Source organism: Paracoccus sp. 228, from assembly GCF_000967825.1.
Lineage (GTDB): Bacteria > Pseudomonadota > Alphaproteobacteria > Rhodobacterales > Rhodobacteraceae > Paracoccus > Paracoccus marcusii.
This window is the reverse complement of the sequence record NZ_JYGY01000003.1, coordinates 57684-281763: the sequence shown is the minus strand read 5'-3', so window position 1 is coordinate 281763 and position 224080 is coordinate 57684. Positions and strand designations below refer to the sequence as shown.

Genomic DNA, 224080 nt, shown 5'->3' with positions numbered 1-224080 from the left:
ACGACCAGAGGACGGCCGTAGGTCTCGGAGTCCTTGTTCATATCGACTTCGGTCGCCCAGTTGACGGCCGGGTCGAACTTTTCGGCCACCAGCAGTTCGCCCGTCTCGCGGTCCAGCGTGTAGCCGAAGCCGTTGCGGTCGAAGTTCACCAGCAGCTTGCGCATCTGGCCGTCGATTTCCTTGTCGACCAGGATGTTCTCGTTCACGCCGTCATAGTCCCATTCGTCATGGGGCGTCTTCTGGTAGAACCACTTGGCCATGCCGGTATCGGCGTCGCGGGCCATGATGGTCATGGACCAGCGGTTGTCACCGGGACGCTGCGACGGGTTCCAGGTCGACGGGTTGCCGGTGCCGTAATAGATCAGGTTCAGGTCCGGGTCATAGGAATACCAGCCCCAGGTCGAACCGCCGCCGATCTTCCACTGATCGCCTTCCCAGCTGTTCAGCGAGCTGTCGGCACCGATGGGCTTGCCCAGGTGCATGGTGGTTTCCGGATCGACCAGCATCTCCTCGTCGGGGCCGGTCGAATAGGCCTTCCAGACCTCGGACCCGTCGGCCAGGCTGTAGGCGGTGACGCGGCCGCGCACGCCGTATTCGCCGCCCGACACGCCCACGATCACCTTGTCGCCCACGGGCAGCACGGTCGCGGTGTTCGTCTCGCCGATGGCCGGGTCACCGGTCTTGACCGACCACTTGACCTCGCCGGTCTTGGCGTCAAGCGCCACCAGCGTCGTGTCGGCCTGGTGCGACAGGATCAGTCCGTCTGCATAGGCCGGACCGCGATAGACGGTGTCGCAGCACATGACCGCGATGACCTCGGGGTCCTGCTGGGGCGTGTAGCGCCACAGGATCTTGCCGTTGTCGTTCAGGTCCAGCGCGAAGATGTTGTTCGGAAAGGGCGTGTGGACATACATCACGTTGTCCACGACCAGCGGCCCGCCCTCGTGTCCGCGCAGCACGCCCGTCGAGAAGGTCCAGGCGACGCGCAGATCGCCGACGTTCTCACGGGTGATCTGGTCCAGTTCGGAATACCGGGTGTTGGCATAGTCGCCGGTCTGGATGGCCCATTGTCCGGCCTCGGCGGTCTCGGTCAGGACGCTTTCATTCGCGTAAGCCGATGCGCCGGTCAAAAGCAGCGCGACAGCCGCGCTGTTCAAGAGATGTTTCATCGAGTGCTCCTCCGCTCCCTGGATAAGCGCCGCGGATTTCCTCCCCCCGCGGCATTCCATGTCCAAGTAGTTGGTCGGGCACCCCCTTGCGTCAATCGCGGCCCCTGCCCTTTGCCCCTAAAGTCTTATGGGAAAACGGCAGGGGCGTCGGGAATGTTCGGCAATCGGTTCAGACCAGCCGTTCGGCATGCCAGAAGACGTGGTCGGCCATGAAGCTCTGAACGAAGAAGTAGCTGTGGTCATAGCCCGGATGCATGCGGAACTGACCGGGCTGGCGGCGTGCCATCATCGCATGGGCCAACGATTCGGGACGCAGCAGGTCCAGGAACTGGTCGTTGGCGCCCTGGTCGATCAGCACCTCTCCGGGATAGCCCTTCTCGGTCATCAGCAGCGTCGCGTCATGGGCCCGCCACGTGGCGCGATCCTCGCCCAGATAGGCCGTGAACTGCTTGCGACCCCAGTCCGATTCCGTCGGGTTCGCGATCGGAGAGAAGGCCGACACCGACTTGTAGCGGTCGGGATGGGTCATCGCGATGGTCAGCGCGCCGTGCCCGCCCATCGAATGGCCGGTGATGCCCATCGCATCGCGGTCGATGGCGAAGTTGTCGGACACCAGTTCGGGCAGTTCATGGACGATGTAATGCCACATCTGGAAATGCGGCTTCCACGGGTCCTGCGTGGCGTTCACGTAAAAGCCCGCGCCCTGGCCCAGGTCATAGGCCTCGTCGTTGGCCACACCCTCGCCGCGGGGCGAGGTGTCGGGAAAGATGATGGCGATGCCGGCCTCGTCGCACCACTGCTGGGCGGCGGCCTTGGTCATCGCGTTCTCGTGGTTGCAGGTCAGGCCGGACAGGTACCACAGAACCGGTACGCGCCCGTGTAGCGCCATCTCTGGCAGGTAGACGGCAAAGGTCATGTCGGTGCCGGTGGCCTGCGACTTGTGGCGATAGACGCCCTGGGTGCCGCCGAAGCTGCGGGTTTCGGACAGGGTCTCAAGGCTCATCGGGCTCTCCCTTCAGGGTGTGGAACATGACCAGCCCATCGACCGGTCCAAGCTGGGGATGACGAAACGCCCCCGGCAGCCGGCCGACAATGGAAAATCCGGCCTTCTGCCACAAATGGACGGCATCGGCATTGGTCGACACCACGAAATTGAACTGCATCGCGGCGAATCCCTGCGCGGCGGCCCATGATTTCGCATGTTCGACCAGCCCGCGGGCGACGCCCCGGCCCCGCGCGTCCGGATGGGTCGCAAAGGACGCGTTGGCGACATGCGACCCGCCTGCGGGGCGGTTCGCGCCCACATGGCTGGTCCCCAGGATGCGGCCGTCCAGCACCGCGACGAAGGCCGTAAAGGGATGCGCGAACCAGTCAGCGATCGCCTCGGGGCGGGTGATGTCACAGGGGATGCAATAGGTTTCTCCGGCACGATAGACGGGCTCCAGGATGGCCCAGATCGCATCGTGATCGGCGGGGGTGGCCGGGCGGATGGTCAATCCGCCCCCTGCCGTCATTTCAGGTCGTCCGCGCTGCGGATCACCTGGCCTAGCAGGCCGTAATCCAGCGCCTCCTGCGTGTTCAGCCAGAAATCGCGCTGCGTGTCCTTCTCGATCCGCTCGACCTTCTGACCGGTCGCCTCGGCGAAGATCTGGTTCAGGCGATCGCGCATCAGACGCACCTGTTCCGCCTGGATCATCATGTCCGAGGACGTGCCGCCGATCCCGCCCGAGGGCTGGTGGATCAGGAAGCGGGTGTTGGGCAGGCAGTAGCGGTTTTCCTTCTTCGCCGCGACGAAGATCAGCGCGCCGGCGCTGGCGACCCATCCCGACCCGATGGTGCGCACGGTGGGACGGATGAACTTGACCACGTCGTGGATCATGTCGCCCGATTCCACATGCCCGCCGGGGGACGAGATCAGCATGTTGATCGGCTTGTCGCTTTCCTCGGCCAGGGCCAGAAGGTGGGCCACGGTGCGCTGCGCCAGCTTGTCGTTGATGGCGCCGGCGACGATCACCGTGCGCGACTTGAAGTACAGCTTGCCGATCTTGTCGCCTTCGGGCAGGCCCAGCCCGCCCTCTTCCTTGTGGCGGCGGTCGTCTTCTTGCGGTTCGTCGTCGTCATCGTCCAGCCACTGGTGACGCATCGGCCTGCTCCTTGTTCTCTCTCATGGCGACGGCGGGACCGGGGCCCCGCCGTTCTTTTACCTAAGCAGCCATGAAGGATCAGTAAAGGACGACCGAGCGGATCGATTCACCGTGATGCATCAGATCGAAGCCCTTGTTGATGTCGTCCAGCGGCATCGTGTGGGTGATCATCGGGTCGATTTCAATCTTGCCGTCCATGTACCAGTCGACGATCTTGGGCACGTCGGTCCGCCCGCGTGCGCCGCCGAAGGCCGTGCCCTTCCAGACCCGGCCGGTGACCAGCTGGAACGGGCGGGTGCTGATCTCGGCGCCCGCCGCGGCCACGCCGATGATCACCGACACGCCCCAGCCCCGATGGGTGCATTCCAGCGCGTCGCGCATCACCTTGGTGCTGCCGGTCGCGTCAAAGCTGTAATCGGCGCCGCCGATCTGGTCGAAGGGGGTCTTGGTCATCTCGACGATGTGCTGGACGATGCCGCCGTCGATTTCCTTGGGATTGACGAAATGCGTCATGCCGAAGCGTTCGGCCATCTCGCGGCGGTCGTTGTTCAGATCGACGCCGATGATCATGTCAGCGCCCGCCAGCCGCAGGCCCTGCACGACGTTCAGGCCGATGCCGCCCAGGCCAAACACCACGGCCTTGGCGCCGATCTCGACCTTGGCAGTGTTGATGACCGCGCCGATGCCGGTGGTCACGCCGCAGCCGATATAGCAGATCTTGTCGAAGGGCGCGTCGTCGCGGACCTTGGCGACTGCAATCTCGGGCAGGACCGTGTGGTTGGCGAAGGTCGAGCAGCCCATGTAGTGATAGATCGGCGTGCCATCCAGCATGCTGAAGCGGGTCGTGCCGTCGGGCATCAGGCCCTTGCCCTGGGTCGCGCGGATCTTGGTGCACAGGTTCGTCTTGCCCGACAGGCAGGACGCGCATTCGCGGCATTCGGGCGTGTAGAGCGGGATGACGTGATCGCCGACCTTCAGCGAGGTGACGCCGGGGCCGACCTCGACCACGACGCCCGCGCCCTCATGGCCCAGGATGGCGGGGAAGATGCCTTCCGGGTCGTCGCCCGAACGGGTGAATTCGTCGGTATGGCAGATACCGGTGGCCTTGATTTCGATCATGACCTCGCCGGCCTTGGGGCCTTCCAGGTTGACCTCCATCACTTCCAGCGGTTTGCCGGCCTCTAGGGCCACGGCGGCACGGGTTCTCATGACTATTCTCCTGTTCCCTCACGGGCTTGTCGGTCGGGCGTTTCAGTCAGGTCTAAGGGGCCGACAAGCGGCCCCTTGGCTGTTCTTCCAGTCTAATGCGCATCCCCGTCAAGCGGGCAGCGCACCGGAGCGCTTGGCGATGCTAGTGGCGATCGCGTCCATCAGCGGAGGGGACAGTGCGTCATAGGGCTCCAGCCCCAGTTCGCGCAGGCGCGAACGGATGCCGTCCATGCGACTTGGTTCGACCCCCGATTCGATGACGGAGCTGACGAATGCCGCGAATTCCGGCGCCGACCAACCCTGCTCCCCCGACAGTTCGGTATGAACGAAGTCCAGCCCATAGAACGGATGGTCCTTGTTCTCGATCCGGCCGTACATGTGTACGCCGCACTCGCGGCAGCGGTGGCGCTGGATTGCGGCCCCAGCGTCCACGACCTCCAGCTTGTCGGCGCCCTCCAGGACTTCGACGGAATCGCGGGACACCACGGCGATCTGGCTGAACACCGCATCGTCGGGTTTCCAGCACTTGGTGCAGCCGCAGACATGGTTGTGGGCGGTCTGCGCGCTGACCCGGACCTTGACCGGGTTGGTCGCGCAGTGACACGTCAGGACCCCGCCCGAGAAGCCCGGGCTGCCTTTCGCGATGCCGTGATCGACGGCAGGGTGGATATGCACCCCCTGAGTGCTGGTCATCATCCCCTCCTCTGGCTGACCGGTGTGACCAAGCGTCGCGCCATCGGGAACATTCGGCAAGTCAGCGGAAGGTAGCAGCCCGACCCGCGGACCGGGCTGCGAATCGGTCAGCTGGCGGGGGTCGAGGACACGCCGACCTTGGCCGGGCGCAGCAGGCGGTCGTGCAGCATGAAGCCGTTATCCATCACCTGGATGATGTGGCCCGCGACGGTGCCGGGGACCGCGGCCTCGAACATCGCCTCGTGGTGGGTGGGGTCGAACTTGTCGCCGGCCTCGGGGCGGATGATGGTCACGCCGTGCTTGGTGAACACGTTGGACAGCTCGCGCAGGGTCAGTTCGACCCCCTCGATCAGGGCGGCGGCGGCGGTGCGCTGCTCCTCTCCCGCGGCGTCCAGCGCACGCGTCAGGGCGTCATGCACGGGCAGCAGGTCGCGTGCCAGGCGCGATCCGCCGTAATTCTCGGCGTCGCGGCGGTCCTTGTCGGCCCGCTTGCGCGAGTTTTCGGCATCGGCCAGCGCGCGCATCCACTTGTCGCGCAGCTCGTCGCGCTCGGCGGTCAGCTGGGCCAGCGCGTCATCGGGCTCTGCCAGGGGGTCATCCATGAATTCGTCCATGGGCTGTTCGTTCTGCTCGGTCATTTCACTTCATCCTTTCCGGCCGGACAGCACCCGCCCGACCAGCTGCGCGGTATAATCGACGATCGGCACGATCCGGCCGTAATTCAGCCGGGTCGGCCCGATGACACCCACCGCACCCACAATTTTCCGGTCGGCATTCATATAGGGTGAAACCACCAGAGCGGAACCCGAAAGTGAAAAAAGCTTGTTCTCGGAGCCGATGAAAATGCGCACACCCTCGCCCCTTTCGGTCAGTTCCAGGAACTCGACGATGTCGCTCTTGCGTTCCAGGTCGTCGAACAGCACGCGGATGCGGTCCAGGTCGGCGGCCTCGCGGTCCAGCAGGTTCGCGCGTCCCCGCACGATCAGGCGCGGGTCGGTGGCCTCGGCGCCCCACAGCGCGATGCCCGATTCCACCAACTCTGCGGCCAGCACGTCCAATTCGCGTCTGCGGACGTTGATCTGCTGGGACAGATGGCCGCGCAGTTCGGCCAATGTCTTGCCCTCGGCCATGGCGTTCAGGAAATTGCCGGCCTCGCGCATCGAGGACGGGGTCTGGCCGGGCGGCGGGGTAAAGATGCGGTTCTCGACATGGCCGTCGGCAAAGACCAGAACCACCAGCGCCCGATCCGGCCCCAGGCTGACGAATTCGATATGACGGATCGGCGCTTCGTGCTTGGGCATCAGGACCAGCGACGCGCCGCGCGTGATCGAGGACAGCGCCGTGCTGACGCGGTCCAGCAGCACCCCGGTCTCGGGGTCGTCATTGCCAAGCGTCTGGTCGATGGCGGCACGGTCGGTCGAATTGACGGCGTCGATTTCCATCATGCCGTCGACGAACAGGCGCAGGCCCATCTGCGACGGCAGGCGCCCCGCGGATGCATGCGGGCTGTCCAGCAGGCCCATGAACTCCAGATCCTGCATCACGTTTCGGATGGTCGCGGCGCTGACCTTTTCGGACAGCGCGCGGGTCAGGGTGCGAGAGCCCACAGGCTCTCCGGTCTCCAGATAGGATTCGACGACCCGGCGAAACACCTCGCGGGACCGGTCGTTCATCTCGTGCAGCAGCGATTCCTGGTTCATGCGCCCCGTCTTGTGACCCCCGGTGGGGTTGCGTGATGGTGCCCCCGGACGGTATGGGCATCCTAACCTCACGAAAAGGAACAGTCATGCGCCCGTCCGGCCGGAATCTAGCCCAAATGCGTCCGATTTCAATTGAAACCGGGGTGATGCGCCACGCCGAGGGGTCCTGTCTGATCCGGTGCGGCGACACGCATGTCCTGTGCACCGCCACCATCGAGGACAACCCGCCGCGTTTCCTGAAAGGCACCGGCCTGGGCTGGGTCACGGCCGAATACGGCATGCTGCCACGCGCCACGAACACGCGCAACCGCCGCGAGGCAGCCCAGGGCAAGCAGTCGGGCCGCACGCAGGAGATCCAGCGCCTGATCGGCCGCAGCCTGCGCGCGGGCATCGACCGCAGCGCCCTGGGCGAACGCCAGATCAGCATCGACTGCGACGTGATCCAGGCCGATGGCGGCACGCGCTGTGCCTCGATCACCGGGGGCTGGGTGGCGCTGCGGCTGGCGGTGAACAAGCTGCTGAAGGCCGGCGCGATCTCCAGCGATCCGATCCTGGACCACGTGGCGGCCGTCAGCTGCGGCATCTATGCGGGTCAGCCGCTTCTGGACCTGGACTATGCCGAGGACAGCGAGGCCGGGACCGACGGCAACTTCGTGCTGACCGGTGCGGGCCGCCTGATCGAGGTGCAGATGTCGGCCGAAGGCGCGACCTTCTCGCGCGACGAGATGGGACGTCTGCTGGACCTGGCCGAGGCCGGGATGGCCGATCTGGTCGCCGCGCAGAAGGCGGCCGTGGCATGAGGCAGTTCACCGACAAGCGGCTGCTGGTCGCGACGCACAACGCCGGCAAGCTGGACGAGATGCGCGCCCTGCTGGCGCCCTATGGCGTCGAGGTGGTCGGCGCGGCCCAGATGGGCCTGGCCGAACCCGCCGAAACCGAGGACAGCTTCGTCGGCAATGCCCGCATCAAGGCACGCGCCGCCATGCAGGCGACCGGCCTGCCCGTCCTGTCGGACGACAGCGGCATCTGCGTCGATGCCTTGGGCGGCGCGCCGGGTGTCCAGACCGCGGACTGGGCCGAAACGCCCCAAGGCCGCGATTTCGCCATGGCCATGGAGCGCACCTGGCGCGAACTGGAGGCCGCGGACGCCCCTGCCCCGCGTCGCGCGCAGTTCCGCTGCACGCTGGTGCTGATGTGGCCCGATGGCCACGAGGAGGTGTTCGAGGGCGTTCTGCCGGGCCAGGTCGTCTGGCCGCCGCGCGGGGCCGAGGGTCACGGCTATGACCCGATCTTCCAGCCCGACGGACACCCAGTCACCCTGGGAGAGATGCCCGCCAAGACCAAGAACAGCCTCAGCCATCGCGCCCGCGCCGTGTCGCGCATGATCGAGGCCTGCTTTGCATAGGCTGACCACCGGATCGCCCTTCGAGGCGCGGCTGGCCTACAGCCGTGCCGTGGTCAAGGGCGACTGGTGCTTCGTGTCGGGTGTCACCGGCTACGACTATGCCGACATGACCATGCCGGAGGATGCCTGTCGGCAAGCGCGCAACTGTTTCACGACGATCTTTTCGGTGCTGGAGCAGGCGGGCTTTGCGCCCGCCGACATCGTCCGGGTGCAGTACACGATCACCGATGCGGCTCTGGTCGACGTCATCGCCCCCGCCCTGTCCGATGCGCTTGGCGATATCCGGCCTGCGGCCACGATGGTGGTCGCGGGCCTGATCCGCCCCGAGATGCGCGTCGAGATCGAAGTCACGGCGTTCCGCGGATGACGGTCCCGGGCGAGGATTGGCGTACCGGGGGGTTCGGCCTTTATGTGCATTGGCCCTTCTGCGCGGCCAAGTGTCCCTATTGCGATTTCAACAGCCATGTCGTGGCCCATGTCGATCAGCGCCGATGGGCCGACGCCCTGTCCGCCGAGATCGCGCGCCTTGCCGCCGAAACGCCGGACCGGCATCTGGGCAGCATCTTCTTTGGAGGCGGTACCCCATCGCTGATGCTGCCCGAGACGGTCGATGCGGTGATCCGCGCCGCCCAGGCCGGATGGGGCTTTGCCAACGACATCGAGATATCGCTGGAAGCCAATCCGACCAGCGTCGAAAAGGGCCGCTTTCGCGGATTTGCCGATGCGGGTGTGAACCGCCTGTCGATGGGCATACAGGCACTGAACGACACCGACCTGCACCGGCTTGGTCGCATGCATTCCGTGACCGAGGCGCGCACGGCATTCGACGTCGCGCGCAGCGTCTTCGACAGGGTCAGTTTCGACCTGATCTATGCCAGACAGGGCCAGGATCGCACCGCCTGGCGGGCGGAACTGCGCGAAGCGCTGTCCATGGCCGTGGATCATCTGTCGCTGTATCAGCTGACGATTGAGCCCGGCACGGCCTTTGGCGCGCGGGCCGCGGCGGGAAAGCTGCGCGACCTGCCGGATGACGACCTGTCAGCCGACATGTATTTCGACACCCAGGACCTGTGCGAGGCTGCCGGCATGGGATGCTATGAGATTTCGAACCACGCCCGCCCCGGCGCGCAGAGCCGTCACAATCTGGTCTACTGGCGCCAGGGGGACTGGGCGGCCGTCGGTCCCGGTGCGCATGGACGGCTGACCCTGCCACACGGACGCATGGCGACCGAGGCGCATCGCATGCCCGGAGCCTGGCTGCAGGCGGTGGAAACCACCGGAACCGGAGAGGTGCCGCGCGACGCCATTCCCGCGCATGAGCAGGCGACCGAGTACCTGTTGATGTCCCTGCGCCTGACCGAAGGCCTGAACGAAGCGCGCTATGCGGCCCTGTCCGGTAAGCCGCTGGAGGAGCATGCGGTGACGTCACTGATCGACATGGGGATGATCGACCGCCGTGATGGGCGCATCCGGGCAACCGCGCAGGGCCGGCCGGTGCTGAACGCGATTCTGCGCGAACTGGCGGCCTGACCGATGCGGCGCCGGATGTGGTTGGTCTTGGGATGGCTGTTTGCCTTGTGCGGGATCGTCGGTGTCGCCTTGCCGGTGGTGCCGACGGTCCCCTTCCTTCTGGTCGCCGCGTGGGCCTTTGCACGATCCTCTCCGACATTGGAGCGTCGGATCCTGGATCACCCCACCTACGGACCACCCGTGCGTGCGTGGCAGGAACGTGGTGTCGTTGGGCGGTTGGCCAAGATCTGGGCCATCACCGCGATGAGCTCCGGGGTCGGCATTTCGTGGTGGGTGGGGATGCCGCCTTGGGTCGTCGCGACTCAGGCGGCGATCTGTGGGCTGGTCGCGCTGTTTCTGGTAACGCGACCCAGCCAATAATCAGGATTTAGCAGTAAATTTCTTACTATATACTATATATGGTCAGCGATTGCCTCCAAGAAGCTGGCACAGCTGATCCAGCTGGTCCAGATCCCGATAGGTGATCGTCAACTGCCCACCATCCGCACCTCCATGTGAAATCTGCACGCGCATCTTCAGATGAGCACCCAGATCTGCCTCCAGCGCCTTGGTATCGGCATCCTTTGCAGCGCTTCGCGAGGCCTTGCGCGGCTTTTCGCCACCGTCCTGCGACAGCTTTCGCACCATCTCTTCGGTATCACGGACTGACAGGCCTTTTTCACTGACCCTACGGGCCAACTGCGCAGCGTTGGGAGCGGTAATCAAGGCGCGGGCGTGCCCCGCACTGAGCTTGCCGTCCTTGACCATATCCTGGACGGAATCGGGTAATGACAACAGCCTAAGAAGGTTTGCGATGTGACTGCGGCTCTTGTTCAGCGCTTCGGCCAGTTTTTCCTGCGTATGACCGAAACGGTCCATCAGTTGCCGGAACGATGCCGCTTCTTCGATCGCATTCAGGTCGGCACGCTGAATATTCTCGATAATGGCGACTTCCAAAACCTCTGTATCCGACATGTCTCGGATGATGACCGGCATCTCATGCAGTTGCGCCATCTGGCCTGCACGCCAGCGCCGTTCGCCCGCGACGATCTGATAGAGATCCTTGTCCTGTGGGTGGGGACGCACGATAAGGGGCTGAAGCACACCGCGCTGTCGCAGGGAGGCGGCAAGCTCCTGTAACGCGTCCGGATCGAAGGTACGACGCGGCTGGTCAGGATTAGCGGTGATCTGCTCGATCGGGAGCATCATGCGATCTCGCGATTGCGCAGGACCTGCGCTGTCCCCCAGGTCCATGTCGGCCATCAATGCGGACAGACCCCGGCCAAGGCCACGTTTCGCAATCTTGCTGTCCGACATCACGCAATCTCCGGGATCAGTTTCAGGCGCGCCGTGAATTCGGTCGCGAATTGACGATAGGCGTGGCTGCCCTTTGACGACGGATCATAGATCAACACCGGCTGCGCATGTGACGGGGCCTCGGACACGCGGACGTTTCTGGGAATGACCGTGGGATAGACAAGATCGCCAAGCGTCTCGCGCGCGTCTGCCTCCACCTGCTGCGACAAGTTGTTCCGATAATCGGACATCGTAAGAAGAATGCCATTTATGCGAAGCTTGGGATTGGCGCCTTGGCGGACCTGCTTCACCGTACCCAGCAATTGCGACAAACCCTCCAAAGCATAGAATTCCGCCTGAAGCGGAACAAGAACGCTGGATGCCGCGACCATCGCATTAACCGTCAACAGACCCAAGGCTGGAGGACAGTCGATCAGCACGATCGTTCCATGTGGTGCATCAGATAGCTGGCGTTCCAAAAGACGTGTTCGATCAGCAACTTGGGACAGTTGTACGTCGGCAGACGCAAGATCGGATGTCGATGGGACAACCCGCAGGTTCGGAACCGCAGTGTCAACGGCTGCAGTCATGAGATCCGCATCCCCGGTCAAAAGGTCATAGACCGTGAAATCACGGTCTTCAGTCCCAATCCCCAGTCCCGTTGACGCGTTTCCTTGAGGGTCCAGGTCGACAAGTATCGTCGGATAGCCTGCTTGCGCCAGGGCGGCACCCAAGTTAACAGCGGTCGTCGTCTTGCCAACGCCGCCCTTTTGGTTCGCGATTGCCACAATATGCTGTTCAGGCATGCGAGACTCCGGTAATTTTCAGGATGGCTGCGTCTGGATCTGTTTTACTTGGAAAGCTGGTAACGTCAAATCGCCATTCCTTCCTTGCTTCGGCGCATTCCGCTTTCCACGAACGGCCTTTCAGGAATATTGCGGTGCCGTTCTGGTGCATGTGCCTTTGGACCATCGAAAGAAGGGCCGATAATGGTGCAAGCGCCCGAGCAGAAACGAAGTTTGCGCCTAGTGGCGGAACATTTTCTATACGACCTGTCAGGATCGATACATTTTGCAACGATAGCTCTCGAATGACGGTGCGCAAAAACGCCGACTTCCGTTGATCGCTTTCAACTAAGGACACTGTCAGAGGGGCCTTCTGAGCATATATGGAGACAACTACTCCAGGGAGTCCGCCGCCGCTTCCAAGGTCTACCCAATTCCCTTCCGGAAATTGTAGTTGATTGAAGATCTGAATGCTGTCCTGAATATGTCTTGTGTTGAACTCCGGAAGTGTCGAAGGCGCAACCAAGTTTATTTTTGCATTCCATTTCCGTACGAGAGCTTCGTATGCGATAAGCCTCTCATGTGTTTCACGTGAAACAATCATGCAGTACGACGCACGCTTGTCTTCGAAGTGACGATCAATAGCGTCAAAGCGGCCGGCGTCATTCCTTCAATCTTTGAAGCCTCGAACACAGTTTTAGGTCGACGATCCGAAAGCTTTCCACGCAATTCAGACGAGAGACCACCCAAGCCGCTGTAGTCAATATCAGGGTCGAGAGATGTAGTCTCATTAGCTCTGATTAACTCAGCATCTTTATTTTGCCGATCAGTATACTGCTCGTACAAAGCATCGTTCCGCAGTTGCACCAATGTTTCACTGGAGACAGCAGCCAGTTCAGGAACAATATCTGCGAGTTTGTCCGGATTGATATCGCTATGACCGAGCAAGCTAAAGACAGTCCTTCTTTGCCCGTCCCTCGAGACGTGGATTCCGGCACTGCTCAGATCATTCGGTGATAAGAAAACAGAACTAAGACGATCGCGTGCATAAGTGTATTTCGATTGACGCTCCTGAAACGACACAGACCGTTCATTCGAAATGCACCCTATCTCGATTGCCATCGGGGTAAGACGTTGATCTGCATTGTCCGCCCGTAACGTCAATCTGAACTCGGCGCGGGATGTAAACATACGGTAGGGTTCTGTCACGCCTCTTGTGACCAGATCGTCGATCATCACACCAATATAGCTGTTTGTCCGACTAAAGGTCACAGGTGCCTTGTCTGCCGCCTTAAGTGCGGCATTCAAGCCAGCAACGAGTCCTTGGGCAGCTGCTTCCTCGTATCCTGTCGTTCCGTTAATCTGACCTGCCAAGAACAGGCCTCGAACTGATCTGACTGCGAGCGTCGTATCTAGGGACGTAGGGTCGATATAATCATACTCGACCGCATACCCTGGCTGAGTGATCTCCGCATTCTCCATCCCCCGGATGGACCGAACATAAGCCAGCTGCACATCCTCAGGCAGAGAAGTTGAAATGCCGTTCGGGTATACGATATCGCTATCCAATCCTTCCGGCTCCAGAAATACCTGATGGGAATCTTTGTCGGCAAAGCGAATTATTTTATCCTCTATCGAGGGACAATATCTGGGTCCGCGACCACTGATGTGACCACCATACATCGCAGATTTCTGAATATTTTCTTTGATGATTCGATGTGTCGTCGCATTTGTATGTGTGATCTTGCAATCGATCTGCTGAACTAACGACACGGCAAGAAGATAAGAGAAGGTGACCGGCGTTTCGTCACCTGGTTGAGATTCCAGACTATCCCAATCGATTGACGATTTTCTGATCCGCGGCGGCGTTCCAGTTTTCAGGCGACCCAGTGGCAGGGCAAACTTGGCAAGGCTCTCACCAAGCCTGCTTGCCGCCCTATCCCCCCAACGACCGGCAGGACGGCTGACGTCGCCAATATGTATCATGCCATTGAGAAACGTGCCTGTTGTCAAGACAACTGATTTAGCACGTACGTCTCTTCCGTCGGATAAGCTCACTCCTTCGACAACATTTGCATCGCCAAGAAATTCAACAGCCTCGCCGAACACGACATCAACGCCAACGTAGCTGGAAATAAGCTCCCAAGCGGCGGCGCGGTAAAGATCTCTATCCATCTGAGCCCTAGGCCCTTGAACTGCAGGCCCTTTTCGACGGTTCAGAAGCCTAAACTGGATACCGGCTTGGTCAGCCAGGCGTCCCATCACGCCATCCATCGCGTCGACTTCACGGACTAAATGACCTTTGCCAAGTCCACCGATAGCAGGATTGCAGGATAACGTACCGATGTCCTCGCGGCGCATGGTGACCAGGGCTACAGTTGCACCAAGGCGCGCCGCAGCGCTAGCTGCTTCCAAGCCTGCATGCCCCCCACCAATGACTGCGACGTCGTAATGTTTCACGTGAAACAACTCCTACTTGCCGATGCAAAACGAGGAAAAGATAACATCAAGATAGTCGTCCGCACCGATTCTTCCAAGCAAACGATCTAACGATGCTGCAGATACACGAATCTTCTCCGCAATAAGTTCTGCGGGCAATCCCCCTAAGCCTTCAACTGCATCAAGTGCGGTGATGATTTCTAGACGCTGCCGCTCATGACTGATCAGACCTGCAGAAGAAACACGGTTTCTCAGTATTTCCCCGATTATACCAAGCATTTTGTCAATACCATGCCCGGTCACTGCGGATAGTGTCAGATCGGCGTCACTTTCATAGATGTCCGCATGGCTGACCGCAATGACGTCATCAGGGTGCCAAAGTTCTTGGACGATATCCCCGTCACGTGAAAGATGGATACGCAGATCAGCACTTTTAGCGCGATTCAATGCACGGTCGATCCCAATCCTCTCAACAGCATCGTCAGATTCCCGCAAACCTGCCGTATCAAGAAACGTCACGGGCAACCCGTTCAGATCGAACTTGAGTTCAATTACATCTCTTGTCGTTCCCTCCCGATCGGATACGATCGCCACATCTCTCTGGGCCAACCTGTTCAGAAGACTCGATTTTCCGGCATTTGGCGGTCCGATGATAGCGACTTCGAACCCCATCCTGATCCGTTCGGCCGATGAAAATCCTGCCAACTCGCGCTGCAGCGCTTCGCGTAGTTCTGCAATTGCTTCGAAAACCCGATTGGGGACCTCATCAGGAACGTCTTCGTCCGCGAAATCAACACTGACCTCGACCAAGGCGCCAGCTTCGATCAGAAGCTGGCGCCATTCCAACGCCTTTTGGGCCAGTTCGCCGCTCGCAGTGCGCAAGGCCAGCTTACGCTGAGCCTCTGTCTCTGCGGCAAGCAGATCACCCAGCCCCTCGATTTCGGCGAGATCCATCCGGCCGTTCAGAAAGGCTCGCCGTGTGAACTCACCGGCTTCCGCTGGTCTGGCACCCATGGACAGCAGCGCGGACCCCACCCGTCGTGAAATCACAGGTGCACCATGCAGATGCAGTTCTGCCACTTCGTCGCCGGTAAAACTCTGACCCTCTGGGAACCACATTGCCAGAACCTGGTCGATTGGCTCGTCATCGTGCCTCAAGGTCCGAAAATACGCATGACGCGCGTCAGGCATTTGGCCGACAAGACGCTCGGCAGTCAGCCGAGCATTCGTGCCGCTCAGACGGATGACAGAAACCCCCCCCCGCCCGGGCGGGGTGGCTTCTGCAAAGATCAGGTCCATGGCTGCCTCGTCAGGCGTTCATCGAGTCGAAGAACTCGGCGTTGCTCTTGGTCTGTTTCATCTTGGAAATCAGGAACTCTACAGCGTCGGTGGTGCCCATCGGGTTCAGGATGCGACGCAGCAGATAGGTCTTTTGCAGGTCCTTGCTGTCGACCAGCAGTTCCTCTTTCCGCGTACCGGATTTCAGGATGTCCATGGCTGGGAAGACGCGTTTGTCTGCAACCTTGCGGTCCAGGACGATCTCGCTATTGCCCGTACCCTTGAATTCTTCAAAGATCACCTCGTCCATGCGCGATCCGGTGTCGATCAGCGCCGTGGCGATGATTGTCAGGCTGCCACCTTCCTCGATATTGCGTGCCGCACCGAAGAACCGCTTGGGCCGCTGCAATGCATTCGCATCGACACCGCCGGTCAGGACCTTGCCCGAGCTTGGGACAACAGTATTGAATGCTCTACCAAGTCTTGTGATAGAGTCCAAGAGAATCACAACATCTCGTTTATGCTCGACCAGACGCTTTGCCTTTTCAATGACCATCTCGGACACCGCAACGTGGCGGCTGGCCGGTTCATCGAAGGTCGAGGACACGACCTCGCCGCGCACGCTGCGCTGCATGTCGGTCACTTCCTCGGGGCGCTCGTCGATCAGCAGGACGATCAGATAGCATTCCGGATGGTTTTTCTCGATCGAATGAGCGATGTTCTGCAGCAGAACCGTCTTGCCCGTCCGCGGCGGTGCCACGATCAACGACCGCTGACCCTTGCCGATCGGCGCCACCAGATCGATGATCCGGGCACTGCGATCCTTCACCGTGGGATCCTCGATCTCCATGTTCAGGCGTTCGTCGGGGTAAAGCGGCGTCAGGTTGTCGAATGCGACCTTGTGACGGGCCTTTTCCGGCTCTTCAAAGTTGATCTTCTCGACTTTCGTCAGCGCAAAATACCGTTCGTTGTCGCCAGGCGCACGGATGACGCCGTCCACCGTGTCGCCCGTACGCAGCGAGTGCTGACGGATCATGTCCGGGCTGACATAAATGTCGTCCGGTCCGGGCAGATAGTTCGCCTCGGTCGACCGCAGAAAGCCGAAGCCGTCCTGGACGACCTCCAGCACGCCTTCGCCGCCGATCTCCCAGCCCTCCTCGGCATGCTCCTTGAGGATCGAGAACATCATCTCGCCCTTGCGCATGGTCGAGGCGTTCTCGATCTCCCACTCCTCGGCCATCGACAGCAGGTCGGCGGGGCTCTTTGCCTTGAGGTCGGACAGATTCAGGCGTTCTTCGGTCATTCTGATGCAAACTTTCGGCCGCGCGACGTATCAGACGGAGCAGACAGGTGTTCAAGGGAATCCCGTACCGGACGGCCGGGGTTGGGGCGCAGATAAGGCCGCGCCGGTCACGAGTCAATCTTTTCGATCAGAACTTGACGATCACGGCGGTCACGATCCCGACCATCAGCAGGGTCGGGACCTCGTTCATCATCCGATAGGACCGCCCGGCACGGGCCACTCCGGCTGACAGATGCCGCCGTTCGCGCGCGCACCACATGTGAAACACGCTCATTGCGATCACGCAGGCCGCCTTGACCCACGGCCAGGTCATGTCCCAGCTGACGATGCCCGGCGTCATCACCAGGGCCAATCCGCTGACCCACGTGGCGATCATCGCCGGGTTCATGATTAGCCGCAGCAGCTTCTGTTCCATGATCACAAAGCTTGCGACCGGTTCGGCCGATTCCCTACTGCGTTCGGCGTGATAGACAAACAGCCTGGGCAGGTAAAACAGGCCGGCCATCCACGAAATGACGGCCATGACGTGGAACGCCTTCACATAGGGATAAATCAGGGCCAGTCCGTCGATCATCGCGAAACCTCTCTTCGGTCTTTTCTTAAATAAGAAAGATAAAGAAAGGAATGTTGTTGAAGTAGGGCCTGTGGATAGCAGGAATTGGACTCTGTTCACCGGGATTTCCTCAGAATCGGGCGTTGTGGACAAGCATGTGCGAAAGCGGCAAGCCGACCTGAAAACCGTTTGTAAACAAAGCGATCATATGTGGATAACTTTGCGGATAATGATTTGGCCGCTGATTCCTCCACAGGCCGCCCGATCGGGATGCCCGATTCGTCCCCCTGTGGAAAACGCCCTGCTGTTTTTGCTTTGTTCCAAGGGCAAATCAGGACACGCAGGGGATTGACGCGGGTTGCCACCAACCCCGGCGCCGATTCCTCCGAGGATTTGTCCACAGCGTGCCTGCCCCGATCCGCCACAGATATGCCGACAGATGCCGACAGGGGCTTTCGCCACGCCGTTCGTGTGCCTAGTCTGCACCAAAAGACGCCACGTGATGATCAAGCCGATGCAAGACGACCTGCCCGCCAGACAGATCACCCACGCGCCCTTGGCCGGCGTGATCGGCATGCCCATCGCGCATTCGCGCTCTCCGCGCCTGCACGGACATTGGTTGGCCCGCTATGGCCTGCCCGGCCATTACGTGCCGATCCCGGTAATGCCCGAACATCTGGCCGAGGTTCTGCGCATCCTGCCGCGTGCCGGTTTCGTCGGCGCCAATGTCACCATTCCCCACAAGGAGGCGGTCCTGACGCTGGCCGACACGGTCACGGACCGCGCGGCCCTGATCGGTGCCGCCAACACGCTGATCTTTCGCCCCGACGGCAAGATCCATGCCGACAATACCGACGGCTATGGCTTCATCGCGAACCTGCGGCAGAACGAACCCGACTGGCAGCCCGATCTGGGCCCTGCCGCGGTGATCGGTGCGGGGGGTGCGGCACGGGCGGTGGTCGCCTCCCTGCTGGACAGCGGCGTCAAGGAGTTGCGCATCGCCAACCGGACGCGGCTGCGGGCGGAACAGATCAAGGCGGAGTTCGGGGCGCGTCTGGTCGTCTATGACTGGGCCCAGGTCGGCAACATGCTGGAAGGCGCATCCACCGTCGTCAACGCCACCTCGCTTGGGATGGATGGAAAACAGCCGCTGCGGGTGCCGCTGGACGCGCTGTCGCCCGGTGCCTTGGTCACAGACCTGGTCTATACCCCGCTGATGACCCCCTTCCTGACCGAGGCGCAGGCCCGCGGATGCCGCGTGGTCGATGGTCTGGGAATGCTGCTGCACCAAGCGGCCCCAGGCTTTGAACGCTGGTTCGGCCAGCGCCCCGATGTCGACGACGAGGCGCGGCGGGTCGCGCTGGAATGACCTTTCGTCTTGGCCTGACCGGCAGCATCGGCATGGGCAAATCCACCACGGCACAGATGTTCCGCGATCTTGGTCACCCGGTCTGGGACGCGGATCAGGCCGTCCATCGTCTGTATGCACCAGGCGGATCGGCCGTGGCGCCGGTCGCCGCCGCCTTTCCCGAGGCCTTGGCCCAGGGCGGAATCGACCGGGGCGCGCTGAAGACCGCGCTTGCCGCCGACCCTGCCGCACTGGCGCGGCTGGAGGGGATCGTCCACCCCCTGGTCGCACGGGACAGGCAGGATTTCCTGGCGCGACATGTGGGCGCACCCCTGGTCGTCCTGGACATCCCTCTGCTGTTCGAAAGCGCGCATCCCCCTGATCTGGACGGGGTCGCGGTGGTGTCCACCGATCCTGCCACTCAGGCGGCCCGCGTGCTTGCGCGTCCGGGCATGACGCGCGATACGCTGGCCATGATCCTGGCGCGCCAGATGCCCGACGCGGACAAGCGTTCCCGCGCCGACTGGATCATTCCGACCGACAGCCTGGATGGCGCCCGTGCCGCCGTCGCCCGCATCGTGAACGAGGTTGCCCCCCATGCGTGAGATCGTCCTGGACACCGAAACCACCGGCTTCGACGCCGAGGGTGCCGACCGCATCGTCGAGATCGGCGCGCTGGAGCTGATGAACCACCTGCCCACCGGGCGCACCTTCCACGTCTACATTAACCCCGAACGGTCGATGCCCAAGGAGGCGTTCGACGTCCACGGTCTGGGCGACGACTTTCTGCGCGACAAGCCGAAATTCGCGGCGATCGTCAGTGATTTCATGGACTTCATCGCCGACGACGCCAAGCTGGTGATTCACAATGCCAGCTTCGACATGAAATTCCTGAACGCCGAACTGAAACGCGCGGGGCACAAGCCGCTGCCATGGTCGCGGGCGCTGGACACGCTGATGCTGGCACGCGAGAAGTTTCCGGGATCGCCCGCGACGCTGGATGCGCTGTGCCGACGCTTCGGCGTGGACAATTCGGGTCGCGAGCTGCACGGCGCCTTGCTGGACAGCGAATTGCTGGCCGAGGTCTATCTGGAACTGATCGGTGGCCGCCAGCCCGACCTGGTCTTGGACAAGCCCGGTGCACAGGACGACGCTGCCCGCAGCCCCGATGGCCAGATGCGCCCGCGCGCCGCGCGTCCCCGCCCCCTGCCGCCCCGCCTGACCCCGGACGAGGCGCAGGCCCATGCTCAATTCGTGTCCAAGCTGGGCGAGGATTCGGTCTGGGCGCGCTTCGCCACGACCTGACGGCGGTCTTGCGCGGGCCGGTTTCGCGGACCATGCTGACGAAAAGGGATGCGGGGCGGGATGCTGGACTGGCTGCGGGATCTGGGATCATTCTGGGGCGCCATCTTCGAACGGATGGACAAGACCCACATGACGCTGATCGCGGCGGGCGTCGCGTTCTATGCGATGTTCGCGGTGTTTCCCGGACTGGCCGCGATCATCGCGCTGTGGAGCCTGTGGTTCGACCCGATGGTCGTCCTGACCTATCTGGACGTCGCGCATGAATTCCTGCCGGACGGCGCGTCCGACATCGTCGACGACCAGGTGACCACGCTGACGCAGAATGGCCAGACCTCGGTCGGGTGGACGTCGTTCGTGTCGTTCATGATCGCCACCGTCGCGGCGCGGGCGGGGGTGGATGCCTTGATCCGCGGTCTGAACGCTGCCTATGGGGTGCGGGCGCATTCGACGATCTTCGGCTTCGTGCTGGCCTATGCGCTGACGCTGGTGATCGTCGGGATCTCCCTTGCGGGGCTTGCGACGATCGTTGTGGTGCCGGTGCTGCTGAACTTTCTGGTCTTTGCGCCGGTGCGGGCATCGCTGCTGACGGTGCTGCCTTGGGCGGGGATGTTCCTGCTGGTGATCGTGACCATCGGGGTGCTGTATCGCTACGGTCCCAACGTCAAGACGCCGCGGACGCCGATCTTCACCTGGGGAGCACTGTTCGCGGCCGTGCTGTGGTCGGCAGGGTCGATCGCCTTTTCCGCCTATCTGGGCAGCTTCAACAGCTATAACCGCATTTACGGCTCGATCGGGACCGTGGTGGCGCTGCTGATGTGGTTCTATCTGGCGGGGTTCTCGGTTCTGCTGGGTGCGCTGATCAATGTCGAACTGGCGCGGCGTCGCCGGATGCGTGCGGCACGCGAGGCACGGCGCGGCTTTGACGAACTGCTGGCCGAGAAGGCAAAGTGAATGGGGCGCCCGGTCGGGGCGCCCCAGTTCTTGTCCTCAGGCGTTCAGGCCCTCGGTCGAGGCAAAGAACATCGCCTGGCTGACCGCCGAACGCACCTGCTCCTCGCTGTAGGGCTTGGAGATCAGAAAGGCCGGCTCCGGGCGGTCGCCCGTCAGCAGGCGCTCCGGGAAGGCGGTGATGAAGATCACCGGGATGTCGCCCATGCTGCCCAGCAGCTCGTTGACGGCGTCGACGCCCGACGATCCGTCGGCCAGCTGGATGTCGGCCAGGATCAGGTCGGGACGGTGCTTGCCGGCCAGCTCGATCGCGGCGGTGTGGGTGCGGGCGACGCCGGTGACGTCATGGCCCATCGCCTGGACGATGCCCTTCAGGTCCATCGCGATGATCATCTCGTCCTCGATGACCATGACCTTGCCGCGCAGCGCCTGGCCCATCTCGTTCAGCGCGATCTGGACCAGTTCCTCCGCCTCGGCAGCCTCGATCTGCATCACGCGGGCGATCTGGTCGGCGCGCAGCTCCTCGATCGTGCGCAGCAACAGGGCCTCGCGCGAGTTTGGCGTCAGGCCGCGCAGATGGCCTTGGGCCCGGCGTTCACGTTCGGACATCTCGGCATCGTCCACCGGCTGGCCCGAGCTTTGCCAGATCACGTGGAACGTCTTGAACAGCGCGATGCGCAGGTCGTCTTCGCCGTCCAGAACGCTGCGATCGGTTAGGATCGCCTCCAGCGTGGCGGCTGCATAATTGTCGCCGGCGCGCTGGCTGCCGGTCAGGGCGCGCGCATAGCGACGCAGAAACGGAAGCTCGCGCCCGATGGATTGGGCCAGATCGGCAACAGTCATTACACAGTCCTCTTAAATCGCGTATTGCAGGGAACCAACTGAACCCCCTATCGGTTGCATGCTGTGCGCACAAGTTTGTCGGGACTGACACGAATATGACACCAAAGCGAGACGACCGCAGGAGAGCGGCTGTGGAAAAACAGATCGATGAGAACCTGAAACGCGTCTATGAGCAGGATGCAACTGACCAGATCCCCGATCGGTTTCTGGAACTGCTGAAGAAGTTGAAGGAACAGGAATGATCCGTTTCCCGGCCCGGCGTTCCTCGATTCCCAAGCTTTCCGGTGTTTCATTTCCATGACCAATTCCCCTTCGGTTCATCCGCGCGACCAGCTGGTCGACCACCTGCCCGCATTGCGGGCCTTTGCGCTGTCGCTGACCCGCGAGGGGGCGTCGGCCGACGATCTGGTGCAGGACACCATCGTCAAGGCGTGGACGAACATGGACAAGTTCCAGGCCGGAACGAACCTGCGCGCCTGGCTGTTCACCATCCTGCGCAACACGTTCTATTCGTCGCGCCGCAAAACAAAACGCGAGGTCAGCGACAGTGACGGCATCCATGCCGCCCGGCAGGCGACGCGGCCCGACCATGACGGGCGCCTTGCCCTTCGCGACTTCCGCGCGGCCTTCGACAAGCTGCCCGACGAACAGCGCGAAGCGCTGATCCTGGTCGGCGCATCGGGCTTTTCCTATGAGGAGGCGGCCGAGATGACCAAGGTCGCTGTCGGCACGGTCAAGTCGCGCGCCAATCGCGGGCGCCGCAAGCTGGCTGAACTGCTGCACCTGGAGCAGGGTGAGGAGTTGAGCATGACCGACCAGGCGACCTTGGCCGTCATGGCGCAGAACAACTACAGTTCTCGCTGAGGCGGGCGGTGTGCTGAGGCGGATCACCCAACGGATGGAATTCACGCGGCGTCTCGGGTTTCGGCTCGGGGCGCTGTTGTCCATTGCGATCCTTCCGATCGGCCTGATCTCTCTTGTCCAGAACCTGCACCTGTCGCGCGAGGCGGAACGCAGCGCCGAAATCGCGTTGCTGGGCTGGACCGCATCGGCCGCCGCCGGAGAGCGGGCCCTGCTGCAAAGCGCATTGGGGGCCGCCGACGCCCTGGGCCCCGCGATCCTGGAAAGCGCCGGCCAGCCCGGCATGTGTTCGGATCTGCTGCGCAATTTCGTGCAGCGCAGCGGCACCTATCGCCATGCGGCCTTCGTGCCGGTGGACGGGCGCGTCGAATGTAGTTCCGCCGGGCCGGACGACCCGCAGCTGGACCTGTCTAACAGCGACATGGTCCGCGAGTTCATGCAGAACCCGATGACCGCGGTGACCGCCATGGCCCAGGGGCCGGTCAGCCGGGAACCCGTCGTTGTCGTGCTGCAGCCCCTGTATCGCGACCGCGAATTCCTGGGCCTGACCGCCCTGTCCCTGACGCAGGAGCTGCTGCGTTCGACCCACGCGATGGATTTCGGGACCGAAGGCGCGCGTATCCTGACCTTCAACAATTCCGGCCGCGTGCTGATCGCGGATACCAGCCAAGGCGACGACCCAGCCCAGCTGCTGCCCCGCGACGTACCCCTGGTCAGTTTGCCCGGACAAGGCGAGGCGACCTTCCGCACCCGCGCCAACAGCGGAGAGATGCGCGTCTTCACCGTCGTGCCGGTGGTCCCCGGCCTGGTCTATGCCCTTGGCAGCTGGAGCCCCAGCATCGCCGGCGTCGGCCTGTTCCAGCTGTCGCGCTTTGGCGCCGTCATGCTGCCGGTGGCGCTGTGGGTTGTGTCGTTGGCGGTCGCCTATTTCGCGGTGTTCCGGCTGGTCCTGCGCCACATCACCGTCCTGCGCGGACAGATGCGTCGTTTCGCCATCGGCAATCGCGACAGCCCGCCCCCGGTCCTGGCCGATGCGCCGACCGAGATCGCCGATGTCAGCCAGACCTTTCACAACATGGCCCGCATCCTGATCCGCGACGAAGAGGCGATGGAGCAGGCCGTCGCCGAAAAGACCGTCCTCCTTAAGGAGGTCCATCACCGGGTCAAGAACAACCTTCAGTTGATCGCCTCGATCATCAACATGCAAAGCCGCCTGATCGACGACCGGGACGCCAAACGCGTGCTGCGCTCGGTCCAGGACCGGGTGGCGGCGTTGGCCACGATCTACCGAAACCTGTATCAGGCCGAACAGCTGGATCAGGTCTATGCCGACCGGTTGATCACCGACATCATCGCCCAGCTGACCACCGCATCGGCCAGCGCAGGCCGTCACCTGCAGGTGCAGACCGACATCCAGCCGCTGACGATGCTGCCCGACCAGGCGGTGCCGCTGACCCTGCTGACGACCGAAGCCTTCACCAACGCCATGAAATACGCGGGCAATCCGGCGGATGGCGGCGATCCGTGGGTGCGCGTGTCTCTGACCTCTCCCACGCCGGGGCAGGGTCTTCTGGAGGTGGTGAACTCCACCGGCCCGGACGAAGCCGCAGGCGGCACTGGCTTGGGCAGCCAGCTGATCGAGGCGTTCTCGATGCAGCTGGAAGGCGATGTCGCCACCGATTCCCAACCCGGCGCCTATCGCCTGGCGCTGACCTTCCGGCTTGGCCAGGCCGGTTCCGCGGGCGGAAACAGCCCTCGACAGGTCGTCCTGACATCGGCGGCGCGGGCTGGATCGCGGCATTAGCGCCGCGCCTGCGTGCAATTCTGCGTGGCCCGCTCGCGCCATGCTTGCACCGCAGGCCGGCAGGCTTATCTTCGGCGCATGGAACGCGAACAAACATATGATCTGTCGACCGGCGAAGGGCTGATTGCCTGCCCGCTCTGCGACGCCCTGCATGTCCAGGAGGATCTGGACGTCGGAGAGACCGCGCGCTGCATCCGCTGCGGCACGGTCCTGGCCAAGCCGCGCGACGGCGCGTTCGCGCAGCTGATCGCGCTGGCCTTCACCTCGATGGTGCTGCTGGTGGGGGCGGTGTTCTTTCCCTTCCTCGAGGTGTCGGCGATGGGCTTCGGCAATGCCAGCTCGCTGTTCGACGTGGCGTTGGCCTTTGCCGACGGGGTTCTGCTGCCGCTGGTCTTGGCGGTGCTGGCGATGATCATCGGCCTGCCGATCCTGCGGGCGTTCTTGCTGCTGTATACGTTGGTCCCGCTGGCGCAGGGGCGTCCTCCGCATCGCCACGCGGCCATCGCCTTCCGCTGGTCCGAACTGCTGCGCCCCTGGTCCATGGCCGAGATCTTTGTCATCGGCACCGCGGTCGCGCTGATCAAGGTCGCAGGTCTTGCCACCGTCCATCTGGGCCCGGCCTTCTGGGCATTCTGCGCGCTGATCTTCGTGAACCTCGCCAGCCGTGCCTTCATGTGCCAGACCTCGATCTGGGACGCGATCGAGGATGCCGGCATGAAGACCGAGTATCAGGCCAAGACCCCCGCCCCCCTGACCGCCCCCGGCGACGCATGAGCGCGCCTGCCGGACAGTCCGATGCCCCCGTCCTGACCGCGCATCGCGCCGGTCTGTCGGGGTGCCACCGTTGCGGCCGGGTCTGGCCCCAGGATCAGGCCCGCTGTCACCGCTGCGGCGCGCATCTGGTCGCGCCCGACCGGCGCGGCCTGCAGAAAGTCTGGGCATGGTGGCTGGCCGGGCTGATCGCCTATATCCCCGCCAACGTCTTCCCGATGATGAGCACCCAGACCTTCGCGGGCCTTGCCGGCAACTCCGAGGCGACGATCCTGGGCGGCGTGGTCGAGCTGATGCATTACGGCAATTACGACATCGCGCTGATCGTCTTCGTGGCCTCGGTCATCGTGCCGGTGGGCAAGTTCCTGGCCATCGCCTGGCTGGCCATCGTCGCGGGCCGCCCGGCCAGCGTGGAGCAGGCCCATTCGCGGCTGAAGGTCTATGAGGTCGTCGAATTTATCGGTCGCTGGTCGATGATCGACGTCTTTGTCGTGGCCATCCTGTCGGCGCTGGTACAGCTGGGCTTCGTCGCTTCGATCCGGCCGGGACCGGCCGCGGTGTCCTTTGCCCTGTCGGTTGCCTTCACGATGCTTTCTGCGCAAAGCTTTGACGCACGATTGATCTGGCGCGGCCTGCCCTTGCGCACCCGCCGCGAACCCTGACCACCTGCATTTCCAGTACGAACGCCCAAGGATCACGACCTCATGACGGACACACCCCCGCCCCTGACGCCGGCCAGCCCGGTGCGCAAGACGGCCGCCCGCGCGGCCCAGGCCGGTATCAACGTCATCTGGATCGTGCCCATCGTGGCGCTGATCGTGACGCTTGGCATCGCCTGGAACGCGTTCCGCGACCGGGGCAGCGTGATCGAGATCGAATTCGCGGACGCCACCGGCATCACGCCCGGAGAGACCACGCTGCGCTTTCGCGAGATCACCGTGGGCGGGGTCGAGGGGGTCAAGTTCACCGACGATCTGTCACGGGTCGTGGTGTCGGTCCGCGTGGACACCGACGTGGCGCAGTTCATCGATGCCGACGCGTCCTTCTGGATCGTCCGCCCGCAGGTCAGCGCCCAGGGGGTCACCCGTCTGGACACGGTCCTCAGCGGCGCCTTCATCGAGGGTTACTGGGACGCAGAGGTGTCCGAGCCGGCCGCACGCTTCACCGGATTGGACCGCCCGCCGCTGATCCGCAACGATCAGCCCGGCACCTGGGTCACCCTGTCGATGGAGACCGCAGACGGCCTGTCCGAAGGGGCCCCGGTCCTGTTCCGCGGCGTGCAAGTTGGTCGGCTGGAGAACATTCGCGTGGATTCCGGCACCGACCGCGTCATCGTGGACGCCTTTGTCGAGGCGCCCCATGACGCGCGGCTGACCAGCGCGACCGTCTTCTGGGACACGTCCGGCTTCTCGGTCTCGCTTGGGACGCAGGGGGTGGCGCTGAACGTCAATTCGCTGTCGTCGCTCTTGCAGGGCGGCGTGGCCTTCGAGACCTTCGTCAGCGGCGGCACGCCCATCGAACCCGGACAGGAATTCGCCGTTCAGCCGGACGAGGGCACCGCCCGCACCGCTCGGTTCGAGGATGACGATACCCGCCTGCTGCGCGTGGGGATCCTGATCGATGACAGCGTCGAGGGCCTGTCCACCGGCGCCGATGTCCAGTTCCAGGGCCTGCGCGTCGGTCGCGTGACCGACCTGGCCGTCAGCCTGACCGAGGATGAGCAGGGCAACACCGTGCCGCGCCAGCTGGTCAGCATGGTGATCTCTCCGCGGCGGATGGGCCTGCCGGACGGATCGACCGCCGACGACGCGCTGGCCCTGCTGACCGAGGAGGTCGGCGACGGCCTGCGCGCGCGCGTGGCCAGCGCCGGATTCCTGGGCACCACCCTGATGGTCGAACTGGTGGACATGCCCGATGCGGGCCCGGCGACGATCGACCTGGAAACGGGACCGAACCCGCTGATCCCGTCGGTGCCCGGCGATCTGGACGATTTCACCGCCAGCGCCCAGGGGCTGGTCAACCGCATCGGCAACCTGCCCATCGAGGAGCTGCTGACCTCGGCCCGCGACACGCTGGACGGGATCACCGCGCTGGCGACCTCGCAGGACACCCGTGCGATCCCCGGTGCGCTGCGCGAGGCGATCGAGGGGGGCAGCGTTGCCTTGGCCGACATCAGCGCCATCACGGGCGATCTGCGGCAGGCCGAAAGCGGACAGACCCTGGCCCGGATGCTGGACGAGGCCTCCGCCGCCTTCACCGCCGTGTCCGAGGCCGCCGTGGGCGTCCCCGAGATGGTCGAACAGATCGACAGCGCCGCAGCTTCGGTCGAGGAGTTCGGCTTTGCCGAGATCAGCCTGCAGGCCGAGGGAATCCTGGCCGACCTGCGCGCCATGCTGGGCAGCGAGGATGCCGAACAGCTGCCGCGCAACCTGTCCAACGTGCTGGAATCGGCCACGGGCCTGCTGGACGACCTGCGCGACGGCAACGCCGTGGGCAGCCTGAACAGCGCGCTGGACAGCGCCAGCCAGGCCGCCGACCAGATCGCGGCCTCGGTCCAGCAGCTGCCCGACCTGCTGCAGCGCCTGCAGGTCACCGCGGCGCGGGCCGACACGCTGTTTGCCAGCTATGGCGACCGGTCGGCCTTCAACAACGAACTGATCGGGGCGCTGCGCGAGCTGCGGCGTGCCACCTCCTCCATCGGCTCGGTTGCCCGGCTGATCGAACGCAACCCCCGCGCCTTCATTCTGGGACGATAGACATGATGCTGCCCCACCGCGCCCTGCGCCTGCCTGCCCTGCCCATCGCCGTCCTGATCGGGGCGTCCCTGCTGGGCGCCTGTTCCAACTCGGAAAAGACCGGGCGTTTCCTGATCGACCCCCCGGTGGCCGGGGTCCAGGTGCCCAACCGCCTTGGCACCGCGGAACTCAAGGACGTGTCCCTGCCCGAATACGCCGCCGACCAGGAGGTCGCGTTCCAGACCGGCGACGGGGCGGTGCGGTCCAACTCGGACAACCTGTGGGCGGACGACCCGGCCCGGTCCTTCACCACGACGCTGGCCCGCGCGATCAGCGACGTGTCGGGCGCCACCGTCATCAGCGAGCCCTGGCCCCTGGCCCAGCCCCCCGCCCGCATCCTGGAGGTGCGCGTCGAACGCGCCTTGGCGCAGGCTGACACCACCTATCGCCTGTCGGGGCGGTATTTCGTGTCCGACGACGGCCTTTCAGGGGGCGGCACGAACCACGCGCGCAGCTTTGACATCCGCGTTCCAATGACCGCGCAGGGGCCGGCCGCGACGGCGGCCGCGGCCAGCCAGGCGATCTCGATCCTGGCACAGCAGATCGCGACGCTGTCGGGGCCGGGGGCGACCATCGCCACCACGCGTCCGGCCGCGTCCGATCCGTTCGATCTGCCGCCGCTGTTCTGAAAAAGATCGGCGGAAGGCCGCCCCAGACGGCCTTCCGCCGATCCACCCGCAGGACGGGCACCAATACCACCACACCGCTCACGACAGACGGCCCTGCAGGTATCCCTTCCGGCGCGGATCAGGCGCCGGATGTCTCGGTGGGCCCGTGGCCCAGCACCCGGATGATGACCGGCAGCACGAAATGGTCAAAGCAGGTGCGGTCCGGGTTGAAGGCGCCGGGCCGCCCGACGCCGCCGCATTCCTCGCAATCCTCAAGCGTGCCCCAACAGTTCGGACAGGCGCCAAGCGCGCAGGCCAGCATCTCCGCGTGATCGATCAACAGCTCGTTCTCGCGCTCCAGCCGCTGCAGCGCGGCCCAGCTGGGCCGGTCGGCGGTGCCGGTGGTCTGCATCCGCGCCATCGCCCGCCCGACCGACGCGCCGGGCGCCGGGTCCGCGCCCAGCATCCGCAGGGCGGCCAGCATGTCCTGGAATTCCGCGGTGTCCTTGTCCTTCATCGCCTGTCCCCCGTGCGGACGATCCGTTCGTCCTGTGCATCGTGATTCGCATGCTGCCGTGAAAGCGGCGTGAAAGGATCAGTCCCGTCGCGGTTCGGTCGGCAGGACCGGCACGGGGACGTCTGTCGCCCCCTGCGCCAGCCGGATGATCGCCGCGCGGCTGTCGGGCCGCGCCCCGTCGGCCAAGTGTCCGGCCAACCAGCGTGTCGCCTGAGGGGCCGCCATCGAGCTGCCGCTCATCACGGCAAAGCTGCCGCTGGTGCGGCCACGCACGATCATGCCGGGCCGGGCCTGCGACCGGTCCACGCAGGCCAAGAGATCACCGCCCTGCGCCGCCCCGATCAACGAGGCATAGGCCAGCCCCCGCCCGCACCGGTCCACCGCGCCAACCCGCAGGCCGTGCCGCCCCGTCGCATAGGCGTTCACCGTGTCCGCCCGCTGCACCCGCGCGGGGCCGGCGGTCTGCGGGTCCAGCAGGACGGGAAACCCCCGGGCGTCCATGTCGGCATAGGCGGGCTGGGACAGCCAGCTTTGCCGCGCCTCTCGCGGGAAACCGCGCAGGACGTCGTCGCGCTGGACCGACACCGCGTGATCGCCGTCCCCCTGCACCAGCGCCAGCCCCCACCGGCCGGGCGGCGCCCAGCTGTCGCCCGCGGCGGCGGGGCAGGTCGGCGCCATGATCAGCGTCATGCATTCGCGCCAGCCGTCGGGATGCGGCATCACCCGATAGAACGCCCGGCCCAGATCGCGCCCCCGCCCGTCGCGCAGCATGCTGGACTGGTTCGGGGCGCAAAAGCGGGTCCGGGCCTCGGTCCCGCCGGGTGGCGTCAGCCCGATCCGCATGGGCCAGTCCGGTCGCGTGGGACGGACCGGCCCCCAGATCTCCAGCGGGGTCTGGGTCGCGTCGTCGGGCGGCAGTTGCCATCCGATCCTGCCCTGGGGACGCAGGGTCGCGCGCAGGCGCGCCATGCGATGATTGCCGGTCGGCAGCACCGCATGCACCGGCCCCAGCCCGGTGGACGCATGGGTCGCCAGCGCATCCAGAAAGCGTTCCAGCAGGCCCGTGCCGTCGCGCGGCCCCGCCGTCAGCCCCAGGCTGAGGTTCAGCACCACGGGCAGGCGCACGCTGTCCACGGGCAGGCCATGCGCGGCCTCGACCTGGCGGCACAGCATCCGGGCGCGGGTGATGACGAAGACGATGGCGGCCAGCAGCGGGTCCTGGGCCAGCGTGGCCGAGGTGTCCGCGATCACCCCGGGGGCCAGCGTCACCCCGATCACCGGATGATTGCGGGCACGCGGATCGTCCGGCGCAAAGCCCGCGGCCAACAGCGCCACCGCCGCGCCGTGACCCGCGGCAAAGGCCGCGCTGTGCGTCGTGCGGCGGTCCATCGCCACGACCCCGGCCCTGCGATAGACCGCATCCTCGGCCGCGATCGCACCCGATTCCAGTCCCGCCAGCCAGCCGCCGATCCTGTCGCCCCGCAGCTCGATTCCCCATGGTAGGTCGCGGCCCGGACCGTCGGGATCGACGCGGGCATCCTGGACCCACAGCGACGCCACCCGCGACAGCGCCCCGGGCAGGCGCAGGTGCTGATGTGCGAACGGAATGGCATCGTCGATGACGGCGATGATGCAGCCCCGGTCCGGGTCCGGCAGCGCGCTCGCAGCCATCAGCGGACCGGCGCCTGCAGGGGCCGGGTCACGGTTCACCGCGTCCGGGTGCAGGACCGCGGATGGCAGGAACCAGGACCGATCCATCCGCCCGAACGCCTGCGCCATCAGCGTGGGAAGGTCGGGCGCGGATGTGGGCGGTGTCGCCCGGTGTCGCCGGCACCATTCAACCAGCGCGGGCGACAGCCCCGCCGGGGCGGGACCCGGGGTGGTCCATGCGGCTGTCAGCTCCACCGGTCCGCCCGTTCGTCCCGGGCGCGCGCGACCAGCGTGGCCCATAACGGCGCGGGGCGCGGGGTCAGTGCAGGTCCCCGCAGCCTTGTGGCGGGATCGGCGTCGTCCAGCATCTCGGCCAGGATGCCATAGTGGAAATCGCGCACGGCCCCGCCGTCGTGATAGAGCCGCCCGTCGAACTGCGCCCCGTGGGCGGTCGCGGCCGGATCGGCGCGGGCCAGCATGTAATGCGCCAGCTGCAACCCCAACACCGCCCCCGCGGCGCTGTCGGCGGGGAAATGCACGCCGGCCACCGTCCGGTTCACCGCGATGCGACAGGCCAGTCGGAACAGCGGGTCGTCGGCCTGCAGCGGCGCCCGTGGGTCGTCCAGCCGCGTCAGCAGCGTGGCCAGGCAAAAGGCCTGGGTCGCATGGCCACTGGGCAGGGTGGGATGGCTGGGACAGGCGATCATCGGCTGGATCAGGTCGCTGAACTGCGTGGGACGCGGACAGGCCAACGCCAGCTTGAGACGCATGACCGCGGCGGTGGTCAGGTCCATCGCGCGGGCCAGCATCTCCAGCGTGGCGGGGTTCCGCGACGGCTCCAGGGGGCGGATCGCGGCAAAGAACGGCATCAGGCCGTGGGTCTGGACCTCGATCTCGGGGGCGCGGTCGGGGCGCAGTTCGGCGTAATGCCCGACCATCGCCGCAGCCTCGCGGAACTGCACCAGATCGGGCCGGTCGATCCGCACCAGCGAGGCGCAGGTTCCGTCCGCCTGGCGGCACAGCAGGCTGGCGGATGATGCACCGGCGACCCCGTCATCGGCCGACAGGGGCAGATCCTCGGACAGTTCCGCCAACAGGATTGCGGCGCGGTGGTCCGGGTCCAGCCGCGCCAGCCGCGCACCCGGCGCCAGCATGGCGGGGGAACCGCCCCGGCCCTGCGGATCCTCAATCCCCGCGATCGCATCGCGCGTTCGCATCAGGGCAAGGGACAAAAGCGCCCCCTGGCCGTCCGGCATGTCGTCGGACTTGGCATGCTTGGCATGTTTGGCGTGGAACAGGGACATGATGCACCAGGGAAAACAGGAACGGGTGACCCGATTAATCTATCACACGAAGCCGTGATTGGATAACCTTTTGCAAATCGCCCTTTGGGACAACGCCATGGACCGTCTGACCCTGCACCTGATCGGTCCGGTCGAGATGACCGGCCCGGGCAACCGCCGTCTGACGCCGCGGGGCATGCGAGCCCGGGGGGCGCTGGCGGTACTGGGCACGGCCCGGGGTCTGCGCGTCACGCGGGCGCGGCTGCAGGACCTGCTGTTCAGCGACCGCGACCCCGATCACGGCAATGCCAGCCTACGCCAGCTGCTGAGAGAGATCCGCCAGGGCCTTGGCCCCGCCCGCGACGCGCTGGTCACGGGGCCGGGCTGGGTCGGGCTGGACCCCGACCGGGTGCAGGTGGATCTGGCCGCCCGCCCTGGTCCCGACGGCCAGATGCCCGAATTCGCGGCCGACCTGGACATTCCCGACCCCGAGTTCGAGGACTGGCTGCGCGATGCGCGCCAGACCGCGGCCGCCCGCACGCCCCAGGTCGCCACGGCGGATGCGCTGCCCGACTTGCTGCTGTCCGATCCGGTGTCCATCGGGCAGGATGCGATGGTGCTTGCCACGATGATCCTGTCCGAGGCCGCGGGCAGGGCCGCAGACCTACTGCCCATCGCGGTCCTTTCGCCGGGGGCTGCGCCGCGGGGGGCCTATGTGCGGGTATCGTCGATGGCGAACGTGCAGGGCGGCGTCTTCAGCCTGCTGGTGCGGCTGATCCACCAGCCGTCGGGCCGGGTGATGTGGTCACAGAGGTTGACGGCGCCGCTGGCCGGCCTGGACGGACGGTTGGACGACCTGGCCGCGCGCTGTTGCCTGGGGATGCTGCAGGTGCTGGACCAGGGGCGGGCGCTTGGGGCGGCGATGGGAATCTCGTTCGCGGACGTGTTCAGCTTTTCCGCGTCCCGTCTGGCGCGTGCCGATCAGGTCCTGGCGCAGCTGGGCGACAGCATCACCCCGGCAGTGACCTTGTCGCTGCGCGCCTGGATCCGCACGACCCACGCCTTTGAACGCCTGACCCCCGATCCCCGCCAGGCCATCGCCGAGGCGGCAGAGCTTGCCGCCCGCGCCCGTCGGGCCGCGCCCTTCCACGCCACCGCCCTGGCCGTGCAATCGGTGGTCGAGGCCTATCTGGACCGCGACCAGATCGCCTTCGACCTGTCGCGCCAGGCCGTGCTGGCCGATCCGGGCAACCCCCTGGCGCGGCTGGCCCATTCCCGCGCGCTGGCCGGTGTCGACCGCTTTGCCGATTCCGCGGCGCAGGCGCGGGCCGGGCTGGACCAGGCGCTGTCCAGCCTGAATCCCGCCAATTGGCACTTGGGAATCGGGGTGGCGATGATGCGCGCGGGCGATCTGTCCGCCGCCACCCGCCACCTGGAGGCCGTGCACCGCTTTGCCCCCGACAACCGCCCTGCCCTGCGCTTCCTGGCCGCCCTGCGATACGCGCAGCGCGACGAGGAAGGCGCCGTCCGCGCCCTGCTGGCCCTGCGCAGGCTGGAGCCGGATTTCAGCCTGGATCTGATGGGCAGCGACGGATACCCGGTGGACAGCCTGCGCAGGCTGGGCCTGCTGCAGGTCGCAGGATCCCGGCTGATCTAGCGCAGCGCGGCCAGCAGCGCGCCGTGCAGGCGCGAGCCTGCCACGATCAGCCCGTCCACCTGCGCGGCCTCGCTGTTGAACCGCATCGGCTGGCCCCGCCGGTCGGTCACGCGCGCGCCTGCGCGTTCCGCGATCAGCGCCCCGGCGGCGATGTCCCATTCCCACGCCGCGCGCAGCGACAGCGCCGCGTCGAACCGTCCCTCGGCCGCAAGGCACAGCCGCCACGCCAGCGACGACCGGAACTCGCGCCGGAATCCGGGCATGCCGCTGTGCCAGTTCGGTGCATCGGCCACCGCGCGATAGGTCAGCACCCGTGCGCCCTCGATCGCTGCATCGGTCGGGGCGATGGGGGCGCCGTTCAGCGTGGCGGGGCCGTCGACATAGGCAGCATAGGTCAGGTCCAGCACCGGCAGGTGGACGACCGCGGCCACGATCCGGTCGCCCCGTGCCACGGCCAGCGAATGGGAAAACCCGTCCTGCCCGTCGATGAAGGCGCGGGTGCCGTCGATCGGGTCGATGATGAAGCAATGTTCGGCGTCAAGGCGGGCGGGGTCGGCCTCGGATTCCTCGGACAGCCAGCCGTAATCGGGGCGCGCGGCGGTCAGGGTCGCGTGCAGGGCGTCGTTGACCGCCAGGTCGGCCTCGGTGACCGGGCCCGCGCCGCCGCCCTTGTCCCAGGCCTGCGGATCGCGCCGCCAGAACCGCAGGGCGATCCGCCCCGCGTCCCGCGCGGCTGCGGTCAGCAGGTCCAGGTCGGCCTCAGCCCCCGGCAACGGTCATGCCTTGGACCAGCAGGCTGGGCACCTCGGTTCCGCGCCACGGCAGGGCGTCGTCGGCGGCCTCCAGCGTCATCAGCATGTCGCGCAGGTTGCCCGCGATGGTGCATTCGTTCACCGGCCAGGCGATGCGGCCGTCCTGAACCCAGAACCCGGCCGCGCCGCGGGAATAATCGCCCGTGGTGCCATTCACCGACGCCCCCAGCATCGACGTCACGATCAGGCCGGTGCCCATCCGTTCGATCAGGTCCTGGCGGCTGACGCGCCCCGGCGTCAGGATGACGTTGCTGTGGCTGGGGGAGGGGCTGGAGGCCAGCCCCCGCGCCGCCGATGCGGTGCTGTCCATGCCCAGCTTGCGCGCCGTGGCCAGGTCCAGCGTCCAGCCCTGCAGCACGCCGTCGGCCACGATCATCCGCGCCCGCGTGGGCAGTCCCTCGGCGTCGAAGGGGCGCGACGAGGGATAGCGCGGGCGCAGCGGATCCTCGGCCAGGTCCATCCCGGCGGGCAGGACGGGCTGGCCCAGGTCGCGCCGCAGCCAGCTGGCCCCGCGCGCGATGGACGACCCGTTCACCGCCGACAGCAGATGGCCGATCAGCGAGGCCGACACGCGGCGGTCATAAAGGATGGGATAGGCGCCCGTCGGCGGCTTGCGCCCGCCTGCGCGGGCCAGCGTGCGTTCCGCGGCCAGGGCGCCGATCTCCTCGGGGGTGGGCAGGTCGGCGGCGAAGGTGCGGGATTCGCCCGCATAATCGCGCTCCATCCGCAGCCCCTCGCCGGTGATCGCCACGACCGACAGCGAATGCCCGGTCCGGGCATAGCCGCCCGAAAACCCGTTCGACGCGGCCAGCCACATGCGCCGCTGGCTGTAGCTGGCATTGGCCGCCTCGACCTGAGAGATCCCCGCCACGTCCAGCGCCGCGGCCTCGGCGCGCTGCGCCAGGTCCTGCAGGTGCTGGGGTTCGGGTTCGGGCGCGTCGTCGGCCAGTTCAAGGCCGACGACGTCGCGATGGCGCGCCAGCTGGCCGGGATCGGCCAGGCCCAGATGATCGTCCACCGGCGCCTCGCGCGCCATGGCGACGGCGCGGGCGGCCATCTCGACGATGGCGGCGTCGCGGTGGTCGGACGACGACACCGCCGCCTGGCGCCCGCCCACCAGCACGCGCAGCCCGATCTCCAGCCCTTCGGCGCGTTCGGCCTGTTCCAGCGCGCGGGCCCGCATGTCGATGCTGACGGACCGCCCGTCGACGGCCAGCGCGTCGGCCTGGTCGGCCCCGGCACGGCGCGCGGCATCGATCAGCGCCTCGGACAGGCGCTGAAGGCGAAGGGGGTCGGCGGCGTCGGTCATGCAGGCCTCACAGGCGAAAGGATCAGGCCGGGACGGATGCCCCGGCCCGCTGTCAAGGGATGCGGATCACTGGATCTGCTGGCCGTTGGCAAAGATCGCGCCACCCTCGCGGAACTCGATCTCGGTCTGCAGCTGGTCGGGGTTGCCCTCGACCGGGCGGGCGAACATCGCCATCATCATGCGCGGACCCATCAGCTGCTCCTGCGGCACGACGCCCATCGCGACCAGCGTGTCCAGCAGGCCGTTGATGCCGCCGAACGTGCCCTCGATCTTGCCCAGGGGCTGGCTGGGATCCTCGCCGAAGGTCAGCGCACCGGACAGGTCGGCGGTGGCGCCCACGGCGTCCAGGGCCAGTTCCTTGATGGTCAGGCTGCGCGGCTGCAGGGGCATGGGCGCGGCGCCGTCCGGACCGGGCTCCACCGGCTGCGGAAAGTCGGGATCCATGAAGTTCTGCGTCAGCAGGGCCGTCCCTTCCAGGTCGATGGTCAGGCTGGCCGGATCGCGCGGCAGCGCCGCCTCGGGGTCCAGCGCCTGCCAGATCGCGTCGTCCAGAGTCAGCCCGTCCAGCACATAGGTCAACGCAAAGGGCTGTTCCTGGTCGGATGCCACGATCGGCATGGCCAGCCGGAACCGGTTCTCCGCCGCGCCATAGGCGATCGGGAAGGGCATGCCCGTGGCGGTCAGGTTGGTCGTCATGTCCGTCAGCCCCCCCTCGTAGGACAGGCCGTCCTTGGAGATGCCGACGGCCAGCGTGCCGCTTGCCGCCTGAAAGCTGCCTTCGGAATCGTTGCGGCTGCCATCCGCGGTCAGGGTGCTGGCGGTGAAGCTGCCGCTGGTCGCGCCCATCGCAAAGCTGCCCTTGCCGCCAAAGCCCGCCTGCAGCGCCTGCGTGGGCTGGCTGCCAAAGTTGACCTCGCCCGCAGGACTGGTGCCGTCGCCCTGCATGGTCAGGTCGGCGATGGTGATCGTGGCCTGGAAATCATCGGTCTCTGCGGTGGCCGCCGGGGCGTCGGGCGCCTCGGATGCCTCCGGCGCGTCGGTGGCGTCGGGCGCGGTTTCAGGCGCATCTGTGGCGGCAAGCGACGGCCCCGAGGCGGTGATCTGCGCCTCCAGCGCATCGGCGCGACCCTCGAAGGTCTGGGTGCTGGCGCCGTCGGCGGCGGTGGTGACGGTCTGGCTGCCGGTGACGCCGGTCAGCGTGGCGGTCAGCGGAACCTCGTTCCGGTCGTCCAGCGCGCGGCCCGACATGGTCAGCGTGGGCATGGTCACGTCATGGGTCAGCACCTCGGGCGTGCCCGAGCTGATCGTCTCGTTGCCGGGGGCGTCCATGGTCATGGAAAAGCCCACGGCCTCGTCGTCGCCCTCGGGCACGGCGCTGCTCTCCAGCGTCATCTGGCCGCCCACGACCGACCGCACGGTGCCGTCGCCGACCGCGGTCAGCACGATTTCGGGCAGGGTCAGGATCATGTCCGGGGCATCGGCCTCTCCGTCGACGGTCAGGACCACGTCGGTCAGGGTGATCGCCTCGTCCGAGGCATCCTCGGACCCGACCTGGACCGCATAGCCCATCTGTTCATAGCTGTCCTGCAGGCTCTGCCAGACTTCGGCGGGGGTGACGTCTGCAAGGGCCGGGCCCGCGCCCAGGATCAGCGCAAGCGCCGAGGTTGCAAGGGGACGGTTCATGGCGGATACCTTTCGCAAACCTGAAATCGGGGGGATTCCTGACACAGTGCCGCCGAAAGGGAAAGGGAACAAGTCGTGATCCGCAGCCACCACCGGGACGGCCTGTCCCTGCTGACGATCGACCGCCCCGACAAGGCGAACGCCCTGACCGCCGACATGCTGCGCGACCTGCGCGCGGGTGTGGCGCAGGCCCTGGACAGCGGCGCGCGGGCGCTGATCCTGACCGGGGCGGGCCGGGTCTTTTCGGCCGGCGCGGACCTGGACCAGGCCCGCGCCGGCCTGGCCACGGCCCCCGAATGGGAGGATCTGTCCGCCGCGCTGGCCGCCCTGCCCTGCCTGACCGTCGCCGCGCTGAACGGGTCGCTGGCCGGGGGCGCCTTCGGCATGGCGCTGGCCTGCGACATCCGCCTGGCGGTGCCCGATGCAAGGTTCTTCTATCCGGTGATGCGGCTGGGCTTTCTGCCGCAGCCAAGCGACCCGGCCCGCCTGGTGGCGCTGGTGGGGCCCGCGCGGGCGCGGATGATCCTGATGGCCGGCGCCCGGATCCACGCGCCCGAGGCGCTGGCCTGGGGCCTGGTCGACCGCATCCTGCCCGCGCCCGACCTGATGGAGGCCGCGCGCGCCCTGGCCACCGATGCCTTGGCCGCCGACCCCGCCCATGTCGCCACGATCAAGGCGATGACGCAGCCTTCGCGCGCTTGATCGTGGTCCCCGGACCCGTCATGGAACGAAGTTCCCCGCCCGCCGTTGCGCCAGCAGGGCTTGTTCCGCGGTGCTGCGGCCTGCCGCATCTTTGTCCTTTTCTGCCACCGCCCCGCTTGCGGATCGCATTGCCAGATCGCAGGTAACGTCCAAGAACCTATGGAGATTTCCCGTGCGCACGCTTGTCCTGACCGCCGCCCTTGCCCTGACCACCGCCCTGCCCGCCGCGGCCGACACGATCCGCGTCGGCATGTCCGGCGGCTATTTCCCCTTCACCTTCACCCGTGCGGATGAACTGCAGGGCTTCGAGGTGGATTTCCTGAACGCCATCGCCGAAGAGACCGGCGACGAGGTCGAATTCGTCACGATGTCCTTTTCGGGCCTGATCGGCGCGCTGGAATCGAACCGCATCGACACCATCGCCAACCAGATCACCATCACCCCCGAACGCGAGGCGGCATTCGCCTTCACCCAGCCCTATGTCTATGACGGCGCCCAGATCGTCACGCGCGAGGGCAACCCGGCCGCGATCGAGGGGCCGGATAGCCTGGACGGCAAGACGGTCGCGGTGAACCTGGGGTCGAACTTCGAACAGCTGCTGCGCGAACTGCCCAATGCCGACCAGATCGACATCCGCACCTATGAAAGCAACATCGAACAGGACACGGCGCTGGGCCGGGTCGACGCCTTCGTCATGGACCGCGTGTCCTCGGCCCAGGTGATCGCGCAGAGCCCGCTGCCGCTGGAACTGGCCGGAGAGCCCTTCTCGGAGATCAGGAACGCCCTGCCATTCCGCAAAGACGAGGCCGGTCAGGCGCTGCGCGACCGCGTTGACGCGGCCATCACCACCCTGAAGGAGAACGGCACCCTGGCCGAGATCTCTCAGAAATGGCTGGATGCCGACGTGACGCAGCCCGTGTCGCAGTAACATGCGGCCTCTGGACACCGCCTACATGTGGGACCTGGTCCCGGTCATCGCCGGCTATGTGCCGCTGACGCTGTTCATGGCGATCGTCGCGATGGTGGCGGCGCTGACCCTGGGGTCGGCGCTGGCCATCGTGCGCGTGCTGCGCGTGCCGGTCCTGGACCGCATCGTGGCGGTGTTCATCAGCTTCTTCCGCGGCACGCCGCTGCTGGTGCAGCTGTTCCTGTTCTATTTCGGCTTGCCCCAGATCGTGCCTGCGATGACCGGCATCGACGGCGTCACCGCCGCGATCATCGGCCTGACGCTGCATTTCTCGGCCTATATGGCCGAAAGCATCCGCGGCGCCATCCTGGGCGTCGACCGCAGCCAGTGGGAGGCGGCAGCCTCCATCGGCATGACCCAGGGACAGCTTCTGCGCCGGATCATCCTGCCCCAGGCTGCGCGGACCGCGGCGCCAACGCTGATGAACTATTTCATCGACATGATCAAAAGCACCTCGCTGGCCTTCACCCTGGGGGTGACCGAGATGATGGGCGCCGCCCAGAAGGAGGCCGCAGGCAGCTTTCTGTACCTGGAGGCGTTCCTGGTGGTCGCGCTGTTCTATTGGGTGATCGTCGAAACCCTGTCGGTCGGCCAGCGCCGGCTGGAATCCAGCCTTGGAAAGGCCGTCGCACGATGAGCTGTCAGATCGAGATCACCGGACTGGTCAAGTGCTTTGGCGACAACACGGTTCTGGACGGCATCGACCTGTGCCTGGAGCCGGGGGAACGCGTGGCGATCATCGGGCCGTCTGGAACTGGGAAATCGACACTGCTGCGCTGCCTGAACTGGCTGGACACGCCCGATCAGGGCACGATCCGCATGGGCGACGTGACGGTCGATGCCGCACGCGCGACCAAGGCGCAGATCCTGGGCCTGCGGCGGCGGACGGGGTTCGTGTTCCAGAACTATGCGCTGTTCGCCAACAAGACCGCCCGCGGCAACGTCACCGAAGGGCTGACCACCGTGCGCGGCTGGTCCGCCGACAAGGCGCGGGCGCGGGCGGATGACATTCTGACCCAGATCGGCTTGGCGGATCGGGGCGACAGCTATCCGGCGGCCATGTCCGGCGGTCAGCAGCAGCGTGTCGGCATCGGTCGCGCGATGGCGTTGGACGCCGACCTGATGCTGTTCGACGAACCGACCAGCGCGTTGGACCCCGAATGGGTGGGCGAGGTTCTGGACCTGATCCGCCGCATTGCCGACGGACGCCAGACCATGCTGATCGTGACCCATGAAATGCAATTTGCCCGCGAAATCGCGGACAGGGTGGTCTTCATGGAAGGTGGGCGCATCGTGGAACAGGGGCCGCCTGCGCAGATCTTTGGCAATCCGCAGGACGACCGCACACGGGCCTTCTTGCGTCGTGTGGGCTGATTACAGCCCTGCGACTTGGAAATAGGCCTGCGTGCTGCGGTCATCGCTGAAGCCGATGCCGCTGGCGATGATGCAGCTGGTCTGATCATCGCGCGGCGCGACCAGCGTCCATGTCCCCAGCTGATCTGACCCCCACAGCTGGGTGCCTTGCACGCCGGTCATGTCGACGGGATGTTCCGCGAAATCCTGTTCCAACGTCGCGGCGATTTCTGCATCATCGGCGCAATAGGGTTGGTCGTCGACGGCCATTTCCGAAACCGGCATGGTCTGGATATCCTCCACCAGGGCGGCAGGCTCAATGCCCTGCATCGCGCTCCAGCCCTGAACTGGCTGATTGGGGCTGGCCGACAACGCCGGCGTGACGCTGAGCAGCGCCACGACGCCGGCGCAGCCAAGGCGGGTGATGCGGTCTGCACGGGTCATGATGATAGCCTTTCTTGCGAATTCCCCAACAAAACGCGGTTTTGTTCGCAAGAGTTCCGTCGGCCCGTCTTACGCCCAGCTGCGCGCCAGTGCCAGGCGGGCCTCCAGACCCTGCGGCGCGCGGTGGAATTCCAGCCGTCCGCCATGCTGCGCGGCGATGGTCGACACGATGGCCAGGCCAAGCCCGACGCCGCTGGCAGTGCCGGCATTCTCTCCGCGCTGAAAGGCCCCGGTCAGGCGCGCCAGATCGTCCTCGGTCAGGACCGATCCGCGGTCGGTGACCGAGATCCAGGCCTCGTCCGCGTCGCCGCCGGTCAGCACCTGCGCCTCGCGCCCGTATTTCAACGCGTTGTCGATCAGGTTGGACAACGCGCGGCGCAGCGCGGTGGGCTGGCCGCGCATCAGCAGGGCGTGGCTGTCCATCGTCGGACGGCTGGTGGTTCGTGAAAACAGCGTGCCGGCGCGGGCAGGGGGCAGCGACGACTGGCGCAGCGTCACGGGCAGGCCCACGTCCTGGTAATCGGCCACGACCGCCTCGGCCAGCGACGTCAGGGACAGCTGGCGGAACGGTTCGGCCCCGATCTCGGCACGGGTATAGGTCAGGACGCCGTCGATCATCGTCGTCATCTCGTCGATGTCGCGGTCCAGGCGGTCGCGCAGGGCGGCATCCTCGATCATCGCGCTGCGCAGGCGCAGACGGGTGGCGGGGGTGCCCAGGTCGTGGCTGACCCCCGACAGGACCAGGGCCCGGTTCTCCAGCGCGGCGCGGTCCTGGGCGACATAGGCGTTCACGGCCTCGGCGGTCTGGCGCAGCTCGATCACGCCGCCGACGGGCAGGGCGGCGGTGCGGGCGCGGTGATCGCGCAGCGCGGCCGCAAAGGCGGTGAACGCCCCCGCGACCCCCGCCACCCAGCCCAGCAGCAGGGCCAGCGCCCCCAGGGCCAGCGCCCCGGCCAGAAGGCGGCGGTCGGGCGGCGCGGCCTGGCAGCCCCAGACGGGCGCACCGTCCACGCGGATCCATGGGCCGGTGTCCTGCTGCACGAACAGCCGCGGCTCGCTGCAGAACCGCGCCAGGGTGCGGGTGATCGAGGCCAGGCCCGCGGCCTGGCTGCCGCCGCCGACGGATTGCACCTCGGCCGCGGGATAGGTCAGGTCGGGCGACTGGATGCGCACCGACAGCCGCGCGCCCTGCGACAGGTCGGGCCTGCCGCCGCCGGTCAGGGTGATCACCGTCTGCCGCCAGCCGGGCGGCAGGTCGGGCGCGGCGCGCAGCTGGACCTGGGACAGGCCCTGGGGCAGGGCGCTGCCCGCCTCCAGGCTGTCGGCCAGCGCCAGACCGGCGATGTAGGCGCGGTTCAGATGCGCGTCCCAGGTCGCGTCGCTGGCGGTCCACAGCCAGACCGACCCGCCGCCCGCCAGCATCGCCAGCACGACCCACAGGCTTGCCACCACCCGCAGCGACAGGCGGTCAGTCAGCGTCACGCGCGACCTCGGCCGACAGCACATAGCCCAGCCCCCGTTCGGTCCGGATCAGCGCCGGGTCGGTCTTCTGGCGCAGCCGGCCGACCAGCATGTCGATCGCGCGCCCCTCGGCCGCCTCGTCATCGTCCAGCGCGGCGGCGATCTCGTCGCGGGTCAGGGGGATCAGCGGATTGGCCAGGAACACCCGCAGCAGCGCTGTTTCGCGTGACGACAGGCTGACTTGCCAGCCGCCGGGGGCGGTCACCTCGTCGCGCCGCGCGTCATAGCGCCAGCCCGCGAACCGCAGCACGCTGTCGCGCTTGCGGTGGGACAGGCTGGGTGCCCGGCCCGCGCGGCGCAACACCGCCCGGATGCGCGCCAGCAGCAGGTCGGGGTTGAAGGGCTTGGCGATATAGTCGTCCGCACCGACCTCGTAGCCGGCCATGCGCTGGTGGTCGGCGGACAGGGCGCTGACCATGATGATGGGCACGTCCTGCGCCTCGCGGATCTCGGCGCAGATCGCCACGCCGTCGTCATCGCCCAGGGACACGTCCAGCAGGATCAGGTCCACCCGGCCGCCACGCAGCGCGGCCAGCGCGGTCGCGCGGCTGTCGGCGCGCGTCACGTGCAGGCCGTGGCGCTGCAGATAGGCGGCCAGCATGGCGGCCATGTCGGCGTCATCCTCGACCAGCAGAAGGCGGTGCAGGCTCATCAACAGTCCTCCGATCCGTGATCTAGCATCGCAGGGAGGGGTTACGTAACAGTTTGTAACGTAACGCTGCGAAAACTGCTGGGCGCATGGCTGCACTGCGTTGCGGACATGACTGGGCTTGCGGCATGATCGACCCACACGCGGATCACCGAATCCGCGCGGGATAGATCTGGGAGGATCCATGAACATCAAATCCGTTCTGGCGGCTTCGACCGCCGTGATGCTGGCTGCGCCGGCGATGGCCGAACCCACCGCAGAGGTGCTGCACTGGTGGACGTCCGGCGGCGAGGCGAAATCGGTCGCCGTCCTGCAGGAGCAGTTCGCGGCCGAGGGCGGCACCTGGACCGACATGCCCGTGGCCGGCGGCGGCGGTGACGCCGCGATGACCGCGCTGCGCGCCCGTGTGCTGGCCGGCAACGCGCCGACCGCCGTGCAGCTGAAGGGCCCCGCGATCCAGGAATGGTACGAGGAGACCGGCCTGGCCGACATCGGCACTGTTGCCGAGGGGAACGGCTGGGCGGACGTGCTGCCCGCGCAGATCGCCGCCCACATGAAGTGCGAGGACCAGTGGTGCGCCGCACCGGTGAACGTCCACCGCGTGAACTGGATCTGGGGCAACAAGCAGATCCTGGACGAGAACGGCATCGAGATGCCCACGACCTGGGAAGAGTTCAACGCCGCGGCCGAGAAGCTGCAGGCCGCGGGCATCACGCCCCTGGCCCATGGCGGTCAGAACTGGCAGGACGCGACCATCTTCGAGACGGTCGTTCTTGGGCTGGGCGGGCCGGAATTCTATCAGCAGGCGCTGGTCGATCTGGACCCCGAGGCGCTGACCTCGGACACGATGAAGCAGGTCTTCGACCAGATGCGGACCATCCGCGGCTTTGTCGACGACAACTTCTCGGGTCGTGACTGGAACCTGGCCACGGCCATGGTCATGAACAACGAGGCCGCCTTCCAGATCATGGGCGACTGGGCCAAGGGAGAGTTCCTGGCCGCCGGCAAGCAGCCGGGCGTCGACTTCGTCTGCGCGCCCACCCCGGGCGAGGGCTTCCTCTACAACGTCGACAGCTTCGCCTTCTTCGAGCTGGACGGCGAGGACAAGCAGCAGGGCCAGGCCCTTCTGGCCAGCCTGATCATGGGCCCGGACTTCCAGAAGACGTTCAACCTGAACAAGGGCTCGATCCCGGCCCGTACCGACGTGGCGCTGGACGACTTCGACGACTGCGCCAAGCAGTCGAACGCCGATATGACCGCGGATGCGGAAAACGGCTCCCTGCTGCCCAGCTATGCGCATGGCATGGCGCTGCGCGGCGCGCCGGCCGGTGCGATCACCGACGTGGTGACCGCGCATTTCAACAGCGACATGTCGTCGGACGACGCCGTGGCGCAACTGGCCGACGCCGTCGCCAACGCGATGTGATCACGGCCTGACGACCCCGCGCCCCGGATCGCGGGCGCGGGGTTTTTCTTTGGGGGTTTACCGGAATGGAATGGCTTGAACGCAACGTGCCCAAGGTCGTCTTGGCGCCGTCCTTCGTGGCGATCCTGGTCTTTGTCTATGGCTTCATCGCCTGGACGGCCTGGATCAGCTTCACCCGCTCGCGGCTGATGCCGCGCTATGAACTGGACGGTATCACGCAATATCAGCGGCTGTTCGACGCCCCCCGCTGGGACGTGGCGATGAACAACCTGTTCATCTTCGGCGCCCTGTTCATCGTCATCTCGATGGCGATCGGGCTGATGCTGGCGATCTTCCTGGACCAGAAGATCCGGGCCGAGGGCGTCCTGCGCACCATCTATCTCTATCCCATGGCGCTGTCGCTGATCGTGACGGGCACCGCCTGGAAATGGATCCTGAACCCGGGCCTGGGCATCCAGCAGGCGATCCGCGGATGGGGGTTCGAGAATTTCACCTTCGACTGGCTGATCAAGCCGGAAATGGCGATCTATACCGTCGTGCTGGCGGCTGTCTGGCAGGCATCCGGGTTCGTGATGGCGCTGTTCCTCGCCGGACTGCGCTCGGTCGACACCGAGATCATCCGCGCGGCCCAGGTCGACGGCATTCCCACGCACCGCATCTATTCCGCGATCATCATCCCGACAATGGCGCCGATCTTCCTGTCGGCCTTCATCGTGCTGGCGCACCTGGCGATCAAGGCGTTCGACCTGGTCATCGCGCTGACCGGCGGCGGACCGGGCTATGCCACCGACCTGCCCGCGACCTACATGTACGCCATGGCGTTCTCGCGCGGCGACCTGGGGCAGGCGGCGTCCAGCGCCATGATCATGATGATGGTCATCTTTGCCATCGTGGTTCCCTATCTCTACAGCGAATTGAGGCCGCGCCATGACAAGTAAGACCGTGCTGCGGTGGGGCCTGTACGGGATCCTGATCCTGTTCGCCCTGTTCTATCTGATGCCGCTGTTCGTCATGCTGACGACATCGCTGAAATCTTTGGAGGAGATCCGCACCGGCAGCCTGCTGGCCCTGCCGCGAGAGATCACCTTCGCCCCCTGGGCCGAGGCCTGGTCGTCCGCCTGCGCCGGCACCCAGTGCGAGGGCCTGCGCCCGTTCTTCTGGAACAGCGTCCTGATGGCCGTGCCCGCGGTGATGATCTCGACCATCATCGGCGCGCTGAACGGCTATGTCTTCGCCCAGTGGCGGTTCCGCGGCGCGAACCTGTTCTTTGCCGCGATCCTGTTCGGCTGCTTCATCCCGTTTCAGGTGGTGCTGCTGCCGATGGCGCAGATGCTGGGCCTGATGGGCCTTGCGGGCACCATTCCGGGGCTGATCTTCGTCCACGTGATCTATGGCCTGGGCTTCACCACGCTGTTCTTCCGCAACTACTATGTCACCATCCCGCAGGAACTGGTGCGCGCGGCCAAGGTCGACGGGGCGGGCTTCTTCCGCATCTTCTGGTCGATCTTCCTGCCCATTTCGCTGCCGATCATCACCGTGTCGGTCATCTGGCAGTTCACGCAGATCTGGAACGACTTCCTGTTCGGCGTCAGCTTCAGCGGGGCCGGGTCGCAGCCCGTGACCGTCGCCCTGAACAACATCGTCAACTCCACCACCGGCGTCAAAGCCTACAACGTGGACATGGCCGCGGCGATCATCGCCGCCCTGCCCACGCTGCTGGTCTATGTCGTCGCCGGCAAATACTTCATCCGCGGCCTGACCGCCGGCAGCGTCAAGGGATAAGCCATGCCCATTCTGGAAATCGACCACCTGCAGAAAGCCTATGGCGACACCCATATTCTGCACGACATCAACATCAGCATCGACGAGGGCGACTTCCTGGTGCTGGTCGGCCCGTCGGGCTGCGGCAAGTCCACGTTGCTGAACTGCATCGCGGGGCTGGAGCCGATCACCGGCGGCGCCATCCGCATCGCCGACCGCGACGTGACGGGCGTCAGCCCCAAGGACCGCGACATCGCGATGGTGTTCCAGTCCTATGCGCTCTACCCGACGATGTCGGTCGCCAAGAACATCACCTTCGGCATGAAGGTGCGCGGCGTCGACAAGGCGACCCAGGCCACCAAGCTGGCCGAGGTGTCGCGCCAGCTGCAGATCGAACCGCTGCTGGACCGCAAGCCGGGCCAGCTGTCGGGCGGCCAGCGCCAGCGCGTCGCCATGGGTCGCGCCCTGGTCCGCGACCCCGCGCTGTTCCTGTTCGACGAACCGCTGTCCAACCTGGACGCGAAGCTGCGCGTGTCCATGCGGACCGAGATCAAGAAGCTGCACCAGGACCTGAACGCATCCATCGTCTATGTCACCCATGACCAGATCGAGGCGATGACGCTGGCCACCAAGATCGTCGTCATGAAGGGCGGCGTGATCCAGCAGATCGGCACCCCGGCCGAGATCTACAACAAGCCCGCCAACATGTTCGTGGCCGATTTCATGGGCAGCCCGGCGATGAACCTGATCCCGGCCCGCGTCCGGTCCGAGGCGGGCCAGACCCGGATCGAGATCGACCGCCCCGGCGACACGCCGCTGGTCATCACCGACCCGGTGGCCCGCGACCTGCCCGACCAGATCGTCCTGGGCGTGCGCCCCGAGGACATCCACGAGGCGACGGGCAATGCCCATCTGCCCGGAACCGCGCAGGGTGCGGGCGGCGACGTGATGATCGAGATCGTCGAACCGGCGGGTGCCGACACCTTCGCCGTGACCCATCTGGGCGGCAAGGCTGTCACCGCGCGGCTGCGCGCGGAAAGCGCCGTCCGCGCGCGCCAGCCGTTTCCGCTGGCATTCGACCTCTCGAAAGTGTCGTACTTCTCGCCTAAGGACGGGGAACGGCTGAACTGAGAAGGGGTGACAGCATGGCGATGCTTCTGGGCGATGTGGGCGGAACCAATGCGCGGATGGCGATCGCGCGCAACGGGTCCATCGACGCCGGCACGGTCACCCGCTTCAAGGGCGACGACTTTGCCAGCTTCGACGACGTGGTGCGCCAGTTCATGGCGGAACAGCACCAGCCCAACATCTCGTCCATGTGCATCGCCGTGGCGGGACCGGTCAGCGGCGGACGCGCGCGGCTGACCAACCGCGACTGGTCCTTTGACGAGGACAACCTGGCGCGGCTGACCGATGCCGACAACGTGCGGCTGATCAACGACCTGTCGGCGCTTGGCTATTCCACCCCGTCGCTGGCGGGCGAACAGCTGGGCACGCTGCGCGCGGCCCCCGTGACCCGCGCCCGCAACGGGCAGGCGCTGGTCGTGGGCCTGGGCACCGGCTTCAACGTCTGCGCGGTGCGCGTGCTGCCCGGCGGCGCGATCACCGTCCTCGAGGCCGAGGAGGGGCACACCCATCTGCCCGCCAACATCATGGCCCGCCTTCAGGACCGCGTCGGCACCGACGCCGCGGCCGGCTTCTTCTCGACCGAGGAGACGTTCGCGGGCCGCGGCCTGTCGCGCCTGCACGCCGCGATGACCGGCACCGCCCCCATGCGCAGCGAGGACGTCGCCCGCGCCGCCGAGGCGGGCGATCCGGCGGCCGTCGCGACCTATGACCTGTTCGCCGAACTGGTCGGGCTGTTGTGCCGCGAACTGTCGCTGCGCTTCATGCCGCTGGAGGGGCTGTTCCTGGCCGGCAGCGTGGGTCGCAGCATCGCCGACCGGATGGCGCTGTTCGAACCGGCCTTCCTGGCGGAAAGCCACATGCGCCATATCCCTGAAAACACGCCGGTCTTTCTGATCCGCGACGACATGGCGGCGCTGCACGGCTGCCTGGCGGCCCTGGGCTAGGCTTCGCTGGTCCCGCAAAGGTTAACTGCCAATCCGGGAAAATCCCCAAAGATTGCTGGATTCGCCCCGTCGATCCTGTTTGAATTGACGCAAGCAAAAAGACGGGGCAGGCGATGCGGGCATATCTTAGGGCGATCCTGGTGGCAGGGACGGCGCTTGGCGTGGCGGGTGCCGCGATGGCGCAAAGCAGCTCTCCGTTCTCGGGCCTGTTCGGCGGCAGCAGCGAATCCGAGGGGCCCGTCGCGCTGGACGTGCAGGTCGCCGGCGGGGACGACGGGCTGACCCGCCAGATCCGCCAGTCGCTGCTGCTGACCGGCGCGCTGAACGAGGATCGCACCACCGGACAGGACGTGCTGGCGGCCGCGCGCGGCGATTACGCCCGCATCCTGGGCCTGCTGTACGATCAGGGGTTCTACGATGGCGCCGTGACCATCACCCTGGACGGGGTCGAGGCCGCCGAGGTGGCGCCCCTGGACGCGCCCGCCCAGGTGTCCCGTGTCGTCGTGACCGTCGATCCCGGCCCGGTCTTCCGCTTCTCGCGCGCCCAGATGGCCCCGGTGGCCCCCGGCACCGAGATCCCGGACGAATACGCCACGGGCGAGATCGCGGGCACTGGCGTCATGCGCAGCACGGCCCTGGCGGGTGTGGACGGCTGGCGCGCCTATGGCCATGCCAAGGCCGATGTCGCCGACCAGCAGATCGTGGCCGATCACGACGCCGATCAGGTCGACAGCCGCATCGCCCTGTCACCCGGCCCGGCCGTCACCTTCGGGCGCATGTCCGTCAGCGGCAACCAGCGCCTGAACGAACGCCGCCTGCGCAAGATCGCCGGCTTCCCCGAGGGAGAGCGCTTCGACCCCCAGGAACTGGACACCGTCCGCCAGCGCCTGCGCCGCACCGGCGTGTTCTCGGCGATCACCCTGCAGGAGGCAGAGACGCTGAGCCCCGGCAACACGCTGGACGTGGACCTGGCCGTGGTCGAACAGCCCCCCCGGCGCATCGGGGCCGGCGCCGAGATCTCGACCACGGACGGGGCGCTGGTGTCGGCGTATTGGATGCACCGCAACCTGCTGGGCGGGGGCGAGCGTCTGCGCATCGACGGGCGGATCAAGGACATCGGATCCGAGACCAGCGACCGCGACGACGAGCTGACGATCCGTCTGGAACGCCCCGCCACGATCACCCCCGACACCACCGCCTATGTCGAGGCCGAGGTGGCCCAGATGCGCGAGGAGGATTACGACGAGGACCTGGCGACGTTGGGTTTCGGTCTGAACCACATCTTCAGCGATCGCCTGACCGCCGACGCGGCGCTGGAATACCAGTACTCGCGCGTCTTCGATGCCAACGGGCGCACCGACTTCAAGGTCCTGGCCCTGCCGATGGACGTGATCTGGGACCGCCGCGAGGATCAGAACAACGCCAAGCGCGGCTTCTATCTGTCCGCCGAGGTGACGCCCTTTGCCGGATTCGAGGACACCAGTTCCGGCATGCGCGCCCTGGCCGAGGGGCGGGCCTTCCGGTCGTTCGGCGCCGATGACCGGTTCACCCTGGCGGGCCGGGCGCGGGCGGGGTCGGTCTTTGGCAGCGAGCTTGCCACGACGCCGCGCAACTATCTGTTCTTCTCGGGCGGGGGCGGCACGGTGCGCGGCCATCCCTATCAGTCCCTGGGGGTCGAGGAGATCGCGGGCCCGGACGGCCCGATCAAGACCGGCGGCCTGTCGGTCGCCAGCGCCACGGCCGAATTCCGCGTCCAGGTGCGCGAGAAGATCGGCGTCGTGGCCTTTGCCGATTACGGCCAGGTCTGGACGGGCGACGCCTTCGGCGGCGAGGGCGACCATCACGCGGGCGCCGGTCTGGGCGTGCGCTATGACACGCCGATCGGGCCGCTGCGGTTCGACGTGGCCGGGCCGGTCAGCGGCGACACCGGCAACGGCGTGCAACTTTACCTTGGATTGGGGCAGGCATTCTGATGCGCAAGTTCTGGATCACCGCCTTTGTCGTCCTGTTCCCGATGGCCGTGCTGGGCCAAAGCGCCGCCGAGATCAGCGCCGAGGCCGACAGCGACCGCGGATTTCTGACCGGACTGCTGGAAAGCAACCTGTCCGGAGAGGGGCGCCAGGTGGTGATCGAGGGGTTCCAGGGCGCGCTGTCCTCGCGCGCGACCTTCACCGAACTGCGCATCTCGGACGAGGACGGCGCCTATCTGACCCTGCGCAACGGCGCGATCCAGTGGAACCGCAGCGCCCTGCTGCGCCGCCGGATCGAGATCGCGGAGCTGTCCGCCGACGAGATCCTGCTGCCCCGCCTGCCACAGTCGGACGAACCGGCCGTGCAGGCCGAGGCGCCGGTCTTTGCGCTGCCCGAACTGCCCGTGTCGCTGAACATCGAACAGATCCGCGCCGACCGCGTGATGCTGGGCGAACCGGTCATCGGGGTCGAGGCCGCGCTGAGCATCTCGGGCGGCATCAGCCTTGAGGGGGGCGAGGGCACGGCCCAGCTGACCGTCGACCGCCTAGACGGCCCGCGCGGCCAGTTCGTGCTGGACGCAGGCTATGCCAACGAGACGCAGATCCTGCGCCTGAACCTGGGCCTGGACGAGGCCGCCGACGGCCTGCTGGCCAACCTTGTCGGCATCTATGACAAGCCCGCCCTGACCGCCCAGATCAGCGGCGAGGGCCAGATCCGCGATTTCGCCGCCGACATCCGTCTGGCCACGAACGGCCAGCCCCGCATCACCGGAAAGGTCAGCGCCAACGGCCAGACCGGCGCCGACGGCACCCCCGGCACCGGATTCCGGTTCCAGCTGGGCGGCGATGTCGCGTCGCTGCTGCGCCCGCAGGACCGGGCCTTCTTTGGCCAGGACACCCAGCTGCTGGCCGAAGGCTGGCGGGCCGAGACCGGCCGCCTGGACATTCCACGTCTGGACATCCGCACCGAGGCGCTGCGCATTGCCGGGTCGCTGTCGACGAACGACCAGTCCGCGCCCCAGCAGGCCAATCTGCAGGTGATGCTGGGCCGCGACGCGGGCGCCCCGCAGGTGCCCGTCCCGCTGCCCTTCGCGGGCGAGGGGGCGACGGTGGATTCCGGGCGGCTGACCTTTGACTATGACGCGGCGCAAAGCGACGGCTGGCGCCTGGACGGGGGCATCGGCGCGCTGAACCTGGACGGGGTGGCGCTTGGCGCGCTGGACCTGGCCGGGCGCGGCCAGATCTTCCTGGACGAGGGCGCCCTGTCCGAGGTCATCGGCGCCATCGACTTTGCCGCCCGCGATCTGGATTTCGACGACGCGTCCCTGGCCGAGGCCGTGGGCACGCAGATCGAGGGGCGGACCGGGTTCAACTTTACCCCCGGCAACGCGGTCGACATCACCAACCTGCGGGTCCGCGGCGCGGATTACGGTCTGGATGGCAACTTCCTGGTCTCGGGCCTGGGCAGCGGCATCACGCTGTCGGTGGATGCGGGTGCCCGGTATACCGACCTGACGCGCCTGTCGGGCGTCGCGGGCCGGCCGCTGACCGGCAGCGCGGATGCCACGGTCGAGGGCTATTACGTCCTGCTGAACCGCAGCTTCGACATCGACGCGCGCGTGTCGGGCCGCGACATCGCGCTGGACCAGCCGCAGCTGGACCGGCTTCTGGACGGCGAATCCACGATCCTGCTGCAGGCGCGCCGCGACGAGCTGGGACTTGAGGTCGAGGATTTCCGCGTCAACGCCAGCCGCCTGACCGCGACCGCGCAGGGCCTGATCAACTCGACCTCCAGCAATCTGCGCGCGCAGGTATCCATGCCGTCGCTGGCGGATGCCGGCCCCGAACTGGGCGGGTCGCTGGAGGCCACGGCCGAGGTCACCGGACCGCAGAACCAGCGCCGCCTGACCCTGAACGGGCAGGCCCAGGATCTGCGCATCGGCATCGAGGCGCTGGACAATGCGCTGAGCGGGCAGACCGAGCTGACCGCCAGCGCGCTGCAGACGGCGCAGGGCTTTCAGCTGGAGGATTTCCGGCTGGCCAACCCGCAGCTGAGCGCGGATGTGCAGGGCAGCTTTGCCCAGGGCGCGCTGGACGCCGTCGCGCAGGTGGCGGTCGTTGACCTGTCCTCGATCCGCGCCGATTGGGCGGGCGGGTTTCAGGCCCGCGCCACGCTGCGCGAGGAGGATGGCGCACGGCTGATCGACGTCACCGGCAGCGGGCAGGACCTGTCCCTGGGCGCGACGGGGGCGGATGGCGCGCTGACCGGGACGACCCAGCTTGCGCTGCAGGCGTCGGAACGCGACGGGGTCGTGACGATCACCGAGGGCCGGCTGACCAATGACCAGATGCGCGCGGTGGTGCAGGGGACCTATGGTCCGGGCGTCACCGATCTGACCGGCGACGTGAACGTCGCGTCGTTGGCGCCCTTCGGGTCGGGATGGCGCGGCAGCCTGCAGGCGCAGGGCAGCTTTGCCGAGGCCGGCGACGGCATCCGCAGGCTGGCCGTGATCGGGACTGGGCGCGACCTGTCCTTCGGCCAGGCGCAGGTGGACGGCGCCCTGGCGGGCGAGACGCGCCTGTCCGTGACCGGCACCGAACAGGGCGGCATCTTCACCATCGACACCGCGCAGGTCGAGAACCCGCGCCTGTCGGCCAGTGCCACGGGCCAGGTCGGCGCCGGGGCGACCGATGTCGCGGCCACGCTGAACGCGGGCGATCTGCGGTTCTTGGGCAACGGCATCAGCGGCGCGGTCCAAGCCGAAGCGCGGCTGACCGATGACGGCACCACGCGCCGGATCGAGACCACCGGAACCGCCAGCGGCCTGTCCCTGGGCCAGCCGCGGATCGATCCGATCCTGACGGGGCAGACCCGGTTCGATGTGGCCGCCAGCCAGGGGGCGCAGGGCATCTCGGTCCAGCGGCTGAACGTGACCAACCCGCAATTGCAGGTGACCGCGGACGGGGCGCCCGCGACGGGCATCAACCTGAACGCGCGGCTGGCCGATCTGGGACTGATCGTCCCCGAATTTCCGGGCGCCGTCGCGGTGACCGGAACCGTGCGCGAGGAGGGCCCGTCCTTTGCGGTCGACCTGCGCGCCACCGCGCCGGGCAGCACCGACCTGCGCATCGCGGGCACCGCCGCCCGCGACGGATCGACCGTCGATCTGGGCGTCAATGGCAGCGAGGATTCCGCGCTGGCCAACACGACCCTGCGGACCCGCAGCGTGTCGGGCCCGCTGGCGATCAACCTGCGTGTCCAGGGCGCCCCGTCTCTGCAGGCGGTGTCGGGACAGGTGCGGCTGACCAACGGCCAGCTGGCCGATCCGGGCCTGGGCGTGCGGCTGGACGGGATCGACGTCACCGCCGGGTTCCAGTCGGGGCGGCTGCAGATCGACGGGGCGGCCAACGTCTCGGCCGGGGGGCGGGTGACGCTGTCCGGGCCGGTGGACCTGACGAACGGGGCGACCGACATCTCGGTCGCGCTGGCGCAGGTCGTGCTGCGCGACCCGAACCTGTACCAGACGATCATCGACGGGCAGGTCCGCTTCAGCGGAACGGCCGCGACCGGCCAGACCCTGTCCGGCCGCATCGACCTGGGTGAGACCGAGATCCGAATCCCCTCGACCGGCCTGGGCGGTGCACGGGCGATCCCCGACATCACCCATGTCGGCAACCAGCGCCCGCCGGTCCGCGCCACGCGCGCCAAGGCCGGGCTGGAGCCCTATCCCAGCCAGGCCTCGCGCGACGCGGGCATGTCGGGGCCGCCGGCCACGCCGGGACGGCCGCCGGCGCTGGACCTGGTCATCAACGCGCCCAACCGGGTGTTCATCCGCGGCCGCGGGATCGACGCGGAACTGGGCGGCGGCTTCCGCATCCAGGGCACCGCCCGCAACGCGATCCCCATCGGCAACCTGCAGCTGATCCGCGGTCGGGTCGACCTGCTGGGCAGCCGCTTCAACCTGACCGAGGGTCTGGTCGAGCTGCAGGGCAGCCTGATCCCCGTCATCCGCCTGGTCGCCGAGACCGAGCGCGACGAGATCACCACCCGCATCATCATCGACGGAGAGGTCCGCGACCCCGACATCAGCTTCGAATCCTCTCCGGAACTGCCGCAGGAGGAGGTGCTGTCCCAGCTGCTGTTCGGGCGGGGGCTGGACAGCATCAGCCCGCTTCAGGCGGCACAGCTGGCCAATGCCATCGCGGTGCTGGCCGGGCGCGGCGGTGACGGGATCATCAGCAACCTGCGCGAAAGCGCGGGCCTGGACGACCTGGACCTGACGACCGACGACGAGGGCAACATCGAACTGCGTGCCGGACGCTATCTGTCCGAGAACGTCTATACCGACGTCTCGGTGGGCGAGGGGGGGCGGTCGTCGATCAACCTGAACCTGGATATCACGCAGTCGCTGCGGGCGCGGGGATCGGTGGGCAGCGACGGGGGCAGCTCGCTTGGGGTGTTCTTCGAGCGCGACTACTGATCAGTCAGCGCCGATCGCGCTGGACAGGGGGCGCGTGTCCTGGGGCAGGCCCTGGGACATCACCTGTCCCGAGGCGATGCCGAAACGCAGCATCCGCCGCCCGCCCGACAGGATGGTGACGGTCCAGCCCAGCAGCTGGCCTTGGGGGCCGGCCATCGCGCCGCTGGCCCGCGGCGCATCGGCATGGTTCAGCGCGTCGCGCAGCGCCGCAAAGCCCCGCCCGGCGGGGGCCGCGGCCTCCCAGGTGGCGATGGCATCGGCCAGGCTTTCGGGCGGCGCGCCCCACAAGCCACGATAGGCCTGGTTCGACAGGACCAGTTGGCCTGCGTCCGAAAAGACCACCAGCCCGTCCTCCAGCCCGTCCAGGACATGCGCGCCTAGCAGCAGCTCTGCCCGGAATTCGCGGGTCAGCGACATTTCAGACGTGATGTTCTCGAACAGGAAGGCCACCGCGCCGTCGGGATGGGGGCGGCCGGTCACGCGATAGGTCTGCCCGCCCGGCAGGGACCATGTCTCGACGTGGTGGCCGTTGGCGGCGGCGCTTTCCAGATTGGCCATGTGCTGTCGCCAGCTGCGATAGTCCTTGGGTTCGGGCACCATGCGCTGTTCGCGCAGCTGGTCCAGGAAATCGAACAGCGACGGCCGCGCGGTCAGGAAGCCCGTCGGCAGGTTCGTCAGGTCGATCAGCGCCGGGTTGAACAGCTGCAGGTTCCGGCCCTGATCGAAGATCGCCAGCCCGATCGGCAGGTCGGCAAACGTCTTGGTCAGGGTCTGGACGAAATCGCGCAGGCTGCGTTCGGCGCGCACGGCGGCGTCCGCGGGCAGGGCGAACATCATCACCTCGTCGCCCATGCGGTGGCTGTGGCAGTCGTACCAGGACACCGCGCCCTGATCCTCCAGCCCGGCGCGGCGGGTGGCGGTGCCCGCACCCGGCACGGGGCGTGGCGCGTCCAGCAGGCGGGGCAGGGGCCAGCCGAGCGCCTCGTCGGACCGGGCCTCGGCACGGCGCAGATAGGCGGCGTTGGCCCAGGTCACGCGGTCCTCCTCATCCAGGCGCCAGACCAGCATCGGCGTCTGGTCCAGTGCGCCGCGCAGCAGGTCCAGCTCCTCCTCCATCGCCTGCAGGGACATCGAATCGACCACGATGCCCGCATGCTCGGCGCCCGGATCGGTGACGCTGACGCGCCACAGCCGGTCGCCCAGATCCTCGGCCACAAGGCGCAGGGTGGCACTGCCCCGCCCCTGCTGGCCCACCAGCTCGATCCGGCCAAGGCGGGGCAGCATGGACAGGCGGTCGGGCGCGTCGGGAAAGCGCGGTCCGATCCAGCGCATCAGGCGCAGCCAGTCGTCATCCGGCGCGCCCATCCGGTCCAGCAGCGCGCGGGCCGGCGCGGTCGCGTCGACCAGGCGTGCGGCGCGGAACAGGAACACCATCGGCTGCACCTTGCCGTCCAGGGCGTGCCCGGCCCGTGCCGCGCGGCCCTGTCCCGGTTGTCGGCGGTCCCAGACCCGAATTATTGCCACCGCCAGAAGAACCGACGCCGTCCCGCACAGGACCGCCATCGCCACAAGACCTGCACCCTGAATGTCCACTGCCGACGCCCCCTTCCGTTCGATGGGACCATAATCCGGGCTTGATTAACAGGGCGTTAAGAAACTCAGGCGTCGAAGGTCGGATTGTGGGCCAGCGCGATCCGGTCCTGGGCGCGGATGCGATCCAGCGGCCAGCGCACCGACACCATGGCACCCGGCCCGCCATTGGCAAAGGTCAGCCGCGCGCCCGACCGTTCCAGCAGCGTCTTGGCGATGAACAGGCCCAGGCCCATCCCTTCGTAGCTGCCGCGCTGCGCCTCGGCGCGCCGGGTCAGATAGGGGTCGCCGATCCGTGACAGCAGATGCGGCGGATAGCCCGGCCCGTCATCGCGCACCGTGACGACCAGCGCGCCCTGCGTCACCTGGGTCTCGATCACGACGCGGCTTTCTGCAAAATCGACGGCGTTCTGGATCAGGTTGCGCAGCGCGTGGATGATGGCCGGATCGCGGTGGATCACCGGGCCTTCGGCATGGATCTCGATCAGGGGGCCGCGGTCCATGTGGGGCTGGGCGGCGTCCTCCAGCACGGCGCGCAGCGGGGCCGCGCGCATGTGCAGGTCGTCCTTGCCCGCGCGCCCCATGCTGCGCAGGATCGCCGCGCAGCGGTCGGCGCTGTCGCGTAGGGCGATGGCGTCTGCATGCAGGTCGGGGCGGTCGCGCAACTCGTCCGCCAGTTCGCCGGCAATCAGCTTGATGGTGGCCAGGGGGGTGCCCATCTCATGCGCGGCGGCCGCCACGACGCCGCCCAGATGCTGCAGCCGCTGTTCGCGCGACAGGGCCATCTGGGTCGCGAACAGCGCGCCCGAGGTGTCCGACAGTTCCGCCGTCACCCGATGCGCGTAGCCCGCAAAGAACACCACGCCGATGACCAGCGCGACCCAGTGGCCGACGGCCAGGATCGGCTCCATCCGCAGGATCTGGCCGTCCGGATCGCGCAGCGGCAGCCCGAAGACCGCCGCGACCGAGATCAGCGCCACCGTGGCCAGCCCCAGGGCCAGCACCTGCCGCGCGTTCAGCGACGCGGCCGCGATCGTGACCGGCGCCAGCACCAGCAGCGCGAAGGGATTGGCCATCCCCCCGGTCAGCGCCATCAGCGTCGAGATCTGGACCAGGTCGAAGGACAGCTGCCGCACCGCGCGCCCCGGAGAGGTCCGTTTGTGCGGGCGCAAAAACAGCCACAGGTTCATGGTGATCGATGCCGCGATCAGCAGGATGATCGGCGTCTTGACGAAGCCGATGCCCATCATCCACGCGACGATGACCGCGGCCATCTGCCCGCCGATGGCGAACCAGCGCAACAGCACCAGCGTGCGCATGCGGATCGGTTCGGCCTTGGGGGTGTCGATCGGCCGCGACATGGCCTGGTGCAGGTCGGGATCGGCGATGTCGTCGGGGGCTGTGGATGTGGACATCGTCGACCCTTGCTGCGACATTGCCCGATCTTGATACCCGCGCGCCGATGGACGATCAATGCGGGCATTTGACACGCGAAGGAGGCCCGCCAATGACGGACCGGAAAATCCTGCTGATCGGCACTGCGGCCGCCATCGGCGTGCTGGCGGGCGGGGCGCTGTTCCTGACCATGCGTCCGGGCGACGACCAGTTCGCGCAATGCAGCAGCAGCAGCGTCGCGGGGGGCATGGACGCCTTTGGCACACCCTTCACCCTGACGCGCGACGACGGCCAGCGTGTCACCGACCAGGATGTCTTCGACAAGCCGACGCTTCTCTATTTCGGCTATACCTTCTGCCCCGACGTCTGCCCCCTGGACAGCGCCCGCAACGCCGAGGCCGAGGCGCTGCTGACTGAGGCCGGAGAGGATGTGCAGACCGTCTTTGTCACCGTCGATCCCCGCCGCGACACCCCCGAGGTTCTGGCGGACTATACCGAATTGTTTTCCCACCGCATGATCGGCCTGACCGGCAGCGACGAGGAGATTGCCGCCGTAAACAAGGGCTGGCGCAATTACTTCAAGCTGAATGACGAAGAGGATCAGGAATATTATCTGGTCGATCACATGACAAATACCTATCTGGTGATGCCCGGCGGAAAGACGGTCGAATTCTTTTCCCGCGAAACCACCCCCGAACAGATTGCCGAGACCGTCGCCTGTTATGCCGATGCCTCTGCATAAGGCAGTTTGTCGCATGGGGTTTGATATTGCCCGCGCGACTTCCCATTTGCCGTTAAATTCCGTGAAAAGGCCAACAGATGGATCAGTTGAACGCACAAATCGGCCCCGACGCCTCGCTGCTGCTGGTCGACGATGACGAGATCTTCGTGACCCGCCTGGCGCGCGCGATGGAAAAGCGCGGGTTTCAGCCGGAAACCTCGCTGACCGTGGCCGGTGCGATGCGCCTGATCGAACGCCGTGCGCCCGCCTATGCGGTTGTGGACCTGCGTCTGGAGGACGGGAACGGCCTTGACGTGGTCGAGGCGCTGCGCGAACGGCGCGCCGATGCCCGCATCATCGTCCTGACCGGATACGGCGCCATCGCCACGGCCGTCGCCGCGGTGAAAATGGGTGCCACAGATTATCTGGCAAAGCCCGCCGACGCGAATGACGTGACATCCGCATTGCTCTCCAGCGGTGAATTGCTGCCGCCGCCACCGGAAAACCCGATGTCCGCGGATCGCGTGCGGTGGGAACATATTCAGCGCGTCTATGAGCAATGCGAGCGTAATGTCAGTGAAACCGCGCGCCGATTGCATATGCATCGCCGGACATTGCAGCGTATTCTGGCAAAACGCGGACCACGGTGACGATTTAAATATATTGAACGTTTAAAAAAACGGTCTATATTGGATGGGGATTAACATTCCCTATATAGAAACCGGAACCAATGAGCATCGATTTCGACACCATGTCCCTCAAGGAAATGCGCGACCTGCGGACTAAGCTGGATCGCGCGATCAACTCCTATGAGGACCGCAAGCGGCGCGAAGCCCTGACGGCCATCGAGGAAGCCGCGCGCGAGCATGGCTTCAACCTGTCCGAGCTGACCGGCGCCAAGACGCGCAAGTCCGGGACCGTCGCCCCGAAATACGCCAACCCGCAGGACCCGACGATGACCTGGACGGGTCGCGGCCGCAAACCGCGCTGGGTGCAGGAAAGCCTGGAAAGCGGTAAGGAGCTGGACGATCTGCTGATCTGATCCACGCATCGCCGACGTGATCGACAGGGGGCCTTTGCGGCCCCCTTTTGCGTTTCAGCGTGTCTTGTCGATTAGGGCGATCAGCTGTGCGAACTGTTCAAGATACGCGGCCCGTGTCTGGGCGGGCGGGCGCAGGGTGATCTGCAGGTCTGGCAGCATCTGCGCCTCGGGGACGGGGAAAAGACGCCGCGCCTCGGGCAGGGCAAAGCCTGCGATGGTCACGGCCTCCAGGCGGGCGGACACGCGGTCGGCGGCCTTGATGCGCCGCTTGACCGCCACGGGCAGCGTCGCGGGCAGGCCGAACCGACGGTGGATGGCCGAGGCCAGCCGTTCATCCATCGCCCTGTATTCCCGCCCCAATGCCGCCTTGACCGGAGAGATCATGTCCCCGATCACGTATTCCGGCGCATCATGCAGCAGGGCCGCCAGCCGCCAGCAGGGATCGCCGCCGGGGTTCAGCCCGTCGAAGATCTGTTCCACCAGCAGCGAATGTTCGGCCACCGAATAGGGCCAGTCGCCGCGCGTCTGGCCGTTCCAGCGCGCGACGAAGGCCAGACCGTGGGCGATGTCCTCGATCTCGATGTCGAAGGGCGTCGGGTCCAGCAGGTCCAGCCTGCGGCCCGACAGCATCCGCTGCCAGGCACGCGATGCGGGCTTGGCCATCGGGCCTCAGGACAGGCGCTGATCAGCGGGTGCCGCCTGCGCGGTCTGGGCGCGGCGCGCCAGTTCCTGGCGATACAGCGCCACGAAATCGACCGGGTCCATGTTGAACGCCGGGAATCCCCCGTCGCGGGTCATGTCCGAGATGATGCGACGCACATAGGGGAACAGCATCCGCGGGCATTCGATCATCAGGAAGGGGTGCAGCTGATCCTGCGGCACGCCCTCGATCTGGAACACCCCGCCATAGTCCAGCTCTGCCAGGAACAGCGTCGCGCCGTCGCCCTTGTTGGTCGAGGTGACGCGGTACTTGGTGATCACCTCGAACTGGGTGTCGCTGCCGCGCTTGCGGGCGTCCAGGCTAACCTGGACGGTGATCTCGGGCTGGACCTCGCCCTGGGGTGCGCCCTTCTGGGCCACTGCGTTCTCGAAGGACAGGTCGCGGATGAACTGTGCCATGATCTGCATGCGCGGCTGTGCCGCTGCTGCGGGCTGTGCGCCGTTCTGCGGGGTTTCTTCGGCCATGGTCCTACCTTTGTGATGCGGATTTGTCCCAGCTTGTAGCAGGCCGGCCGCCTGCCCTCAATGCCGGGTCCAGCCCGACCCGCGTCCCGGCCGCGAGGGCCCCGTGTCGTCGGTGTCTAGCGGCAGATCGACGGGCGGACGGCGGTCGTCCTCTTCTGCCACGACGAATTCGCCGTCGATCACGCCCTTGTCATAGGGCGGGCGATGCGGGTCGCGGCGCATCGTCGCAGCATGCATCTGGACCCGCGATGCCCGCACGCGGCGCGCAAGCTGCGCCATCAGCATCGTCCGGACCGCGGGGATCAGCAGCAGCAGACCCAAGGCATCGCTGAAGAACCCCGGCAGCAGCAGCAGCAGGCCCGCGGCGATGATCATCGCGCCATGCGCCAGCGGGCGTGACGGATCGCGCATCTCGGCTAGGCTGCGCTGGATCTGCATGCCGGCCCGCGCACCCTGGCTGCGCATGATGGCGACGCCGGCCACCGCCGACAGCAGCACCAGCGCCAGCGTGGGCCACAGGCCGATCAGGCCCCCGACCTGGATGAACAGCGCGATCTCGATGATCGGCACCACCAGAAACATGGCGATCAGCCGCATGTGAATTCCCCTTCCTGCCGGCGCGGAAACTGGACTTGCGCCGAGGCACTCCCTACATAATGCACAGACCGCCCGATACCAACGACCCGTTATGACCCAGAGGTTGCCTGCATGTCCAACCCGCTTCTTCAGCTGATCGTCCTTGCCGGGATCGCGATCTTCCTGATCCTACGGCTGAAAAACGTGCTGGGGACGCGTGACGGCTTTGAGCCGCCGCAGGTCGACCAGCCGACGGCCAGCACCACGCCCGCCCGTTTCGAGGTGATCGAGGGGTCTGCTGACGAGGTCGATCACGACATCCTGGATCATGCCGAGGCCGGCGGTGCCGCGGCCAAGGCGCTGGCCGCGATGAAACGGGTCGAACCGTCGTTCGGGCTGCGCGATTTTCTGGGCGGTGCCCGCAGCGCCTATGAGATGATCCTGATGGCCTTCGAACGGGGCGATCTGACCGAGGTGCGCCCGTTCCTGTCCGATCCCGTGGCAGAGGCGTTCCAGTCGGTGATCGACCAGCGCGTGGCCAACGGCCAGACGGTCGAGGCGACCTATCTGGGTACCCGCGACACCAAGCTGGCCGCGGCCGAGTTCGACCCCGCGACCGGTCTGGCCGAGATCTCGATCCGATTCGTCGGAGAGCTGATCGCCGCGACCCGCGACGCCGACGGCACGGTGATCGATGGCGATCCCAAGGCTTCGCGCAAGCAGAAGGACACTTGGACCTTTGCGCGCCGCATGGGCCAGGACGATCCGAACTGGCAGCTTGTCGCGACAAGCTGATGCGCCGGCGCAGGGGCCTGACGCCCGAAGACCGGGACCTGTGGTCCCGCGTCGCCCGAACCGCAGAGCCGCTTGACCCCAAGCGCAAAGGACAGGCCGCCGATCTGGCGGCCTTTTCCGCATTCGTCGCACCGCCCGCGGTCGCCCCGGCCGCCGCGCCGCCGCAGCCGCAGGCGATGCCCCGGTTCCGCATCGGTCAGGCCGCCAAGCCCGCGACCCCCGTCGTCGCGCGCCCTCAGACCCCGGCCGAACGTCTGGCCCAAGCTGGGCTGCGAATGGATGCCCGCACGCATCGCAAGATGAGCCAGGGCAAGCTGCGCCCCGAGGCCCGTCTGGACCTGCACGGGCTGACGCTGGCCGCGGCGGGACCGGAATTGCTGCGGTTCATCCTGTCCTGCCATGCGTCAGGGCTGCGGCTGGTGCTGGTCATCACGGGCAAGGGGCGGGGCGATCACGGCCCGCTGCCGACGCGGCCCGGCGCGCTGCGCCATCAGGTGCCCTATTGGCTGCACAGCCCTCCCCTGGCGGCGGTGGTCCAGCAGGTGACGGCCGCGCATTTCCGTCATGGCGGCGACGGCGCCTATTACGTCTATCTGCGCAGGCCGCAATGAAAGACGCCCCCCGAAATCGGGGGGCGCTGGCGTCAGGTCAGTGTGGTCGCTTCAAAGCCTGACGTTGGACTTGGGTCCGGCAAAGTACCAGATGATCAGGCCGACCACCGGCAGGATCACGATCAGCAGGATCCACAGGATCTTGGACTTGTTGCTGGCATTGGTGTTGATGATCTGCGCGATCGCCCAGACATCCAGTGCAAAGATGATGACGCTGAAAAGCCAACCCATGTGATCCGTCCCCTATTGTGTTCAGCCAGCCAACACCACAGGCTGGCCGCAGGTTCCCCCGTTCACAGCACGTAGCGCGACAGGTCGGTCGACCGCGACAGATCGCCCAGATGGCGTTCCACGAAATCGGCATCGACGCTGACCGACTGGCCGCTGCGGTCCGGGGCGGTGAAGGACAGCTCCTCGAACACCCGCTCGATCACGGTGTACAACCGGCGTGCCCCGATGTTCTCCACGGATGCGTTCACCTCGGCCGCGATGCGGGCCAGGGACGCGATGCCGTCCTGGGTGAAATCGACGGTCACGCCCTCGGTCTGCATCAGCGCGGTGTACTGGCGCGTCAGGGCGTTGTCGGTCTCGGTCAGGATGCGGATGAAATCCTCCTCGGTCAGGGCGCGCAGTTCGACCCGGATCGGCAGGCGGCCCTGCAACTCGGGCAGCAGGTCCGACGGCTTGGCCACATGGAACGCGCCCGAGGCGATGAACAGGATATGGTCCGTCTTGACCGCGCCGTATTTCGTGCTGACCGTCGTGCCCTCGATCAGCGGCAGCAGGTCGCGCTGCACGCCCTCGCGGCTGACATCGCCGCCGCGCGCCTCGGCACGGGCGCAGACCTTGTCGATCTCGTCGATGAAGACGATGCCGTTCTGCTGCACGGCCTCCAGCGCGGTCGCCTTGACCGCGTCGTCGTCCAACAGCTTGTCGGCCTCCTCGGCAATCAGCAGCTCATAGCTCTCCGCCACTGTCACCTTGCGGCGCACCTTGCGGCCGCCGAAGGCCTTCATCAGCCCCGACAGATCCATCATCCCGCCCAAGGGCTGGCCCGGCTGGCCCGGCATCTCCATCCCGCCAAGCGGGTTGGAATTGTCCTGCACCTCCAGCTCGATCACCGTGTCGTCCAGCTCTCCGCGCTTCAGCTTGTCGCGGAACATCTGGCGGGTGCCGTCACGGGCGTCCTTGCCGGCCAGCGCCTCGACGACACGCTCCTCGGCGGCCTTGTGGGCACGGGCCTTGACCGCCTCGCGCATCCGCTCGCGCGTGTCGATCATGGCGGCGTCCGTCAGGTCGCGGATGATCTGTTCGACATCGCGACCGACATAGCCCACTTCGGTGAACTTGGTCGCTTCCACCTTGATGAAGGGCGCATTGGCCAGCTTGGCCAGGCGGCGGCTGATCTCGGTCTTGCCGACGCCGGTCGGTCCGATCATCAGGATGTTCTTGGGATACACCTCGTCGCGCAGGTCGTCGCCCAGCTGCTTGCGGCGCCAGCGGTTGCGCAGGGCCACGGCGACAGCGCGCTTTGCATCGCTCTGCCCAATGATGAACCGGTCCAGTTCGGACACGATCTCGCGGGGGGTCAGGTCACTCATGTCGTTCTCCACGGGGTCCGGCGCCGTGCACCGCGCGCCCCTTCTTCTTTGTCCAAATACCCATCAACCGATGGTTTCGACCGTCAGACGCCCGTTGGTATAGACGCAGATGTCGGCCGCGATCTGCATTGCCTTGCGCGCGATCGCCTCGGCATCCAGATCGCTCTCCAGCAGGCCCCGCGCCGCGGCCAGGGCAAAGTTTCCGCCCGACCCGATGGCCGCCACATCATGTTCGGGCTCCAGCACGTCGCCCGCACCTGTCACCACCAGCAGGTCGGTCCCGTCGGTCACGATCAGCATGGCCTCCAGATTGCGCAGGTACTTGTCCATGCGCCAATCCTTGGCCAGATCCACGCAGGCGCGCTGCAGCTGACCGGGCGCGGCCTCCAGCTTCTTCTCCAGCCGCTCCAGCAGGGTGAAGGCATCGGCGGTCGATCCGGCAAAGCCCACGACCACGTCGCGTCCGCCGGGGGTCAGGCGGCGCACCTTGCGCGCGCTGCCCTTCATCACGGTCGGACCGACGCTGACCTGCCCATCGCCCGCCACGACCACCTTGCCGCCCCGGCGGACCGCCAGGATCGTGGTGCCATGCCAGCCGGGAAACTTGTCATCAGCCATTGCGCGCTCCGTTCTGTCTACGTTGGGGCAGCAGATATGGACGCCCCGCCCGGCTTGCAACCCGTTGAAAACCGTCCGGTCCCCCCCTAGCGTCGCGCCATGAGCGATCTGCTGCTGACCGTATATCTGCATCCGCCCGTCCTGCAGACCGCGCAGGCGGGCAAGCTGGGCATCGTGAACCGCATCCGCGCGCTGCTGGAACCCCGGGGCTGGCAGATCCGCATCGAGCGGTCCGGCCCCGATGCGCGCGCCCAGGCGCCCGACCGTCCGGGCCATGCGCTGTTCAACATGGAACGTCCGACCCATGACCGCGCGCTGACCTTTCGCCTCGCCTATCACTATCCCTACTGGCGGCTGGAGCGGTTGGCCGAACGCTGGCGCTGGCCCATCGCGCAGGCCGCGTTCGATCCCGCCCGGATCGAGGACGGTGCCGCGCACAACTTTGCCCGCCGCCTGCGCGACCGCGTGCTGCCGGGGCCGGACCCGGTGCGGGGCGATCACATCCTGATCCCGCTGCAGGGCCACATCCGCCGCCAGCGCAGCTTTCAGTCGGCCAGCCCCGTCCAGATGATCCGCGCCGCCGCCCGCACGGGCCGGCCCTGCATTGCGACCCTGCACCCCAAGGAGGTCTATGACGATGCCGACCGCGCGGCCCTGGACCGGCTGGCCCGCGATCATCCGAACCTGACCATCGGCGGCGACACGGGCGCGCGCCTGCGCGATTGCGCCTTCGTCGTGACCCAGAACAGCGGGGTGGGCTTCGACGGGCTGATCCTGGGCAAGCCTGTCGTGCTGTTCGCCCTGTCGGATTATCATCACGTCACGCTGGATGCGGGGCACCTGGGCGCCGACCGCGCCGTGGCGATGGCGGCGGACCACGCACCCCCGACCGCGAAGTTCCTGGACTGGTTCCTGCGCCGCACCAGTCTGGACATGATGGCGCCCGATGCCGACGACCGCCTGCTGGCGGCGATGAAAAAAGGCGGCTGGCCCGTCTGAGGGACCGCCGCCTTTCGCACAAATCAGTCAGAGATCAGACGGATTCGTCGATCCAGCTTTTCAGCGCGGCCTTGGGGGCGGCGCCCATGCGGTTCGACACGACCTCTCCGCCCTTGAACATGAACAGCGCGGGGATGCCGCGCACGCCCAAGGCTGCGGCCTGTTCGGGGTTCTCGTCGACGTTGATCTTCACGATCTTGACCTTGCCCGCGTATTCGTCGGACAGCTCTTCCAGGGCGGGGCCGATCTGCTTGCACGGACCGCACCATTCGGCCCAGAAATCGACGATCACGGGGGTGTCGGCCTGACGCACTTCGGCGTCGAATTCAGCGTCGTTCACATGCACGGTGGCCATGTTCGGGCTCCTTTTGGGGATGGGCCGGACGGGCCGGCAGGTCGGGTTCTGTCCAACAGGTATGGGCCGCATGGGGACGGGTCAAGGGGCAGGGGTCGCCTTGACCAGCCCCGCCATCACCCGGTCCAGCAGCGCATCGGGCAGCGTCATCAGGCTGCGCGTCGCCGTCCACAGCACCGCCATGCGGATCGGGCGGTCCGGCCAGATGCCCCGCAGCGCCGCGCGATAGGCCGCCATCTGCCGCAGGATGCCCTCCGGCACGGCATCGGCATCCTGTGGCACGTCGGCATTGGTCTTGTAGTCGACGGCCGTGATCAGCGCGTCGGTCACCACCAGCCGGTCGATCACCCCGTTCAGCGTCCCCAAGCCTGCGACGGGCGCGGTCAGCGCGACCTCGGACAGGATACGGGCGCCCTTTCCGGGCTGCAGAACCTGCGTCAGGGCCGGCGCGGACAGGACCGCGTGGGCCTCGTCCAGCAGGTCGGCCATGTCCGGGGCGTCGGGCAGGCCGCCTTCGGCCCCCGACAGGATCGCACGGGCGATGCGCGGCCAGTCGGATGCGGTATGGGCGGGCAGATGCTCCAGCAGCAGGTGCAGCCGCGTGCCGCGCAGCATCGCGGCGTCGCGGTCGCCCGCGCTGGTTCCGGCCAGCACCTTGGCGCCGCCCAGCCCGCTGGCCGTCACCGGGCCTACGAAATCAGGCGCGGGCGGGGCCATGCGCAGCGCCCAGTCCGGCGCCGCGACCGGCACGGCCGCATCGGGGGCTGGGCTTTCGGCCTCTGCCGGCCAGTCGCCCCAGGACAGGCGCAGCCCAATGCCGACGCCTTCGATCGGCAGGTCCTGACGCGTCAGCGCGGTGCGGCCCGCGCCTTCGGCGACCATCGCGTGCCAGCTGTCCAGCCCCTCGCCCGTATCGCCGGCTGCGGCCACGATCAGCCAGCTTTCGGCCCGCGTCATCGCGACATACAGCAGGCGCCGCCGCTCCTCCTCCTGCCGCCGCTGCCATTCGGCGACGGCCAACGCGACCGCGTCGCAGCGCTCGGGCGCGGCGCCGCGCCAGACCGGCATGTCGTCCAGACGCACCAGCGCCTGCCGGTTGTTGGGCTTGCGGACCTGGGTCTCGGGCAGGATCACCACGGGGCTTTCCAGGCCCTTCGACCCGTGCACCGTCATCACCCGGATCAGACCGCCCGCGCCGCCGGGCAGCTGTCGCTTCACCTCGACCTCGTCCTGGGCCAGCCAGACTAGGAAGCCGGTCAGCGACGGGGTCTCGACCTGCTCATAGGCCAGGGCCTGGGACATCAGCTCGTCGATGCCGTCCACGGCCTCGGGGCCAAGGCGCGCCAACAGGGCGGCGCGGCCGCCATGGCGGGTCAGCAGCCGGGCGATCAGGTCGTGCGGCCGCAGATAGTCGGCCTGCCCGGCCAAGTCGTTCAGCACCGCCTGTGCGTCCATGTGGGACGATTCGCGCAGGCGCATCCACAGATATTCGCGCGACCGGCGGCCATGGGCCAGGCGGTACAGGTCGTCCTCGGACAGCCCGAACAGCGGAGAGCGCAGCGCAGCCGCCAGCGACAGGTCGTCCTCGGGCGTGGCCAGCACCGACAGGGTGGCGATGATGTCGCGCACGGCCAGCTCGCCCGCCAGGCGCAGGCGGTCGGCCCCCGCCACCGGCAGGCCCGCCGATTTCAGCGCCGCGATCAGCGCCGCGAACAGCGTGCCGCGCCGCTGGACCAGGATCTGGATGTCGCCCGCATGAAGGGGCCGTGGCTGGCCCGATTTCGCGTCGATGATGGGACTGCCCAGCATCGCACGGATCTGGATCGCGACATGGCGGGCCAACTGCGTGTCGGCATCGTTTTCGGACGGCGCATCGACCGGGCGGGTCCAGTCCTCTGGGTCGGTCTTGTCGGGCTTGGGCAGAGCGGGCCAGATGTCCACGCGACCGGGCAGGGCCGCCTTGAAGGCCACGTGCCGGGGCGGATCGCCCAGGCCCGTCGCGGCCTCTCCCTGGAACACCGCGTCGACCAGCGCCAGCACGGCGGGCGACGACCGAAAGCTGTGGGCCAACCCGCGCTGCTGCATGGGCGCCTGCACGGCCTGGAAATCGGCGGCAAAGCGGTCGCGCATCGCCTCGAACACGGTGATGTCGGCACCCTGGAACGAATAGATCGACTGTTTCGGATCGCCCACCACGAACAGCGTGCGGGGCCGGTCATGCGCGCCGGCGCCGCTGGTGAATTCGTCGGTCAGGCGGCGGATCACCCGCCACTGCCCGGGGCTGGTGTCCTGCGCCTCGTCGACCAGAATATGGTCGATGCCGCCGTCCAGACGCCACAGCACCCATTGCGCCATGCTGGATTCCTCCAGCAGCGCGGCGGTGCGGCCGATCAGGTCGTCGAAATCCAGCCAGCCCTGCGCCGCCTTGGCCGCGTTCATGCGCGCAGCAAAGGCATGCCCGAACCGGTGCAGCGCAAGCGTGCGTTCCGCCGCCGCCAGGGCCAGCGCCTGCGGGCGGGCCAGCTCGACCCGCTCCATCAGGGCGTCCAGATCGTCCATGAAGGGGGCGCAGGGGCCGATGGCCATGGCCTTGGTCGGGATCTTGCCGGTCTTGGCGCCGAACGGCACCTTGGCGCTGCCGCCGAACAGCAGGCAGCCGAACAGGCGGGACAGGTCGTCCATGCCGGGATCGCGCCAGTTCACCTGCGCCAGCGCCTCGGCCAGCTTGACGTCATTGGCGGAACTGCCCCGCAGCGGCTGGATCAACGCATCGGCCAGATCACCTTCGCCGCCGGTGAAGACCCCGGCCAGCAGGCTGTCCGCCGTCAGGCCGGGGGGCAGGTCCAGTGCGGCCCAGATCGCCGCCGGGTCGGGGGCGTCCGCGTAATCGGCCAAGGACAGCCTGGCCAGGAACCCGTCCAGGTCGTCGCCCCCCTGAAGGCGGGTCAGGTCCGCGATGGCGGGGTGGGATTCCTCGGCCATCGCCTCGATGATCTCGGCGCGCATGGCGCGGGCGCTGCGGTCGTCCAGTTCCGCAAACCCCATCGGCACCCCGGCCTCCAGCGGAAAGCGGCGCAGGACGGCGGCGCAAAAGCTGTGGATCGTCTGCACCTTGAGTCCGCCCGGCGTCTCGATCGCGCGGGCGAACAGGCGCCGCGCGGCGGGCAGGTCGGGATCGCCCCCCTCGCCCAGCTGGGCCAGTTCGGCACGCAGGGCGGATTCGGGCAGCATCGCCCAGGTGCCAAGCCGCGCCAGCAGGCGGTTCTGCATCTCGGTCGCGGCGGCCTTGGTATAGGTCAGGCACAGGATGCGTTCGGGCGGCGTCCCCGCCAGCAGCAGCCGCGCGACACGGTCGGTCAGCACGCGGGTCTTGCCCGACCCGGCATTGGCCGTCAGCCAGGTCGAGCGCAGCGGATCGGCCGCCGCGATCTGGTTCAGCGTCGCCTCATCCATGATGATCGCCCACCTTTCGCGGCGCCGCGGCATCGGTCAGCGCCCATTCGCCGTACCGCGCCAAGTGATCGTAATCGCCCGCATAGGACGTGCTTTGGGGCGCACGCATCGCGGTGAACCCGGCCTCTCCGGTCACATAGGACCGCAGCAGGCGGACGAAGCCGTCCCAGGTCTCGGCCTCGATCAGGTCGTCATGCTCGCGCGGGTGGGTCTTGCCCTCTCCGCCCAACTGGATGTAGCGCAGGCCCGCCACGTCCACCGGGCCAAGCGCGTCGAACCCGCCGCGGCGCGCCATCGCGGCCTCCAGCATCAGCTGCTTGTCGAAATGGCGGATCATCGCGTCGGTCGGCGGCGTGCCGGATTTGTAGTCATAGACCACGACGCGGTTGTCGGTCAGCAGGTCGATCCGGTCGGGCTTGGCGGTCAGGGTGATGCCCAGGTCCGCCACGGGCACCTTGCCGCGATGCTCCACGACCATCGGCCGCCCCTCGGCCAGGCGGGTCAGCTCGTCCGCGACGATGCGGTCGGCGATCCGCGCGATGCGCGCCGACCAGAAGGCGCGGGCGGCGGGCCAAGGCACCTCGTCCGCCAGCACCCGGTCGGTCAGCGCCAGGAACCGGTCCCTGAGAACCTCGGGCGGGGTGTCGGGGGTGGGACGGCTGTGCAGCAGCGCCTCGACGATGGCATGCAAGGTCTGGCCGCGCAGCGACGCGTCGGGCTGCGGGCGCAGCGGGGGCAGCGCGCGCAGGCCCAGCACGCGCTTGGCATAGACCGCATAGGGGTCGCGGATCAGCAGCGACACGTCCGTCACCGGCAGGTCCGGGAACAGGGGCAGCGGCGGGATGGGCGAGGGGCGCGCCGCCGGGGGCACCGGGGCGGGGGGCCGCGCCACGGCCTGCGCCAGGGCCAGCCATTCCGCGCCGCGCGCCCGCATCCGGGCCAGCGCCTCTGGACCGCCGCGATCCGGCAGCCCGCCCATCAGGTTCAGCATCCGGTTCAGCCAGCGCGACGGGATGGTCTCGGCCTCGGCATCGCGTTTCGCGCGGGTCAGATAGACCCGGTCGGCGGCGACGGCCTGCTGAAAGTCGTGCGCCGCCAGCCCGATCTGGCGTTCGGGCAAGGGCAGGCCCGCGGCGGCACGCATCTGGCGCGACAGCCAGGGGTCGGGCGACAGGGCCTGCGGCCAGCCCCCTTCGTTCAGGCCGGACAGGATCACGGTGCCGTGGCCGTGCAGGCGCGCCTCGCGCGGGCCGTGGATGCGCAGGCAGTGATGCGCCTCGACATCGTCGCGCACCGCCTTGGCCTGCAGTTCGGTGACCAGCAGCGCGCTGAAGTCGCCCGGGCCGATGTCGGGGCCAAGCGCCGCGTGTTCCACCAGATGGTCCAGCACCGCGCGGGCCATCTGCCCGGCCTTGTCCTGCCACAGCTGAGAGCGTTCCGCATCGCCATCCGGTCCCGCCGCCAGGGCCTGGGCCAGGTCCAGCAGGTCGGCCAGCCGATGGGGCAGGGGCCGCGGTGCCCGGTCGCGAGCCACGGCGGTGATGCGCGACAGCATCGCGGCCAGCCATTCCGCCCAGATCTTGCGCGTGCCGTCGCCCTTGGTCGCCCAATCGGCCAGCGCGGCGGCATCGGGAAAGGCCGGGCCGTTCCGGCGCAGCTGCAGTTCCAGTTCGCGCGTCTCGCGCAGCATGTCGTTGCGCCCGATCGCGGTCGATCCGGTCGCGGTCAGCGGATGCTTCAGCAGGATCAGCAGCCGGTCGATGGTCAGCGGCTGACCGAACAGCGCGGCCACCTGGCGCAGGAACAGGCCCGGCGCGGTCAGCGGCAGGGGCCGGCCCGCACTGTCGTCGGGGCGGATGTGCCAACGGTCCAGCGCCGCGGTGACGCGCCGGATCAGGCCGCTGTCGGCCGCGATCAGCGTGACCTGTTCGCCGCCGCGTTCGGCCGCGTCGCGCATGATCAGGGCGATGGTCTCGGCCTCCTGGCCGGGCTGGTCGGCCTCGATCAGGGTCAGATCCGCGGTGGCGGCGATCAGGTCGGGCAGGGCAGGGCCCTCGGCAATCCACTGGTCGGTGACCGGCGCGGGCCGCAGCGCCAGAGAGATCAGCCGGTTGCGCCCGTCCGATGGCGGCCGCACCGCGGTCCAGCGCTGCGGATAGCCCGCCTCCGCGATCAGCGGCGCGAACCGCGCCTGCGGATGATCGTCGGCACGCTCCAGCCCGTCCCAGACCGGGGCGGGCTGGTCGAAATCGAAACCGGGCAGCACCACCGCGCCATTGGGCAGCGCCGCGACCGCCTGCATGTACAACCGCGTCGCCCCGTGCGATCCGGTCGACCCTGCGACGATTACCGGGCCCTGCGGCAGATCGATGCCCTGCGGCCAGTCGCGGGCGGCGGCCTCGGCCGCAGCGCGCTGGCGGGCAGGGCGGTCCTGGGACGGGTCGCCCAAGTGGAACTGGGCCGCGATGCGCAGGAAGGCCAGCGCGTTCTGCCAGTGCCTGGCATGATCGCCGGTGTCGATCGCCTCCAGGTCGGACAGGTCGCGGCCTTCGGTCTGCATCTCGACCATCAGCTGGGACAGGGACTGCGCCAGCACCGGGATCGAATGACCCGCCCCCAGATCGGGACGCAGGGCCAGCATCTGCGCGATCAGCCGCGCCAGTTCCAGCCGCCGCGCCAAGGGCGGCACCGGCGGGTCCGGCATGACCAGGGGCCCCGGATCGACCCCGGTGATCGACCGGATCTGCGGCAGCAGCAGCGGCCCCGCCCTGTCGAAGGCCCGATACAGCGCCCCGCGCGTGGACGCGGCGTTGACGAAGACGGTGACCCCGGCCAGCGCCTCGGGCGGCTGGTCCGCCATCCGCTCCAGCAGGCCCCGCACGAAGGCGTCGGCAAAATCCACGCCGGGGGGCAGCGCGTAAAGACCGCGCATCTCAGCCATCCAGCAGCGCCTCGGCCAGGGGGATGGCGGCGGGATAGCCCACGTCGCACCAGCCGCCGGGATGGATCAGCCCATGCGCGCGCCCGCCCGCGATCATCAGATCCCACAGGCGGTTCAGCGAAAACACTGCATCGCCGATTTCGGCCAGCCGGTCGGTGCGGATGATCTGGGCGCCCGCATAGACATAGTCGCCCCGCCGGCGCAGGCGTCCGCCATCCAGGCTGAAATCGCCCGCCCCCTGCCGCGCCGTGGCCTGCGCCAGCGGCACCAGCGCCAGCAGCGCGTCCATGCGGTCGTCCCACGCCGCCATCAGCGCCGACAGGACGTTCGGCCCGGTCCAGACCACGTCGGGGTTCAGCGTCATCACCGGCCCCGGTCCCAGCAGGGGCAGCGCCTGGCGCAGCCCGCCGCCGGTGTCCAGGATCAGGTCCGGCTCGGCGCTGATCGCGACCTCCTGACCGGCCAGGTGCCGTTCGATCTGATCGCCCAGGTAATGCGTGTTGACCACGATGGGTGCGGCGCCCGCGTCGCGGCCCAGGTCCACCGCGCGGTCCAGCAGGGTGCGGCCCGCAACCTGGATCAACGGTTTCGGCCGGTCGTCGGTCAGCGGACGCATCCGCGTGCCCAGGCCCGCGGCAAAGATCATCAGGGACGGCATCGGGCGATCCTTTCGCGCAGGGCGGCGTCGGGGGCGGGCACGTTCGCCAGCATGGCGCGCAGAGGCGCCAGCGCCGGATGCGCCAGGTCGCGCTGCAGATGCGCCCAGACCCGCGGCATGAAGGCCAGATAGCGCGGCTTGCCGTCCCGGATCGCCAGCCGGGCAAAGACACCCAGGATGCGCAGCGCCCGCTGTGCGCCGATCAAGGCATAGGCCGCGCGGAATGGGGCCTCGGCCAGGCCGGTCGCGGCCAGATAGCGGGCGATCTGTGCCTGTTCCGTGGTCGGGTCCACGTCGCGGCGCGCGTCCTGCAGGGCGGATACCAGGTCATAGGCCGGATGCGCGGCCACCGCGTCCTGATAGTCCAGCAGGCCCAGGGGCGCGTCGCCGCGCCAGACCAGGTTCTCGGCATGGAAATCGCGCAGGCTGATGGCGGGGGGCAGATCGCCGCACAGGCGGTCGTGCAGATCGGCGATCAGCGTGGCCAGGTCCGGCAGGTCGGCCCCCGGATAATAATCGACGAACAGCGCCGCCAGATCGCCCATCGCCGCACCGTCCAGCGGCGCCACGAAAGTGGGGACCCGCTGGCGGTGCAGGTCGACTAGCAGGTCGGTGATGCGGTCATGGATCTGCTGACCCAGATCGGGCCTGTCGGCCAGCACGCGGGCCACCAGATCGTCGCCCAGATCCTCCAGCAGCAGGAACCCCTGATCGGCGTCCTGCGCCAGAACCCTGGGTGCGCCGAACCCGTGGCCGCGCAGCCAGTCGGTCATCGTCAGGAACGGCCCCACGGACCCCGACGGGTCGTCCATCAGCACGCCCACCCCCGGCAGCCGGAAATACCGCCTGGCCGAGGCATCGCCCGCCAGGGGCAGCACCCGCGCGTCGCCATGCCCCGCCGCGACGACGAATGTCGCCCGCGCCGCCAGACGGTCCGCGCCGGGGAACGCCATGTCGATGCGGCGCAGGTCGGGGTCCGGGTCTGCGCCGATCGCGATGGTGATGGCGCCGGGCGGGACGTGGTCCAGCCGGTCGGGCCATTCGATCAGGCAGATCGCGTCCTCCATCGCCTCGTCCAGGCCCAGTTCGGTCAACTCGGACGGGTCGGTCAGGCGGTACAGGTCGGCATGCCAGATCTGCGTGCCCATCGGGTCGTCATAGGTCTGGACCAGTGTGAAGGTGGGGCTGGGCACGTCCTCGGCCGCATCGCCCTGGCGGGCGCGGATGAAGGCGCGGGCGAAATGCGTCTTGCCCGCGCCCACCGGACCGTCCAGCAGGATCGCCGCCGGGGGCGCGATCTGGGCGGCCAGCATCCGGGCCAGGGCTGCGGTCAGGGTCTCGGTGGCGATCAGGCGCGTGTTCATGCCCCGGTTCTAGCCTGTCGCGCGGGCGGGGGAAACAGGGCGTGGATGGACGGCGCGCGCGAATGCGCTAGGCTGGCGGCGAAACCGACCGGAGGCCCCATGCTGCGCACCGCCCTTGTCCTGACGCTGGCCCTGTCGGGGCCGGCACTGGCCACCCAGGAATACATCCTGCCCACCCTGTTCGACGTGGCGCGGGTCGCGGCCGACGACGTGCTGAACATCCGGGCCGAGCCGGATGCCTCCGCGCCGATCATCGGCACGCTGGCCTTTGACGCGACCCACGTCGAGGTGGTCGAGCAGCGCGCCGGCTGGTCGCGCGTCAACACCGGAGAGGGGTCGGGCTGGGTGTCCGACCGCTATCTGGATTACCGCGTCGACGTCTGGCAGGACGGCGCCCTGCCCGCGGCGTTCCAGTGCTTTGGCACCGAGCCGTTCTGGGCCTTCATCCCGCAGGGTGACAGCGTGGTGCTGGGCGGTCCCGACATGCCAGAAGACACGCGCCCCGTCCGGGCGGTCCTGTCCACCGGCATCTTCCGCGACCCGACCCGCGCGGTGGTGGCCGATGGGCTGACCCTGACCGCCATCCCGCAGCTGTGTTCCGACGGCATGTCCGACCGCCTGTTCGGAATGCGCGCGCATGTGGTGATCCACGGCGATACGCCGCGGATGCTGTCGGGGTGCTGCTCGATTCAGCCCTGAAGGCCCAGCACGTCCATCATGTCGTACTGACCCGGCCCCTTGTCCTGACCCCAGACCGCCGCGCGGATTGCGCCCCGGGCAAAGATCGCGCGGTCGGTGGCCAGATGGCGAAGGACGATCCGTTCACCGTCGGCGGCAAAGATCACGTCATGTTCGCCCACCACGTCGCCGCCGCGGATGGCCGCGAAACCGATGCTGCCCGCAGGCCGGGCCCCGGTGATGCCGTCGCGGGCGGGCACGCGCAGGTCGTCCAGCGCGGCGCCGCGTCCCTGGGCCGCGGCTTCTCCCAGCATCAGGGCGGTGCCCGACGGGGCGTCGACCTTGTGGCGGTGATGGCTTTCGACCACCTCGATGTCCCAGTCGGTGCCCAAGGCGGCCGCGACCTTGCGGGTCAGCCCGACCAGCAGGTTCACGCCCAGGCTCATGTTGCCGGCACGGATGATCGGCGCGTGGCGGGCGGCGGCCGCCAGCGCGTCCAGGTGCCGCTGCTCCAGCCCGGTGGTGCCGACGACGTGGACGGCGCGCGCCTGGGCGGTCAGTTCCGCGAATGCCACCGTGGCATCGGGGCTGGTGAAGTCGATCACCGCCTGCGCCTGGGCGATGGCCGTCACCGCGTCGTCGCTGACCGTGACGCCGGCCGGCGCGCCCCCCATCGCGGTGCCGATGTCCTGCCCGATCCAGTCGTGGCCCGCGCGGTCCAGCGCGCCGACCAGCCGCAGGTGGTCGCTGTCCAGGATCAGGCGGATCAGCATCCGGCCCATCCGGCCCGATGCCCCGGTCACCACGACGCCCGGCCGCTGCGGCTGATCGGTGTTCTGCAAATCGCTCATGGTCCACCCCTGTTGGCTTTGGGGCGTGATACAAGGTTGCGGCCCACGCCGCGACCCCCTACATCGGGACGCATGGCACAGAACCGCAATTCCCAAGGTCAGGGCCCCAAGCAGCGCCAGCTGCGCGTGGGCGAACTGATCCGTCGCACCCTCGCCGACGTGCTTGCGCGCGCGGACGTGCACGACCCCGACCTGAACCGTCATTCCATCACCGTGGCCGAGGTGTCGATGTCGACCGACCTCAAGGTGGCGACGGCCTATGTGCTGCCGCTGGGAGGCCGCGACGCGCCCGAGGCGCTGGCCGCGCTGCGCCGCAACACGCCGGAACTGCGCCATCTGGTCGCCAAGGCCATGACGCTGAAATTCGCGCCCGAGCTGCGGTTCCAGCTGGACGAGACCTTCGACCGCATGGACGACACCCGCCGCCTGTTCGAGGACGAGCGCGTGCGCCGCGACGTCGCCGCCCCGGACCGGGACGACGATGACGCCTGATCTGCCGCGTCTGGCGGCGGTGGCGGTCGGAATGCTGGTCGCGATGGCGCTGCCGTCGGGGGCCGCGCAATGCGAACGCGTGGACCATGATGGCCAGGGCTATGTGCTGTGCCAGGTCGAGGCCGCGCAGGAACCCGCCCTGCGGCTGTTCCAAGACGGCCCCGACGGCGCGCCCTTGCGCAATTTTGCCAATGTCCGCCGCACGCTGGACGCGGGTCAGACGCTGTCGTTTGCCATGAATGCGGGCATGTTCCATGCCGATTACCGTCCGGTGGGTCTGCTGGTCGTCGACGGGGTCGAACTGTCGCCCATCGTCACCGGCGCCAGCCGCGACAATTTCGGGATGCTGCCCAACGGCGTCTTCTGCACCGGCGGCGCGCAGCCCTTTCAGGTCATCGAAAGCGTCAGCTTTGCCGAGACGCGCCCCGACTGCCGACTGGCCAGCCAGTCCGGGCCGATGCTGGTCATCGACGGCGATCTGCATCCGCGGTTCCTGGCCGACAGCGACAGCCGCTATATCCGCAACGGGGTCGGCGTGTCGCCCGACGGGCAGACCGCGTGGTTCGCGATCTCGAACAGGCCGGTCACGTTCCACGAATTCGGGCGGTTCTTCCGCGACGGGCTGGGCGTGCGCGATGCGCTTTACTTCGACGGCTCGATCTCGCGGCTCTATGCGCCGTCGGTGAACAGGGCCGATTTCGGGCGCAGCATGGGGCCGATCATCGGCCTGGTCGAGTGACCGGTTGACCCCTGCCCGCCGCGGGTCTATCCCCCGGCCCTTGTTTTTTCAGGAGTGATCATGGCGCGCAAGAAGGGCCGGGACATCAACGGCTGGCTGATCGTGGACAAGCCCGCGGGCGTCAATTCGACCGCGGTCGTGGCCAAGGTGCGTTGGGCGCTGGACGCCAAGAAGGCCGGTCATGCCGGCACGCTGGACCCCGACGCGACCGGCGTCCTGGCCGTCGCCCTGGGCGAGGCCACCAAGACCGTGCCGATCGTCACTGACGCGCTGAAATGCTATGACTTCGTGGTGAACTGGGGGTCCGAGACGACCACCGACGACGCGTCCGGCAGCGTGGTCCGTACCAGCGACGACCGCCCCACCGCGGCGCAGGTCGAGGCGGCGCTGGCGGGCTTTACCGGTGACATCATGCAGGTCCCGCCCGCCTTCTCCGCCGTCATGGTCGAGGGCGAGCGCGCCTATGACCTGGCCCGCGAGGGGGTCGAGATGGAGCTGGCCGCGCGCCCGCTGTGGGTCGACAGCCTGACCCTGCTGGAGGCCAGGGCCGACACCGCCCGCCTTGAGATGGTCTGCGGCAAGGGCGGCTATGTCCGCTCGATCGCGCGCGACCTGGGCCGGGCCTTGGGCTGTCTGGGCCATGTCGCGCATCTGCGCCGCACCTGGTCCGGCCCCTTCGAGGCCAGCGCCGGGGTGGCCTTCGATCGCGTCGACCGTGACGCGCAGGACTGGCTGGAGACGCAGATCCTGCCGTTGGAGACGGGCCTGGCCGACCTGCCCATGCTGCGCGCCACGACCGAAGGCGGCATCCGCATCCGCAACGGCAATCCCGGAGAGGTGACCGGCGGCGCCGAATGGGGCGAGCTGGTCTGGGTCCAGGACGCCAGGGGGCCGGTCTGCATCGGTCGTTATCAGGGCGGCATGGTCCAACCCGACCGGGTGTTCAACCTGTGATGCCACCGGGGCGGTGGGCGCCCAGAAAGGGCCCCTCGCCCGCCGCGTCGATGCGGGCGATGGCGTCGCGGATCGGCTCGAACGTGACGCACATGGTCCAGGCGGTGGCGTGGATCATCAGATCCGCCGACACGGCCATCGCCACATGGCCCGGCCAGAACAGCAGATCGCCCCGCGCGATCGTGTCGGTCGGCGCGAACGTCGCGCGCTGCAGGTCGCTGTCGCCGGGGCAGGCGATGTCGCAGGCGGTCAGCGCGGCCTGCACCAGCCCAGAACAATCGATCCCCGCCCGGCTGTTTCCCCCCCATAGATAGGGTGTGCCCAGCAGGCTTTCCGCGACCGGAACCGGGTCGCCGGCCGGGCCGTCGGCCAGATGCTGGACCGGGACATGGCCGCCGGTCGCCAGCGTGGCAAAGCGGCCCTGGATCTGGGTAACCGACACCCGCGCGCCCAGGGACAGCGAAAACCGCTCGGGCCGCTTCATGTCGGGTTCCAGATAGACATGGGTGGCCGGCGCGGTGACGCGGTGGGTGATGGGCGGCAGGCTGCCGCTCAGCGCGGTGTCGGCGATCCAGCCGCAATAGCCGTCCAGCGCCGCGCGCACAAAGCTCATCCCCGCCTCGCGGTCGATCACCGTCACGTCGGCCCCGAAGTTCAGCTGCCGGTCGCGGCGGCCTTCGGGGGCGTCCAGCAGATCGACCACCGGAATGATCACCCGTGCGGGCTGTCCCGGCACGAAGGACGGCCGGTCCAGGACGCCGCGCAGGCTGTCCAGGGCCACGCGGTCGGTGGCGGGCGTCAGACGGCGGTCCATCAGCGCGCCAAAATCTGCGGCAGCGCGGCAAGGATCGCGCGCGCGCCCTGCCCGACGCCGCCCTTGGGGCGGCCCGGCGCGGCGGTGGGCTGCCAGCCATAGATGTCGAAATGCGCATAGCGTCCCGCGCCCTCGGCAAAGCGGCGCAGGAACAGGGCGGCGGTGATCGACCCGGCCATTCCGCCCGCGGGGGCGTTGTCCAGATCGGCGATGCCGGGTTCGATCAGCGATTCATACGCGTCCCAGAAGGGCATCCGCCAGACCGGGTCGCCGACCTGCATCCCGGCGGCCTGGATCGCGGTCGCGGTCGCGTCGTCGTCGCAGTAAAGCGGGGGCAGGTCGGGACCAAGCGCCACCCGCGCCGCCCCCGTCAGCGTCGCCAGAGAGATCATCAGGTCGGGGCTTTCCTCGGCCGCATAGGTCAGGGCGTCAGCCAGCACCAGGCGACCCTCGGCGTCGGTGTTGTTCACCTCGACCGACAGGCCCTTGCGGCTGGCCAGCACGTCGCCGGGGCGGAAGGCGTTGCCCGCGACGCTGTTCTCGACCGCCGGGATCAGCACCCGCAGGCGCAGGACCGATGCCGCGCCGCTGCGCGCCAGCATCTTGAGCAGGCCAAGCGCGGTCGCGGCCCCGCCCATGTCCTTCTTCATCAGCCCCATCGAGGCGCCGGGTTTCAGGTTCAGCCCGCCGGTGTCAAAGCACACGCCCTTGCCGACGATGGTCAGCATCGGCCCCGCATCGCCAAGGCGGATGTCGATCAGCCGCGGCTCGCAGGCGGCGGCGCGGCCGACCGCGTGGATCAGGGGAAAGTTCTGCTTCAGCAGCTGGCCGCCGCAGATCACCTCAACACGCGCGCCCAGATCGTTGGCAAGACCGCGCGCGGCGGCCTCCAGCTTGTCGGGGCCCAGATCGCTGGCAGGGGTGTTGATCAGGTCGCGGGTCAGGAATTCGCCCGCGGCGATGGCCAGCAGGCGGTCGGCGTCCACGCCTTCCGGGCAGACCAGCCGCGGCCCCTGGACCGGCGCGCCCTTGTAGCGGGTGAACCGGTACTGGCCCAGCAGCCAGCCAAGCGCCAGCTGATCGGGGTCAAGACCCTGCGGGATGCCGGCCAGATGCCAGTCGCCCTTGGGCAGGGCATGGGCGCGGGCCAGATGGAACCGGTCGCGGCCGGCCTGCGCCCGCTCGCCCAGGCCCATGATCGCGCCGCGCAGCCCACCCGACGCATCGGGCAGCAGGCACAGCTGTCCCGCCTTGGCCGCGAAACCGCAGGCCTGGGGCCAGTCGCCCGCGTCCTGGGGCAGGGGGTCGCCGGTCCAGACCAGCCACAGCGGCAGGGTGGCATCAGAGGCGGGCGCGAATTCGGGGGTCATGGGCAGGTCCTTGGCAGTTCGGCGCACAGCCTACAGCACCGCGCCCCGACTGCAACCTCAGGCCAGGGCCGTCCGGTCCCAGATCGCCGTCAGCGACCGGTTGCCCACCCGCAGCAGGCGCGCGCGGATCGCGGCCAGCGCCGGCACGTCGCCGCGTTCGGCGGTGCTGCCCAGGTCCATCGCGACGCCGGCCAGCGACAGCAGGCCGATCTGCCAGGCCAGGCGCGACATGCGTTCGGCATGCGCCGCCGCCTGTGCCAGGTCCGCGTCGTCCAGCGCACCGTCCACCGCCGTCAGCGCCGCCGCCAGCTGTTCCAGCGCCAGGCCGATGACATGCTGGGCCGATGTCTCGCCCAGCTCGGCCACGATTTCCGCGACGCGGCGGCTGTCCACGCGGACCGCCTCTGATATGGCCAAAGCCGAAATTTGTGCCATCCGCACCTCCAGGGGATCTGTCCCCGCACGCGCCGACCATGCGGGGCAAGCGGTGAAGAAAGCCTTGAGGCGGGATCAAGAAAAGGCTCGAATTTGTCTCAATCCCGGCCTATCACCCCTGTCAGAAAGCGAGGTGCCAGATGAACGACCTGTCTCCGTTGCCGCAATATCTGGTCAAGCGTTTCCACGGCTGGAAGGCGACGTCCTATGCCGAGAACGCGGCCTGGTTCCGCCGGCTGGCGACCGAAGGACAGCGCCCGCGCGCGATGGTCATCTCCTGCTGCGACAGCCGCGTGCACGTGACCAGCATCTTCGGCGCCGATTCGGGCGAGTTCTTCATTCACCGCAACATCGCCAACCTGGTGCCGGCCTATGCGCCCGACGGGTTGCAGCACGGCACCTCGGCGGCGGTCGAATACGCCGTCACGGCGCTGAAGGTCGCGCATCTGATCGTGGTGGGCCACACCAATTGCGGCGGCGTCAAGGGATGCCACGCGATGTGTTCGGGCGCCGCGCCCGAGCTGGAGGAGAAGACCAGCTTCGTCGGTCGCTGGATGGACATCCTGCGCCCCGGCTATGACCGCGTGAAGGACCTGCCCGAGGCCGAACAGGTCAACGCGCTGGAGCGCGAGGCCGTGCTGGTGTCGCTGGAGAACCTGATGACCTTCCCCTTCGTCCGCGCGGCGGTCGAGTCCGGGGAAATGTCGCTGCACGGTCTGCTGCACGACATCAGCGAAGGCACGCTTTTGCAGGCCGATGACGGCGGCAGGCGGTGGGTGTCGATCTGACACCCGCCCGCCCGGCGCGTCTTCAGGCGTCGGGCCGCCAGCGGATGACCCGCCAGACATACAGCGCGACAAAGCCCAGAACGATCGCCGTGGACAGCGGATCGATCAGGTGGCTAACGGCCTCATAGCCGTTTTCAAGGACATAGCCGGCGATGGCCAGCCCGCCCGTCCAGATGAAGCTGCCGATGGCGGTGAACAGCAGGAACCGCCCCACCGGCATCTGCGCCAGCCCCGCGGGGACCGAGATCAGCGTGCGGATCGTGGGCAGGAAGCGGCCGAAGAAGACCGCAGCCCCGCCATGCCGGGCGAACCAGCCCTCGGCCGAGGTCAGCTCGTTGGGCGTCAGCGTCAGCCAGCGGCCATAGCGGACCACGACGCGGCGCATCCGCGCCGGGCCGTAAGCCACGCCGATCACGTACCAGAACCACGCGCCCAATGTCGATCCGACCCCGCCCGCCAAGATCGCCAGCCACAGGGGCGTGCCGCCGCGGGCGGCGTTGAACCCCGCCAGCGGCATGATCAGTTCCGACGGGATCGGCGGAAAGATGTTTTCCAGCAGCATCAGGGCAAAGATCGCCCAGGCCCCCCCGCTTTCCAGCAGGCCGGTGATCCATTCGAACAAGGATCAGCCCTTCTTCAGGATGCGGTTGCCCAGCAGTTCGGCGATCTGCACCGCGTTCAGCGCCGCACCCTTGCGCAGGTTGTCGCTGACGCACCACAGGTTCAGGCCGTTCTCGACCGTGCCGTCCTGGCGGATGCGGCTGACATAGGTGGCGTATTCCCCCACGCATTCGACGGGGGTGATGTAGCCGCCGGGCTCGCGCTTGTCGATCACCATGACGCCGGGCGCCTCGCGCAGGATGTCGCGGGCCTCGTCTTCGTCCAGGAAATCCTCGAACTCGATGTTGATCGATTCCGAATGGCCGACGAAGACGGGGACGCGGACGCAGGTCGCGGTGACCTTGATCGACTTGTCCATGATCTTCTTGGTCTCGGCGACCATCTTCCATTCTTCCTTGGTCGCGCCGTCTTCCATGAAGACGTCGATCTGCGGGATCACGTTGAAGGCGATCTGCTTCTGGAACTTCTTGGGTTCCTTTTCCTGACCCGGCACGTACATGCCCTTGGTCTGGTCCCACAGCTCGTCCATGCCCTCCTTGCCCGCGCCGCTGACCGACTGGTAGGTCGAGACGACGACGCGCTTGATGCGGGCGCGGTCATGCAGGGGCTTGAGCGCGACGACCATCTGCGCGGTCGAGCAGTTGGGGTTCGCGATGATGTTCTTTTTCGCATAGCCCTGGATCGCGTCGGGGTTCACCTCGGGCACGATCAGCGGCACGTCGGCGTCGTAGCGATAGAGCGAGGAGTTGTCGATCACCACGCAGCCGGCGGCCGCGGCCTTGGGGGCGTGGATCTTGGTCGCATCCGATCCGATGGCGAACAGCGCGATGTCCCAGCCGGTCCAGTCGAACTGCTCAATGTCCTTGATCTTCAAAGTCTTGTCGCCAAAGCTGACCTCGGTGCCCTGGCTGCGGCGGGACGCCAGCACGGCGATCTCGTCCACGGGGAACTGGCGTTCGTCCAGGATGTTCAGCATTTCGCGGCCCACATTGCCCGTGGCGCCGGCGACGACGACTTTGTAACCCATTTCGGGGGAGCTCCTTTTTCTGCGGTCGGGGGCATTTACCGCAAACGGCCGCGCAACGCCAGCGCGCGTTGCAGGTCCGCACCCGGCCGCGGGGTTCCGGCAACAGGTCGGGCGGCCCCGGCGATTGCCGCGAAACGCCGCAGGGACGGCTTGTGCGCGCCCGGCTGACCGGACGCGCACAAGCGGTTTTCAGAACCGCAGGCCCAGGCCCGCGCCGACGGTCGCCTGCGATCCGGCGTCATGGCCGATGCGGCTGTCCAGCGTCACCCAGGCATCGGCCTGGTCGGACAGGGCCGTCTGGGCCGACAGGCCGATGCGGGCAAAGTTGCGGTCCTGTCCATCCAGCGTCACGCGGCGGTCGTTGCCGGTGCTGTCGGTCACGCGGATGCGCGAGGGCGCGCCCTCGGCCAGGTCGTGGACCAGCGTGCCCTGCGCCGACAGCGTCACGTCGCGCCCGGCCACGGCCAGATCGGTGCCGACGCGACCGCCCAGCTGGACCTCCAGGCTTTCGATGGCCTGGCCTGCATAGGTGACCGCGCGGCGGTCGCCCGACCCTTCCGAAAACCCGCCGATCCGGGTGCGGCTGTAATCCAGCCCCACGACCGGACCATAGGTCACGCCCGATGCCAGCGCATAGTCGCGCCCGGCCTGGACCCGCGCGCCCAGGGTATAGGCGTTGGTCGACCAGTCGAAATCCCGTTCGACGATGGTCGCGCCCAGGCCCGAGCGCAGCACGAAGTCGCGCGTGCCCTCAAGGTCCGACTTGCCCCAGCTGACCGCGCCGATCACCCAGTCGTCGTTCATCGCATAGGCCGCGTCCAGCGACAGCTGATAGCCGGTCGATTCCAGGTCGTCGCCGCTGCGCAGGTCGTCGCCGGTGCGTGCATAGGCCAGCTGGCCGCCCACGGACAGGCCGGGGGCCACCTGGTACGACGCGCCCGCCCGCGCCATCAGCGCAGCTCCGCCGTCGCGCCCGAAGGTCGCGCTGCTGTCCGGCGTGGCCAGTCCCTGCACTGCGATCGAGGGCGTGATCTGGCCAAAGGGCGCATCCGCGCCCAGGCGGTCACGCGTCGCGCGCAGGGACAGGACGGCCAGGTCGGCCTGCTGTCGGGTGGCCAGATCGGCGATCTGGGCCGCCGACAGGGCCGCGTCCTGGGACGACGCCACCAGGTCGGCGCCCGTCTCCTCGACCAGCAGGCGGGTCAGGATGCGGGCATAGTCGCGCATGCGCTGTTCGAACCGTTCAGGGCCCAAGGCCGCCAGCAGGAACGCCCAGTTGTCCTCGGTCGGGTCATGCCAGGTCGAGCCGCCGGGGATCAGCGGATTGTCGGTCTGGGTATAGCCGTCCAGATCGCCCAGGTCCCAGTTCGTCGCCTCCAGCCAAAGGATCGGGATGCCGTAGCCTTCGAACACGGCGGCGTCGGAACAACAGCCGGTGTTGATCGGATAGTCAGGGTTCCGTCCGGGGTTGCTGCGCAGATCGATGCCAAGCTCGTCCGCGATCGCGTGCGCGCGGGTCCACAGCGACAGCAGTGCCGGGTTCTCCAGGTATTCGGTCCCGGCATGGGCATACATGAAATCGCCTGTGATCAGGCTGTCGATGTTGATCATCCCGGCCATGTCGTCGCGGCGACCGCCAAGGGTGTCGACGTAATGGGCCGCCCCCTGCAGGCCGACCTCCTCGGCGCCGAAGGCCACGAACTCCAGGCCGACATCGGTGGACAGCCCGGTCATGTGCGCCGCCAGCTCGGTCAGCACCCCCGCGCCCGAGGCATTGTCGTCGACCCCCTGCAGGTCGGGCGATGTTCCGGCGCTGTCGAAATGCGCCCCCACCACGATGAAGCGGTCGCTGGCGCCGCGCATCGACACGACCAGGTTTTGCGACGGGCCCAGCGTGGCGCCAGACCGGCTGGTGGCGGTGAAGTCCTGACGCACGACCGCGTTGCCGCCGAAGGACAGGCGGTCGCGCATGTATTGGGCCGCATTGAAGAAGGTCGTACCGCTGTCCGGCGCGCCCGTGAAGCGGCCCGGATAACTCAGCGCCAAGTCGCGCATCGTATCATAGCCATAGGCGCCGAAATCCTGCGCCAATGCGGGGGTGGCGCAGATCAGCGCCGTGGAGGCCAAGGCGGCCTTGATGGTTCTCATGGGGTTTCCCTGCCTGCTTTTTGGTGTCCCCCGCGCGGGGGAAGCGCACAGGATTGCACAGCGCGCAGCGCGTGCAAGGCCGCCTCAGCGGATCAGCGTCAGACGGTGGTCCTGGCGCAACAGATCGGCGACCCAGGCGCCCTCGGCCGCGAAATCATGCGGCACCTGCGCGGCATTGCGCCGTCCCGACAGCGACAGGCTGGCGAAGAAGTCGAAACCATAGAGCGTCAGCGATGCCAGATCGCTGCGCAGGCACAGATCGATCAGCATCGCGCCCGTCGTGGGCGGCGCGCCCAGCCGCCCGGCCAGCATGTCGATATCCGCCATGGGGTGCAGGTAGAAGCCGGGGCTGGACGCGCTGTCCCAGTCCAGCCGCTTGCGTTTGGGCGACATCCACAGGATACGGCCGGGGTTCAGGCGCGCACGGTCCGCGTCCGGCAGGCGCGTGGCCAATCCCAGCCAGTCGGTGCGCGTGCCGTGGCTGGCAGGGCTGGGCATCGGCGCGCGGTTGATGCGGACGACCCTGTCGGCGGCATCGATCCGTGCCCCGTGGGCCTGATCGGCCAGCGCGCGGGCATTGCCGATCAGCGCGACATGGCGGCCCGACAGGTCGGCCAGCAGCGCGGATTGCGGGACCGACAGCGCGGCCAGGGGCGCGTCGCGGCGCATCAGGCGCGCCGTGGCAAAGGCCAATCGGTTCACAGCAGCGACCGATAGACGTCGACGATGGCCCGCGCCTCGCCCTCGATGGCGTGGTTCGCGCTGACATGGGCGCGGGCGGCCTGACCCGCCGCGGCGCGGCCTGCGTCGTCGTCCAGCCAGCGGGCCAGCGCGGCGGTCAGGGCGGGGGCGTCGTCTTTCGGGACCAGGCTGCCGGTCTGGCCGTCGCGGATCAGCGCCTCGTAGGCGCCGACGCGGGCGGCGACGGTGGGGACGGCGCAGGCGGCGGCCTCCAGCGGCGTCAGGCCGAAGCCCTCCCAGCGGGCAGGGGCGGCAAAGAGGTCCAGTGCCTGGTAATGCGCGATCACCTGGTCCCACGGCAGTTCGCCCAGGAAGCGGATGCGACCGTCCAGCCCGGCCGCCTTGATGCGCGCCTGCAGGTCATCGGCAAAAGCGCGGTTGTCCGGGGTGATGCGGCCGGTGAAGATGATCTGCACCCGCGGACGCGAGGGCAGCAGTTCCAGCCCCGCCCGCACCAGCAGATCGACGCCCTTCTGCGCGCGGATGCGGCCGAAGCAGCCGATCAGCACCGCGTCCGGGTCCAGGCCCAGCCGCGCGCGCAAAGCGGCACGGTCCGGGGCAGGGTGGAACACGTCCGTGTCGACCCCGTGCAGGATCACGGTCGCGGGGCGTTCCAGATAGCTGGCCGCCTGGGGCGAGGTCGCGATCAGTGCGTCCTGTTGCCGGATTAGCCAGCGGGTGAAGCCGGTGTGCCTGCGCTGCGCGGCGGACGTGAACAACAGGCGGTACCGGCGCCGCAGCAGGCGACGCAGGATCAGGCCCAGCGCCATCTCGGTGTTGCGGCGCGCGTGCCAGACCCGCCATCGGTCGCGGGGCAGGGTGGCCGCGCGCATCAGGGGAATGTGCGGGACATCCGCAGGCAGGCCGGGGCCGGTCGCGCGGATGTCGATCATCCGCGCCTGGACCGGGATCAGTCGCACCACCGTCGCCGTCACCCCGGACAGGCGACGTTTCAGGTTCGGTGCGACAATCAGCGGGTCAGTCATGGGCGGCGGCCTCGGGCGTCAGGAAATACAGCAGGAACCCGATCGCCAGCGGGATCAGGAAGAACAGCCACAGCATAGCGAAGGCCTGCGCGGGCGCATAGGCACCCTGTGCCGCGGCATAGACCGGGCGCGACGCGAACTGCATCACCCCGACCCCACCGATGGAGATCATGTTGAGGAAGGTCATCCCGCGTCCCACCAGATGTGGTGGCAGGAACGATCGCCCATGCGCCATCAGCAAGGGATAGGCCGACCCGAAGAACCCCAGTACGACCAGCAGCGCGGTCACTGTGGGCAGAGGCAGGGCAGGGGTCTGCCACATCACCGCCAGCGTGACGATCATCACCGCGGAAAACAGCATCGTCGCACGGCGTGCGCTGCCCGCCAGGCGGGCGGCGGGTCCGACGGCAAAGCTGCCCGCGACCATGGCCAGGCCCATCGCCAGCGTGACGCGGCCGATCTGGGTCGCGTCGGCGCCATGCACCTGCTCCAGCCAGGGGGCGGCCCACAATCCGCGGATTGCCGCCGTCACCGCATAGTTCACCCCGAACAGCGGCACGATGAACCACAGCGCGCGCAGGCGCAGGATCTGACCGATCGAGCCCTGCGGATGCCCCGCGCCCAGCCGCGCCGGATCGCGCACCGCCGCCAGGACCAGCGTGGCCACCATCAGCGTCACGGCCGCAAGCCCCCACAGGGTCTGGCGCCACCCCGCGGCCTCGATCACCCAGACCAGGGGCGAGGCACCCAGGATGTTGCCCAGCGATCCGAACCCCACCAGCACCCCGGCCAGCATCCCGAAGGACGCGGGCGGGTATTCGCGCGCGAAGATGAAATACGGCCCCATCAGCGCCGGAGAGCAACCGATGCCCAATGCGGTCATCGCCAGATGCAGGTGCCACGGCGCGTCTGCCATCGCAAAGATCACCGCGCCTCCGGCCCCGCCCACCGCCATCAGCCACGCCACCGTGCGGCGCGGTCCGAACCGGTCCAGCGCCGCCCCCACCGGCAGCTGCATCAGCGCGAAGGCAATGAACCACAGCCCCGATGACAGGGCCAGATCGCCGGGGCCGGCGCCGACCTGATCCTGCAGCACCGGGGCCAGCACGGCCAGAAAGGCCCGATAGAATTGCGACAGCATATAGGCCAGCACCAGGCTGACCAATCCGGCCTTGAGCATGAATTCGTTCCTCCGTTCCCCGGCGCCACGCTGGGCCAAGGACGCGGAAGCTGCAAGACGTGCAAATCACGCCGGGGGCGGCGGGGCGTTATTCGGCGGGGGCGGCTTCCGCGTCGGGGGCCGTGTCGCTGGCGCCCGCGGCGGCGGCCTTGGCGGCGGCGGCCTCGGCCAGGCCCGGCGTCACGGGCTGGGTGCTGCCGCCCATCCCCTCCAGCCGGGCGATCAGTTCGGGGACCTGCGGGCCAAGCCGGTCACAGGCATCCGCCTCCTCGACCACGGCAAAGGCCGGGCGGACATAGTCGCGGTCATAGCTGACCGGGTCCAGCCCCAGCCGTTCGGTCAGCGCATCCGTGGTGCCGGCCATCAGCTGAAATTCCGGACCGCTGACATCGTGTTCGGGGCATTCTGCGGTGATCACGGTCATCTGCGCCACGTCGCGCGCCAGCGCCTGCGCCTCGTCGTCGGACAGCCCCGATACGTCCGGCAGCGGTACCACGACCCGGTCGCCCGGCACCCCGTCCGAGGTCTGCGCCAGGGCGGGTTGCGTCAGCGCCGCCGCGGCGGCGATCATCAGGACAGTCCAGCGGGTCATCGCATTCCTCATTCACAGGGCTGGTCGGGCGACAGGGTCGACCAGCAGCCCCCCGGGCGCAAGGCAAACTGTCGTGAGCGCCCGTTCCCCGCCGCGCTTGACCCTAGGGCGGGCGGCGTCTAACCCGAAGCCGCAGCCTGCGCTGTCGCGGCTGGCACCTGAAGGAGGGATCATGTCCGACCGCTATTCGCTTCTCATCCTGCCCGGCGACGGGATCGGCCCCGAAGTCATGGCCGAGGTGGTCAAGGTCATCGACTGGTTCCAGGCGAACCGCGGCATGACCTTCGACGTGACCCATGACCTGGTGGGCGGCGCGGCCTATGATGTGCATGGCGTGCCCCTGGCGGATGCGACGATGGCCAAGGCCCAGGCGGTGGATGCGGTCCTGCTGGGTGCGGTCGGCGGCCCGAAATACGACGTTCTGGATTTCAGCGTTAAACCCGAACGCGGCCTGCTGCGCCTGCGCAAGGAGATGGACCTGTTCGCCAACCTGCGTCCGGCGCAATGCTTTGACGCGCTGGCCGACTTCAGCAGCCTGAAGCGCGAAGTGGTGGCTGGCCTGGACATCCTGATCGTGCGCGAGCTGACCTCGGGCGTCTATTTCGGCGAACCGCGCGGCATCCATTCCGACGACAACAATCCCGACAACGAGGGTGGCCGCGTCGGCATCAACACCCAGCGTTACACCAGCGGAGAGATCCGCCGCGTCGCCCGGTCCGCCTTCGAGCTGGCCCGCGCCCGCGGCAACAAGGTCTGTTCGATGGAAAAGGCCAACGTGATGGAATCGGGCATCCTTTGGCGCGAGGAGGTCCAGTGGGTGCATGACAACGAATACCCCGACGTGGCCCTGTCGCACATGTATGCCGACAACGGCGCGATGCAGCTGGTGCGCGCGCCGCGCCAGTTCGACGTGATCGTGACCGACAACCTGTTCGGCGACCTGCTGTCGGATGCGGCGGCGATGCTGACCGGCTCGCTGGGCATGCTGCCCTCCGCGTCGCTGGGCGCGGTCATGGCGAACGGGCGACCCAAGGCGCTGTACGAACCGGTCCACGGATCGGCACCCGACATCGCGGGGCAGGGCAAGGCCAACCCGATCGCCTGCATCCTCTCCTTCGCCATGGCCCTGCGCTATTCCTTCGGCGAGGGTGCCGCGGCCGACGCGCTGGAAGCCGCGGTCGAGCGTGTGCTGGCCGACGGCCTGCGCACTGCCGACCTGATGGGGCCCGACGGCGGCACCCCGATCAGCACGGCGCAGATGGGCGATGCCATCGTCGCCGCGCTGGAGGCCTGATTGGCCCTGACCGCCAATGTCAGGGGCGCATTGCTGCAGCTTGCGGCGATGGGCCTCTATGCCACGCATGACGTGGTGATCAAGTCGCTGGGTGCCATCTATCCGGCGATGCAGATCCTGTTCTTCGCATCGCTGCTGTCGTTCCCGCTGGTCAGCATCGTGCTGATGCGCGACCCCCAGCCCGGCACGCTGCGCCCGGCCAATCCGGGCTGGGTGATCCTGCGCACGCTGTGCGCGGTGGTGGCGGGGATGGCGGGGTTCTTCGCCTTCTCGACCCTGCCGCTGACGCAGGTCTATGCGATCCTGTTCACGACGCCCCTGCTGATTACCATCCTGTCGATCCCGCTTCTGGGCGAGAGGGTCGGCTGGCACCGCTGGGCCGCCGTCATCGTCGGCCTGACCGGCGTGCTGATCGTGCTGCGCCCGGGCGGGCAGGAGATCCAGCTGGGCCACATCGCCGCGATGGCCGGCGCCACGGCCAGCGCGTTGGCCGCGGTGATCATCCGCCGCCTTGGCCGGGCCGAACGCCCGATGGTGCTGATGATGTGGCCGATGCTGGGCAACTTCTTCGCGACCGGCGCGGCGCTGTCAGTCAGCTATCAGCCGATGGAGCTGGTGCATCTGGCGATGACCGGCATCATCGCGGGGCTTGGCTTGATGGGCGGGTTCCTAGTCATCATGGCCTATCGCACCGGAGAGGCCGCGATCGTGGCGCCCATGCAGTATTCGCAGATCCTGTGGGCGACCGGCTATGGCTGGTTCCTGTTCGGAGAGGGCGTCGACCCCGCCACCCTGCTGGGCGCGGGAGTAATCATCGCCTCGGGCATCTACATCGTCTGGCGCGAAGGCCGCGGCGTCAGCGCCAATCGCCCCGCCACCAGCGCCCGCCTGCGCGCAGAGACGGTGACGGCGCCGAAATCGACGATCCTGCAAAGATTGTGGGCGCCCCGTCGCTGATGGGGGCTTGCATTCTCCGGATCGTCGCGCTACCTGCCCGTCCTACGGTCGGAGCGTAGCGCAGCCTGGTAGCGCACCTGCTTCGGGAGCAGGGGGTCGGAGGTTCGAATCCTCTCGCTCCGACCATTTCCCCGATGTTCTGTGGCACATAGTTCTGCCTTTTCTGTTAGGCAGTGTGCCTTTTGGGCTTGCCAGCTTGTCGAAAGCGGACGGTCAGCGGTCGGAGCAGCATCGACGCGAAGAGCCCATAGCTGTCGGTCATGACTGCCGCAGCGAATGCAGGTGCAGCACAGGTTGTCGACCGATAATCGCCGTTCAGACAAAGCTGAGCAGAAACTACCGAGGCAAACCGGCTATAGTTCTTGATGAAGGGCCAACCTGCCAGACAAGTGACTTCTCACCTGACACTCCGCGCCCGTCTGCGCCGCTTCCACGCCTTGAACCGATTTCGCAGGGCGCGCACTCGCCCGACCTTCGGTATCAGGTCATCGCGCAGACCGGGATCGGGACGAGCCTCAAGCGCTGCAGCAAATTCATCGTCGAAGCCGTCCAATGACGCGATGGCCCTGTCGCGCACGAGCCGTGCGTCTGCCCGTCCAGTTTCCGACAGGCACCACTCGAGCGTCGATTGCAGTTCTGTATCGGTGACCTGATCCGGATCGAATACCGCGTGCCACCCCAGCTTATGCGCTTGGCTGGTCACCTTGTCGCCGGCGGAAACAGGATCGATCGCGATGGTCGGGATACCGTTTTTGAGGGCCAGCACCATGCCGTGCAGCCGGGTGGTCAGCATGACGTCCAGCCGACTGCAGATGGATTCGAACTGCGCCGCGTTCGACAGGCCGAACCGGTTCGTGGCAGCCGGAACGGACGTGTCCATCTCGATGACCGCCACGCCCGATTTCTCGATAAGTCGGCGGAGTTTTCCCTCGGCCAATGCGCCCCGGTGGCGATCGCCATACTCTCGCTGGAACCCGGTCAGGCACAGGCCGACAACGGCAACGCGAGCCGGCGCCTCGCGGAAACTCAGGTCGGCGCGGACGGTTCTGTCGCTGTCCCGCTCCAGCAGGACCTCGAACGGGTTGAAGGCCGATAATGGTTCGACCATCGTCAGGTTCACGCCAACATGCACGCAGTGCTTGAAGCGACCGAAGATGCTTTCGTGTTGCACGGCCATTGCCGGGGTAAACGGACCACATATGACGAAGAGGTGTGTGTAACGCGCGGGGTCAAGGGTAAAGCGGTTCAGCCAGGTGCTGTCGACCGACTGCCGAGCGTCAGTATAGGGCGTGACGTCATAGGCCATCCCCAATGCCTGCAACTGACGTTCCGTCTGTCGCAGGACCTCCACGTCGCCGACGGTCGAGAAATGTCCGACCAGAAGCGCGCGTTGGTTCGATTCGACCTTAGTCTGATGGTGCTCGGACATGTCACGAGAACTCCCGGAATAATCTGCTCCTGCAGGGTGGCGACCCATTCCAACAGTCATCAGTGTGGCTTCAGGTGGGGATACTGCCGCACGAAGCGTCACATGGCACGCCGATAAAGCAGCGTTGCACGGCCGCGCGAGGACCAGACGTCCCATCGACGGTCGCGCCACGGTTTTTTCGGGCCATGATAATGCAGAATGACAGGGCGACCCGGGACCGCTCCTTCAATGGCCAATCCGGATCGGGTGATAAGATCCCGGTGCCGGCGGATGCGCCCCCAAGAGGCGTTCCACGCCGGATCGAGTTGCAGCAAATCGGTCGCGAACAGGGCATTCAGGTGATCCTGATCTCCATGCGTGCAGGCTGATGCCGCAATGACGTCTTCCATCCGTGCCAACAAAGCGGGATGCGCCCGCAGCGCATCGCAATTCAGGAGAAGGATGCCCGCATTGAAATAGTCCTCGACACGCGCCGGATCCATGAACTGCCGTATCTCCATCAGCCGTGCAGCCCGGTCCGCCGTCGTTTTCTCCGGCTCGGAAAGCCAATGCGTGATGTGATAATCACGAACCGCGCCAGCATAGGCGTCTTTCAGATCAACCTGGAACAAGGGGCCAACATCGCCCGTGACCAGCGTATCGCCGTCGATATAGAGGACATAGCCGTCGATCAGCCGCGGGATGAACAGGCGGCCCATCGTGGCCGCAGAGATGTAATCCGTCGGTCCGTGTGCACCTTCCAGGTATCCGTCGCCGATATCCTTGCAGACCAGAGTAAGACCCGTGTGTCCGGCAGTGACCGCCTCGACATTCGCCCAGTCTTCAGGCGTGAGGCCATCGCCCCAGAGGTGCAGTTCGGCAGGTCCCTGGAGGTGCTGCAGCAGGCTCCAGATGGACACGAGGGTTGGTTTCAGAAAGGTGCGGTCGGTGACGTAGACGATTTTGACCATGCGTGGCGTACCAGGCAAGCAAGGCTCCTTTTTGTTCATAGAATGTATGATGTATCTGCGGCAGCCGCCACGACGGGTGGGATCACTGCGCGTTTCAGATCGGTCTGCGGACGGCACCAGACCGCAAGTGGCCATAGCCGCCGGGGCATATCGCTACGGACCTTAAGAACCCGCCGGTTCTGGCACTCGGCTATTGAGATCATACGCGGTCCAATGCCCTGCACCGAAGGGTCTCGATAGAGACGGTCCGACTGTTATACAGGGTTTATCAGAGGATGATCCGGCGGATGAGCGGCCGGAAGAGCCACCCGGGATTGCACCGGGTCCTTGCGTCTGGCTCCTTCATAGACGGAAAAATGCCAGAAGATCAACTGTGCTGGATGACGGGCCGATAGGCTGCGGCATCATCCCGGACGTCCCTAACGGATCGACCCTGCCGCCAGTAAGGATCGCATGGCCAATTGCATTCGCAAGACAGGCCGTGACAGAAGCCATTCTTGCAGGTCATGCAAATTCGACAAAGAAGGCAGAGGCAGAATGATCCAGTTTGTGCGCGACAATGCGCGGTGGTTGGCTGCGGGCTTTCTTCTGACCTTGACGTCGGCGTTCGGGCAGACGTGGTTCATCTCGCTGTTTGCAGACTTCATCAAGGATCGTCACGGTCTGACGGATGGCAGTTGGGGCGGCCTCTACACCGTTGCCACCTTGTCGGCGGCGGCGCTGATGTTCTGGCGCGGTTCACTGGCTGATACGGTGCCCCTGTCGCGGCTGGCCCCGGCCGTTACGCTGATGTTCGCCGTCGCCGCCGTCGCTCTTGCCTGGGCTCCATCGGTCGCGGTTCTGGTCGTCGCCCTCTTCCTGCTGCGGTTCTGCGGGCAGGGAATGTTCAGCCACATGGCGATGACGGCGATGGGGCGCTGGTTCGAGGCCCGCCGCGGCCAGGCCGTGTCCCTGACGAACCTGGGCCACCCTGCCGGAGAAATCTTCGTTCCCCTGCTGGTGGTGATGCTGATCGGCGGCATCGGCTGGCGCAGCACTTGGTTGGTCGTCGCCGGCGTCCTGTGCCTGATCGTGATCCCCTTACTGCTTTTGCTGCTGACCGAGGGACGGAACCCAGTGGGACATCAGGCCCAGATTGCCCGACCCGGCCTCATGGGCCGCCAATGGCGCCGCCGGGATGCCGCGCGGCACTGGCTGCTTCCGGCTCTGCTGCCGGTGTTGCTGACACCCGGCTTCATTTCGACGGTCATCTTCTTCCACCAGGCGCATATCGCGGACGTTAAGGGGTGGACCCTGCCGGAAATGGCCCCAGGCTTTACCGCGTTCGGTGTGGCCACTGTCATCGCCGCGTTCACCTCGGGTTGGCTAGCAGACCGGTTCGGTCCTCTGCGCCTATTGCCGCTTTTGGTGGTGCCCATGGGGCTTGGCGTCGCCCTGATCGGGCCTGCCGATGAGGTGTGGGTCTGGTATGTGGCTCTTGGGGTGGTGGGCATCACCCAAGGCATGGCCAGTTCGCTCTGGGGGGTGCTATTTCCGGTGCTCTATGGCACTGCGCATCTGGGCGCGATCCGGTCTATGGCCACCACGATCATGGTCATCTCGACTGCCATCGGGCCCGGCATCACAGGCATCCTGATCGATGCGGGCATCGACTTTCCAACCCAAAGCCTGTTTTTGGGGCTTTGGTGCGGAGCCATCACGCTGCTCTGCCTGGGGATCAGCAGAAAACTCAAAGCGGATTTCTGACGATCCCTGCGATCAGCCGTCGCCGTCATTCGCCGATGCGAGGACCGCGCTCTGCGCCCGCGGGTTCGCACCCGGGCGGGACGATGCGACCAAGGCCAACGCCGAAGGTCGCCCCTTTACCTGCATATCTGCAGCGGAGGTTGTATTCGCTGCGACCATTCCGACATCTGTGCGGCTGTCAGGTCGCGGACTGCTGCCCAGGGTCAGCCACTCAGAGCGAGACTTCGCATCTTTTTCAGGCGCGCCTGCGAGACCGGCCGGACGGGCAATCGGCGCTTGGGATGCCTGAAGGACCATCCGGTGCGGCTCAGGCCGGGTCGCGGCAGAGCTGGCGGTCACCTGTGCGCGGCGTGAGACAGTCCGAAACAGGGGAGCTTGCGGACGGGTTTCACGCACACGATCGGGAATGCGGGGAAAGTTGTCGTCCAGCAGCTTGGCAACAGTCTGATTGCGCTGCGCAGTGGAGGTTCCGCCGAAGACGGTCGCGATCAACCGCTTGTTTCCGCGTCGGGCCGAGGCGGTCAGATTGAAGCCAGCCGCGCGGGTGTATCCGGTCTTGATCCCGTCGGCCCCGTCATAGGCATCCAGGAAACGCCGATTGGTGGCCGAGACCCGCGCAATGCCTGCATCGGCAGAGCGGCGCGAGAACAGATTGTAGTATTGCGGAAAATCGTAGAACAGGTGTCGCCCCAGAATGCTCATGTCATGGGCGGTGGAGTAATGCCCCTCGCTGGTCAGGCCGTGTGCGTTGCGGAACTGGGTGTTGTTCATTCCGAGCGCGCGCGCCATCTGGGTCATCTGCCGGGTGAACGCCTCCTCCGACCCGGCCAGGTTCTCACCGATCGCTGTTGCGACGTCATTGGCCGATTTGACCGCTGCCGCGCGGATCAGATACCGCAACTCGATCTCCTGGCCGGGGCGCAGACCCAGCTTGGACGGGGGCTCGTTCGCGGCATTTCTGGAAATCTTGAACTTGCTGTCCAGCCGGACATCGCCGCGTTCGACGGCGCTGAACGTCATGTAGAGCGTCATCATCTTGGTCAAGGACGCGGGGTGCAGCCTGGTGTCGGCATTCTGCTGATAGATCGCCTCGCCTGTGCGCGCGTCCATCACATAGGCCGCGAACGGGGCCGCATTGGCCTGCGTGACCATCAGCGCCATGACGACTAGGGCCTGGCGCCACGGACGGAACGTGGATCCGAATTTCATTACTGTAATTGTCTTTCTGCTCGACGCGGACATGTCGTTTCTCGCATGCCCGTCGTTCTTCTTTTGACGCGAGCATACGGAAGCCTGTCGATAAATCGACCCAAAATTCTGGCAAGCGGGCGCAGGAAGGTCGGGACCGGGATCGCGTCAGGCACATCGAACAACCGGCGGCCCGGCCCTGTGTTGGAAAGACACGTGGTTGTTAAACCCGGTGCGATATGGCATTAGAACTGCGAATCGGATCCCGTCGACTGCGATGGGATGGCTTCTCCGGGCGCCTATCCCCCGGCAACCTGACCGAGCTACACGTCCTTCACTGCGCCAACCGCGACACGCGGGGCTTGCTCGGGCGAGTTACAAGAACCCCATGAACATAGACACGCCAGTTCTGGCGCGCACAACGCTGTTGATCGATGGCAGCCATGTCGATCGTCTGAAGACCAAGTTTGGTCGACTGATCGATTTCCAGAAGCTGGTCGGGCATTTCAGCGCGGACGGGACGACTGTCTCGGCGCATTACTATCGGGACAGCCGTGACAGCGCCGAACAGACCCGGACCGCGCGGTTCTTCGAATGGCTGGAGCGCCACGACATCGAACGTCACGGCACCGATGATTTCAACGAGCCGTGGTATGTTCGCGAACGCTACGGCTCCAACCTTGTGGCCCTGGCGTCCGATGCCCTGATGGCTGCGGAAAAAGGTGACAGTCTGGTGATGCTGGCGGGGGATACAAAGTTGGTCCCGCTTCTGGAACATCTGGCAGCGCTGGATGTGCCCGTAACGCTGATCTCCAGCCTTTCGGTCCCCAACAGCATCGCACCTCCGCCCCCGCTGGTGGCGCTGGCAGATAGATTCATCGACTTGGCTGATGATGACCGGTTCTTTCTGCCTGAGGACGGGCAGGAGGATACGCGCCACGAGCCATGAGATCGGGGATGAGCCGATCGCATGATCGGCTCATCCTCACATCAGCAAGCGCAAGGACCCGGTGAGAGCCCGGGTGGCTCTTCCGGCCGCCAATCCGCCGGATAATCCTTTGATGAACCCTGCCGACGGTTTGGATCGCCCGACAGAAAAGGGCCCTCCATGACAGGGTATTGGATCATTCATGATTTCTCTTTCCGAATACAAGAACCAGTGGTTCGGCAACATCCGCGGCGATGTGCTGGCGGGGGTGGTGGTGGCTTTGGCCCTGATCCCCGAAGCCATCGCCTTCTCCATCATCGCGGGCGTTGACCCCAAGGTGGGGCTCTATGCCAGCTTCTCGATCGCGGTGCTGATTGCCTTCGTTGGCGGCCGTCCCGGCATGATCTCTGCCGCGACCGCGGCCACGGCGGTCCTGATGATCACGCTGGTGCGCGATCATGGGCTGGAATACCTGCTTGCAGCAACCGTGCTGGCGGGCCTTCTGCAGATCGGCCCCGGCCTGCTGAAGCTGGGCCGCTTCATGCGCTATGTCTCGAAGTCGGTGATGACCGGGTTCGTGAACGCGCTGGCGATCCTGATCTTCATGGCGCAGCTTCCGGAACTGGACCTCGCCGTTCCCGGCATCACCTGGCTGACCTATGCGCTGGTCGCAGCCGGGTTGGCGATCATCTACCTGCTGCCACGCATCACCACGGCGATCCCATCGCCGCTGGTGACCATCGTGGTTCTGACTGTGCTGGTCTGGTTCATGGGCTGGGACGTGCGCACCGTGGGCGACATGGGCGCACTGCCCGACACGCTGCCGGTGTTCCTGATCCCCAATATCCCGCTGAACCTTGAGACCGTGATGATCATCCTGCCCTATTCCATCGCGGTCGCCATCGTCGGCCTGTTGGAAAGCCTGATGACGCAGAACATCGTCGATGATCTGACCGACACTCGCTCGAACCGCAATCAGGAATGCGTGGGACAGGGTATCGCCAATACCGCGACCGGCTTCATTGGCGGCATGGCTGGCTGTGCGATGATCGGTCAGTCGATCATCAACGTCAAATCCGGCGGGCGGGGACGGTTGTCGTCCTTTACCGCGGGGGTGGCCCTGCTGATCATGGTGGTGGGCCTCGGTGGCCTTGTCGCGATCATTCCGATGGCAGCCTTGGTCGCGATCATGATCATGGTCTCTATCGGCACGTTCAGCTGGTCATCGATCGGCAACCTCAAGACCCATCCACGCTCGTCTTCGGTGGTGATGATCGCCACCGTATTCACCGTGGTTTATACCCACAACCTGGCCATCGGCGTCCTGGTTGGCGTGATGCTGTCCGGCATCTTCTTTGCCGCCAAGATCGCCCAGTTGTTCCGGATCTCTAAGTCGCTGTCGGCGGATGGCCGTGAGCGGACTTATATCGTCGAGGGTCAGCTGTTCTACGGCTCGTCCGAAGACTTTGCTGAGGCCTTCGACTTCAAGGAATCGGTGGAAAAGGTCGTCATCGACGTCAGCCGCGCGCATATCTGGGACATCAGCTCGGTCCAGGCCCTGGACATGGCGATCCTGAAGTTCCGCCGTGAAGGCGCAGATGTCGAGCTGATCGGCATGAACGAAGCGTCCGAGACACTGGTCGACAAGCTTGCCATCCATGACAAGCCCGGCGCGCTCGACAAGCTGATGGCCCATTGAGGGAGGAGATGACGATGACCAACAAGATACTCGCACTGCTGGACGGCTCGGCCTATTCGGAGAGCGTCTGCCATCATACCGCCTGGATCGCCGGACGGCTGAACGCCACTGTGGATGTCATGCACGTGATGGGCCGCCGCGAGAGCGGCAGTGCCCAGAACCTGTCCGGGGCCCTGACCCTTGGTGCGCGGTCTGCGCTGCTGGACGAACTGGCAGCCGCGGATGAAAGCCGTGCCCGGCTGGCACAGGCCAAGGGCCGGGCGATCCTGGAAGACGCACAGAAGATCCTTGAAGCCGACGGTGTCGGCCCGGTCGTTCCGCATCTGCGCAAGGGCGACCTGCTGGAGGCGGTACAGGAGGTGGAACCCGACCTACGCGCCATCGTCATCGGCAAGCGCGGCGAAGGTGCGGATTTTGCAGCTGGTCACCTGGGGTCGAACCTGGAGCGGATCGTGCGCGCTTCCAAGGTGCCGGTCTTTGTCGCCTCACGGGCGTTCAAGCCCATCGGCAAGGTGCTGGTCGCTTATGACGGCAGCCCGTCTGCCATGGAGGCCATCGATCGCATGTCAAAAAGTGCGGTCTTTGAAGGTCTGGAGATCACGCTCCTCCATGTCGACAATGGCAGCGGCCCGATCGGTGCGCGCATTGACGATGCCGTCCGCGCTCTGGGCGCGGCCGGCCTGACCGCGACGGCACGCACCGTCGAGGGCGAGCCGGACGAAGCGCTCCAAGCCATCGTGGCCTCGGAAGGTTTCGATCTTCTGGTGATGGGTGCCTACGGCCACAGCCGTATCCGCAACCTCATCATCGGCTCGACCACCACGGCCATGGTGCAGGCGGTCAAGATCCCCGTCCTGCTCTATCGCTGACACTACTTCCCTGAACAGCGCCTGCGTCCGGCTAGTCGGACGCAGGCACCCCGACGGATAAACCCCGAGTCATAAGGAGAGGCGATTGAGCCCCCAGGATGTTGCGGCCTATTTTGCGCCGCTTCTGAGATTGGAACTAGCAGAGTTGCAGCAGGCGTCGGCTGACACGGCGGCCAGCCGCAAGCCGGTCGAGCTGGACCAGCAGAGCGTAGGCCGCCTGTCGCGAATGGACGCGATGCAGAACCAGGCCATGGCGGCGGCGATCGAGACCCGGCGCCGTGGCCGTATTCGATCCCTCAACGCCGCCTTGGCCCGGATCGAAAGCGGCGAGTTCGGGTTCTGCGAAAGCTGTGGTGGGTCCGTCCCGTTCGAGCGCCTGGCACTCGATCCGACCTACAGCCGATGCGTCGGCTGCCGGGCATGACTGAACCGACGAAATTTTCCGAGTCCACCAGTTTTCATGAGAAAAGCATCATGATCATCAACATTGCTGTCGGCCCGATCAGCCGAAAGACCATGAACGATCTGCATGAATATATGCGCTCGTTCTCGCCCAAACCGCACATGGCCTTCTGGGCCGACGATCAGGCCTATCTGGAGCTGACCTCACTCGAAGCGCTCGAGCTTCTCAAGGCGCAATTTCCTGAAATCGAACTGCATATACTTGATCGACAATATTCGCCGTCTTAAACAAGTGGCTCCGAAGTTACGCCAGTCCTTTTGTCTCATACCAACATCGGATGGTATCCGCTCCGTTGGTCTTACAGTTTGGCTCTTCTACGAAGCCCCAATTGGCTCGTAACTTCAGCCAACCTACTCTGTTACGAGAGTCCGCTTTCATCCAGCCGAGCCTTTTCTTCAGGACCTAGGCTGCAGGTGCAGCGAACGGCAGCTTGGTCCGCAGAGCTGCCCCTCAACCGCTGCCGTCATCCGTCTGCTCTGCGGACGAATCTGCCATTTGTTACGTGGCAGCAAGATATCCGAACCCGCAGTTCAAATGACTACTAGGGGGGCTGCGTTGGTGCCACTGCAGCAGACACATGGTGTCAGCCCGGCAGATCCAACGCTTGAGGTTCGTGGATCGGGCAGCCATTGAACTGACTGCGGAAGTCGCTCGACATCTTGTAAGTTTCGCGACGAACCCGATTGACTGATCCCAAGGGACGGTGCGCTTCCAGACCGGTCCACACGGAAAAGCGCAGATTTTCGTCCACAATCTGAGCGCGGGCCTCACTCCACCCGGACTGGGGATTGGCGTGCAGACGCGCCACGGTAAAGAAGGGGCTGTCTTCTTCGTCCCAAGGGACCGAAGGGTCCTCGACTGGCATTGCCTCCGCGTCGCGGCATAGCTGCACGCGCAACTCCCATTCACAGGCGCCGGCCTCCGCCGCGACTGCGACAGCCTCTCGCAGTGCATCAGGGCGGCCCTTCGTATCGATGATTTCCTCAGTGTGACGGGTCAGCGTTTCCGACACCGGGACCAGCGAAAATTTTGCGACATGATGGCCATGACGGAATGCTGTCTGAGAGTAGTAGGTCTCACCCAACGGGTGGACATTCGGTGCTCCCCCCATGGTCTGCAGAGTGGCACTCCCTCCCCCAACGGCCTCTAGCGCCCTCTCAGCGCCGCGCAGCACCGCAGACAGCGCCTTTTTTGCCCATTCTGCGCGGTCGGTCGTCTTGGCCAAAAGCTTCAGACTTTTCAGAAAGGCTTTCGCATTCGGCGCGGTGAAGACGGGACCATTCACCATCACGAAGTCCTGTGAGTTCCCTTCAGCGCCACTTAGCCTCGCCCCCTCAACTCCCATCACTTTCAGTGCAAGCCCCCGTGGAACAGAGATGCTGTCCGACAAGATATCTCCCGGATTAGTCGAGATACGCAGCACTGCCTGATAGACCCCCGGCACCGCGAACATCCCCTGCGCAAATTCCGGCGGGAGATCAGGCAGGACCGTCAGTTCCGCCTTGAGGATCCCGTGGCTTTTGGCGTGAACCGAGCGCACCGCGTGTCCATAATGCTCAGAGGTGGTCTCCATGATGTCCAGGAGAGTGGCCTTCAGGCTTTGGATCGTATCGGCTTCATCATCGGGGATCGTCTCAAGGTCGGGCGAGTAATGGATCGGCGGCTTCATGACGTCCCTCGGCTGCGCAAACGTGGCTTCGGGCTAAACGGTGAACTGCAAACCGTGGTTCCTTGGCCCACTCCAGCTGCCCAGATCGAAAGTCCGGTTTGGGCTCCTTGCGCATATGCCCTGGCGCTGCCCTAGCGGCGGCTTTGGGCTCTTCGCGTCGATGCTGCCTGGCAGTCGAGAGGCTGCTTTTCAGAGATATGGTGATCGCGGGCACCGCGATCGCTGATCCAGGAGACAGCCGCGCCTCCGCTTCGCTCTGGCACCGCTGACGATCTTTCATTTCTTTTTTCCGCCTGCCATCCGGCCGGCGATCCGAACACGGGCTCTGGTGCCGCTGCGCGTCAGCCTCCACGGAGAAATCCGGTTCCTCCCACGCGCGGGGCGCGCGGGTCCCTCCCAATTTCACCGCTCCGGCCCCGTGTGTCAGATCGCCGGCCGGCCGCAGGTCGGCACCCGGGTCTTGATGGATGGCAACGGCCGGTGCATCGACAACATCTTCATCGAACGCCTCTGGTGGTCCCTAAAGTATGAATGCGTTTGCGGGGCGCATTCCAAGACCTGCAGGCATCGCTCTATTCAAACTAGCCTTTTACGCAGAGTGGGGTGTTCCAAACCGAACGATCACAGGCTGTTTTTCGCGTTACAGGATGATTTTGACCGTCTGCCCGATAGAGGAAGTTCGATTTTGGCACACGTCCATGCTACTGTCTCTGCATGAACATTCTCGGCATTGATTTCACAAGCAGCCCCTCTCGGCGCAAGCCGATTACTTGTCTTCGGTGCACACTAGAGGGAGATCATCTGCTCACGCAGTCCCTTGAGGAGTGGTCTGACTTTGACGCGTTCAACGCAGCTTTGGCGCAACCCGGGCCGTGGATTGCAGGAGTTGATTTTCCTTTCGGTCAGGCCCGCCGCTTTGTCGAGACTGCCGGCTGGCCATCGACCTGGGAGGGATATGTTCGACACGCGAGCCAGCTTGGCCGCGACGGCTTTCGCGGAGCATTGGAAGCGTACAAAGAGAACAGGGCTGCGGGCGATAAAGAGCATCGTCGTGCAACCGACAAGCAGGCGAGCTCGATCAGTCCACAGAAGCTTTACGGCGTGCCTGTCGGTCTGATGTTCTTCGAGGGTGCTCCCCGTCTTCTTGCTTCAGGCGTGACCATCCCTCACCTCCATGCCGGTGATGCGCAGCGTGTCGTCGTTGAGGCCTATCCTGGCGTTCTGGCCCGCCAATTTATCGGTCGCCGTAGCTACAAGAACGATACGCGCAGCAAGCAAAATTCCGATCAGCGGCAGGCTCGCCATAGTTTGCTTCATGCTCTTCGTGACGCGGCGCCAGCGCGATACGGCTTCGACGTCATCGCCCCCGATAACCTGTGCGACGATCCGGGCGCCGACCATCTCGACGCTCTCCTCTGCGCCGTTCAGGCTGCTTGGGCTTGGCGGCAGCGTGATGCGAGGTTTGGCGCGCCGGATGTCGTAGACCCATTGGAAGGATGGATCGCCGATCCGCACATTTCCGATCGTCCTCCTGCGCACCAGTACCCTCAGCCTGCTGTTGCAGTGGCTCATCATCCAGAAAGTCACGAACTGGATGACTGGGCGTCCTACGGCCCCAAGAACGCGGAGATCAGCCAGCTCGTCAGTTGCCTCGCTCTGGAACATGGACTGCGGGTCCGCGAGATCGAGGATCTGATCCTGCAGGCACTGAAGGACCGGCTTGCCCTGGAAGAGACCTGTCCGAAATCGTGACGCTGCACTCTTTACAGAAGGTGCGTTTCGTCAAGAGTTGAGGATGACGGAGCCAGCAGTTGCAGGGGGAGGATCGCATGTCTGAGCGGCGTGCCAACCGGCGTTTCGTCAAGAGTGATGGGATCGCACCCGTCGATGCTCATCAGCGCCCGCGCGATTACCTGACGCCGGATGAGATGAGGCGGCTGCTGATCGCGGCCCGGTCCGGACGGCACGGACCGCGCGATCATGCCATGCTGCTCCTCATGTATCGACATGGGCTACGGGTCAGCGAATTGATTGCGTTGCGCCGCAGTGATCTTGATCTGAAAGCGGGACATCTTTGGGTTCACCGCCTGAAGCGCGGTCTTGCCACCAGCCATCCGCTGGCAGGCAATGAGTTGCGCGCGATCCGGCGCCTTCTGGTCGGACGGCAGGACAGCCTGTCCTGGCTGTTCCTGTCCGAGCGCGGTCAGACATTGACGCGGCAGGCCGTCAACTATCTCGTGACGGTCATTGCGGCACGGGCCGGGCTCGGGGCTGTCCATCCGCACATGCTGCGCAATTCCTGCGGGCATGCCTTGGCCCATGCCGGGCGCGACCTGCGCCTGATCCAAGATTATCTTGGCCATCGCGATCCCCGGCACACGGCACGCTATACCAGAACGGCAGCGACGCGCTTCGAAGGGCTTTTGTAGTATTCCAATCCGATCGTGATGCTGAGGATAAGCCGTTGGTTCGATGCGGTCAGGTCGTCATCTTCATGAGCTTATGAACAACACGATGACAGTTCGCGCAGAGGCACTGAAGGTCTGCAAGTCTGGTGCGATGGCCAGCTGTCATTTCCGAAATGGTGGTGGCATTGTGGTGAACCTCAATGCAAGCCTCACCCTCCGGTCCGCCATAATGGTCCATCGGATCGAAGTTACATTTTTCGCAGAAGAGCCTTCCGTGCTCTTGTCGGAATGAGTCACGTTTGGCCTGCGCCGCGCCCCGTGCCCGCTCGCGGCGGAGGTGGTGGACCAGTTGCTGACTTCCCTCCGATCACGTCAGATCTTCAGCCGTGAATTCTAGAATAACAGGCAGTTCCTGATCCTTCGGAACAACGGCATAACCGGCCCTTCGAAGAACTCTGAAACAGGGAGTGCCTTCTCCACCCGAGAAGTGGCTCGGCAATACTGAATAGCCTAGCGCTAGCGTCGCGGCACGCCCGAAAACGACCTTAGGTGGGAGGCGTTCGCCGTCATCCGTTATCAGGTCGAACGAGCGTGAGTCCGTAAAGGGTGACGACCATCCCTGATCAAGGGTATCAAAAACGGCTTGGCGCACATGCTCGGCAGTCACTTCGTGCAGCCTTGCCGAGGGCAGTCGACCTGCAGAGGCGTTAGGGTTGTCTGTGCGTGTTGCTCCGCCGTGAGAGAGAAGTCGCGCGAAGCCTGTTTGCTCTGCCTTGTTCAGTACCGCGGACGGGAAGTATCGGCGGGATTTAGAGCCTTTGGCTCCGCCCGCTTGATCACGAAACTCCTGATAGCGTTTCCCGTGGCACGATCGCAGAGCAATGAAGCCCTCATGCAATAGAGAGCCTTCCCTGACCGGGATTTTCTCTCCAGTAATCTCAATCAGGAAGTTAGCTCGCGGGCTTGACATGCCAATGTCCAGTTACGGCCGAGGGGCCTATCATCAGGGTGTTCAGGTGATTTTGCCGATGGTTTACGACATTCTAAACAGCTCATGACCTATTTACACCCATTTGTCTGTGGCCCTAACTGAACGTCGTCACAACTAGTGTAGAACAATGCCTTGGAAGGATCTTGTCCAAAGCGCGGTTATTCAACAGGTTCGTTACTTCTTTAAGGCACGTTGCGCAGTTTGCCAGTGAACACCGGCTGACTTTGCGGCATAATTGGTTGTTGACTTCTCGCCGTAAGCTTTGACGATCAGATCGATTTTATATTTCTTTTTGCTATTCCGGGGTGGCACTTCCCGGCCGGTTATTTTGATCCATCGAGAGATTGTATCGCGCGTTACACCGTGCCGTCTGCTGAGTTCTCTGAATGAATGATGGTCGTCCCAGTCACGCCCTACGTCTTCATAAATATCGATTCCGGCAGCCGAAAGCGCCTTTATTGCCCCATTGCGGTCAAGGATAAAGAGGTTTGCAAATTGCACCAGTGATCCCAGATCATTGTAAAGCTTGCAGACTTCCTCTGCCTCAGGAATTTCTCGTGAGACGTGGCCTCTTTGCTGCATAGTTAAGCTGCTATGAAGCCCCGGCGATTTCTTGGAGAAACTTATCTGCTGCCACGCATTTTCAAAATCGGATGCAATACTGGCCAGCTCTTCGGCTGAAAGAACTCTCCGACGTCGTCTTAGGTTTTGCAGCGGCGAAACTTGGCCGCAGTCGCTTTTGTCCGAACGTGTCGCCTGTGTCTCATCGATCACTGCATCGGTAGAGGAGTGCCGCGGCAATGCGGCTAAGGAGCCTTCGGCCCGATCTTCCATCACCGGATCAGGTGCAGCGTTTTCGGGGAATTGCTCCGCGGTCACGTCGTTGGTCCATCTTGCTTGTAAGCTCCACAATCGTGTCTTGCTTCTCACCATACGCCAAGATTTTTCGTGACTTTGGCCCCCGCCTCTCACTTTGGCCCGGTCCCGCACGGGCCAAAGTGAATGAAGTGCAAGCCGAATGACGGAAATGGTTGCCATGTGATTCGTTTTTCGAATCTCTGAGCAGAGAGCAACTACGCGGACCAAGGACTTGCAGCAGCCCATGAAGGTCAATCTCGAACACCACGAGCTTCTCAAGTGTCGGCTTCGGCTGACGGGATCTTCGATGGCGAAGATCGCCCGGCTACTCGGCATTTCCCAAAGCAGCGTCACAGTGGTCAGCCAGGGATATCGACGATCGCATCGCGTGCAGCGAGAGATCGCGGAACAGCTCGGCACGACCCCAGAGGAGCTCTTTCCGGACCGCTACATCTCACAGGAGGGTCGATCAGCCGAAAGTAGCTGACAACGGGACATGAAAAAGGGGCACCTGCTGGTAACAGGATCGCCCCTCTTAGATGTCGATTGAGACCCGACACCAAAGTTATCCCCCGAGTCGAACAAAAAGTCAACCTGCCGGGCGGTCGTCCGGCAGGGCTGTTCAACACATCCACAGAAAAGGGGGATCATGACTGCCCGGTCCGGTGTGACTGGCAGCGTGACCGGAACATCATGAAACAGAACCTGATCTACATCGGCCCTGAGCCAAGCCACGCGACGCGGGCCATCTCGCGCCGTTCCAAGGCCAGTCTACGCGGAGCGCTTGTCGTGAAGCTGCCGGGCTTTGAGCGTCCGCGCATCATCCAGTTTGAGAGCGCGCTTGAATACGCGTTCCTCTGCCTGATGCTGGTGCGCACTGACATCCACCATATCTGGGACCAGCCGACGGCGGTGCAATACGCCGACGCCAGCGGGCTGCCAGCGAAGCACGTCTTCGACTTCCTGGTCACTACGACAGGGGGAGAACGTGTTGCTGTGGCTATCAAGCCGATGCAGAGGGTAATCCAGCAGAACTTCGTCTCTGAGCTGGAGCGAGTTGCCGCCGCAACGCCGAAGCAATTTGCGGACCGCGTCATGCTGATCACGGATCAGCACCTCGATCGCCGTGCAGCTGCCGAGGCCGCACGCCAGCTGGCCCGGTCGCGCCCACCTTTTACGGAGGTGGCAGCATGACAATCCGTTTCCGGTTCTCGAAGTCTGACCTGATCACCGCCGCTGGCGTTGCCATGCGCCCGTTGGAAATCGACGACAAGGGCGGCCTCTTCGAGCGGCTCGGTCAGCCGGGCATCACGGAACGCCTGACGCATGAGGAACTGGCGGACCTGCTGCGACAACCCGACACCGCCTATATCGCCGGCTATTTTGATCGCGCCAAGCAGGACCTGCGCGGTCGTAAGCCGACCGATATCATCAATGGGCTTGCACAAGATGTTCGGCGGCTGGTCATCTGGCGCAGAGCGGTCTGTGATGCCTTTCTGGCCTTTGAGGCAGCCGGGGAAATCAATCGGACTCATGCAGGCTACGCTGAGGGCCGTGCCAAGCTTTCCTGCGAGGTGGAGCGGCGGGTCGGCGAGGGCATGGCGGCGGCAAAGCTGGCCCGACCGGGTGCCGAAATCATCATGCGCCAGCTTCCGGGGAGCCGCACGGCATTCCAGTGGGTGCGCGACTATGAGGGAGCCGGATATTCCGCCGTTGCCTTAATTCCGGAAACTCATCGCTGCGGCAATCGCATCCCGCGATGGTGTCATCACTCGGAAGCCTTGATGAACCAGGTCATCGAGATCTACGCCGTTACGCAACGGCCCACCAAGGCAGCGGCGGTGGCTGACACGCGGCAGCTGTTCGTCCGCGAGAGCAAGCGCAGGGCGGCTGCTGGAGCCCCCACGCTTGTCGTCCCGTCTGCTGCCAGTCTCAGACGGCGTTTGGGTCTTGCGGATCCGTATTACGTCCATGCCAAGCGCTATGGCACGGCGGCCGCGAACGCCAAGTTCACGCTTTTTGAGACAGGGGTGGACGTGACGCAGCCGCTTGAGCGTGTCGAGATGGACGAGAACCGCCTCGATGTGATCTCGCTCCTGACGCTGTCGGGCATCTGGGATCATCTTCCGCCCGAGCGGCAGGAGCGGTTCGAGGCCGGTCGGCGTTGGCTCTATGTCGCGATCGACTGCGCAACGAGATGCATCCTCTCCATGCGCCTGGCCGAGACACCGAACTCCAGCGATGCGGTCAGGGCGCTGCGGGACATCTTCATCGCCAAGACGCCAATGGCGCGGTCGGCCGGATGCGAAAGCACATGGCATCATCATGGCGGGGTGCAGGCACTGGTCACCGACCAGGGGACGGCATTCACGTCCGATGACTTCCAGGGCGCTGTCTTGTCCCTCGGCGCTACTACGCTTCTGCCGCCTGCCGGGAAGCCATGGCTTCGTGGCCATATCGAAACGTTCTTTCGGACGTATGGCCACCAACTGATGCCCTTGCTGGCCGGAAGGACGTTCTTCGACACGATCCAGCGTGGCGATTATCCGTCAGAGCAATTGGCCTGCCTCTGCGACGACGATCTGATCACTATCCTGCTGACCTATGTCGTCGACATCTATCACAACCAAGGGCACGGCTCACTTGGGGAGAAACCCCCAACGAGGCTTGGGGGCGACTGGTGGCCAAGTATGGAACACCTCCGGTCCCGGACGGCCTGACGCTGCGCCGCGCATTTGGCAGGCCTCTTAAGCGCAAGCTGCGGGGCGACGGGGTCTTGCTTTCGGGGCTGACCTACAGCTGCGAGGCGCTGCGGGAGGCGTTCCTGCACTCCCCGCAGCGAAGCGTAGAGATACGCGCGGATCTGCGGGACATGGGCTGGATTGCCGTGAAGGTGGGCGCCACTTGGCATCCCGCTATCGCGAACCAAACTGGCTTTGACGGTGTCAGTTACGATCTGATGCAGGAGGCGACCCGGACCTTGCGCAGCAAGCATCGGAAAGATGCCGAACTCGACGCGCCGAAAGTCCGCAGGGCCATCGAACGGATCTCGGACATCAACCGCCGCGCGTTCGCGCTGAGGGAGCTGACCCCGTTCCATGTCACCGACTTGGACGTGGAGCGCCATCAGGCCGCCCTGCAGTATCCCGTCCGATCCGATGCGGAGCGGCTTGGGCACATGACTCCGTCTGCCGATCCCCTAGCCGACGGCATTCATATCACGCCGCGAATGCCCATGCCGCCGGACCTGCCCAAAAGCAGTTCCGAGTCGCCGGCACAGGAGCGTACGCGCAAAAACCGTTGGAGGTTCGACGATGAGCAGTGACCGGATCAAATATACCGCCCGGAGGATCGCGCTTCTGCGCGGGCACTTCATCCACCACGACCGTTTTGAGCCGCTTGAGGCTCGCTTCTCCCTCCTGATCGAGAAGCCGCTGGCCGATTGCGAGGCGCGACAGACCAGCGAAGCGCATGGACTGGCCCTTTCGGGCCCGTCCGGTGCAGGGAAGACATCAGCGATGGTTCAGCTCATGGTGCGGAGCCGCAAATGGCTTGAGCGATCCGGTCATGAGGATTTTTCGATCGTCAGTATCAGGGTGCCGGCACCGGCGACGCTGAAGTTCGTCGGCCAGACTCTACTGCGGGCCCTCGGCTACCAGATCAGTTCCGAACGGCAGGCCTGGTACATCTGGGACCTGGTGCGGCATCACCTGAAGGAGCGGAAAGTCCTCTTCGTCCATCTGGACGAGGCTCAGGATCTGGCATCTCGGGGAACGCGGCATGAACTCAACTCAGTTGCTTCCATGCTCAAGACGCTGATGACAGACCCGGAATGGCCGGTCGGCATCATTCTTTCGGGCACGCCGGAGCTCGAGGACATTCTGAATCATGATCCGCAGCTGGCCAGGCGCATGGATACGGTGCATTTCGAGAGCCTGTCGTCGGTCGCGCATGCAAACGATGTCCTAGACCTGATCGAAAGCTACTGCAGAAAGGCAGAGCTTGCGCCCGGCCCGGACAGTCTCGAGCTCGCGCACGGGGAGCGGCTGATCCACGCTGCCGCAAACCAGTTCGGCCTAGTCATCGAGTTGATCATCGCGGCTGTCGAGCAGGCGTATCTGGCCCGTGCACCCCAGCTGACCCGTGCTCATTTCGCCCATGCATATCACCTCCGCACGTCCTGTGACGACACGTTCAACCCGTTCATCATTCCCGACTATGTGCGGATTGATGCGCGACAGGTTTTTACGCGGGAGAAGCGCTAATGTTTGGCAGGCTCGCACGCCTTCCTCTGACCGTCGATATGGTGCCCGGCGAGTCCGCCACCTCATTAGGCTCCCGTCTTGCGCGCCGGAACGGGGTGCAGCGACTCATCACCTTCTGTTCCGATGTCGGCATCGACTATTTTGCCTTGGCGAATGGCGATCCCCACGAGGTTGCGCGTCTCGCGGCACTCGCCGGCGTTAATCCTGGGTGTCTTCAGAAGGGCACCCCCCAGCTCATCGAGCCGGGATGGTTCCGCCTTGGCAAGGAGCGGATCAAGTTCACCGCTTTCAGCCGCACCTCACTGCGAAGCTGCCCGGCCTGTCTTAAGGCCGGCCTCCATGTATATCATTCAGGCCATCATGGCCTGTGGCAACTGACCTCTGTTCGGACCTGTCCGGTTCATGGCTGCTATCTTGTTCCACTACCACCACGTCAGAATGGCAATGACACCTTCGACATCATGCGGATGCTTGAGGAGTACGTTCCGGTCGCACCGGCCCCTGCAAGGGCTGATGATCTGGAACTGGAGCGATACCTGCGTCAGCGGGTTCAGACAGGTGCAGGAGAAGGTTGGCTGGGCCGCTTGCCATTTCATGTCGCGGCGCAGACCTGCGAGGGGTTCGGCCTCCTCCTCACCCATGGGGCGGATGCCAAGCGCGATCTGGTTGCGCCGGCTGAATGGGCAGCTGCCGGAACGGCGGGGTTTCGGGTGTTGCGCGAGGGGCCGGATGCGTTTCGCGCCAGGCTCAAGAATATTCAGATAGCGCAGCCACTCGATAACACGCTTTACCGGACCCGCTTTCGCGTGTTCTTCGAGTGGCTGCGCTACCGTGACGATGATCCGGATTTTGATATCATCCGCGACATCGTCCGGGAGTTCGTATTTCGCAACTTCCCCATCGCGAAGGGCCAGGTCGTGCTGGGGCAGCCCTGCCCGGAGCAGTATGTGCACTCACTCGCAACGGCACGCAACACCTTCGGCATATCCGGCTGGAAGCTCGGGAGGCGGCTGTCAGCGATTGGCCTGGCGCAGCGCAGCAGCGTGAGCAAGCGGTTTGTCCTGAACGAGTATGCGCCGGCCGATGTCGTCCGCGGCATCGTCACGGAGGTCGACGCCCTGCTGAATGCGACGGAGGCCGCACATCGCGTCGGCATCGATCGGATGATGATCACGAAATTCACCGACCGAGGGCTGATCCCAAAATACTACCCGGACCACAACGCTGCGCCTCTGTATCACCCTCGGGATCTGGAGGCGTTCCTCGGGCGGCTGCGGAGTCTGGCCGCTAGTAAAACTCCCTCAGAACAGCATCTCGACATTCCAACAGCGTCGAGATGGCTCAGCGTACCGACAGACCGAGTGACCCGGATCATTCTCGACCATCGGGTTCCTCTATTCGCGAATGAGACAAAGGCTGCGCGCTTCCGGGATTTCAGAGTTTCCGTGCCTGACCTTCAGCAGGAGATTTACCGGGCGCAAGATGGCGTTCTGAGGCCGGCCGATGCAGCAAAGGTCCTGGGTATCAGCGTGAGGACCGTCCGAAGCCTTCTCGACCGAGGAATTCTGGAGCCCCGCACGGTCCGTGAAGAACGAAGCGCACGAAACCGTCGCTACGTCTCGATCAGCTCGATCGAGACGTTTGCCGCCGAATACATCACGGTCGTCGATCTGGCGTCGCAGTCCGGTCGCCTACCTGGGGCAGAAGCCATCCTGCAAACCGATCGCGGTGTTCAGCCACTTGATTTGGACAGCCGCTGTAACATGATCTTCAAGCGCGCCGATGTGCCAGCTTTAAGCGCGTCCACCGTCTCGAACGTAAAGGCAAGCAGAAGAGCGTTTTCCAATGGGTAACATGACTGTTCGAAGAATCCCGGACCACGTGCACGATCACCTGCGCGAACGCGCACGGAGTAATGGCCGGAGCCTTGAAGCCGAAGTGCGGGCAATCCTGACAAGCGCCTACACCGCGAGCAAAACCGGAGGCTTTGGTCAGCAGCTTAGGCGGCATTTTGAAAACGCAGGCGTTTTCGGCGATGAGCTCAGCGCCTATCAAAGAAGCGAAACTTCAGACATTAGCACTAGCCGGCACCCTAAAGTCTAAAGACTGCTTCTCAGAGATATGGTGATCGCGGGCACCGCGATTGCTGATCTAGGAGACAGCCGCGCCTCCGCTTCGCTCTGGCACGGCTGACGATCTTTCATTTCTTTTTCCGCCTGCCATCCGGCCGGCGATCCGAACACGGGCTCTGGTGCCGCTGCGCGTCAGCCTCCACGGAGAAATCCGGTTCCTCCCACGCCAGGGCGCGGGCCCCTCCCAATTTCACCGCTCCGGCCCCGTGTGTCTGATCGCCGTCCGGCCGCAGGTCGGGCTGCGCCCACCCTGCTTTGCCCTTCGGATGACATGAAGTCATCCAAAGTGAAAAGCAGCGATGGCTTCGCCACTGGCGGAACAGGAAGGAGCGCCACGACATGTCGGACCAGTTCGGACCACGGGCCAGAGATTGGGCTGCGGCCCATCAGAGGCAGACCTTTGTGACAGGAAAGGCAGGCCCGCCTTTGCATCGGAAACAGGCCCCATTGTTTTCAAGCAATTTTTCCCACCGCTGAAGGCAGGACTATCTGACACCTGCCACCCGATTGTTGATTGCCACTGAAGTCTTCCTCAAGTGGCCACTATTCTTCCTTTGCGGCAGCAAGGCTGTCGTAAGGCTCGAAGAGTTTTCGCTCGCGCCTCCAACCGAAGTCTCTATCTAGGATAGCTGTCTGCTAATGTCGCCGCACCAATCATGGGGCCAGTAGCATGGGAAGAAACGATCAGAAGTCTGAAAACACGAACGCAGAGCACGAGCAGCCGCTGGCAACGCGCATCGCTTCCTTACAGGAAAGGGCAAGATTGCGCGGCAGCGAACAAGCGCTCACATCGGCCGAGCTGAAGGCGTTTATGGATGATCAATGGGGCGAAGGTGAGGACGAGGATCGCTAACCCAAATCGCCTATCAGATCACCCGCTTACAATTTCGGCCCAAAGCTGCCATTCAGCAGCCTTCAGGCGCTGAGGGTTAGCGCTTCCAAACCTGACACTCATGCATAGCGCAACCAGCTCGGCTGACCTCACCTAGTCCCGAAGAGCCGGACTGTCTCGTCTGACAGCCCGGCTCTCGTAGCCTCAAGCCGCAACAGTGGCTTTTGTGGGCTCTTCCAGCCGGCCGGACAGCCGAATGAGGCCAATGCTCGCTGCGACGATGAGCGCGCCGACGAAGGGTGCCGCGATGAGGCCCATATGGTCCACCACGACCCCGCCCACGGCCGCCCCCAGGGCGATGCCCAGATTGAACGCTCCGATGTTCAGGCCGGAGGCCACGTCGACCGCATCCCGGCTGACCTGCCGCGCGATCTGCACGACATAGGCCTGAAGCGGCGGAACGTTGGCGAAGGCGAAGCCGCCCCAGAGAGCCACGACCGCGGCAGCGGCGACGGGATGGGGCAGAGCCAGGCCGAAGGCGGCCAGGAGGACCGCAAGACCCGCGAAGATCACCGTCAGCGCCGGGACCGGTCCCATGCGGTCGGCCAGCCTGCCGCCCAGGATGTTGCCCACGGCGACCGAAGCCCCGTAGAGCAGGATCACCAGGCTGACCGCGCCGGCCGACAGGCCCGTGACGTCGGTCAGCATTGGCGCCAGATAGGTGAAGGCGATGAAGTTGCCGCCATAGCCCAGGGCGGTGATCAGATAGACCAGCAGCAGGCGCGGCGAAGTGAGCACGCGGGCCTGTGCCCGAAGGCCGGGCGAGGCGCTCTGCGGCAGATCGGACGGCACCAGCACGGCGCTGGCGATCAGGCCGATCACGCCGAGAAGGACGACGCCGAGGAAGGTCGCCTGCCAGCCGAAGGACTGGCCGATCCAGGTGCCCAGGGGCACGCCAGTCACGAGGGCCACTGTCAGGCCGAGGAAGACCATGGCGATGGCGGAACTCTCCCTTTCGCGCGAGACGAGGCCAGATGCGATGGTCGAGGCGATGGCGAAGAAGACCCCATGGGCAAGCCCGGTCAGGAAGCGCGCCACGATCAGGCTGCCATAGCCGGGGGCGACCGCGGCGAAGACGTTGCCCGCGATGAAGAGCGCCATCAGCGCCAGGAGCAGCGTCTTGCGCGGCAGCCGGCCGGTCAGCGCCGTCAGGACGGGCGCGCCGATCGTGACGCCGAGGGCATAGAGGCTGACCAGGAGGCCGGCCGAAGGAAGCGACACGCCGAGGCTTTCGGCGATGGTGGGAAGCAGGCCGACGATGACGAACTCGGTCGTGCCCACGGCGAATGCGCTGATTGTCAGCGCCCATAATGCCAGCGGCATGGGGATCTCCGGATGGATTGAACTCGACCGGAGAGATGCCATCTGTCAGTCTTTGCGTGAACGACCGGCATTGCAAAGGGCTTTTGCGTATGGCGCACGACCTGCCGCAGACGGCGGACCTCGCCGCCTTCATTGCGGTGATCGAGGACGGGGGGTTCGCCGAGGCGGGCAGGCGGCTCGGGGCTGCGCCCTCGACGCTCAGCCGGACGGTGACGCGGCTGGAGGCGCGGCTGAAGGTGACGCTGCTGCGTCGATCCACCCGTGGGATCGAACTGACGCCGGAGGGGCGCGACCTGCTGGAGGCGGCGCGCGAGATCGTGGGGCGGACCGAGGCGCTGTCGGATCTGGCCACGGGCGCCCGCGCCCCGCGCGGACCGCTGCGGATCAATGCGCCGGTGCCCTTCGTGCTGCATGTCATCGCCCCGCGTCTGGCGAAGTTTCACGCGCTATACCCCGAGATCGGGCTGACCGTCGACATGACCGACAGCATCGTCGATCTGATCGACGCCCATGCCGATGTCGCCATCCGCTTCGGCCCGCTGCCCGACAGCGACCTGCTGCACCGGCCCCTCGGGCGGGCGGAGTGGCGTCTGGTCGCCGCGCCGGACTATCTTGCGCGGGCGGGGCATCCAGAGCGCCCTGCGGATCTGGCGACGTTGGAGCAGGTGCGGTTCTCCTCCCCTGCGCATATCAACGTTCTCCGGTTTCACGGCATGGCGGACCCCGTCTCTCCGCGCGTCTCGGTGACGGCGGCGAATGGCGAGGCGGTTCGGCAGTTCGTCCTGGGCGGCATGGGCATCGCGCGGTTCTCGGACTTCATGATCGACGCCGACATCGCATCGGGCCGCGTGGTCGAGCTGTTTCCGGGTCAGCTGGACATCCCGCCTCTGGCCATCAGCGCGCTTTATCTGACGCGTGCCTCAGGGCTGCGGCGATTGGGTGTGTTTCTCGACTGGCTGGCCGACGTGGCGGATCCGTCTGAGCGGGATGCGGTAAGCGCAGCCGTCAGCCCATCGCCCGGGCGATCTTCGAGCGAATGAAAGATAATTCGCTAGCCGCCCAATGCTGCCGGTCGGCTTCTGGCGGGAGCTGCGGTGCAGCTTCCCCAATTCAGATGTTCGTGCTCGGCGCGGCGAGGGTTACCACAGGAAATTGCCCGGCGGCGGGCAAGGTTCTCGCGTAGGAGCGCCACTAGGTCGCGGCACAGCGAGACGCCGTTATGGACGCAGTCCTCGATCACATCGCGCCCGGCAGTCATCGAGCCTACGACGACCCCGCGCCCCGCCCGGGCATTGACCCCGTAAGTGCATGGGCCGAAGATCGGGACGGCAGCAGGAGGGCCGGCGATCTGCAACCTCTACAATATAACGGCCACGCAGGAAGCGATGATCCGCTTGGTGAAGGGGTTGACCGACCGGGCGGGCAATGTCGCCCCGGGAAGCGTCTATCCCGACCAGATGGCGCCGATCATCCGGCATGGCCAGGACAGGCGGGAACTGGTCAAGGCGCGGTGGGGCATGCCGTCACCGCCTTCAGTGCTGAAGACCGCCCGCGATCCGGGGGTGACGAATGTGCGCAACCTTTCCTGTCCGCACTTGCGCCGCTGGCTCGGGTGCGGCCATCGCTGTCTGGTGCCGGTCACCAGCTTCTCGGAGCCCCGAGGCAAGGGGCTGGGTGTGCAATGGTTCGCGCCGAGTGAGACGCAGACCGGCGGGCAACGATCTGGTCTGCTCGGCCTGGGACATCCTGTCGGGGGACGTGAAGCCCGACGTGGATGTGCTCATCATCGACGATGCCGGCGATCACGCCGCGCTTCAGGCGGCGGACCTGATCGCGGCCACGGGTGCCGCGGTCGAGATCGTGACCCCCGACCGCAGCTTCTCGCCCGAGGTGATGGCGATGAACCTCGTGCCCTACATGCGCAACCTTCAGCGGAGCGACGTGACCTTCACCGTCACCTGGCGGCTCGTGTCGGTAGAGCGCGAAGGAAACCAGCTGCGCGCCACGCTCGGCAGCGATTACGGAGACGTGACGCGGCAGCGGCTGGTCGATTAGGTTGTGGTGAACCATGGCACGCGGCCGCTGGACGATCTCTATTTCGATCTCAAGCCGCACTCGAAGAACCTGGGCGAGGTCGATTACGACGCCCTCATCGCCGGCGCCCCCTAGCCCGAGCCGCGTTGGCCGGACGCTTCGTTCCGCCTGTGGCGGGTCGGCGACGCGGTGGCTGCCCGCAACACACATGCCGCCATCTACGACGCCCTGCGGCTGGTCAAGGACCTCTGATCGCCGAGACGCACCGGATGCCAAACGACGAGCCGGGACCCATCCAAGGCTTGCGCGGACATGAAGGAGGCCATCGTCGCTGCATTCCGCCGGCCGTGCCAAAGCCAGCCAGACCGACAGTGCCGAGAGACTGAAGGGGCCCAATGCCAGCTATGGCGCAGCTCGCCTTCCCGACCGTCGATGATCGGTTCCACCACGCCCTCACGCGCCCCGGCGACGACGCGCTCAATGCCGGGGGCCGCAGCCTTGCGCTCGGCTCCCGTCAGTCCTCCGCGCGCAAGGCCGGTAGGCCGACGCCCGTCGCCTCGAAGCCGCCATCCGCCGCCAGCACCTGACCGGTGATGTAGGAGGCCTGATCGCTGCACAGAAAGGCGATGGCCTCGGCGATCTCCGCCTCTTGCCCGTAGCGGTTCAGGGGGATCGCGTCGTGATAGGCGGCGCGGATCGCGGGGCTGTGGACCGCCAGAGCCAGCTTGGTGTCGACCGGCCCCGGCGCCACGCAATTGGCGCGCACGCCGTGTTGGCCCAACTCGGCGGCCTGCTGGCGGGTCAGATGGATCACCGCCGCCTTCGAGGTGCCGTAGGCCACCCGCAACGTGCTGGCCCTAAGCCCCGAGATCGAGGCTATGTTGACGATCGCCCCCCGGCTTTGCACCAGATGCGGGATCGCGGCCTGCGAGCACAGGAACACTCCGTCCAGGTTGACCGCCATGATCCGGCGCCAAGCGGCCAGATCGGTCTCGGCCAGCGGGCGGAAATCGGCGACGCCCGCGTTGTTGACCAGCGCGTCGATGCGGCCCGACCACGCGATCGCCTGCGCAACCATCGCGGCGACCTGACCGGGGTCCGATACGTCGCAGGCAACGGCGAGGGCTCCGGGCAGCGCCGGGGCGGCGCGGTCCAGTTCCTCGCCGTCGATATCGGCCAGCATGACGCGCCAGCCGCGCGACGCCAGCAGCCGGGCGGTCGCAAGGCCGATGCCGCGTGCGGCTCCGGTGACGATGGCGGTCCGTTCGGTCATGGCAGCTCCTTTCGCAATCTCATTTCAGCACGCCGATCAGCCACAGGGACATCTGCGGCAGGGCCGCGACGACCGCCAGCCCGACCAGCGTCGCCACCAGGAAGGGTAGGGCGCCGCGCGCCACCCGCTCGATCGGCAGGCGCGAGACATTGGCGGCGACGAAGAGGTTCACCCCCACCGGCGGCGTGATCAGCCCAATGGCAAGATTGATCATCACCACGACCCCGAACCAGACTGGGTCCCAGCCCAGCTCGTGCATCACCGGCAGCACGATGGGCAGCGTGATGAACATGACCGTGATCGCGTCCATGAACATGCCCGCGACCAGCAGGATCAGCATGATGACCAACAGGATCACCCATTGATTGTCCGACAGCGCCAGAAGCCCGCTGGAATAGGTGCCGACCAGATCCTCGACCGTGATGACCCATCCGAAGAGCCCCGCATAGGCCACGATCAGCATCACCGTCGCCGAGGAGGCCGCCGCATCGGCCAGCGTGTCGTAGAGCGCGCGGATCGACAGGCTGCGATAGATCAGCCCGCCGACCAGCAGCGCGTAGACGGTCGCGACCAGCGCGGCCTCGGTCGGGGTGAAGACGCCCGAATAGATCCCGCCCAGGATCACGACCGGCGTCATCAGCCCCCAGAAGCTATCCTTGAAGCTGCGCCACAGGCGCGCGCCATAGGGCAGGCCGGCATGGGAATCAGGGATCAGGCGGCCGAGCGCTGGGCCTGCGCCCTTGGGGGCGATGAAGGGCAGCACGGCCAGCATCGTCAGCCCCATGAACAGCCCCGGAATGATCGCGGCCAGAAACAGCTGCGAGATCGAGACCTCGGCGATGACCCCGAACAGGACCAGCCCGATCGAAGGCGGGATGACGATCGACAGCGCCGCCCCGGCGCTGACCAGCCCCGCGGCATGGGCGCGGGTGTAGCCGTCCTCCTCCATCCCCTTTATGATCATCGGCCCGATCGCCGCGACCGAGGCCGGGCCAGACCCGCTGACCGCGCCCCAGAAGAGGCACACGACCGTGCCCACCACCCCCATGCCGCCGGGCAGCCCGCCCACCAGCACGCGAAAGAAGCGGATCATTCGCTCGGCAATGCCGGTGCTACCCATCAGTGCCCCGGCCAGGATGAAGAACGGGATCGCCAGCAGCGAATAGCGGGCCACCCCTGCCGTGATCAGATCGCCCGCCAGATCCAGTCCGAAGCCCATCCGCCACATCGCGTAAAGCGCCGACAGCCCAAGCGAGAAGGCCACCGGCACGCGCAGCGCCAGCAGCAGGAAGAACAGCACGATCATCTGCGTGCCGGGACCCAGCTCAGGCATGATCGGCCTGCGCCTGCCGGAACTCGTCGGCCGCGTGCTGGACGTAGCGCCAGGCGATCAGGAGGAAGGCGAAGGGCAGCGCCGCTTGGTAATACCAGACCGGAATCCGCAGCGCGTAGGAGGTGAGGCCGTTGCGATAGAGCACCGTCAGCGCCCCCCAGGCCAGCCAGGCCGAGGCGACCAGCAGACCGACCGAGGCGATCACCGACAGCACGACGACCGCCTGCCCCGCCCGGCGCGGCAGCATCGAAACGACTGCCGTGACCGCCAGATGCTGGCCCTGCCGCGCCGCGATGGCGGCGCCGAAGACGGTCAGCAGCAGGAACCCGTTGGTCAGCAGTTCCTCGGACGAAGCGAGCGAGTAGTTCGTGGCATAGCGCACGACCACGTTCACGAAGCCCAGAAGGGTCATGCCTAGGAACAGGATGGCGCAGATCAGCCGCTCGGCCTCGCGCGACAGGAAGGACAGCATTCGCATCTCCGGCGGGGGATGGGGGCGCTTGGCCCCCCGGTTCAGTTCGCCTGAGCGACCGCCTCGGCGATCGCGTCCTGGAACGAGGCGACCAGCTCGGGGCCGACTTGCTGGGCCCATTGGTCGAAGGCGGGCTGCGTCGCCTCGCGGAAGGCGGCGAGTTCCTCGGGCGTCGGCTCGTAGACCTCCATCCCCTTCTCGCGCAGGAAGGCAACGCCGGTCTCGGTGCCCTCGCGGGTGATCTGGCGCTGATACTCCATCGCTTCGGCGGCGACCTCGCGCAGCATGCCCTGCGTCTCGGCGTCATAGGCGTCGAACTTGGCCTTCGAGATGCCGAGGAAGATCGGATCGTAGGAATAATGCCAGGTCGTCAGATACTTCTGCACCTCGTAGACCTGCTGCGGGATGATGACGGCGCCGATCGGGTTCTCTTGCCCGTCCACGACGCCTTGCTGCAACGCGGTCAGCGTCTCGGTCCATTGCATCTGCTGGGGATTGGCGCCAAGCGCGTTCATCACGTCGATATACATCGGCCCGGCAACGCGCATGTTGAGGCCGGCCATGTCGGCGGGGCTGCGGATCGGGCGGGTGTTGTTGGTGACCTCGCGAAAGCCGTTCTCGCCCCAGGCCAGAACCTCGATCCCCTTCTCGCGCAGGATCTCGCGCAGCGCCTCGGCCGGGCCGCCCTCGGCGGTGGTGGCGTCGACCTGATCGTAATTCTCATACATGTAGGGCAGCGAGAAGACCGCCATCTCCTGCACCAAGGGCGTCACGTTGATGGCCGAGGTCATCACGAAGTCGAGCGCGCCCCGGCCCACCATGTCGGCCTGACGCATCTGGTCGCCACCGGCCAGCTGGGCGTTTGGGAAGACGCGCAGCGACATCTCGCCATCCGAGCGTTCGGCCAGCAGTTCGCCGAAGCGCTCGGCGCCCTTGTGCCAGGTGGTGCCGTCGCCGGTGTTGTGCGACAGGCGCAGCGTCTCGGCCAGCGCGGTGCCCACGCCCATCGTCGACACCAAGGCCGTGGCCAAGGCCAGCCGTCCCCATCCCATCCGTGACATCGCAATCCCTCCCTGAACGCGCCACCCTCCCGTGGCTTTCGGTTCATATCATGGAATGACACGACGCGCCGTGGCAAGAAAAAACTTGCGTAGCCGCCGTGTGTCTTGTCATTCTGGCCCAAACAAGCGGGAATCTTGATGAATCAGCCAAGAACTTCGGTTCATATTGTGGATCAGGGCGACACCGGCACGCAAAGCGTGGACCGGGCGCTGCTGCTGCTGAACCGCATCGGGGCCACTGATGGCGCCAGCCTGGCGGCGCTGGTCGCCGAGACGGGGCTGAACAAGGCCACGGTCCGCCGTCTCGCGCTGGCGCTGATCCGGGCGGGCCTGGTCGAGCAGGACGCCGCCAGCCGCTATCATCCAGGTGAGCAGCTGCAGGTTCTCGGCGCGCAGGCGGCGCGGCGCTCGGGCCTGATGGCGGCGGCTGGGGAAAGCGTGATGCGGCTGGCGCAGACCACCTGCGACGCGGCGCTTCTGTCGGTGCGGCGCGGGGCCAGCGCCCTCTGCCTGATGCGCGAGGAGGGCAATCATCCCCTCCGCAGCCACGCGTTGGTCGCGGGCCAGTCCCATCCGCTCGGCGTCGGCGCGGGCTCACTGGCGATGCTGGCCGCGCTGCCACGGGACGAGGCCGAGACGATCCTGCGCGCCACCGGCCCCGTCGTCGCCGCGCGCTATCCCGCCCTGACCCCCGAGCGGATGCGCGATCTGCTGGCGCGGACGCGCGCGGAGGGCGTCGCCCTCAACCCCGGTCTGGTGATCGAGGGCTCGTGGGGCCTCGGCATCGCGCTGCATCACCCGGACGGGCGGCTCGTCGGCGCCCTCTCGATCGCCACGATCGAGGCTCGGATGCGCCCGGACCGCCTGCCCGACCTGACCCGCCTTCTGCGCGCCGAGGCCGCACGCATCGAGGCGCGCCTCGCCCAGCCAACAAAGGACAGACTCGCATGACCGACCCGATGCCCGATCCCATGATTGTCGGCTGGAGCCATACGCGCTTCGGCAAATCCGACGCCCCCGACACCCGCGCCCTGATGGCCGAGGCGATCCCCGAGGCGCTGGATCATGCCGGCATCGCAGCGACCGATGTCGACGGCATCTTCACCGGCGTCTTTAACAACGGCTTCTCGCGTCAGGACTTTCAGGCCGCGCTGGTCGGGATGGCGGTGCCGGACCTCGCCCATGTGCCCGCCACGCGCTACGAGAACGCCTGCGCCACCGGCTCGGCCGCCCTTCACGGGGCCATGGATTTCATCGCCGCAGGCCGGGGCCGCATCGCGCTGGTCGTCGGCGCCGAGAAGATGACCGCGACCCCAACCGCCGAGGTGGGCGAGATCCTGCTAGGCGCCAGCTTCCACGCCGAGGAGGCGCAGATCGACGCCGGCTTCGCGGGCCTTTTCGGCCAGATCGCGGCCAGCTATTTCCAGCGCCACGGCGACCGCTCGGAAGAGCTGGCGATGATCGCGTCCAAGAACCATCAGAACGGGCTGCGCAACCCCTATGCGCATATGCGCAAGGACCTGGACGTCGCCTTCTGCAACACCGTCTCGGACCGCAATCCGCGCGTCGCGGGTCCACTGAGGCGCAGCGACTGCTCGCTGATCTCGGACGGGGCGGCGGTGCTGGTGCTGGCGGATGCCGAGACCGCGATGACGATGCCCCGCGCCATCGCGTTTCGCGCCCGCGTGCAGGCCAACGACCCGCTGGCCTTGTCGCGCCGCGACGTGCTGGAGATGCGCGCCGCCCGCAGCGCGTGGCGGCAGGCGCTGGACCGCGCGGGCGTGACGCTGGACGATCTGTCGCTGGTCGAAACGCATGACTGCTTCACCATCGCCGAGATGCTGGAATACGAGGCGATGGGCCTGACCGAACCCGGCCAGGGCCACCGCGCGATCCGCGAGGGCGTGACCCATCGCGATGGGCGGCTGCCGGTGAACCTGTCGGGCGGGCTGAAGTCCAAGGGCCACCCCATTGGCGCGACCGGCGTCTCGCAGCATGTCATGGCGGCGATGCAACTGACCGGCGAGGCCGGCGAGATGCAGCTGCCCGGCGCAACCATGGCCGGCGTTTTCAACATGGGGGGCGCGGCGGTGACGAACTATGTCTCGATCCTGGAGCGCGCGCGATGATCCCCGTCTCGGACCGGGTGATGAACCTTGGCCATTTCCTGACCCAGAACGCCCGCCGCCTGCCGGATGCCCCGGCCCTGATCCATGGCGAGGATGTCACCAGTTGGGCCGACATGCACGCCCGCGTGGGCGCCTTGGCCCATGCGCTGGCGAAGGATTACGGCGTCGCAAACGGCGACCGCGTTCTGGTGCAATCCGTCAACTGCCTGCAGATGCTCGAGACGATGCTGGCCTGCTGGCGCATCGGCGCGGTCTGGGTGCCCGCCAACTTCCGCCTCTCGCCCGGCGATCTGGCCTGGCTGGCGCAATCCTCGGGCGCGCGGGCCATGTTCTGCGGCGCGCAGTTTCCCGATCACGCCGCCGCTTGCGCCGCCCATGTCCCCGCGATCATCCCCATCGGCGCCTCGCCCCTAGGTCCCGATCACGACGCGTTGATCGCCCGCAATCTGGGACGGATGCCGCCCGAGGCGCCGGTCGCGCGCGACGATCCGGCCTGGTTCTTCTACACCTCGGGGACGACGGGCCATCCCAAGGCCGCCGTCCTGACCCATGGCCAGATGGCCTTCGTCGTCACCAACCACCTGTGCGATCTGATGCCCGGAACGACCGAGGCGGATGCCTCGCTCGCCCTCGCGCCGCTGTCCCACGGCGCGGGCATCCATGCGCTGACCCAGATCGCGCGCGGCGTGCCGACGATCCTGCCCACAAGCGAGCGCTTCGATGCCGCGGAGATGTGGGCCCTGATCGAGCGGCATCGCGTGACGAACATGTTCACCGTCCCCACGATCCTCAAGCTGCTTGTCGAGGATGCGGCCGCCGCCCGCCACGACCATTCCAGCCTGCGCTACGTCATCTATGCCGGCGCGCCGATGTATCGCGCCGACCAGATCCGGGCGCTGGAGGTGCTCGGCCCGGTGCTGGTCCAGTATTTCGGCCTCGGCGAGGTGACCGGCAACATCACGGTGCTGCCCCCCGCCCACCATTCGGCCGACGACGCGGCCATGCGCATCGGGACCTGCGGCCTTGCGCGCACCGGCATGCAGGTCCAGGTCCAGGACGCCGAGGGCCGCGAGCTGCCCTTCGGCGAGACGGGCGAGATCGCCGTGATCGGCCCCGCCGTCTTCGCCGGCTATCACGACAACCAGGTGGCCAACGCCAAGTCCTTCCGGGACGGCTGGTTCCTGACCGGCGATCTGGGCCATATGGACGCCAAGGGGTTCCTCTATCTGACCGGCCGGTCCTCGGACATGTTCATCTCGGGCGGATCGAACATCCACCCGCGCGAGATCGAGGAGAAGCTGCTGACCCATCCCGACCTCTCCGAGGCAATCGTCCTGGGCGCCCCCGACCCGGTCTGGGGCGAGGCGGGACTGGCCGTCTGCGTGCCCCGCGCGGGAGCGGACCCCGACCCGCAGGCGGTGCTGGACTGGCTGGCCCCGCGCCTCGCCAGCTACAAGCGGCCCAAGCGCCTGCTGATCTGGGACGCGCTGCCCAAGTCCGCCTATGGCAAGATCACCCGCAAGATGGTCCGCGACGAGTTGATCGCCCGCAACCAGTGGCCGCAGGCGACGTGGTGAGCCATCCCGGCCCTGCCGACCGCCAGCGGGTGCAGATCGCCCCCTGCCGCGCTCACCCGTTGCGCCTGCGGCTGAAGGCCGGGCTGCCGCTCGACCGCGCCATCGCCGCCGCGGCGCGCGAGGCGGGCGTGACCGGCGCCTGGCTGCAGCTGGACGATCTGCTCTGCACGGCGCTGTCCTTCGTGATCCCCGCCCCGCCCCCCGGCGACGGCCGCGTTGCCTTCTACAGCGCCACGCGTGTTCTGCGCGGCGCCCGGATCGTGACCGCGGGCCTCCATCTGGGCGAGGCCGGCGCGATCCACGCCCACGGCATCTGGACCGACGCAGCCGGCGCCGCCCATATGGGCCACCTCCGCCCCGAAGGAACGCACCTCTCCCGCCCCGCCTGGATCACCGGCTGGCGCCTCGACGGCGCCTTCTTCCGCCGCCGCTTCGACCCCGAGACGGGCTTTCCCCTCTTCACCACCCACCGCAAGGCCCGCCGCCTTTCCTCGGGACGGCCCGCCCGCCTGATCCGGCTACGCCCCCATCTCGACCTCGCGCCGACCCTCGCCGCGCTGAGCTGCGCCGGAACGCGCTTCCTCGGCCTCGGCAGCCTCGTCGGCACGCGCTTCGCGACCGGCGCGCCCCTGCCCGGCCCGGCGACCGAGATCCTGATCCTTGGCCAGGACCGCAGTCGGCTTTGGGTCGCGTCCGTGGGCGAGGACGGCACGGCGCATCAGGGTTGGCTGTCCGGCACGAACAGAACCTGCATCACCGCCGAGCTGCTGCTGATCGACGAATGACGGCAGCCCTGGACCGCTTTCGTTCGTTTCCGGAGTCGCGCGCAGGTCCAGCCTGCTCAACTGCAGTTATCTCGGCTTAGAGTGAACGCAAGATCGCTTGCTATCCAAAGGACCACAGAGGGCTCCTTACGCCGATGCCTTAGCTCTACGCTGGCAGCGGCTCTGCGGGGCAAAACCGTCGCTCTAAGGCTGAACGCGCGTGGTAAGAATCTTCATACCGGCCACTCCAAAGCCGAGTGCAAATGCGCCCTCAAAAATTCGCCTCAAGCGCAGATAAAGGCGGGTCATCGCTTTCGATGAAAAAAGCAGTGCGTAGCCGTGAAAGATCACGAAGCTCTGAGTGCTAACGGCGGCGATGATAATCAAAAGTTCTGAGGGCGCGGTGCCCGCCGGGATCCCCATTGAGTAAAGCGAACCGAAGAACAGCACAGCCTTGGGGTTGGTGATATGCAGCATAAGCCCCTTCGCGAATAGCGTGGGCGGGCTTCCGGTCATCGATTTCATCTGGACCATTTTTCGAGACAGGGCGGATCTCGCAGATTTATAAGCTAGATACATGAGATAGGCCGCTCCCCCATAGCGGATCATCTCGAACAGCCAGACATTCGCGAGCATAATGGTGCCCAATCCAAGCGCGGCGGCAACCGACCAGATCACTGACCCGGCTGTGATGCCGGATGCGATAGGCAAGCCGGAGGAGCGACCGGATGTCATGGACGTTCCTGCAATCGCCAGCGTCGCGGGACCTGGGCTGGCGCTGGCACTAAACGCAGCTAGCATGATCAAAGGTAGGTTAGCTTCCAGAACCATGATTGTCCCCGATGTTTTTCCGGCCATTTTACGACGGTATGGCACGCAGTGGAACTGGCACCCTTTGCAATTCACCGCGGCTGACCTGATCGTCCGCTACAGGCTCCTAGCGTAGATGCTGCCGCCTTTGCCGACGGGGGGCACTGAGCCCCCTTCGGTCGATATATGGCCTCTACTGGTGCCGGCTTGGGCGCAGACGCCGAGCCTGCGGGATGATATGCTTGCTTTGTCGACACTATCGAAGAAGGGCGGGCATGGCGGACAGGAGGTGTCACCATGTCCATCGATCTTCTTCCCGCCGTCAGGCCCGCACGCGTCAGTTGGAACAAGGGCCGCATCGTCGGTCAGAAGCGGCCGCTTCTTCCGCGGCACGTATGGTCGATACGGGTCCGGCTTGAAATGTTAGGTAATGCCCGCGACCTCGCGCTGTTCAACATGGCGATCGACAGCAAGCTCCGCGGGTGCGACCTCGTGGCTCTGAGGGTCCGAGACGTTTTCGCGGCAGGGCACGTTAAGGAGCGCGCCTCGATGATCCAGAGCAAGACGGGAAAACCTGTCCGGTTCGAGATTACCGATACGACCCGCCAATCCCTGGACCACTGGATCCGAAACCCCGAGATGATTGGCCTCGAATTCTTGTGGCCAAGCCGGATCCACGGAAGTGCGCACTTGTCGACACGGCAGTATGCCAGGATGGTCCGGGGCTGGGTCATGTCGCTTGGTCTGGAGCCGAGCGCTTACGGCACTCATTCGATGAGGCGCACCAAAGTCGCCCAGATCTACAAGAAAACGGGTAACCTGCGCGCTGTTCAACTGCTGCTCGGCCACACGAAGATGGACAGCACGGTGCGCTATCTCGGGGTCGATATCGAGGATGCGCTGTCGCTGTCAGAGGCGATAGACCTGTAGCCATTCTGCCGATCGGCACTATTCGTGTCGGTCGGCCCTTAGCTGCCAGACGGCCCCTGTCGGGCGCTGCCTTGCGGCATCTCCAGACCGGACATTCGCGCTCGGTGCAGCGAGGTTGACGAATTACAGGCTGCTATTACGGGACAATCCGGACATTCAGCATTGCGTTACACTGCCCTGATCAATTCGGTCGTGAAGGCTTGCAGTCGCGATGTGGCGCACACAAGGTTAGCCATTGGCAGGCTGAGGCTGCGTCTGCAAGCGCCGCAACCTTTTGGTCGGCCGTTGACATTAATCCGCGCAGCCGGCAATTTCGCGTCTCCACCAGGGGTGTTCCGACAAGGAGCTGAGATACTGCTAGGCCGCGAGGCAGCGCAGGGACCCTATGAACCTGATCCAGTTCACACTGGCGTAGGGACGGTGCGGGTGCTCTGGTGGCCGGCTTCGGTCACGCGTTGGCAGCACTCATTCCCCCTTCCAGTTCGTGCTGGGTCTCCGATGCTTTACAAAGCCAGGAGCCTGACATGACATCCCACCCCACCCTCACCGTTACCACTGGACCGCTGCCCGCTTCGATCAAGGCGTTCAGGCCGGGTGTTCTTTATCCCGACATGCGGGTGCCAATGCGCACGATCGCATTGCATCCGAGTGCAGCCGAGCCGCCGGTGACCGTCTACGACTGCTCCGGCCCTTACACTGATCCGGGGGCGGAGATTGCCATCGACCGTGGCTTGTCACGTCTTCGGGAAGGCTGGGTTGCGTCGCGCGGGGATACCGAGGCCTATGAAGGCCGCTCGGTTCAGCCTGCGGATAACGGGTTCGTTTCACCAGATCGGCTGACTCCGGTGTTCCCGGCGCCGCATCGACCGATGCGTGCGAAGGAGGGTAAGGCCGTCACACAGATCGCCTACGCCCGGGCGGGTATCGTGACGCCGGAGATGGAGTTTGTCGCGATCCGCGAGAACCTCGGCCGCGAGGCTATCCGAGAGAAGATGGCCCGTGACGGCGAGATGTATGGTGCCTCGGTGCGCGATTACGTGACCCCGGAGTTCGTCCGTGACGAAGTGGCCCGCGGCCGTGCGGTCATTCCTGCCAACATTAATCACTCGGAACTGGAGCCGATGATCATCGGCCGGAACTTTCTCGTAAAGATCAATGCCAACATCGGCAACTCGGCCGTCACCTCCTCGATGGCGGAAGAGGTGGAGAAGATGGTCTGGGCCATCCGCTGGGGGGCCGACACCGTGATGGACCTCTCGACGGGCCGTAACATCCACAATATTCGCGAATGGATCGTCCGCAACGCGCCAGTTCCGATCGGAACCGTGCCGATCTATCAGGCTCTTGAAAAGGTCAGCGGCGTGGTTGAGGACCTGACATGGGAAATCTTTCGCGACACTCTGATCGAGCAGTCCGAGCAAGGAGTGGACTACTTCACCATCCATGCGGGGGTGCTGCTTCGGCACATTCCGCTGACGGTGAACCGCGTGACGGGGATCGTCAGTCGTGGCGGCTCAATCATGGCCAAATGGTGCCTACACCATCACCGCGAGAGCTTTCTTTACGAGCACTTCGAGGAAATCTGCGAGATTGCGCGGGCGTATGACGTAACGTTTAGCCTCGGGGACGGGCTGCGGCCAGGCTGCATCGCCGATGCCAACGATGCGGCGCAATTCGCGGAGCTGGAGACGCTGGGCGAGTTGACCCAGATCGCCTGGAAGCACGATTGCCAAGTCATGATCGAAGGCCCGGGCCACGTGCCCATGCATAAGATCAAGGAGAACATGGACAAGCAACTGGAGGTGTGCGGCGAAGCGCCTTTCTATACGCTTGGGCCGCTGACAACCGACATCGCGCCGGGTTACGATCACATCACCTCCGGCATTGGGGCCGCTATGATCGGCTGGTTCGGCACCGCGATGCTTTGCTACGTGACCCCAAAGGAACATCTGGGTCTGCCGGACCGTGACGACGTGAAAACCGGGGTCATCACCTACAAAATCGCGGCCCACGCCGCCGACCTTGCCAAAGGGCATCCCGCGGCGAAGATCCGCGACGACGCGTTGTCACGGGCCCGCTTTGAGTTCCGGTGGGAGGACCAGTTCAACCTTTCCTTGGACCCGGATACCGCACGGTCTTTCCATGACCAGACCCTGCCGAAGGAGGCGCACAAAGTCGCGCATTTCTGTTCGATGTGTGGGCCGAAGTTCTGCTCCATGAAGATCAGCCACGACATCCGAGAGGAGGCGCGGGCGCAGGCAGGGATGGTCGAGATGGCGAAACGGTATCGCGACGGAGGCGATCTTTACATTCCCGTGGAAGAGGATGCCGTGGGTTCATAGGTGCGAACGGATTGAGGCGCCGGCTTTCAGGGCGGCGCCTTGCCAATGGAGCGCATGTCTCGAACGGTCGAGCTATGCGCTAATACGATTGATTGATAAACGTCAGCTTTGGCTCCCTAAGTCGATCAACCGCTCACGGCGACGGCACGGAGGCGCGGCAGGCTCCGACCCGCGTCCTCCGCCCTTACCAGCCGCTCGAAGCAAGATTGATGCTGCCTTGCGGCTTTCTAAACCGGACGTTCATGTCTTGGCGCAGCGAAACCAAGATAGCACGGTCTGCTGTGCGGGACATCCTGGACGTTGACGCAGAAAGTAGTCAGACCGAAGCCAGAATTTCAACGTGAGCCAATACGGCATAGCGATACCGGCAGAGCTGTCCCCGGAAGCGGCCACCTTGGCGTCGGAGAACAACACGTCGTTGCCGCAGGGCTTTCGCATGGCCAGCGCGCGGCGCTAATCGCGGCCAAGAGGGGGGCCTTCAGCGAAGTCCATGCCGTCCCGCTGTCCAGCGCGGCGGCCGCGCTTATCACACTGGCGGTGACCGTCTGGATCGCTCTTGCCGCTTACCGCCAGCCCCGCGCCGCCTCGAACCATTGATCTCCAGACAAGAAGCAGACTTCATGAAACTGATTGAAACGGACCGCCTCGTTCTTCGAAACTTCCGCCGTCGGGATGCGGACGGGCTGCTGGCTTATCTGAAATCCCCGGTCGCGAGCTGCTTTCTCTCGCTGACCCTTCAGGATATCGATGCCGCGACGGCCGAGGCTGATCGACGCGCTTCGGATGACGCTGAGATCGCAGTTTGTCGTAAGGAAGGCGATGAATTGATCGGGGATCTGTTCGCACACCCCGAGGATGACACCGTCTCGGTCGGATGGAACTTCAATCCAGCGTATGCTAGTCGCGGTTATGCATTCGAGGCCGCGCATGCCATCTTCGCGGATCTGTCCGAGGTTAAAGGCATCCGTCGCCTCTATGCCTATGTCGAGGACCACAACCTGCCCTCACAAAAGCTGTGCGAGCGCTTGGGCATGCGACGGGAGGGCCTGTTTCTCGACTACATCAGCTTCCGGAATGATAATGCCGGTCGGCCGGTAATCCTCCCCGTTTTAACGGGGTTTGGTCGTAGAACTCACGCAGCCATTTTCAGTTTCTGTGCGGGTGTTATGCCGCCGATGCCCATGTTGGGTCGCTCGTTGTTGTAAGTCCAGAGCCAGTCGGTTGCGATACTCTGTGCCTCCGCGATGGTTTCAAAAATGTAGAGGTCGAGCCATTCATGGCGGACGGTGCGGTTGTAGCGCTCGACGTAAGCGTTCTGCTGCGGTTTGCCGGGCTGGATGTGGGTCAGGACAATGCCCTGCTTTGCGGCCCAGATTGCCAAGGTTGCGCTGATGTATTCCGGGCCGTTGTCGACCCTGATGGCCATGGGCTTGCCGCGCCACTCGATGATCTGGTTCAGCGCCCGAACCACGCGCTCGGCCGGAAGCGAAAAGTCGACCTCAATGCCCAGACCCTCGCGGTTGAAGTCGTCGAGCACGTTCAGCAGCCGGAATTGGCGACCATCGGCCAGACGGTCGGCCATGAAGTCCATGGACCACACGAGGTTCGGCGCGTCTGGAACCGAGAGCACGTCCGGCTTGTGCCGCTTGATGCGCCGCCTTGGCTTGATCCGCAGGTTCAGTTCCAGTTCGCAGTAGATCCGGCGAACGCGCTTGTGGTTCCAGGCATGGCCACGGACATTGCGCAGATACAGGAAGCATAGGCCGAAGCCCCAGGTTCTGTGCGCCTTGGTCAGGCCCTCAAGAAGATCCGCGATGGTCTCGTTCTCGGCACAGCGCTTCGGGCTGTAACGAAAGCACGTCTCGCTGACCCCAAATGTGCGGCAGGCCAGCGCAATGCTGACCCCCTTCGTTGCCACCGCCCTCGCGGCCAACTCGCGGCGTTGAGCTGGCCGCGTCACTTTTTTCCCAAAGCTTCCTTGAGCAGGTCGGCCTGCATGCTCAGGTCCGCGAACATGCGCTTCAGCCGCCGGTTTTCATCCTCCAGCGCCTTCATCTGGCTCATCATGGACGCATCCATACCGCCATACTTCGCCCGCCATTTGTAAAAGCTCGCGCTGCTGATCCCATGCTCTCGGCACAGCTCCGGCACCGCAACACCGCCTTCGGCCTGGCGCAGCACAGCCATGATCTGCGGCTCGGTAAATCGGGTCTTTCTCATTCGAATCTCCTCAGCTCACGCTACGAGAAAATTCTACGAATAAACCCCCTTAACGATGGGGAGGATTACCAGCCGATCTACGAAAACACAATGCAATACGCATTACTCCGCCGGGAGTGGAATTCTTTCTGAATACGACAAGCCGAAGGCACGTCCGATAAGTCATGCGCAGAAGGTGATCATGAAACTACGATGTCCGATTGACGCAGAATGCTGCAAATATCGCTTTCCCCAGCTGTCTACTTGGGGCTCTTCACGTCGATCTGCCGCCTATTGAGACTGAAGGGGTGCCCGGCATCCACTGCAATCCGCGCACTCGGGCCATAGCCGCCGCTTAGGCTCATTCAATGCTGCGTAGCCGCAAGCCCGGAAGCTGCCGCGCAGGCTTTCCGTCAGCTCTTGGTCAATGCCTCCAGCCCAGCGAAGTGCAAGGGGGCGGTGTGCTTAATCATCTCTAGAAGGTAGGTCGTATTCTTCTGTGTCTCGGCAACCAAGGCTGGATCAAAGCCCTTACCCGTGAAGTGCGACAGGTCATTGGTGAACTTGAGGATCGCGGTTTTCTTGTGGGGATCGAAGTCGGTCTTCTCGAGCTTTCGATAGAGTTTGTCCTTAGACGGAATGTGAAAATCTAGGAAGGTTTCTAGGACTTTCCGAGCGACGTTCGGAATGTGGTAGCAGCTCAAAATTAAGCCGTCGCTTTGGAATGAGTAGAGCACCTTGAACAAGTAATGGTATTCGGTTGCATGGTCGATCAGAAGCTGATCGAGGGGGACAAGACGCGCGGAGCGGCCCACATCAGTCTCGGAGCATAGCACCATCGAGTAAGAGCATTGCTTCTTGAGGGCGCCCGGGAGGTTTTGGAACCAGTTGATCACGAGCCGTAAGAACTCGTAATTGTGAGTCAGGATGAACAGTTGTTTGGCGCCCTGTGCCGTGACTTTCAAAAACGAAAAAGCCTGATAGATCGCGCCTGAATCAAGGTTGGAGATCGGGTCGTCGATGACAACAACTCCTTCGGCTAGGTCGAAATCCTGATCCTTCAGTTGGACGAGAAAGTATAGGAATGCGATGGCTGTCTTTTCTCCCTCGCTCAGTCGCCTCGCGGGTTTACCTCGACGCAGGACGACGTAGCCGTCCTTACTGTTCTCAAAGACCAAATCGGTGCGGCCGAGGAACTGCTTCAGATGCGCGGTCAGCTCTTCGCCACCTTTGTGCTCGTTCGAGATCTGGGCCTGCTTACTGGTGATCGATAGCGTGATATCAGCGAGGCTCCGCTTGTCCGGCAAGCCATCGCCGCCATTCACAAGAAGCTCTTCCTCGGCCTTTTTGGCGGTGATCTTAGAGGCAGTCTCACCGACCTGCTCTTGGATTGTCAGGAGGTAATGGGCCTCGATCTCATCTCTCGCCGCATGTTTCTCAAGTTCAAAGCCCTTGGTTTTGGCGTCGTGTCTTTGCATCACATCGGCAATCGATATGAGGGCCGCTTTCAGGGCTTCCGCATCTGACTCTACCTTAGCGTCATAGGCCTCGGTTCGTCGCGTCAGCTTGTCTACCAATACAGCATCGACAACGCGCACTCGCTGCCTGACAGATTCTAGCTCGGTCGCGAAGACCCTGGCGGCGGCGTCGTAATCAGCGCGAAGCTCGGAATATAGCGCGAGGCGATCCGGTAACGTGAACCCTTTGAGGGCTTCCAACACGCTGGAAAGCCATGCGCGCTCTTGGTCGATCTCGGCCTTGAGTTGTTGATCCTCCACGCTGAAGTGCTCCGCAATCGCCTGAAGCCGGGCAGCCGGTAATGGTTGCGAACAAAACTCGCAATTCTCGCTAGCATGAGTTTTGTGTAGGCCGATACCTTCTTCCACCCAGGTGGCGATCATCGGATGAGTGGCCAAGCGCGAGATTACGGCAGACGAAGCGGAGCGTATCGTGAGGGCTTTACAACGCTGCGCCAACACTTGAGCAGCACCCACCGGACCGATAGTCTTATCGGTGCCGGGCTCGACGATGCCGGGCACATTGAGCTTGCCTACCTCAGGCAATTGCACTTGACGGACGGTCGCGCGATGGACCTCCAGTTCGACGTTACTGAGTAATTTCGGACTTGTAAGCTTCGCGAAGGCTCTCTCGGCGTCGGGCCTGCGATAGGTGCGAAGGGTTGAGCCGCTCGTCGCCTCCCCGATGGTCTTAGCTATGGATGAGAAAATTTTCCCCCGCTCGGTTTCCAGCTTGGCGACGGCAGTAGTGATATCTTGGAGCCGCTTGGTGCGATCGTCCCTCAATGCAATTTCTGCCTTGATCTCTTCTGCGACGGACTTGTTCTCCTCGCCCAAGATCAGGATATGGCGAAGGGGACCCTCAAACCGACCGATGTTGGCCTCTACAAAGTCGCTGTTGAAGACGCGGACATTCCTCGCGTATCTCTGGCCATGGCTCAACGGCCCGGATTGCGTATCGACATAAAATTCGAGGTGCGGGTAATCACTATGTTCCCCAGCCTGGAGGCAAGCGAGAAACCGTGAAAAGGTTGTCTTACCTGAGCCATTCTCGCCGTAAACGATGTTGAATCGGTCGAATGCCTTAAGCTCCGGCGGTGCGGCGTAGTTATCAAATACGCCGAGGCTTTTGATCTTCTTGATATGTGTGAGCACTTTCCCTCCGCGCTCTACGCGAGCACCTGTCGCGGAATGGTGTTGGAAATTTGTAGGTGAGATTCATTTCGACGATACCGCAACTCATGCATCGCGGTCTATGCAGGTATCGCTTCGCAAGGAACTCGCAAACGCCCCAACTGTTCACTGCGCACTGCATGAATGCCTGGTTTCGAGAGTATCTGCGGCAGGCATGTGGCGCTGCCGATAGACCGCTTACCGCCCCTCCGCGGCGGATCGGGCGCGGGTCGATGCTGCGTTTAGGCCGAATGACCGCTCCTGCACCGTAAAGGTCTTGTTTTGCCGCACCGCCGAAAGGCCGCTCTCCGCCAATCCTGTTGACCGTAGGGTTCATTGCCTTTCGTCCTAGCGAGCGTCCGCTCTCAGCGATAGCGCGGTTGCGATGCTACAACATTGGCAGGCGGTTCGGCACGGTCGCCGTCGTTCCTGAATCTGGCGCACCTAATGGCCGTGTCTGCGGCTTCCGTATCTGAGCTACTCCCCGATTTTTGGACCGCCGGATGCTGAAGATTTCCCGTTCGATCATGGCAACAGGCTCGCTGTGCCACCAGAGTAAGACGGCGCCATCGTGCGCTGCTCTTCCATTTAACTACTGCTCGCCAGCACAGTCCAAGTGCTTCCAGGCGCTGCTACACCCTGACGTGAAGGTTCAGTTTTGGATCTTACGCCCAGTCGTGATCCTTGATGTCCAGCTTTTGCACGCGGGAGGCAAGCGTGGTGGGGGGGAGCCCGAGCAGGGCTGCCGCTCCGAGCGGTCCCGAGACGCGCCCCTGCGCCTCTCGCAGCGCCGCGATCAGGTTTTGCCGGATCGCCTGCTGCATCTCGGCCTCGGTCCGCACGAGATTTTTGGGGCCGCTCACCGGCACGGGCGCTCCGAGGTCGAGAACCAGCTTGCCGCCGGCGGTCAGGATTACTGCCCGCTCGATCACGTTGCGCAGCTCGCGGACATTGCCGGGCCAGTCATAGGCCATGAGGCGCTGCATCACCCGCGTGGTCACAACGGGACGTTGCCGGTTCATGCGGCGGCAGGTCACCGCCAGAATGTGATCGACCAGCAAGGGGATATCGTCGCGCCGGTCCCGCAACGGCGGGCAGGGCAGCGGGAAGACGTTGAGGAAGAGCGCCAGATCGGCGCGCAGGCGCCCGGCGGCGACCTCGGCCTCGACCGGGCGGGACAGCGCGACGACGACTCGGGCGTCCAGCGGCCGGGCGCGGGCATCACCAAGCCGGGTGACCTCGCCCGCCTGAAGCGCAGCGAGAAGGCGGCCCTGAAGGTCCAGCGGCAGCTCGGCCAGATCCTCGAGAAACAGCGTGCCGCCATGTGCCAGTTCCAGCTTGCCCGGCCGGTCCCGCTGCGTGCCAAACGCATGGGATCGGATATGGCCGAAAAGCTCAATCTCCAGCGCCTCAGGGGCGTGGGCGCTGCATTTCAGGTGGATCAGCGCACGGCGGCTGCGACGGCTGGCCGTGTGGATCGCGGTCGCAACCAGCGACTTGCCGGTGCCGGGCTCGCCGGTGATCGTCACCGGCGCCTCGGTTGGGGCGACCAGGGCGATGCGGGTCAGGATCTGCTGCACCGCGCCCGAGGCACCGATGATCTCGTGATGCGCGCGCTCGGAGGTGATGGTCTCCTGCAAATAGGCGTTCTCCTGCTCGAGCCGGTCGCGGAGGGCGGCGACCTCTGCGAGGGCCTCGCGCAGCCGCCGCTCGTTCTCGTAGCGCTCGGTGATGTCGCGGAAGATCACCACGGCTCCGGCCAGGACCTTCTGGTCGTAGATCGGGGTCGAGACGTATTCGACGCGGATCGGCTTGCCGTCGCGGCGCCAGAAGACCTCGTCCTCGATCCGGTGGACCTGCTCGAAGCGGAAGCTGCGATAGATCGGGCAGTCGTGTTCGGGATAGCTGCGCCCGTCGAGGTGGTGGTGGTGGATCATGGAATGGATGTCGCGGCCAAGAAGGTCGGCGGCGGTCCATCCCAGCATCTCCTGCGCGGCGCGGTTCAGGAAGGTCGTCTTGCCCTCGGCGTTGACGCCGTAGATTCCCTCGCCGGCGGCGTTGAGGATCAGTTGGTTCTGCCGCTCCAGATCGGAAAAAAAGGTCTGCGCGCGCTTCCATTCGCCAAGGCCGTTGCGAAAGTTGCGCTGCGCCTCGGTCGCCTCGGCCCGCTGATCCAGCTCGTCCAGATCGAGGAGTATCATGGTTAAAAGGCCCGGCGTGCCTTTGTCGAGGCTGGCGCGAATTTCGAGCCGCAGAGGCCGGCCGTTCGAGTCGGCTACCGCAATCTCCCGCGTCCAGGCGCTGCCGCGGTGGGATATCTCGTCGAGGAAGACCAGGAAGCGGGGAAGCGCGTCACCCAGATGCGGCGCGAAAGGGTGGGGCAGGCTCTGGAGGCAAAGGAGCCGTCGCGCCGCCTCGTTCGCCGACGTCAGCCGGTCGCTGGCGAGGTCGAGGATGGCCACCGGAGCGGCGACCGACAGTGGAGAATCAGGGCGCTGGCACATGCCATAACTTTCGGAACCACCACCTTCGCGTCAAACGAAATATCGTAGGTAACGATATTTCGTAGATGTCTGAGAGAACGCATTAAGAAAAAGACGCTTTGGATCATAGGTTTATCTTTTTGCTCTCGGCTTATACCCATTGTTCACATACGCCTGCCGACTGTCGCATCCTTTGGCCAAAGAACAACAGGAGAGGCTCAGGATGACGATCAAGGCACTGGGAGATCCATTTTCCGCCAAGACCGACCTCCGGCATGGCGCGGGATGCGGATGCAAGGGCTGCACGGCCGAAGCGGCCGCGGCCGTGCCCGCCACCACCGAGGCGATGGTCGAGCGCGCGGTCGAAAGCGCGCTCGTCCGCTCGGTCTTCGGCCATAGCGACGTGTCGCGGCGGTCCTTCATGGGGATGGTCGGCGGCGGGGCGGTGGCGGCGGCTCTCGCGTCGGTCCTGCCGCTGGACAAGGCCAAAGCGGCCGTGCTGGAAACACTGGGCACGCCGGAGAAGACAGACCTGAACATCGGCTTCGTCGCCATAACCTGCGCAACCCCGATCATCATGGCCGAGCCGATGGGCTTCTATTCGCGCTATGGCCTCAATGTCGAGGTGATCAAGACCGCCGGTTGGGCCGTTGCCCGCGACAAATCGCTGTCGGGGGAATACGACGCCAGCCACATGCTGACGCCCATGCCGCTGGCGATGACGATGGGCGCGGGCTCGACCGCGCAGCCCTTCATCATGCCGGCGGTCGAGAACATCAACGGCCAAGCGATCGTGCTGGCGAACCAGCACCTGGACAAGCGCGATCCGCAGCAATGGAAGGGCATGACCTTCGGCGTGCCCTTCGAATACTCTATGCACAACTTCCTTCTGCGCTACTACGTCGCCGAGCATGGGCTGGATCCGGATCAAGACATCCAGATTCGTGTGGTCCCGCCGCCGGACATGGTGGCAAACCTGCGGGCGGGGAACCTCGACGGGTTCCTCTCGCCCGATCCCTTCAACCAGCGCGCGGTCTGGGAGGGGCTGGGCTTCATCCACCTGCTGACCAAGGATATCTGGGAGGGCCATCCCTGCTGCGCCTTCGCCGCCTCGGCGCGTTTCGCCACCGAGATGCCGAACACCTACGGCGCGCTGCTGCGGGCGATCATCGACGCGACGCAATATGCCTCGGACCCCGCGCATCGGACCGAGATCGCCGAGGCCATCGCGCCGACGAACTACCTCAACCAGCCGGTGCCGGTGATCGAGCAGGTGCTGACCGGCACCTTCGCTGACGGCCTCGGCAATGTCCGGCAAGAGCCGAACCGGATCGACTTCGATCCGTTCCCCTGGCAGTCGATGGGCGTCTGGATCCTGACCCAGATGAAGCGGTGGGGCTATGTCGATGGCGACATCGACTATCGCAGCATCGCCGAGCAAGTCTATCTCGCCTCGGATGCGCGGGCGGTGATGCGCGAGCTGGGCTATGACGCCCCGGCCGAGGGCTACCGGACGCATGAGATCATGGGCAAGGTCTTCGACCCCGCCGATCCCGAGGGCTACCTGTCCAGTTTCCAGATCGGACGTGGCGCATGAGCGGGACCCTGTCGCAGAACGGCAAGGCGGCCCTCCTGTCGCTGCTGATCCTGGCGGTCGGACTCATCGCGTGGGAGGTCTCGATCCCCGCCCAGCAAGCCGCGGGCGAATTGACCGAATACGAGCGCCTGATGGGCGGCGGCAGTGCGCGCGCAGGCATCCCGGCCCCTTCGCAGGTCGCTGCCAAGGCGTGGGAGCAGCTGAGCAACCCGTTCTACGATGCGGGGCCGAACGACAAGGGCATTGGCATCCAGCTGGCCCATTCGCTCGGCCGCGTGCTGACCGGATACGGCCTCGCGGCGGCCTTGGCGATCCCGCTCGGCTTCCTGATCGGCATGTCGCCTGTCGCCTACAAGGCTCTGAACCCCTTCATCCAGGTGCTGCGGCCGATCTCGCCCCTCGCCTGGATGCCCCTGGCGCTGTTCGTGATCCAGGACAGCGAGGCGAGCGCGATCTTCGTGATCTTCATCTGCTCGATCTGGCCGATGCTGCTGAACACCGCCTTCGGGGTCGCAGGCGTCCGGCAGGACTGGGTGAACGTCGCCCGCACGCATGAGCTGGGCGCGCTGCGCACCGCGATGACGGTGATCCTGCCCGCTGCCGCGCCGACCATCATCACGGGCATGCGCATTTCCATCGGCATCGCCTGGCTGGTCATCGTCGCGGCCGAGATGCTCGTGGGCGGAACCGGCATCGGATATTACGTCTGGAACGAGTGGAACAACCTGGACTTGGCCTCGGTCATCTTCTCGATCCTCATGATCGGCATCGTCGGCATGATCCTGGACAGCGCCTTCGGGCTCTTGAGCCGGCGTCTGGCCTATGCCGAGTGACAGGAGCACATCATGACCAAACCCTTTCTCAGCATCGAGCGCCTGACCCAACGCTTTCCGGACGGCAAGGGGGGTCAGGTGACCGTCTTCGAGGATGCCAGCTTCGGCATCGAACGCGGCGAGTTCGTCTGCATCCTCGGCCATTCTGGCTGCGGCAAGTCTACGATCATGAACATCCTGGCGGGGCTGGCCGAGCCGACCTCGGGCGTCGTTGCCATGGACGGCAGCGAGGTCAGCGGCCCCAGCCTCGACCGGGGCGTGGTGTTCCAGAACTACTCGCTGCTGCCTTGGCTTTCCGCGCTCGGCAATGTCCGCTTCGGCGTGCGGGCCCGGCACCCGGACTGGAGCCGCGCGCGCATCGACGAGCGGGCGCGGGAATACTTGGCGATGGTAGGCCTCAAGGGCGAGGCCATCGACCGCAAGCCAAAGCAGCTTTCGGGCGGGATGCGCCAGCGCGTCTCCATCGCGCGGGCCTTCGCCAATCATCCGAAGCTGCTATTGCTGGACGAGCCCTTCGGCGCGCTGGACGCGCTCACCCGCGGCACGATCCAGGACGAGCTGCTGAAGATCTGGTCTGGCACGGGGCAGACCGTCTTCATGATCACCCATGACATCGACGAGGCGATCCTTCTGGCCGACCGCATCCTTCTGATGTCGAACGGCCCCTACGCCCGCGTCGCGGAATCGGTCGAGATCACCATCCCGCGCCCGCGCGAGCGGACGGGCATCATCGAGCACCCGAACTACTACCCGATCCGCAACCATTTGGTGCAGTTCCTCGGCAAGCGCTCGAAAGAGCTGTCGGGCGCCCCCTCCAAGGGGCGGCCGCAATCCCCCGAAACCGTCCGCATCGACCTGACCGGACCCGGCGCCCCCGAGCCGGCGCGCCTCCGCGCCGTCCATCCCTGACCCCATTTTCAAGAAGGAGACCATCATGAAAGACCAAACCCACCTGCCGACCGCCCTGACCCGCGAGGACGTGACCGCCCAGATCCTGGCCGCCCGCAAGGCCGCCGGCATGACCTGGGAGGCCCTGGCCGAGGCCATCGGCATGTCCCCCGTCTTCACCCATTCCGCCGCCATGGGCATGAACGCCTTTCCGGCGGAAAAGGCCCAGGCGCTGGCGAAGGTGCTGGATCTAGACCCCGGCGCGGCCGAGCTGCTGTCCGAGCCGCCCACCAAGATCTGGAGCCAGGCGGTCCCGACCGACCCCTGCCTCTATCGCCTCTATGAGATCGTCGGGGTCTACGGCCCGACCATCAAGGCGCTGATCGAGGAGAAGTTCGGCACCGGCATCATGTCCGCGATCGATTTCGAGATGCACCTGACCCGTGAGCCCAACCCCAAGGGCGACCGCGTGAAGCTGGAGATGTCGGGCAAGTATCTCGGCTACAACGCTTGGTGAGATCGGGGCGGAGCGGTCGAGAGCTTCGGCTGCTCCGCCGACGTTTTGGATGAAGCGGATCCTGCGATGATACTCGACGTCTGATCGCCGGCTGGGAGATTTCGCCGGCGGTGGATATCGACTGACCCCGCTTGGCCTGGGCTTCGTCGATCTAGTGAAGTTGGTCCATGCCCCTGAGCGCGGCAATAACGCCGCGCTGGAACGACTGCAGTTCAGGAGTACGACGAAGCCATGGTCGGATACTTTGTCCTGCGACAAGTGTGAACCGGCAGGCCTCAAACAGGACGCGTCTGTCTTGACGTCTCTTTAGGCGCCTCTTAGCAGCAATGCTTCACAATTGTCAGTCGGCTCTCCGCCTCAGGTTGATCGCGCTGCGACTAAAGCTGCGGCACTGACAAGCGGCTGCTTCCAAGTCATACGGGAGGCTGTGCGCTGCACGACCAACAGGCCGCTATCCGCCCATTCTCGCTTTGTCCCTGTTGCTTGGCCCTCACCATAGCCCATTGAACCGGCTAACGGCTGTTCGCGTATACCGCGCTGTGTGCCTTGGATCACGGTGGCCAAGATAGTCCTGAATGAGTCGTAGGTCGTATCCGCGATTGGCGAGCGCGAAACCGCAGGAATGGCGCAGCATGTGGGGATGGATATGACCGAGACCGGCCCGTTCTCCAGCCGCCGCGAGGATATAGTTTACGGCCTGCCGGGTAAGCGGCTGCCGCCGTTCCGAAACGAACAGCCAAGGCAGAAAGTCGTCACGTTGGCCGAGCCAGCGTCGGATCGCCCGTAGTTCGTCTCCCTCGACGGGGTGCTCGACGCTCAGCCCGCGTTTTAGCCGCGGCACCCATAGGCGGGACTGCGCCAAATCGATATGATCCCGGTGTAGGGCAATTGCTTCGGAAACCCGCAGCCCGTGCCGGAACATCATCAGGACAAGCAGATGATCCCGAGCGCCGTGCCGGCCAGCCTTGGCGCATGCGAGAAGCTTATCGATCTGAGCAAGGCCTAGATAGTCCCGACCGCGCTCATGGGCATCGGCGGCCGCATTTGCATCACTTTTGACATTTCGCCGTGTGGACATAAGGTTTGACTGATCCGCTCAGGTCAAGAGAACATGCGGTCTGGTTCATTCTGTCAGCGCCAACTCTTTACGAAATGTATGTTCTGTAAAGAGTTTGGATCGCCTTGTAGCGGTGGGCTCGTCCAAAGCGGATTAGCTCTTAGGCTGCTGACCGATCGTTTTCGCAGCAAGGCGCCAGCGATGAAATGCCCGCCGCATCCTCTTGTCCCAATACACGTCAAGCGGGATCACGATGAGCAGGGGAACGAGGGCTGCAATACAGAGAGCTGAGACAATCAACATCAACGCGCGCGGGGTGAAATACTGGCCGGCGCCGGATTTTGTGTCCTCGGCGTTGCGCTCTAGCAGCCCCTCATAGATGTCGCCTTTGACGTCGGCGTCCAGCATCACCCACTTCTCACCATCCACCATGTCGATCAGGCGGAACAGCTTGGCCGGGTCGGTGATCTTGTTCTGCGCCTTGGTGAAGATCTGGCCCAGCATACCCTTTTGCTCGCCCAACTTTCGTAGCAGGGCGATGTAATGGGCCTCCTGCTCGGCCCCCTTGCGAAAGGTCAGGCTGGTCCAGTCATAGCCAGCGGGGATGCCGACATCGCGGTGATATGGCGGCTTGCCGTATCCGCCATTTTCAGGAAGATCAGATAGGTTAGCTGCTCCAGATAGTCGCCGTAGCCGACCCCATCGTCGCGCAGCGTCGTGCAGAAGCTCCAGACTTTGGAGACGATGGAGGCGGTGCTCATATTAATCCTCGTAAATGAGTAGGGTGTCGCTGTCGCGGTCCAGTTCCCATAGCTCGACATCAGCCGGGATCATGTGCGCCTGTGTGCGACGGAAATAGGCCAGCAAGGATTCATCGCGTCCAAGGCGCAGGCTGCGTTCGACGAAAAAGATCTTGCGGTATTGAGGCGGTGCCATGTGGAAATAGAACATTGCTTCGGCCCAGTTCTTCATCTTAGCACTGGGGATGCCGCCGCTGACGGTCCAAGTCTGGCATTTGCACTCCACGATCACCGGCGGATCGTCCGAGCCGAGATCGAAGGCGTGGTTCTTGAGAAGGTTGCCAAGGCCACAGGGCACCTTGTGGTTTAGTTCAGGACCACGATCTTGCGACACTTCGGCCTGTCGAGCGGCGGTACCGGCTCTCCGTCGCGCGTCCAGAGATCTATGCTGTCCACATGGATGCCCTCCGGCGCCATCCACCGAACCGTCTCTAGCTCAGCCGCTAGGTCGTCAGGATTAAGATCGGCGAGGCCGGCCTCCCGCGCCAAGGCTGTACCAAGCGCGTCGATGCCGCTGATCGCCTGGCTTCCCCTGCGCCGGCGGCTTTCGCCGTCGAGCATTAGGCCGAGATCGAGGTCCCGGCTGGTCGTGAGGTTGCGGCTGCCTATCCATAGGCGCCAGAAACGGTATGACTTCTCGTCCTCGTAGCAAATCAGCGCGGCCTTCGGGTGCCAGCTGTTTGAGCGCTCGCGATAGGGTATTTCTACCACAAATTGGTCGAGTACCGCCGCGATCCGGGGAAGCTTGGAACCGCGATGAATGCGTCCGCGCTGGACGATGAACCGAACTCGGTGGCGCAGCGTCTCAATTGCGCCGGCAAAGTCTGCTTTGTTCCCACCGGCATTGTCGCGGCCGCGCGCATGCAGGTTGAGGAGCGCGCCACCCAGTACGATTGGATCGGCTGAATAGGCGGCAAACAGTGCGAATCGCGTACGCGTGAGCTTTGGCGGTCGCAGCAGTTCGAGAAACGCCTGCCCTGGGAAATCTTCTGGTGTCTTCTTCATTCGCCCACGAGATCGCTGAGTAACATCTGCACCCGGTCCCATCGATAGTGGAGCGGCTCGCCGCGCGGGTGATGATCATTGTCCCAGTCGGCCCGCAGGTCGAGGCCGAACTGATTGCGCGACAGCCGCGCACGGCGGCCCTTCCGATGAATTTCTGCATCACGGTACACTGCCTCGAGCCGCATTGGATCGCTATGCCCGGCTCGGATCCACGACAATGTATTTCCCAGCGCTACTGAGACGACAGGCGAGAATTCACTCTTGTCCTGCATGTCATCAAGAAAAGCCGTCCAGTCGAGCCGCTCTGCCTGCGCCCCCCATTGCTTCAGAACCTTCGGCAGCGCGTCGCGTTGGGTCGAGGAGCGCTTGCTACCGTCTAGCGTGTCGCATAGCGTCTGGCCCTGCGCAGCATAGACAGCACGGCCAATTGCAGCCAGCGCGGCAGCTCGCCCCGCGCGTTCGAGCGCTGGCCGCTCGCTTTTGACGAGGTCGCGGATCTGGGGGCTCCATGCGGTCCGGCTCGATGACACGTCTTGCCCGACCAAGAGCGAGAAGATCGACGGTGCCCCCGGGTTCTTTGGCGAAGTGAGGCTCCGCAGCCGCTTCGCCAGGAACTTCTTCTCTTTTGGGGTGAGATCGAAGCTGAGCGTGCCTTCCCCCTCCTGATACCATTCTCCGGGGGGTTCGGGGCACGCAAAAGGCCAAGACATACCGTTCAGCAACGTACCCTCGTCGTCCTTCAGCGGGCCGCTGGCTTTACCAGAGATGATGCGTTCGACCTGATAGCGGCTGAGCGGCCCTGATCCGTCCTGCTCACGCACGATGCCCCAGCGTTGCAGCGCCCCCCAATATACCTGGCTGGGACGCTGCTCGACAGGTGAGGGGTAGTTTCGGATGCCGATGACGCCGAACGGCTCATTCTTCAGCCGCCCAGTAAGCAGATATTCGCGGTGCTTCACACTGTCTTGGGTCTGCTGTCCCTTTGACGGCTTCCCTTGTTCATCTTTGTAGAGCCAAGGCACGAACAGGACGTAGCGCAGCCGGGTGTGCAGGACCGAGGTGCCAGGAAAAAAGCGGTCGGCATAGCGTTGATGGATGATCAAGAAGCCAATTTCGTCACGGACACCTTTTTGATCTGCGTTCATGAACTTGCGCGCCTCGCGCATGGCGTCTGCACGCCCAACCGGCTCGCCAGCTCCGACACGGTCCCCTCGCCTTTCAGCGCCTCAAGTGCCACCTTCGCCTCGAACTCAGGGGCGTGCCGCTTTCGTCTCGACATCGTCGATCTCCTTCGTGATGAAGATCTGCAGACAGCAAAAACAGAGCTTACGTCAGTGCCCAGCTTTCAGGGGGCACCTCAGAAGTCCAGGTCCGCACCGCCGTTATAAACGGCGACGCTGCGCTCGGCATACCCATAACCGAGGCCGTAGGATAAGTCCGTCCGGGAAAAGGGACTCCGACCATAAGCCGATTTGTGTAACAGGGTCGATGGACACTTTCTTCCATTTCCTGCGGAACAAGCGGCGAGCAGAGCATTGCTATAGGTCCCTGAGCGGTTGAACCATCAGCTGATTTCATGGTGTGATGGCGGTCGGGACAAGGGGGGCGGGTATCCGATGCGACGGGAGGATGGGCCGCGCTCTGTGATCGGCAGGTCGGGCAATGCACGGCGCATCTGGGTCGTGCTGGTGGTCATGACGCTTTGTCTTGCCGTGGCCATCGGCGGAAACGTCCTTCTGGCGCGATACTATATCGTCGCGACGGTGCCGCAGGGAGAGAACATCCTGCGGCTTGCCGTGTCGGGCCTTCGCGGAGAGCTGGCGCGATACGAGCGGCTGCCCGACCTCATGGACCGGAATCCCGTTCTGGTGCGCGCGCTGGCGCCGGATGCGGATCCGGTGCGGTTGGCCGCGGCGAACCTCTATCTGCGTCATCTGGCACGGCTGATGGGGCTGTCGGATGCCTATGTCATGGCACCTGACGGCATGACCGTGGCCGCCAGCAACTTCGATCAGGCGTTCAGCTTCGTGGGCGAACGGTTCGACTATCGCCCTTATTTCACCGATGCGCTGGCTGGGGGGCAGGGGCGGTTCTCGGCGCTTGGGACGACCTCGGGCAAGCGGGGGTATTACTTTGGCCGGGCGCTCAGGGACCGGGGGCGGATCGTCGGCGTGCTGGTGCTGAAGGTCGACATGGATGCGATCGAGGACAGCTGGCGTGCCGCCGAATACGAGATGATCGTGACCGACGGCGAGGGGATCGTCTTTCTGGCCAGCCGCCGCGACTGGCAGTTCCGCTCGATCGCGCCGCTGACGCCCCGGACGCGGGCGCGCATCGCCGCCACCCGGCGCTATGATGACGAACCGTTGCTGATGCTGCCCCTGCGCGTGGCGGGCGAGGCCGCAGGTCATGACATCCGACGGCTGGAGCTGCCCGAGACGCGGCGCGAGTTCCTGACCGTCTCCGAGGCCATGCCCGAGGCCGACTGGACGGTGCATGTGCTGCTGGACACAGCGCCCGCCCGGCGGCAGGCGCTGATCGGGACGCTGGCGGCGCTGATGATCCTGGGCGTGGGGGTGGCGCTGCTGACCGCCTGGGCGCAGCGCCGGGCCCGCCTGCGCGAACGCCTGTCGATCCAAGCCGAGGCCCAGGCCCAGCTGGAAGGACGCGTCGCCGCCCGCACGGCCGAGCTGGCGCAGCTGAACGCCCGCCTTGGCGCCGAGGTCACGGAACGTCGCGCCACCGAGGCCGAGCTGCGCCGCACGCAGCGCCATCTTGTGCAATCGGCCAAGCTGGCCGCCCTGGGGCAGATGTCGGCGGCCCTGTCGCATGAGCTGAACCAGCCCTTGGGCGCGGTGCGCAACTTTGCCGCCAATGCGGTGACCTATCTGGACCGCGACCGCGCCGCCGATGCGCGCCTGAACCTGACGCGCATCCTGTCGCTGACCGATCGCATGACCGAGATCGGCCGCACGCTGCGCAACTTTGCCCGCAAGCCCAATGCCCAGCTGTCCGACGTGGACCTGCATGACGTGCTGCGCGACGCGCTGGAGGTGATCGCCTGGCGCATCGACCGCCAGCCCGTCGCGCTGGTCGTGGACATGCCGCCGGGGCCGTTGCGGGTGCGGGCGGGGCCGGTGCGGTTCCAGCAGGTGGTGGTGAACCTGGTCGCCAATGCGCTGGACGCGCTGGACGGCCGCCCCGACAGCGCGATCCGCATCGAGGGGCGGCGGACGGACGGGCGCGTCCTGCTGACCGTCAGCGACAACGGCCCCGGCATCGCCCAGGGGTTGGAGGATCGCATCTTCGATCCGTTCTTCTCGACAAAGGGGGTGGGCAGCGGGCTGGGGCTGGGGCTGTCGATCTCTTTCAACATCATCAAGGATTTCGGAGGCGAATTGCGCATTCTTCCCTGCGACCGCGGCGCGGCCTTCCGCATCGACCTGCCCGAGATCGCGCCATGATCACGGGCCGCATCCTGCTGGTCGATGACGAGCCCGACATGCGCCTGTCCACCGCCCAGGCCCTGGAGCTGGAGGGGTTCGAAGTCGAGGAGGCCTCCGATGCCCAGTCCGCGCTGGACCGGCTGGGCTTCGGCTTTGCCGGCATCGTGGTGACCGACATCCGCATGCCGGGCATGGACGGGCTGACCCTGATGAGCCGCATCCGAGAGATCGACGTGGACATCCCGGTGATCCTGGTGACCGGGCATGGCGACATCCAGCTGGCCGTGCGGGCGATGCGCGAGGGGGCCTATGATTTCGTCGAAAAGCCATTCGACGGCGCGCAGCTGGCCGAGATCGCGTCCCGCGCGATGGATTACCGCCGGGTCGTGCTGGAAAACCGGGTGCTGCGGGCGGCGGCGGGGCAGGCCGACGACCTGGAGACGCGGCTGGTCGGGCGGTCCAACGTGATGATCGACCTGCGCCGCCGCCTGCGCACGATCGGCCCGACCGAGGCCGACGTGCTGATCGTCGGAGAGACCGGCACCGGCAAGGAGGTCGTGGCGCGTGCCCTGCACGACCTGTCGCCGCGCGCGGGGCGGCCCTTCATCGCCATCGATTGCGCGGCGCTGCCCGCGTCGCTGATCGAATCGGAACTGTTCGGCCACGAGGCGGGCGCCTTTCCCGGCGCCCTGCGCCCGCGTTACGGCAAGTTCGAACATGCGCGCGGTGGCACCATCCTGCTGGACGAGATCGGCTCGATGCCCCTGGACGTGCAGGGCAAGCTGCTGCGCGTGGTCCAGGACCGGGTGATGTTCCCCCTGGGCGCGGATGAGGGGCGGGCGCTGGACGTGCGCTTCATCGCGACCTCGCGCCAGCCGCTGGAGGAGGAGGTCGCGGCGGGGCGGTTCCGCGCCGATCTGCTGTACCGTCTGAACGTGGTGACGCTGTCCATGCCGCCGCTGTCCGCGCGGCGCGAGGACATCCAGCTTCTGTTCATCAAGCTGGTGCAGGAGGCCGCCGCCCGCCACCGCCGTGCCGCCGTGGCCGTGCCCCCCGCCCTGCTGGCCGAGATCGCCGAACGCGCCTGGCCCGGCAATGTCCGCGAATTGCGCAACGCCGCCGACCGCCACGCCCTGGGCATCGCCCTGCAGCCGGCCGAGGATCGCAGCCCCGAACAGCAGCGCCTGGCCCACCGGGTCGCGGCGTTCGAACGCGACGTGATCGTGGCGACCCTGGCCGCGCATGGCGGGCGGCTGAAGCCGGTCTATGAATCGCTTGGCCTGTCGCGGAAGTCGCTTTACGAAAAGATGCAGAAATACATGATCGACAAGACGCATTACGTCGATGCGGGCGACGATCCGGACCCGTGATGGGGGGATTTCCACCCACGCGATGACGCCGATGTTACCGAATCCACCCATCGCCGCGACTTGGCGGCGCTTTTCCCGCGCGCCCGGCGCATGGCGGCATTGCGTGCAGGGCATGGCATGGCCTAGCTGAAGGGGCTTTGTCGGGCCGCCACGCGCAAGACGTGCGGCCCCGGAAAAATCTGGGAGGATTTTCATGCGTTTCATGACCGTCGCCGCGACCGTCGCGGCCACCTTCAGCCTGTCGCCCGCCTTTGCCCAGGATGACCGCACCGACTGGCCCAGCAGCCTGACCATCGGTACCGCCAGCCAAGGCGGCACCTATTTCATCTATGGCACCGGTCTGGCCGGACTGATCAGCCAGAACCTGGACCTGAACGCCTCGGGCGAGGTCACCGGCGGCCCGGTGCAGAACGCCACCCTGGTCGAGACCGGCGACCACCAGATCGGCCTGGTCACCATGGGCCCTGCCTATGAGGCCTGGACAGGCAACAGCGAACTGGCGCCGGGGGTCGAGCACAAGGCCCTGCGCGCCCTGTTCCCCATGTATCAGACCCCGTTCGAGGCCGTGGCGCTGCAGTCGTCGGGCATCGCGGATGTCACCGACATGGCGGGCAAGCGCGTCTCGGTCGGACCGGCGGGCGGCACCGCCGCCACCTATTGGCCGCGCTTCTTCGAGGTGCTGGGCGTCGACGCGACCATCAGCTATGCCGGGGCCAACGACGCCACGAGCCAGGTCAAGGACGGCCTGATCGACGCCTTCGCCTTTGCGGCCGGCGTGCCGATCAGCGCCTTTGCCCAGATCGCGGCCGAGAACCCGGTCAACATCTTCGGCTTCACCGAGGAGCAGCGCGCGCAGATCCTCGAGGCGATGCCCGAAGTGGCCGCCTTCGAGGTGCCCGGCGGCATGTACCAAGGCTTCCCCGAGGGGCATGGCACGGTCGCCATGTGGAACTTTGCCGTCGCCCATCAGGACATGCCCGAAAGCCTGGCCTATGAGATCACCAAGCTGGTGATGGAAGGCAACGAGGCGATGATGCAGATCCACGCCACCGCCGCCGAGACCCTGCCCGAGAACGTCGACAAGAACACCTTCCTGCCCTACCACCCGGGCGCCGTGCGTTACTTCGACGAGGCCGGGGTCGAGATCCCGGCCGAACTGCGCGGCTGAGCGCATCCTCCGGGGGCTGCGGCCCCCGGACCCCTTTCCCTTTTCCCCCATGATCGGACCGACTGCCCGGACCCCGTCCGCGCGGTCCTTGCCGACGGAGACCCCTCATGTCAGTTGATGCTGCATCTGCGGCAGGGACCGGACCCGTCATCGCGCAGGGCGTCGATGACGAACCGATGGCCCCCAACCAGCGCGACCCCCGCGCCGGAACGGGTGTGCTGATCGCGGTCCTCTGCGCCGCCTATACGTTGTTCCACCTGTTCGTCATGGTCGTCTATCCGCTGGAGACCTGGACCTACCGCATGATGCATGTCTGCGGCGGCCTGATCATCGGCTTCCTGACCTATTCCGCGCTGACGCAGCGCAGCGACACCGCCACCGCCCCCGCACGCCGCGGCATGGCCGAACGGGCCCTGCTGGGCGTGGCGGCCCTGGGCGTGGGCTATGGGCTGGCGGTCATCGCCTATGCCTGGGGCGCCTGGTGGCTGGCCGGGGTGGCGATGCCGCCGGCCTTCGGGTTCCGCACCTATGGCCTGCCGCTGGCCATCGGCACGGGCGCGGCCATCGTCGCGGGCTGGCTCTATTCGTCGCGGGACCGGTCGCGGATCTATCCGGGCGACCTGATCCTGTGCCTGGCCTCGATCGCGGTCCTGGGCTACATCCTGTTCGTCGTGGGCGCGCTGCGCATGCGGGCGGGCACGGCGATGGCGCAGCCGGGCGATCTGTGGGCCGCGGTCACCGGGGTCATGCTGATCCTGGAGCTGACGCGCCGCCTGACGGGCCTCGCGCTGGTGATCATCGTCGCGGTCTTCATCGGCTACAGCTTCCTGGGGCCGTGGCTGCCGGGCTTTCTGAACCATCGCGGCTATACGGCGACGCGGTTCTTCACCTACATCTTCACCGACCAGGGCATCCTGGGCGACCCGATCGCGGTCAGTTCGACCTATATCATCCTGTTCATCGTCTTCGCAGCCTTCCTGCAGGCGTCGAAGGTGGGTGATTACTTCGTGAACTTCGCCTTTGCCTGCGCCGGTCAGGCGCGGGGCGGTCCGGCCAAGGTCGCGGTCTTTGCATCGGGTCTGATGGGCATGATCAACGGCACCTCGGCGGGCAACGTGGTGTCCACCGGCTCGCTGACCATCCCGCTAATGAAAAAGGTCGGCTATTCGCCGAAATCCTCGGCCGCGATCGAGGCCACGGCCTCCTCGGGCGGGCAGATCCTGCCGCCGATCATGGGCGCGGGCGCCTTCATCATGGCCGAGGTCACGGGCATCCCCTATACCGACATCGTCATCGCCGCGATCATCCCGGCGTTGCTGTATTTCGTGTCGGTCTACTTCATGGTCGACCTCCAGGCGCTCAAGCTGGACATGAAGGGCCTGCCTCGGTCCGAGCTGCCGCAGTTCAAGGTGCTGATCCGCCAGGTCTATCTGTTCCTGCCGATCATCATCCTGATCTATACGCTGTTCGCGGGCTATTCCGTGATCCGGGCGGGCGCGATGGGCATGGCAGCGGCGGCGATGGTCAGCTGGCTGACGCCGCATCGCATGGGCCCGCGCCAGATCTTCAACGCGCTGGATATGGGCGCCAAGATGACCATCCAGATGGTCGCGGTCTGCGCCGCGGCGGGCATCATCGTGGGCGTCATCGCGCTGACCGGGGTGGGGGCGCGCTTCTCGTCGCTGCTTCTGTCGATCGCGGATCAGAACCAGTATCTGGCGATGTTCTTCGCGATGTGCATCTCGATCATCCTGGGGATGGGCATGCCCACCACCGCCGCCTATGCGGTCGCCGCCGCAGTGGTGGCGCCGGGGCTGATCGCCCTTGGGGTGCCGGTGCTGGTCGCGCATTTCTTCGTCTTCTACTATGCGGTGATGTCGGCCATCACGCCGCCGGTGGCCTTGGCCGCCTATGCGGGCGCGGCCCTGTCAGGATCGGACCCGATGAAGACCAGCGTCGAGGCCTTCCGCCTGGGCCTTGCGGCCTTCATCGTGCCCTTCATGTTCTTCGGCTCTCACGAGCTGCTGATGCAGGGCGAATGGATCGACATCATCCATGCGACGGCCACTGCGCTGCTGGGCATGTTCCTGCTGTCGGCGGGGGTGATCGGCTACTACTTCGGGCACGCGTCGATGGTGGTGCGTCTGGTGCTGATCGGGGCGGCACTGTCGATGATTGCCGTGGGCTGGGTGACCGACCTCCTCGGCCTGTCCGTGGCCGCCGCGCTGTTCCTCTGGCAGCGCCGGATGGTGACGCCCACGACCCTGACGCATGGCCGCGCCGACTGAAACAAGGCTGCGGCCCCCGGATCGGGGCCGCAGCGGTCATGGTGGCCAGGTCACCTGTGCGTCCAGCACTGCCGTTCACTCTCTGGCGCGCGCCAGCAGTTGCACGATCAGCTCTCGCGTCGCTTCCGCACGGACCGGGTTGGGATAGTTGCGGTTCGCCAGGACCACGACGCCGATCCGTTCGGACGGCACCATCGCGACGTAAGAGCCAAAGCCGTTGGTCGCCCCCGTTTTGTTCAGATAGACGTCCCCCTCCAACTGGCGCGCGTCGACCTTGGTCATGGGTTGCGGCGACATCGCCATGTCCGGCGAATTTCCGGCCGCCAGCGCAGCTGCATCCACGGGCCAAGGATACCCTTCCCAGATCATGGCCTGCGCGTAATGGGCTGTGTCGTAGTCCGACCGGCGCGTCCGCGCCAGCGCTGCCGTGATCTCGCCCTCCAGGGTAAGATTGCGCAGATGGGCGTCCAGGAAACGGGTCATGTCGGTCACCGACGACTTGATGCCATAGGCCTCGGCATCCAGCATGCCGGGGTTGACGCGGATCGGGCTGTCGTCCGTTCTGGAATAACCGAAGGCATAGCGCGCCATCTCGGCGTCGGGGACATCGACGAAGGTGCTGCCCAGACCCAGTCCGGGAAGAAGGTCACGGGCCAGCGCATCCGTGTAGGTCGTCCCGAACTGCTCTCCCGCGATCAGCCCCAAAAAGGTCGATGCTGACATTGGAATAGGCGCGCCGCGTGCCGGCCCCGCCCTGCGGCGTCCAAGCGTTCAGATAGGTCATCAGGCCGTCCATGTCCGTGACCGCGTCGGGCACCTGCAGGGGCAGGCCACCCGTGGCATGGGCGGCAAGATCGGCCAGCGTCACCGCATCGAAGGCGCTGCCCGCCAGCGCAGGCATCCGGGATGACACCGGGTCCTGCAGGGACAAAAGGCCGCGCTGTTCCGCAAGGGCCGCCAGGGCCACGGTGAACAGCTTGCTGTTCGATCCCAGCTCGAACAGCGTGTCGCGGTCGACGGGGCGCGATGCCGCGCGATCGGCCAATCCATCGGTGAAGAAGAACTGCTGTCCGTCCATCGTCACGCCGATGGCGATGCCGGGAATGTCGAACTCCTCGATGACGGGGCGAAAGACGCTTTCGCTGATCTGCTGGAATGCCTGCTCGGTCAGCCCTTGGGCATGGGCGGGGGTCGTCAGCAGCACGGCTGCGACAGCCACGGTTCGGATGATGGTCATGGGATTCCCTCTGGCGTCGCGACGGCGCCGCGACATGAATTAATTTTGCCAGCCAGAGCTATTGTGATCGTGCATGGGCATCAAATCATGGTTTCTTGCCCTATCGTTGAGAAATTCTAATGGATGCGTGATGGATCGGCCCAACATCCCCCTGAATGCGCTGCGGGCCTTCGAAGCCGCGGCCCGGCACCTGACGCTGTCGAAGGCCGCGATCGAACTGTGCGTGACGCAGGCGGCGCTCAGCCACCAGATCCGCAACCTCGAGGAACGCCTTGGCGTGGCCCTGTTCCGGCGTGTGCCCCGAGGGCTGGTGCTGACCGACGAGGGTGCGGCCCTGGCCCCGGTCCTGACCGGATCGCTGGACCTGATCGGCGCGACGCTTGACCGGTTCTCGGGCGGGCGCTATCACGAGGCGCTGCATGTGGGCGTGGTCGGAACCTTTGCGACGGGCTGGCTGATCCCGCGCCTGGCCGGGTTCGAGGCGGCGCATCCCGAGGTGGACCTGCGCATCTTCGCCAACAACAACCGCGTCAGCATTCCGGGCGAAGGGCTTGACCTGGCCATCCGCTTTGGCGACGGGTCGTGGCATGGGCTGCAGGCCACCCGCATCATGGATGCGCCCCTGGCCCCCATGTGCGCCCCGGACCGTGCCAGGACCATGTCCGGCCCCCAGGCGATGCTGGAGCAGCCGCTGCTGCGTTCCTATCGGACAGGCGAATGGGAACGGTGGTTCGCAGGGCTGGGCCTGGCCTGCCCGCCCCTGCGGGGGCCGATGCTGGACAGCTCCATCGCCCTAGCGGACATGGCGGCGGAGGGGCACGGGATCGCGCTGCTGCCGCCTGCGCTTTTCGGCCACTGGACGGATCGCGGCCGTCTTGTGACCCTGTTCGATCATTCCATTGCCGCAGGCGCCTATTGGCTGACCCGCCTGCAATCCAGGCCGGAAACCAGCGGAATGCGCAGCTTTCGAGAGTGGCTGTGCCGGGAGGTAACGGATCAGCCGCCCGCGACGGGCTGACCGCCCGCCCCTGCACGACCGATCAGGTGCGGGGCAAAACCGTCGTGTCAGTCAGGCCCATGCGACCTTCAGGGGTGGCAGGACGGCAATGTCTTCGATGGCATAGGCGATGCCGTCCACCAGCAGGCCGTCGGGCATCTCGTACCCAAGCGGCTGGCATGCGATCTGCCTGAAGCCCAGCGTCCGTGCCAGACCTGCGCTGGCCGTGTTGGGCGCGGCATGACCGGTCGTCACCAGACGTGCGTCCAAGGCCCCAAAGGCGGCCCGTATCATCGCGTTCACCGCCTGAGCCCCATATCCCTGGCGGCAGGCTGAGGACCGCACCCAGTAGGACAGTCGGAACTGGCCCCGCCGCCACTGCGGGATCAGATCGACCGCGCCGACACAGACGCCCGAGGCCCATGCAAGATAGGACAGCCGCTCGCGTCGTTGTGCAGCCTCCACCGCTTCCGCTAGCCGCTCTGATTGCCACCGGGCATCCCGTTCGTGTCCAGGGTTCCCCATCGTCCCGTGAAACCACGGCACCAATTCTGCATGGCTTTCGCCCCTGGCCTGCGCCACCGCGGCGGCGTCATCAACGCTCGCGGGGCAAAGATCCAGCCGGGATGTCCGAACGATCCGCGGCGGGACATATGACGCGGGATCCTTCAGGCGCGCGTAGGGCGGGGGCATGCGCTTCTCCATGGTCTGCGAGCATGATTATCGCCCGGATCGACAGCCATGGGAATAAGACTGCCGTGCGCCGAACACGTGCCTGCATTCCCGCCCAGATCGCGAAATGCCACGGGCGGGCTAGTCGCGGACCGGGCTGTGCCCCAGAAACGCGTCGCGACCGTCCCGATGGAAAGCACAATGTCATGCCCGCCCGCATCGCCCACCTGTCCCTGCTGGTCCCGGACTGCGACGCCGCGCTCGACTTCTTTTGCCGGATCGGTTTCGAGTGCCGGGAGGATACCGAACTGGGCGATGGCAAGCGATGGGTGCGGATTGCGCGGGTGGCGATACCGAGATCCTGCTTGCCCGGGCCGTCGGAGACCGCCAGACCGCGACGATCGGAGAGCAGGGCGGCGGGCGGGTCTGGCTTTTCCTTGAGACGGACGATTTCGCGCGCGACTATCAGCGCCTCCAGGCCGCGGGCGTGACGTTCGAGACGCTTCCGCGCGACGAGCCTTACGGGCGTGTCGTCGTCTGGAGGGATCCCTGGGGAAATCGTTGGGACCTGATCGAACATGCCCGTTCCAACCGCGACGGAACGGGCAGCTGAAGTCCGCGTCGCGCCGGTATCCTCGATATGGATCGCGGGTCTCAGGACGGCGGTACCCGCGACGCGATCCTCGACGCACCCATCCGCCGCGCCCTCCGCTACGGCCGATGATGTCGCATCTACTGCCTTTCCCCCTCCGGCCATCACGGATCGTGCCCATCCGCGGCTGCGGCACGCCCGCGACCGCCGCCTGATGGATCGTGCGCGTGATGCGCACAGGGAATACCTTGGACAGCACCCGTGCCACGCGGTCCGTCCTCAAGTGACAGCGTCGAGGCCACCAGGGCGGGCATAGCATAATTGCCGGTGCCTCCCGCCGCATGGCGCCAAATTCATTGCCCGGAAAGCACAACCGCGTCCGGGGGGCCGGCAGTGCAGCAACCAGACCCCACCGACCGTCGATACAGGACCACGCGGCGGTGCCTCACCCCCTGTGCACCCCTGACATCGGCCCAAGGTGCCACCCGTGACGCAGATGCGCCACAGGGCGGCGGGCGCGACATCGATGCCCTTGCGCGGCCGCGACCAGTAGGAGCACTATGATTCCAGACGACGATGGGTCCGGTCATGTGCCCGTGGTGCAGGCGGTGGCCGGTCCGAAACCGACATGCCCGCGGGGCGTGCCCCTGCCGTGAAAGGCCCCCGATGTTCGACAATGCAGATGCCATCCTGCTGGCCCGGATCCAGTTCGCCTTCACGGTCAGCTTCCACTTCCTGTTCCCCGCCTTCACGATCGGGCTGGCCAGCTTTCTGGCGGTCCTGAACGGGCTGTGGCTGTGGACAAAGGACCACAAGTACCTGGATCTGTTCCGATACTGGGTCAAGATCTTTGCCCTGGCCTTTGCCATGGGCGTCGTGTCGGGCATCGTGATGTCCTATCAGTTCGGCACGAACTGGTCGGCCTTTTCCGACAAGGCGGGGCCGGTCATCGGCGCGCCGATGGCCTATGAGGTCCTGTCGGCCTTCTTCCTGGAGGCCGGGTTCCTGGGGATCATGCTGTTCGGGCGCGACCGCGTCGGGCCCACGCTGCACATGATCGCCTGCGCCGCGGTGGCGTTGGGCACGGCGTTCTCGGCCTTCTGGATCCTGTCGGTCAACAGCTGGATGCACACCCCAGCGGGCTTCGAGATCGACCCCGAGACGGGGCAGTTCCTGCCCACCGACTTCTGGCAGGTGATCTTCAACCCGTCCTTTCCGTTCCGGCTGATGCACACGGTGACCGCGGCCTATCTGACCACGGCCTTCATCGTGGGGGGCGTGGCGGCCCTGCACCTGCTGCGCCATCGCCACCGCCGCGACAAGGTCAGCCCGGCAACGCGGACCATGTTCAGCATGGCGATGTGGATGGCCGCGATCTTTGCCCCGGTCCAGATCGTGCTGGGCGATTTCCACGGCATCAACACGCTGGAGCACCAGCCGGCCAAGGTCATGGCGATGGAGGGCCATTTCGAGAGCCATGACGAAGGCGCGCCGCTGTACCTGTTCGGCATCCCGAACCAGGACGAACAGCGTCTGGACTATGCCATCGGCATCCCCAAGCTGTCGTCCCTGATCCTGAAGCACGACCTGAACGCACCGCTTGCGGGCCTGGACACTATCCCGCGCGAGGATCAGCCCCCCGTGGCCATCGTCTTCTGGTCGTTCCGCATCATGGTCGCGCTTGGCTTTGCCATGCTGGGGATCGGTGTCTGGTCGCTGTGGGCGCGCTGGCGGGGGATGCTGTTCGACAGCCCCATGCTGCACCGCGCCGCCCTTGTGATGTCGCCCGCGGGGCTGATCGCCGTGCTGGCCGGATGGGTCACGACCGAAGTTGGGCGGCAGCCCTTCACCGTCTATGGTCACCTGCGCACGGTGGACAGCGCCGCACCCCTGGACGCCGCCGCGGTGGGGGCATCGCTGGTGGCCTTCATCATCGTCTATTTCGCGGTCTTTGGGGCGGGGACATACTATATCCTGCGTCTGATGAGCCGCTCTCCGGCGAATAACGAACCGCGGCTGAAGGACGTGACCAACAGCCCGACGCGCACGGCGGGCACCACGCCCGCCCAGCAGCACCCGACCCGCAACGTCCAACCCGGAGAGTGACCATGCCCCTCGCAGAAGGCGTTTCGCTGGATCTGACCGTCATCTGGGCCTTCGTCATCGCCTTTGCGGTGCTGGTCTATGTCGTGCTGGACGGGTTCGACCTGGGCCTGGGCATGCTGTTCGCGGTCGAACCCGAGGGCGAGGACCGCGACATCATGATGAACTCGGTCGCGCCGGTCTGGGACGGGAACGAGACCTGGCTGGTCCTGGGCGGGGGCGGGCTGTTCGCGGCCTTTCCGCTGGCCTATGCACTGATCCTGCCGGCGCTGTATGCGCCGATCATGGCGATGCTGCTGGCGCTGATCTTCCGCGGCGTCGCGTTCGAGTTCCGCTGGCGTACCAAGCGCTGGCGCAAGGTCTGGGACGTGGCGTTCATCGGCGGATCGGCGGTGGCCGCGCTGGCGCAGGGCATCACCCTGGGCGGGCTGCTGCAGGGCATCGACGTCGACAAGGCCGCGCGCGAATATTCCGGCGGCTGGTGGGACTGGCTGACGCCCTTCACGCTGATGGTCGGCGTCGCGGTCATGGTCGGATACGCCCTTCTGGGCGCGACCTGGCTGGTGATGAAGACCGCCGGCCCCCTGCAGGAGCGCATGCGCAAGCGGGCCTGGGTGCTGGGTGTCGGCACGGTGATCTTCATGGGCGTGGTCAGCCTGTGGACGCCGTTCCTGCAGGACGGCTATTACAGCCGCTGGTTCGACGGCTGGAACATCGTGCTGGCAGCGGGGGTGGGTGCTGCCGTGCTGGGCCTGGCCTTCGGCATGTTCACCTCGCTGATGGTGCGTCATCACGACTACTGGCCGTTCCTCTGCGCGCTGGGGATGTTCATCCTGGGCTTTGTCGGGCTGGGGATCTCGATGTTCCCCTACATCGTCCCGGTCGAGGTCACGATCTGGGAGGCCGCCGCCCCCCGCAACAGCCAGATCTTCATGCTGGTCGGTGCGGCCGTGCTGATCCCGGTGATCCTGACCTATACCGCCTATTCCTATTGGGTGTTCCGCGGAAAGATGGACCCCAAGGAGGGGTACCACTGATGCCGCAATCCCTGCGGCGGCTGGCGTGGTTCGTGGCGATATGGCTGGCCAGCGTGGCGGTGATCGGCACCGTCGCCTGGATCATCCGCCTGTGGATCGCCTAGCCCAGATAGGCGCGCAGTCCCGGCGGCGGATCGTCCAGCAGCGGCCCGGTCGGGCGGGGGGCGTGCACCGCGCCATCCTCGACCAGCAGGGTGTCGGGCGCAAAGGCCCGCGCGTCGGCCGGATCATGAGTCACCATCAGCACCGTCGTGTCGGACGCCACCTGCGCCAGCAGGGTCAGCATCTCCGACTTCAGCGCCGGACCTAGCGCCGCGAAGGGTTCGTCCAGCAGCAGCAGGGGCCGCGCCCGCAGCAGCACACGGGCCAGCGCGACGCGGCTTTGCTGACCACCCGACAGGGCCGCGGGGCGGCGATCCTCTGTGCCGGACAGGCCGACATGGTCCAGCACCTGCATCACGCGGCGCTGCTGATCCCGGTCCAGACACAGATCCGGGCGCAGTCCCATCCCTACATTTTGTTTCACGGTCAGATGAGGAAACAAATTGTGGTGTTGAAACAGGATCGACACCGGTCTTTGGCCGGGCGTCATGTCGGTGATATCCTGGCCGTCCCAAATCAGCCGGCCTATTGTCGGGGCCAGAAACCCCGCCACTAAGGCCAGCAGGGTCGACTTGCCCGACCCCGAGGCGCCGATCACCGCATGGCGACCCTGCGGCACGGTCAGGTCCGCGGTCAGCGTGAAGTCGTCCTGTCGCAGCAGGATGTCGCGGAATTCAAGCGTCACGTCGGCCTCCCCTGTCGAACATCCAGAACAGTCCCAGGCTGAGCCCCATCAGCAGCAGGGCGCAAGCCGCGGCATCGGCCATGCGATAGCCGTTCATCAGCTGGTACAGCATCAGCGGCAGGGTCGGGCGATCCCCTGCGAACAGGGTGATGACGCCCAGATCGCCCATGGCCAGCGCCGCCGCCAGCCCGGCGCCAAAGCCCAAGGGGCGCGCCAGACGGGGCAGCACCAGAAGGCGCAGCCGTGCCCAGCCCCGCAGGTCCAGCGATGCGGCAAGTTGGCCGTAATCCTGTTCCAGCGCCCGCGCCGCCGGGATCAGCGCGCGCAGCGCGAAGGGCAGGGCCATCGCCGCGTTGATCAGCGCCGTGACCGGCAGGGCCATCTGCTGGGGCGTGACCGTACCGCGCAGCAGGATGAACAGCCCCGTCCCCAGCACCAGCGGCGAGGCGATCAGCGGCAGCATGCCCGCCGCCTCGACCCACCGGGCCGCGCCCCGCGCCACCGTCAGGGCCAGCGCCAAGGCCGCCCCCGCGCAGAGCAGCGCCGAGATCACGGCCATCAGCACCGACCGGCGCGTGGCCTGCCAGACCTCGGGCGGCAGGGCGGTCAGGCGCGGCAGGCCCGTCGCCGCGACCGAGATCAGCGGCGCCAGCAGAAAGGCCGCTGCCGCCGCGATCACCGCTGCGTCCGTCAGCCGCCGCCAGCCGCCCGGCGCGGGCGGCCCGCCCAAAGCATCCAGCCCCGCGCCGAAGCCTGCGGGCACCGTGATCCGCGCGGCCAGCGCCGCCGCCGCGATGCAGATCGCGATCTGAACCATCCCCAGGGCCGCCGCCCGCCCCAGGTCGAAATCGAATCGGAAGGCCTGATAGATGGCCAGTTCCACCGTCGTGGCCCGCGGCCCCCCGCCCAGGGCCAGCGCCACCGTGAAAGAGGTCAGGCAGACCAGGAACACCGCCAGCCAGACGCCGGGCAGCACGCCGCGCAGCATCGGGCGCTCCAGATGGCGGGCGATGTCGCGGGGGGCGAAATCCAGGGACGCGGCCAGCCGGAAGCGTTCCGCGGGAATCGCCTGCCAGCCCTGCAGGATCAGCCGCACCGACAGCGGCAGGTTGAAGAAGACATGCGCCAGGATCACCCCCTGCCAGCCATAGATGCCGATGGCGGGCAGGCCCAGGGCCTCCAGCGCGCCGTTCAGCGCACCGTTGCGCCCGAAGATCGCGATCAGGCCCAGCACCGCCACGATCACCGGCAGGATGAAGGGCGCGCCCAGCAGCGTGACCAGCAGCCCGCGCCCCCGGAACCGCCGCCGGGCCAGCGCGCGCGCCACCGGCACGGCCAGCGCGGCCGACAGGGTCGCGGACAGCGCCGCCTGCCACAGGGTGAACCAGACCGCGCGCAGGTCCCATTCGGTCAGGCTCGACAGCCCGCCCGCGACCCAGGCCACCGCCGCCAGCGTGCCCAGGATCAGCGCGGCAAGTGCGCCCGCGATGGCGTGGCCGATGCTCAGCGGAAGGCCCGCTGCCATTCGTCCAGGGCGGGGGCGCGCAGGGACTCTGCCTCGTCCTCGGACAGGAACAGGGTCTTGTCGGGCCGGGGCAGGTCGCGCATCACCTGCGGCCAGTCGGCCTCAGGCAGTTTCGCGGGCAGGGACCAGTTGGCCAGCGGGATCGTCGCCTGGAAATCGGGGGTCAGCACCCAGTCCATGAAGGCTTGCGCCAGTTCGGGCTGATCGGTGCCCGCGACCTGGGCCACCAGTTCGGCCATGAAGTAATGCCCCTCGGGGAAGATCGCGGCGCGCTTGGTGTCGTCCTCCTCGGCGGCGATGTGATAGGCGGGCGAGGTGGTGTAGGACAGCACCATGTCCGCCTCTCCGTCGGTGAACAGGCCATAGGATTCGGACCAGCCGCGGGTGACGGTCAGCACCTTGGGGGCCAGCTTCGCCCAGGCCTCGCCCGCCTGATCGCCATAGACCGACTTGACCCACAGCAGCATCGCCAGACCCGACACCGAACTGCGCGGGTCCTGGATGACGATGCTGAGATCCTCGGCCTCCAGCAATTCGCCAAAGCTGGCGGGCGGGTTTTCCAACCGCGTGCTGTCATAGACGAAGGCCGTCTCGCCCCAGTTGTAGGGCAGGAAGATGTCGTCCTCCCATGCGATGGGCAGCGACAGGCCGGACGTGTCCTGCCCATGCGGCGCGAACAGCCCCGATGCGCGGGCACGCGCCGTCATGTCGGTGTTAAGGCCGAAGACGATGTCGGCCTGGGTGCCCGCCCCCTCCATCAGGATGCGGGGCAGCACGTCGCCGGTCACGAATTGCAGGTCGCAATCGCAGATCGCCTCGAACCCCTCCTCGATGGCGGGGCCGGGGCCCCATTCGCTGGTGACGCTGTCGCCGGCATAGACGGTCAGGACGCGATCCTGGGCCAGGGCGGGGGTGGCCAGCAGCAAAGCGGGGATCAGGACGGATTTCATCGGCAGCCTCTCTTGTCGGAATGTCGAAAAGAAGGGGGTGCGCACCTTCCCTCCGCCGGTGTGAGCCGGATCAGGTTCAACGGGTCCGCTGTCGCGTCTCAGCCCGCATGGGGCACCCCGAGGTGATCCCGAATGTAGAGGTTTCGCGCGCCCGCGCAAGCGGATAGAACCCGCCCATGACCAAGGACATGTCTGATCAGCCCACGCCGATGATGGCGCAATATCTTGCAATCCGGGAGGCCAATCCCGGCGCGCTGCTGTTCTATCGCATGGGCGATTTCTACGAGATGTTCTTCGACGACGCGGTCGCCGCCGCCGCCGCGCTGGACATCGCGCTGACCAAACGCGGCACCCATGCGGGTGAGCCCATCCCGATGTGCGGCGTGCCCGTCCATGCGGCCGAGGGCTATCTGCTGACGCTGATCCGCAAGGGTTTCCGCGTGGCCATCGCCGAACAGATGGAGGACCCTGCGGAAGCCAAGAAGCGCGGGTCGAAATCGGTCGTGGCGCGCGACGTGGTGCGGCTGGTGACGCCGGGCACCCTGACCGAGGAATCGCTGCTGGAGGCGCGGCGCCACAATTACCTGGCGGCCTTCGTGGTCGTCCGCGAGGAGGGCGCGCTGGCTTGGGTCGACATCTCGACCGGCGCGTTTTCGGTGATGGATTGCCCCCTGCCGCGTCTGGCCCCCGAACTGGCGCGGCTGGCCCCGCGCGAGGTGCTGGCCTGCGACACGGGACTGGAGGAGTTGATCGGCGATGCAGGTGCGGTGATGACCGACCTGCATGCCAGCGCCTTCGACAGCAATGCGGGCACGCGGCGGCTGTGTGCGCTCTATGGGGTCGAGACGCTGGACGGCTTCGGCAGCTTCACCCGCGCCGAACTGGCCGCGATGGGCGCCATTATCGATTATCTGGACATGACGCAGAAGGGCCGCCTGCCGCTGCTGCGCCCGCCGGTGCGCGAACGCGCGGGCGGCGCGATGCAGATCGACGCGGCGACCCGGCGCAATCTGGAACTGACCCAGGCCCTGTCGGGCGGGCGCGACGGATCGCTGCTGGCGGCCATCGATCGCACCGTGACCGCGCCGGGCGCGCGCCTGCTGGAGCGACGGATCAGCGCGCCGTCGCGCGATTTGGGCCTGATCGCGGCGCGCCATGATGCGGTGGCGGCGCTGGCCGCCGATGCGCGGTTGCTCTCGGATCTGCGCGGCGCGCTGGCGCGGGTGCCGGACATGGACCGGGCGCTGTCGCGGCTGGCGCTGGACCGGGGCGGGCCGCGTGATCTGGCCGCGATCCGGGCGGGGCTGACGCAGGGCGCGGCCATCGCGGCGCGGCTGCCCGGTGATGCGCCGCCCGTGCTGCGCGATGCGGCGGGCGATCTGCTGGGCCATGAGACGCTGGTTGACCTGCTGGATGATGCACTTGTGGCAGAGCCGCCTCTGCTGGCGCGCGATGGCGGCTTCGTGGCCGAAGGGCATGACGCCGATCTGGACCAGACCCGTCGGCTTCGCGACGAGGGGCGCGGCGTCATCGCCGGGATGCAGGCCGATTACGCGGTCCTGGCCGGGGTTGGCAGCCTGAAGATCAAGCATAACAACGTTCTGGGCTATTTCATCGAGACGACGACCACCCATGCCGAGCGCATGATGGCCGCACCCCTGAACCAGACCTTCATCCACCGCCAGACCACCGCGAACCAGATCCGCTTCACCACGGTGGAACTGTCCGAGCTGGAGACCCGCATCCTGAACGCCCGCGACCGCGCGTTGGAGATCGAGCGGGGCATCTTCGACCGCCTGCGGACGGCGATCCTGGATCAGGCCGCGCGGATCGGGCAGGCGGCGCGCGCCCTGGCCGAGATCGACCTGGCCTGCGCCTTTGCGGACCTTGCCTCGGGCGAGGGCTGGGTCCGGCCGCGCGTGGACGACAGCCGCGCCTTCGTCATCGACGGGGGCCGCCATCCGGTCGTGGAACGCGCGCTGCGCCGCAAGGCGGAGAGCTTCGTCGCCAACGACTGCGACCTGACCACCGGGGCCACGCCCGCGATCTGGCTGCTGACCGGGCCGAACATGGCGGGCAAGTCGACCTTCCTGCGGCAGAACGCGCTGATCGCGGTGCTGGCGCAGGCCGGGGCCTTTGTTCCGGCGCGCGCAGCGCATATCGGGCTGGTCAGCCAGCTGTTTTCCCGCGTGGGCGCTGCCGACGACCTGGCGCGGGGGCGGTCGACCTTCATGGTCGAGATGGTCGAGACGGCCGCGATCCTGAACCAGGCCGATGACCGCGCGCTGGTGATCCTGGACGAGATCGGGCGCGGCACCTCCACTTGGGACGGGCTGTCGATTGCCTGGGCGGTGATGGAGCATCTGCATGCCGCCAACCGCTGCCGGGCGCTGTTCGCCACGCATTATCATGAGATGACGGCGCTGTCGGCCAAGCTGGAGGGGGTCGAGAACGCCACCGTCACGGTGCGCGAGTGGCAGGGCGAGGTGATCTTTCTGCACGAGGTCAGGAAGGGCGCGGCCGACCGCAGCTATGGCGTGCAGGTCGCGCGGCTGGCGGGTCTGCCCGCCTCCGTCGTGGAACGCGCCCGCACCGTGCTGACCGCGCTGGAAAGCGGAGAGCGTCAGTCGGCGCGCCCGGTGGCGCTGATTGACGATCTGCCGCTGTTCCGCGCCGCCCCGCCGCCCGCGCCCAAGGCCCGCCCGCTGGACGACCGGCTGAAGGCGGTCCATCCCGACGCCCTGTCCCCGCGCGAGGCGCTGGACCTGATCTATGAATTGAAAGCCCTGTCCGAGGAGACGCGCCCATGAGCTACAACACCTTCGGCCGCGAGTTCCGCTTTACCACCTGGGGCGAAAGCCACGGCCCCGCCCTGGGCGCGACGGTGGACGGCGTGCCGCCCGGCGTGCCCCTGACCGAAGAATACATCCAGCGCTTCATGGACCGCCGCCGCCCCGGGACGTCGAAACACACCACGCAGCGGCGCGAACCCGACCAGGTCCGCATCCTGTCCGGTGTCTTCGAGGGTGTCACCACCGGCACCGCGATCCAGCTGATGATCGAGAATACCGACCAGCGGTCCAAGGATTACGGCGACATCGCCACCAGCTTTCGCCCCGGCCATGCCGACATCACCTATCACCTGAAATATGGGGTGCGCGATTATCGCGGCGGGGGCCGGTCTTCGGCGCGCGAGACGGCGGCGCGGGTTGCGGCCGGAGCGGTCGCGCAGGCGGTTCTGGGCGCGTTTGTGCCCGATCTGCGGATCACCGGCTACATGGTGCAGATGGGCGCGATGCATCTGGACCGTGACCGGCTGGACCTGGGCGCGGTGAACGACAATCCGTTCTTCCTGCCCGATGCGGGCGCGGTGCAGGCCTGGTCCGATTACCTGGACGAAATCCGCAAGGATCAGAACAGCGTCGGCGCGGCCATCGAGGTCTGCGTTCAGGGCTGCCCGCCGGGCATCGGCGCGCCGGTCTATGCAAAGCTGGACACCGATCTGGCCGCCGCGATGATGTCGATCAACGCCGTGAAGGCCGTCGAGATCGGCGAGGGCATGGCCTCGGCCGCGCTGACCGGGGTGGCGAACGCGGACGAGATCCGCATGGGGCCGGACGGGCCGGAGTTCCTGTCGAACCATGCGGGCGGGATTCTGGGCGGCATCTCGACCGGACAGGACATCGTCGTGCGTTTCGCGATCAAGCCGACCAGCTCGATCACCACGCCCCGCCGATCGATCAACTCACGCGGAGAGGAGATCGACGTGATCACCAAGGGCCGCCACGACCCCTGCGTGGGCATCCGTGCCGTGCCAGTGGCCGAGGCGATGGCCGCCTGCGTGATCCTGGATCACCTGCTGATGGACCGAGCGCAGACCGGCGGGGTGCGTGGTCAGATCGGCTGATCGGACAGAAACGCGTCTACTTCGGTACGGGTGGGGATGGCATCGCCCGCCCCCGCCCGCGTGACCTTGACCGCCGCCGCGGCCGAGGCCAACCTTAGGGCGGCAGGAATATCCGCCCCGCCGTCCAACGCCGCCGCGAAATAGCCCGCGAAGGTGTCGCCCGCGCCGGTCGTGTCCACCGGCGTCACGCGGAACGAGGGCTGCTCATGCACCTGGCCCGTGGTCAGGTCGCGATATTCGGCACCCTCCGCGCCGCGGGTGATCAGCAGGCCCTGCACGGGCAGGTCGCCGGGGTCACCCGCGAACAGCTGCTCCGCCTCTCCGGCGTTCATCGCCAGGATCGACACATGGGGCAGGACCGCGCGCACCGCGTCCAGATCGAAAGGGGCGGCGGAATAGATCACGCGTGCGCCCTGCGCCTGCGCCGCGCGGGCGGCGGCGACTTGGCCGTTCGTCTCGTTCTGGATCAGCAGCGTATCAGCGGGGGTCAGGGCGGAGAGGGCCTGCGTCAGGGCATCCTCGTCGATGGCGCGGTTCGCGCCGGGGTGGATGACGATGGCGTTTTCCGCATCGGCATCCAGCAGGATGATCGCGTGGCCCGTCGCCTGATCCGCAAGGCGGGCGACATGCCCCATGTCCACGCCCGCCTGCGCCAGCCGGTCGCGCACCCAGTCATCGCCCGTGCCCATCGCCCCCAGGTGATGCGTGACCGCGCCCGCGCGCGCCGCGGCGACCGACTGGTTCGCACCCTTGCCGCCCAGACCCTGCGCATAACCGCGCGAGGCCAGCGTCTCTCCGGGCTTGGGCAGGCTCTCCAGCGGATAGACATGGTCGATGTTGATCGAGCCCAGGTTCCAGATTGCCATGCACGCCTCCGCCGTTTGGCGGCCATGTGACCGGGCGGGCCGGGCCTTGTCCAGATGTGAAAAGACGCGCCCGTTGCGGGGCGCGTCCTGTCATGTCGACCTGTCGTGCAGGATCAGGCGGGCAGCTTGCCCTTGTGGGGCGCCCACAGCCGCTTGTTCACGACATAGAGCAGCGCGCTGAGCAGCACCAGGAACAGCACCGCGACCAGGCCCACGGACTTGCGGTCCATCATCTTGGGCTCGGCGGTCCACATCAGGAAGGCCGCGATGTCCATCGCCATCTGGTCGACGGTCGCCTCGGTGCCGTCCTCGTAGGTGACCTGACCGTCGGACAGCGGAGCCGCCATGCTGATCCAGCCGCCGGGGAAGGCGGTGTTGCCGTGCAGCAGCGTGCCGGCCTGTTCCTGGTCCTCGCCGGTATAGCTGGTCAGCAGGGCGTGGATGTATTCCGGACCGCCCATGCCGTTGACCAGCTGGCTGAGGCCGGTGCCGAAGGGGCCGTGAAAGCCCGCGCGGGCCTTGGCCATCAGCGACAGATCCGGGCCCATGCCGTCACCCGAGGTTGCCGGGAAGTGATCGGTGATGGTGCGCGGACGCTCCTCTCCGATCGCGTCGTCGAAGACCGGCAGCAGTTCGGCCGCATAGGCGCGAACCTGATCCTCGGGCAGGCCGGGGCCGCCTTCATCCGCCAGGGTGCGGATGGCGACGTATTTCAGGCCGTGGCAGGCCGAGCAGACCTCGGTATAGACCTGCAACCCGCGCTGCAGCTGGAACTGGTCGTATGCGCCGAACGGACCCTCGTGCGGGAAGGCGACATCCTCGATGTGCCCGCCTTCGCCTGCGGCCATCGCCGGTCCGGACAGGCCAAGGGCCGTGACGGCGGCGATCGCTAGTGCTTTCAGCATGATCCTTGGTCCTCTCATTCGGCCGGCTGCGTCAGGCTGGTTCCACCAACCTTGGGCGCGTAGTGTTCGTTGAAGTCTTCCTCGATCGTGGCGGGCATGGGCTCCGGCTTCTCGATCACGCCCAGCAGCGGCAGGATCACCAGGAAGTAGCCGAACCAGTAGGCCGCGGCAGCCAGCGCGATGTAGGGATAGGGCCCCTCGGTGGGCATGGCGCCGACCCAGGTTAGGACGACGAAGTCGACCGCCAGCAGCCAGAACCACCACTTGAACTGCGGACGATAGCGGCCCGAGCGCACGCGGCTGGTGTCCAGCCAGGGCGCCAGGCCCATCACCACGATGGCGCCGAACATCGCCAGCACGCCGAAGAACTTGGCGTCGACGATGCCGAAGGTCACGAACTGGACCAGCTGGACCAGCCACACCTCGGCGTCGAAGGCGCGCAGGATCGCGTAGAAGGGCAGGAAGTACCATTCGGGCACGATATGCGCGGGCGTGGCCAGCGCGTTGGCCTCGATGTAGTTGTCCGGGTGGCCCAGGTAGTTGGGCATGAAGCCCACGATCGCGAAGAACACGGCCAGGATGACGGCCAGCGCGAACAGGTCCTTGATGACGAAGTAGGGCCAGAAGGGCAGGGTGTCCTTGGCGGCCTCCTCCTTGCTGGTGCGACGCACCTCGATGCCGGTCGGGTTGTTGTTGCCCGTGGTGTGGAAGGCCCACACGTGGACGATGACCAGGCCCGCGATGATGAAGGGCAGCAGGTAGTGCAGCGAGAAGAAGCGGTTCAGCGTCGCGTTGCCGACCGCGGGTCCGCCCAGCAGCCAGGTCTGCAGCGTTTCACCCACGCCCGGAATGGCGCCGAACAGGCCTGTGATCACGGTCGCGCCCCAGAAGGACATCTGACCCCAGGGCAGCACGTAGCCCATGAAGGCGGTGGCCATCATCAGCAGGTAGATCAGCATGCCGATGATCCAGGTGACCTCGCGCGGGGCCTTGTAGCTGCCGTAGTAGAGGCCGCGGAAGATGTGCAGGTATACGGCCACGAAGAACAGCGACGCGCCGTTCATGTGGATGTAGCGCAGCATGTAGCCGCCGTTGACGTTGCGCATGATGTGCTCGACGCTGGCGAAGGCCATGTCGACATGCGGGGTATAGTGCATCACCAGGACGATGCCCGTGACGATCTGCAGCACCAGGCAGAAGACCAGCACGATCCCCCAGATCCACATCCAGTTCAGGTTCTTGGGCGTGGGGATCATCAGCGTGTCGTAAAGCACGCCGGCGACGGGCAGGCGGCGGTGAAGCCAGCGTTCGAAGCCCGACTTGGGCTCGTAATGGTCGTGCGGAATTCCGGCCATGATAACCCTCCTTAACCCAGCTGAATGGTGGTGTCGTTCACGAACGACGCCAGCGGAATATGCATGTTCTGCGGCGCGGGCCCGCGACGGATGCGGCCTGCGGTGTCGTAATGGCTGCCGTGGCAGGGGCAGAACCAGCCGCCGAAATCGCCCGCGCCGTCACCGATGGGCACGCAGCCCAGATGGGTGCAGACGCCGATCTGGACCAGCCATTCGCCGGTCTCGTCCAGCGCGCGGTTCGCATCGGTGGCGGGCGATCCGTCGGCCAGGTTGGGGTTCTGGGCGTTCTGGTCGGGCAGCTCGCTCAGCTCGACCGCACGTCCGGCCTCGATCTCCTCGGGGGTCCGGCGGCGGATGAACACGGGCTTGCCCAGGAACAGCACGGTGATCTGCGACCCGGCGGCGACGCCGCTGACATCGACCTGGATCGAGGCCAGCGCCTGCACGTCGGCCGAGGGGTTCATCTGATTCACAAGGGTCCAGGCGGCGGCACCGGCGGCCACCGTGCCTGCGCCCGCCGTGGCATAATAGAGGAAATCCCTCCGGGTGCCTACGTGGTCATCTGCGTGGGACACGGGTCATACTCCAATTCGGGCCGTCAATGCAGGCCGATACGACATTCCGGGCCGCGTCCGAAACGCAGCCTTCGCGGGGCGGTTCTAGCCCTCAATTCCTCGTCAGTCCAGATGATAAGCCGTCGCGGCCCGTTGCAATTCGCCGCATCGGGCACAAATGCTGCACCCCCCGCGGGGATCAGAGCAGGCCCTCGGACCGGAACGACAGTTCGCGCGACTTGCCGATGATCAGGTGGTCGTGGATGGTGATTCCCATGCTTTCCGCGGCCTGCCCGATGCGTGCCGTCATGGCGATGTCGCTGTCCGAGGGCGTCGGATCGCCCGAGGGATGGTTGTGGACCAGGATCAGCGCCGAGGCGTTCAACTCCAGCGCGCGGCGGATGATCTCGCGCGGATAGACGGGGACGTGGTCCACCGTGCCGCGCGACTGCTCCTCGTCCGCGATCAGGACGTTCTTGCGGTCCAGGTACAGCACGCGGAACTGCTCGATCTCGCGATGCGCCATCGCGGTGTGGCAGTAATCCAGCAGCGACTGCCAGCTGGACAGGACCGGGCGGTGCATGATGCGGGCGCGGGCCATGCGCTGCGCCGCGGCCTCGACGATCTTCAGTTCGGTGACGACCGCGGGGCCGACACCGTCGACCGCCTGCAGCCGGGCGGGCGGCGCGGTGACCACGCGGTTGAAATCGCCGAAGGTCTCGATCAGGCGGCGGGCCAGCGGTTTGACGTCCTGGCGCGGGATGGCGCGGAACAGCACCAGCTCCAAAAGCTCGTAATCGGGCATCGCGGTCGCGCCGCCCTGCAGGAACCGTTCGCGCAGCCTTGCCCGGTGATCGGCCAGATAGGAGGGTGCGGCCTTGGTGGCCGGCACCACGTCATCCGCGGCGGGGCTGAACAGGGGCAGGGGCATTTCGCCAAAGGAACGATTCGGGTCCATGTGCGGAACATGAACCCGAATCGGTAAAGGAACGGTTAACCCTTAACGGGTCATCCCTTCCCAGAACCCCTTCACCTTGTCGAAGAAGCTGTCCGATTGCGGGCTGTTGTCGGCCTTCTCGGCCCCGAACTCTCGCAGCAGCTCCCGCTGGCGGGGCGTCAGGTTGACCGGCGTCTCGACGGTCAGCTCGATCAGCATGTCGCCGAAATCGCCCTGCGCGCCGGGGCCGTGGCGCAGGGGCGGCATGCCCTTGCCGCGCAGGCGCATCTGCCGACCCGTCTGGCTGCCGGCGGCGACCTTGACGCGGGCGCGCCCGCCGTCGATGGTCGGCACCTCGACCTCGCCGCCCAGGGCGGCGGTGGCCATGCTGACCGGCACCTGGCAGGCCAGCGTCTTGCCGTCGCGCAGGAAGATCGCGTGGTCCTGGACCTCGATGAAGATGTACAGATCCCCGGCAGGACCGCCACGCAGCCCCGCCTCGCCCTCTCCGGCCAGCCGGATGCGGGTGCCGGTCTCGACACCGGCGGGAATGTTCACCGACAGCGCGCGATCGCGTTCCATCCGGCCCGCACCGTGGCAGGCCTTGCACGGGTTCTTGACGATCTGGCCCGCGCCGCCGCAGGTCGGGCAGGTGCGCTCGACGGTGAAGAAGCCCTGCTGGGCGCGGACTTTGCCCATGCCTGCGCAGGTCGGACAGGCGGCGGGCTGGGACGCGCCCTCGGCCCCAGTGCCGTCGCATTCGCCGCAGGCGACCGAGCCGCGCACGGTGATCGGCTTTTGCACGCCGACATAGGCGTCCTCAAGGCTGACGCGCAGGTTGTAGCGCAGGTCCTGCCCGCGCTGCGCCCGGGCACGCCCGCCACCGCCACCGCCGCGACGGCCCATCATGTCGCCGAACAGATCCTCGAACACGTCGGCGAACGCCGCGCCGAAATCGCCCGGATGCTGGCCACGGCCACCGCCGCCGCCGCCCATGCCACCCTCGAAGGCGGCATGGCCGAAGCGGTCATAGGCGGCCTTCTTGGTGTCGTCCTTCAGGCAGTCATAGGCCTCGTTCGCTTCCTTGAAGCGGGCCTCGGCTGTCGCATCGTCCTGGTTGCGGTCGGGATGCAGCTCTTTGGCCTTGGTGCGGTATGCCTTCTTGATCTCGTCGGTCGAGGCCCCGCGCGTGACCCCGAGCACTTCGTAGTAACAACGCTTGCTCATGTGTCGTCCTGTTCAGCTGTCCCCATGAAACAGGCCGGCCCGCGGGAAAGGCGGGCCGGCCCGGTCAGGGGATGCGGCCCCGATCAGCCGCGCTTCTTGTCGTCGCCCAGATCTTCGAAATCGGCGTCCACGATGTCGTCGTCGACATCACGCGGAGTGTCGCGGTCCGACGGATCGGAGTCCTCGGCGCTCTGCTGGTTCTTGTAGATCGCCTCGCCCAGGCGCATGGACGCGTCCATGACGTTCTGGATGCCCGACCGGATCTTGCCCGGGTCCTCGGACTTCAGCGATTCCTCCAGCGCGCCGATGGCCAGCTCGATCGCCTCGACAGTCGAGGCGTCGACCTTGTCGCCATGCTCGGACAGCGACTTGTTGGTCGAGTGGATCAGGCTTTCAGCCTGGTTCTTCGCCTCGACCAGCTCGCGGCGGGTCTTGTCGGATTCGGCGTTCGCCTCGGCATCCTTGACCATCCGCTCGATGTCCTCGTCGGACAGACCGCCCGAGGCCGCGATGGTGATGGTCTGCTCCTTGCCGGTGCCCTTGTCTTTGGCGGCCACCGACACGATGCCGTTGGCGTCGATGTCGAAGGTCACCTCGATCTGCGGCATGCCGCGCGGCGCGGGCGGGATGTGCTCCAGGTTGAACTGGCCCAGCATCTTGTTGTCCGCGGCCATCTCTCGCTCGCCTTGGAACACGCGGATCGTCACGGCGCCCTGGTTGTCCTCGGCGGTCGAGAAGATCTGGCTCTTCTTGGTCGGGATGGTCGTGTTGCGGTCGATCAGGCGGGTGAACACGCCACCCAGCGTCTCGATGCCCAGCGACAGCGGCGTCACGTCCAGCAGCACGACGTCCTTGACGTCACCCTGCAGCACGCCGGCCTGGATGGCGGCGCCAAGGGCCACGACCTCGTCGGGGTTCACGCCCTTGTGGGGCTCCTTGCCGAAGAACTCGGTGACCTCGGCCACGACCTTGGGCATGCGAGTCATGCCGCCGACCAGGACGACCTCGTCGATGTCGCCCTTGGAGCAGCCGGCATCCTTCAGCGCGTCCTGGACGGGCTTCATGGTGCGCTTGATCAGGTCCGCGACCAGGCTTTCCAGCTTGGAGCGGGTCAGCTTGACGACCAGGTGCAGCGGGGTGCCGCTGTTCTTGTCCATCGAGATGAACGGCTGGTTGATCTCGGTCTGGCTGGAGGAGGACAGCTCGATCTTGGCCTTTTCCGCGGCTTCCTTCAGGCGCTGCAGGGCCATCTTGTCCTTGGACAGATCGACGCCGTGTTCCTTTTTGAACTCGTCAGCCAGATAGTTCACGATCCGCATGTCGAAGTCTTCGCCACCCAGGAAGGTGTCGCCGTTCGTGGACTTCACCTCGAACAGGCCGTCGTCGATCTCCAGGATGGTGATGTCGAAGGTACCGCCGCCAAGGTCATAGACCGCGATCGTCTTGGTTTCCTTCTTGTCCAGACCATAGGCCAGCGCGGCCGCGGTCGGCTCGTTGATGATGCGCAGCACTTCCAGGCCGGCGATCTTGCCGGCGTCCTTGGTGGCCTGGCGCTGGGCGTCGTTGAAATAGGCCGGAACGGTGATCACGGCTTGGGTCACGGTCTCGCCCAGATAGGATTCGGCGGTCTCCTTCATCTTCTGAAGGATCATCGCGCTGACCTGCGCGGGGGAGTACTTCTCACCCTGCACCTCGACCCAGGCGTCGCCGTTGCCACCATCCGCGATGGTGTAGGGGACCATCTTGCGGTCCTTCTCGACGGCCTCGTCGCCCATGCGGCGCCCGATCAGGCGTTTCACGGCAAAGACGGTGTTGGTCGGGTTGGTCACGGCCTGGCGCTTGGCAGGCTGGCCGACCAGGCGTTCACCGTCCTTGAAACCCACGATCGAGGGCGTGGTGCGCGCGCCTTCGCTGTTCTCGATGACCTTCGGCTGGCTGCCGTCCATGATGGCGACGCAGCTGTTGGTGGTGCCGAGGTCGATGCCGATGACTTTTGACATATGTGTTTAACCTTCTCTTGCGGCGATATCTTGGACTGCGGGTCCGTTGCGGCCCCCGAGGCCCGATCCCTTGACGAACGGGCCGGAACCTCCGGACCGCTTCGGGGGTGTATATAGGGATGCAATTCAGCCCCGCAAGCACTGCCGCAGCGCAAAATCGGTGGTTTGGGCCCGCGAAACCGGGGCCATGACGCTACTGCGCGGCGCTCCAGCTGATGGATTCGTACTTGCGGGTCGTGAAGTTGATCAGCAGCCCCACCATCAGCGCCGCGATCGCGAACCACAGGGGGTAGAACAGCATCGTGCGATGGGGCGAATAGTTGATGAACAGGAAGCCGCGTTCCTGGTCGATCAGGTGGAACAGCGGGTTCCACGCGAACCACGGCAGGATGAAGCTGGGAATCATGTTGGCAACGAAGAACTTGCCCGACGCGAACATGTTCACGCGCTGATAGACCATCGTCAGCACCTTGCAGGCCTGCGGGGACCAGGGGCGGATGCCCAGGAAGATCAGCCCGATCGCGCAGCCGGTGAACCAGGACACCACGAACAGCGACCCGGCGCCGACAGGGTCCTCGATCGTGATCGGCTGGAAGACCATGTGGTAGACCGACAGGATCACCAGGCAGCTGATCGTCTGGCGGTACAGCACCGCCAGCGCCGCCCCCGAGATCAGCACCGCCGCGTTCAGGGGTTCGTGCTTGATGATGCCCGACGACACCGAATGGCTGCCCGCGACCGCGCCCACGGCCTGCACGTGCAGCATGAAGATGAAGATCCCCGACATGATGTAGAGCAGGAAATCCCCGCGGATCTGCGACCCGCCGATGCCGATCAGCGTGTACATGCCCAGAAACACCACGACGAAGACGACGCTTTGCATCATGGTCATGACCAGGCCCAGCACCGCGTTGCGGTGTTCGGTGCGCAGGTTGTACACCGTCTGGTGATAGATCAGCGCGAAGGTGGTGAAGGCGGCCTGGAACAGGTTCCGGTTCTGGCGCTGCTTGAACAAGGGCGGTGCTCCGTCACTGGCGGCCCGGCGCTTGCCGATGGACCCGCCGCACATCATAAGAGGCGCAGCACCCCCGCACAATCGGGCAGCGGCCGCAGGCCTCTGGCAGGGAAAGGAAAGTGAATGCAATTCGACCGACTGATCACCGAAATGCGGCGCCTGGCCCTGCAGGCCGGCGACCGGATCATGCAGATCTATGAGGCCGACGATTTCGATGTCCGCGCCAAGTCCGATGATTCGCCCGTCACCGCCGCGGACGAGGCCGCCGATGCGCTGATCTCGGCCGGGCTGCGCGAGGCGTTCCCGGACACGCCCCTGGTGACCGAGGAGCAGGCCGACACCCACGGCCAGAGCCTGCGCACCTTCCTGATCGTGGACCCGCTGGACGGGACCAAGGAGTTCGTCCAGCGCCGCGGCGATTTCACCGTCAACATCGCCTATGTCCAGGACGGCGTGCCGGTGCGCGGCATCGTCTACGCCCCCGCCAAGGGGCGGCTGTTCTACACCACCGCCGACGGGCGGTCCGTCGAGGAGACGGGCCCCTTCGGGGACGCGCCCGGAGAGACCCGCCCGATCGGCGTGAACCCGATGCCCGACAACCGCGGCCTGATGGTCGTCGCCTCCAAGTCGCATCGCGACGCGGCGACCGACGCCTATATCGACCGCTACGGCGTGCGCGACATGACCAGCGCGGGCAGTTCGCTGAAGTTCTGCCTGGTCGCCACGGGCGAGGCTGACCTGTATCCGCGCTTGGGCCGGACGATGGAATGGGACACCGCCGCGGGCGACGCCGTCCTGCGCGGCGCCGGCGGAGAGGTCGTGCGGTTCGACGACCACAGCCCCCTGGCCTATGGCAAGCCGGGGTTCGAGAACCCGTTCTTCATCGCCTATGCGCCGGGCGTCCTGCTGGTGAAGGAGTGACCATGTCGGTCGTCATCGTCATTCCCGCCCGTTTCGCCTCGACCCGCTATCCGGGCAAGCCGCTGGTCGAACTGCGCGGCGCGGGGGGGCAGGCGCGCAGCCTGATCCGGCGCAGCTGGGACGCGGCCGTCGGCGTGCGCGGGATCGACCGCGTGATCGTGGCCACCGACGACGACCGCATCCGCGACCACGCCCTGGCCTTCGGCGCGGAGGTGGCGATGACCAGCCCCGACTGCCGCAACGGCACCGAGCGCTGCGCCGAGGCGGTGGCGACCCTGGGCCTGGCCCCCGAGATCGTGGTGAACCTGCAGGGCGACGCGCCGCTGACGCCTGCCTGGTTCGTCGAGGATCTGGTCGCCGGCCTGCGCGCCGATCCCGACGCGCAGGTGGCGACGCCTGTCCTGCGCTGCACCGGGGCGATGCGGGCCGACCTGATCGCGGATCGCCATGCGGGGCGCGTGGGCGGGACGACGGCGGTTTTCGGCCATGAGGGCCGTGCGCTGTACTTTTCCAAGGAGGTTATCCCCTTTGTTCCGGGCGACGTGGCCCCCGATGCGCCCAGCCCGGTCTTTCATCACGTGGGCGTCTATGCCTATCGCCCGGCGGCGCTGGCCGAATATGCCACCTGGCCCGAAGGCGCCCTGGAACGGCTGGAGGGACTGGAACAGCTGCGTTTTCTGGAACGCGGCCGCCATGTGCGCTGCGTCGAGGTCGAGGCACGCGGTCGGCAATTCTGGGAACTAAACAACCCTCAGGATGTTCCGCGTCTGGAGCAGATGATGCAGGACATGGCGATGATGTGATCGCCTGCCCCGCAGCGTTTGATCTTTGTGAATTTGCAGCGAATTCTCGACATTTGCTTGGCGACAAGCTGCCGAGAGCCTAACCTGCCCATTGAAGTCAATGTCGCTGCTGCACTAGGCATCGACGCCATTGCGGCGGGGACTGGTCCCGCCGAGCCATACAAAAGGTATCCGTCATGGGTCGCAAGGTTACAAAAGCCATCTTTCCGGTCGCCGGACTGGGAACACGATTCCTGCCCACCACCAAGAGCATCCCCAAGGAAATGCTGTCGCTGGTCGACAAGCCACTGATTCAATACGCCATCGACGAGGCGCGCGCGGCAGGCATCAAGGAATTCATCTTCGTGACCTCGCGCGGGAAGGGCTCGCTTGAGGACTACTTCGACCACGCGCACGAGCTGGAATCCAGCCTGAAGAAGGCCGGCAAGACCGAGCTGCTGGAGATTTTGCGCGCGACGAACATGGATTCGGGCGCCATCGCCTATATCCGCCAGCACAAGGCCCTGGGCCTGGGCCATGCGGTCTGGTGCGCCCGTCGCCTGCTGTCGGATGACGAGCCCTTTGCGGTCGTGCTGACCGACGACGTCATCCAGGGCGAGCCCCCCTGCCTGCAGCAGATGATCGAGGCTTATGGCGAGACCGGCGGCAGCATGGTCGCCACGATGGAGGTCGCGCCCGAAAAGGCCAAGGCCTATGGCGTTCTGGACGTGGCCGAGGACATGGGCGCGATCGTGCGCGCCAAGGGCATGGTCGAAAAGCCCGCCACCGGCACGCAGCCGTCGAACCTGGCGGTGATCGGCCGCTATATCCTGGCGCCGACGGTCATGAAGAACCTCAACAAGCTGAAGCAGGGCGCCGGTGGCGAGATCCAGCTGACCGACGCCATCGCCGAGGAGATCCAGGCGGGCCGCGACGTGTTCGGCCTGCGCTTCCGCGGCCAGCGTTTCGATTGCGGTTCCAAGGCAGGCTTCCTGCAGGCGACAGTGGCCTTCGGCCTGGAGCGCGACGAGCTGAAGGACGAGTTCGCAGAGTACCTGCACGAGGTGATGTCCATGCGCCGGGCGGCCGAATAATCCATGTCGGATACGGTTCTGGTGACGGGCGGCGCGGGCTATATCGGCTCGCACGCCTGCAAGGCACTGGCGGCGGCGGGGTTCACCCCCGTCACGCTGGACAATTTCTCCACCGGCTGGCGCGATGCGGTCAAGTTCGGTCCGGTGGTCGAGGCCGACCTGATGGACCGTGCCGCCCTTGACGCGGCCTTCGCCGAACATCGGCCCGTGGCAGTGCTGCATTTCGCGGCCCTGTCCCAGGTCGGAGAGGCGATGGCCGAACCCGGCCTCTACTGGCGCAACAACGTCGCGGGATCGCTGAACCTGATTGAGGCCGCAGTGGCCGCGGGCTGTCTGGATTTCGTCTTCAGCTCGACCTGCGCGACCTATGGTGACCGCGACGGCGAGATCCTGGACGAGGACACCCCGCAGGCGCCATTGAATGCCTATGGCGCCTCCAAGCGCGCGATCGAGGACATGCTGACGGATTTCGGCGCGGCCCACGGCCTGCGTTCTGTGATCTTCCGGTATTTCAACGTCGCGGGCGCCGATCCCGACGGGCAGGTCGGCGAATTCCACCGCCCCGAAACGCATCTGATCCCGCTGATCCTGGATGCGGTCGATGGCAAGCGCGCGGCGCTGACCATCCACGGCACTGACTATCCCACCGCCGACGGCACCTGCATCCGCGACTATGTCCATGTGATGGACCTGGTCGATGCGCATGTGAAGGGTCTGGAATGGCTGCAGGCGGGACGCGCAAGCCGGGTCTTCTGCCTGGGCACCGGAGACGGATTCTCGGTCCGCGAGGTGGTGGACGCGACGCGCTCGATCACCAACCGCGAAGTGCCGATGCTGGACGGCCCGCGCCGGGGCGGCGACGCGGTCAAGCTGGTCTGCGGCAGCACGCGTGCCAAGGCCGAACTGGGCTGGTCGCCCGACCGATCGACCATGCCCCAGATGATCGCGGATGCCTGGCGCTGGCATCAGACGGGCGATTACAGGCAGTGACACCGCGCGCGGCGTTGCAGGCCTATCGCCTGCGCTGGAAACGCCGCGAACTGATCTGGCGCGCCCTCAGGGCGCGCCATCTGCTGCAGCCGGTCGCCGACCGTACCGCCGCCATCCGCCCCGCCGACATCCTGGCCGTGACCACCCTGCGCAACGAGATCGCGCATCTGCCGGGGTTTCTGGACCATTATCGCCGCTTGGGCGTCGCGCATTTCCTGATCGTCGACAATGCCGGCACGGACGGGTCGGACCGGTTTCTGGCCGTCCAGCCCGACGTGTCGCTGTGGCGTTGCGACGCCAGCTATCGCGAAGCGCGGTTCGGGCTGGATTGGGCCTGCGCGCTGCTGTGGCGGTTCGGGCGGGGGCATTGGTGCGCGACCGTCGATGCCGATGAGCTGCTGGTCTATCCCCATCACGACACCCGGCCGCTGCCCGATCTGACGGCCCATCTGGACCGGATCGGGCAGCCGGGGCTGGGGGCGGTGATGCTGGACCTGTATCCGTCGGGGCCGCTGGGCACCGCCGATGCGCCGCCGGAGGCGCCGCTGACACGGCGCCTGCCCTGGTTCGACGCGGGGCCGTGGCGGTCCAGCCGGGCGATGCCGCGCCAAAACCTGTGGTTGCAGGGCGGTGTCCGCGACCGTGTTTTCTTTGCCGATGCCCCGCGGCGCGCGCCGACGATGAATAAGCTGCCGCTGATGCGCTGGACCGGGCGGGCCGTCTATGTCAACTCGACCCATTCGATCCTGCCGCCCCGGCTGAACCTGATCTATGACGGGCCGGGCGATGAACGGCTGTCGGGCGCGCTGCTGCACGGCAAGTTCCTGCCCGACATCGTCGCCAAGTCGCATGAGGAACTGGGCCGGCGCCAGCATTTTGCGGACCCCGATGCCTATGCCGCCTATCACCGCGCGGTGGCGGCCGGGCCGCGGCTGCACGGGCCGGAATCGGTGCGATTCACGGGGTGGCGGCAGCTTGTCGACTTTGGCCTGATGGGCACAGGCGACTGGCCGCGTTGACCAAAGCGCTGAATGGGCTTGCCAAAACGGGGTGTCCTGCACATTGCTAGGGCATGACGTCGCGCCGCACATCTTCTGCCGATCGCCGGTCCGCGTGATGCGCATGGGCCGGTTCCCGATCCCCGACCGCCTACGGCGCAGGGCCGAACGGCAGTACCTGATCGCGCGCGCGTTCAACCGGCGGCGGGCCCTGCGGCCCGTGGTCAACCGCACCGCCCAGATCCGCAAGAACGACATCCTCGCCCTGGTGACGATGCGCAACGAACGGGTGCGGCTGCCGTTCTTTCTGAACTATTACCGCAACCTGGGCGTGAATCACTTTCTGTTCGTGAATAACGACAGCGACGACGGCAGCGGCAATTATCTGGCAGAACAGCCCGACGTGTCGCTGTGGTGGACCAATGCCGGCTACAAGCGGTCGCGGTTCGGGATGGACTGGATCAACCGGCTTCTGGCGAAGTACGGCCACGGGCATTGGTGCCTGACTGTCGATCCGGACGAGTTCCTGATCTATCCGCATTGCGATTCGCGCCCGCTGCCCGCCCTGACCGACTGGCTGGAGGCCTCGGGGCGGCGCAGCTTTCCGGCCATGCTGCTGGACATGTACCCCCGCGGCCATATCGAGGACGAACCTTATGCCGAGGGGACGGACCCGTTCACCATCGCCCGATGGTTCGATCCGGCGAACTACACGATCAGCAAGAACCCCTATTACGGCAACCTGTGGATCCAGGGCGGTCCGCGCACGCGCAAGTTCTTCACTGCCGAACCCTTGTCCGGACCGGCGCTGAACAAGACCCCGCTGGTCAGGTGGGACTGGCGCTATGCCTATGTCAGTTCGACCCACATGCTGCTGCCCCGCCATCTGAACATGGTCTATGACGAGGCCGGCGGAGAGATGGCATCGGGCTGCCTGCTGCACGCCAAGTTCCTGTCCACCTTCGCCGACAAGTCCGCCGAGGAGCTGGACCGTCGCCAGCATTATGCCAACAGCAAGGAATACAAGGCGTATCACGCCGGGCTGCGCGGCGGCACCGACCTGTGGTGCAGCGAATCGCGCGAATACGCCGACTGGCGCCAGCTGGAGGATCTGGGGCTGATCTCCCGGGGGAACTGGGCATGACGGGCCCGGTGGAGGTGCGCCGCGTCAGGCTGGGAGTGGTGCTTCTGTGCCATGCGCGCCTGGACGTGGCGGCCCACATGGCGCGGATCTGGGTCCAGGGCGGCGCACGGGTGGCGATCCATGTCGATGCCAAGGCCTCGGCCCGGTCGGTGGCGCGGATGCGGGTCGAACTGTCCGACCTTCCCGGCATCGTCTGGTCGCGGCGCCACACCTGCGACTGGGGCCGCTTCAGCCTGGTGCGCGCCACCCAGGATGCGGCGCGGCTGCTGCTGGACAGCTTTTCCGACGTCACCCATGTCTATCTGGCATCCGGGGCCTGCCTGCCGCTGCGCCCGGTGCGCGACCTGACGGCGTTCCTGGCGCAGGACCCCGACCGCGACCATATCGAAAGCGTCAGTGCGCTGGACGTCGGCTGGACCGTCGGCGGGCTGAACGAGGAACGCTTTACCCTGTTCTATCCGCTAGACTGGCGCAGGCGGCGCTGGCTGTTCGACCGCCTGACCGAGTGGCAGCGCCGTCTGGGCATCCGCCGCAGGCTGCCCAAGGGGCTGACCCCGCATCTGGGCGCGCAATGGTGGTGCCTGACGGTGACGACGCTGCGCGCGATCTTGGACGATCCGCGCCGGGCCGAGTTCGACCGCTATTTCCGCATGGTCTGGATCCCGGACGAAAGCTATTTCCAGACGCTGGCGCGGCGCCACGCGACCCGCATCGAAAGCCATTCGCTGACCCTGGCCAAGTTCGACCATGACGGCAGGCCCTATCAGCTCTACGACGACCACGCCCTGATGCTGGAGGAGTCGCGCTGTTTCGTGGCGCGCAAGGTCTGGCCCGAGGCCGCGCATCTTCTGGCGCATTTCCCGCGTCCGGCCGGTGCCCGCCCCGATCTGTCCGCGCCCCAGCCCCAACGGATCGAACGCCTGATCAACCGGACGGTGCGCCGCCGCCTGCTGGGGCGGCCCGGCCTCTACATGCAGTCGCGCTTTCCGCGCAAGGATGCCGAGAACGGCAAGACTTCGGCCCCCTATGCGATGTTCCAGGGCTTTTCCGACATCTTTCCCGGCTTCGAGGGGTGGCTGTCCGCGCAGGTCGACGCCGATGTCCACGGCCACCTGCTGGGGCCCGAGACGGTGGAATTCGGCGGCCGCCCGCAGATCGGGCCGGGGGCGATCTCGTCCAGCACGCTGATCCGCGACCGCGACCCGCACGGGTTCCTGACCGCGCTGATCCGCATCACCACGCGAATGCAGGTGTTCCAGTTCAGCCCGCGCGACAACCAAGCGCTGAATTGGTTCATCGCCACGGACCCGAACGCCCATATCCATGTGGTCACCGGGGCCTGGATGCTGCCGCTGCTGCGATCGGACATGCCCTTTGACGACATCCGCCGGGTCACGGCCCTGCTTCAGCGGGCCGAGATCGCGCAGATGGACGTGCTGAATTCGGTCTGGGTCAAGGCCCGCGTGCATGTCCATGAACTGTCCGATTTCCTGGCCCGCCCCCAGGAGATGCTGTTCCAGTCCCTGGCCCAGCTGCCGCGCCTGGCGGACGCGCCCACCGACATGCCGCAGATGCGCGACCTGCACGGGCTGCCCGAGCTGCTGCGGCGGCTGCGCAATTCCGGGCTGCGTCCGCGCATGTTCGGCGACGGCCTGCCCATGCCGGATATCCCCCTTCCCGAAAGGACCGCCGCCGAATGACCGTTCCGTTCCGCCGCTTCGTCATCTTCGCCGAGATGCGCACGGGCTCGAACCTGCTGGAGGCGACGCTGAACGCGCTGCGGGGCGTCACCTGCTTTGGCGAGGCGTTCAACCCCTACATGATGGGCTGGCCCGACAAGGACGAATTGCAGGGCGTCACCCGCGCCCAGCGCGAGGCCGACCCGATGGTCCTGCTGGACAGGCTGTTCGACCGGCCCGGCCATCTGCCGGGCTTCCGCTATTTCCACGATCACGATCCGCGGGTCTTCGACGCGATCATGCATGACCCCGAATGCGCCAAGATCGTGCTGACCCGCAACCCGCTGGACAGCTATGTCTCGACCCAGCTTGCGCGCGAGACGAACCAGTGGAAGCTGAACGAGACGGAGACTCCGATCCCCGCCGCGATCACCTATGACGGGCCAGAGTTCCGCGACACCATCGCGGCTGTCGAACGGTTTCAGCTGCGCGTTATGCACCGGTTGCAGGTGACCGGGCAGACCGCCTTCTGGCTGGGATACGAGGACCTGCGCGACCCCGAGGTGATGACCGGGCTGGTCCACTGGCTGGGCCGCACCGACATCGCACGGGTCGAACCCGCCAGCGACCAGGTGCCCCAGAACCCTCGCGAACTGGCCGACAAGGTCCGCAATTTCGACGAGATGCAGGCGGACCTGGCGCAGATCGACCCGTTCATGCTGCGCCGCATCCCGAATTTCGAACCGCGTCGTGGCCCCTCCGTGCCCAGCTTTTCCGCGGTCGAGGCGGGGCAGGGGCTGATCTTCATGCCGGTCCGCTGCGGGCCGGGGGATGCGGTGCGCGACTGGATGGCGACACTGGGCGCGGTGTCGGGCGATTTCACCCAGACCAGCCTGCGCCAGTGGAAACGCCAGCATCCCGGCCATCGCAGCTTTGCGGTGCTGCGCCACCCGCTGCACCGGGCCTGGACGGCGTTCCGGCAGCTGCTGACCGACAGCCGCCCCGAACTGCGTCAGCTGATGCGCGACGTCCATCGGGTGGCGCTGCCGCCGGACGCGGCATTGGCGGGGATGGATCGTCAGGCGCAGCTGGAGCTGTTTGCACAGTTCCTGGCCTTCCTGAAACGCAACCTGAACGGCCAGACCACGCTGCCCACCCATGCCGGTTGGGCCAGCCAGTCCGAGGTGATCGCCGGGTTCAGCCGGGTGGCCAGCCCCGACATGCTGATCCGCGAGGATCGCATCGCCGACGAACTGCCCACGCTGGCCCGCGCGGCAGGGATCGACGACGCGCGCCTGGGGGGGCTGAAGGTTCAGCCGAGGCCCGATTTCCTGCGCGACAAGGCCCTGCTGCAAGCCGCGCGTCAGGCGTACCTGCGCGACTACATCGCCTTCGGGTTTTCGGACTAGCGGGCGGGCCTTTCGGCCCGCCAGCCCGTCACGCCTTGAGCAGCGCCGCCAGTTCGGCCTGCTTTTCGCGCACCAGCGCCGCGTCGCCGTCGGATTCGACGTTCAGGCGCACCACCGGTTCGGTGTTCGACTTGCGCAGGTTGAACCGCCACTTGCCAAAGTTCAGCGACACCCCGTCCAGGTCGTCCCGGCTGTCGGCCTGCGGCTCGTAGGTTTCGATCAGGCGCGCGATGGCCGCATCCGGGTCCGAGATGGTGTAGTTCGTCTCTCCGGACGACGGATACAGGCGCATCCGCTCTTCCAGCATCTCGGCCAGGGTCATGCCCTTGCGCGACAGCAGTTCGATCATCAGCAGCCACGGGATCATGCCGCTGTCGCAATAGTAGAAGTCGCGGAAATAGTGATGCGCCGACATCTCTCCGCCATAGATCGCGCTGACATCGCGCATCTTGCGCTTGATGAAGGCATGGCCGGTCTTGGACACCACGGCCTCGCCGCCGGCCTCTTCGATCATGGCGCGGGTGTTCATGATCACGCGGGGGTCATGGACGATCTTCTCGCCGGGCGACTTCTCCAGGAATGCCGCGCCCAGCAGGCCCACGATGTATTCCCCGGGAATAAAGCGCCCGTTCTCGTCGAAGAAGAAGCAGCGGTCGAAATCGCCGTCCCAGGCCACGCCCAGGTCGGCCTTTTCTTCCTTCATCCGCGCGACGGTGGGGGGCTGGTTCTCGTCCAGCAGGGGGTTGGGGATGCCGTTGGGAAAGGTGCTGTCGACGTTGTGGTGCATCCGAACGAAGGTCAGCGGCGCGCCCCGACGCTCCAGCTCCTCGGCGATCGCGTCGAAGGTCGGGCCTGCGGTGCCGTTGCCGGCATTCACCACGATCTTCATCGGGCGCAGCGCGGCGACGTCGACGAAATCGGCCATGCGCGATGCGTATTCGGCGCGGGCATGGCTGAAATCGGTGACGCTGCCCTTGGTGGTGGGGGCGAATTCGCCGTTGGTGGCCAGATCGACGATGGGCGGCAGTTCGGTCGCTGGGTCCAGCGGCGCCGAGCCGCGACCCACGATCTTCATGCCGTTGTAGTTGATCGGGTTGTGCGAGGCCGTGACCTCGATGCCGCCATCGGTGTCCTGGTTGCCGGTGTGGAAATACACCTCCTCGGTGCCGGCCAGGCCCAGGTCCAGCACGTCGGCGCCGCCGTCGGTCAGGCCCTCGATCAGCGCCGCGGCCAGTTCGGGCGAGGATTCGCGGCTGTCGCGACCCACGACGACGCGCTTGGCGCCGCGCGCCTGCGCAAAGGCGCGACCGATGCGATAGGCGACGTCCGCATCCAGGTTCTTGCCCAGCTCTCCGCGCACGTCATACGCCTTGAAGCAGGTGATCTCGCGCTTGCCCAGCTGATCGCGATTGTCCATGAAGTCCTCCGGTTCCTGTTTGCATCAGCGCTAACAGGTTCAAACCGTTTTTCAAGGCCGCCGGGGCCGGATTGGTTCCCTCGGACCTTGGGATCAGGTGACGGCGCGCGTTCGGCACGCTAGCCTTGCGCAAAAGCAAGGAGACCCCGATGGACGCCAAGGCCCTGATCGCCGCCTATTACGACGCCTTCAACGCGGGGCGCACCGACGACATGCTGGCGCTGCTGCATGACGACGTCGAGCACCACGTGAACGAGGGCAAGATCCGCCGCGGCCGCGCGCTGTTCGCGGAATTCAACGCCCACATGACCGAAAGCTATCGGGAAAACCTGACCGACATGGTCATCATGGCCAACGAGGCGGGCGACCGCGCGGCGGCGGAATTCGTCGTGAACGGGACCTATCTGAAGACCGATCCCGGCCTGCCCGAGGCCCGCGGCCAGACCTATCGCCTGCCTGCGGGCGCGTTCTTTACCATCCGCGACGGCCGCATCGCGCGGGTGACCACCTATTACAACCTGGCCGACTGGATGGCCCAGGTCGGCGCATGAGCGTCGCGGTCCGCGTCCTGACCGGCGATGCGCTGGCCGAGGCGCTGCCCGACGTGGCGCGCCTGCGGATCGACGTGTTCCGCGACTGGCCGTACCTGTATGACGGCGATGCCGATTACGAACGCGACTATCTGCGCGCCTACCAGTCGCCCGGCGCGGTCGTGGTCGCCGCGATGGATGGGGACCGGATCGTGGGGGCGGCCACGGGCGCGCCGATGTCGGATCACGCCGCCGATTTCGGCGCGGCATTCGCGGATCGCCCTGAACCGCTATCCGACATCTTCTATTGTGCCGAATCGGTGCTGCTGCGGGCCTATCGCGGGCACGGGCTGGGCCATGCGTTCTTCGACGCGCGCGAGGATCACGCCCGCGCCTTGGGCGCGCGTTGGTCGGCCTTCTGCAGCGTGATCCGTCCCGCGGACCACCCGATGCGTCCGGCCGAGTACTGGCCGCTGGATGCGTTCTGGCGCAAGCGCGGCTATGCGCCCCTGCCGGGCGTCGTCGCGCAGTTCGCCTGGAAGGACCTTGGCCAGGCCACCGAGACCGAAAAGTCTCTGCAATTCTGGATGAAACCGCTGTGAAGATTGCCGCCGCCGCCTATCCGATCGACTGGTTCGACAGCTTCGACGCCTATGCCGCCAAGCTGGCACGGTGGGTCTCCGATGCTGATGCCGATCTGTTGGTCTTCCCCGAATACGGCGCGATGGAGCTGGCATCCCTGTCCGGGCGCGCGGTCGCTGGCGATCTGGAGGCCAGCCTGCATGCCGTGGCTGCGCTGGACCCGCAGGTCCGGGCGCTGCATGCGGACCTTGCGGCGCGGCACGGCTGTCACATCCTGGGCGCGTCGGGGCCGGCCTTCGACGGCGCGCGCCCGGTCAACCGTGCGGTGCTGTATGGCCCCGACGGGGTGATCGGCCACCAGGACAAGCAGATCATGACCCGGTTCGAACGCGAGGAATGGCATGTCACCGGCGCGCCCGGCCTGCGGATCTTCGACACGACCCTGGGGCGGATCGGCATCCTCATCTGCTATGACAGCGAGTTTCCGTTGCTGGGACGGGTGCTGGCGCAGGCCGGGGCGCAGCTCCTGCTGGTGCCCAGCTGCACCGACACAGTTGCGGGGTTCAACCGGGTGCGCATCGGCGCGATGGCCCGCGCGCTGGAAAGCCAGTGCGTCGTGGTCCAGGCGCCCACCGTCGGCCCCTGCGACTGGATGCCCGCGCTGGACGAGAACCGGGGCCGCGCCGCGATCTATGGCCCGCCCGACGGTTTCTGGCCCGAGACCGGGATCATCGCCGAAGGAGAGATGGACGCACCGGGATGGGTGCGCGCGACCGCCGATCTGTCCCGCGTCGATATCAGCCGCAGGGATGGCGCGGTCCTGCCCTTCGCGCATTGGCCGGAACAGGAACCCTGTCGCCTGATCTGAGGACAGCCGGAATTTACACTGTGTTAACCGGTTTGCGCTTTAACTGACCCCGGATCGCGCCATATCCTGAAGGTCATGCTGCATGTCACCGAAACCATCGCCATCCAGGAATGGGAACTGTCCGAACAGTTCACCCGGTCTCAGGGACCGGGCGGGCAGAACGTGAACAAGGTCGAGACCGCGGTCGAGCTGCGGTTCGAGGCCGCGACATCCCCCAGCCTGCCCGACCCGGTCAAGCGGCGGCTGCAGCGGCTGGCCGGACGGCGCTGGACGCAGGACGGGGCCGTCCTGATCCTGTCCCAGGAAACCCGCAGCCAGGCCCGAAACCGCGAACTGGCCCGCGAACGGCTGGCCGACCTGATCCGTCAGGCCCTGGTCGCGCCCAAGCGCCGCATCGCCACCCGCCCCACCCTGGGCAGCCAGCGCCGCCGCTTGAAGGCCAAGTCGGTGCGCGGAGAGGTCAAGTCCCTGCGCGGCAAGGTGGAGGACGAATGAGCGTCTGGCGCCGGACCCTCGATCTGCTGCTGGGGCGGCGGCCGGTGCTGATGCAGGTCGGCGCGATCTGCCGCGACCCGGCCAGCGGCAATGTCCTGCTGATCACCAGCCGCGACACGGGCCGTTGGGTCATTCCCAAGGGCTGGCCGATGGAGGGGCGCACCCTTCCCGGCGCCGCAGCCCAGGAGGCCTGGGAGGAGGCCGGCGTGCGCGGGCGCATCCGCCCGGCCGAACTGGGCCGCTTCCGATACAGAAAGCAGCAGGACCAGGGCTATGCCGTCCCGGTCGAGATGCGGGTCTATCTGCTGTCCGTGGACAGCGTGTCAGACCGGTTTCCCGAGGACCGGCAGCGCAAGCGTCGCTGGTTCGCCCCGGTCGAGGCCGCCCGCATGGTGGTTGAACCGGGGCTCAAGCAGATCCTGGCCGGTCTGGACCGCCCCGATGCCGCCTGAGCCGGCATGACGCACCGCCCCGGCTTTCGCGCGCTGGACAAGGATCTGGGCCGCATCGGCCATGCCGAGGTCGCACAGATGCATGCCTTCCGTCCCGTCTGGCGGCTGGGGCTGGCGGTGCTGGCGCTGGTGGGCGGGTTGCTGATGGTCATGGCGCTGTCAGGTGCCGCGCCCGGCATGCTGGCCATCGGGGCGGGGCTGGTGGTCGCGGCCTGGCTGGGCGTGGCGATCGGGGCGAACGACGTCGCGAATTCCTTGGGTCCGGCGGTCGGCGCGGGGGCCATCGGGCTGCTGCCCGGGCTGGCACTGGTCGCCGTCGCGGGCGTGGCGGGGGCGGTGCTGGCCGGGGGCGCGGTGTCGGCCCGTCTGGCGGGCGGCATCGTCCAGCTGGCACCCCTGGCCGAGGGCGGGCGCGCCCCGATGATGATGGTCGCGGCGCTGATCGGGGCGGCAGTCTGGATCACCTTGGCCACGGGCATCGGCCTGCCGGTCAGCACGTCGCATTCCATCGTGGGTGGCATCGCGGGGGCGGGGGCGGTGGCCTTGGGCCTGTCGGCGGTGGCCTGGGGGACGCTGGCGATCATCGCATCTGTCTGGATGGTGACGCCGGTGGTGGCGGGAGGCCTGGCCGGCGGTCTGCTGATCCTGCTGCGCCTGAAGGTGGTCGAGGCGCCGGATCGCGCCGGGGCGGCGCTTTTGTGGCTGCCGCTGCTGGTCGGCCTGATGGCGGCGCTGTTTTCGGCCTATGTCGTGGTGCTGCTGGACCTGGGACCGCTGGCCTCCTGTGCGGCGGCCGCGCCGACCGGGGCGGGCGCGCTGTGGCTGACGCGGCGCAGCGTGCTGCGCGAACTGGCACGCCATCCGCGTAAACCAAGCACCAAGTCGCTGCTGCGCCCCGCGCTGGTGATGTCCGTGCTGATTCTGGGCTTTGCCCATGGCGCCAACGACGTGGGCAACATCGCGGGACCGCTGTCGGTGGTCCTGCGCGGACAGGGGATGTCGACCGCGATCGGCGTGGTCCCGGTGCTGGTGCTGGCGGGCGGAGGGCTTGCCATCGCCACCGGCACGCTGCTGTTCGGGCGCCGCCTGGTCCACATGGTGGGCAGCGGCATCACCAAGCTGAACGCGGGGCGCGCCTTCTGCGTGTCGCTGGCCACCGCCGTGACGGTGCTGGGCGCATCGGCCCTGGGCCTGCCGGTATCGACCACCCATGTGGCGGTCGGCGGCATCTTCGGCGTAGGCTTTGCGCGCGAATGGCTGGACCGCCGCCGCGGCAGCCGGTCCGAGGCCCTGCCCGCGGACGAGACGCGCCGCCGCATCCTGGTGCGGCGCAGCCATGTCGTGACCATCACCGCCGCCTGGCTGGTGACACTGCCGATCACGGCATCGCTCGGGGCGCTGGCCTGTCTGCTGGTGCTGTGGGTGACCGGGGTCTAGACCGTGACCGACAGCGCCTGCTGGACGCCCACCCCGAAGACGCGCTTGTAGCGTTCGATCTCGGCCGCGGGGCCGGTGGCCTTGGCGGGGTTGTCCGACAGCTTGACGGTCGGGCGCCCATCGGCCGCCACCGCCTTGCAGACCAGGCTGAACGGCGCCAGCCCGTCGCCCGGCACCAGCCCGCGAAAATCGTTCGTCAGCAGCGTGCCCCAACCAAAGCTGACCTTGACCCGGCCGTGGAACTGCCGATGCAGGGCCAGGATCTTGTCCACGTCCAGCCCGTCGGAAAAGATGATCAGCTTGCCGCGCGGGTCCTCGCCGCGCGACTGCCACCAGCGGATCGCGGTCTCGGCGCCCGTGGCCGGGTCGCCGCTGTCGATGCGGATGCCGGTCCAGCCCGCCAGCCAGTCCGGCGCGCCCGCCAGGAACCCTTCCGTGCCGTAGGTGTCGGGCAGGATGATGCGCAGGTTGCCGTCATGCTCCTCGTGCCAGTCGGCCAGCACGTCATAGGGCGCCTGGCGCAGGGCCGCGTCGCCATCGGCCAGGGCCGCGCGCACCATCGGCAGCTCATGCGCATTGGTGCCGATCGCCTCGATGTCGCGGCGCTGCGCGATCAGGCAGTTCGAGGTGCCGGTGAAGCGGTCGCCCAACCCCTCGATCATCGCCTGCACGGCCCAGTCCTGCCACAGGAAGCTGTGCCGCCGGCGGGTGCCGAAATCGGCGATGCGCAGGTCGGGCAGGGCGCGCATGGCCTGTATCTTCTCCCACAGGCGGGTCATGGCGCGGGCATAGAGGACCTGCAGCTCGAACCGGCCCATGTCCTTCAGGACCGCGCGGGACCGCAGCTCCATCAGGATCGACAAAGCCGGGATCTCCCACAGCATCACCTGGGGCCAGGGGCCCTCGAAGGTCAGCTCGTACTGGCCGTCGCGCTTGTCCAGGTGATAGGCGGGCAGGCGCAGCCCCTCCAGGAATTCCATGAAATCGGGGCGGAACATCTGCCGCTTGCCATAGAAGGTGTTGCCGCGCAGCCAGGTGCTCTCACCGCGGGTCAGGGACAGCGACCGCACATGGTCCAGCTGCTCGCGCAGCTCGCCCTCGTCGATCAGGTCGGCCAGGCGCACGTCCTTGCTGCGGTTGATCAGGCTGAAGGTGACGGTGGTGTCCGGGCTGTTGCGGAACACCGACTGGCACATCAGCAGCTTGTAGAAGTCGGTGTCGATCAGCGACCGGACGATCGGGTCGATCTTCCATTTGTGATTGTAGACCCGCGTGGCGATATCGGCCATGACGCTGTTTCCTTGACCATTTCGCCCTTGGTGCCTTGATCCGCGCGGGGGCGCAACCCTCAGGCCAGCGTGACGCCCGCCTGGCGCATCGACGCGCGCGCGGCGGCCAGGCTGCCATCCAGGTCGATCGCACGGCACGCATCCTCCGCCACGCGGGCGGCAAAGCCCAGGCGGGCGGCGTCCATCGCGCTCCACGCGACGCAGAAATCATGGGCCAGCCCGACAAGGGTCAGGTCGGTGATGCCGCGGTCGCGCAGATAGCCGGCAAGACCGGTGGCGGTCGTGCGGTCGTTCTCGAAGAACGCGGAATAGCTGTCGATACCGGCGCGGAACCCCTTGCGCAGCACCAGATCGGCCCGGTCGACCTGCAGGTCGGGGTGGAACTCCGCCCCCGGCGTGCCGATCACGCAATGGGCGGGCCACAGCACCTGTGGGCCATAGGGCATCTGTGTCATCGAAAAGGCGGCGGCGCCCGGGTGGTTGTCGGCAAAGCTGGCATGGTCGGCCGGATGCCAGTCCTGCGTCAGGATCACCGCGTCGAAATCGGCCATCATCGCGTTGATCGGCGCCACGATCTGGTCGCCCCCGGCCACGGCCAGCCGACCGCCGGGGCAGAAGTCGCGCTGCATGTCGATCACGATCAGGGCCTGGGTCATCCGGTCCGCCTTGGCTTCGGTGTGGCGCCACTAGACCGCCGGGCGGGGCCGGTCGTCAAGGGTGGTCGCGGACCCGGTTTTGCCATACCCTGACCGCAAGAAGATGTCGCACGAAAAGGGAGGACACGATGGGGATACAGGACGATCTGCACCACCCCGGTGAATATGACGAGAACGAGGTCCCGACCCGCTCTGCGCAGATGATCTGGGTGCTGCGGGCGCTTGGGGTGGTGATGGCCGGCATCGTCTGGCTGCTGCTGGGCGGACAGGAGGGGCTGTCCGAGGATGCACGCATCGTCGCCGCCGTCGGCACGCTGATGGCCATCTGGTGGATGACCGAGGCGATCCCGCTGTCGGCCACCGCGCTTCTGCCGATCGTGCTGATCCCGGCGCTGACGGAAACGACCGTCGGCCAGGCGACGCAGCCCTATGCGTCGTCGATCGTGTTCCTGTTCCTGGGCGGCTTCCTGATCGCCATCGCGATGGAGAAATGGCACCTGCACACGCGCATCGCGCTGCTGACGCTGCGCAAGGTGGGTGTGGCGCCCCGGCGGATCGTCCTGGGCATGATGCTAGCAACCGGCTTTCTGTCGATGTGGGTGTCCAACACCGCCACCACGCTGATGATGCTGCCCATCGGCCTGTCCGTCCTGTCCCTGGTGGTCGAACGCGGATCGCGCCAGGACGGCGCCGCGGCCGAGGATGCGATGAAGGCCGGCGGCACCATCACCGACGTCGTCAAGGACCCAAATATCAGCGCCTTCGGCGTCTGCCTGGTGCTGTCGATCGCCTGGGCCGCGTCGATGGGGGGCCTGGGCACGCTGCTGGGCAGCCCGCCCAATGCCATCGTCGCGGGCTATGCCTCGGACGAGCTGGGCCGCAACATCGGCTTTCTGGAATGGATGGTCCTGGGCACGCCGCTGGCCTTCATTTTCATCTTCATCGCCTGGTTCCTGATGACCCGCGTCCTGTACCGGTTCGACCTGCCCGAGATCCCCGGCGGCAAGCAGATGATCGAGGATCAGGTCCGCGACCTGGGCGCGCTCAGCCAGGGAGAGAAGATGGTCCTGGCCGTGTTCCTGGGCGCGGCGTTCCTGTGGATCGTGCCGGGCCTTCTGACCTCGATCCCGGCGATCGAGGCCGCGGCACCCTGGCTGGGCAACCTGGATGACACGGCCATCGCCATCGGCGCGGGCCTGGCCATGTTCCTGCTGCCCGGCAAGGGCCGCGACAAGATGGTCCTGGACTGGAAGGATGCCGAGGCCGGGCTGCCCTGGGGCGTCCTTCTTCTGTTCGGTGGCGGGCTGTCGCTGGCCTCCGCGGTGGCGTCGTCCGGGCTGGACAGCTGGTTCGGCCAGCAGGTCACAGGCCTGGGCTCGCTGCCGACGATCCTGCTGGTCGCGGCCGTGGTCACGATCATCCTGTTCCTGACCGAGATCACGTCGAACACCGCCACCGCCGCGACCTTCATCCCGATCCTGGGCGGTGTCGCCCTGGGCATCGGGGCCGATGCGATGACGCTGCTGATCCCCGCGGCGCTGGCCGCGACCTGCGCCTTCATGCTGCCGGTGGGCACGCCGCCCAACGCCATCGTGTTCGGCACCGGGACCGTCACCATCGCCCAGATGGCCAGGGGTGGGTTCGTGCTGAACGTCGTGGGCATCCTGCTGATCACCGGCCTGACCTATCTGCTGGGCGGTCTGGCCTTAGGCCTGACCTTCTAGGGTCTGCGTTCTGATCTTGCGCCAAGGGGCGTGGCCGCGATAAGGCCACGCCCATGCTGCCCAAAACTCCCCTGACCGTCGCCGCACTTTATCACTTTGCCCGTCTGGCCGATCCGGCGGCCCGGCAGGGACCGTTGCTGGACCTGTGCCGCGCGCAGGGCCTGTGCGGCACGCTGCTGCTGGCGCCCGAGGGCGTGAACGGCACCATCGCGGGCCCGCGCGCGGGCATCCTGGCGGTCCTGGACCACATTCGCGCCTGGCCCGGTTTCGCGGGTCTGGACTGGAAGGAAAGCGCCGCCGACGCGCCCCCCTTTGCCCGCATGAAGGTCCGGCTCAAGGCCGAGATCGTGACCATGGGCCAGCCCGACATGGACCCGGCCACCACCACCGGCCATTACGTGGCACCGCGCGACTGGAACGCGCTGATCGCCGCGCCCGACGTGGTCGTGATCGACACCCGCAACGATTACGAGGTCCAGATCGGCACCTTCCAAGGCGCCATCGACCCCGGCACGAAAAGCTTCCGCGACTTTCCGGCGTGGTGGACCGACAACGCGCATCGGTTTCAGGGCAAGCGCATCGCGATGTTCTGCACCGGCGGCATCCGCTGCGAAAAGTCGACCAACTACCTAATCTCGCAGGGCGTCGATCAGGTCTACCACCTGCAGGGCGGCATCCTGAAATATCTGGAGGACGTCCCCCAAAAGGACAGCACCTGGCAGGGCGAATGCTTCGTCTTCGATCAGCGGGTCAGCCTGACGCATGGGCTGGCGCAGGGGCGGCACGGTCTGTGCCATGCCTGCCGCCGCCCCCTGGCACCCGAGGACCGTGACCGCCCGGAATTTGAGGATGGCGTCAGCTGCCACCGCTGCGCCGACGAATATTCCGACGCCGACCGCGCCCGGTTCCGGGAGCGGCAGCGCCAGTTCGACCGCGACGCCTGAACGTCTCCTTTGCCCCAATACCCCCTTCGGCGCGCCCTCAGCCCTGCGCGCCGACCCCGCCCGCGGCGATGGCGGCCATGTTCAGGATGTCGCTGACGGTCGAGTTGGTCGAACAGATCTGGATCGGGCGCGCCACGCCCGTCAGGATCGGACCGATGACGGTCGCGCCCGCCATCTCCTGCATCAGCTTGACCGAGATCGAGGCCGAATGCCGCGCCGGCACCACCAGCACATTCGCGGGCGCGGTCAGGCGGCTGAAGGGATAGCGCGCGGCCGCATCCATGTTCAGCGCCACGTCCACGGTCATCTCGCCCTCGTATTCGAAATCGGCGCCGCGTCGGTCCAGGACGGTGGCGGCCTGGGCCATCTTGATGGCGCGTTCGCTGACCGGATAGCCGAAATTCGAAAACGACAGGAAGGCCACGCGCGGCTCCAGCCCCAGGTTGCGGGCCACCGCGGCGCCGCGGGCGGCGATGTCGGCCAGATCCTCGGGTTCGGGCCATTCATGGACCAGCGTGTCGCCGATCAGCACGATCCGGCCCCGGTGCAGCACGGCGGTGATGCCCACCGCCCCGTCCTGCGGGCGCACGTCGAAGACATGGCCGATCTGTGCCAGCACCGGCGCGTTCTTGCGCGTGGCGCCGGTCACCAACCCGTCGCCATGCCCATGCGCCAGCATCAGCGCCGCAAAGATGTGGCGGTCGCGGTTGGCCAGCTTGAACGCATCCTCGCGGTCGACGCCCTTCCGTTGCAGGCGCTGGTACAGGAACTCGTGATAGCTGTCCAAATGCCGGGTGTTGGCGGCGTTCACGACGCTGATCTCGCGGAAGGCGTCGCCCATGCCCAGGGCCTCCAACTCGGCCTTGACCTCGGCCTCGCGGCCCACGACCAGCGACTGGCCCATGCCGGTGCGCTGCCAGGCGACGGCGGCGCGCAGCACGCGCGGATCGTCGCCCTCGGCAAAGATCATCCGGGCCTGGGCCTGACGCGCGCGGGCGTGGATGCCCTGCAGGATCGCGGCCGTCGGGTCCATCCGGTTCTTCAGCGTCTGGACATAGCCCTCCATGTCGATGATCGGGCGCCGCGCGACGCCCGTGTCCATCCCGGCCTTCGCCACGGCGGGCGGGATCACGTGGATCAGCCGCGGATCGAAGGGCGTCGGGATGATGTAGTCGCGCCCGAACTGCAGCTTGCGGCCATAGGCGACGGCGACCTCGTCAGGGACATCCTCGCGCGCCAGTTTCGCCAGCGCCTCGGCGCAGGCGATCTTCATCTCGTCGTTGATGGCGCGGGCGTGGATGTCCAGCGCGCCGCGGAACAGGTACGGGAACCCCAGGACGTTGTTCACCTGGTTCGGATAGTCGCTGCGGCCGGTGGCCACGATCGCGTCGGGGCGGACGGCGTGGGCATCCTCGGGCGTGATCTCGGGGTCGGGATTCGCCATGGCGAAGATCACCGGGTTGTCGGCCATGCTGACGACCATGTCCTGGGTCACCGCCCCCTTGGCGCTGACGCCCAGGAAGACGTCGGCGCCCTTCATCGCCTCCTCCAGCGTGCGGGCGGTGGTCACGACCGCATGGGCCGATTTCCACTGGTTCATGCCCTCGGTGCGGCCCTGATAGATGACGCCCTTGGTGTCGCACATGATGCAGTTGTCATGCCGCGCGCCCATCGACTTCAGCAGTTCCAGACAGGCGATGCCCGCCGCACCCGCGCCGTTCAGGACGATCCGCACATCCTCGATCTTCTTGCCCGACAGCTCCAGCGCGTTCAGCAGGCCCGCGGCGCAGATGACGGCCGTGCCGTGCTGGTCGTCGTGGAACACCGGGATGTCCATCAGCTCCTTCAGGCGCTGCTCGATGATGAAGCATTCCGGTGCCTTGATGTCCTCCAGGTTGATGCCCCCGAAGGTCGGGCCCATCAGCTTGACGGCGTTGATGAACTCGTCCGCGTCCTCGGTGTCCAGCTCCAGATCGATGGCGTTCACGTCTGCAAAGCGCTTGAACAGCACCGCCTTGCCCTCCATCACCGGCTTGGAGGCCAGCGCGCCCAGGTTCCCCATCCCCAGGATCGCCGTCCCGTTCGAGATCACCGCCACCATGTTGCCCTTGGTGGTGTAATCATAGGCCGTCTCGGGGCGGTCGGCGATGGCCTGGACCGGCACCGCGACGCCCGGCGAGTAGGCCAGCGACAGGTCGCGCTGCGTGGTCATGGGTGTGGACGGCGTGATGTCGTATTTGCCCGGACGCGGCTCCAGGTGATAGGCCAGCGCCTCTTCGGGGGTGATGCGGCTGCGGCTGGTCTTGTCGGTCATGATGTCCCCCGAGGATGATGCTGGGGACTGCTTAACGGCTTGGCAGGACTGCTTCAACGCGCATGCGGTCCGGCTTGCGCTAACAGCTGCGGGTCAGATGCTGACCTTGACGAAGCTGTCGCGCAGCGCCGCGGACCAGGCCGCGCTCATCTGCATGAAGTCCGGATCGCCGTCCAGGATGCGGCGGCGCGTGGTGACCGCACAGGCATCGGCGCCGATCACCGCCAGGTCCAGCGGCATCCCCACCGACAGGTTCGACCGCAGCGTCGAATCCATCGACAAGAGAACCGCCTTTTGCGCGTCGGCCAGGCTGGTCGCGGGGGTGACCACCCGGTCCAGGATCGGCTTGCCGTACTTGTGCTCTCCGATCTGCAGGAAGGGCGTGTCCTCGGTCGCCTCGATGAAGTTGCCTTCGGGATAGATCAGGAACAGGCGCATGTCGCCGCCCTTGCGCTGTCCCGCGACGATCATGCTAGCGGATGCCTGCTGCTTGAGGTCGCGGCACTGTTCGGCGATCTCGCGCCGGGTGCGGCACAGCGTGTCGCCGATGATCGTGGCCACGCGCAGCATGGTCGGCGCCTTGAGGATCGAGGTCGTGTCGTCTGCCAGCTCATCCTCGATCGCCTCCTCCAGGCGGGCGATGGTGGTCTGGGTCACGGACAGCGACCCGGCGGTCATGATCGCGATGATGCGTTCGCCCGGCGCCTCGAAGAAGAACATCTTGCGATAGCACGAGATATTGTCCAGCCCGGCATTCGTGCGGGTATCCGACAGCAGCACAAGCCCGGCATCCAGTTTCAGTCCGACGCAATAGGTCACCGGCACATCTTTCCGTTGCATTCCGCAGGGCAGACTAGGACCGGGGGGCGTGGGCTGCAATCGCTCGTTTGCGGGTCGCGTCATGAAACTTTGGGTCGCCTTGGCGCGCCGAATCGCACATCGTGCAGGTTCCACCACCCAAGGACGAACATGATGACCCATCCTCTTGCCCTCAGCCGCCGCGGTTTCCTGACATCGGGGGTGGCCGGCCTGGCGCTGGTCGCGCTGCATCCCTATTCCGCACGGGCCGAGGCGGGGCAGGCGCATCTGCGCATCATGGAGACGACGGACCTGCACGCGCATGTCTGGCCCTACGACTATTACGCGGACACGGCGACCGACACCCTGGGCCTGGCGCGGACCGCGGCCCTGGTCGGTGCCGTGCGGGCCGAGGCCACGAACGCGCTGCTGTTCGACAACGGCGATTTCCTGCAGGGCAACCCGATGGGCGATTTCATTGCCTATGAGCGTGGCATGGACGGGGACGCGACCCACCCGGTGATCCAGGGGATGAACGCCCTGGGCTATGACGGCGGGACCCTTGGCAACCACGAATTCAACTATGGGCTGGAGTTCCTGGGCGCCAGCCTGGCGGGCGCGGGCTATCCCGTCGTCTGCGCCAACGTGGTGACCGAGGCCGGCGCCACCCCGGACCAGGACCGGACCCTGGTGCCGCCCTATGCGGTGATCGACCGGGACCTGACCGACGGGGCGGGCGCCACCCATCCGATCCGTATCGGCATCATCGGCTTCGTGCCGCCGCAGATCATGCAATGGGACCGCGCGCATCTGGAGGGGCAGGTCACCGTCCGCGACATCGTCGAGGCGGCCCAGGCCTGGGTGCCCAAGCTGCGTGCCGAGGGGGTGGACCTGGTCGTGGCGCTGGCCCATTGCGGCATCGGCGGGCAGACCGCCGAACCGGGGATGGAGAACGCGGCCATTCCGCTGGCGGCCATCGACGGCATCGACGTCATCCTGACCGGGCATTCGCATTCGGTCTTTCCCGGCCCCGACTACGACGGCGTGGCCGGGGTGGATGCCGCGGCCGGCACCATCGGCGGCAAGCCCGCGGTGATGGCCGGGTTCTGGGGGTCGCATATGGGTCTGGTCGATCTGCTGCTGGAGCGGCAGGGCGACGGCTGGACCATCGTCAGTCACCAAGTCGAGGCGCGCCCGATCTATCAGCGCGACGACGAGGGCGTGGTGATCCCCCTGGTCGAGAGCGTACCCGCCATCGAGGAGGCGACCGCCACCGAACACCAGCAGACGCTGGATTATGTCCGCCGACCCGTTGGCCAGACCAGCGCCGCGCTCTACAGCTATTTCGCGATGGTGGCGGATGATCCGTCGGTCCAGATCGTGTCGAACGCGCAAAGCTGGTACATCGCGCAGATGCTGGCCGGGACCGAGCACGAGGGCCTGCCCATCCTGTCGGCGGCGGCGCCCTTCAAGGCCGGCGGGCGGGGCGGGCCGGATTACTTCACCGACGTGCCGCCGGGCGACATCGCCATCCGCAACGTGGCCGACCTGTATCTGTATCCCAACACCATCCGCGCCGTGCGCGTGACCGGCGCGCAGGTCAAGGACTGGCTGGAGCGCAGCGCCGGGGCCTTCAACCGGATCGAACCGGGGCAGGCGGACCAGATGCTGCTGAACCCCGACTTCCGCAGCTACAACTTCGACGTGATCGACGGGGTGACCTATCGGATCGACCTGTCGCAGCCCTCGCGGTTCGACGCCGACGGGGCGCTGGCCGACGCGGAGGCGAACCGCATCGTCGATCTGGCCATCGACGGGCAGCCGGTCGATCCGGCGGCCGAGTTCATCATCGCCACCAACAACTATCGCGCCACCGGCGGAGGGTCGTTCCCCGGCGCGGATGGCTCGACCGTGGTGTTCGAGGGGCCCGACACCAACCGCGACGTGATCGTGCGCTATATCCTGGACCAGGGGACGATCAACCCGTCGGCGGACGGCAACTGGTCGTTCGCGGCGCTGGACGGGGCGACGGTGCTGTTCGACACGGGGCCGGGGGCCGCGGCCTATCTGCAGGACGTGACCACCCTGGCCATCGAACCGGCGGGCGACGCGCCCGAAGGCTTTGCCCGCTATCGCATCACCCTGTAACGACAGCTGGACCGGGGGTGCTGCCCCCGGTTCCTACTGGGCCATCTCTTCGACCCGGACGCTGACATCCATGTCCTCGGATCCGGTGCCCAGGGCCACGCCCCGGATCGGGGCCGCGTCCGCCGCGTCCAGGCCCGACCCCAGACGGACATAGCGTTCGTCCGGGCAGCAGCGGTTGGCGGCGTCGAAGCCGACCCATCCCAACCCCTCGACATGGATCTCGGCCCAGGCATGGGCCGCGTCATGGGCCTGCCCGTCGATGGTCGAATGCAGATAGCCCGACACATAGCGCGCCGGCAGGCCGCACAGGCGGGCGATGGCGGTCAGGGCGTGGGTGTGGTCCTGGCAGACGCCCTCTCCCAGGGCCAGGGCCTCGGATGCGGTGGTGCCGGTATGGGTCACGCCGGGGCGGAACGCGATCCGGTCGCTGACCGACATCGACAGCTGATGCGCCAGGTCCAGCCGGTCGGTGCCCTCGACCGACTGCGCCAGATCGCGCAGCGCATCGTCGGGACGCGTGGCGGGACTGTCGCGCAGATAGGTCAGCGGGTGGATCATCTCGCGGTGGCCGCGCAGGACGCCTGCCGTATCGCGGGTGTCGATGCGTCCGCTGATGCGCACGGTCACATGATCGACCGGACCGCGCACGGTCCAGCCCTCGATCCAGTCGCCGGCACCGTCGCGGAACCCCGGCCCCTTGACGCCGCCCGACACGTCGATCTGCCATTCATGGGTCTTCTGTCCCTCGAAAACCGATGGCGTCAGGCGCAGGCTCTGCACCAGGTTCCGGATCGGCTGGCCATAGCGATAGACCGTCTCGTGAGAGATCTTCAGGCGCATGGGTCACACCCCTCCAAGCAGGTAATCCTGGTGCACCAGGTTGGAAATCTCGGACAGTTCCAGGATGAACCAGCTGAGGAACTCGTGCAGCCCCTCGTCGAAGATCATCTCGATGTCGCGGGCCTGCAGGGCTGCCAGAACCTCGCGCGCCTTGTCGCGGGCGCTGGTCGGCACCCCGTCGCCATAGCGCCGCGCCAGCCCTTCAAGGTGCCACACGGTCTCATACAGCGACGTGATCAGCGCGCGGGGGCTTTCCCCGTTCAGGATCAGGAAATCGGCCACCTGGCCCGCGGTGATGTCACCGCCATAGGCCCAGTGATAGGCCCGGTGCGCCGACAGCGCGCGCAGGATCACCTGCCACTGATAGGTGTCCAGACCCGATCCCACGAACTCGATCCGCGGCAGCAGGACGAAATACTTGACGTCCAGCAGGCGCGCGGTCGCATCGGCGCGTTCCAGCCCGTATCCCAGGTTCATGAAATGCCAGCCGTCGTTCCTCAGCTGCGTCGCGTTGATCGCGCCGCGCACGGTCGAGGTGTGGCCGGTGGTGAAATCGGTCAGCCCTGCGGTGTCCAGCTTTGCGCGCGGCTGGCGTTCGATCCGGCGCAGCTCCTGGAAGGCCACGTTCAGCGCGTCCCAGACCTGGCTGGTCAGCGCGGTGCGCACGATCCGACCGGCCTCGCGCGCCTTTTCAAGGCAGCTGGCCACCGATGACGGGTTGGCGCGGTCGAAGAAGATGAACTCCTCGATGTTCTCCTGGGTGATCTCTCCGTATTTCTGCGCGAACAGGTCCGAACTGCCCGAGGCCTGCAGCAACGAGTTCCATTCGTTCTGGTACCCGGCCTCGGTGTTGGGAAGCAGCGTGATGCGCTGTCCCACGTCCAGCAGGCGCGCGGCGGTTTCGGCACGTTCCAGATGGCGGCCCATCCAGAACAGGTTCGAGGCGGTGCGGCTGAGCATCGTGTTACGTCCCCTCATTCCGACAACACCCAGGTGTCCTTGACACCCCCGCCCTGGGACGAGTTCACCACCAGCGACCCTTCGCGCAGCGCGACGCGCGTCAGCCCGCCCGGCACCAGCTCGATCCGGTCGCCGCACAGGCAATAGGGGCGCAGGTCCACGTGGCGCGGCGCGATGCCCTCGTCCACGAAGGTCGGACAGGTCGACAGTGCCAGCGTGGGCTGGGCGATGTAGTTCGACGGATTGGCCTGGATCTTGGCGCGGAACGCCTCGATCTCCTCCCTGGTCGACTTGGGACCGACCAGCATGCCGTAGCCGCCTGATCCGTGGACCTCCTTGACGACCAGTTCGGGCAGATGCTCCATCACATAGCGGTAATCGTCGTCCTTCCACAGCGTCCAGGTCTGGACGTTGTTCAGGATCGGCTCCTCTCCCAGATAGAAGCGCACCATCTCGGGGACGAAGGTATAAATGGCCTTGTCATCGGCCACGCCCGCGCCGGGTGCCGAACAGATCGACACGCCGCCAGACCGGTACACGTCCATCAGCCCCGGAATGCCCAGCATCGAATCGGGGCGGAAGCACAGCGGGTCCAGATAGGGATCGTCGATCCGGCGATAGATCACGTCCACGCGCTTGGGCCCGGTGGTCGTGCGCATATAGCAGAATTCGCCATCCACGAACAGGTCCTGCCCCTCGACCAGCTCGACCCCCATCAGGTTGGCCAGGAAGCTGTGTTCGTAATAGGCGCTGTTGTAATGGCCCGGCGTCAGGATCACGCAGGTCGGCCGGTCGCTGCACTTCGCGGGCGCCACCGATTCCAGCGTGCGGCGCAGAAGATCGGGATACTGGTCGACGGGTTCGATGCGGTTGCCGCGGAACAGGGCCGGGAACATGCGCATCATGATCTCGCGGTTCTCCAGCATGTAGCTGACGCCCGACGGCGTGCGGCAGTTGTCCTCTAGGACATAGAACTCGTCCTTGGCGGTGCGGACCAGGTCAATGCCGATGATGTGGGAATAGACGCCGCGCGGGGGCACGAACCCCACCACCGACTTCTCGAATGCCTCGTTCTGATAGACCAGGCGGGCGGGGATGCGTCCGGCGCGGATGATCTCTCCGCGGCCATAGACGTCGCGCAGGAAAGCGTTCAGCGCGCGGGCGCGCTGCTTGATGCCGCGTTCAAGGCGGCGCCACTCGGCCTGCTCGAACACGCGGGGCATCATGTCGAAGGGGATCAGCCGGTCCGGGTCGCCCCCCTCGCCATAGACGGCGAAGGTGATGCCGATGCGGCGGAACAGCGCCTCGGCCTCGGCCTGCTTCATCTGGCGGAAATCGTCGGGCATTGTCTCGACCCATTCCCGCAGGCGGGCATAGGGGTCGCGGACGCTGTCGCCCTCGTACATCTCGTTATAGTAACTCATCACTCCCCCACTGGCTGACGCAACGCTTCCGGGTCTTTCCTTGGATCGATGATCCGCGCCCGGTTCCGGTAAGTCCACAGCAGAACCGCCGGATTTGCCCATTGGTTCCGCAGCTTGGCGCCGTGGCGGGGGCGCCGCTGCCGGCGCCCGGGGCAGCCTGCCGGTTTGGCAGGCAGATCAGCACAGTTCGACCGCCAGCGCGGTTCCCTCGCCTCCGCCGATGCAGATCGCGGCCACGCCCCGGCGCAGCCCCCGCGCCTGCAGCGCATGGATCAGCGTGACGATGATCCGCGCCCCCGACGCGCCGATCGGATGGCCCAGGGCGCATGCTCCGCCATGCACGTTCACGCGGTCATGGGACAGGCCCATCCGCGCCATGAAGGCCATCGGCACGACGGCAAAGGCCTCGTTCACCTCCCACAGATCGACGCTGTCCCTGTCCCATCCGATCCGCGCCAGCAGCTTTTCGGCGGCGGGCACGGGCGCGGTGGGGAACTGGCCGGGGGCCTGGGCGTGGCTGGCATGGCCGACGATGCGCGCGACGGCGCCCTGCGCCCGACCGCCCAGCACCAGCGCCGCCGCCCCGTCCGAGATGGACGAGCTGTTGGCCGCCGTCACGGTGCCCCCGTCGCGGAACGCGGGTTTCAGCAGCGGGATCTTGTCGGGGCGGGCCAGGCCGGGCTGTTCGTCGGTGTCGACCACGGTGACCTTGCCGCGGCCGGGCACGGTGACGGGTGTGATCTCGGTCGCGAACGCGCCGCCGGCGATGGCATCCTGTGCGCGCGTCAGGCTGGCCAGGGCGTAGTCGTCCTGCGCCTGGCGGGAAAAGGCGAATTCCGCGGCGCAATCCTCGGCAAACGTGCCCATCAGGCGGCCCTTGTCATAGGCATCCTCCAGCCCGTCCAGGAACATGTGGTCCAACGCCTGTGCATGCCCCAGGCGCGCCCCGGCGCGCATTTTGGGCAGCAGATAGGGGGCGTTCGACATGCTCTCCATGCCGCCTGCGACGACGATACCGGCGCTGCCGGCGCGGATGGCATCGGACGCCATCATCACGGCCTGCATCCCCGACCCGCACATCTTGTTCAGCGTCGTTGCCGGCACCTCCTGCCCCAGCCCCCCGGCAAAGCCCGCCTGCCGCGCCGGGGCCTGGCCCTGGCCCGCGGGCAGGACGCAGCCCATGAACAGCGCATCGACCGCGGGCCCGCCCGCGCGCGCCAGTGCCGCGGCGATGGCCGCCCCGCCCAGATCGGCCGCGGACACCCCCGACAGCGCGCCCATCAGCCCGCCCATCGGCGTGCGCGCCGCCCCCAGCACGTAGATGTCCTGAATTGTCATGATCTTTCCCCCCGATCTGTCCTCGCGCTTACCGGATCGTAACCTTTGGGGTCTAGTCAAGGATGCAGATGCGCAAGGAAGGCCCGGAATCATGCAGTTCATCGTCGAAGACGCCGAATCCCATCTGAACATCACGGTGACGGAACCCCGGATCGACGCGGCGATTGCGACCCTGTTCAAGGACAAGCTGCGCGAGATCGTGGTCAAGAACCGCAAGCCGGTGCACATGGACATGGCGGCGGTGGACTTCATGGACAGCTCTGGCCTGGGGGCGATGATCGCCGTCCGCAAGAGCCTGCCCGAGAACCTGGCGCTGGTGCTGTTCGCGCTGACGCCCAATGTCGAACGCGTGTTCCGCCTGACGCGGATGGACAGCGTGTTCGACATCCAGCCCCGCACCGCTCAGCCCCGCACCGCTCAGAAGGAGCAACGAGAATGACACCCAGTGAACGCTCCGATCCGGGCATCGGAAACCGTGCATCCGCACTGACGCAGCCGATGTTCCACCGCGTCCTGAACGCCCATCCGATGATCGTGCGCGACACCCTGCAGGACGTCCGCCAGCGTTTCCGCGGAGAGGTGGGCGACGACACCCTGGGCCGGCTGGAACTGGTCCTGGCCGAGGTGATGAACAACGTCGCTGAACACGCCCCGCTGGGCCAGGCGGAACAGGCACGGCTGCCGGTGATCCACCTGTGCATCGTGCGTCACAGTTCGGGCCTGGCCTGCGCGCTGACCGATGACGGGATCTCGCTGCCGGACGACTGCCTGCTGCCGCGCAGCCTGCCACCGATGGTCGCGGATGATCTGCCCGAAGGCGGCTTCGGCTGGTTCCTGATTCAGGACCTGACGCAGGCCCTGTGCTATTACCGCGAGGAAAGCCGGAACTATCTGGCCTTCAGCATCCCCTTTGCCCAGATGGAGGTCGACGCCTAGTTGACCGGTCCCGCCAGGAAATAGCGGCCGTCCTGAAAGGCGCTGAACATGTCCCCGACCTCGGGGTGGTCCAGCGGTTCGCCCGACACGTCCAGTTCAAGGTTCTGTTCGGACACATAGGCCACGTAGTAGGTCGCCTCGGTCTCGGCGAACAGATGATAGAACGGCTGGTCACGGTCGGGGCGCGAATCCTCGGGAATGGATTCGTACCATTCCTCGGTATTGGCGAATTCGGGATCGACGTCGAAGATCACCCCCCGGAACGGCCGCGAACGGTGCCGGACGACCTGTCCCAGGCTGTATTTCGCGTGGCGGCTTTGGGCCTGCATCCGGGCGGTATCCATCGTTCGTGTCAGGGATCAACAAAAGTCAGCGCGCCTTCTAGCGCGCCGCGACGGTCCTGTCCACCGGCAGGCGATCAGGGGGCGATGTCGTCCGCCGTCAGGGGCACGGTCGCCATCGACATCTTGGCCGACCCCTCGCTGACCTGGTTGGCATGGGCCAGATAGACCAGCACGCGGTTGTCGGCGTCATAGATGCGCTGCACCCGCAGCGACTTGAACACCAGCGAACGCCCCTCGCTGAACACGTTCTCTCCCTCGCCGGGGGTCAGGGCGCTGACGTCGATGGGCCCGGTGCGGGTGCACTGGATCGCGCTGTTGGACGGATCCTCGAACCAGTTGCCCTGGCTCAGCCGGTCCAGGACCGAGCGGCTGAAATAAGCCAGGTGGCAGGTCACGCCCGGCACCTCGGGGTCCTTAATCGCCTCGATGACGACATCGTTGCCGACCCAGTCCACGCCGACGCGGCCGACCTCCTCGGCCTGCAACGACAGGGGGGCAAGGGTCAGGGCAAGGGTCAGGACAAGGCGCATGGTCTACTCCGGCAACAGGGGCTGGCGGCCCGATTCGGTCAGCAGGTGCACGGCACCCGGTTCGATGACGGCGGCGGACAGCGGCCGGCCATAGGCGGCGCCCCCGTCCAGGTTCAGGCGGTTTGCGTACAGGGCGGGAGCCTCCAGTGCGGTGTGCCCGTGCACGACCAGCGGCCCGAAATCGACGTCGCTGTCCAGGAACCCCTGGCGGATCCAGACTAGGTCGCCCTCGGCCTGGTCCTGCAGGTCGATGCCCGGACGGATGCCCGCATGCACGACCAGCGCCAGCGGATGCAGATACCACAGCGGCAGTGCCGCCAGGAACCGCGCGTGATCCGCAGGAACCGCCGCCCGCGCATCGCGCAGCAGCGCATCGCGCGGCTGATCCGGGTCCACGCCATAGGACCGCAGCGTCGCGGCCGCGCCCAGACCTGGATGGTCCACCCAATGCTGTCCGGACGACAGTCCCGGGTCGATCCAGTCGGGCTGGTTCAGGAAGGCGGGCAGGAAGCGGTCGTGATTGCCGCGGGTGACGATCCAGGGCCGCCCCGCCTGCTGGCCGCGCAACAGGTGTTCCACCACGCCGCGCGAATCGGGACCGCGGTCGATCAGGTCGCCCACATGGGCGATGACCGCATCAGGCCCACCGTCGTCGAAGATCCGCTGATGCGCGGCCTTCAGCAGGTCCAGTTGTCCGTGAATGTCGCCGATCGCATAAAGTCGCATCTGTCACCTGGCCGTGGCGCGCGGCAGGGAAGGTCCGCACGCCCCTTGGGTAAGGGCGTGCGGGGCCGAGGTCAAACCTCGAACTGCAGCCGGCGGGCCTGCAGGAACTTGCCGGTGTTCTGCAGCGTGGCCAAGGCCTCGTCGCTGATCGCCTCATCCAGGTACAGGATCGCGATGGCATCCGCCCCGTTGGCGGCCCGCCCCAGGGTAAAGTTCGCGATGTTCACGCCCAGATCGCCCAGGGTCATCCCAAGCGCGCCGATGACGCCGGGAACGTCCTTGTTGCGGGTGTACAGCATGTGGCTTCCCACCTCGGCGTCAACGTTGATCCCGCGGATCTGGATGAAGCGCGGCTTGCCATCGCTGAACACCGTGCCCGCGATGGACCGCTCGCGCGTCTCGGTCACGCAGGTGACCTTGACGTAACCCTCATAGGCGCCGGCCTTGTCCTGCTTGGTGGTGGACACCTGCACGCCGCGATCCTTGGCCATGACCGGGGCCGACACCATGTTCACGTCCGGGTTCGACGCCTTCATCACGCCGGCGATCACCGCCGCGTTCAGCGCGTTCAGGTTCATCTCGGACACGACGCCGTCATACAGCACGTTGATCGCCTTGATCGGCTCGTCGGTCATCTGGCCCACGAAGGCGCCCAGATGCGCGGCCAGCTTGATCCAGGGGCCCATCACCGCGGCCTCCTCGGCCGTGACCGAGGGCATGTTCAGCGCGTTCTGCACCGCGCCCGTCAGCAGATAGTCCGACATCTGCTCGGCGACCTGCAGGGCGACGTTCTCCTGCGCTTCGGTCGTGGCGGCGCCCAGGTGGGGCGTGACGACGACGTTGGGCAGGTTGAACAGCGGGCTTTCCGTCGCGGGCTCGACGGCAAAGACGTCGAATGCGGCACCCGCCACGCGCCCGTCCTTCAACGCCTCGGCCAGCGCCTCCTCGTCGACCAGGCCGCCGCGGGCGCAGTTGATGATGCGCACGCCCTTCTTCAGCTTGGCGATGGCCTCGCGCGACAGGATGTTGCGGGTCTTGTCGGTCAGCGGCACGTGGAAGGTGATGAAATCCGCGCGGCCCAGCAGCTCGTCCAGCTCGACCTTGGTCACGCCGATCTCGCGCGCCCGCTCCTCGGACAGGAAGGGGTCATAGGCCAGCACCTTCATGTGCAGCCCCAGGGCGCGGTCGATCACGATCGAGCCGATATTGCCTGCCCCGATCACGCCCAGGGTCTTGTTGAACAGCTCGACCCCCATGAAGCGGTTCTTCTCCCACTTGCCGGCATGGGTGCTGACGCTCGCCTCGGGCAGCTGGCGGGCGACCGCGAACATCATCGCGATGGCATGCTCGGCGGTGGTGACGCTGTTGCCGAAGGGCGTGTTCATCACGATGACGCCCTTCTTGCTGGCGGCCGGGATGTCGACGTTGTCGACCCCGATGCCCGCGCGGCCGATCACCTTCAGGTTCGTCGCGCCTTCCAGCAGCTTCTCGGTCACCTTGGTCGCCGACCGGATGGCCAGCCCGTCATACTGCCCGATCACCTCGGCCAGCTTCTCCTTGTCCTTGCCCAGATCGGGCAGGTAATCCACCTCGACGCCGCGATCGCGGAAGATCTGGACGGCGGTTTCCGACAGCTTGTCGGACACGAGAACCTTCGGCATGGGACTAGTCCTTGTCATGCGGCATCCGGGCACAGCCTCGCGGACGCCTTGTTTCTTCTTCAGAAAAATATCCTGCGGGGGGTCCGGGGGGCGCAAGGCCCCCGGCCTCTCGGATCACTGCGCGGCCAGTTCGGCGCGGTACGCCCATTCGATCCACGGCATCAGTGCCGCGACATCGGCGGTCTCGACCGTCGATCCGCACCAGATGCGCAGACCCGCAGGTGCGTCGCGATAGGCGCCGGCGTCCAGCGCCACGCCCTCCTTCTCCAGGCGCTTGGCCACAGCCTTGGCAAAGGCCGCGCCGTCCTTGATCGCCGGATCGGTGAACTTCAGGCAGACGCTGGTCGTCGACGCGGTGGCCGGATCCTCGGCCAGATCGGCGATCCAGTCCTTGTCCGCGATGAAATCGCGCACAGCAGCCGCATTGGCATCCGCCCGCGCGATCAGTGCCGACAGCCCGCCCAGAGATTGCGCCCATTTCAGCGCGACCAGGTAATCCTCGACCGCCAGCATCGAGGGCGTGTTGATCGTCTCGCCCTTGAAGATGCCCTCGATCAGCTTGCCGCCCTTGGTCATGCGAAAGATCTTGGGCAGCGGCCAAGCAGGGACATAGGTCTCCAGCCGTTCGACGGCGCGCGGCGACAGGATCAGGACGCCATGCGCGCCCTCTCCGCCCAGCACCTTCTGCCAGCTGAAGGTCACCACATCCAGCTTGTCCCAGGGCAGGTCCATGGCGAAGGCCGCGCTGGTCGCGTCGCAGATGGTCAGGCCCGCGCGGTCGGCGGGTATCGCATCGCCGTTCGGCACGCGCACGCCGCTGGTGGTGCCGTTCCAGGTGAAGACGACGTCCTTGTCGAAATCGACCTCTGCCAGATCGACGATCTTGCCGTAATCGGCCTTGCGGACCGTGGCGTCCAGCTTCAGCTGTTTCACGGCATCCGTGACCCAGCCTTCGCCAAAGCTTTCCCAGGCCAGCATCTCGACGGGGCGGGCGCCCAGCAGGGTCCACATCGCCATCTCGACCGCGCCGGTGTCGGAACCGGGGACGATGCCGATGCGGTAATCGGCCGTCACGCCCAGGACCGCACGGGTCAGCTCGATGGCCTCGGCCAGCTTGGACTTGCCGACGGCGGCGCGATGCGACCGGCCCAGGGGCGCGTCCGACAGCATGTCCAGCGAATAATGGGGGATCTTGGCGCAGGGGCCCGAAGAAAAGCGCGGATTTTCCGGCCGCGCAGCCGGGATCGCATGATCGGTCATGTGACTAGCCTTCCAGCTAAAAAGCCCCTCGTTGGGGAGGGGTGTCCCACGGACCGACCTAAGGCCCCTCCCGCTCTGGCGCAAGAAAAAACTTTGTCCTACACCCGCAGGCAACCGCACAAGGACCGCGCCCATGTTCACCGTCTCGCTGATCGCGGCGCCTGCCGCAGCCAATCTGGATGATGCCCTGCCCGGCGGTCTGGCCGACCGGTGGGGCGGCGACGTGACGCGCTGGCTGTCGCCGGGCGTGGCCGCCGAATTCGACATCGCGGTGCTTCCGGGCGATTCGGGCCAGGTCTGGTCCGACCTGCAGGCCATCGGCATCGACCTGGCGATCCAGCCCGCGGGCGGGCGGCGCAAGCGCATCCTGATCGCCGACATGGATTCGACCATGATCGATCAGGAATGCATCGACGAACTGGCCGACATGGCGGGCTTTGGCCCCCGCGTGGCCCAGATCACCGCCCGCGCCATGAACGGAGAGCTGGACTTCAACGCCGCGCTGACCGAACGCGTGGCCCTGCTGGCGAACCTGCCGGAGGCGGTCATCGCCCAGGTCCTGGCCGAACGCATCACCTATGCCGCGGGCGGGGCCGTGCTGGTGGCGACCATGCGCGCGCACGGGGCCTATACCGCGCTGGTCTCGGGGGGCTTCACCAGCTTTACCCGGGCCGTGGCCCAGACCCTGGGCTTTGACGAACATCGCGCCAACACGCTGCTGGCGCAGGACGGCGTGCTGACCGGGCAGGTCGCCCTGCCCATCCTGGGCCGCGAGGCCAAGGTCGATGCCCTGACCCAGGTCGCCGCCCGCCTCGGCACCACGCCCCAGAACGCGATCGCGGTGGGCGACGGCGCCAACGACCTGGGCATGATCCAGCTGGCGGGTGCCGGCGTGGCGCTGCACGCGAAACCCGCGGTCGCCGCCCAGGCCCAGATCCGCATCAACCACGGCGACCTGACCGCGCTCTTGTACCTGCAAGGCTTCGCGGACGAGGATTTCGTCACCCCCTGATTTCTCCTTTGTTCAAATGCCCCTGCGACGATTGCCCCACCGAAAGTCCCGATGATGTTCGAACTGACCGCCGACCTGGTGATGCTGCTGATGATGGCGGCCTTTGCCGCAGGCTTCGTCGATGCCATCGCGGGCGGGGGCGGGCTGATCACGCTGCCCATCCTGATGCTGGCGGGACTGTCGCCCGCGCAGGCGCTGGCCACGAACAAGGTGCAGGGCGTCTTCGGCGCGGGGACGGCCGCGCTCAGCTATGCGGCGCGGGGTCTGGTCGATCTGCGCAGCCAGTGGAAATCCGCGCTGATCGCGGGGGCGGCGGGGGCCGCGGGGGCGGTGCTGGTCAGCGCGATCCCCACCGACGGGCTGCGGCTGATCCTGCCGGTCATCCTGATCGGCATCGCGTTGTTCTTTGCGCTGAAACCCGGACTGAACGACCTGGACCGCACGCGCCGCCTGACGCCCCTGGTCTTTGCGGCGACGGTGGTGCCGTTCGTGGGCTTCTATGACGGGCTGATCGGGCCGGGGGCCGGGGCCTTCTACATGATCGGGTTTGTCACGCTGGCCGGATACGGGGTTCTGAAGGCCACGGCCCATACCAAGCTGCTGAACTTCGCGTCGAACCTGGGCGGGCTGGGGGCCTTCGCGCTGGTCGGCCAGCCGCTGTGGCTTTTGGGCATGGCGATGGGGGCGGCGCAGATCGCGGGGGCAATGCTGGGCGCGCGGCTAGCCTCGCGCATCGGCGCGCGGCTGATCAAGCCGCTGCTGGTCGTGACCTCGACCCTGTTGGCGGGTCGGCTGATCTGGCAGATGATCTGAGACCGCGCATCCGGCGCCCGCTTTGCCAAGGGGCGCCGGTTCGGGGCACGGGAACGGGACGGGGGCATCCCGTGCCGCACAGTAAAGCACGGCTCCATGTCGGGGATGTGACGGCCCTCAGGCGGGAAAGCCCGGCGCGCGGCGCAGGTTGCCCGTGACCATGCCGCGACAGTTCAGGATCGGTCCGTCCAGAAGCGCCTGCGCCGCCGGATGGGCCGCATCCAGCACGCCCAGGTGGATCAGCAGCGCGGTGATCGCGGCCTCGCTGGCGCGGGTGCCGCCATCGGTGATCTTCAGCGCAACGCCCAGGCCCTGGTCGGGCAGGATCGCCACGAACACCGCCTCGGCCCCGGTCTTGATCGCCGCGACGCCCCCCATCGCGCGCATCAGCTCGGTGCAGGACCGACCCTCGCCCGCGACCATCTCGGGGTGGCTGCGCATCGCGTCCACCAGCCGCCGCATGGCCTGCCCGCGCCTGTCCGCTCCGGGATTGGCGAACCGCGCCATCGCGCGGGCCAGCCCCTCGACCGTGCAGGCCCAGTTCGGGGCCGAACAGCCGTCGATGCCGAAACCGGGGCTCTCCTCGTCGGTGACCGCCTCGAAGGCCTCCTTGACGGCGCGCTGGACCGGGTGGTCGGGCTCGACATAATCCGGCCCGCCCTTCAGGTGGCGGTTCAGCGTCAAAAAGCCCGCATGCTTGCCCGAACAGTTGTTGTGCAGCTGGCAGGGCGCGGTGTCCGAACAGGTCAGGCGGCGGTTCTCCTCCGGGTCGCGCGGCATGTGGCTGCCGCAGCGCAGGTCGGACTCGCCCAGGCCCAGCCCGGTCAGCCAACCGTCCACGGCCGCGACATGCATCGCCGCCCCCGAATGGCTGGCGCAGGCCAGGGCCAGCTGGCGGTCGGTCAGGCCCGCCGCATCGGCGGCCCCGCTTTCGATCAGCGGCAGCGCCTGGATCATCTTGCACGACGACCGCGGATAGATCACTTGCCCGGGTCGTCCCCAGGCCTCGACCACGCCATGGGCATCGCAGATCACGGCATGGCCGGCATGCATGCTTTCGCGCATGTCGCCGCGCCACAGTTCGATCATTTCTGCGGACCGCATGTTTTCTCCCTGACAATTGCGCGATTGTGCTTGCGCAGCCTTTAACGGGCGGCGATTTTCGCTATCCTGACGACAGATGGTTGAAAAGACCACAGCAATCAGGAAGAACGCCGGGCGAAGCGGCGAATTGAATTGGCAGGAGGCCAGAGCATGATTACCACCACCCTGCGCGGCATGGGCGCCAGCCTTGTCCTGATCGCCGGACTGGGCACGGCGGTTGCGCAAGAATCCAGCAACGTCGTGGCGACCGAAGGGGACTGGACAGTCTTCGCGGCCGACAACCCGCGCGAATGCTGGGCAGTCTCGCCCCCGAAATCCACGCTGAACACCCGCGACGGTCAGCCGACCGAGGTGACGCGCGGCGACATCCGCCTGTACGTCGCCTATCGTCCCGGCCAGAACGGAGAGGTCAGCTTCAGCGGCGGCTATCCCTTCGCCCCGGATTCGACGGTCGAGGTCGATGTAGGCGGCCGCACGTTCAACCTGTTCACCGAGGGCGAGAGCGCCTGGACCGGCAGCCCGTCCGACGACGAGGCGATGATCGCGGCCCTGCGCGGCGGCTCGTCGGCTGTCGTGACCGGCCGTTCGGCACGCGGCACCACGACCAAGGACACGTTCAGCCTGTCGGGCATCACCGCCGCGACCAACAGCGCACGCGAGCGCTGCCAGTAACCGCAAGGTTGCAGTCCTGACGGAACCAAGGGGGCGGGCCGGTTGATTTCGGGCCCGCTTTCGCATATGTGGCTGTCTTTCGCCCCTTTGGCCGTTCCAACACCGGTGATCTTCATGACCGATCAGACCCCGTCTGCGCCGATCACGCAGGACGTGATGACGCTTCCGCGCAAGCTGCCCCAGGGCGGGCTGACGAACATCGTCGGCCTGACGCGGGCGCAGCTGCTGGACGCCCTGGTCGCGGCGGGCACGCCCGAGCGTCAGGCCAAGATGCGCGTGGGCCAGGTCTGGCAGTGGGTCTATCACTGGGGCGTGCGCGATTTCGCGCAGATGACCAACCTGGCCAAGGATTACCGCGCCCTGCTGGCGGCCAATTTCGAGATCAGCCTGCCCGAGATGGTGACCCGTCAGGTCAGCAGCGACGGCACCCGCAAGTATCTTGTCCGCATCGCCGGCGGCCACGAGGTCGAGGTCGTCTACATCCCCGAGGAGGGCCGCGGCACGCTCTGCGTCAGCAGCCAGGTGGGCTGCACGCTGACCTGTTCGTTCTGCCATACCGGCACGCAGAAGCTGGTGCGCAACCTGACGCCCGGGGAAATCGTCGGCCAGCTGATGCTGGCGCGCGACGATCTGGGCGAATGGCCCGTCCAGGGCGCCCCCAAGGACGAGACGCGGCTGATCAGCAACATCGTCCTGATGGGCATGGGCGAGCCCTTGTACAATTTCGAGAACGTCCGCGACGCGATGAAGGTCGTGATGGACAACGAGGGCCTGTCCCTGTCGCGCCGCCGCATCACCCTGTCGACCAGCGGCGTCGTCCCCGAGATCGCCCGCACCGCGCAGGAGATCGGCTGCCTGCTGGCGGTCAGCTTCCACGCCACGACGGACGAGGTCCGCGACCGCCTGGTCCCCATCAACAAGCGCTGGAATATCGAGACGCTGCTGGCCGCGCTGCGGGACTATCCCCGCCTGACCAACAGCGAGCGGATCACCTTTGAATACGTGATGCTGGCGGGCGTGAACGACAGCGACGAGGACGCGCACCGCCTGGTCAAGCTGATCGAGGGCATCCCGGCCAAGATCAACCTGATCCCGTTCAACGAATGGCCCGGCGCCCCCTACAAGCGGTCCAGCAATAACCGCATCCATGCCTTCGCGAACATCATCCACAATGCGGGCTATGCCAGCCCGATCCGCACCCCGCGCGGAGAGGACATCATGGCCGCCTGCGGTCAGCTGAAATCCGCGACAGAACGCGGCCGCAAGTCCCGCGCCCAGATTGCGGCGGAAACCGCCTAGAACAGCCCGTCTGAACCTGCCGCAGGGCCGGTCACGGCACCTGCCACCGGCAGGCTGCTAGACGGCGACCTCCTGTGCGGATGGCACGCTCTACAGTGCGTTTGGCGGTGATCGCCGCCGCGGCGTCACGGGAGTTTTTGCCTGTCGTCCGGTCCAAAGGCCTGTCTGCGATGCGTTTGGCCCCGCCGCGCACAAACAGTTTTGGCGCGTGACCCTTGGCCCTGTTCGTCGCATTTACAGTGTGGCTTCATCGGCGACCTGTACCATCGTGATGCAGGTTGCGGCCTATGTGCTTGGCTGTTCGACGACGCTTGCAGCAGCAGGGGTTGCCCAAACCGGGAAACGTCCGCCAAGGACGACCTTTCCCCCAGCGCCTGCAACATGATTGCGGGAGCAGTGACCGTCAGCGCCGCCTGCCGCCGCGGGGCAGGGTGGTGCGGTTGCCGCGGGGTCCGGTCTGGACAGGGGTGTTGTCGCGGTTCTCGTCGTGCAGCTTGCGCCAGCGTTCCAGACGGTCCGCGTCCAGCGTGCCGGCGCGCACGGCCGCCTGCACCGCGCAGCCCGGTTCGTGCGCATGGGTGCAGTCGCGGAACCGGCAATGGGGGGCCAGTTCGGTAATCTCGGCGAACAGCATCTCGATGCCCATGGCGACATCGGCCACGTGCAGCGTGCGCATGCCGGGCGTGTCGATGACCCAGCCCCCGCCCGCCACCGGATGCAGCGACCGCGCGGTGGTGGTGTGCCGCCCCTTGGCGTCCGATTCGCGGATCTCGCCTGTGGCCTGGGCATCGCGGCCCGACAGTGTGTTCAGCAGCGTGGATTTGCCCACCCCGGACGAACCCACCAGCGCGACCGTCCGCCCCGGTCCGCACCAGGGCGCCAGCACGGCCGCCGCATCGGGCGACTTGGCGTTCAGCGCCACGACCTGCAGCCCGCGCTGCAGGGTGCGGGCACGGTCGACCCAGTCCGACGGGTCGTCGACCTTGTCGATCTTGTCGATCTTGGTCAGCACGATCACCGGGTCCGTCCCGGCCTCGTTCGCCAGGGCCAGATAGCGTTCCAGCCGCGCCGGGTTGAAATCGTCGTTGCACGACGTGACCACGAACAGCGTGTCCACGTTGGCGGCGATCAGCTGGCGGGCATCCGCCCCCTCGGTCCGGCGACGCAGCAGGGCGCGGCGGTCCAGCAGGCGGGCCACCACGCGCGTGTCGCCCTTGGCCAGCACCCAGTCGCCCACCGCAAAGTCTGCGGTCGTGGCATGCAGCGGCAGGTCCAGCCGGACCTGGCCCGCCCCGGTTTCGGCCATCAGCCGCGACCGGTGCACCGCGGCGATGCGCATGGGCACCAGCCCCGCATCGTCATCGGTGACCTGATCGGCAAAGAAGGGTCCCCAGCCCAGATCGTCCAGCGCGCGTGTCATGCGATCTGCATGATCGGGCCACGGGCGCGATGCAAGCGTTTCATTCCGGCGACCAGGCGTCGATGATCGCCACCGCCTCGTCCGCGGTCTCGACATAGCGGATCAGGTCCAGGTCGGATGCGCTGATCGTGCCGGCGCGGGCCAGGGCCTGCCAGTTGATGATGCCGTCCCAGAACTCGGCCCCGAACAGCAGGACCGGGATGCGGGCCATGCGGCCGGTCTGGATCAGGGTCAGCGCCTCGAACAGCTCGTCCAGGGTGCCGAAGCCGCCGGGGAAGACCGTGATGGCGCGGGCGCGCATCAGGAAATGCATCTTGCGGATCGCGAAATAGTGGAAGTTGAAGCACAGGTCCGGCGTGACATAGGGGTTGGGCGCCTGCTCGTGCGGCAGCACGATGCCCAGGCCGATTGACTGGCCGCCGACCTCCTGCGCGCCAAGGTTGCCCGCCTCCATGACGCCGGGGCCGCCGCCGGTGCAGATGACCAGGTCCTTGCCGCCCTGCGCCAGGCTGCGTTCGGTCATCAGGCGGGCGAACAGGCGCGCCTCGGTATAGTATTTCGACAGTTCGGCCAAGGCCGGGCTGCGGGCGTCGCGGGCCGCGCCGTCGGGCGCCGGGATGCGCGCGCCGCCGAACATCACCACGGTGGATTCGATGCCGTGTTCGTCCATGATCATCTGGGGCTTCAGCAGCTCCAGCTGCAGGCGGACGGGGCGCAGCTCCTCGCGCAGCAGAAAGTCGCGGTCGCTGAAGGCCAGCTGATAGGACGGCGCACGGGTCTGGGGCGTGTCGGGCACGTGCCGGGCGCGGGCCGCGTCGCGGCTGCTGGCGGGCAGGGTGTGGGCGCGGTCCTGTTCGGTCGTATCGGTCATCAAGGCCTCGGGGTGGGGGATGCGCGGATTGCGCGGGCATTGGTTGATGCTTATAGCCCACAGGCAACAGTTTCCACCCGGACGCGACAGCAGCAAGAGGCCAAGATGACTCAAGACCTGGAACAAGCCATCGAAACCGCGTGGGAGGCCCGCGCCGAGATCACCCCCGACACGCAGGGCGCAGCCCGCGAGGCCGTGCGCGAGACCCTGCACCAGCTGGACAGCGGCGCCCTGCGCGTGGCCGAAAAGCGCGGCGCCGACTGGCACGTGAACCAATGGGCGAAAAAGGCGGTGCTGCTGTCCTTCCGCCTGAACGACATGGAGGAGATGGCCGGCGGTCCCCAGGGCACCTCGTGGTGGGACAAGGTCCCGTCCAAGTTCCACGGCTGGACCCAGGACGACTGGCGCCGCGCGGGGTTCCGCGCCGTGCCGGGCGCGATCGTGCGGCGATCGGCGTTCATCGGCAAGGGCGCGGTGCTGATGCCGTCCTTCGTCAACCTGGGCGCCCATGTGGGCGAGGGCGCGATGATCGACACCTGGGCCACCGTCGGGTCCTGCGCGCAGATCGGTAAGAACGTCCACCTGTCGGGCGGCGTGGGCATCGGCGGCGTGTTGGAGCCGCTGCAGGCGGGGCCGACGATCATCGAGGACGACTGTTTCATCGGCGCGCGTTCGGAGGTGGTCGAGGGCTGCATCGTGCGCGAGGGATCGGTCCTGGGGATGGGCGTCTATATCGGCCAGTCGACCAAGATCGTCGACCGCGAGACCGGCAGCGTGACCTATGGCGAGGTTCCGGCGGGGTCGGTCGTGGTGTCGGGCACGATGCCGTCCAAGAACGGCGTGAACCTGTACTGTGCGGTGATCGTAAAGCGGGTCGACGCGCAGACGCGGTCCAAGACCTCGATCAACGAGCTGCTGCGCGACTGATGACCACGCTGTTCATCGATGCGGATGCCTGCCCGGTGAAGGCCGAGGCCGAGCGGGTGGCCGTCCGCATGGGTGTGCCCATGGTGCTGGTCTGCAACGGGGGCCTCAGGATGCCCACGCATCCGCTGGTCCGGCTGCAGATCGTGTCCGCGGGCCCCGACGAGGCCGACAAGTGGATCGCCGACAGCTGCGGTCCCGGCGACGTGGTGGTGACGGGCGACCTGCCGCTGGCGGATCGCTGCATCAAGGCGGGGGCGGCGGTGCTGACCCATGCCGGAGAGGTGCTGGACGTGCGCAACATCGGCCCACGGCTGGCCACGCGCGACCTGATGGCCGACATCCGCGCGGCGGACCCGTTCCACAAGGGCGGCGGGGCGGGGTTCGGCAAGGCCGACCGGGCACGGTTTCTGCAGTCGCTGGACCGGTTGCTGACCGCCGCACGCCGCGCGGGCTGAGCGCGGACCCCGCGACGCGTCCATGCGTTGCACCCCCGACAAGCAGGAGAATGCGATGAGCGATGACACCGTCATCACCGATCTGGTCGGCCGCGTGCGCAAGGGGGCCGAGGGCGACAAGGTCAGCGTCGGACAGATCGCCGAGGCCCTGGGCCAGGATTCGCTGCCCCCCAACCTGATGATCCCGGCCTTTGCGGTGGCGTCGCCCCTGTCGGGCGTGCCGCTGTTCTCCAGCATCTGCGGCCTGCTGATCGCGCTGGTGTCGGCGCAGATGCTGATCGGGCGCGATCACGTCTGGCTGCCGGGCTTCCTGATGCGGCGGCAGGTGTCCGGCGACCGGCTGCGCAAGGCGCTGGACTGGATGGAGAAGCCCGCGCGGTTCCTGGACCGGGTCAGCCACGAGCGGCTGACCCCGCTGGTGCGCCGGCCCATGCGCTGGATCGTGCAGGGGATCTGCCTGTGCTGTGGGCTGGTGATGCCGCTGCTGGAATTCATTCCCTTCACCTCGTCGCTGATGGGCGTGGTGGTCAGCCTGCTGGCGTTCGGCCTGCTGGCGCGGGACGGGGTCTTCGTGCTGCTGGGGTTCCTGGCGATCGGCGGGGTGGTCACGCTGGTCCTGACCCTGATGCCCTGAGCGAGGAGCGGTCGGCCGGGGCATCGAGCCCCGGCTGACCGCTGCCGCGGCACGGGCCCAAGGCCCGCGACGCGACATGGCGCCCCTGTCAGACGGGCTTGATCTTGTCCGCGGTTCCGCCGGCGAAGGCCGCCAGCCTGTCGCGGGCCACGGCCTGGGTGTTCACGACGCCAGCCACGGCGGCCTCGGCATAGGCGGCGTCCAGCGCGCTCATGTTCTGCATGTGGCTGATGGCCGAGCAGATGGCGAAGTTCGACAGCGGCGGGTTCTGTGCCGCCTTGCGCGCGATCTGCAGCGCATGGGCGGCCGGGTCGTCGACCATGTATTGGCACAGCCCCACCGACACGGCCTCGGCCCCGCGATAGAGGCGCCCGGACAGCATCATGTCGATCATCCGTGCCTTGCCGATCAGGTCGGCCACGCGGATCGTTGCGCCGCCGCCCGTGAACAGGCCGCGCTGCCCCTCGGGCAGGCCGAAATAGGTGCCGGGCCCCGCCACGCGGATATGCGCGGCGCTGGCCAGTTCCAGCCCGCCGCCCACGACCGCCCCCTGCAGGACGGCGATGACCGGCACGCCGCCATATTCCATCCGGTTGAACGCATCGTGCCAGCGCAGGCAGACCTGCATGAAATCGGCGGCGCTGCGATCCTCGCGGTGATGCTCCACCAGGTCCAGCCCGGCGCAGAAATGATCGCCCGCCGCGTCCAGGATCGCGGCGCGCACGCCCGCGCGGGGCAGGGTGGTGAAGATGTCGATCAGCTCCTCGATGGTGGCCAGGTCCAGCGCGTTGCGCTTGGCCGGGCGGTTCAGGGTGACGCGGGCGATGCCCTCGTCGTCCACCGCCAGCAGGATGTTCGACAGCCTCAGATCCGCGATGTCGCGCATGTCCGGTTCCCTCCCTTGAACGTGCGCGTCCGGGGATAGCCCGCCCCGCCGCCTGCGTCGAGGCGAAGTTCGCCGTTGGCAAACGCGCGCGAAAGGATCACCCTTGGACCATCCATCCAGGGAGGGATGCACCATGAAGGACCTGACCGACGCCGCGACCAACGCGGCAACCGCCGCCCGCCGCCGCGCCGCCATGGCCCGCGGCGTGGGCGTGATGACCGACCATTTCGCGGCACATGCCGAAAACGCCACTGTCACCGACATCGAGGGCAACCGCCTGATCGATTTCGCCGCCGGCATCGCGGTCGTGAACACCGGCCACCGCCACCCCCGCGTGATCGATGCCGTGCGCGCCCAGCTGGACGCGTTCACGCATACCTGCCACCAGGTTCTGCCCTATGAGAACTATGTCCGCCTGGCCGAGCGCCTGAACGACGCCACCCCCGGCGATTTCGCCAAGAAGACGATCTTTGTCACCACCGGGGCCGAGGCCTGCGAGAACGCGGTCAAGATCGCCCGCGCGGCCACGAAACGCGATGCGGTCATCGCCTTCACCGGCGCGTTCCACGGGCGGACCTTCATGGGAATGACGCTGACCGGCAAGGTCGTCCCCTACAAGAAGGGCTTCGGCGGCATGATGCCCGACGTCTTTCACGCGCCCTTCCCCTGCCCGCTGCATGGGGTCACCACCGAAGAAAGCCTTGCCGCCATCGACAAGCTGTTCAAGGCCGACCTGGACCCCGCCCGCGTCGCCGCCATCGTGTTCGAGCCGGTGCAGGGCGAGGGGGGCTTCTATCCCGCGCCCACCGATTTCGTCGTGGCAATCCGCGCGCTGTGCGACCGGCATGGCATCGTGATGATCGCCGACGAGGTGCAGACCGGGTTCGCCCGCACCGGCCGCCTGTTCGCGATGGAGCATCACGGCGTCGCCGCCGATCTGGTGACCATGGCCAAGGGTCTGGGCGGCGGGCTGCCCATCGCCGCGGTCACGGGCCGAGCCGAGATTATGGACGCGGCCGAGCCGGGGGGCCTGGGCGGCACCTATGGCGGCAACCCCTTGGGGATCGCGGCAGGCCTTGCGGTGCTGGACGTGATCGAGGAGGAGGGCCTGTGCGAACGCGCCGACCGCCTGGGCGCGGCGCTGAAGGCGCGGCTGGAGGCGATCCGGCCGCAGATGCCGGAACTGGCCGACATCCGGGGCCCGGGCTTCATGGTCGCGGCCGAGTTCATCGGCCCGGACGGGCCCGATGCGGGCCTGACCGCGCGGGTGCGCGAACAGGCGCTGGCGCGGGGGCTGCTGCTGCTGACCTGCGGGGTGCATGGCAACGTGATCCGCTTCCTGGCGCCGCTGACCATCCCGAACGACCAATTCGCGCAGGCGCTGGATATCCTGGAGGAGGCGATGCTGGCCGCGCGGGCCTAGGCCCCGATCAGCAGGATCAGCGCGGGGATGGTCAGGATGCTGGCCGCGGTCGAGATCAGGATCGCGGTCGACACCCGCTGCTGCGCCAGCCCGAAATGCTGGGCCAGGATATAGACGTTGCCCGCGACCGGCAGGCCCGCCGCGACCACCATGACTCCCGCCGACACGGGATCGACCCCGAAGGCCCAGGCCGCCAGCCCCACGGCTGCCGGGTGCAGGACCAGCTTGGCCCCCGACAGCCAGGCCGACGGGGCCAGTCGCGCCAGGCTGCGCCCCGCCAAGCTGGCGCCGATGGCGAACAGCGCGCCCGGCGTGGCGGCGGCCCCCAGGATCGACAGGAATTCGTCCAGGGCGGCGGGCATGGGCAGGCCCAGCCCGCCCCATGACAGGCCCGCGACCATCGCCAGGATCATCGGGTTAGCGGCGATGCCGCGCAGCACCGGCACAATCGCGGCGACGCCGACCCCGCCATTGCGCGAGGCATGCACGATCAGCGTGATCAGCGTGGAAAAGACCAGCATGTCGATGATCAGCACCATCAGCACCGGCCCGATCGCCGCCGGGCCCAGCAGCACGACCAGCATCGGCACGCCCAGAAAGCCGGTGTTGCCGATCATGCAGCACTGGGCCTCCATCGCGGCCTCGGCCAGGCCCAGGCCGCGGGCGCGCGCGACCCACAGGCCCACCGCCCAGACCGCCGACGATCCCGACAGATAGGCCAGCACGAAGCGCAGATCGAACAGCCGACCCAGATCGACCCCCGCGGCAAAGCGGAACAGCATCGCCGACAGCGCGAAATAGAACACGAATTTCGTCAGCCAGGCCGCGCCCTGGGCGGGAAAGAACCGCGTGGCGGCGGCGACCCAGCCCAGCCCGATCAGGGCGAAGAAGGGCAGGGTCTTGAGCAGGATCTCGGTCATCTGGCCCCCGGGCGGGGGCCGTCAGCCCGATCCGATCAGCACCCCAACGGCCAGCACCAGACCACCGCCCACGACGACTTGCAAGACGGCCCGCCAGAAGGGCGTCTGCATCCAGCGGTTCTGGATCCAGGCGATGGCCCACAGCTCGACGAAGACGACGATGATGGCGATGGTGGTGGCGGTCCAGAAATCCGGTATCAGATAGGGCAGGGCGTGCCCCATCCCGCCCACGGTGGTCATCACCCCGGACGACAGTCCGCGCTTCAGCGGCGATCCGCGCCCCGACACCACGCCGTCATCGGATGCGGCCTCGGTAAAGCCCATGCTGATGCCTGCGCCGATGCTGGCGGCGGCGCCCACCAGGAAGGTCGTCCAGGGGTCCTGCGTGGCGAAGGCCACCGCAAAGATCGGCGCCAGGGTCGACACGCTGCCGTCCATCAGCCCCGCCAGCCCCGGCTGGACCCAGGTCAGGACGAAATCGCGATGGGCGACGGCATCCTCCTCGGCGCGGGCATCGGCGGGCAGAAGCTGTTCGGTCAGCTCGTGGGCGCGGTTCTCGTGGCCGCGCTCGGCGGCGGCCAGATCGCCCAGCAGCTTCCGCGTGCCGGCGTCCTGGCTGACCTGGGCGGCATGGGCATAGAACTCGGCCGCGTCGCGTTCCATGCCCGCGGCCTCGGCGCGGATGCGGTCCAGCGACAGGTTCTCGATCATCCAGGCGGGGCGGCGGGTGACATAGCCCGCGACATGTTCGCGGCGGATCACGGCGATGGCGTCCCCCCACCGGCGCTGGTGCATGTCCAGCAGCAGGCGGCGGTGGCCGTCCTCCTCGGCGCTCATGGCGTCGAACACGGCGGCACTGGCGGGATAGTCCCTGCGCAGGAACGCCGCCCAGTTGCGATAGATGCGCGCGTCATCCTCCTCGGAGGCGATGGCCAGGGCCACGATCTCTTGCTCCGTCAACTCCGACAGGCGCTTGCGCGAGGGCAGGAAGGGCATGGTCATCGTCGGTGCTCAACTCTCTTCGGGGGCGGGATCGGCTGCCTGTCCGGTCGCGGGGCCGCGCCTGACCGTGAATTCCGTGACGCCGTCGCCCAGATCGCGCATCCCGATCATGGCATGCCCGGCCTGCCCGCAGAAATGCGGCACATCGACCATCGCCATGTCGTCCGTCGCGATCAGCCGCACGATGCCCCCTTCGGGTATCGCCAGCAGCTGCTTTCGCAGCCGCAGCACCGGCAGGGGACACAGCAGCCCCCGCGCGTCCAGGTCCGTCACGACGCCGCCGCGAATCGGTCCAGGCACCAGGACCGCAGCTGGTCGGGCCGGATCCGCACCGCCAGATCGCCCGCGAAATCCAGGAACGCCGCCTGCTGCTGGCGCGGCACATACAGGATCACCGGCTGCCCGTCGGCCACCGCCTGGCCGATCAGGTCACGAAAGCCGCGGCCCATCGCCTCCTGCCGGCCGAACTTGGGGATCACCACCAGGCCCGCGCCGGCCAGGCGGGGCGCGGTGCGCGCCACTGCCTCCTCCAGCGCGCCGGTATCCAGCCTGCAGCCCTGCGCCCCCGGCCCAAGCGACTGAGAGATGCGGACCGGATCGCCGGGATCGCCCAGCACGATCATCTCCATGTCGCAGGCGCAGTCGGGGCCCAGGTCCAGGTTGCGCTGCACCGCCCCCGCCACGGGCAGGCCGCGCGCCCGCAGGTCCGCCGCCAGCGCCTCCAGCGCCAGGTCGGCCGCGCCGGGCGTCGTGTCGGTGTCGTTCGTGAACCAAGCCAGCATGCCGACCCCCTATACGCCGCTGTCCAGCGCGAAT

214 protein-coding genes, 1 tRNA gene, 1 pseudogene, 2 riboswitches and 3 other annotated features (2 of these 221 only partly in view) are annotated in these 224080 nt (G+C 66.5%); of the genes and pseudogenes, 109 read left to right on the top strand and 107 right to left on the bottom strand.

Annotation, left to right across the window (positions count from 1 at the left end):
- The 8 genes from SY26_RS10985 to hrcA all read right to left on the bottom strand — a co-directional run.
- A protein-coding gene (locus tag SY26_RS10985; RefSeq protein WP_046000536.1) for a methanol/ethanol family PQQ-dependent dehydrogenase crosses the window boundary here: on the bottom strand, positions 1 to 1169 show its 5' portion. Its footprint begins 634 nt before the window's first position; 1169 of the gene's 1803 nt are visible here — the first part of the coding sequence; it begins with the start codon at positions 1167 to 1169; its stop codon lies beyond the left edge, outside the window.
- 169 nt (positions 1170 to 1338) lie between these two features.
- Complete coding sequence (gene fghA, locus SY26_RS10980) at positions 1339 to 2172, bottom strand: S-formylglutathione hydrolase (RefSeq protein ID WP_046000535.1); 834 nt, start codon at positions 2170 to 2172, stop codon at positions 1339 to 1341.
- Positions 2162 to 2683 carry a GNAT family N-acetyltransferase gene (locus SY26_RS10975; protein ID WP_046000534.1) on the bottom strand — a complete coding sequence of 174 codons (522 nt, stop codon included), beginning with the start codon at positions 2681 to 2683 and terminating at the stop codon, positions 2162 to 2164. Before SY26_RS10975 ends, fghA begins: the two co-directional genes overlap by 11 nt.
- Positions 2680 to 3312 carry an ATP-dependent Clp protease proteolytic subunit gene (locus SY26_RS10970; protein ID WP_045981891.1) on the bottom strand — a complete coding sequence of 211 codons (633 nt, stop codon included), beginning with the start codon at positions 3310 to 3312 and terminating at the stop codon, positions 2680 to 2682. Before SY26_RS10970 ends, SY26_RS10975 begins: the two co-directional genes overlap by 4 nt.
- Before the next feature lie 79 nt (positions 3313 to 3391).
- Positions 3392 to 4522 carry an S-(hydroxymethyl)glutathione dehydrogenase/class III alcohol dehydrogenase gene (locus tag SY26_RS10965; protein WP_046000533.1) on the bottom strand — a complete coding sequence of 377 codons (1131 nt, stop codon included), beginning with the start codon at positions 4520 to 4522 and terminating at the stop codon, positions 3392 to 3394.
- 108 nt (positions 4523 to 4630) lie between these two features.
- Positions 4631 to 5215, bottom strand: coding sequence for an S-(hydroxymethyl)glutathione synthase (gene gfa, locus SY26_RS10960; protein WP_139598320.1), 585 nt, complete (start codon positions 5213 to 5215; stop codon positions 4631 to 4633).
- A 107-nt stretch (positions 5216 to 5322) separates the two neighbouring features.
- Complete coding sequence (locus tag SY26_RS10955; RefSeq protein ID WP_045981894.1) at positions 5323 to 5853, bottom strand: nucleotide exchange factor GrpE; 531 nt, start codon at positions 5851 to 5853, stop codon at positions 5323 to 5325.
- A 6-nt stretch (positions 5854 to 5859) separates the two neighbouring features.
- Entirely contained in the window at positions 5860 to 6915 is a 1056-nt protein-coding gene (gene hrcA / locus SY26_RS10950; protein ID WP_046000532.1) for a heat-inducible transcriptional repressor HrcA, read from the bottom strand.
- Between the two features lie 86 nt (positions 6916 to 7001).
- Between hrcA and rph the strand changes: the two genes are divergently transcribed.
- The 5 genes from rph to SY26_RS10925 are packed head-to-tail and all read left to right on the top strand — an operon-like array spanning position 7002 to position 10210.
- Positions 7002 to 7715, top strand: a complete 714-nt coding sequence (gene rph, locus SY26_RS10945) for a ribonuclease PH (RefSeq protein ID WP_046000531.1) — start codon at positions 7002 to 7004, stop codon at positions 7713 to 7715.
- Positions 7712 to 8320, top strand: coding sequence for a non-canonical purine NTP pyrophosphatase (locus SY26_RS10940; RefSeq protein WP_046000530.1), 609 nt, complete (start codon positions 7712 to 7714; stop codon positions 8318 to 8320). Before rph ends, SY26_RS10940 begins: the two co-directional genes overlap by 4 nt.
- Entirely contained in the window at positions 8313 to 8687 is a 375-nt protein-coding gene (locus SY26_RS10935; protein WP_046000529.1) for a RidA family protein, read from the top strand. The genes SY26_RS10940 and SY26_RS10935 overlap by 8 nt, the downstream gene beginning before the upstream one ends.
- Positions 8684 to 9850: a radical SAM family heme chaperone HemW gene (gene hemW / locus SY26_RS10930; protein WP_046000528.1), complete on the top strand. Its 1167-nt coding sequence runs from the start codon at positions 8684 to 8686 to the stop codon at positions 9848 to 9850. Before SY26_RS10935 ends, hemW begins: the two co-directional genes overlap by 4 nt.
- Before the next feature lie 3 nt (positions 9851 to 9853).
- Positions 9854 to 10210: a YbaN family protein gene (locus tag SY26_RS10925; protein WP_046000527.1), complete on the top strand. Its 357-nt coding sequence runs from the start codon at positions 9854 to 9856 to the stop codon at positions 10208 to 10210.
- Between the two features lie 42 nt (positions 10211 to 10252).
- Here the strand turns inward: SY26_RS10925 and SY26_RS10920 are convergent, their stop codons facing one another.
- The 7 genes from SY26_RS10920 to SY26_RS10900 all read right to left on the bottom strand — a co-directional run bounded on the left by SY26_RS10920 (position 10253) and on the right by SY26_RS10900 (position 17504).
- Positions 10253 to 11146, bottom strand: a complete 894-nt coding sequence (locus SY26_RS10920; protein ID WP_045981901.1) for a ParB/RepB/Spo0J family partition protein — start codon at positions 11144 to 11146, stop codon at positions 10253 to 10255.
- On the bottom strand, positions 11146 to 11931 hold the full coding sequence (locus SY26_RS10915; protein WP_045981902.1) for a ParA family protein: 786 nt from the start codon (positions 11929 to 11931) through the stop codon (positions 11146 to 11148). Before SY26_RS10915 ends, SY26_RS10920 begins: the two co-directional genes overlap by 1 nt.
- Positions 11924 to 12514 carry a 16S rRNA (guanine(527)-N(7))-methyltransferase RsmG gene (gene rsmG / locus SY26_RS20530; protein ID WP_084693810.1) on the bottom strand — a complete coding sequence of 197 codons (591 nt, stop codon included), beginning with the start codon at positions 12512 to 12514 and terminating at the stop codon, positions 11924 to 11926. Before rsmG ends, SY26_RS10915 begins: the two co-directional genes overlap by 8 nt.
- Positions 12511 to 14370, bottom strand: coding sequence for a tRNA uridine-5-carboxymethylaminomethyl(34) synthesis enzyme MnmG (mnmG, locus tag SY26_RS20525; RefSeq protein WP_084693839.1), 1860 nt, complete (start codon positions 14368 to 14370; stop codon positions 12511 to 12513). The genes rsmG and mnmG overlap by 4 nt, the downstream gene beginning before the upstream one ends.
- A 12-nt stretch (positions 14371 to 14382) precedes the next feature.
- Positions 14383 to 15648, bottom strand: a complete 1266-nt coding sequence (mnmE, locus tag SY26_RS10910) for a tRNA uridine-5-carboxymethylaminomethyl(34) synthesis GTPase MnmE (RefSeq protein ID WP_046000526.1) — start codon at positions 15646 to 15648, stop codon at positions 14383 to 14385.
- Positions 15649 to 15658: 10 nt separating this feature from the next.
- Positions 15659 to 16930, bottom strand: coding sequence for a transcription termination factor Rho (rho, locus tag SY26_RS10905; protein ID WP_045981904.1), 1272 nt, complete (start codon positions 16928 to 16930; stop codon positions 15659 to 15661).
- A gap of 127 nt (positions 16931 to 17057) precedes the next feature.
- The gene (locus SY26_RS10900) at positions 17058 to 17504 is read right to left on the bottom strand and encodes a CopD family protein (RefSeq protein ID WP_046000525.1); all 447 of its coding nucleotides are present in this window, start codon (positions 17502 to 17504) and stop codon (positions 17058 to 17060) included.
- Positions 17505 to 17997: 493 nt separating this feature from the next.
- On the opposite strand from SY26_RS10900, the gene SY26_RS10895 reads away from it, so the two are divergent.
- Genes SY26_RS10895 through SY26_RS10880 form a run of 4 tightly spaced genes read left to right on the top strand, consistent with a single transcriptional unit; the run spans position 17998 to position 21087 of the window.
- A complete protein-coding gene (locus SY26_RS10895; RefSeq protein WP_046000848.1) occupies positions 17998 to 18852 on the top strand; it encodes a shikimate dehydrogenase in 855 nt (284 codons plus the stop codon).
- A complete protein-coding gene (coaE, locus tag SY26_RS10890) occupies positions 18849 to 19436 on the top strand; it encodes a dephospho-CoA kinase (protein ID WP_046000524.1) in 588 nt (195 codons plus the stop codon). The genes SY26_RS10895 and coaE overlap by 4 nt, the downstream gene beginning before the upstream one ends.
- Positions 19429 to 20136, top strand: a complete 708-nt coding sequence (dnaQ, locus tag SY26_RS10885) for a DNA polymerase III subunit epsilon (protein WP_046000523.1) — start codon at positions 19429 to 19431, stop codon at positions 20134 to 20136. The genes coaE and dnaQ overlap by 8 nt, the downstream gene beginning before the upstream one ends.
- Before the next feature lie 60 nt (positions 20137 to 20196).
- A complete protein-coding gene (locus SY26_RS10880; protein WP_232303326.1) occupies positions 20197 to 21087 on the top strand; it encodes a YihY/virulence factor BrkB family protein in 891 nt (296 codons plus the stop codon).
- 36 nt (positions 21088 to 21123) lie between these two features.
- Here the strand turns inward: SY26_RS10880 and SY26_RS10875 are convergent, their stop codons facing one another.
- Positions 21124 to 21927 (bottom strand): response regulator, encoded by an 804-nt coding sequence (locus SY26_RS10875; RefSeq protein ID WP_045981908.1) that lies wholly within the window; start codon positions 21925 to 21927, stop codon positions 21124 to 21126.
- A gap of 131 nt (positions 21928 to 22058) precedes the next feature.
- Here SY26_RS10875 and SY26_RS10870 point away from each other — a divergent pair, with 131 nt between their 5' ends.
- From SY26_RS10870 to SY26_RS10840, 7 genes are all read left to right on the top strand, one after another.
- Complete coding sequence (locus SY26_RS10870) at positions 22059 to 22169, top strand: NepR family anti-sigma factor (RefSeq protein WP_231558891.1); 111 nt, start codon at positions 22059 to 22061, stop codon at positions 22167 to 22169.
- Positions 22170 to 22224: 55 nt separating this feature from the next.
- Positions 22225 to 22791: an RNA polymerase sigma factor gene (locus tag SY26_RS10865; RefSeq protein WP_045981909.1), complete on the top strand. Its 567-nt coding sequence runs from the start codon at positions 22225 to 22227 to the stop codon at positions 22789 to 22791.
- A 76-nt stretch (positions 22792 to 22867) separates the two neighbouring features.
- Positions 22868 to 24592 carry a sensor histidine kinase gene (locus tag SY26_RS10860; RefSeq protein WP_232303325.1) on the top strand — a complete coding sequence of 575 codons (1725 nt, stop codon included), beginning with the start codon at positions 22868 to 22870 and terminating at the stop codon, positions 24590 to 24592.
- A gap of 78 nt (positions 24593 to 24670) precedes the next feature.
- Positions 24671 to 25366, top strand: coding sequence for a paraquat-inducible protein A (locus SY26_RS10855; RefSeq protein ID WP_046000521.1), 696 nt, complete (start codon positions 24671 to 24673; stop codon positions 25364 to 25366).
- A complete protein-coding gene (locus SY26_RS10850; protein ID WP_046000520.1) occupies positions 25363 to 26025 on the top strand; it encodes a paraquat-inducible protein A in 663 nt (220 codons plus the stop codon). Before SY26_RS10855 ends, SY26_RS10850 begins: the two co-directional genes overlap by 4 nt.
- A 42-nt stretch (positions 26026 to 26067) precedes the next feature.
- Positions 26068 to 28119, top strand: coding sequence for an intermembrane transport protein PqiB (locus SY26_RS10845; protein WP_052715238.1), 2052 nt, complete (start codon positions 26068 to 26070; stop codon positions 28117 to 28119).
- A 2-nt stretch (positions 28120 to 28121) separates the two neighbouring features.
- A complete protein-coding gene (locus SY26_RS10840) occupies positions 28122 to 28787 on the top strand; it encodes a membrane integrity-associated transporter subunit PqiC (protein ID WP_052715237.1) in 666 nt (221 codons plus the stop codon).
- 118 nt (positions 28788 to 28905) lie between these two features.
- Here SY26_RS10840 and SY26_RS10835 read toward each other — a convergent pair whose 3' ends face one another.
- From SY26_RS10835 to SY26_RS19930, 3 genes are all read right to left on the bottom strand, one after another.
- Complete coding sequence (locus SY26_RS10835; RefSeq protein ID WP_045981913.1) at positions 28906 to 29283, bottom strand: hypothetical protein; 378 nt, start codon at positions 29281 to 29283, stop codon at positions 28906 to 28908.
- Between the two features lie 78 nt (positions 29284 to 29361).
- Positions 29362 to 31188 carry a hypothetical protein gene (locus SY26_RS10830; protein ID WP_046000519.1) on the bottom strand — a complete coding sequence of 609 codons (1827 nt, stop codon included), beginning with the start codon at positions 31186 to 31188 and terminating at the stop codon, positions 29362 to 29364.
- A complete protein-coding gene (locus tag SY26_RS19930) occupies positions 31179 to 32237 on the bottom strand; it encodes a phosphatase PAP2 family protein (RefSeq protein WP_052715236.1) in 1059 nt (352 codons plus the stop codon). Before SY26_RS19930 ends, SY26_RS10830 begins: the two co-directional genes overlap by 10 nt.
- 97 nt (positions 32238 to 32334) lie before the next feature.
- Here SY26_RS19930 and SY26_RS10820 point away from each other — a divergent pair, with 97 nt between their 5' ends.
- Positions 32335 to 33873 (top strand): hypothetical protein, encoded by a 1539-nt coding sequence (locus tag SY26_RS10820; protein ID WP_046000844.1) that lies wholly within the window; start codon positions 32335 to 32337, stop codon positions 33871 to 33873.
- On the opposite strand, the gene SY26_RS10815 is transcribed toward SY26_RS10820, so the two are convergent.
- The 3 genes from SY26_RS10815 to SY26_RS10805 form a co-directional block, all read right to left on the bottom strand.
- Positions 33870 to 34646, bottom strand: a complete 777-nt coding sequence (locus tag SY26_RS10815; protein WP_046000518.1) for a 3'(2'),5'-bisphosphate nucleotidase CysQ — start codon at positions 34644 to 34646, stop codon at positions 33870 to 33872. The genes SY26_RS10820 and SY26_RS10815 overlap by 4 nt on opposite strands.
- Positions 34633 to 35994 (bottom strand): TldD/PmbA family protein, encoded by a 1362-nt coding sequence (locus SY26_RS10810; protein WP_046000517.1) that lies wholly within the window; start codon positions 35992 to 35994, stop codon positions 34633 to 34635. Before SY26_RS10810 ends, SY26_RS10815 begins: the two co-directional genes overlap by 14 nt.
- A gap of 66 nt (positions 35995 to 36060) precedes the next feature.
- Positions 36061 to 37677, bottom strand: coding sequence for a DUF2125 domain-containing protein (locus SY26_RS10805; RefSeq protein ID WP_046000516.1), 1617 nt, complete (start codon positions 37675 to 37677; stop codon positions 36061 to 36063).
- A 75-nt stretch (positions 37678 to 37752) separates the two neighbouring features.
- Between SY26_RS10805 and SY26_RS10800 the strand changes: the two genes are divergently transcribed.
- The 4 genes from SY26_RS10800 (at position 37753) to SY26_RS10785 (ending at position 40720) form a co-directional block, all read left to right on the top strand.
- Positions 37753 to 38379 (top strand): enoyl-CoA hydratase/isomerase family protein, encoded by a 627-nt coding sequence (locus SY26_RS10800; RefSeq protein ID WP_046000515.1) that lies wholly within the window; start codon positions 37753 to 37755, stop codon positions 38377 to 38379.
- Between the two features lie 172 nt (positions 38380 to 38551).
- The gene (locus SY26_RS10795) at positions 38552 to 39307 is read left to right on the top strand and encodes an amino acid ABC transporter substrate-binding protein (protein WP_046000514.1); all 756 of its coding nucleotides are present in this window, start codon (positions 38552 to 38554) and stop codon (positions 39305 to 39307) included.
- A 1-nt stretch (position 39308) separates the two neighbouring features.
- A complete protein-coding gene (locus SY26_RS10790; RefSeq protein WP_045981920.1) occupies positions 39309 to 39983 on the top strand; it encodes an amino acid ABC transporter permease in 675 nt (224 codons plus the stop codon).
- On the top strand, positions 39980 to 40720 hold the full coding sequence (locus SY26_RS10785) for an amino acid ABC transporter ATP-binding protein (RefSeq protein WP_046000513.1): 741 nt from the start codon (positions 39980 to 39982) through the stop codon (positions 40718 to 40720). The genes SY26_RS10790 and SY26_RS10785 overlap by 4 nt, the downstream gene beginning before the upstream one ends.
- Here SY26_RS10785 and SY26_RS10780 read toward each other — a convergent pair whose 3' ends face one another.
- From SY26_RS10780 to SY26_RS10770, 3 genes are all read right to left on the bottom strand, one after another.
- Complete coding sequence (locus tag SY26_RS10780) at positions 40721 to 41143, bottom strand: hypothetical protein (RefSeq protein ID WP_046000512.1); 423 nt, start codon at positions 41141 to 41143, stop codon at positions 40721 to 40723. It lies immediately after the preceding gene.
- Between the two features lie 69 nt (positions 41144 to 41212).
- Positions 41213 to 42625, bottom strand: a complete 1413-nt coding sequence (locus SY26_RS10775) for an ATP-binding protein (protein WP_052715234.1) — start codon at positions 42623 to 42625, stop codon at positions 41213 to 41215.
- A complete protein-coding gene (locus SY26_RS10770) occupies positions 42612 to 43316 on the bottom strand; it encodes a response regulator transcription factor (protein ID WP_045981924.1) in 705 nt (234 codons plus the stop codon). The genes SY26_RS10775 and SY26_RS10770 overlap by 14 nt, the downstream gene beginning before the upstream one ends.
- A gap of 181 nt (positions 43317 to 43497) precedes the next feature.
- Between SY26_RS10770 and SY26_RS10765 the strand changes: the two genes are divergently transcribed.
- The 7 genes from SY26_RS10765 (at position 43498) to SY26_RS10735 (ending at position 55023) form a co-directional block, all read left to right on the top strand.
- Positions 43498 to 44739, top strand: a complete 1242-nt coding sequence (locus SY26_RS10765) for an ABC transporter substrate-binding protein (protein ID WP_046000510.1) — start codon at positions 43498 to 43500, stop codon at positions 44737 to 44739.
- Positions 44740 to 44804: 65 nt separating this feature from the next.
- The gene (locus tag SY26_RS10760; protein WP_045981926.1) at positions 44805 to 45677 is read left to right on the top strand and encodes a carbohydrate ABC transporter permease; all 873 of its coding nucleotides are present in this window, start codon (positions 44805 to 44807) and stop codon (positions 45675 to 45677) included.
- Positions 45667 to 46521 (top strand): carbohydrate ABC transporter permease, encoded by an 855-nt coding sequence (locus tag SY26_RS10755; protein ID WP_045981927.1) that lies wholly within the window; start codon positions 45667 to 45669, stop codon positions 46519 to 46521. The genes SY26_RS10760 and SY26_RS10755 overlap by 11 nt, the downstream gene beginning before the upstream one ends.
- A gap of 3 nt (positions 46522 to 46524) precedes the next feature.
- Positions 46525 to 47631: an ABC transporter ATP-binding protein gene (locus tag SY26_RS10750; RefSeq protein ID WP_045981928.1), complete on the top strand. Its 1107-nt coding sequence runs from the start codon at positions 46525 to 46527 to the stop codon at positions 47629 to 47631.
- Between the two features lie 14 nt (positions 47632 to 47645).
- Positions 47646 to 48572, top strand: coding sequence for a glucokinase (locus SY26_RS10745; protein ID WP_046000509.1), 927 nt, complete (start codon positions 47646 to 47648; stop codon positions 48570 to 48572).
- 113 nt (positions 48573 to 48685) lie between these two features.
- The gene (locus tag SY26_RS10740) at positions 48686 to 50545 is read left to right on the top strand and encodes an autotransporter assembly complex family protein (protein ID WP_046000508.1); all 1860 of its coding nucleotides are present in this window, start codon (positions 48686 to 48688) and stop codon (positions 50543 to 50545) included.
- Complete coding sequence (locus SY26_RS10735; protein WP_046000507.1) at positions 50545 to 55023, top strand: translocation/assembly module TamB domain-containing protein; 4479 nt, start codon at positions 50545 to 50547, stop codon at positions 55021 to 55023. The genes SY26_RS10740 and SY26_RS10735 overlap by 1 nt, the downstream gene beginning before the upstream one ends.
- Here the strand turns inward: SY26_RS10735 and SY26_RS10730 are convergent, their stop codons facing one another.
- Positions 55024 to 56616: a PAS-domain containing protein gene (locus SY26_RS10730; RefSeq protein WP_232303324.1), complete on the bottom strand. Its 1593-nt coding sequence runs from the start codon at positions 56614 to 56616 to the stop codon at positions 55024 to 55026.
- A gap of 65 nt (positions 56617 to 56681) precedes the next feature.
- Positions 56682 to 58028 carry an ActS/PrrB/RegB family redox-sensitive histidine kinase gene (locus SY26_RS10725; protein WP_232303323.1) on the bottom strand — a complete coding sequence of 449 codons (1347 nt, stop codon included), beginning with the start codon at positions 58026 to 58028 and terminating at the stop codon, positions 56682 to 56684.
- A 92-nt stretch (positions 58029 to 58120) separates the two neighbouring features.
- Between SY26_RS10725 and SY26_RS10720 the strand changes: the two genes are divergently transcribed.
- From SY26_RS10720 to SY26_RS10710, 3 genes are all read left to right on the top strand, one after another.
- Positions 58121 to 58750, top strand: a complete 630-nt coding sequence (locus SY26_RS10720; RefSeq protein ID WP_046000506.1) for an SCO family protein — start codon at positions 58121 to 58123, stop codon at positions 58748 to 58750.
- 77 nt (positions 58751 to 58827) lie between these two features.
- Positions 58828 to 59379, top strand: a complete 552-nt coding sequence (locus SY26_RS10715) for an ActR/PrrA/RegA family redox response regulator transcription factor (RefSeq protein ID WP_042252328.1) — start codon at positions 58828 to 58830, stop codon at positions 59377 to 59379.
- Between the two features lie 80 nt (positions 59380 to 59459).
- Positions 59460 to 59771, top strand: coding sequence for an H-NS family nucleoid-associated regulatory protein (locus tag SY26_RS10710; RefSeq protein ID WP_046000505.1), 312 nt, complete (start codon positions 59460 to 59462; stop codon positions 59769 to 59771).
- A gap of 54 nt (positions 59772 to 59825) precedes the next feature.
- Here the strand turns inward: SY26_RS10710 and SY26_RS10705 are convergent, their stop codons facing one another.
- The 3 genes from SY26_RS10705 to SY26_RS10695 are packed head-to-tail and all read right to left on the bottom strand — an operon-like array spanning position 59826 to position 61553.
- Positions 59826 to 60434 carry an HD family hydrolase gene (locus tag SY26_RS10705; RefSeq protein WP_046000504.1) on the bottom strand — a complete coding sequence of 203 codons (609 nt, stop codon included), beginning with the start codon at positions 60432 to 60434 and terminating at the stop codon, positions 59826 to 59828.
- A 6-nt stretch (positions 60435 to 60440) separates the two neighbouring features.
- The gene (gene secB / locus SY26_RS10700; protein WP_045981936.1) at positions 60441 to 60956 is read right to left on the bottom strand and encodes a protein-export chaperone SecB; all 516 of its coding nucleotides are present in this window, start codon (positions 60954 to 60956) and stop codon (positions 60441 to 60443) included.
- Between the two features lie 57 nt (positions 60957 to 61013).
- A complete protein-coding gene (locus tag SY26_RS10695; RefSeq protein ID WP_046000503.1) occupies positions 61014 to 61553 on the bottom strand; it encodes an FxsA family protein in 540 nt (179 codons plus the stop codon).
- A 111-nt stretch (positions 61554 to 61664) separates the two neighbouring features.
- Here SY26_RS10695 and SY26_RS10690 point away from each other — a divergent pair, with 111 nt between their 5' ends.
- The gene (locus tag SY26_RS10690) at positions 61665 to 62327 is read left to right on the top strand and encodes a Tim44/TimA family putative adaptor protein (protein WP_046000502.1); all 663 of its coding nucleotides are present in this window, start codon (positions 61665 to 61667) and stop codon (positions 62325 to 62327) included.
- A complete protein-coding gene (locus tag SY26_RS10685) occupies positions 62327 to 62938 on the top strand; it encodes a Smr/MutS family protein (protein WP_046000501.1) in 612 nt (203 codons plus the stop codon). Before SY26_RS10690 ends, SY26_RS10685 begins: the two co-directional genes overlap by 1 nt.
- 51 nt (positions 62939 to 62989) lie before the next feature.
- Here SY26_RS10685 and SY26_RS10680 read toward each other — a convergent pair whose 3' ends face one another.
- The 3 genes from SY26_RS10680 to hslV all read right to left on the bottom strand — a co-directional run bounded on the left by SY26_RS10680 (position 62990) and on the right by hslV (position 65157).
- The gene (locus SY26_RS10680; RefSeq protein WP_045981940.1) at positions 62990 to 63169 is read right to left on the bottom strand and encodes a PLDc N-terminal domain-containing protein; all 180 of its coding nucleotides are present in this window, start codon (positions 63167 to 63169) and stop codon (positions 62990 to 62992) included.
- A 62-nt stretch (positions 63170 to 63231) separates the two neighbouring features.
- On the bottom strand, positions 63232 to 64539 hold the full coding sequence (gene hslU, locus SY26_RS10675) for an ATP-dependent protease ATPase subunit HslU (RefSeq protein WP_046000841.1): 1308 nt from the start codon (positions 64537 to 64539) through the stop codon (positions 63232 to 63234).
- A 63-nt stretch (positions 64540 to 64602) separates the two neighbouring features.
- Entirely contained in the window at positions 64603 to 65157 is a 555-nt protein-coding gene (gene hslV / locus SY26_RS10670) for an ATP-dependent protease subunit HslV (protein ID WP_046000500.1), read from the bottom strand.
- A 99-nt stretch (positions 65158 to 65256) separates the two neighbouring features.
- Between hslV and SY26_RS10665 the strand changes: the two genes are divergently transcribed.
- Complete coding sequence (locus tag SY26_RS10665; protein ID WP_046000499.1) at positions 65257 to 66156, top strand: hypothetical protein; 900 nt, start codon at positions 65257 to 65259, stop codon at positions 66154 to 66156.
- 34 nt (positions 66157 to 66190) lie between these two features.
- Here the strand turns inward: SY26_RS10665 and trxA are convergent, their stop codons facing one another.
- The 5 genes from trxA to tsaE all read right to left on the bottom strand — a co-directional run bounded on the left by trxA (position 66191) and on the right by tsaE (position 74927).
- The gene (trxA, locus tag SY26_RS10660) at positions 66191 to 66511 is read right to left on the bottom strand and encodes a thioredoxin (RefSeq protein WP_046000498.1); all 321 of its coding nucleotides are present in this window, start codon (positions 66509 to 66511) and stop codon (positions 66191 to 66193) included.
- An 81-nt stretch (positions 66512 to 66592) separates the two neighbouring features.
- On the bottom strand, positions 66593 to 69964 hold the full coding sequence (gene addA / locus SY26_RS10655) for a double-strand break repair helicase AddA (protein ID WP_232303322.1): 3372 nt from the start codon (positions 69962 to 69964) through the stop codon (positions 66593 to 66595).
- Positions 69957 to 72905: a double-strand break repair protein AddB gene (addB, locus tag SY26_RS10650; RefSeq protein WP_046000496.1), complete on the bottom strand. Its 2949-nt coding sequence runs from the start codon at positions 72903 to 72905 to the stop codon at positions 69957 to 69959. Before addB ends, addA begins: the two co-directional genes overlap by 8 nt.
- Positions 72898 to 73563, bottom strand: a complete 666-nt coding sequence (locus SY26_RS10645; protein ID WP_232303321.1) for a nucleotidyltransferase family protein — start codon at positions 73561 to 73563, stop codon at positions 72898 to 72900. Before SY26_RS10645 ends, addB begins: the two co-directional genes overlap by 8 nt.
- A complete protein-coding gene (gene tsaE, locus SY26_RS10640) occupies positions 73551 to 74927 on the bottom strand; it encodes a tRNA (adenosine(37)-N6)-threonylcarbamoyltransferase complex ATPase subunit type 1 TsaE (protein WP_046000495.1) in 1377 nt (458 codons plus the stop codon). Before tsaE ends, SY26_RS10645 begins: the two co-directional genes overlap by 13 nt.
- A 99-nt stretch (positions 74928 to 75026) precedes the next feature.
- On the opposite strand from tsaE, the gene SY26_RS10635 reads away from it, so the two are divergent.
- On the top strand, positions 75027 to 75626 hold the full coding sequence (locus SY26_RS10635; RefSeq protein ID WP_046000494.1) for an SH3 domain-containing protein: 600 nt from the start codon (positions 75027 to 75029) through the stop codon (positions 75624 to 75626).
- Here the strand turns inward: SY26_RS10635 and dapB are convergent.
- Positions 75617 to 76456, bottom strand: coding sequence for a 4-hydroxy-tetrahydrodipicolinate reductase (gene dapB, locus SY26_RS10630; RefSeq protein WP_046000493.1), 840 nt, complete (start codon positions 76454 to 76456; stop codon positions 75617 to 75619). The two genes, SY26_RS10635 and dapB, sit on opposite strands and share 10 nt — an antisense overlap.
- Before the next feature lie 72 nt (positions 76457 to 76528).
- On the opposite strand from dapB, the gene rbfA reads away from it, so the two are divergent.
- The 3 genes from rbfA to truB are packed head-to-tail and all read left to right on the top strand — an operon-like array spanning position 76529 to position 78641.
- Positions 76529 to 76948 carry a 30S ribosome-binding factor RbfA gene (gene rbfA / locus SY26_RS10625; RefSeq protein WP_045981949.1) on the top strand — a complete coding sequence of 140 codons (420 nt, stop codon included), beginning with the start codon at positions 76529 to 76531 and terminating at the stop codon, positions 76946 to 76948.
- A complete protein-coding gene (locus tag SY26_RS10620) occupies positions 76938 to 77687 on the top strand; it encodes a phosphodiester glycosidase family protein (RefSeq protein WP_045981950.1) in 750 nt (249 codons plus the stop codon). Before rbfA ends, SY26_RS10620 begins: the two co-directional genes overlap by 11 nt.
- A 60-nt stretch (positions 77688 to 77747) precedes the next feature.
- Positions 77748 to 78641: a tRNA pseudouridine(55) synthase TruB gene (gene truB / locus SY26_RS10615; RefSeq protein ID WP_046000492.1), complete on the top strand. Its 894-nt coding sequence runs from the start codon at positions 77748 to 77750 to the stop codon at positions 78639 to 78641.
- On the opposite strand, the gene SY26_RS10610 is transcribed toward truB, so the two are convergent.
- From SY26_RS10610 to SY26_RS10600, 3 genes are read right to left on the bottom strand one after another with little or no spacing between them, the layout of a single operon-like run.
- On the bottom strand, positions 78631 to 79455 hold the full coding sequence (locus SY26_RS10610) for an NlpC/P60 family protein (protein WP_046000491.1): 825 nt from the start codon (positions 79453 to 79455) through the stop codon (positions 78631 to 78633). The two genes, truB and SY26_RS10610, sit on opposite strands and share 11 nt — an antisense overlap.
- On the bottom strand, positions 79455 to 80825 hold the full coding sequence (locus SY26_RS10605) for a M17 family metallopeptidase (protein WP_046000490.1): 1371 nt from the start codon (positions 80823 to 80825) through the stop codon (positions 79455 to 79457). The genes SY26_RS10610 and SY26_RS10605 overlap by 1 nt, the downstream gene beginning before the upstream one ends.
- 57 nt (positions 80826 to 80882) lie before the next feature.
- Complete coding sequence (locus SY26_RS10600) at positions 80883 to 81260, bottom strand: hypothetical protein (protein WP_045981954.1); 378 nt, start codon at positions 81258 to 81260, stop codon at positions 80883 to 80885.
- Between the two features lie 140 nt (positions 81261 to 81400).
- Here SY26_RS10600 and SY26_RS10595 point away from each other — a divergent pair, with 140 nt between their 5' ends.
- Positions 81401 to 82048, top strand: coding sequence for a carbonic anhydrase (locus SY26_RS10595; RefSeq protein WP_046000489.1), 648 nt, complete (start codon positions 81401 to 81403; stop codon positions 82046 to 82048).
- Between the two features lie 22 nt (positions 82049 to 82070).
- Here the strand turns inward: SY26_RS10595 and SY26_RS10590 are convergent, their stop codons facing one another.
- The 7 genes from SY26_RS10590 to SY26_RS10560 all read right to left on the bottom strand — a co-directional run bounded on the left by SY26_RS10590 (position 82071) and on the right by SY26_RS10560 (position 89343).
- Complete coding sequence (locus tag SY26_RS10590) at positions 82071 to 82670, bottom strand: DedA family protein (protein WP_045981956.1); 600 nt, start codon at positions 82668 to 82670, stop codon at positions 82071 to 82073.
- Positions 82671 to 82673: 3 nt separating this feature from the next.
- Positions 82674 to 83696: an aspartate-semialdehyde dehydrogenase gene (locus SY26_RS10585; RefSeq protein ID WP_045981957.1), complete on the bottom strand. Its 1023-nt coding sequence runs from the start codon at positions 83694 to 83696 to the stop codon at positions 82674 to 82676.
- Between the two features lie 189 nt (positions 83697 to 83885).
- Complete coding sequence (locus tag SY26_RS10580) at positions 83886 to 85844, bottom strand: M28 family peptidase (protein ID WP_046000488.1); 1959 nt, start codon at positions 85842 to 85844, stop codon at positions 83886 to 83888.
- 84 nt (positions 85845 to 85928) lie between these two features.
- On the bottom strand, positions 85929 to 86546 hold the full coding sequence (locus tag SY26_RS10575; protein WP_046000487.1) for a glycosyltransferase family 29 protein: 618 nt from the start codon (positions 86544 to 86546) through the stop codon (positions 85929 to 85931).
- A complete protein-coding gene (locus tag SY26_RS10570) occupies positions 86543 to 87571 on the bottom strand; it encodes a glycosyltransferase family 4 protein (protein ID WP_046000486.1) in 1029 nt (342 codons plus the stop codon). Before SY26_RS10570 ends, SY26_RS10575 begins: the two co-directional genes overlap by 4 nt.
- Positions 87564 to 88751 carry an MFS transporter gene (locus SY26_RS10565; protein ID WP_046000485.1) on the bottom strand — a complete coding sequence of 396 codons (1188 nt, stop codon included), beginning with the start codon at positions 88749 to 88751 and terminating at the stop codon, positions 87564 to 87566. The genes SY26_RS10570 and SY26_RS10565 overlap by 8 nt, the downstream gene beginning before the upstream one ends.
- Positions 88752 to 88839: 88 nt before the next feature.
- A complete protein-coding gene (locus tag SY26_RS10560; RefSeq protein ID WP_052715232.1) occupies positions 88840 to 89343 on the bottom strand; it encodes a hypothetical protein in 504 nt (167 codons plus the stop codon).
- 172 nt (positions 89344 to 89515) lie between these two features.
- On the opposite strand from SY26_RS10560, the gene leuB reads away from it, so the two are divergent.
- From leuB to SY26_RS10545, 3 genes are all read left to right on the top strand, one after another.
- Positions 89516 to 90637, top strand: coding sequence for a 3-isopropylmalate dehydrogenase (gene leuB / locus SY26_RS10555; protein ID WP_046000484.1), 1122 nt, complete (start codon positions 89516 to 89518; stop codon positions 90635 to 90637).
- Positions 90638 to 90643: 6 nt separating this feature from the next.
- Positions 90644 to 91594, top strand: a complete 951-nt coding sequence (locus SY26_RS10550; RefSeq protein ID WP_084693835.1) for a DMT family transporter — start codon at positions 90644 to 90646, stop codon at positions 91592 to 91594.
- Between the two features lie 49 nt (positions 91595 to 91643).
- Positions 91644 to 91720: transfer RNA gene (locus tag SY26_RS10545), tRNA-Pro, on the top strand.
- 271 nt (positions 91721 to 91991) lie between these two features.
- Here SY26_RS10545 and SY26_RS19925 read toward each other — a convergent pair.
- Both SY26_RS19925 and SY26_RS10535 read right to left on the bottom strand, forming a co-directional pair.
- Positions 91992 to 93023, bottom strand: coding sequence for a polysaccharide pyruvyl transferase family protein (locus SY26_RS19925; RefSeq protein ID WP_052715231.1), 1032 nt, complete (start codon positions 93021 to 93023; stop codon positions 91992 to 91994).
- Positions 93024 to 93121: 98 nt separating this feature from the next.
- Positions 93122 to 93991, bottom strand: coding sequence for a glycosyltransferase family 8 protein (locus SY26_RS10535; RefSeq protein WP_232303320.1), 870 nt, complete (start codon positions 93989 to 93991; stop codon positions 93122 to 93124).
- A gap of 256 nt (positions 93992 to 94247) precedes the next feature.
- Positions 94248 to 94303: a sequence feature (sul1 is cis-regulatory element that is thought to sense ions involved in sulfur or methionine metabolism; They are found in Alphaproteobacteria), on the bottom strand.
- Positions 94304 to 94510: 207 nt separating this feature from the next.
- On the opposite strand from SY26_RS10535, the gene SY26_RS10530 reads away from it, so the two are divergent.
- A complete protein-coding gene (locus SY26_RS10530; RefSeq protein ID WP_046000483.1) occupies positions 94511 to 95719 on the top strand; it encodes an MFS transporter in 1209 nt (402 codons plus the stop codon).
- 12 nt (positions 95720 to 95731) lie between these two features.
- Here the strand turns inward: SY26_RS10530 and SY26_RS22190 are convergent, their stop codons facing one another.
- Positions 95732 to 96880, bottom strand: a complete 1149-nt coding sequence (locus SY26_RS22190; protein ID WP_369799426.1) for a D-alanyl-D-alanine carboxypeptidase family protein — start codon at positions 96878 to 96880, stop codon at positions 95732 to 95734.
- 284 nt (positions 96881 to 97164) lie between these two features.
- Positions 97165 to 97223, top strand: a sequence feature (sul1 is cis-regulatory element that is thought to sense ions involved in sulfur or methionine metabolism; They are found in Alphaproteobacteria).
- A 72-nt stretch (positions 97224 to 97295) separates the two neighbouring features.
- On the opposite strand from SY26_RS22190, the gene SY26_RS10520 reads away from it, so the two are divergent.
- The 5 genes from SY26_RS10520 to SY26_RS10500 all read left to right on the top strand — a co-directional run bounded on the left by SY26_RS10520 (position 97296) and on the right by SY26_RS10500 (position 101093).
- Positions 97296 to 97856, top strand: coding sequence for an NYN domain-containing protein (locus SY26_RS10520; protein ID WP_052715229.1), 561 nt, complete (start codon positions 97296 to 97298; stop codon positions 97854 to 97856).
- 51 nt (positions 97857 to 97907) lie between these two features.
- Positions 97908 to 97963 (top strand) — a sequence feature (sul1 is cis-regulatory element that is thought to sense ions involved in sulfur or methionine metabolism; They are found in Alphaproteobacteria).
- Positions 97964 to 98037: 74 nt separating this feature from the next.
- Complete coding sequence (locus SY26_RS10515) at positions 98038 to 99534, top strand: SulP family inorganic anion transporter (RefSeq protein ID WP_046000482.1); 1497 nt, start codon at positions 98038 to 98040, stop codon at positions 99532 to 99534.
- A gap of 14 nt (positions 99535 to 99548) precedes the next feature.
- Positions 99549 to 100403, top strand: coding sequence for a universal stress protein (locus SY26_RS10510; protein WP_157020475.1), 855 nt, complete (start codon positions 99549 to 99551; stop codon positions 100401 to 100403).
- Positions 100404 to 100488: 85 nt separating this feature from the next.
- Complete coding sequence (locus SY26_RS10505; protein WP_046000480.1) at positions 100489 to 100827, top strand: TraR/DksA C4-type zinc finger protein; 339 nt, start codon at positions 100489 to 100491, stop codon at positions 100825 to 100827.
- A 50-nt stretch (positions 100828 to 100877) separates the two neighbouring features.
- Positions 100878 to 101093: a hypothetical protein gene (locus SY26_RS10500; RefSeq protein WP_046000479.1), complete on the top strand. Its 216-nt coding sequence runs from the start codon at positions 100878 to 100880 to the stop codon at positions 101091 to 101093.
- Between the two features lie 356 nt (positions 101094 to 101449).
- On the opposite strand, the gene SY26_RS10495 is transcribed toward SY26_RS10500, so the two are convergent.
- Positions 101450 to 102535, bottom strand: coding sequence for a catalase family protein (locus SY26_RS10495; protein WP_046000478.1), 1086 nt, complete (start codon positions 102533 to 102535; stop codon positions 101450 to 101452).
- A gap of 714 nt (positions 102536 to 103249) precedes the next feature.
- Between SY26_RS10495 and SY26_RS20520 the strand changes: the two genes are divergently transcribed.
- Complete coding sequence (locus SY26_RS20520; RefSeq protein ID WP_084693806.1) at positions 103250 to 104287, top strand: DUF429 domain-containing protein; 1038 nt, start codon at positions 103250 to 103252, stop codon at positions 104285 to 104287.
- Between the two features lie 77 nt (positions 104288 to 104364).
- The gene (locus tag SY26_RS10485) at positions 104365 to 104964 is read left to right on the top strand and encodes a tyrosine-type recombinase/integrase (RefSeq protein WP_084693805.1); all 600 of its coding nucleotides are present in this window, start codon (positions 104365 to 104367) and stop codon (positions 104962 to 104964) included.
- A 346-nt stretch (positions 104965 to 105310) separates the two neighbouring features.
- On the opposite strand, the gene SY26_RS21125 is transcribed toward SY26_RS10485, so the two are convergent.
- Both SY26_RS21125 and SY26_RS21120 read right to left on the bottom strand, forming a co-directional pair.
- The gene (locus SY26_RS21125; RefSeq protein WP_157020473.1) at positions 105311 to 105913 is read right to left on the bottom strand and encodes a hypothetical protein; all 603 of its coding nucleotides are present in this window, start codon (positions 105911 to 105913) and stop codon (positions 105311 to 105313) included.
- Between the two features lie 195 nt (positions 105914 to 106108).
- Complete coding sequence (locus SY26_RS21120; RefSeq protein WP_157020472.1) at positions 106109 to 106813, bottom strand: helix-turn-helix domain containing protein; 705 nt, start codon at positions 106811 to 106813, stop codon at positions 106109 to 106111.
- A gap of 223 nt (positions 106814 to 107036) precedes the next feature.
- Here SY26_RS21120 and SY26_RS10480 point away from each other — a divergent pair, with 223 nt between their 5' ends.
- The 8 genes from SY26_RS10480 (at position 107037) to SY26_RS21110 (ending at position 114042) form a co-directional block, all read left to right on the top strand.
- Positions 107037 to 107279, top strand: a complete 243-nt coding sequence (locus SY26_RS10480; protein ID WP_046000476.1) for a helix-turn-helix domain-containing protein — start codon at positions 107037 to 107039, stop codon at positions 107277 to 107279.
- 206 nt (positions 107280 to 107485) lie between these two features.
- Positions 107486 to 107986, top strand: a complete 501-nt coding sequence (locus tag SY26_RS10475; RefSeq protein ID WP_232303319.1) for a Tn7 transposase TnsA N-terminal domain-containing protein — start codon at positions 107486 to 107488, stop codon at positions 107984 to 107986.
- Complete coding sequence (locus SY26_RS10470; RefSeq protein WP_052715228.1) at positions 107983 to 109512, top strand: DDE-type integrase/transposase/recombinase; 1530 nt, start codon at positions 107983 to 107985, stop codon at positions 109510 to 109512. Before SY26_RS10475 ends, SY26_RS10470 begins: the two co-directional genes overlap by 4 nt.
- The gene (locus tag SY26_RS21115; RefSeq protein ID WP_198143148.1) at positions 109473 to 110117 is read left to right on the top strand and encodes a Mu transposase C-terminal domain-containing protein; all 645 of its coding nucleotides are present in this window, start codon (positions 109473 to 109475) and stop codon (positions 110115 to 110117) included. Before SY26_RS10470 ends, SY26_RS21115 begins: the two co-directional genes overlap by 40 nt.
- On the top strand, positions 110107 to 111057 hold the full coding sequence (locus SY26_RS10465) for an ATP-binding protein (RefSeq protein ID WP_046000475.1): 951 nt from the start codon (positions 110107 to 110109) through the stop codon (positions 111055 to 111057). Before SY26_RS21115 ends, SY26_RS10465 begins: the two co-directional genes overlap by 11 nt.
- On the top strand, positions 111057 to 112910 hold the full coding sequence (locus tag SY26_RS10460) for a TniQ family protein (RefSeq protein WP_084693804.1): 1854 nt from the start codon (positions 111057 to 111059) through the stop codon (positions 112908 to 112910). Before SY26_RS10465 ends, SY26_RS10460 begins: the two co-directional genes overlap by 1 nt.
- On the top strand, positions 112903 to 113160 hold the full coding sequence (locus SY26_RS22185) for an Arc family DNA-binding protein (protein WP_084693803.1): 258 nt from the start codon (positions 112903 to 112905) through the stop codon (positions 113158 to 113160). Before SY26_RS10460 ends, SY26_RS22185 begins: the two co-directional genes overlap by 8 nt.
- A gap of 699 nt (positions 113161 to 113859) precedes the next feature.
- Positions 113860 to 114042: a hypothetical protein gene (locus SY26_RS21110; RefSeq protein WP_157020470.1), complete on the top strand. Its 183-nt coding sequence runs from the start codon at positions 113860 to 113862 to the stop codon at positions 114040 to 114042.
- A 183-nt stretch (positions 114043 to 114225) separates the two neighbouring features.
- Here SY26_RS21110 and SY26_RS10455 read toward each other — a convergent pair whose 3' ends face one another.
- Positions 114226 to 115446 carry an MFS transporter gene (locus SY26_RS10455; protein WP_232303318.1) on the bottom strand — a complete coding sequence of 407 codons (1221 nt, stop codon included), beginning with the start codon at positions 115444 to 115446 and terminating at the stop codon, positions 114226 to 114228.
- 47 nt (positions 115447 to 115493) lie between these two features.
- On the opposite strand from SY26_RS10455, the gene SY26_RS10450 reads away from it, so the two are divergent.
- Positions 115494 to 116444 (top strand): LysR family transcriptional regulator, encoded by a 951-nt coding sequence (locus SY26_RS10450; RefSeq protein ID WP_064503557.1) that lies wholly within the window; start codon positions 115494 to 115496, stop codon positions 116442 to 116444.
- 670 nt (positions 116445 to 117114) lie between these two features.
- Positions 117115 to 117690: pseudogene (locus tag SY26_RS20505) on the top strand (N-methylproline demethylase); the annotation flags it as partial.
- A 262-nt stretch (positions 117691 to 117952) separates the two neighbouring features.
- Here the strand turns inward: SY26_RS20505 and SY26_RS10440 are convergent.
- From SY26_RS10440 to SY26_RS10425, 4 genes are read right to left on the bottom strand one after another with little or no spacing between them, the layout of a single operon-like run.
- Positions 117953 to 118711 (bottom strand): SDR family NAD(P)-dependent oxidoreductase, encoded by a 759-nt coding sequence (locus SY26_RS10440; RefSeq protein ID WP_046000471.1) that lies wholly within the window; start codon positions 118709 to 118711, stop codon positions 117953 to 117955.
- Positions 118712 to 118730: 19 nt separating this feature from the next.
- Positions 118731 to 120044, bottom strand: a complete 1314-nt coding sequence (locus SY26_RS10435; protein WP_046000470.1) for a TRAP transporter large permease — start codon at positions 120042 to 120044, stop codon at positions 118731 to 118733.
- Positions 120037 to 120522, bottom strand: a complete 486-nt coding sequence (locus SY26_RS10430) for a TRAP transporter small permease (protein WP_232303317.1) — start codon at positions 120520 to 120522, stop codon at positions 120037 to 120039. Before SY26_RS10430 ends, SY26_RS10435 begins: the two co-directional genes overlap by 8 nt.
- Positions 120523 to 120557: 35 nt before the next feature.
- Entirely contained in the window at positions 120558 to 121577 is a 1020-nt protein-coding gene (locus SY26_RS10425) for a DctP family TRAP transporter solute-binding subunit (RefSeq protein ID WP_046000469.1), read from the bottom strand.
- Between the two features lie 138 nt (positions 121578 to 121715).
- Between SY26_RS10425 and SY26_RS10420 the strand changes: the two genes are divergently transcribed.
- Genes SY26_RS10420 through SY26_RS10405 form a run of 4 tightly spaced genes read left to right on the top strand, consistent with a single transcriptional unit; the run spans position 121716 to position 126068 of the window.
- Positions 121716 to 122528 carry an IclR family transcriptional regulator gene (locus SY26_RS10420; RefSeq protein ID WP_046000468.1) on the top strand — a complete coding sequence of 271 codons (813 nt, stop codon included), beginning with the start codon at positions 121716 to 121718 and terminating at the stop codon, positions 122526 to 122528.
- A gap of 8 nt (positions 122529 to 122536) precedes the next feature.
- Positions 122537 to 123706, top strand: a complete 1170-nt coding sequence (locus SY26_RS10415) for an acetyl-CoA acetyltransferase (protein WP_046000829.1) — start codon at positions 122537 to 122539, stop codon at positions 123704 to 123706.
- Positions 123703 to 125283, top strand: a complete 1581-nt coding sequence (locus tag SY26_RS10410; RefSeq protein WP_046000467.1) for an acyl-CoA synthetase — start codon at positions 123703 to 123705, stop codon at positions 125281 to 125283. Before SY26_RS10415 ends, SY26_RS10410 begins: the two co-directional genes overlap by 4 nt.
- The gene (locus SY26_RS10405) at positions 125280 to 126068 is read left to right on the top strand and encodes a hypothetical protein (protein WP_157020469.1); all 789 of its coding nucleotides are present in this window, start codon (positions 125280 to 125282) and stop codon (positions 126066 to 126068) included. The genes SY26_RS10410 and SY26_RS10405 overlap by 4 nt, the downstream gene beginning before the upstream one ends.
- 183 nt (positions 126069 to 126251) lie before the next feature.
- Here SY26_RS10405 and SY26_RS10400 read toward each other — a convergent pair whose 3' ends face one another.
- Positions 126252 to 126878, bottom strand: a complete 627-nt coding sequence (locus SY26_RS10400; RefSeq protein WP_046000465.1) for a LysE family translocator — start codon at positions 126876 to 126878, stop codon at positions 126252 to 126254.
- Between the two features lie 276 nt (positions 126879 to 127154).
- On the opposite strand from SY26_RS10400, the gene SY26_RS10395 reads away from it, so the two are divergent.
- From SY26_RS10395 to SY26_RS20500, 3 genes are all read left to right on the top strand, one after another.
- Positions 127155 to 127787, top strand: a complete 633-nt coding sequence (locus SY26_RS10395; protein ID WP_046000464.1) for a tyrosine-type recombinase/integrase — start codon at positions 127155 to 127157, stop codon at positions 127785 to 127787.
- 316 nt (positions 127788 to 128103) lie between these two features.
- Positions 128104 to 128223, top strand: a riboswitch (TPP riboswitch).
- 88 nt (positions 128224 to 128311) lie between these two features.
- Positions 128312 to 130129 (top strand): phosphomethylpyrimidine synthase ThiC, encoded by a 1818-nt coding sequence (gene thiC / locus SY26_RS10390; RefSeq protein WP_046000463.1) that lies wholly within the window; start codon positions 128312 to 128314, stop codon positions 130127 to 130129.
- A 620-nt stretch (positions 130130 to 130749) separates the two neighbouring features.
- A complete protein-coding gene (locus tag SY26_RS20500) occupies positions 130750 to 131334 on the top strand; it encodes a GNAT family N-acetyltransferase (protein ID WP_084693801.1) in 585 nt (194 codons plus the stop codon).
- Here SY26_RS20500 and SY26_RS10380 read toward each other — a convergent pair.
- The 3 genes from SY26_RS10380 to SY26_RS10365 all read right to left on the bottom strand — a co-directional run bounded on the left by SY26_RS10380 (position 131262) and on the right by SY26_RS10365 (position 137522).
- Positions 131262 to 132349 (bottom strand): IS3 family transposase gene (locus SY26_RS10380; RefSeq protein WP_139599857.1). Its coding sequence is split into 2 segments (ribosomal slippage): positions 131262 to 132100 and positions 132100 to 132349, totalling 1089 coding nucleotides; the frame shifts between segments, so codons are not numbered across the junction. The two genes, SY26_RS20500 and SY26_RS10380, sit on opposite strands and share 73 nt — an antisense overlap.
- A gap of 392 nt (positions 132350 to 132741) precedes the next feature.
- Positions 132742 to 135000 (bottom strand): AAA family ATPase, encoded by a 2259-nt coding sequence (locus SY26_RS10370; RefSeq protein ID WP_046000461.1) that lies wholly within the window; start codon positions 134998 to 135000, stop codon positions 132742 to 132744.
- A 683-nt stretch (positions 135001 to 135683) separates the two neighbouring features.
- Positions 135684 to 137522, bottom strand: a complete 1839-nt coding sequence (locus SY26_RS10365; protein ID WP_046000460.1) for a sigma 54-interacting transcriptional regulator — start codon at positions 137520 to 137522, stop codon at positions 135684 to 135686.
- Between the two features lie 202 nt (positions 137523 to 137724).
- On the opposite strand from SY26_RS10365, the gene SY26_RS10360 reads away from it, so the two are divergent.
- The 4 genes from SY26_RS10360 to cynS are packed head-to-tail and all read left to right on the top strand — an operon-like array spanning position 137725 to position 141336.
- The gene (locus tag SY26_RS10360) at positions 137725 to 139098 is read left to right on the top strand and encodes a CmpA/NrtA family ABC transporter substrate-binding protein (RefSeq protein ID WP_046000459.1); all 1374 of its coding nucleotides are present in this window, start codon (positions 137725 to 137727) and stop codon (positions 139096 to 139098) included.
- On the top strand, positions 139095 to 139931 hold the full coding sequence (gene ntrB / locus SY26_RS10355; protein WP_046000458.1) for a nitrate ABC transporter permease: 837 nt from the start codon (positions 139095 to 139097) through the stop codon (positions 139929 to 139931). Before SY26_RS10360 ends, ntrB begins: the two co-directional genes overlap by 4 nt.
- Before the next feature lie 12 nt (positions 139932 to 139943).
- On the top strand, positions 139944 to 140840 hold the full coding sequence (locus tag SY26_RS10350) for an ABC transporter ATP-binding protein (protein WP_046000457.1): 897 nt from the start codon (positions 139944 to 139946) through the stop codon (positions 140838 to 140840).
- Between the two features lie 25 nt (positions 140841 to 140865).
- A complete protein-coding gene (gene cynS / locus SY26_RS10345) occupies positions 140866 to 141336 on the top strand; it encodes a cyanase (protein ID WP_046000456.1) in 471 nt (156 codons plus the stop codon).
- Between the two features lie 490 nt (positions 141337 to 141826).
- Here the strand turns inward: cynS and SY26_RS22180 are convergent, their stop codons facing one another.
- From SY26_RS22180 to SY26_RS10325, 6 genes are all read right to left on the bottom strand, one after another.
- The gene (locus SY26_RS22180; RefSeq protein WP_084693800.1) at positions 141827 to 142414 is read right to left on the bottom strand and encodes a tyrosine-type recombinase/integrase; all 588 of its coding nucleotides are present in this window, start codon (positions 142412 to 142414) and stop codon (positions 141827 to 141829) included.
- 132 nt (positions 142415 to 142546) lie between these two features.
- The gene (locus SY26_RS21610) at positions 142547 to 142897 is read right to left on the bottom strand and encodes an N-6 DNA methylase (RefSeq protein ID WP_064503556.1); all 351 of its coding nucleotides are present in this window, start codon (positions 142895 to 142897) and stop codon (positions 142547 to 142549) included.
- Between the two features lie 71 nt (positions 142898 to 142968).
- A complete protein-coding gene (locus SY26_RS21605; RefSeq protein WP_064503555.1) occupies positions 142969 to 143154 on the bottom strand; it encodes a type I restriction-modification system subunit M N-terminal domain-containing protein in 186 nt (61 codons plus the stop codon).
- Position 143155: 1 nt separating this feature from the next.
- Positions 143156 to 143527: a hypothetical protein gene (locus SY26_RS10335; RefSeq protein ID WP_176695102.1), complete on the bottom strand. Its 372-nt coding sequence runs from the start codon at positions 143525 to 143527 to the stop codon at positions 143156 to 143158.
- On the bottom strand, positions 143500 to 144198 hold the full coding sequence (locus SY26_RS20485; protein ID WP_046000827.1) for a hypothetical protein: 699 nt from the start codon (positions 144196 to 144198) through the stop codon (positions 143500 to 143502). Before SY26_RS20485 ends, SY26_RS10335 begins: the two co-directional genes overlap by 28 nt.
- The gene (locus SY26_RS10325; protein WP_052715225.1) at positions 144195 to 145364 is read right to left on the bottom strand and encodes a DUF6361 family protein; all 1170 of its coding nucleotides are present in this window, start codon (positions 145362 to 145364) and stop codon (positions 144195 to 144197) included. Before SY26_RS10325 ends, SY26_RS20485 begins: the two co-directional genes overlap by 4 nt.
- Positions 145365 to 145841: 477 nt before the next feature.
- Here SY26_RS10325 and SY26_RS10320 point away from each other — a divergent pair, with 477 nt between their 5' ends.
- From SY26_RS10320 to SY26_RS10305, 4 genes are all read left to right on the top strand, one after another.
- A complete protein-coding gene (locus tag SY26_RS10320; protein ID WP_198143146.1) occupies positions 145842 to 147662 on the top strand; it encodes an ATP-binding protein in 1821 nt (606 codons plus the stop codon).
- Positions 147659 to 149014: a sigma-54 dependent transcriptional regulator gene (locus tag SY26_RS10315; RefSeq protein ID WP_046000455.1), complete on the top strand. Its 1356-nt coding sequence runs from the start codon at positions 147659 to 147661 to the stop codon at positions 149012 to 149014. Before SY26_RS10320 ends, SY26_RS10315 begins: the two co-directional genes overlap by 4 nt.
- Before the next feature lie 193 nt (positions 149015 to 149207).
- The gene (locus SY26_RS10310) at positions 149208 to 150182 is read left to right on the top strand and encodes a TAXI family TRAP transporter solute-binding subunit (protein ID WP_046000454.1); all 975 of its coding nucleotides are present in this window, start codon (positions 149208 to 149210) and stop codon (positions 150180 to 150182) included.
- A 107-nt stretch (positions 150183 to 150289) separates the two neighbouring features.
- Positions 150290 to 152470 (top strand): TRAP transporter permease, encoded by a 2181-nt coding sequence (locus SY26_RS10305; RefSeq protein ID WP_046000453.1) that lies wholly within the window; start codon positions 150290 to 150292, stop codon positions 152468 to 152470.
- Positions 152471 to 152545: 75 nt separating this feature from the next.
- On the opposite strand, the gene SY26_RS22040 is transcribed toward SY26_RS10305, so the two are convergent.
- Positions 152546 to 153193 (bottom strand): serine hydrolase, encoded by a 648-nt coding sequence (locus tag SY26_RS22040; protein WP_255352872.1) that lies wholly within the window; start codon positions 153191 to 153193, stop codon positions 152546 to 152548.
- On the bottom strand, positions 153117 to 153707 hold the full coding sequence (locus SY26_RS22035) for a serine hydrolase (RefSeq protein ID WP_255352871.1): 591 nt from the start codon (positions 153705 to 153707) through the stop codon (positions 153117 to 153119). The genes SY26_RS22040 and SY26_RS22035 overlap by 77 nt, the downstream gene beginning before the upstream one ends.
- A 130-nt stretch (positions 153708 to 153837) precedes the next feature.
- Between SY26_RS22035 and SY26_RS10295 the strand changes: the two genes are divergently transcribed.
- Entirely contained in the window at positions 153838 to 154725 is an 888-nt protein-coding gene (locus tag SY26_RS10295) for a LysR family transcriptional regulator (protein ID WP_046000452.1), read from the top strand.
- 51 nt (positions 154726 to 154776) lie between these two features.
- Here SY26_RS10295 and SY26_RS20180 read toward each other — a convergent pair whose 3' ends face one another.
- Positions 154777 to 155397 (bottom strand): GNAT family N-acetyltransferase, encoded by a 621-nt coding sequence (locus tag SY26_RS20180; RefSeq protein ID WP_046000824.1) that lies wholly within the window; start codon positions 155395 to 155397, stop codon positions 154777 to 154779.
- 304 nt (positions 155398 to 155701) lie between these two features.
- Here SY26_RS20180 and SY26_RS10285 point away from each other — a divergent pair, with 304 nt between their 5' ends.
- From SY26_RS10285 to SY26_RS21105, 4 genes are all read left to right on the top strand, one after another.
- The gene (locus tag SY26_RS10285; RefSeq protein ID WP_339819622.1) at positions 155702 to 155989 is read left to right on the top strand and encodes a VOC family protein; all 288 of its coding nucleotides are present in this window, start codon (positions 155702 to 155704) and stop codon (positions 155987 to 155989) included.
- 645 nt (positions 155990 to 156634) lie between these two features.
- Positions 156635 to 158074, top strand: coding sequence for a cytochrome ubiquinol oxidase subunit I (locus SY26_RS10280; RefSeq protein ID WP_045982780.1), 1440 nt, complete (start codon positions 156635 to 156637; stop codon positions 158072 to 158074).
- Between the two features lie 2 nt (positions 158075 to 158076).
- Positions 158077 to 159108: a cytochrome d ubiquinol oxidase subunit II gene (gene cydB, locus SY26_RS10275; protein ID WP_046000451.1), complete on the top strand. Its 1032-nt coding sequence runs from the start codon at positions 158077 to 158079 to the stop codon at positions 159106 to 159108.
- Complete coding sequence (locus SY26_RS21105) at positions 159108 to 159212, top strand: DUF2474 family protein (RefSeq protein ID WP_139598676.1); 105 nt, start codon at positions 159108 to 159110, stop codon at positions 159210 to 159212. Before cydB ends, SY26_RS21105 begins: the two co-directional genes overlap by 1 nt.
- Here the strand turns inward: SY26_RS21105 and SY26_RS10270 are convergent.
- From SY26_RS10270 to SY26_RS10260, 3 genes are read right to left on the bottom strand one after another with little or no spacing between them, the layout of a single operon-like run.
- Positions 159209 to 159895 carry an ATP-binding cassette domain-containing protein gene (locus tag SY26_RS10270; protein WP_046000450.1) on the bottom strand — a complete coding sequence of 229 codons (687 nt, stop codon included), beginning with the start codon at positions 159893 to 159895 and terminating at the stop codon, positions 159209 to 159211. The two genes, SY26_RS21105 and SY26_RS10270, sit on opposite strands and share 4 nt — an antisense overlap.
- Positions 159885 to 161420 carry an ABC transporter permease subunit gene (locus SY26_RS10265; RefSeq protein ID WP_046000449.1) on the bottom strand — a complete coding sequence of 512 codons (1536 nt, stop codon included), beginning with the start codon at positions 161418 to 161420 and terminating at the stop codon, positions 159885 to 159887. Before SY26_RS10265 ends, SY26_RS10270 begins: the two co-directional genes overlap by 11 nt.
- A complete protein-coding gene (locus SY26_RS10260; RefSeq protein ID WP_046000448.1) occupies positions 161399 to 162370 on the bottom strand; it encodes a thiamine ABC transporter substrate binding subunit in 972 nt (323 codons plus the stop codon). The genes SY26_RS10265 and SY26_RS10260 overlap by 22 nt, the downstream gene beginning before the upstream one ends.
- Before the next feature lie 30 nt (positions 162371 to 162400).
- A riboswitch (TPP riboswitch) is annotated at positions 162401 to 162500 on the bottom strand.
- Positions 162501 to 162558: 58 nt separating this feature from the next.
- Between SY26_RS10260 and mutS the strand changes: the two genes are divergently transcribed.
- Both mutS and aroC read left to right on the top strand, forming a co-directional pair.
- A complete protein-coding gene (gene mutS / locus SY26_RS10255) occupies positions 162559 to 165180 on the top strand; it encodes a DNA mismatch repair protein MutS (protein ID WP_046000823.1) in 2622 nt (873 codons plus the stop codon).
- The gene (gene aroC / locus SY26_RS10250; RefSeq protein ID WP_046000447.1) at positions 165177 to 166277 is read left to right on the top strand and encodes a chorismate synthase; all 1101 of its coding nucleotides are present in this window, start codon (positions 165177 to 165179) and stop codon (positions 166275 to 166277) included. The genes mutS and aroC overlap by 4 nt, the downstream gene beginning before the upstream one ends.
- Here the strand turns inward: aroC and SY26_RS10245 are convergent.
- From SY26_RS10245 to SY26_RS10210, 8 genes are all read right to left on the bottom strand, one after another.
- Entirely contained in the window at positions 166265 to 167143 is an 879-nt protein-coding gene (locus SY26_RS10245) for a ribokinase (RefSeq protein WP_046000446.1), read from the bottom strand. The genes aroC and SY26_RS10245 overlap by 13 nt on opposite strands.
- A gap of 113 nt (positions 167144 to 167256) precedes the next feature.
- Entirely contained in the window at positions 167257 to 168048 is a 792-nt protein-coding gene (locus SY26_RS10240) for a cytochrome c1 (protein WP_046000445.1), read from the bottom strand.
- A gap of 14 nt (positions 168049 to 168062) precedes the next feature.
- Entirely contained in the window at positions 168063 to 169403 is a 1341-nt protein-coding gene (gene petB / locus SY26_RS10235) for a cytochrome b (protein WP_045982685.1), read from the bottom strand.
- Between the two features lie 11 nt (positions 169404 to 169414).
- A complete protein-coding gene (gene petA / locus SY26_RS10230; RefSeq protein WP_045982684.1) occupies positions 169415 to 169978 on the bottom strand; it encodes a ubiquinol-cytochrome c reductase iron-sulfur subunit in 564 nt (187 codons plus the stop codon).
- Positions 169979 to 170156: 178 nt separating this feature from the next.
- A complete protein-coding gene (radC, locus tag SY26_RS10225) occupies positions 170157 to 170915 on the bottom strand; it encodes a DNA repair protein RadC (RefSeq protein WP_045982683.1) in 759 nt (252 codons plus the stop codon).
- A 42-nt stretch (positions 170916 to 170957) separates the two neighbouring features.
- Positions 170958 to 172121 (bottom strand): molecular chaperone DnaJ, encoded by a 1164-nt coding sequence (gene dnaJ, locus SY26_RS10220; RefSeq protein ID WP_046000444.1) that lies wholly within the window; start codon positions 172119 to 172121, stop codon positions 170958 to 170960.
- A gap of 83 nt (positions 172122 to 172204) precedes the next feature.
- Positions 172205 to 174121, bottom strand: a complete 1917-nt coding sequence (gene dnaK / locus SY26_RS10215) for a molecular chaperone DnaK (RefSeq protein WP_046000443.1) — start codon at positions 174119 to 174121, stop codon at positions 172205 to 172207.
- A gap of 193 nt (positions 174122 to 174314) precedes the next feature.
- Positions 174315 to 175136, bottom strand: coding sequence for an ABC transporter permease (locus SY26_RS10210; RefSeq protein WP_045982680.1), 822 nt, complete (start codon positions 175134 to 175136; stop codon positions 174315 to 174317).
- A gap of 123 nt (positions 175137 to 175259) precedes the next feature.
- On the opposite strand from SY26_RS10210, the gene cysQ reads away from it, so the two are divergent.
- The 8 genes from cysQ to SY26_RS10170 all read left to right on the top strand — a co-directional run bounded on the left by cysQ (position 175260) and on the right by SY26_RS10170 (position 184153).
- Positions 175260 to 176057 (top strand): 3'(2'),5'-bisphosphate nucleotidase CysQ, encoded by a 798-nt coding sequence (gene cysQ / locus SY26_RS10205; RefSeq protein WP_045982679.1) that lies wholly within the window; start codon positions 175260 to 175262, stop codon positions 176055 to 176057.
- A gap of 2 nt (positions 176058 to 176059) precedes the next feature.
- Positions 176060 to 176860: a 3-deoxy-manno-octulosonate cytidylyltransferase gene (locus SY26_RS10200; protein WP_046000442.1), complete on the top strand. Its 801-nt coding sequence runs from the start codon at positions 176060 to 176062 to the stop codon at positions 176858 to 176860.
- A 176-nt stretch (positions 176861 to 177036) separates the two neighbouring features.
- On the top strand, positions 177037 to 177933 hold the full coding sequence (locus tag SY26_RS10195) for a UTP--glucose-1-phosphate uridylyltransferase (RefSeq protein ID WP_045982677.1): 897 nt from the start codon (positions 177037 to 177039) through the stop codon (positions 177931 to 177933).
- 3 nt (positions 177934 to 177936) lie between these two features.
- Positions 177937 to 178923 (top strand): UDP-glucose 4-epimerase GalE, encoded by a 987-nt coding sequence (gene galE, locus SY26_RS10190; RefSeq protein ID WP_046000441.1) that lies wholly within the window; start codon positions 177937 to 177939, stop codon positions 178921 to 178923.
- Positions 178920 to 179942 carry a glycosyltransferase family 2 protein gene (locus SY26_RS10185; RefSeq protein WP_232303316.1) on the top strand — a complete coding sequence of 341 codons (1023 nt, stop codon included), beginning with the start codon at positions 178920 to 178922 and terminating at the stop codon, positions 179940 to 179942. Before galE ends, SY26_RS10185 begins: the two co-directional genes overlap by 4 nt.
- A 103-nt stretch (positions 179943 to 180045) precedes the next feature.
- Positions 180046 to 181065, top strand: a complete 1020-nt coding sequence (locus SY26_RS10180; RefSeq protein ID WP_045982691.1) for a glycosyltransferase family 2 protein — start codon at positions 180046 to 180048, stop codon at positions 181063 to 181065.
- The gene (locus SY26_RS10175; RefSeq protein WP_046000440.1) at positions 181062 to 182765 is read left to right on the top strand and encodes a beta-1,6-N-acetylglucosaminyltransferase; all 1704 of its coding nucleotides are present in this window, start codon (positions 181062 to 181064) and stop codon (positions 182763 to 182765) included. Before SY26_RS10180 ends, SY26_RS10175 begins: the two co-directional genes overlap by 4 nt.
- A complete protein-coding gene (locus tag SY26_RS10170; protein WP_046000439.1) occupies positions 182762 to 184153 on the top strand; it encodes a hypothetical protein in 1392 nt (463 codons plus the stop codon). The genes SY26_RS10175 and SY26_RS10170 overlap by 4 nt, the downstream gene beginning before the upstream one ends.
- A gap of 28 nt (positions 184154 to 184181) precedes the next feature.
- Here the strand turns inward: SY26_RS10170 and SY26_RS10165 are convergent, their stop codons facing one another.
- Complete coding sequence (locus tag SY26_RS10165; RefSeq protein WP_046000438.1) at positions 184182 to 185570, bottom strand: phosphomannomutase/phosphoglucomutase; 1389 nt, start codon at positions 185568 to 185570, stop codon at positions 184182 to 184184.
- A 149-nt stretch (positions 185571 to 185719) separates the two neighbouring features.
- On the opposite strand from SY26_RS10165, the gene SY26_RS10160 reads away from it, so the two are divergent.
- From SY26_RS10160 to SY26_RS10135, 6 genes are all read left to right on the top strand, one after another.
- A complete protein-coding gene (locus SY26_RS10160) occupies positions 185720 to 186121 on the top strand; it encodes a ketosteroid isomerase-related protein (protein ID WP_045982671.1) in 402 nt (133 codons plus the stop codon).
- Positions 186118 to 186702 (top strand): GNAT family N-acetyltransferase, encoded by a 585-nt coding sequence (locus SY26_RS10155; protein ID WP_046000437.1) that lies wholly within the window; start codon positions 186118 to 186120, stop codon positions 186700 to 186702. Before SY26_RS10160 ends, SY26_RS10155 begins: the two co-directional genes overlap by 4 nt.
- The gene (locus tag SY26_RS10150; RefSeq protein ID WP_046000436.1) at positions 186699 to 187550 is read left to right on the top strand and encodes a carbon-nitrogen hydrolase family protein; all 852 of its coding nucleotides are present in this window, start codon (positions 186699 to 186701) and stop codon (positions 187548 to 187550) included. The genes SY26_RS10155 and SY26_RS10150 overlap by 4 nt, the downstream gene beginning before the upstream one ends.
- Positions 187551 to 187625: 75 nt before the next feature.
- Positions 187626 to 188045, top strand: coding sequence for an alternative ribosome rescue aminoacyl-tRNA hydrolase ArfB (gene arfB, locus SY26_RS10145; protein ID WP_046000435.1), 420 nt, complete (start codon positions 187626 to 187628; stop codon positions 188043 to 188045).
- On the top strand, positions 188042 to 188497 hold the full coding sequence (locus SY26_RS10140; protein WP_045982667.1) for an NUDIX hydrolase: 456 nt from the start codon (positions 188042 to 188044) through the stop codon (positions 188495 to 188497). The genes arfB and SY26_RS10140 overlap by 4 nt, the downstream gene beginning before the upstream one ends.
- A 6-nt stretch (positions 188498 to 188503) precedes the next feature.
- Positions 188504 to 189934 carry an inorganic phosphate transporter gene (locus SY26_RS10135; RefSeq protein WP_046000434.1) on the top strand — a complete coding sequence of 477 codons (1431 nt, stop codon included), beginning with the start codon at positions 188504 to 188506 and terminating at the stop codon, positions 189932 to 189934.
- On the opposite strand, the gene pncB is transcribed toward SY26_RS10135, so the two are convergent.
- Both pncB and pncA read right to left on the bottom strand, forming a co-directional pair.
- The gene (gene pncB, locus SY26_RS10130) at positions 189931 to 191223 is read right to left on the bottom strand and encodes a nicotinate phosphoribosyltransferase (protein ID WP_046000433.1); all 1293 of its coding nucleotides are present in this window, start codon (positions 191221 to 191223) and stop codon (positions 189931 to 189933) included. The two genes, SY26_RS10135 and pncB, sit on opposite strands and share 4 nt — an antisense overlap.
- Before the next feature lie 59 nt (positions 191224 to 191282).
- Complete coding sequence (gene pncA, locus SY26_RS10125; RefSeq protein WP_046000432.1) at positions 191283 to 191879, bottom strand: bifunctional nicotinamidase/pyrazinamidase; 597 nt, start codon at positions 191877 to 191879, stop codon at positions 191283 to 191285.
- 128 nt (positions 191880 to 192007) lie between these two features.
- Here pncA and SY26_RS10120 point away from each other — a divergent pair, with 128 nt between their 5' ends.
- Both SY26_RS10120 and SY26_RS10115 read left to right on the top strand, forming a co-directional pair.
- Complete coding sequence (locus SY26_RS10120; RefSeq protein WP_046000431.1) at positions 192008 to 193603, top strand: SLC13 family permease; 1596 nt, start codon at positions 192008 to 192010, stop codon at positions 193601 to 193603.
- A gap of 53 nt (positions 193604 to 193656) precedes the next feature.
- Entirely contained in the window at positions 193657 to 194547 is an 891-nt protein-coding gene (locus SY26_RS10115; RefSeq protein ID WP_046000430.1) for a rhodanese-related sulfurtransferase, read from the top strand.
- Between the two features lie 37 nt (positions 194548 to 194584).
- Here SY26_RS10115 and SY26_RS10110 read toward each other — a convergent pair whose 3' ends face one another.
- Together SY26_RS10110 and SY26_RS10105 are read right to left on the bottom strand one after the other, a co-directional pair.
- Positions 194585 to 196861 carry an NADP-dependent malic enzyme gene (locus tag SY26_RS10110; RefSeq protein ID WP_046000429.1) on the bottom strand — a complete coding sequence of 759 codons (2277 nt, stop codon included), beginning with the start codon at positions 196859 to 196861 and terminating at the stop codon, positions 194585 to 194587.
- A 93-nt stretch (positions 196862 to 196954) separates the two neighbouring features.
- On the bottom strand, positions 196955 to 197680 hold the full coding sequence (locus SY26_RS10105) for a proteasome-type protease (protein WP_045982660.1): 726 nt from the start codon (positions 197678 to 197680) through the stop codon (positions 196955 to 196957).
- Positions 197681 to 197833: 153 nt separating this feature from the next.
- Between SY26_RS10105 and SY26_RS10100 the strand changes: the two genes are divergently transcribed.
- Positions 197834 to 199807, top strand: a complete 1974-nt coding sequence (locus tag SY26_RS10100) for a bifunctional 2',3'-cyclic-nucleotide 2'-phosphodiesterase/3'-nucleotidase (RefSeq protein WP_046000821.1) — start codon at positions 197834 to 197836, stop codon at positions 199805 to 199807.
- A gap of 33 nt (positions 199808 to 199840) precedes the next feature.
- Here the strand turns inward: SY26_RS10100 and SY26_RS10095 are convergent, their stop codons facing one another.
- The 4 genes from SY26_RS10095 to SY26_RS10080 all read right to left on the bottom strand — a co-directional run bounded on the left by SY26_RS10095 (position 199841) and on the right by SY26_RS10080 (position 204369).
- A complete protein-coding gene (locus SY26_RS10095; RefSeq protein ID WP_046000428.1) occupies positions 199841 to 200647 on the bottom strand; it encodes a transglutaminase family protein in 807 nt (268 codons plus the stop codon).
- Between the two features lie 3 nt (positions 200648 to 200650).
- Positions 200651 to 201607 (bottom strand): alpha-E domain-containing protein, encoded by a 957-nt coding sequence (locus SY26_RS10090; protein ID WP_045982658.1) that lies wholly within the window; start codon positions 201605 to 201607, stop codon positions 200651 to 200653.
- 14 nt (positions 201608 to 201621) lie between these two features.
- Complete coding sequence (locus SY26_RS10085; protein WP_046000427.1) at positions 201622 to 203031, bottom strand: circularly permuted type 2 ATP-grasp protein; 1410 nt, start codon at positions 203029 to 203031, stop codon at positions 201622 to 201624.
- 177 nt (positions 203032 to 203208) lie between these two features.
- The gene (locus tag SY26_RS10080; protein WP_369799425.1) at positions 203209 to 204369 is read right to left on the bottom strand and encodes an acetyl-CoA C-acyltransferase; all 1161 of its coding nucleotides are present in this window, start codon (positions 204367 to 204369) and stop codon (positions 203209 to 203211) included.
- 91 nt (positions 204370 to 204460) lie between these two features.
- Here SY26_RS10080 and SY26_RS10075 point away from each other — a divergent pair, with 91 nt between their 5' ends.
- Positions 204461 to 204808: an STAS domain-containing protein gene (locus SY26_RS10075; RefSeq protein ID WP_045983052.1), complete on the top strand. Its 348-nt coding sequence runs from the start codon at positions 204461 to 204463 to the stop codon at positions 204806 to 204808.
- The gene (locus SY26_RS10070; protein ID WP_045983053.1) at positions 204805 to 205305 is read left to right on the top strand and encodes an ATP-binding protein; all 501 of its coding nucleotides are present in this window, start codon (positions 204805 to 204807) and stop codon (positions 205303 to 205305) included. Before SY26_RS10075 ends, SY26_RS10070 begins: the two co-directional genes overlap by 4 nt.
- Here SY26_RS10070 and hspQ read toward each other — a convergent pair.
- The 5 genes from hspQ to SY26_RS10045 form a co-directional block, all read right to left on the bottom strand.
- The gene (gene hspQ, locus SY26_RS10065) at positions 205302 to 205649 is read right to left on the bottom strand and encodes a heat shock protein HspQ (RefSeq protein WP_369799424.1); all 348 of its coding nucleotides are present in this window, start codon (positions 205647 to 205649) and stop codon (positions 205302 to 205304) included. The genes SY26_RS10070 and hspQ overlap by 4 nt on opposite strands.
- Positions 205650 to 205723: 74 nt before the next feature.
- The gene (locus SY26_RS10060; protein WP_046000426.1) at positions 205724 to 206179 is read right to left on the bottom strand and encodes a CreA family protein; all 456 of its coding nucleotides are present in this window, start codon (positions 206177 to 206179) and stop codon (positions 205724 to 205726) included.
- 3 nt (positions 206180 to 206182) lie between these two features.
- Positions 206183 to 206905, bottom strand: coding sequence for a metallophosphoesterase (locus tag SY26_RS10055; protein WP_046000425.1), 723 nt, complete (start codon positions 206903 to 206905; stop codon positions 206183 to 206185).
- 71 nt (positions 206906 to 206976) lie between these two features.
- The gene (gene serA / locus SY26_RS10050; protein ID WP_046000424.1) at positions 206977 to 208566 is read right to left on the bottom strand and encodes a phosphoglycerate dehydrogenase; all 1590 of its coding nucleotides are present in this window, start codon (positions 208564 to 208566) and stop codon (positions 206977 to 206979) included.
- A 114-nt stretch (positions 208567 to 208680) separates the two neighbouring features.
- Positions 208681 to 209826: a phosphoserine transaminase gene (locus tag SY26_RS10045; RefSeq protein ID WP_046000423.1), complete on the bottom strand. Its 1146-nt coding sequence runs from the start codon at positions 209824 to 209826 to the stop codon at positions 208681 to 208683.
- Between the two features lie 133 nt (positions 209827 to 209959).
- Between SY26_RS10045 and serB the strand changes: the two genes are divergently transcribed.
- Positions 209960 to 210838 carry a phosphoserine phosphatase SerB gene (serB, locus tag SY26_RS10040; protein ID WP_046000422.1) on the top strand — a complete coding sequence of 293 codons (879 nt, stop codon included), beginning with the start codon at positions 209960 to 209962 and terminating at the stop codon, positions 210836 to 210838.
- Between the two features lie 54 nt (positions 210839 to 210892).
- A complete protein-coding gene (locus SY26_RS10035; protein WP_045983076.1) occupies positions 210893 to 211651 on the top strand; it encodes a TSUP family transporter in 759 nt (252 codons plus the stop codon).
- Positions 211652 to 211768: 117 nt separating this feature from the next.
- Here the strand turns inward: SY26_RS10035 and SY26_RS10030 are convergent, their stop codons facing one another.
- Positions 211769 to 212755 carry an asparaginase gene (locus tag SY26_RS10030; RefSeq protein WP_046000421.1) on the bottom strand — a complete coding sequence of 329 codons (987 nt, stop codon included), beginning with the start codon at positions 212753 to 212755 and terminating at the stop codon, positions 211769 to 211771.
- A gap of 150 nt (positions 212756 to 212905) precedes the next feature.
- Between SY26_RS10030 and SY26_RS10025 the strand changes: the two genes are divergently transcribed.
- Both SY26_RS10025 and rlmN read left to right on the top strand, forming a co-directional pair.
- A complete protein-coding gene (locus SY26_RS10025; protein ID WP_046000420.1) occupies positions 212906 to 213427 on the top strand; it encodes an invasion associated locus B family protein in 522 nt (173 codons plus the stop codon).
- Between the two features lie 114 nt (positions 213428 to 213541).
- Positions 213542 to 214726: a 23S rRNA (adenine(2503)-C(2))-methyltransferase RlmN gene (gene rlmN / locus SY26_RS10020; RefSeq protein WP_046000819.1), complete on the top strand. Its 1185-nt coding sequence runs from the start codon at positions 213542 to 213544 to the stop codon at positions 214724 to 214726.
- 403 nt (positions 214727 to 215129) lie between these two features.
- On the opposite strand, the gene rsgA is transcribed toward rlmN, so the two are convergent.
- Together rsgA and SY26_RS10010 are read right to left on the bottom strand one after the other, a co-directional pair.
- Complete coding sequence (rsgA, locus tag SY26_RS10015; RefSeq protein ID WP_046000419.1) at positions 215130 to 216146, bottom strand: ribosome small subunit-dependent GTPase A; 1017 nt, start codon at positions 216144 to 216146, stop codon at positions 215130 to 215132.
- A gap of 40 nt (positions 216147 to 216186) precedes the next feature.
- Positions 216187 to 217017: an LOG family protein gene (locus SY26_RS10010; protein ID WP_046000418.1), complete on the bottom strand. Its 831-nt coding sequence runs from the start codon at positions 217015 to 217017 to the stop codon at positions 216187 to 216189.
- Positions 217018 to 217122: 105 nt separating this feature from the next.
- On the opposite strand from SY26_RS10010, the gene dapD reads away from it, so the two are divergent.
- The 3 genes from dapD to SY26_RS09995 are packed head-to-tail and all read left to right on the top strand — an operon-like array spanning position 217123 to position 219033.
- Complete coding sequence (dapD, locus tag SY26_RS10005; protein WP_045983067.1) at positions 217123 to 217944, top strand: 2,3,4,5-tetrahydropyridine-2,6-dicarboxylate N-succinyltransferase; 822 nt, start codon at positions 217123 to 217125, stop codon at positions 217942 to 217944.
- Positions 217944 to 218399, top strand: coding sequence for a YaiI/YqxD family protein (locus SY26_RS10000; protein WP_046000417.1), 456 nt, complete (start codon positions 217944 to 217946; stop codon positions 218397 to 218399). Before dapD ends, SY26_RS10000 begins: the two co-directional genes overlap by 1 nt.
- A 55-nt stretch (positions 218400 to 218454) precedes the next feature.
- Positions 218455 to 219033, top strand: coding sequence for an exopolysaccharide biosynthesis protein (locus tag SY26_RS09995; RefSeq protein WP_046000416.1), 579 nt, complete (start codon positions 218455 to 218457; stop codon positions 219031 to 219033).
- A gap of 88 nt (positions 219034 to 219121) precedes the next feature.
- On the opposite strand, the gene SY26_RS09990 is transcribed toward SY26_RS09995, so the two are convergent.
- Positions 219122 to 219919, bottom strand: a complete 798-nt coding sequence (locus SY26_RS09990; RefSeq protein ID WP_046000415.1) for a crotonase/enoyl-CoA hydratase family protein — start codon at positions 219917 to 219919, stop codon at positions 219122 to 219124.
- A 133-nt stretch (positions 219920 to 220052) separates the two neighbouring features.
- Here SY26_RS09990 and SY26_RS09985 point away from each other — a divergent pair, with 133 nt between their 5' ends.
- Positions 220053 to 221342: a 4-aminobutyrate--2-oxoglutarate transaminase gene (locus SY26_RS09985; RefSeq protein ID WP_046000414.1), complete on the top strand. Its 1290-nt coding sequence runs from the start codon at positions 220053 to 220055 to the stop codon at positions 221340 to 221342.
- Here the strand turns inward: SY26_RS09985 and SY26_RS09980 are convergent.
- The 5 genes in view from SY26_RS09980 to SY26_RS09960 are tightly spaced (at most 21 nt apart) and all read right to left on the bottom strand, a layout consistent with a single transcriptional unit that may run on beyond the window.
- Positions 221339 to 222262: an AEC family transporter gene (locus tag SY26_RS09980; protein WP_046000413.1), complete on the bottom strand. Its 924-nt coding sequence runs from the start codon at positions 222260 to 222262 to the stop codon at positions 221339 to 221341. The genes SY26_RS09985 and SY26_RS09980 overlap by 4 nt on opposite strands.
- 21 nt (positions 222263 to 222283) lie before the next feature.
- The gene (mbfA, locus tag SY26_RS09975; RefSeq protein ID WP_046000818.1) at positions 222284 to 223258 is read right to left on the bottom strand and encodes an iron exporter MbfA; all 975 of its coding nucleotides are present in this window, start codon (positions 223256 to 223258) and stop codon (positions 222284 to 222286) included.
- Positions 223259 to 223273: 15 nt separating this feature from the next.
- Positions 223274 to 223537 carry a sulfurtransferase TusA family protein gene (locus SY26_RS09970; protein WP_046000412.1) on the bottom strand — a complete coding sequence of 88 codons (264 nt, stop codon included), beginning with the start codon at positions 223535 to 223537 and terminating at the stop codon, positions 223274 to 223276.
- The gene (locus SY26_RS09965; protein WP_046000411.1) at positions 223534 to 224046 is read right to left on the bottom strand and encodes a DUF2478 domain-containing protein; all 513 of its coding nucleotides are present in this window, start codon (positions 224044 to 224046) and stop codon (positions 223534 to 223536) included. The genes SY26_RS09970 and SY26_RS09965 overlap by 4 nt, the downstream gene beginning before the upstream one ends.
- Before the next feature lie 9 nt (positions 224047 to 224055).
- Positions 224056 to 224080, bottom strand: the end of a protein-coding gene (locus tag SY26_RS09960) for a response regulator transcription factor (RefSeq protein ID WP_046000410.1). Its footprint extends 602 nt past the window's final position; only the last 25 of its 627 coding nucleotides appear in the window; the start codon falls outside the window, past its right edge — the gene reads right to left on this strand; it ends in the stop codon at positions 224056 to 224058.

Excerpts from the sequence above, each read along its gene's own strand:
- hslU (WP_046000841.1), bottom strand. The coding sequence starts at position 64,539 with ATGAGTGACCTGACCCCCCGCGAGATCGTGTCCGAACTGGACCGGTTC.
- hspQ (WP_369799424.1), bottom strand. The coding sequence starts at position 205,649 with ATGGATACCGCCCGGATGCAGGCCCAAAGCCGCCACGCGAAATACAGC.
- SY26_RS10915 (WP_045981902.1), bottom strand. The coding sequence starts at position 11,931 with ATGCCTGAACAGCATATTGTGGCAATCGCGAACCAAAAGGGCGGCGTT.
- SY26_RS10765 (WP_046000510.1), top strand. The coding sequence starts at position 43,498 with ATGAACATCAAATCCGTTCTGGCGGCTTCGACCGCCGTGATGCTGGCT.
- SY26_RS10770 (WP_045981924.1), bottom strand. The coding sequence starts at position 43,316 with ATGAGCCTGCACCGCCTTCTGCTGGTCGAGGATGACGCCGACATGGCC.
- SY26_RS10875 (WP_045981908.1), bottom strand. The coding sequence starts at position 21,927 with ATGACTGTTGCCGATCTGGCCCAATCCATCGGGCGCGAGCTTCCGTTT.
- SY26_RS10595 (WP_046000489.1), top strand. The coding sequence starts at position 81,401 with ATGAACGACCTGTCTCCGTTGCCGCAATATCTGGTCAAGCGTTTCCAC.
- SY26_RS10195 (WP_045982677.1), top strand. The coding sequence starts at position 177,037 with ATGGGTCGCAAGGTTACAAAAGCCATCTTTCCGGTCGCCGGACTGGGA.
- SY26_RS10760 (WP_045981926.1), top strand. The coding sequence starts at position 44,805 with ATGGAATGGCTTGAACGCAACGTGCCCAAGGTCGTCTTGGCGCCGTCC.
- SY26_RS19930 (WP_052715236.1), bottom strand. The coding sequence starts at position 32,237 with ATGTCCCTGTTCCACGCCAAACATGCCAAGCATGCCAAGTCCGACGAC.
- SY26_RS22185 (WP_084693803.1), top strand. The coding sequence starts at position 112,903 with ATGGGTAACATGACTGTTCGAAGAATCCCGGACCACGTGCACGATCAC.
- rsgA (WP_046000419.1), bottom strand. The coding sequence starts at position 216,146 with ATGACACGCGCGCTGGACGATCTGGGCTGGGGACCCTTCTTTGCCGAT.
- SY26_RS09995 (WP_046000416.1), top strand. The coding sequence starts at position 218,455 with ATGAGCGATGACACCGTCATCACCGATCTGGTCGGCCGCGTGCGCAAG.
- mbfA (WP_046000818.1), bottom strand. The coding sequence starts at position 223,258 with ATGCCCTTCCTGCCCTCGCGCAAGCGCCTGTCGGAGTTGACGGAGCAA.
- SY26_RS10755 (WP_045981927.1), top strand. The coding sequence starts at position 45,667 with ATGACAAGTAAGACCGTGCTGCGGTGGGGCCTGTACGGGATCCTGATC.
- cydB (WP_046000451.1), top strand. The coding sequence starts at position 158,077 with ATGCCCCTCGCAGAAGGCGTTTCGCTGGATCTGACCGTCATCTGGGCC.
- trxA (WP_046000498.1), bottom strand. The coding sequence starts at position 66,511 with ATGGCCACCGTGCATGTGAACGACGCTGAATTCGACGCCGAAGTGCGT.
- SY26_RS10095 (WP_046000428.1), bottom strand. The coding sequence starts at position 200,647 with ATGCGCCTGAAGATCTCTCACGAGACGGTCTATCGCTATGGCCAGCCG.
- aroC (WP_046000447.1), top strand. The coding sequence starts at position 165,177 with ATGAGCTACAACACCTTCGGCCGCGAGTTCCGCTTTACCACCTGGGGC.
- SY26_RS21105 (WP_139598676.1), top strand. The coding sequence starts at position 159,108 with ATGCCGCAATCCCTGCGGCGGCTGGCGTGGTTCGTGGCGATATGGCTG.
- SY26_RS10820 (WP_046000844.1), top strand. The coding sequence starts at position 32,335 with ATGGACCGTCTGACCCTGCACCTGATCGGTCCGGTCGAGATGACCGGC.
- SY26_RS10780 (WP_046000512.1), bottom strand. The coding sequence starts at position 41,143 with ATGACCCGTGCAGACCGCATCACCCGCCTTGGCTGCGCCGGCGTCGTG.
- SY26_RS09990 (WP_046000415.1), bottom strand. The coding sequence starts at position 219,919 with ATGCGCGACATCGCGGATCTGAGGCTGTCGAACATCCTGCTGGCGGTG.
- SY26_RS09985 (WP_046000414.1), top strand. The coding sequence starts at position 220,053 with ATGAAGGACCTGACCGACGCCGCGACCAACGCGGCAACCGCCGCCCGC.
- ntrB (WP_046000458.1), top strand. The coding sequence starts at position 139,095 with ATGAGCGGGACCCTGTCGCAGAACGGCAAGGCGGCCCTCCTGTCGCTG.
- SY26_RS21605 (WP_064503555.1), bottom strand. The coding sequence starts at position 143,154 with ATGAGCACCGCCTCCATCGTCTCCAAAGTCTGGAGCTTCTGCACGACG.
- SY26_RS10975 (WP_046000534.1), bottom strand. The coding sequence starts at position 2,683 with ATGACGGCAGGGGGCGGATTGACCATCCGCCCGGCCACCCCCGCCGAT.
- SY26_RS10365 (WP_046000460.1), bottom strand. The coding sequence starts at position 137,522 with ATGTGCCAGCGCCCTGATTCTCCACTGTCGGTCGCCGCTCCGGTGGCC.
- SY26_RS10055 (WP_046000425.1), bottom strand. The coding sequence starts at position 206,905 with ATGCGACTTTATGCGATCGGCGACATTCACGGACAACTGGACCTGCTG.
- hslV (WP_046000500.1), bottom strand. The coding sequence starts at position 65,157 with ATGGCTGATGACAAGTTTCCCGGCTGGCATGGCACCACGATCCTGGCG.
- SY26_RS10010 (WP_046000418.1), bottom strand. The coding sequence starts at position 217,017 with ATGACCGATACGACCGAACAGGACCGCGCCCACACCCTGCCCGCCAGC.
- truB (WP_046000492.1), top strand. The coding sequence starts at position 77,748 with ATGGCGCGCAAGAAGGGCCGGGACATCAACGGCTGGCTGATCGTGGAC.
- SY26_RS10120 (WP_046000431.1), top strand. The coding sequence starts at position 192,008 with ATGGGGATACAGGACGATCTGCACCACCCCGGTGAATATGACGAGAAC.
- SY26_RS10560 (WP_052715232.1), bottom strand. The coding sequence starts at position 89,343 with ATGACCCGCTGGACTGTCCTGATGATCGCCGCCGCGGCGGCGCTGACG.
- SY26_RS10045 (WP_046000423.1), bottom strand. The coding sequence starts at position 209,826 with ATGACCGATCATGCGATCCCGGCTGCGCGGCCGGAAAATCCGCGCTTT.
- SY26_RS10295 (WP_046000452.1), top strand. The coding sequence starts at position 153,838 with ATGGATCGGCCCAACATCCCCCTGAATGCGCTGCGGGCCTTCGAAGCC.
- SY26_RS10965 (WP_046000533.1), bottom strand. The coding sequence starts at position 4,522 with ATGAGAACCCGTGCCGCCGTGGCCCTAGAGGCCGGCAAACCGCTGGAA.
- SY26_RS10900 (WP_046000525.1), bottom strand. The coding sequence starts at position 17,504 with ATGATCGACGGACTGGCCCTGATTTATCCCTATGTGAAGGCGTTCCAC.
- SY26_RS09965 (WP_046000411.1), bottom strand. The coding sequence starts at position 224,046 with ATGCTGGCTTGGTTCACGAACGACACCGACACGACGCCCGGCGCGGCC.
- SY26_RS22035 (WP_255352871.1), bottom strand. The coding sequence starts at position 153,707 with ATGACCATCATCCGAACCGTGGCTGTCGCAGCCGTGCTGCTGACGACC.
- SY26_RS10400 (WP_046000465.1), bottom strand. The coding sequence starts at position 126,878 with ATGGTTCTGGAAGCTAACCTACCTTTGATCATGCTAGCTGCGTTTAGT.
- SY26_RS22180 (WP_084693800.1), bottom strand. The coding sequence starts at position 142,414 with ATGTCCACACGGCGAAATGTCAAAAGTGATGCAAATGCGGCCGCCGAT.
- SY26_RS10460 (WP_084693804.1), top strand. The coding sequence starts at position 111,057 with ATGTTTGGCAGGCTCGCACGCCTTCCTCTGACCGTCGATATGGTGCCC.
- SY26_RS10745 (WP_046000509.1), top strand. The coding sequence starts at position 47,646 with ATGGCGATGCTTCTGGGCGATGTGGGCGGAACCAATGCGCGGATGGCG.
- gfa (WP_139598320.1), bottom strand. The coding sequence starts at position 5,215 with ATGACCAGCACTCAGGGGGTGCATATCCACCCTGCCGTCGATCACGGC.
- SY26_RS10310 (WP_046000454.1), top strand. The coding sequence starts at position 149,208 with ATGCGTTTCATGACCGTCGCCGCGACCGTCGCGGCCACCTTCAGCCTG.
- SY26_RS10865 (WP_045981909.1), top strand. The coding sequence starts at position 22,225 with ATGACCAATTCCCCTTCGGTTCATCCGCGCGACCAGCTGGTCGACCAC.
- rsmG (WP_084693810.1), bottom strand. The coding sequence starts at position 12,514 with ATGATTGTTTCACGTGAAACACATGAGAGGCTTATCGCATACGAAGCT.
- rph (WP_046000531.1), top strand. The coding sequence starts at position 7,002 with ATGCGCCCGTCCGGCCGGAATCTAGCCCAAATGCGTCCGATTTCAATT.
- thiC (WP_046000463.1), top strand. The coding sequence starts at position 128,312 with ATGACATCCCACCCCACCCTCACCGTTACCACTGGACCGCTGCCCGCT.
- SY26_RS10850 (WP_046000520.1), top strand. The coding sequence starts at position 25,363 with ATGAGCGCGCCTGCCGGACAGTCCGATGCCCCCGTCCTGACCGCGCAT.
- SY26_RS10260 (WP_046000448.1), bottom strand. The coding sequence starts at position 162,370 with ATGAAATCCGTCCTGATCCCCGCTTTGCTGCTGGCCACCCCCGCCCTG.
- SY26_RS10110 (WP_046000429.1), bottom strand. The coding sequence starts at position 196,861 with ATGACCGACAAGACCAGCCGCAGCCGCATCACCCCCGAAGAGGCGCTG.
- SY26_RS10000 (WP_046000417.1), top strand. The coding sequence starts at position 217,944 with ATGACCACGCTGTTCATCGATGCGGATGCCTGCCCGGTGAAGGCCGAG.
- SY26_RS10840 (WP_052715237.1), top strand. The coding sequence starts at position 28,122 with ATGATGCTGCCCCACCGCGCCCTGCGCCTGCCTGCCCTGCCCATCGCC.
- SY26_RS10245 (WP_046000446.1), bottom strand. The coding sequence starts at position 167,143 with ATGGCAATCTGGAACCTGGGCTCGATCAACATCGACCATGTCTATCCG.
- secB (WP_045981936.1), bottom strand. The coding sequence starts at position 60,956 with ATGGCCGAAGAAACCCCGCAGAACGGCGCACAGCCCGCAGCAGCGGCA.
- petB (WP_045982685.1), bottom strand. The coding sequence starts at position 169,403 with ATGGCCGGAATTCCGCACGACCATTACGAGCCCAAGTCGGGCTTCGAA.
- addA (WP_232303322.1), bottom strand. The coding sequence starts at position 69,964 with ATGGATGAGGCGACGCTGAACCAGATCGCGGCGGCCGATCCGCTGCGC.
- SY26_RS10705 (WP_046000504.1), bottom strand. The coding sequence starts at position 60,434 with ATGGCCAAGCCCGCATCGCGTGCCTGGCAGCGGATGCTGTCGGGCCGC.
- cysQ (WP_045982679.1), top strand. The coding sequence starts at position 175,260 with ATGCAATTCGACCGACTGATCACCGAAATGCGGCGCCTGGCCCTGCAG.
- serB (WP_046000422.1), top strand. The coding sequence starts at position 209,960 with ATGTTCACCGTCTCGCTGATCGCGGCGCCTGCCGCAGCCAATCTGGAT.
- pncA (WP_046000432.1), bottom strand. The coding sequence starts at position 191,879 with ATGACCCAGGCCCTGATCGTGATCGACATGCAGCGCGACTTCTGCCCC.
- SY26_RS10025 (WP_046000420.1), top strand. The coding sequence starts at position 212,906 with ATGATTACCACCACCCTGCGCGGCATGGGCGCCAGCCTTGTCCTGATC.
- dnaQ (WP_046000523.1), top strand. The coding sequence starts at position 19,429 with ATGCGTGAGATCGTCCTGGACACCGAAACCACCGGCTTCGACGCCGAG.
- SY26_RS10645 (WP_232303321.1), bottom strand. The coding sequence starts at position 73,563 with ATGCCGTCCCTGATGATCTTTGCCGCGGGCCTGGGCACGCGGATGCGT.
- SY26_RS10485 (WP_084693805.1), top strand. The coding sequence starts at position 104,365 with ATGTCTGAGCGGCGTGCCAACCGGCGTTTCGTCAAGAGTGATGGGATC.
- coaE (WP_046000524.1), top strand. The coding sequence starts at position 18,849 with ATGACCTTTCGTCTTGGCCTGACCGGCAGCATCGGCATGGGCAAATCC.
- SY26_RS21125 (WP_157020473.1), bottom strand. The coding sequence starts at position 105,913 with ATGTCAAGCCCGCGAGCTAACTTCCTGATTGAGATTACTGGAGAGAAA.
- SY26_RS10600 (WP_045981954.1), bottom strand. The coding sequence starts at position 81,260 with ATGGCACAAATTTCGGCTTTGGCCATATCAGAGGCGGTCCGCGTGGAC.
- SY26_RS10580 (WP_046000488.1), bottom strand. The coding sequence starts at position 85,844 with ATGAGAACCATCAAGGCCGCCTTGGCCTCCACGGCGCTGATCTGCGCC.
- SY26_RS10425 (WP_046000469.1), bottom strand. The coding sequence starts at position 121,577 with ATGTCACGGATGGGATGGGGACGGCTGGCCTTGGCCACGGCCTTGGTG.
- SY26_RS10610 (WP_046000491.1), bottom strand. The coding sequence starts at position 79,455 with ATGGACCGCCGTCTGACGCCCGCCACCGACCGCGTGGCCCTGGACAGC.
- SY26_RS10520 (WP_052715229.1), top strand. The coding sequence starts at position 97,296 with ATGAACATAGACACGCCAGTTCTGGCGCGCACAACGCTGTTGATCGAT.
- SY26_RS10170 (WP_046000439.1), top strand. The coding sequence starts at position 182,762 with ATGACCGTTCCGTTCCGCCGCTTCGTCATCTTCGCCGAGATGCGCACG.
- SY26_RS10720 (WP_046000506.1), top strand. The coding sequence starts at position 58,121 with ATGACGGACCGGAAAATCCTGCTGATCGGCACTGCGGCCGCCATCGGC.
- SY26_RS10940 (WP_046000530.1), top strand. The coding sequence starts at position 7,712 with ATGAGGCAGTTCACCGACAAGCGGCTGCTGGTCGCGACGCACAACGCC.
- SY26_RS10085 (WP_046000427.1), bottom strand. The coding sequence starts at position 203,031 with ATGAGTTACTATAACGAGATGTACGAGGGCGACAGCGTCCGCGACCCC.
- SY26_RS10410 (WP_046000467.1), top strand. The coding sequence starts at position 123,703 with ATGATCCCCGTCTCGGACCGGGTGATGAACCTTGGCCATTTCCTGACC.
- fghA (WP_046000535.1), bottom strand. The coding sequence starts at position 2,172 with ATGAGCCTTGAGACCCTGTCCGAAACCCGCAGCTTCGGCGGCACCCAG.
- SY26_RS10565 (WP_046000485.1), bottom strand. The coding sequence starts at position 88,751 with ATGCTCAAGGCCGGATTGGTCAGCCTGGTGCTGGCCTATATGCTGTCG.
- SY26_RS10680 (WP_045981940.1), bottom strand. The coding sequence starts at position 63,169 with ATGGGTTGGCTTTTCAGCGTCATCATCTTTGCACTGGATGTCTGGGCG.
- SY26_RS10360 (WP_046000459.1), top strand. The coding sequence starts at position 137,725 with ATGACGATCAAGGCACTGGGAGATCCATTTTCCGCCAAGACCGACCTC.
- SY26_RS10435 (WP_046000470.1), bottom strand. The coding sequence starts at position 120,044 with ATGCCTGAGCTGGGTCCCGGCACGCAGATGATCGTGCTGTTCTTCCTG.
- SY26_RS10585 (WP_045981957.1), bottom strand. The coding sequence starts at position 83,696 with ATGGGTTACAAAGTCGTCGTCGCCGGCGCCACGGGCAATGTGGGCCGC.
- SY26_RS21610 (WP_064503556.1), bottom strand. The coding sequence starts at position 142,897 with ATGCTGGGCCAGATCTTCACCAAGGCGCAGAACAAGATCACCGACCCG.
- rho (WP_045981904.1), bottom strand. The coding sequence starts at position 16,930 with ATGACCGAAGAACGCCTGAATCTGTCCGACCTCAAGGCAAAGAGCCCC.
- SY26_RS10305 (WP_046000453.1), top strand. The coding sequence starts at position 150,290 with ATGTCAGTTGATGCTGCATCTGCGGCAGGGACCGGACCCGTCATCGCG.
- SY26_RS10715 (WP_042252328.1), top strand. The coding sequence starts at position 58,828 with ATGGATCAGTTGAACGCACAAATCGGCCCCGACGCCTCGCTGCTGCTG.
- SY26_RS10165 (WP_046000438.1), bottom strand. The coding sequence starts at position 185,570 with ATGGACAATCGCGATCAGCTGGGCAAGCGCGAGATCACCTGCTTCAAG.
- SY26_RS10855 (WP_046000521.1), top strand. The coding sequence starts at position 24,671 with ATGGAACGCGAACAAACATATGATCTGTCGACCGGCGAAGGGCTGATT.
- SY26_RS10285 (WP_339819622.1), top strand. The coding sequence starts at position 155,702 with ATGGGTGCGGATTGCGCGGGTGGCGATACCGAGATCCTGCTTGCCCGG.
- SY26_RS10315 (WP_046000455.1), top strand. The coding sequence starts at position 147,659 with ATGATCACGGGCCGCATCCTGCTGGTCGATGACGAGCCCGACATGCGC.
- SY26_RS10740 (WP_046000508.1), top strand. The coding sequence starts at position 48,686 with ATGCGGGCATATCTTAGGGCGATCCTGGTGGCAGGGACGGCGCTTGGC.
- SY26_RS10500 (WP_046000479.1), top strand. The coding sequence starts at position 100,878 with ATGATCATCAACATTGCTGTCGGCCCGATCAGCCGAAAGACCATGAAC.
- SY26_RS10690 (WP_046000502.1), top strand. The coding sequence starts at position 61,665 with ATGTCCAACCCGCTTCTTCAGCTGATCGTCCTTGCCGGGATCGCGATC.
- SY26_RS10075 (WP_045983052.1), top strand. The coding sequence starts at position 204,461 with ATGCAGTTCATCGTCGAAGACGCCGAATCCCATCTGAACATCACGGTG.
- SY26_RS10810 (WP_046000517.1), bottom strand. The coding sequence starts at position 35,994 with ATGACCGACGCCGCCGACCCCCTTCGCCTTCAGCGCCTGTCCGAGGCG.
- SY26_RS10510 (WP_157020475.1), top strand. The coding sequence starts at position 99,549 with ATGACCAACAAGATACTCGCACTGCTGGACGGCTCGGCCTATTCGGAG.
- SY26_RS10710 (WP_046000505.1), top strand. The coding sequence starts at position 59,460 with ATGAGCATCGATTTCGACACCATGTCCCTCAAGGAAATGCGCGACCTG.
- SY26_RS10530 (WP_046000483.1), top strand. The coding sequence starts at position 94,511 with ATGATCCAGTTTGTGCGCGACAATGCGCGGTGGTTGGCTGCGGGCTTT.
- SY26_RS10455 (WP_232303318.1), bottom strand. The coding sequence starts at position 115,446 with ATGGCATCTCTCCGGTCGAGTTCAATCCATCCGGAGATCCCCATGCCG.
- dapD (WP_045983067.1), top strand. The coding sequence starts at position 217,123 with ATGACTCAAGACCTGGAACAAGCCATCGAAACCGCGTGGGAGGCCCGC.
- cynS (WP_046000456.1), top strand. The coding sequence starts at position 140,866 with ATGAAAGACCAAACCCACCTGCCGACCGCCCTGACCCGCGAGGACGTG.
- SY26_RS10685 (WP_046000501.1), top strand. The coding sequence starts at position 62,327 with ATGCGCCGGCGCAGGGGCCTGACGCCCGAAGACCGGGACCTGTGGTCC.
- SY26_RS20180 (WP_046000824.1), bottom strand. The coding sequence starts at position 155,397 with ATGCCCCCGCCCTACGCGCGCCTGAAGGATCCCGCGTCATATGTCCCG.
- tsaE (WP_046000495.1), bottom strand. The coding sequence starts at position 74,927 with ATGAACACGCGCCTGATCGCCACCGAGACCCTGACCGCAGCCCTGGCC.
- SY26_RS10100 (WP_046000821.1), top strand. The coding sequence starts at position 197,834 with ATGACCCATCCTCTTGCCCTCAGCCGCCGCGGTTTCCTGACATCGGGG.
- SY26_RS21110 (WP_157020470.1), top strand. The coding sequence starts at position 113,860 with ATGGGAAGAAACGATCAGAAGTCTGAAAACACGAACGCAGAGCACGAG.
- SY26_RS10200 (WP_046000442.1), top strand. The coding sequence starts at position 176,060 with ATGTCGGTCGTCATCGTCATTCCCGCCCGTTTCGCCTCGACCCGCTAT.
- SY26_RS10845 (WP_052715238.1), top strand. The coding sequence starts at position 26,068 with ATGACGGACACACCCCCGCCCCTGACGCCGGCCAGCCCGGTGCGCAAG.
- mnmE (WP_046000526.1), bottom strand. The coding sequence starts at position 15,648 with ATGGACCTGATCTTTGCAGAAGCCACCCCGCCCGGGCGGGGGGGGGTT.
- mutS (WP_046000823.1), top strand. The coding sequence starts at position 162,559 with ATGTCTGATCAGCCCACGCCGATGATGGCGCAATATCTTGCAATCCGG.
- SY26_RS10090 (WP_045982658.1), bottom strand. The coding sequence starts at position 201,607 with ATGCTCAGCCGCACCGCCTCGAACCTGTTCTGGATGGGCCGCCATCTG.
- SY26_RS20485 (WP_046000827.1), bottom strand. The coding sequence starts at position 144,198 with ATGAAGAAGACACCAGAAGATTTCCCAGGGCAGGCGTTTCTCGAACTG.
- SY26_RS22190 (WP_369799426.1), bottom strand. The coding sequence starts at position 96,880 with ATGGCGCTGATGGTCACGCAGGCCAATGCGGCCCCGTTCGCGGCCTAT.
- dnaK (WP_046000443.1), bottom strand. The coding sequence starts at position 174,121 with ATGTCAAAAGTCATCGGCATCGACCTCGGCACCACCAACAGCTGCGTC.
- rlmN (WP_046000819.1), top strand. The coding sequence starts at position 213,542 with ATGACCGATCAGACCCCGTCTGCGCCGATCACGCAGGACGTGATGACG.
- SY26_RS10060 (WP_046000426.1), bottom strand. The coding sequence starts at position 206,179 with ATGCGCCTTGTCCTGACCCTTGCCCTGACCCTTGCCCCCCTGTCGTTG.
- SY26_RS10175 (WP_046000440.1), top strand. The coding sequence starts at position 181,062 with ATGACGGGCCCGGTGGAGGTGCGCCGCGTCAGGCTGGGAGTGGTGCTT.
- SY26_RS10080 (WP_369799425.1), bottom strand. The coding sequence starts at position 204,369 with ATGACAATTCAGGACATCTACGTGCTGGGGGCGGCGCGCACGCCGATG.
- SY26_RS10695 (WP_046000503.1), bottom strand. The coding sequence starts at position 61,553 with ATGCGGCTGATCGCCATGTTTCTGGTGGTGCCGATCATCGAGATCGCG.
- SY26_RS10430 (WP_232303317.1), bottom strand. The coding sequence starts at position 120,522 with ATGCGAATGCTGTCCTTCCTGTCGCGCGAGGCCGAGCGGCTGATCTGC.
- SY26_RS10470 (WP_052715228.1), top strand. The coding sequence starts at position 107,983 with ATGACAATCCGTTTCCGGTTCTCGAAGTCTGACCTGATCACCGCCGCT.
- SY26_RS10155 (WP_046000437.1), top strand. The coding sequence starts at position 186,118 with ATGAGCGTCGCGGTCCGCGTCCTGACCGGCGATGCGCTGGCCGAGGCG.
- SY26_RS10265 (WP_046000449.1), bottom strand. The coding sequence starts at position 161,420 with ATGGCAGCGGGCCTTCCGCTGAGCATCGGCCACGCCATCGCGGGCGCA.
- SY26_RS10620 (WP_045981950.1), top strand. The coding sequence starts at position 76,938 with ATGACGCCTGATCTGCCGCGTCTGGCGGCGGTGGCGGTCGGAATGCTG.
- SY26_RS10480 (WP_046000476.1), top strand. The coding sequence starts at position 107,037 with ATGAAGGTCAATCTCGAACACCACGAGCTTCTCAAGTGTCGGCTTCGG.
- SY26_RS10115 (WP_046000430.1), top strand. The coding sequence starts at position 193,657 with ATGCTGCCCAAAACTCCCCTGACCGTCGCCGCACTTTATCACTTTGCC.
- SY26_RS10970 (WP_045981891.1), bottom strand. The coding sequence starts at position 3,312 with ATGCGTCACCAGTGGCTGGACGATGACGACGACGAACCGCAAGAAGAC.
- radC (WP_045982683.1), bottom strand. The coding sequence starts at position 170,915 with ATGGACCCGAATCGTTCCTTTGGCGAAATGCCCCTGCCCCTGTTCAGC.
- SY26_RS10475 (WP_232303319.1), top strand. The coding sequence starts at position 107,486 with ATGAAACAGAACCTGATCTACATCGGCCCTGAGCCAAGCCACGCGACG.
- SY26_RS20500 (WP_084693801.1), top strand. The coding sequence starts at position 130,750 with ATGAAACTGATTGAAACGGACCGCCTCGTTCTTCGAAACTTCCGCCGT.
- SY26_RS10955 (WP_045981894.1), bottom strand. The coding sequence starts at position 5,853 with ATGACCGAGCAGAACGAACAGCCCATGGACGAATTCATGGATGACCCC.
- SY26_RS10880 (WP_232303326.1), top strand. The coding sequence starts at position 20,197 with ATGCTGGACTGGCTGCGGGATCTGGGATCATTCTGGGGCGCCATCTTC.
- SY26_RS10570 (WP_046000486.1), bottom strand. The coding sequence starts at position 87,571 with ATGACTGACCCGCTGATTGTCGCACCGAACCTGAAACGTCGCCTGTCC.
- SY26_RS10895 (WP_046000848.1), top strand. The coding sequence starts at position 17,998 with ATGCAAGACGACCTGCCCGCCAGACAGATCACCCACGCGCCCTTGGCC.
- SY26_RS10240 (WP_046000445.1), bottom strand. The coding sequence starts at position 168,048 with ATGCTGAAAGCACTAGCGATCGCCGCCGTCACGGCCCTTGGCCTGTCC.
- SY26_RS10450 (WP_064503557.1), top strand. The coding sequence starts at position 115,494 with ATGGCGCACGACCTGCCGCAGACGGCGGACCTCGCCGCCTTCATTGCG.
- SY26_RS10465 (WP_046000475.1), top strand. The coding sequence starts at position 110,107 with ATGAGCAGTGACCGGATCAAATATACCGCCCGGAGGATCGCGCTTCTG.
- SY26_RS09980 (WP_046000413.1), bottom strand. The coding sequence starts at position 222,262 with ATGACCGAGATCCTGCTCAAGACCCTGCCCTTCTTCGCCCTGATCGGG.
- SY26_RS10925 (WP_046000527.1), top strand. The coding sequence starts at position 9,854 with ATGCGGCGCCGGATGTGGTTGGTCTTGGGATGGCTGTTTGCCTTGTGC.
- SY26_RS10395 (WP_046000464.1), top strand. The coding sequence starts at position 127,155 with ATGTCCATCGATCTTCTTCCCGCCGTCAGGCCCGCACGCGTCAGTTGG.
- SY26_RS20520 (WP_084693806.1), top strand. The coding sequence starts at position 103,250 with ATGAACATTCTCGGCATTGATTTCACAAGCAGCCCCTCTCGGCGCAAG.
- SY26_RS10605 (WP_046000490.1), bottom strand. The coding sequence starts at position 80,825 with ATGACCCCCGAATTCGCGCCCGCCTCTGATGCCACCCTGCCGCTGTGG.
- SY26_RS10420 (WP_046000468.1), top strand. The coding sequence starts at position 121,716 with ATGAATCAGCCAAGAACTTCGGTTCATATTGTGGATCAGGGCGACACC.
- SY26_RS10135 (WP_046000434.1), top strand. The coding sequence starts at position 188,504 with ATGACGCACCGCCCCGGCTTTCGCGCGCTGGACAAGGATCTGGGCCGC.
- addB (WP_046000496.1), bottom strand. The coding sequence starts at position 72,905 with ATGGCTGAGATGCGCGGTCTTTACGCGCTGCCCCCCGGCGTGGATTTT.
- SY26_RS10495 (WP_046000478.1), bottom strand. The coding sequence starts at position 102,535 with ATGAAGCCGCCGATCCATTACTCGCCCGACCTTGAGACGATCCCCGAT.
- SY26_RS10785 (WP_046000513.1), top strand. The coding sequence starts at position 39,980 with ATGAGCTGTCAGATCGAGATCACCGGACTGGTCAAGTGCTTTGGCGAC.
- SY26_RS10070 (WP_045983053.1), top strand. The coding sequence starts at position 204,805 with ATGACACCCAGTGAACGCTCCGATCCGGGCATCGGAAACCGTGCATCC.
- leuB (WP_046000484.1), top strand. The coding sequence starts at position 89,516 with ATGTCCGACCGCTATTCGCTTCTCATCCTGCCCGGCGACGGGATCGGC.
- SY26_RS10180 (WP_045982691.1), top strand. The coding sequence starts at position 180,046 with ATGGGCCGGTTCCCGATCCCCGACCGCCTACGGCGCAGGGCCGAACGG.
- SY26_RS10920 (WP_045981901.1), bottom strand. The coding sequence starts at position 11,146 with ATGTCGGACAGCAAGATTGCGAAACGTGGCCTTGGCCGGGGTCTGTCC.
- SY26_RS10350 (WP_046000457.1), top strand. The coding sequence starts at position 139,944 with ATGACCAAACCCTTTCTCAGCATCGAGCGCCTGACCCAACGCTTTCCG.
- arfB (WP_046000435.1), top strand. The coding sequence starts at position 187,626 with ATGCTGCATGTCACCGAAACCATCGCCATCCAGGAATGGGAACTGTCC.
- SY26_RS10030 (WP_046000421.1), bottom strand. The coding sequence starts at position 212,755 with ATGCGGTCCGCAGAAATGATCGAACTGTGGCGCGGCGACATGCGCGAA.
- hemW (WP_046000528.1), top strand. The coding sequence starts at position 8,684 with ATGACGGTCCCGGGCGAGGATTGGCGTACCGGGGGGTTCGGCCTTTAT.
- SY26_RS10160 (WP_045982671.1), top strand. The coding sequence starts at position 185,720 with ATGGACGCCAAGGCCCTGATCGCCGCCTATTACGACGCCTTCAACGCG.
- galE (WP_046000441.1), top strand. The coding sequence starts at position 177,937 with ATGTCGGATACGGTTCTGGTGACGGGCGGCGCGGGCTATATCGGCTCG.
- rbfA (WP_045981949.1), top strand. The coding sequence starts at position 76,529 with ATGGCACAGAACCGCAATTCCCAAGGTCAGGGCCCCAAGCAGCGCCAG.
- serA (WP_046000424.1), bottom strand. The coding sequence starts at position 208,566 with ATGCCGAAGGTTCTCGTGTCCGACAAGCTGTCGGAAACCGCCGTCCAG.
- SY26_RS10515 (WP_046000482.1), top strand. The coding sequence starts at position 98,038 with ATGATTTCTCTTTCCGAATACAAGAACCAGTGGTTCGGCAACATCCGC.
- SY26_RS10665 (WP_046000499.1), top strand. The coding sequence starts at position 65,257 with ATGAGCGATCTGCTGCTGACCGTATATCTGCATCCGCCCGTCCTGCAG.
- SY26_RS10140 (WP_045982667.1), top strand. The coding sequence starts at position 188,042 with ATGAGCGTCTGGCGCCGGACCCTCGATCTGCTGCTGGGGCGGCGGCCG.
- SY26_RS10790 (WP_045981920.1), top strand. The coding sequence starts at position 39,309 with ATGCGGCCTCTGGACACCGCCTACATGTGGGACCTGGTCCCGGTCATC.
- SY26_RS10835 (WP_045981913.1), bottom strand. The coding sequence starts at position 29,283 with ATGAAGGACAAGGACACCGCGGAATTCCAGGACATGCTGGCCGCCCTG.
- SY26_RS10805 (WP_046000516.1), bottom strand. The coding sequence starts at position 37,677 with ATGAACCGTCCCCTTGCAACCTCGGCGCTTGCGCTGATCCTGGGCGCG.
- SY26_RS10440 (WP_046000471.1), bottom strand. The coding sequence starts at position 118,711 with ATGACCGAACGGACCGCCATCGTCACCGGAGCCGCACGCGGCATCGGC.
- SY26_RS10325 (WP_052715225.1), bottom strand. The coding sequence starts at position 145,364 with ATGCGCGAGGCGCGCAAGTTCATGAACGCAGATCAAAAAGGTGTCCGT.
- SY26_RS10725 (WP_232303323.1), bottom strand. The coding sequence starts at position 58,028 with ATGTCCACATCCACAGCCCCCGACGACATCGCCGATCCCGACCTGCAC.
- dnaJ (WP_046000444.1), bottom strand. The coding sequence starts at position 172,121 with ATGAGCAAGCGTTGTTACTACGAAGTGCTCGGGGTCACGCGCGGGGCC.
- SY26_RS10735 (WP_046000507.1), top strand. The coding sequence starts at position 50,545 with ATGCGCAAGTTCTGGATCACCGCCTTTGTCGTCCTGTTCCCGATGGCC.
- pncB (WP_046000433.1), bottom strand. The coding sequence starts at position 191,223 with ATGGCCGATATCGCCACGCGGGTCTACAATCACAAATGGAAGATCGAC.
- SY26_RS10415 (WP_046000829.1), top strand. The coding sequence starts at position 122,537 with ATGCCCGATCCCATGATTGTCGGCTGGAGCCATACGCGCTTCGGCAAA.
- hrcA (WP_046000532.1), bottom strand. The coding sequence starts at position 6,915 with ATGAACCAGGAATCGCTGCTGCACGAGATGAACGACCGGTCCCGCGAG.
- dapB (WP_046000493.1), bottom strand. The coding sequence starts at position 76,456 with ATGAGCGATTTGCAGAACACCGATCAGCCGCAGCGGCCGGGCGTCGTG.
- SY26_RS22040 (WP_255352872.1), bottom strand. The coding sequence starts at position 153,193 with ATGTCAGCATCGACCTTTTTGGGGCTGATCGCGGGAGAGCAGTTCGGG.
- SY26_RS10750 (WP_045981928.1), top strand. The coding sequence starts at position 46,525 with ATGCCCATTCTGGAAATCGACCACCTGCAGAAAGCCTATGGCGACACC.
- SY26_RS10280 (WP_045982780.1), top strand. The coding sequence starts at position 156,635 with ATGTTCGACAATGCAGATGCCATCCTGCTGGCCCGGATCCAGTTCGCC.
- SY26_RS10035 (WP_045983076.1), top strand. The coding sequence starts at position 210,893 with ATGTTCGAACTGACCGCCGACCTGGTGATGCTGCTGATGATGGCGGCC.
- SY26_RS19925 (WP_052715231.1), bottom strand. The coding sequence starts at position 93,023 with ATGTCCGAGCACCATCAGACTAAGGTCGAATCGAACCAACGCGCGCTT.
- SY26_RS10635 (WP_046000494.1), top strand. The coding sequence starts at position 75,027 with ATGCTGCGCACCGCCCTTGTCCTGACGCTGGCCCTGTCGGGGCCGGCA.